The organism is Halomonas caseinilytica (assembly GCF_001662305.1).
In the GTDB taxonomy this organism is placed as follows: domain Bacteria; phylum Pseudomonadota; class Gammaproteobacteria; order Pseudomonadales; family Halomonadaceae; genus Halomonas; species Halomonas caseinilytica.
On sequence record NZ_BDEP01000015.1, the window covers coordinates 57,672 to 280,899 of the forward strand.

Here is a 223,228-nt window from a genome sequence, read left to right on the forward strand (position 1 = left end):
AGGCGCTCCGTGACGATGATGATATGAGCGACCCGTGAGGGATCGTAGTGCATCAGGGCCTGGGCGAAGGTCGGCGGGGCGATCTCCGTGGTGCCCAGCATGACGCTTGCCGCGAAGGCCGCCGCGACCAGCATCATGCCCACCAGCAGCCCTGCGATTCGTGACAAACGACAACTCAGCATGCGGCTGGCTCCTCGCCCCTGGGGGATGCCACGGCGGTATCGCCGGCGCATGCCGTGGCCGCGGCGTCTGAGGATGCCGCGCCGGCCGAGCTATCTGGCGAAGGGGCCGTGTGCCCGGGGTGGGGCGCCAGTCCGTAATGACGGTAGAGGTCGTCCAGCATGGCGTTGGCGGCCAGGATGCCGCCGCCCATGATCCAGTTCACGGCATCCACCTCGAAGACGCGCGCGTTTTGCACGGCATCCAGCCGCTGCCAGAGCGGGTGGGCGGTCCAGTGCCGATAGTTCTGGATGATGGCGGGGTCATCCGGTTCCAGCAGCACGAAGATCACGTCGGCATTGATGACCGGGATGTTCTCCTCGCTGGTCAGCTTCATGCCCCACCCTTGATCCTGGACGGATGCCGGCTGCTCGAAGCCCAGCTCATCGAGGATGGAGCCGGCGAAGCCTGTGGAATAGAGACGCGCATGGTCGCTCTTGAAGCGTACCACGGCGGCCTTCTGGGGCCAGTCGTCGCCCAGACGGTCGGCGATCTTGCGGCGAAAGTCCGCCACGCGCTCGTCCCAGTCCCGCAGTAAGGTGCGGGCGCGGGGCTCGCGTCCCGTGGCCTCGGCCATCAGCGACAGGGTGGCCTTGAAGTCGAAGACGGTGCTGGTGGCGACCGTCGGCGCGATCTTCTCCAGCAGCGGCTTGACCCGCTCATGGCGGAAGCGCGTGGCCACGATCAGGTCGGGATCCAGCCAGGCCACCTTCTCCAGGTTGGGTTGGGTCTCCAGGCCGACGTGCTCCACACCATCCAGCGCATCACGCAGGTAGCGATACATGGGCTGCTCCAGCCAGGAGTCGACAACGCCGACCGGCCTGATGCCGAGCGCCACCGCGCTGTCCGTCGCGCCCTGATAGAGGGTGACGACACGCTGCGGTTTGGCGGGGACGAGGGTGTCGCCGAAGGCATTGACGACGCTGTGCCCGTCACGGGCATCGGCGGCGGCCCCCAGCGGCACGAGGGATGCCAGCAGCGTTGCCCGCCATAGGCGCCGGATCCTGGCGCGAGTCTTCATTCCGGCCTCCTGGGGGATGCGGTCTTCAGGGAATGCCCGGGTGCGTGGACGGGCGCTGACGCCTCGCTGGGCGATGGTGGATCCCGTCGCGTCACGGCGCGACCGAGCCGCCAGGTCAATGGCAGGCAGAGCACGGCGATGGCCGCCAGGGCCAGGAAGGCGTGGTGGAGGGCGGCAGCGCTCGCCTCGGTGTAGGGGATGCCCTGCTGCAGCGCAGCCTGCACGGCCGTGTCGTAGTGAATGGACAGCGCGACGATACCGAGCGACGAGACCAGACGCCGGGACATGTTGTTCATGGCCGAGGCCTGGGCGACCTGTGACTCGGGCAGGTCACGCATGCCCACCGTGGTGGAGGGCAGGTAGGCGCAGCCGAGGCCGAGACCGCGCAGGCCCATCCAGGCACCGATCATCCACACCGGCGTGGCCTCCGTCAGGGTGGCGAGCCCGAGCAGGCTGGCCATGGTGATCAACAGTCCGGCGCCGATGCAGCATTGCGGCGGGTAGCGGTCGATCAGGCGCCCCGCGATGGGCGAGCAGGCGGAGGCGGCCAGCGCGGTGGCCAGGAACACCAGCCCCGTGGTCAGCGGGCCGAAGCCCAGCGCATTCTGCATCCACAGTGGCACCAGCAGGATGCAGCCGAACAGGATGATCGACTGCAGGCAGGCCAGGATGACGCTGAGGCGATACCCCGGGTGGGCAAACAGGGAGAGATCGAGCAGCGGCGTATCGGCGCCTCGCTCGACGCGCACGAACCACAACAGCGCCAGAAGCCCGGTGGTCAGCGGGAGCAGGGCTCGGAAGTCCAGCAGGTTCGCCAGGGTGTCCACCTGACCGAGCGAGAACAATACCGCACCCATGCCCAGGGAGATCAGCGTGAAGCCGGGCAGGTCGAAGCGGCGCCGCCGATTGGCAGCTTCCGCCGACAGGTACCGATAGCCACACAGCAGCCCCAGCAGTGCGAACGGCATGTTCATCAGGAACAGCGCCCGCCAGTGGCTGATCTCGAGCAACAGCCCGCCGACGCTCGGGCCGATGGCCGGGGCGATCATCACCGCAAAGCCCCATATCCCGCTGGCACGACCTCGCTGGTCGGCCGGATAGGCCGAGAAGATCAACGACAGCGACAGGGGAATCATCAGCCCCGCGGCCACGCCCTGCAGCCCGCGAGCGAGGATGATACCGGCCAGGCTCTGCGCCAGGGCGCCGAGCGTGGAACCGGCCAGAAAGCCCCACAGGCCGAGCAGATAGATGCGCTTGCGGCCGAAGCGGTCGGCCAGATAGCCGGTGAGCGGCATGGTCATGCCCATGGCGATCATGAACAGGGTCACCACCCAGCTGACATCCGTGGCACTGGCCTCGAAGGTCGTCATCAGTTCGGCCACGGCCAGATTCAGGGCGCTGTTGTTGAGGCTGACGGTAAAGGTCCCCAGCAGCACACTGATCAGCACCTTTCCGCCATGCCCGGGAGCATTCGGCATGGACTCTCACTCAGCGGGGGCAAAGAAGACGTTGGCCTAGCGGAACGCCACGGCGACGTGCGTCATGGGGGCAGGATGATGACATGGCACAACATCAAATGCAAAACGTTATCAATTGCGAGGAGGGACGACGCATGAGGTGGTATCCCTCGGTGGCATCCGTGGTGCCAGGGCCAAAAAAAGCGGCGCCCTGGGGCGCCGCTCTAAAAGCCAGCCTATCGGATGGAGTGTCTCAGAAGTCGAGCTGGTAGCTCAGAGTGAGGGTACGACCCCGACCCTTGAAGTACAGATCGTCTTCAAGCGTGGGCGACTGAGGGAACGACTGCGAGTAGTAGGTGAAGTAGTCCTCGTCGGTGAGGTTCTCGATACCCAGGCTGGCCCGGCCCACTGGCAGGCGATAGGCCAGGGAGGCATCGAGCAGGCCATAGCCGTCGAACTCGATCTCCGGGTCATCGAAGCTGCGGTCGAAGTAATGGCTGTACTGCAGGTGAGTGGACAGCTTGTCGTTCCAGGCCGCGCTCCAAGCCAGCTTGAGGGTGTCCGGTGCCAGGTCGCGACCCGTCAGCTTGGTATCGACGCTGCCATCGCCGTCGGTGTCGGATTCGCCCTCGGCGTGGGTATAGGTGAGCCGCAGCTTGTGGGCGTCATTCAGGCGCGCCTCGCCGGTGACCTCGACGCCCTGGATCTCGGTCTTTTCCCGCTGGACACGATAGTTGCCCTGGTCATCGGGCTGGATGCGCTGGCCGAGGTCGGAATTCGACTCGTAGTAGCTCAGCTCGAGCCCGTAGCGATCCCAGTCGAAGCGCGCGCCGATCTCGCGGTTGTCGGTGACGATGGGCGAGAGGTCGATCAGGTCGTCGACGTCCTGGCCTGGCGTGCTCACGCCACGTAGCACGCGGCCCACGTCGGGCATGCCGAAGCCTTCGGAGTAGTTGGCGTAGAGTTGGGCCCAGTCGGTGGCCTGATAGACGATGCCGGCGTTGAACAGCGTCTCGTCGAACTCGGGGGTACCGCCGTTGACCGAGACCAGGTCGTTCTCGACGCTCGTGCTGCGATCCACGGTCGAGTAGTCGTCGACGTTCAGTTCGGCATGCTCCTGGCGGACCCCGGCATGCAGGCTCAGCGACTTGGTCAGGTCGTAGTCGCCCTGCAGGAAGGCCGCCACGTTGCGAAACTGGCTTTCCGGGACATAGTTGCGGTCGGTGTTCACCAGCACCTGCTGGGTCTCGTCCTGCAGCAGGTCGAGGCCTGTGGTCAGGGTCAGGCGGTCGTTCAGCAGGCCGTCGCGGCTCAGGGTGAACTTGGCGCCCAGCTTGTCGGACTCGTTGCGCGTGTGGTCATACCGGGTATTGCCGGCGTCGTCCTGGTAGGGGAAGGAGCCAAGGCCGGTGGCGCCGAACTGAGCGCGGAATCGCTGGGTATAGAGCTGGGCATCGACGTTGTTGCCAAACCAGTCGGCATGGGAGTACGACAGCCGGGCCGTGGTGGCTTCGTTGTAGCCCGGGTCGTTGTCCGGGGTGCCCTTGCGGGCCGTGGTCGGCACGCCGGCGTCGCGGTCGCCGGATACCGGCACATAGTCGTCGTTGATATCGAGGTCGAAATGGTTGAGCGAGAACTCGAGGTTCTGGTTGTCGTCGATCCAGTACCCCAGCTTGGCCATCAGGTCATAGCTTTCGGAGTTCTGGATTTCGCCATGGTAGGCCATGCCGACGATCTCGTCGTTGCCGTCGTAGAAGACGCCACGCTCCTCGCGACTGGCGGCCAGCACGTAGTCCCAGTCGCCTTGCTGGCCGCTGAGGCGGTAGTCCAGCTTGTGGCCGAAGCCATCCGACTGGAAATCGTCGTCGCTGGTCAGGCTGATGCCGGCATGCTGTTGAACCCCGGCGCCGTCGGGTCGCTTGGTCACGTAGTTGATGATGCCGCCGGTGGCGCCCAGGCCGTGCTCGGCGCTGGCACCGTGGATGACCTCGATGCGCTCGACCATGGAGAGGTCGATAGCGTAGCTGTCGCGGCCACCGTCGCGCAGCGGGTTGGATTGAGGCACGCCATCGATCATGAACAGCACCGAACGGCCGCGGAAGGTCTCGCCGGTGTTATTGAGCTTCTGGCGGCTGGGCGAGTAGGAGGGAATCAGGTTGCTGAGCACCTGACTGGGGTCCTGGGTGATCGCCAGCTGCTGCTCGATCTGCTCACGCGTGATGATGGTGACTTTCTGCGGGGTCTTGCCTTCGCTGCTGCGGTTGCGGGTTGCGGTGATCACCAGCGGGTTCAGCTCGTTGCTGTCGGCGCTCTGCGTTTCCGCCGTGGTGGCGGACTGTGCCATGGCCGAGGCGGGCAGGGCGGAGCAAAGCACGAACGGCAGTAGACGCAGCCGGGCATAGCGCGGTTGTTGTGGCATGGACATGGTGAAGAAGATCCCTTGTCGATTCGGTGTAGTGGCGTTCTTGTTGTTACCCTGATGGGTACTGGAAAATCGCGAGACGAACGATAACGTTTTTCATTTGCGGCTGCAATGCGGCCAGGAGTGCCTCAAGGTGGTCCCCGTTCGGGGCTGGCGCATTGACGCGAGCGCCTCGGAGCGGACAATTCCTCCCGCCCTCTCGAACAAGGATTCACCGTGGAACTGTTACGCGTCGTCTTTCGCCATTACCGCTGGCCGTTCATCGCCGTCATGCTGCTCAGCCTGGCGAGTGCCGGCCTGGGTATCGGGGTCATCGCCTTCATCAACCGGCAGCTGATCGAGGCGCACGGCGAGCCGCTGGTCGTGTTGCCGCAGTTCATCGGCCTGATCGTGCTGCTGCTGGGCATTACCCTCGGGGCGCAACTGGCATTGACCACCCTGGGGCACCATTTCGTCTATCGACTGCGCGGGCGGTTGATCAAGCGAATCCTCGACACGGATATCGAGCGCGTCGAGCAACTGGGTGGTGCCAACCTCATGGCCAGCCTCTCCAGCGACGTACGCCAGATCACCATTGCCTTCGTGCGCTTGCCCGAACTGGTGCAGGGCGTGATCCTGACGGTAGGGTCGGCCTTGTACCTGGCCTGGTTGTCACCCGGCATGCTGGCGGTCACGGCCGCCTGGGTGGCGGTGACCGTGGTGGTCGGCTGGCTGCTGGTCTCGCGGGTCTATCGCCACCTCGGCCGAGTGCGCGAGACCGAGGATCGCCTCTACCAGGACTACGCCGCGGTGATCGAGGGTCGCAAGGAGCTCGCGCTCAATCGCGATCGTGCGCGGCGCTTGTTCGACGAGGTCTATACCCGCAATGCGCGTGAGTATCGCCACCACATCATCCGTTCCGACACCTTTCACCTGAGTGCGGTCAACTGGTCCAACATCATGATGCTGGGGGCCATCGGTCTGGCCTTCTTTCTGGCCAATGGGTTGGGCTGGGCCAATACCAATGTGGCGGCGACCTATTCGCTGACGTTGCTGTTCCTGCGTACGCCCCTGATCCAGGCGGTGGGCGCCTTGCCGACGCTGCTCGGTGCCCAGGTCGCCTTCGACAAGCTCGAGAGCCTGCAACTGGCCGATTACCGGGAAGCCTTCGCCAGCGGCGAGTCCATGACGGGGTGGCAGACCCTGGAGTTGCGCGGTGTCACCTTCCGCTATGCCGACGGCGAGCAGGGGAGGGGATTCGAGGTCGGCCCCATCGACCTGACGCTGAAACGTGGTGAACAGGTGTTCTTGATCGGTGGCAACGGCAGCGGCAAGTCGACGCTGGCCCGCTTGCTGACCGGTCTCTATCGGCCGCATGACGGGGAGATCCTGCTCGATGGGCAGCCGCTGGAACCGAAGCGGTGGGAGGCTTATCGGGGCGGTTTCTCGGCGGTCTTCACCGATTTTCATCTCTTCGACCGCGTGATGGGGCCGGAAGGCGCTTCACCCGACCCTGCCCTGGTCGACGACTGGCTTGATCGGCTGGGCATGGACGAGAAGCTGCATTTCGACGGTGATCGCGTCGCTAACCCGCAGCTTTCCCAGGGGCAACGCAAGCGCCTGGCACTGCTGCTGGCCGTCGCCGAGCAACGTGACTTCCTGCTGCTGGACGAATGGGCCGCCGACCAGGACCCGCAGTTCCGGCGGACCTTCTATCAGGCCTTGCTGCCCCGGCTGCGCGAACTGGGCAAGACGGTGCTGGCCGTCAGCCACGATGATGCCTATTTCGCCCATGCGGACCGCCTGCTCGAGATGCGCGATGGCCGGCTTCGCGAGCTGGCCGGCCAGCAGCGGGAGCGGGCCAGCCGGGATGCGGTGGGCAGTCTGGATGGCGTCTGAACGGACGAGCCTGCCTTCGTCAGGCCCGGCATCGTCCGAGATGGGGCCGGGCATCACGGCGACGCTTGCATGGACCGATATCGGGCGCGAGCGGCCACGATGGCGTGGTGATGCGTATCCGCCCAGTCCACGAGCTGCTGCATCGGCTCGAGAAAGGAATGCCCCAGCGGCGTCAGGGAGTATTCCACCCGCGGAGGAACCTCGGGATAGAGCGTGCGCGTGATGAAGCCATCCTGCTCCAGTTGCTTGAGCGTGCGGGAGAGCATTTGCTTCGAGATATCGCCGATCTCGCGCATCAGGGCGTTGAAGCGCAGCTTGCCCGGGGCAAGCGCTTCCAGAATCAGCAGACTCCACTGATTGCCGATGCGGTCGAGCACATCGCGAATCGGGCAGGGTTGTTCGAGGATCACCTCGTCGCTGTCGGGGGGTGTCGCCATGATCTCTCCATGCATGAGGGTTCAATGGTCACATTGCCGTGACCGAGTCAGGTGACGATGACGTCTTGTGCCGTCACGGGAACTCCCATAAGTTTATCTCACGGTCTGCTTTATAGACCACGTGCCGAGGATGAACTCAAGGAGGTGTCTCATGGCCAAGGTTGCACTTATCGGGGCGTCGGGTGATGCCGGTTCGCGCATTCTCGCCGAACTGTCCGATCGGGGACATCGGGTGACCGCCATTGCCCGCCATGTCGAGAGGATCGCCGTATTGTCCGGGGTGGCGCCGAAACAAGGCGATGCCAACGATCGCCAGGCATTGGGAGCATTGCTCGAGGGCCATGATGCGGTCATCAGTGCCGTGCCCTTTACGGCAAGCGATGTCAGGACGCTGGTGGGCGCCGTGCGTGACGCCGGCGTGGCACGCTACCTGGTGGTCGGCGGGGCTGGCAGCCTCGAGGTGGCGCCCGGCGAGAAGCTCATCGACCAGCCGGATTTCCCCGAGGCCTACAAGGCCGAAGCCCGTGCCGGTGGCGAGTTTCTGGACTTTCTGCGTGATGTCGATGATCTCGACTGGACGTTTCTATCGCCGTCGGCCGAGTTCGTGCCCGGCGAGCGTACCGGAAGGTTTCGTCTGGGGCAGGATACGCTGCTGACCTTTGACGAGGGCTCTCGCATTTCCTTTGAAGACTATGCCCTTGCGCTGGTGGATGAGCTTGAGCAGCCCAGGCACGTGCGCCAACGCTTCACCGTTGGCTATTGATTGCCCCTCTCGTGAACGGAGTTCTCACATGTCGATATTGAAATCCCTGGCACATTCCGGGTGTGCTGCCAGCAGGTGACGTGTCTTGGGGATGCCATCCTCTAAAGGCCCAGGGGGGAAGAAGGCTCGGGCGTGGCATCCGACTCCATGGCCGGGTTGTTCAGCAAGGGCAATACGGCCTGCTCCCCCGGTTCGACCATGAGCAGGCTGATGCCCAGTAGCAGGATGAGCAGGCCACCGCCCAGGGCGGTCCAGCCGAGGCCTCGCTTGAGGCGGCCAACGTGCGATTGACGAGCCAGGCGGCGCTCTGCCCAGCCCCGCGCCACGACACTGGCCAGGGCCAGGGTGGAGACCGTCAAGGCGGTACCTGCCGCCATGGCCAGGGTCGCCAGTACGCCGACCCAGAAGTGCCCCAGTAGTGATGCGGCCCCCACCAGCAGAACGGCGCCGCTGCAGGGACGAATGCCGATGGAGACCACCGTGAGCAGGGCCGTGCGCCAATCGCTGGCTTGCGCCGGAGTGACGTGGTGGGCGCAGTCGCAACTCGCAGGGTGAGCGTGGTGTGGGTGGGCGTGATCGTCGTGGGGATGAGAGGCGTGGGAATGGTGCGGATGAGCAGGGCGCAGTTGTCGGATGGCTCGCCAGCACAGCCAGGCGCCCAGCAGGGTGATCGTCAGGTAGCTGGCGCGCTCGACCCAGATCACCGAACCGATGGCCTGACGTGTCAGCCAACCGAGGCCGTGAACCAGCACCGTCACCAGGGTGATCGCGACCACGGCCTGCAGCAGGGCGGCGGCACAGGAAAGGGTGAGGGCGCGTCGCAGGTCGCCACCCTGGGTGAGCAGGTAGGTGCCGAGCACGGCCTTGCCGTGGCCGGGGCCGGCGGCATGGAACACGCCGTAACCGAAGCTGAGAGCGAGCAGGATGCTCCAGGTGTGTGCCGAGGGCGCGCCGGAAAGCTCGCTGATCGCCAGGGTCAAGGCGCGGTGCAGATCGCGCTGCCAGGTGATCAGTTGCAGGCCGATGGCCTGGCCATGTTCCTTCAGCGACCAGAGGAACAGCAGCACCGCCAGCAAGGCGGCGATGCCCAGCCATCGGGAGAGGCGTGGTGACCTATCGAGGGTGTTGGACATCGGGGCTTTTCCGGTTCGAGGCGGTACAGTAGGTGTCCTGGCAGGTTACCATCATGGAGTGCATCGAATTTCCCCCGTTTCGGCGAAGAACCGGCCCAGGCCCTCCGGCGCTTCGTCGGTGCGGTCCAGGCGAGCGGCCATGGCGACCTGCTCCGGGTCCGGGTCAGCGGCGATGATGCGGGTCGTGCAATCACCGCCGACGACGATCAAGGCATCGTCTCGTGGTGTCTGGTCGTCGTTGATCTCGTGCACCATCTCGATGTAGTAGCTCGGGTCATAGATCCGGTAGCGAAGTGCCGAATCGCCCAGGGGCAGGGGATGGGCCAGGGGCAGCTTGAACAGGAATTCCACTCGGTCATTACGGGCCATGGTGGTGTATTCCTCGACCTCATCGACGGCGACCGGTTCACCGTCGTGTCGTATCTCGGTGAAGTAGCCCTTGGGGGCCAGGTTGTTGCGGATCTCGGATCCCAACTGGTCGAGGCGGGCTTCCATGGGAGCATCCCCTTCGGCGCCTTTCAGTTCCTCTATCAGCATCAGGCTGTAGAAGGGATCGAGCCGCCAGCGCTGGCGGAGCGCCTCGACGCGTCCCTGGTCATCGAGAACTACCTTCACGCTGATGTCGGCCCACACATGCGGGTGCGCCATGCCCGTCAAGGGCAGCAGAAACAGGACCATCCCTAGTCCCAGGCGCCAGAGTCCGGCGCCTGGCATGGTGCATCGTGTCGACATGTGGCATCCCCGAAAAGGAAACTAGCGTAGCAAGGAATGAGGTCGCAGCTCCATGGACATCGCCGGATTGCGACGGGAACGGGTCGACACCGCCTTGTACGGCGTTGAAAGGGCGCTGAAGGCGGACTGGTCATAATTGTTAATCTAGGTGACAACAATTATCATCCACGTTTGTGTGCCGGCGTCGTCGTTTCCGGCACCGTGTCATTCGCTCTCATTCCCATCGCCGAGGCTTGCCGATGCCACATTCACACTTCCTCGCCCCGTCCCGTTCGCCGATGGCTCTGGCCGTTCGGCGCGCATTGGGCCTGTCGTTGTCCGGTGCGCTGCTGGGTGCGCCGCTGGTTGCCCTGGCCCAGGACGAGGTCGTCGAATCCGATACCGTCGTGGTGGTCGGTACCGCCCTCAAGGTGGCCGCGCCACTGGTCGAGACGCCGCGTCCGGTATCGACCGTCCAGCGTGAGGAACTCGAAGAGCGCAATGTCCAGAGCCTCGACGAGACCTTCCGCTATCGTGCCGGTGTGCTGGCGGGGCATTACGGTGCTGACAACGATACTGACTGGTTCAAGGTGCGGGGGTTCGATCAGTCGACCTATCAGGATGGCTTGCGCATCTATCGGACGGGCTACTATCAGTGGCTACCCGAGCCCTATGGCCTGGAAAGCGTCGATGTGTTCAAGGGGCCTTCGTCGATTCTCTATGGCGAGGCACCGGCTGGCGGCCTGATCAACGCCGTCAGCAAGCGCCCGACGAGCGAGCCGCGAGGCGAGGTCAACCTTCAGGTCGGCAATCGGCAGCATCGTCAGCTCGGTGTCGATACCTCGGGGCCCCTGACCGAGAGCGGTGACGTCCGCTACCGCATGGTTGGCATGGTCAAGGAGCGCGATGGCGATCTCGATCACACCGAGAACGAACGCTACTACTTTGCGCCCAGCCTCGAGGTGGATTTCAGCGAAGATACCAGCGTGACCTTCCTGGCGAGCATCCAGAAGGACGATGCGATACCGACCAACCCGTTCAAGCTGACCTACGGTACGGTCGAGGACACGCCCTTCGGCAAGGTCGATCCGCAGACCAGCTATGGCGAGCCGGATTACGATACCAATGAACGCACCCAGGCTTCCCTGGGCTACGAGCTTCGCCACCAGCTCAATGACACCTGGCGCTTCGAGCAGAACCTGCGCTACAGCCATCTGGACATGGATCTGCGAAGTACCTATATCTCTGCTCGTCAGCCCGGGTCCGATCGGTTGGCCACTCGTGGGCTGGTCTATCGGGATGGCGAGATCGATAGCTGGACGATGGACAACCGGTTGATCGGCAAGTGGTACACCGATCGCACCGAGAATACTCTGATGATCGGCCTCGGCTATCAGGATCTCGGCCTCGAGGGCAAGGAGGCTGATCTCTTTACCTTTGGCGACCCCATCGACATCTTCGATCCCCAGTACGGCAACTACACGCCGGTGACCGAGGATCAACTGATCGAGCGCGAGATCGACAAGCAGCAGACCGGCCTGTATCTGCAGGATCAACTGCGTATCGACGACCGTTGGGTGTTGCTCGGCAGCGTGCGTTATGACCAGGCGGAGACCGATAACGTCAACCGTACCACCGGCACCACGCAACGCGCCGACGACGATCAGGTGTCTTGGTCCGGCGGGGTCATGTACCTCGGTGACCATGGCATCAATCCCTACCTGAGCTACACCGAGTCCTTCGAGCCGCAGGCCAGCGTCGATGACGATGGACGCCTCTACGAGCCCCTCGAAGGCGAGCAGTGGGAAGCCGGCGTCAAGGTCGCGCCGCCGGGATGGGATGGCTATGTCACCGCGGCGGTCTTCGATCTCGAGCAGCGCAATAGCCTGGTCACGACCGGGGGCGGACGCCAGGAACAGGTGGGCAAGCAGACATCACAGGGCCTCGAGCTGGAAGGCGTCGGCTACCTGACGGACCAATTGCAGCTCACCGCCGCCTATACCTATACCGATGCCGAGCGAGAGGGTGGCGAGCGCAAGAGCCTGATTCCGCGTCATCAGGCCTCGACCTGGCTGGACTACGCCTTCCAGGAAGGCGCCCTGCAGGGGCTCAAGCTTGGCGGCGGCGTGCGTTATATCGGCGAGAGTACCTACAACGACATCACGGTGTCGGATGTCACCCTGGTCGATGCCATGGCCAGCTACGACTTCGCCGAGAACTGGCGGGCCCAGCTCAACGTCAACAACCTGACCGACAAGGAGTATGTGGCCAGCTGCGACTACTGGTGCTACTACGGAGAATCGCGCAGTGTTATCGGTAGCTTGAGCTACCAGTGGTAGGGGAAAAGACAAGGAAGAGCTAAGCAATAAGAGCGAAGAAAGAAGAGGGCCCGAGGCGCTGGAAGGCACCTCGGGCCATTTGATTTTTCCCGGCCTCTCTTGCCACGATGCTGCTCGTTGCTCGCTTTCCGCCGCTTCTTCCCTCTTCCTCCTTCCGACTTATAACTTTCTCAACCCCCACATGAAGTAGGCGCCGCCCAGCAGGGAGGCGACGATGCCGGCGGGAATTTCCTGCGGGAACAGCAGCTGACGGCCCACCCAGTCGGCCAGCACCATCAGCAGGGCGCCGACCAGGGCCGCGCCCAGCAGGTGCATGCTCGCCCGCGAGAAGCCCAGTAGGCGGGCCAGGTGGGGGGCGAGCAGGCCGACGAAGGAGAGCGGGCCGACTACCAGGGTGGCGGCGGCGGTGAGCAGGGCCACTAGCAGCAACAGCAGCAGGCGCGAACGTTTCAGGCCGATGCCGAGTGCCCGGGATGTGGAAGCCCCCAGCGGCAGGATATCCAGCCAGCGGGCGAGTGGGCCGGTCAGCAGGCCGAGCGCCAGGGCCAGCGCGACGACAATCAGGGCGCTGGTCAGGTCGACATAGTAGGTGGACCCCGAGAGCCAGGCGATGACCTGTTGGCCGCGCGGGTCGCCGCCGGCCAGCACGATGGCGCGCACGGCATCGAAGGCGGCGGTGATCGCCACCCCGGTCAACAGCAGGCGCTCGGGCAGCAGGCCGCTGCGGCCATTGAAGATGATCAGAATCGCCAGGCTGGCCATGGCCCCCAGGGTACCGACGCCGACCAGCGTCAGGTTGTTCGGCGAGGGCAGCAGGAAGATGGCCAGGATCAGGGCGATGGCGCTGCCACCGCTGATGCCCAGGACCTCGGGGCTGGCCATGGGATTGGCGGTGACGCGCTGAATCAGGGTGCCGGCAAGGGCCAGCATCACGCCGCAACCGGCCGAGGCGAGGACCCGCGGCAGCCGCCATTGCAGGACATCCCAGTTGCCGGGCGAGAGCCAGGACCAGCCGCCGGCGGTTTGCCCGGCGAGCAGTGCGGCCACGGTCACGATCGCCAGGGCCAGGACCAGGCCAGCTGCCAGGCGGCCGGGGGCAGGATGCCGGCCGGCCGGTGCGGTGGCCGAACCTGGTGGCTGATCGCCGCGTAGGCGCAGACGAGGAATCAGCCAGATCAGCAGTGGCGCACCCAGGGCGGCGGTGACGGCGCCGGTCGGAATCAGGCCTGATACCTGGCCGGTGAAACGTTGGAGCAGTTGATCGGTGGTGGCCAGCAGGAGGGCGCCGAGCAGCGTCGACCAGACCAGACGCTGACCGAGGCGGCGGGCGCCGGCCAGGCGCACGATGTTCGGCGCGGCCAGGCCGATGAAGCCAATGACGCCGACCACGCTGACCACGCAGCCGGTGAGAAAGACGGCCAGGCCCAGGCCGGCCAGCCGCAAGGCGCGCAGCGAGACACCGAGGCTCCGGGCGCTGGCGTCGTCGAGCTCGAGCACCGCCAAGGGGCGCAGCAGCAGCCAGGCCACCAGGGCACCGACGAGCAGGCGAGGGGCGAGAAAGGTCACGCCGCCCCAGTCGTTCTGGGCCAGCGAGCCGGCTCCCCAGATCAGCAGTCCCTTCAGTTCCTCCTGGTGGAAGAGCAACAGCACGATGCCCAGTGCCCCCAGGTAAAGATTGACCACCAGACCGCCGAGCACCACGATCACCGGCGCCAGGCCGCGTCGCCAGGCCAGCGAGAACACCAGCGCCATGGACAAGCCCCCGCCGAGCAGCGCGACCCATTCGCGTCCCCAGCCCAGCAGTCCGGGGGCCAACAGGGTGGCGACCATAAGGGCCAGGTTGGCACCGCTGGCCACCCCCAGGGTGGTGGGCGCCGCCAGGGGATTGCGCAGTACCTGCTGCATCAAGACGCCTGCCAGGGCCAGGCCGCCGCCGGCCAGCAGCGACATGACCAGCCGCGGCCACCAGCTGAAGTGCAGGACCAGAGCATCCATCGTGAGGTTGGCGTCGCCGAACAGGGCCTGAAGGCCGGTGGCGAGCCCCGTTTCGGCGTTCAGGCTCGTCGCGGCCAGTGCCACGAGTGCCAGGCAGAGCAAGACGCAGGCGAGGCCAGGGGTCAGGCGAAACGATGCCCTAGCGAGCATGGGGAGCCTCCAGCGCAGCGGTGAGTTGCTCAGCAAAGCGCTGTGCCGAGGGCAGGGCGCCGAAACTCCAGACCGGCGGCAGCACCAGGGGCTCGCCCCGGCTTTCCTGTATCAATCCTTGCCAGAGCCCGCTGCGGTCGAGCGTCTCACGGACGCCGGCGGGGTATGGCTCGACCACCACCAGGCGAGCATCCAGATTCGCCAGCGCCTCGATGCCGACCAACGAAAAGCCCCAGGCGTTGGTCTCGCCGGGCCAGGCATTGTCGAGGCCGAGGCGTTCCAGTACCGCCTGGTAAAGCCCATTGTCGCCGAAGACGCGGACGTGACGCGCATCCATGAACTGGATCACCAACAGGGGCGGGACCTGCTCGGGCAGCCGGTCACGCAGCTCGGCGATGCGAGTCTCGGTGGACGCGATCAACCGTTCGCCGGCCTGTGACCGATCGACCTGGTCGGCGACGCTGCGTGTCAGCTCGCGCATTTCCTGCCAGGTGTCGCGCCCGGGGGTATAGAGCGTGAAGTTCTTGACCGGGGCGATGCGTGACAGGCGTGGCCTCAGATTGGCGAACATCGGCGAGATCAGGATCTGGTCGGGATCGAGATCCGCGAGCAACTCGAGATTGGGCTGGGTGCGCAGACCGAGGTCGGCCACCGTGTCGGGCAAGTGCGGCTCGCCGACCCAGTCGTGGTAGGCATCGACCTGGGCGACTGCCGTGGGCGGCGTACCGAGTGCCTGTAAGGTCTCGGCGAGCGTCCAGTCGAGCGTCGCGATGCGGGGCGAGGCGGCGAGGGCAGTCGGCGCGACGATGAGACAGCCGAGAAGCAGCGAGACGGCCAGCCCACGCAGGGTGGCGCGACGGTACGCGGTGGAGCGGAGGACGGGACCGAAACTCAGGAGCATGACGTCATGGATTGGGGTCAATGAACGACGGCGATGGGATGTTCTCCACCGGGATGGGACATGACACGCATGGGAATGCCGTAGATGGCCTCGAGGGTAGCATCGTCCATCATCTCCCCGGGGCTGCCCTGGGCGAGGATTCGACCGCTGTGCAGGGCCACCAGGTGATCGCAGTAGCGCGCCGCCATGTTGACGTCATGCAGCACGATGATCACGCCCAGGCCGAGTTCACGACACAACTGGCGCACCAGTGCCAGAACCTCGACCTGGTGGGCGATGTCGAGGGCCGCCAGGGGCTCGTCGAGCAAGAGGAAGCGGCTGCCCTGGGCCAGTAGCATGGCCAGCCAGACGCGCTGGCGTTCGCCGCCGGAGAGGGTATCGACGAGCCGGTCGGCAAAGGGCTGGGTGTGGGTGAGCGCGATGGCCCGCTCGACCTGCTTCTGGTCCTCGCGGGTATGGCGCCCGAGCAGGCCGTGCCAGGGGTAGCGGCCGAAGCCGATCAGCTCGCGACCGGTCAGGTTCTCCGCGTTGGGCAGGTGCTGGGGCAGGTAGGCGACCTGGCGAGCGAACTCGCGGTGGCCCCAGCGGGCCAGGGGGCGATCGTCGAAGCGCACCTCGCCGTGACTGGCGGGTTGCTGTTGGGCCAGTAGCTTGAGCAGTGTCGATTTTCCGGAGCCGTTATGACCGATCAGGCCATAGACCCGTCCCTCGTCGAAGCTGAGGTCGGTGGGATGCAACAGTCGGCTGCCGTTGACCTCGAAGGTCGCGGCCTTGACTTCGAACATGATGGACTCCACATCTCTTGGGGAGCGTGAGAGCGTTATCGACGGCCTCGCGCCCGGCTAGACTAAAGCAGATAAGAATGGTTATCAATATTCGCCCAATAGGGGCGATGAAGAAAATCTATGGAAAATTGATAATCATTTTGCGTTAGTGTCTAGGGTCCTGATTTGCCATACTCTTGTATGCGACGAGTCGCGGTCCCGCGACCATTCATCAACGAGGAGGATGCTTCATCATGCCGCATTCACTGCCCGAGATTGCGTACCAGTACGATGCCCTGGAACCCCATATCGATGCTCAGACCATGGAGATCCACCACACGCGGCACCATCAGACTTATGTGAACAATCTGAATGCCGCGCTCGAGGGTACCGGACTCGAGGAAGTGCCGGTGGACGAGCTGGTCGCCAATCTCGATCGCGTGCCCGACGACAAGCGTCAGGCCGTGATCAACAACGGCGGCGGCCACTCCAACCACTCCATGTTCTGGCAGATGATGTCGCCGCAGGGCGGCGGTCAGCCGAAAGGCAAGGTAGCCGAGGCCATCGACAGCGAGCTGGGCGGCTTCGACGCCTTCAAGGATGCCTTCACCAAGGCGGCCCTGGGTCGCTTCGGCAGCGGCTGGGCCTGGCTCAGTGTCGACCCGCAAGGCAAGCTGGTGGTCGAGAACACCCTGAACCAGGATAGCCCGCTGATGCACGGCAACACCCCGGTGCTGGGCCTGGATGTGTGGGAGCACGCTTACTATCTGAAGTATCAGAACAAGCGTCCCGATTACATCGCGGCCTTCTTCAACGTGGTTGACTGGGACGAAGTCGAGCGTCGCTACCAGGCTGCCACTGCCTGAGGCATCGCCTGATCGCGCCCATATGCGGTGCTACCAGATTCGCCAGGGTCGGTTCTTCGCCGGCCCTGGCGTTTTTCGTTTGTCTGCGTGTCGAGGTGTCCCGTGCGCTCAAGGAGGACCATGCATGTCGAGTCGAAGTAGTTTCCAGGCCCTGGGCCGCCTGTTGCGTTATGCCCGAGGGCATCGACGACACATCATTGCCGCCACGGTCTGTTCGATCATCAACAAATTGTTCGATATCGCCCCGGAGATTCTCATCGGGGTGGCCATCGATGTGGTGGTCAACCAGGAGGACAGCTTCGTCGCTGGGCTAGGGTTCACCACGGCCCGCGAGCAGATCCTGGTGCTCGGCGTGCTGACCTTCCTGATCTGGGCCGGCGAGTCGCTGTTCGAGTACCTCTACCAGATCCTGTGGCGCAACCTGGCTCAGCGTTTGCAGGCCGAGCTGCGTCAGGATGCCTACGAACACGCGCAACGCCTCGACATGAGCTTCTTCGAGTCGCAGAGCTCGGGGCGCCTGGTGGCGATCATGAATGACGACGTCAACCAGCTCGAGCGCTTCCTCGACGGTGGCGCCAATTCCATGATCCAGGTCGGAGTCACCGTGGTGGCGGTGGGAGCGGTGTTCTTCGTGCTCTCGCCTCTGATCGCGCTGCTGGCCTTTACCCCCATTCCGCTGATCATCTGGGGGGCCTTCTTCTTCCAGCGCAAGGCCGGGCCGCTGTACGCGGAAGTCCGCGAGCGCGTCGGCGAACTGGCCAGCCGGCTGTCCAACAACCTGGCGGGCATCGCGACGATCAAGAGCTTCACCGCCGAGGCGCGCGAGGCCGAGCGCCTGCGTCAGACCAGCGAGGCCTATGTGGAAGCCAACCGCCGAGCGATCCGCATCAGCTCGGCGTTCATCCCGGTGATTCGCATGGCGATCCTCACCGGCTTTCTGGCGACCTTCACGGTGGGCGGCATGATGGCCCTGCGTGGTGACCTCAATGTCGGCGCCTATGGCGTGCTGGTGTTCCTGACCCAGCGATTGCTGTGGCCGCTGACCGGGCTGGCCCAGGTGATCGATCTGTTCGAACGGGCCATGGCCAGCACTCGGCGTATCCTCGATCTACTGGCCACGCCGATCCAGGTGCATGACGCCGGCGGTTCCGATCTGGCGCGTCCGGTGCATGGCGCGGTGCGCTTCGAAGGCGTGGGGTTTCGTTACGCCGAATCCGGCGCCGGGGTCGAGGATGTCGATCTCGAGGTGCCGTCCGGCCACACCCTGGCCCTGGTGGGTGCTACGGGGTCGGGCAAGTCGACACTGATCAAGCTGCTGCTGCGCTTCCAGGATCCGGCAGAGGGGCGGGTGCTGATCGACGACCAGCCGATCGAGACGCTCACCCTTTCTTCGTTGCGCGAGGCCATCGGCCTGGTCAGCCAGGATGTCTATCTCTTCGAGGGCACGGTGCGCGACAACATCGCCTACGGTCGCCCCGAGGCCGATGAGAATGAGGTGATCGAGGCGGCTCGCACTGCCGAGGCCTGGGGCTTCATCCAGACGCTGCCGCAAGGGCTCGACACGCCGGTCGGCGAGCGTGGCGTACGGCTTTCCGGCGGCCAGCGCCAGCGGCTGTCGCTGGCTCGGGCCTTGCTCAAGGATCCGCCGATCCTGGTGCTGGACGAGGCGACCAGCGCCGTGGACAACGAGACCGAGGCGGCCATCCAGCGCTCGCTGGCGCGGATCGGCCATGGCCGCACGGTGATCATGATCGCCCACCGGCTCTCGACCATCGTGCATGCCGACGAGATCGCGGTCGTCGAGGCCGGGCGCGTCGTCGAACGTGGGCGTCACGATGAGCTGCTGTCGCGACAAGGTCGATATGCGGCCCAATGGCGCGTGCAGACTGGCGAGATCGCCGCGGCAGACGCCACCTTTTAGTTGCCCTATGCGCCTACGAGGCCTTGGTGCAGCGCGGCCGAGCGGCAAAGTGCGATGAACCAAAAAAACCGGCGGCCCTCGGCCGCCGGTGTTCGTCTAGGAGATCGGTCTTGATCAGAAATCGTAGCTGACAGTGGCCTTTACGCTGCGCTCGGCACCGAAGTAGCAGTAGTTGAGGTCGTAGCAGGAGGCGACGTACTCCTTGTCGAGCAGGTTGCTGACGTTGAGCCGTGCCGAGACGCCTTCCAGGCCTACCCGGGAGAGGTCATAGCCGAGGGTGGCATCGACCAGGGTGTAGTCGGGGACCTTCTCGGTATTCTCCTCATCGGCATAGATGTCGGCGTGGTAGCGTACCCCCAGTCCGGCATCCAGGCCCGCCAGGGTGCCGCGGTCGAAGGCGTAGTTGGCCCAGACGTTGGCCTGGTGGCGCGGTACCTGGTTGGCGGTGTTGCCCTGGGTGTCGTCTTCGGTCTTCGCGTAGGTTACGTCGGTGTAGCTGTAGCCGGCCTGCAGACGCAGGTTGTCGGTCAACTGGGTGTGGGCCTCGAGCTCGACGCCCTGGGATTCGATCTCGCCCACTGCGCGATAAAAGCTTTCGTTGGGGTCCTTGGTCGCGACGTTCTCCTGGGAGATATGGAACAGCGCGATACTGTAGCGGTCCCGGGTGCCCTCCGGCTGGAATTTCAGGCCGGTTTCGACCTGTTCCCCCTCGGTGGGGGCCAGCAGGTCGCCATTCTCGTCGGTATAGGCATTGGGCGAGAAGGAAGTTGAGTAGCTGAGGTAGGGTGAGACGCCATTGTCGAACGCATAGAGCAGGCCGGCACGGCCGCTGAGCTGGGTGTCGTCCAGTTCGCTGGTGGTGCCGGTGCCTTCATTGGTGTTCTCGATGTCGACCCAGTCGTGACGCAGGCCCAGTGCCATGTGCCAGTTGCCGACGGCTATCTGATCCTGCAGGTAGACGCCGGTCTGGTTGAGATCTCGCTGCTGGTCGTCGGTCTGGTAGATGGAGACGTCACTGCCGTACTGCGGGTCGGTGACGTCGAGGGGATCGGTGGTGCCGTAGTCCCAGCGTACGTCATTCTCGCGCTGCTGATAGTCGGCACCGAACAGCAGAGTGTGTTCGACAGCGCCGGTCTGCAGGTTGGCCTGCAATTGGTTGTCGATGGTCCAGGCCTCGAGATCTTCCTGGCCACCGGAGTAGTAACGGATGAGGTCGGTGTCGTTGGCCCAGCCATAGGCGTAGACCTGGTCCATGGTGACGTCCGCGTTCAGGTAGCGGGCGTTCTGTCGGAAGGTCAGGGCGTCGCTGAAGCGGTGTTCCAGTGCATAACCGAACATCCGTTGTTCGCGTTCGAAGTTCTCGAAGTCTTCCTCGCCTTCGAAGAAGGTATTGGAGAGTCGACGCCCAGCGTGATCCTCAATGGTGCCCGCAAAGGGCAGGCCTGAGTGGTAGCCGCCTTCGGGGTCTTTCTGCAGATAGGCGTACAGCGTCAGGCTGGTGTCATCGGTGGCGTCCCAGGTGAGTGAGGGCGCCAGGGTGTAACGTTCTTCTTCTACCGGGCCGAACTGGGTATCGGCGCTGCGCGCCAGGCCGGTCAGGCGATAGGCCAGGCGGCGCTCGTCGTCCAGAGGACCGGTGAGATCGAAGGCGGCGTTCTTTTGTGCATTGTTGCCGGCGCCAAGACGGATCTGGCCTGATTGCTCGAACTCGGGACGCTTGCTGGTGAGCGCCACCAGGCCGCCAGGGGAGGCGCGGCCATAGAGCACCGAGGCAGGCCCCTTGACCACTTCGATGCTCTCGAGAAAGTAAGGATCGATAGCCATCGAGCTGAAGGAGCCTGCATCGCCCATCACCTTGAGGCCATCGAGAAAGGTGTTGTTGATGCTGCCATCCGAGAAGCCGCGCATCACGATATAGTCGTAGCGATTGGACGCGCCGATCTGGTTGGTGAAGACGCCGGGCGTATAGTTGGCGGCGCGCTGGACCGTCTCGGCGCCTCGCTCTTCCCACTCGTCGTTCTCGATGATGGAGATGGCCTGGGGCGTCTCGCTGAAGGGGGTTTCGGTCTTGGTCGCCGCCGTACCGGTGACGGTCACGGTGCCGAGCTGCTCGGTCTGCTGGGCCTGGACAGCCAGTGAGCTACCGGAGGCCGCCAGGGCGACGGCGAGCGCCAGGGGAGTGGGTCGGAACATGCAGGTATCCTGTCGGGTTGTGCTGTTATCGGGCCAAGAAGCTTTGGGAAGCACTGAATAAATGCCTGCGCATGCAAATCGCTGCGTTGCGCGTACTCGAAAGCTCGCCTAACGAGGTGTTATATCTCGCTTTCTGTGCTCCGTGTGCGCCTTGCGCTTCACTATGCTCGGTGATGTATTCAGCGCCTCTCTTGTGTAATGAGAATTATTGCTTTTAGTGGAGCGTCGTACGTATGGGGAGCGCTCACATGCCGATGCGCAACGCTCAAGAAGCGTCGGCGAGGGAACTCGGCGAGACGCCGTAATGGCGCCGAAAGGCGGTGGCAAAGTTGCTGGCGTGGCGATAGCCGCAGAAGTGGGCGGCCTGCTGCACGCTGAAGCCGCGCGCCAGGTAGTCCCTGGCCAGGGCAAGGCGGTATTCGCGTAGATCCTCGAAGACGCTTTTGCCGAAGGCGGCGCTGTACTTGCGCCTCAGGCTGGCCGGACTCATGGCGGCGAGCTCGGCCAGGGCATCGAGCCGATGCTCGCGGGCGGGGTCGGCTCGCAGGGCTTCGCGAACCCGTTCAAGACGTTGTTGTTCGCCCGGCGTGGGGAGGGTGACCGCTCCTCGGCGAGCCTCGGGCAGGCCATGGGCCAGCAATTGCAGGCTCAGCCCCTCGAACTGCAGGCGTCGGGCGGCGCCTTCCAGTGGTGTGGTGATGGCTTCCTCGAGGGCGCTGCGCAGCGTTCCCGGCAGTCGCCAGGCGCGCATGCGTGATGTCTGGCAGGGCATCGGCTCGCCGGCCATGGTGGTCAGCCGAGACTCATCGAGCCCCAGGGTCAGGGCGCGGATGTGTTGTCCGGCGGGTTGCACGGCGTTCAGGCCATGGCGGTCGTCGAGCTGAACGCTGAGTGCCATGCCGGAGCGCAACGTCAGATGGTCGCCTCCCAGGCTGACATCGGCCGCTCCTTCCAGCATGACGATGATCGATAAGGGGGCCGGCGCCCGGGAACGGGAGTCGTAGCGCTCCAGTACCTCGACGTCGGAGGCCACCAGTTGCATGCCCGGGCCGGGGGAGAGTTCCTGCACGCGTCCACGCACCACGGTACGTGGCCGAGCTCCAAGGTCTGGGAAGTGATAGTCGATGCCGTAGCGCTGTCCATAAGCTCTGAGGTCTCGCGAGGTATGGGCCTGGACACGCTGGCGATCAGAGGCGAGGCCTGTCATGTCGACTCCGTCTGATGACGACGGCGCTCCCGGCACTCCAGCGGGCAGTTCTCGCAATAGCCCAGTTCGTCGATCAGGTAGCGGATGCAGCACAAGCGACGCACTCGCTTGGGGGAGGCCTCGCTTGCTTCGACATAATGCACCGGCTGGTACAGCGGGTTGCGACGTCCGTCAGCCAGGGTGCGGGATGCCATCAGGTGATGGGCCGGTTCGGCCATGGCCGAGGAGGCCATGGGATGCATCGGCAGGACGCTGACGAAATACTCGAAGTAGTTGCCGACATTGCTCCAGAACACCTTGGGGGAGGCCCCGGCATAGGCTGCCAGGCCTTCGATCAAGGGTGTCAGGTGATCATCGATCAGGGTGGTGAAGCGAGCCGTGCCTTCCAGCTCGGCCAAGGGGCGACCTTCGTCCTTGAGGCACAATCCGGCGACATGGCCTTCCGGGGCCAGAACCAGGCGCAGATCGTCCAGTGCTAGGGGAAGGTCGCGCTCCAGGATCAGATTGGCGGCCAGGCTCGTGGCGGCCAGGCTGGCGAAGTGCCACTTGGTCCATATCGAGACCAGGGCGCGGCGATCACCCCCGGGGTAGTGAGCATTGAAATCGGCCATCAGCGCCTCGAGGCGCGCCGGGTCCAGCAACTCGCTGGCCGCGACGGTATCTGGCGCGGTGCGAGTCGAGACGCGCGGCGGCATCAACTGTGCCATGGGGCCGATATACAGCGATGACAGCGCGAAGGACATGGGCCACCGTCGAAGAGGAACGTGTCGGGATAGTAAAATAAATAGGAATCGTTATCAAAACTGCTGGTCAGATGGACGATCCAAATCACGAGGCCGCAGCGCCGTGAGATCCGGCGAGAACGGGGACGACACGCACGTCCCCGCCGCTCACCGCCCGGGCGCTCAGTAGCTCATTGACCAACCGAGCGTATAGGTCCGCCCGCGTCCCTGATAGTCGTAGAGGTACTCCGGGCCATAGTAGGGCGAGTAGAACATCGCCGCGCGCTGACCCCAGACGGTGGAGTACTGTTCGTCGAGCAGGTTGGAGACGCCGAGGCTGAGCTCGCCCACCGGCAGGCGCTGGCTCAAGGACAGATCCAGGGTAGTGTAGCCATCGATCTCGCGGTCGTCGGCATCTTCCAGGTCGAAGGCATGGCTGGCCTGCAGGCGTGCGGAACGCTCGCCATTCGGATCATGCCAGCCGACATAGGCCGTGGCAGAGGAGAGCGAGGCATAGCGGGCGTCGCGCTTTTCCCAGTCGCCAGCCTCGTTCTTCTGCTCGGAACGGACCGTGTGCAAGGTGCTGCCGACCTCGAAGCCGTTGTCGAAATAACGGGTCACCGAGCCCTCGAAGCCGTAGTCGCGCTTCTTCTGCTCGACCACGCTGACACTGAGGTCCTCGGCATTCTCCACGGCCTTGTCGGACCAGGCGTAGTAGAGCGCCGCCTGAGTCATCCAGTCGGCACCGCGATAACGCCAGCCGATCTCGACCTGATCGGTCTTGATGGCGGAGAGCGGGTTTTCGGCCACGCTCACCTCGGCGCTCTTGCCGTAGTACTTGGCCGGGTCGGGCAGCTCGAAGCCCTGGCTGAATTGCAGCCAGTTCTGGTGGCCGTTGCCGTAGTCGTAGAGCGCGCCGGCGTTGATCAGGGTGGCGTCATAATCGTTCTCACCACCGGGGACGCCCTGGAAGTCCTCGACCTCGACATCCATGTGCTGCTGGCGCACGCCGGCGGAAAGTTGCAGCCCCTCGGTGACCTGCCATTCGCTCTGGGCGAAGGCGGAGAGGCCATCGACCTGGTAACTCGGATAGCGCGGTGCGGTCCCGGCATCCTGCTGTACCAGACCGCCACTGGCATCGGAGGCCGACTTGTCGAATGACATCTGGTTGGCATCGAAGGACTCGCGGTCGAGGTCCAGCCCATAGGTTAGCGTCAGGCTGTCGGTCAGGTTGGCATCGAACAGTGCCTTGAGCCCGGAGAGATCGGTGTTCTGCTTGGAGGCCTTGAACTGGTAGCCGCCTTCAACCGGATAGGGGAAGGCCTGAAAGCTGGCTTCTTCCTCACGATGATAAGCCTGCAGGTAGAAGTCCTGGCCGAGGAGGTCGCCGTGATGATACTGCAGGTTGACCATCTTGCGGTCGGTGGCCGGGTCGCGGTCGGAGTTATAGCCGTCGCGGATCTCGGCATCGTCGAGGTTCGGCGTGGTGGCTCCCAAGTTGGGGAAGTAGACGCCACGATCCCCCTCGTAACCGGATTCGTAGATCTGGGCCGCAAGTTGCAGGGTCTGCTGTTCGGCAAGGCGGATGTCGAGATTGCCCATGACATCGATGCTGCGATTGTCCTGTAGATCGGTCTGGGCGATGTCGGGGAAGATTTCCTGACCATTGGCGTCGTAGTGGCGACCATTGTCCTCGTAGGCGGCGGCGATGCGACCCTTGACGTTCTCGGTGCCACCGCTGATCGACTGGGCAAGGCGATAGCTCAGGTCGTCAGCGTCGTTGAACCCGGAGGTCACGCTGGTCTCGGTGGCCAGGTGGAAGCCTTCGCGTTCCCCTTTCTTGGTGATGATGTTGATCAAGCCACCGGTTGCCCCGCCGCCGTACAGGCTGCTGGCGCCGGAAAGCACCTCGACGCGCTCGATATTGAAGGGATCGATGGAATCGAACTGTCGCGAGATGCCGCGTGAGCTGTTCAGCGAGACGCCGTCGATCAGCACCTGGGCGGTGCGGCCGCGCATGTTCTGGCCGTAGTTGGTGCGCCCCTGGGGCGCCAGGTCCAACCCGGGTACCAGCTTGCCGAGTGCGGTCTTGAGATCGGCGCCGGCGCGGATCTGGTCTTGCAGTTCCTGCTGGCCGATCACCCAGACCGCACCGGGTATCTGGCTGATTTCGGTAGGTGTGCGAGAACCGACCACGACCATGGTGTCTTGTTCGGTGGTGTCTTGGGCGAGTGCCAGGCTGGGCAGGGTACCGACCAGTGCCGTGAGCCCGGCTGTCAAGCGAATGGGTTGCATGTCGTGCCTTGTAAATTGTGTTGAGCAGAACGGAACGGAATGTTTCGGGACGGGCGGCATTATAGTGAACAAATATGACATTGATAAGCATTATCAACAGAGGCAGAGGAACTCGTCGCGCACTTGGTCTTCATCGGGGCCTGAGGGTCGGACTGAGCCCCAGCAGGCGATGAGACGGTGCATGCAAAGGGATTGGGGCAGGCGGGCCTCGGGGCGTGACCTTAATCGGCGTGTACGGAATTGCAGGGACATGAGCTGGATCATGTCGATTCGCCTGCCTGGGGTGGCATGAGGAATCGCCACTGGTCTCGGCCGGCGGCTTTCGATATCATACGCAGCCGCTGATACGGGCCTATAGCTCAGTTGGTTAGAGCAGGGGACTCATAATCCCTTGGTCGCTGGTTCGAGTCCAGCTGGGCCCACCATTTAGATCAACTACTTAAGAATTTTCTATGGTGAGTCCCATAGTCCAAGGGTACAGTTTCGGTACAGTGCCGATCCTTCAGCCCCCTGGAGACCTTCATGGCCACCATCGTCAAGACCCCTGCCGGCAGCTGGAAAGCCGTCATCCGCAAGACCGGCTGGCCGACCACCGCCAAGACCTTCCGCACCAAGCGTGACGCCCAGGACTGGGCACGCCGCACCGAAGACGAAATGGTGCGTGGCGTCTATATCCAACGCAGCGCCTCGGAGCGGATGACGCTGGAAGCGGCACTCAAGCGCTACCTCGCGGACGTTACCCCTACCAAGAAGCCCAGCACCCAAAAGAGCGAACGCCAAAAGGCCAACACGCTGATTGAGCACCTGGGCAAATACTCCCTGGCGGCCCTGACGCCGGAACTGATCGCCAACTACCGCGACACGCGGCTCAACAGCCTGGGGCGTCGGGGACAGCCCATTAGCCCCAACACCGTGCGCCTGGAACTCGCCCTGCTTGGCCATCTCTACACCGTGGCCATCCAGGAATGGGGCCTCGGCCTGACCTACAACCCCGTCCAGAACATCCGCAAACCCAGTCCTGGGGAAGGCCGCGACAGACGCCTGAGCCCCGACGAGGAGAAGCGTCTGTTCGCCGTGCTACGGCAGCACAGCAACCCCATGCTGGCCTGGATCGCCAGAATCGCCTTGGAGACGGGTATGCGCTCCTCGGAGATCCTGACCCTCACTCGCTCCCAGGTCGACGTGAAACGCCGCGTGGTGCGGCTCACGGACACCAAGAACAACGAAGCCCGCCTGGTGCCGCTGACCCAAGCTGCCACCGAAGTGTTTAAGGAGGCGCTGAGCAATCCTGTGCGGCCAATCGATTGCGACCTGGTGTTCTTTGGCGAGCCTGGAAAGGATGGCAAGCGCGCCCCCTACGCCTATACCAAACTCTGGAACCAGGCGAAAAAGAAAGCTAGGCTCAGTGATTTTCGCTTCCACGACTTAAGACATGAGGCAGTCAGCCGATTAGTAGAAGCAGGGCTGTCTGACCAAGAGGTAGCGGCAATCAGTGGTCACAAGTCCATGCAGATGCTGAGGCGATATACGCACCTGCGAGCTGAGGATTTGGTTTTGAAGCTGGATAGACTGAATAATATTTAAGATTTTATTTATTAATTATTGGATTCCCCTATGCATGAATTCTCTCTTGAGCGAAAGGCTGAACAGATCCACTATGGAAAAACGAAAGGGTACTTTGAAGAGGTCTTGTCGTCTTACAATAATGGTAACTATCGCTCTGCTGTTGTTATGCTTTGGTCAGTAGCAATATGTGATATTGTCTATAAACTGCAAAGCCTTGTGGATTTATACGATGATGCGGCTGCCAAAGAGATTCTGAATGAAGTTTCAGGTATACAGGAAAAGGACTATAAGACTTCATCGTGGGAGTTGAAGCTGCTGGATGAAGCTCACGAAAAAACGTATTTGCTTGATTCTTATGAATACGAAAATTTAAGATACCTCCAGAAGCAAAGGCACCTTTCGGCACACCCAGTTTTAAATTCCGAACGTGAGCTACACTCTCCCAACAAAGAGACTGCAAGGTCTTTGCTTAGAAATACTCTCGAAGGTCTGTTAGTCAAGCCCCCTTTCTATACTCAGCGAGTCATGACAGAGCTTCTGGAAGATCTTTCCGAAAATTCTGCGATTTTGAATTCTCAGGAAAAGGTTAAAAGATATATAGAGAGTAGATATTTGAGCCGGACGAAGCCGGCTGTTGAAGTTCGTATGTTTCGCACTTTATGGAAGCTTGTTTTTAAGCTGGAAGATGATAGTTGCGAGAAAAACAGGCGTGTTAACTTAAATGCGCTTAAGGTGTTGTCAAATAGAAACCCTGACTTTATTCTAAGAGAAGTTGATGGGGATAAAGATTATTATGGTAATGTAGCTTCATCTGGAAATCCATTGTCTTTTTTGGTTTATTATATTTCAGAAAATACAAGCGTATACTCACTTTTAAGTGAAGATGCTCGTATGAAAATTGATCATTGCATTAAGACGGATGATGTTGGAAAAACGATGGGGTGGTTTGTCAAGGAGAGTTTGTTGCAGCATGGTGAAGATGTGAAAGCCTGGGTTATAGGTGAGGATCACCCGGATTTTACTAATAGACAGTTTGATGCTCTGTTGAATTTATCCGACTCTGATGAATGGCAAGAACTTTTTTGCTCCATAGTAATAGGCTACTACACATCAAGCTTAAGCTACTCACAAGCAGACAAAAGGTTTCAGGTTGCAATTCCAAAGTATATTGCACTTTTTGGACGTAATGAGCTAATCAGTTTGGATGAAAATATTGAGAATAATAGCCAATGTTGGGCGCGTAATCGGGCTGAGGAGGATTATGAGGTAATCATGGGGCGAATTACTGAGGTGTTTGGTCAAGACTTTGATTTTGAAAATACTCCTAGGTTTAAAAAAAGAGTGGTCGGTAATAAATAAGTAGAAGGTTGGGTAGGTATGTCTATTCCAATGCCGTTTGGCTTAATAGCGAAGGCTCTTTCTTGGCTTTGGGGTTATACAACTAGGTTCCTTTTGCTCAAAACTTATCGTCGTTCCCATAAGCTTTGGGCTCGTCGTCACCATTTGGGGGCAAGATGGATACCTCTGGGGAGCTATCTGGAATACTCCTTACAGTTAGCAAAGCCTACTGATGCCGATGCGAAAGTATCGAAGGTGGCTTTTCGCTCAAAAAAACATAATATTTCAAATCTTGAAGTATTCTTTGAGGCTGCTGGAGGAGGAATTCGCTATCAAGAAAAGATCTGTTTGAGTGACATTGATGAGCGTCCCATCGTATGCAGCATGGTGAATGTGCCATGCTAGGAGTTGATTACGTTATCGGATAACAAAATGATGTTTTCTATCGAGTCTGTACAGTTCCGTAAGTGTCAAGTAGAGCTTGAAGGGGGGGAGGTGATCTCTCAATTCGATTCTCAAGTTTCCTATTTGACACATAGCTGGCTGATGCACGATGAGTGGAAGTTTCGATGGGGCGTTTGGTGGAACTGTAACTCTATAAAATGGGCGAAGCAAAGGCTGCAAGACTACTGGCGATGGGGGTTTGGGGCTCCTAAGTTGAGAGTTATTAGCCCCTCTACAAAATTTCCCCGTCGCGAACCATTGTGGGTTTCAGGGGTGAGAGGCATTGGATGGATCATGGGTAGGCCGTGGCTAGTGACAATGCAATTTTGGGTCGCTATTTGGTCAGGACTTTTTATTCTCAATGATGAAGATGAACTGCAGTGGCGATGGAAAAACTCTACCAATGACTCATTCGATGGCGAAATCTAGCGAGTATGTAGTGTGTAGTATGTTGTAGTATACTACTACAACATACTACACCGAGCCAACAAAGTAGAATCGTGCTTAAGGCTGTGCTGTAGAGATGCGGTTTTAGCGGCTAAATTTTTTCTCATATGGCGCGGCCTAACATGATCGCACCACCCATCTGTTTCCTGTCTAGTCTTTCCCCGTACACGGCGCATGTCTCTATGCTTCCAGAGGCCTGAGTAAAAACCGCCCCTCAAGTGTCAATGAAATGAAGTGCTCTGACCAAGCCCCGTGCGTAAGGCGATTTACTCAAGGTAATTATTGACACTTGAGGGGCGTGAATGCCTGGGCTGCTGCTTAAGTTTTTATATTCAAGTATGGTGGCTTTTTTAATTAATGCGAGTGCTTTTAGGAAAGTATAGGTGAACTTTTTTAAGGTAGGTATAGCTATACTTTTTCTTTTAAATCAATTGCTTGAAAATAACCGCAAGTTGGCGTAGATATTAAAAGCGTAATCTCGCTATGCGCTATCTTGAGGTGGTTATGACAACCGAAGAACAGTTGCTTGAACGTTATGGGCCATTGCTCTCCCTGACCGATTTGTCGGAATTATTGAAGCGTAGTCCCGATGGTCTCCGAATATCTTTGCAGAGCCAGTCAGAGTTTGCTGTGAAATGGAATGCCGCCAAGAGGAAGGTTGGAAGGCGTGTCTATTTCCGTGCAACTGACGTTGCAGGGCTGATTGATGAGGCCTGAATCGATTAGAGCGGCAAAGTGAGGCGGGCACGAAGGGGTGAGGCGTGAGCATTGTCGCCATGAACTGGGCATGGGATGTCCAACTGAGCTACCTGAGCGAGCGTGATAACAAGGCTGGGCGTCGCCTGCTGTTGGTCGCGTTGAGCGACAACGCCAACGAAGAAGGGGTGTGTTGGCCAGCCATCTCCACTCTGGCACGCCGCTGTGAGTCCAGTACCAAGAGCGTCCGCCGTTGGTTGCGTGAGTTCGAAGAGCATCAGTTACTCAGCATCCAGCCGCGTCGGAATGCGGCGGGGCAGACCAGTAACTTGTATCAACTGAGACTGGCAAATCGAGTCGCGGAGAGGACTTACACCCCCCTGGACACCGAGTCCACCCCCCAGGGACGTGGAGTCCGGGGCCCCCGGACACCTGGTGACCAGGGCCCCTGGACATCTGGTGTCCCCCTAACCACCAATGAACCATCAATGAACCTCTCTCACTCTCAGGCGGGAGAGTCGATGCTTGGTCGAGCGGATCAGAACAGTGACGCAGTTCCTCTTCAGGAATCTTCGTCAGCCATCCCAATACGTTCTGATCGCTTTCCCATGACCCTCGAATGGACGCCGGACCCTACTGAGCTGTCGATGGCCTGTTTACGAGCAGGTCTCTCAGCTGATCTGGCTCCCGAGCGATATCAGCTCGCCAAGTTCACGGCCCACCATGCCGATACTGGTCGCACGGCCAGTACGGCTGCCTGGCATACCAAGCTTGCCGACTGGCTGCGCAAAGATGTGCTCGCAGCTCAGCCCACTACCGGAGGACTCGCTAATGGACATCGACGCCAACGCACTCCATCTCGCCGTGTTACCGCCGCAGAAGCACGCGCACGCGCCAAAGCTCAACAGAGTGGGGGCATCATCGACGAAGACTGGCCCGCTGATCGGAGAAGCTGACGTGGATCAGTTGTTTGATGCCCTGGGTGTGTTGTTCGGCTGGAAGTTCACGAGCCAGTGGGGCGCCTTCGATGAATCAGGTGTCTGGATGGCTGAGCTGGCTTTTCTGACTCGCCGACACCTGGAGTTGGGGATCCAACGATGTCGTGAGGCGGTGCAGGAAGCAACGCGGATGGGTAACGAATCTTGGCCACCGCAGCCTGCTGCATTCGCGGTTCACTGTGAACCGCGCCCAGAGGACTTTGGAATGCCTAGTCTGGAGGTGGCGTGGCATGAGGTATGAGCCCATGCTCATGAACCTACCCAATGGCACTGGAGCCATGAGGCCGTGAGGATGGCGGGTAGCGCCGTTGGCTGGTGGGAGCTTACGCATAGCACGGCGTTGTCGGCTTGGTCACGTCTCGAACGTCACTTCACCCAGGAGTACGGAGCCTTGGTCAATCGGTTGATGAATGGCGAACAACTAGCGGCCTATGCGCTGCTGGAGAGTGACAGCAATCGTAGCCCCGCCGACCTTGCAGAGCGAGCTGGGCACGAGGTTGCGAACCGAGCGGTCAAGGCAGCGGGTCTTCCGCATCGAATGAGCTCCGCGCATGGGCTTACAGCACTACGCAACGCGGTCGGCAAGACTTGAGCGCTTTCATTGACACTTGAGGGGCAGCGCTTCTTATTCATTGACATTTGAGGGGCCGTGCGGAAACCGCGAGGAAAGCTGTGTATTTGAATGTGGAAAGCGCAAGGGAGCCGCTATGGGAAAATCGCTGTTAGATCGCTGCTTTACCGCTTCTGGAGCGCTGCATTATCGCCTTAAGTGTCGACTTCATCAGGGGTCGAGACTGTTTGTCACGGATGCACAGGAAAAAACAGACCCGTGCAACGTAATGCAGAGAAATAGCGATGCTTTGCACATGGCGTACCAACAAAAATCAACGCTGAAGTGCGGGCAGGATGTGTGAAGTAGTCCCACCTCGCAAGCGAGGTGTTCCTCTTCACTGGTCCTTATTCGCACCTGCGGTGCTCAACGGACATCCTGCTCTGCGAGGCATGGAATCTGAGATAGGAGCTGGCATGAGTGAGAAGCAAAGGGTGACACGGAAGAACAGCACTCCGCTCAAGGTGTACTGCCTTCCGGAAGAGAGAGAACTGATTGAATCCAACGCCAGGCAGGCAGGGCTAAGCGTTGCTTGTTATCTGCGGGAAGTGGGGCAGGGCTATCAGGTCAATGGCGTTATGGACTACGAGTATGTCCGCGAGCTGGTTCGTGTAAATGGTGACTTGGGGCGTTTAGGGGGCCTGCTCAAGCTCTGGCTGACAGATGACGTGAGAACGGCTCGCTTCGGGGCGGCTACCATCCTTAGCCTGCTCGGAAGGATCGAAGCCACTCAGGAGGAAATGAGTCAGGTATTGAAATCCGTGGTACAGCCAAGGGCCAGGTCGTGATTTTTTTAGCCGCTAAAATGTGGGGCTGGCACTCATGATCGCCAAACACGTCCCCATGCGCTCCCTGGGCAAGTCAGACTTTGCTGGTCTGGTGAACTACATCACCGACGAGCAAAGCAAGGAGCACCGTCTTGGCGCGGTACGTCTGACCAACTGCGAGGCGTATTCGGTCCAGGATGCCGTCAGCGAGGTACTAGCGACCCAGTTCGCCAATACCCGAGCGAAGAGCGACAAGACCTATCACTTGATTGTCAGCTTCCGGGCCGGGGAACAGGTTGAGGCTGATACCCTGGTGGCCATCGAGGACCGTATTTGCAAGGGGCTGGGCTTTGGAGAGCATCAGCGCATTAGTGCCGTTCACAACGATACCGACAACCTGCACATCCATATCGCCATCAACAAGATCCACCCGACGCGCAACATCATCCACGAACCATACTACCCACACCAGACGCTGGCCGAGCTGTGCGAGGTCATGGAACGGGATTACGGGTTGCAGCAGGACAACCACATGCCGCGCCGACACGGGGCCGAGTCGCGAGCCGCCGACATGGAGCGTCATGCCGGTATTGAAAGCCTGATCGGTTGGATCAAACGCGAGTGCCTGGACAACATCAAAACCGCGCAGTCCTGGGCTGAGCTACACCAGGTCATGCGTGACAATGGCCTGGAACTCCGGGCGCGGGGGAATGGGCTGGTTGTCGTGGCCGGTGATGACGCGGCGGTCAAGGCGAGCACCTTGGGGCGGGATTTCTCCAAGCCGAAGCTAGAGGCCCGTTTCGGCCCGTTCGAGCCTGACCAGGCGCAACAGGGCAAGCCCCACCGCCAGTACCGCAAAGACCCGGTACGGCTGCGCGTGAACACCACCGAGCTTTACGCCCGGTTCAAATCAGAACAGCAGAGCGCGGCAGCCAACAAGACGGCGGCCCTGGACAAAGCCCGGCGGCAGAAAGACCGCCGGATAGAGAACGCTAAGAAGAAGGGCAAGGCCCGGCGGGCGGCCATCAAGCTCACCAGCGGCAGGCTGACCAAGAAGGTGCTGTATGCGCAGGCCAGCAGCGCCCTGAAAGCCGACATTGACGCGACCCAGAAGCAGTACCGTGAGGAACGCCAGGCGATCCATGAAGCACACGGGCGCCGCACCTGGGCCGACTGGCTAAAACGGGAAGCCTTGCAGGGCGATATCGAGGCCCTGGCCGCGTTGCGAGCCAGAGAGGCCGCCCAGGGCCTCAAGGGCAACACCTTGAAGGGTGAGGGACAGGCGAAGCCCGGCCATGTGCCGGTGATCGACAACATCACCAAGAAAGGCACCATCATTTACCGGGCCGGAGCCAGCGCCGTGCGCGACGATGGCGACCGGCTCCAGGTGTCCAGGAAGTCCGACCAGGCAGGCATCCAAAACGCGCTAAGGATGGCCATGGAGCGCTACGGTGAGCGCATCACCGTGAACGGTTCGCCAGAGTTCAAAGCGCGGGTGATCAAGGCGGCAGCGGAGGGACAGTTGCCTATCCGGTTTGCGGACCCCGAGCTGGAACGTCGGCGCCAAGCCATGGCGAACGGCGAGAACATCGCCCCGGCCAAGACCCGAAGCAAACGGGCGGGAGTGCCGCCCATCGGTCAGCCGCCACCCCCGGTGCGCCGGAACCGGCTGCAATCGCTGTCCCGGGCCGATGTGCTTCACCTTGAGGGACAAACGGGCAAGACTCCGGCACCGCCCCTACAGGGGCCGAGCGAGCAAGAGCGTCGCAAAGCCAAGTTACGGGCAGAGATGGACGCCAAGAGGGCAAAAAGACAGCAAAAGGGACGTTCACTATAGTGCTTTCCCTTTGGAAGGCGGCAACAAACAGTAGATGCGATTAACCCTTGGGAAGCCTAACCGTTCCCCAGGACAATGACACCGATGTTCAACAACCATTGGCCGCGCGTTCTGACGGTGTCGCGCAGGTCGGACGCCGGGATAGTAAGTGACGAGCTATCCCTGTAGAGGTCCACACTTCACCGCTGGGTTCTCCGGCAGGGGTAGGGGCTCGCAATCTTCATGAGTGAGCCGCTACAGGTTGGTGAGTGCAACTTAGTCACGATGAAGCTAAGAGCACTCAATCATGAGAAGAGAACGAATTTTAGCGGCTAAAACGGCTGCCCTCATCATGTCCTTGGCGTTGACCACGTCCATGCCTGCCCAAGCGGGCATTCCTGTCGTCGACGGCACCAATCTTCAGCAAAACGTCATGACGGCGATGGAGTCCGTCTCACAGACCCTCAAGCAGATCGAGCAGTACCAGACGCAGTTGCAGCAGTATGAAAACCAGTTGCAAAACACCATGGCTCCTGCGGCCTATATCTGGGATAGGGCACAATCCACGATTAATGATCTGATCCAAGCCACCAATACGCTTCAGCATTATCAGAACCAGCTCGGCAGCCTCGATGCCTACCTAGGCAAGTTCCAAGACGTAGCGTATTACCGGAGTTCTCCCTGCTTCAATGGCGGCGGTTGCACGGATGCCGAACGTGCAGCGATGGATGAAAACCGCCGCCTGGCGTCTGAATCGCAAAAAGCGGCCAACGATGCGCTCTTCCGGGGGCTGGATCAGCAACAGGATAATCTGGCGTCTGATGCTCGACAGCTTGAACGTCTGCAATTTGCTGCTCAGGGCGCGGATGGCCAACTTGCCGCCATTGGTTACGCCAACCAACTAGCCAGTAACCAGGCCAACCAACTTCTGCAAATCCGCAGCTTGCTGATTGCTCAGCAGAACGCTGAAGCCGCCCGTCTTGCCGCCGAACTGGATGCAAACGCCAGAGGGGAAGCGCGGGAAAGGCAGATGCGTACCTGGAATTACCAACCTAGCGCAGCAGATCGCTATTAAGGAGGCTGCGATGAAGAAGATCATTCCACTTGTGGCAGCTATTGCCTTGGTAGGTTGTGAGCAGGAAACGGTACCAGAGGCGAGCGCGATCACGTGTGCGCCAGTTGCCTTTCAGCAGGCTATCCGCGAGCTGAGCCGAGAATCGAACCGAAAAGCCTTTACCGAAGCCTGCCGATCTTTCGAGAAGGCCCAACGCATGCGGGAATGGGAGTTTGAGCCCAGCTCCCCCGACAGATATTGAGGGAGGGCGTCGCATGAAACGATTCGTGTTTGGTGGTTTGGGCGTGATCGCCGTCGTCCTGCTGTCCGATACCGCAATGGCTCAGGAGCTATCCAGCAGCAACATCATGGATGATGTGTTGGATCGCTTTCATTCCGCGGCATCAACGTGGGGGCCTGTCATAGAAGCGGCCGCCAGTCGGTTGTTCTGGACCCTGGTCGTGATCTCGATGGTCTGGACGTTCGGCATGATGGCACTGCGTAAGGCCGACATTGGTGAGTTCTTTGCCGAGCTTGTTCGTTTCACCATCTTTACAGGCTTTTTCTGGTGGTTGCTGACGAACGCGACTCAGGGCATGAACATCGCGGGAACCATTGTACAGTCATTGCAAACCCTTGGGGCACAGGCCGGTGGCCTCTCTAACAGCAACTTGGGGCCGTCCAGTATCCTCGATATCGGTTTTGAACTGTACGACCAGACGGTGAAGGCTACGTCAGAGTTGAGCTGGAAACAGTTTGCCACTGCGTTGGTGATGGAAGGTATGGCCTTGGCCGTATTGCTGGTGTTGGCGATTATCTCCGTCAACCTGCTCCTGCTGCTAGCCGCCAGTTGGATACTGCTTTATGCGGGAGTGTTTTTCCTGGGGTTTGGCGGCTCCCGTTGGACATCAGACATGGCGATCAACTATTACAAGGCCATTCTCGGCATAGCGGCTCAGTTGATGGCAATGGTGCTCCTGGTCGCCATCGGTAGAGAGTTTATTACTCACTACTACTCGCAGTTGAGCGAGAACATGGCGTCCCAGGAGTTGGTCGTGATGCTGGTTGTTTCGGTGATCCTGCTGTTCCTGGTTAACAAGATTCCACCGATGATTTCCGGCCTGGTGTCGGGTGGCAGTGTGGGAGCAATGGGCATCGGGTCATTCGGTGCCGGTGCTGCGGTAGGAGCAGCCATGACAGCGGCAGGTATGGCCCTCACGGCGGGCAAGATGGCTGGGAGCGCAATGTTGGGCGGTGCGGCGAATGCAGTAGGTGGCGGGTCAGCCATCAAGGCTGCCTTCGAGAAGGCCCAGTCCAATATGTCTGGGTCTGGAGCCGACGTGCCGAGCTTTGGCACTGGAGGTGACAGCAAGGGTGGTGGGAGTGGCAGCAGCTCCACCGGAAATGAAGCGGGCACCGGTGACACCCCATTTGCGCAGGCGGCTGGTTTCGCTGGTCCTGGCTCCCGATCTGGTGGCGGTAGCGGATTCAGGCGAGCAGCATCCTTGGGAGCGGGAACGGCTGGCGAGCTAGCTAAAGGGGTTGGGTCGAAGATGGCTGGGAAGTTCCAGGGCAAGGTCGATCAAACCGCTGGTGGCCGCTTGGCGTCCTCCATCCGCGCGGGCATGGAGCCGGAAGGGGATAGTGATGTCGCAGAAGCGGACGACTCTGCTCCCTCATTCGATAGTAACAGCCTGGGCGGTAGTGAATACCAGCAGGACCGTAGCGACGAGATCGCTCGCTTTGTGAACCGTGGCCAACAGGACACCTAAGGAGATCTCACGATGAAACAACGCCATTTTATGGTAGCCCTGGATATGCTCGACGAAGAGCGGGAGGCCTACACAGAAGCCGCTTTCGTACCTGCTGTCGAGCTATCGGTCGAGGGAGAGAGGAACCTTGGGGCAGAGATTGCCGCTTTCGTGAACCGTCCGGCCCACTCGGGCCGCGAGGAGGCACCACGCAGCACGCACACTAGCAACGATGTAGGAGCTGGAACCGGAAGAACCCCGTTTTCAGAGGCGGCGGGATTTTCCGATACTGGCTTCTGACATTATGGGAGCCATTGACCAGCGATAGCTCAGGCGGCCAATGGCCGCCTTTCCGCCAGGAGGTAGACATGACCGGGAAGACACGCTGGCAACGGCGTAAAGAGCTGGAAGACAAAACCGTCGAGCAGGTCGGCGAGACGCACCCAGAAAGCGGGGAGCCGGCGGTTCGGTGGCTGACTTCCGAAGAGCTGGATGAACTGCGGCGAGATATGAAAGAAGCATCTGCCTGGGCGCGGGCTGAACTGAAACGGCGAAAAACAGATAGTTAGGCTGGGAACCGAAGCCCGTATGCACAGACCCCAGCCCTGTCAGCCTTTTAGTTCTGATCTGTGCTGTTGCAGCCGCTAGCGTGCATAATTGTCAAATGCATTCATGCGAACAACCTATAACTAACTGACCGAAAAGGGAACTTTTGAGGGTATGCTGGTCTACAACGCCACCAAGCAGCAGTTCATCGACGATGTACGAGCCAACGTCATCACCGACGCCATCGAGAACGAGGTGGCACGCAGACTGAACCGCAACTCGCCGCGCAGCGAGGTGGCGTCGTGGGAGAACTCCCTGCGCTTCATGATGAGCGTTCTGCTCGACGAGGGCATTCCCGCATCGGCGGGAGTGGCCATCGAGTACAACATTCCGCTGACCAATCGCCGTGTGGACTTCATCCTGACCGGCAAGAACCACCAGCGGGACGATGCAGCGGTCATCGTTGAGCTGAAACAGTGGCAGTCCGTCGAGGTGACGAAGAAGGATGCCATCGTGCGCACCCAGCTGGGCGGCGGCGTGCGCGAGACCAACCATCCGTCGTACCAGGCGTGGTCCTATGGCGCGCTGATCGAAGACTACAACGAGACGGTACGCTCCGAGTCGATCCGCCTGGTGCCCTGCGCCTACCTGCACAACATGAAGCAGGGGAACGCCATCAATGATCCCTTCTACGAGCATCACACGCGCCGTGCGCCGGTCTTCATTTCGCAGGATGCCTTGAAGCTTTCGAAGTTTCTGAGCCAGCACATCAAGTACGGTGACAGCAACAACATCATGTATCGCATCGAGCATGGTGTGATCAAGCCGAGCAAGAACCTGGCGGATGCCCTGGCATCAATGATGCAGGGCAACGCCGAGTTCCTGATGATCGACGACCAGAAGCTGGTCTATGAAACCGCCATCGATCTTGCGCATCGCGCAGGCAGCGGCAAAAAGCAGTGCCTGATCGTCAAGGGCGGACCGGGCACCGGCAAATCGGTGGTGGCCATCAACCTGCTGGTGGAGCTGACGAAGCGCGAGATGATGACTCAGTACGTCTCGCGCAACTCGGCCCCTCGTGAGGTCTTCAAGAAGAAGCTGACCGGCACGCGCAAGAAGACGCACATCGACAACCTGTTCAAGGGCTCGGGCAGCTACGTCAACGCCGAGCCGGATACCTTCCATGCGCTGATCGTTGACGAGGCGCACCGGCTGAACGAGAAGTCGGGCATGTATCAGAACCTGGGCGAGAGCCAGATTAAGGAGGTGATCGCCGCGTCACGCTTTTCGATCTTCTTTATCGATGAAGCGCAGCGCGTAACGCTGAAGGACGTGGGGACGGTCGAGGAGATCCGGCGGCGGGCGGCCGAGTGCGGCGCCGATGTCCACGAACTTGAGCTGGCGTCGCAGTTTCGCTGCAACGGCTCGGACGGTTACCTGGCATGGCTCGATCATGCCCTTCAGGTTCGTACCACGGCCAACACCGATCTGGAGGACATCGATTACGACTTCCAGGTATTCGACGACCCGAGTGCCATGCGCCGGGCGATTCTCGATAAGAACCGCAAGGCCAACAAGGCACGCATGGTGGCGGGCTACTGCTGGCCTTGGGCCAGCAAGAAGGACAAGCAGGCCATGGACATCGTGTTTCCCGAACATGACTTCGCGGCCCAGTGGAACCTCGATGACGACGGCATGCTTTGGGCGATCGCCGATGGATCAGCAGAGCAGATCGGCTGCATTCACACCTGCCAGGGGCTCGAGTTCGACTACGTCGGTGTCATCATCGGAGACGACTTCGTGATTCGTGACGGTCGCGTGGTGACAGACGCGGGCAAGCGGGCGGGGCAGGACCGCTCGGTTCATGGCTACAAGAAGATGCTCAAGGAGCAGCCTGAGCATGCCCGTGCCCTGGCGGACCAGATCATCAAGAACACCTATCGCACGCTGATGACACGGGGCCAGAAGGGCTGTTACGTCTATGCCACGGACCCCGAGACCCGCGAGTACTTCGCGGCCTATGCTCGCTCTCAAGCAGCGGCTGAGCGGCTGGACGCGCCCGAGAATGCCGAGACGCTGGATGGCTTGCATCTTCCCATCGTGACGCGTGATGAGGCGGTGCCGTTCGAGCGCCATGTACCCGTCTACGACCTGAGCATCGCCGCTGGTGAGTTCAGCGAGATGCAGATCGCCGAAGCCGAGCACTGGGTCGAGCTGCCGGACTTCATGCGGGCAAGCCCCGGTCTGTTCGTCAGCCGGGTGGTGGGGGAGTCGATGAACCGGCGCATTCCCAATGGCGCCTGGTGCCTGTTCCGTGCCAACCCAGGCGGCACACGGCAAGGAAAGGTCGTCGTGGTGCAGCATCGCGCCATCGAGGACCCGGATCATGGTGGCAGCTTCACGGTGAAGCAGTATCAGAGCGAGAAGGTCGAGGAGTACGGCGAGTTCGTGAACCAACGCATCGTGCTGAAGCCCCAGACCAACGCCTTCGGCTACAAGGACATCGTGCTCGAGGACGAGCTTGAGGACCTGAAGGTCATCGGCGAATTCCTCTCCGTGCTGTGAGCGAGTGGGCGGCCTGAGGGTCGCCTATGCCGATGCCGGCTGGATAGCGAGCGGCAGAGCAGGCATGCTCACCGCTATTCGATTTTGCAGAACCAGGTGAGTGACACATGTCAGACCCGTTCAAGCAGCTCCGCGACGCCATGGACCAGTTCGCCACCGAGCGCGACTGGGACCAGTTCCACTCGCCCAAGAACCTGGCCATGGCGCTGACGGTGGAGGCAGCTGAGCTGCAGGAGTGCTTTCAGTGGCTGACCGAGGCGCAGTCCACGGAGCTGGATGAGCAGCAACTGGCCGCCGTGCGCGACGAAATTGCCGATGTGCAGCTCTATCTGATCCGGCTGGCGGGCAAGCTGGACGTGGATATCGAAGCGGCATGCCGGGCGAAGATGGAGAAGAATGCGCAGAAATATCCCGCCGACCAAGTGAAGGGAAGTGCGAAAAAGTACACGCACTATCAGGATTAATCTGATGTGTGGCCGCTTTGTCCCCCTGCAGCAGCCTTCTCAGCCTGGCCTCGTCCCTCAAGCTTCCTCCGGCTAAATTTGGGCTCAAGCAGGGCCGGAGACTCAGCTTTCGGTTTAAATCCTGTGCTAAAAGCGGCCTTGAATGGCGATTTTGTGCTTGAAGATAAACCTGCGTGGTTTATTCTTCACTCTGAAGACGGAATTTAAGGCCGCTTTTTCACGTGAAAATAAACCAGTTGCTGCACAAGATACCATATGGCGCCGTCGTGACGACCGCCTGGCTAGCATCACACGGCGTCACCTCGGATCAGGCGCGAAAGCTGGCCGGCAGTGGCTGGCTGCAACGCGTGGGGCACGGCGCCTACTGCCAAGCGGGGGAGCCTCTTACCTGGGAGAGCGCTGTTTTCGCCCTGCAGACGAGCGACGACACGGGCTTACCACCGCTGTGGCCGGGTGGCCAGACAGCCCTGGCACTGCATGGCTTTGCCCACTATCTGCCCATGGGGGAGCGCACAACGCACCTGTATGGCAAGGAGGCCGCTCGGCTGCCCCGGTGGTTGAGTGATGCCGAGTGGGCAGGGCGGATGGTGCTCCACTCTGAAAAGGGCCTGCCGGTGCAGCTTCCCGGTAGCTTCACGGACTACGCACCGGATGGCAGGGCCTTCAGCTTGCAGGTATCGACTCCTGAGAGAGCGGTCCTGGAGTGGATCGCCGTGACGCCGAATGAGCTGCTATTCGGCAGCGAGCTGGTGGATACCTTCAGCGGGCTCAATACGCTTCGTCCGCGCCGGCTGCAGGCATTGCTGGAGGGATGCCGTTCGGTGAGAACCAAGAGGGCCTTCTTGGTGCTGGCTCGCCACGCCGGGCATGCCTGGTACGGTCGTCTGGAACCACGCCGACTGGACCTCGGCAAAGGCAAGCGGCAGCTCTGCCAGGGCGGCAAGCTGGACAGGGAATATCACGTGACGGTGCCGGAGGCGTTCCTGCATGCCGATTGAAGCTCGCTACCACGAACAGGTCAGGCTGCTGGTCTCGCTGCTGCCTTATCTCAATGATGAGCCGTGTTTCGCCCTCAAGGGGGGCACGGCCATCAATCTCTTCGTGCAGCCATTACCTCGCCTATCGGTCGATATCGACCTGGCCTACTTGCCGTTGGAGCCCCGTGACGAGGCCCTGCGACGCTGTCGCGAGGCGCTGCAGCGGCTGGCAGAGACTTTTAGTGCCAGACTGCCAGGCGTGCGCGCCGAGCTTCAGGATAATCGCCGAGACGAGCTGAGAATCCTAGTGCGTCGAGGTCGCAGCCAGGTGAAGGTGGAGGTATCGCCGGTACTGCGTGGCACTCTGCACCCGCCGCAGGAGCGCGATGTCGTGGAAGCAGTGGAAGACGATTACGGCTTCGCTGCGGTGCAGGTGGTGTCACTGCCTGACCTGTATGGCGGCAAGATCTGCGCCGCGCTGGATCGCCAGCACCCCCGGGACCTTTTCGATGTGAAGCTGCTGCTGAACCAGGGCGGCCTGAATCGAAGCGTATTCGAAGGCTTCCTGGTCTATCTGCTGGGGCATCCCAGGCCCTTGAACGAGGTGATCAACCCTCGGCTGAAACCGTTGGACGACGTCTACCGACAGGAGTTTGTCGGGATGGCCAGGGTTGATCTTCCTTTGCAGGAACTGGAGGACGTCCGGCACGAACTCCTGACGCGGTTGGGCCAACTGACCACCAATGAGGATATCCGCTTTCTTCTGTCCTTCAAGCAGGGGGCGCCTGACTGGGCGCTGCTTTCGCTGCAGGGCGTTGATCGGCTGCCTGCCGTGCGCTGGAAGCTAGCCAATATCCAGAGGATGACGCTTGACAAGCACCGTCAGTCACTAGAGCTATTGGAGCAGGCGCTGGGTAGCCTTCGGAGGTGACGTCTCACACCCCCAGCGATGTACCGGCCTAAGTAGACTTCTCCTTACATCCCTGAGGCGCTAGGCTGTTACGCATAATTACGCTAGGCGCAGGGGGTGACATGGCGAACAGTAGGGAAGCTCAGCTCCAGTGGGACATTTCCAAGGACATGACCGCCCGCGGCTGGAAGGCCGGTACGGCCGGTGGCTACGGCCTCACCTTGGTCAGCGAGGCGGACTCTGGCAAGCCCCACGATCCCGAGAAGCAGCGCCGTGCCGAGATCATCGACCGGCACAACGACCTCTACGGCGCAGAGGTCAGCGATGACGAAGCTGTATTTTTTCAACGGCATCGCAGACCGCATCGAATGCGACGAAGCGGTGTTGCCCAAGGGTCGGAACTACACACAGGCCCGGTGGTGCACGGCCTCTTCCCGAAGAAGGTCACCGACGCTGTGCTCGATGCCTTTAGCGATCACGAGAAGCTTTTAGGGTGAGGAAACAGGAAGGCAGTTCGCGCTGTTGATTCTCAAGCTGTTGGCAGGGAAAGGCGGACGAGATGTGAAGCCAAGGATGTGATTTTTCCATCTATGGGGTAATGAGGGACTGGCCTTGATTTTTCATCAGTTCATGCAGCGCTTTTAATTGCTATATTGAACATAAATCTTTCCCTATAAATTAATAAGAAGGTTAAGGTATGCAGGCAGTTCCTCGAGTTACGGTTGACAAGTTTTCACGCGCTTACGGCGGGCAGCGCGTAGGGTTTTCCGCAAAACAAATCACGGATTACTTCGCACGATTTTCGCCACTAGTGAAACCATATGATCATTATGCTATGAACCCGACGCGCTTACAGCTTTTCGTCGAGTCCGTATATGCGCTAACACCCGAACAACAGTACTACGCGCTTAACGACCTTACATTTTTCGAATACGAGTCCCGGTACGGGTACCCACCAGAGGACGAACGTGCCTCTTTGCGTGAAGAGTTACACTCGTACATATCCAAGACTCCGATCGGCTTAGCATTTTCAGAACTTAGAGAAACTGCTTTTCGCAAAGACTGGGTCACGGCACATGGGCGTTTACTTGCAAATCCTGCAGCAGCGGTAACAGCTGCTCGAACACTTTTGGAAACTTTTTTTAAGACAATTATTAGCGAGCGCGATAGTGAGCCAGATACCTCAGGAAGCCTAAGTCGCCTCCTCAAGCAGGCCCAGGATGCCGTTGGTTTTGTACGTGCAGAGAACCAGGCGGAGCACCAGCTTCTGCAGGGCCTCGTCAGCACGATTGAAGGCGTGGCAAGCATTAGCAACGCGGCCGGTGATCGGCACGGAACAATCGCCGGAGTGAGCCTGAACGACCCCCACCTTGCGTACCTCTGCGTGAACGCTTGTGGTACCGTGGGCTTGTGCTTTATTAAAAAGCATCTCTTTGAGCCGCTTCCTCAGAAAAAAGAAACTAATTAAAGGGCAATAAGATGATTGAGGGGTATGATAAGTTTTCTTTTGGGAAGAAGTTGAATGAGGTGGTTTCGCCTGCAAGGCCAGTAATATCAATTGAGAATCTTATTGGCAGGGAAGATGAGTTAGATAGGATAGAAAAAGCTCTTTTTTCGCCCGGGAGAAATGTTTTTATATATGGCGAAAGAGGTGTGGGGAAATCATCACTTGCAGCAACTGCTGCAAATCAATGGCAAAGCTCTGACGCCGAATATATTGATGTATCTTGCTCGCCTGATTCGACAGTTAAGTCTATTGTTGCAAGTGTTGCTTCTCAAGCTGTGAATGCCAGCTGGATATCAGATTCTAGACTTACTGAGCAGGCTACTATAGGGCTGCAATGGCTAAAGTACTCAATCAAAAGCGAAGTGTCTCCAACGGATTTTTCCGAAAAGATTCGTGGCATTAGTGACGCTGTTGAAGTGTTAAAAGAAGTGTCTTTGATACATTCAGAAGTACCAGTAGTGGTTGTGGATGAGGTGGATAGGATTGAGTGCGAGCGGGAAATTGATTTTTTGGCGGATCTTCTAAAACAAATTGGCGACAAGAGGGTTGAGATAAAATTTATTTTTACCGGTGTTGGTGAGACCCTGAATGAAATTCTTGGCGCACATCAATCAGCAATACGTCAACTGGAAACCATAGAACTGCCTAGATTAAGCTGGGATGCTCGTTGGGATATTGCAATTCACGCGCTAAAAGAATTTAACATAGAAATTTCAAGAGATATTTATATTCGCATAGCAGCAGTAAGTGATGGCTACCCTTATTATGTTCACCTGATAGTTGAAAAGTTGTTGTGGATACTTTTTGAGAAAGATGAAGTGGTTGCGGAAGTAACTTGGGATGATTACTACTCAGCTCTTTATAAAGCAATATTGGGGATAGCTGCGGAGCTAGCTAGACCATATGAACTAGCTGTTAATCAGCGCAGCCAAGACTATGAAGAGGTTCTTTGGTCAACTTCAGCTGATGAGTGGCAAGGTGCATATCTTTCGGACATGCATAAGCAGTATACAAATATTATGTCACAGGTTGATGATAAGCTTCCTCTTCCTTACGATAAGTACTCTTCAAGGGTTAGAAACCTCTTGAAGCCTGAATATGGTGAAATTTTAAAAAAGGGTAAAAAGCAAGGGTATTACCACTATCGCGAAAAAATGCTTCGTGGTTATATACGAATGCAAGCAGAAGCAAATAGAGTTGAAATCATTAGCAAAGAAGCCGAGGCAACTATAAAGAATTTCATACATGTTGCGGCAAAGAATGTTGGTTATCACAAATCAAAGCCGCCTAAAGGTTTGTAGTCGATGGTGTTTTTAATATCAAAATTCCCGTATGTCTACATGCTGTGTCAGTGCCCATTAAATGTCCGCTTCTGGTCGAGCGAGGAATTTTAGTCTATGTTGATAGATGGTTTGGGACCCACAGCGGGTCCTCATAGAAAGTGCTGTCGGTGTATTGGTTAAATGGGATGGTACTCTGTAGCATTGTCCCGAAAAAATATTATACAGATAATGCCTGTCAAAAATAGAATATCGGTGGCTCTATGGATTCAAAATCATTTGATGAAAACAGGAGGTCTGTGACCGAAGAGGCTAACGAATTGCCACCCATGAAAGGGAGGCTGGAAGGGCCATTTCGTGAGCACCGAAAAGATCATGTGGTCGATGTCGAAGTCATGGCGGATATCCATGATTCTTCACTCTTTTTTCAGAAACGGTTGGAAAGGATTTTTGCAGTCAGTCGCCGTTTCATGAGGGTCTCTTTTAAGCAGGTGGTAATCAGGGATTGCTATTTTCGAAACTGTGAATTTATCGATTGCGACTTTACAGGTGCGCATATATCTTCTTCTAACTTCCAAGGGGCTAAGTTTGAAGGTTGCAATTTTTCATATGCGACATTCGAAAAGACTGAGATAGAGTTAGATGTTATTACGCATAACCTTCCCCCTTACGAGAATCTGAAGCGTGACTTAGCTCGGTCTATTCGTACAAACTATGAAAGCATAGGTAATTACGATGGCGTCAACGCAGCTATTCTTGTGGAGCTCAGTGCAACCCTTGAGCATTACCGAAAAGCCGCTTTCTCTGCAGAAGCGCATTATCGTCGAAAGCATAAAGGGCTGAACCGGGCTAAATATGCGGGGAAGTATTTTGGATTTTGGATTCTAGATAAATTATGGGGAAATGGTGAGCGGCCTTGGAGGCTTGTATGGACTGCTCTTTGCGTATGGCTCCTTGGTACTATCTATGGCATATGGGGGGTGGGACTACCAATATCGGGTGCAATTGCTACATCTGCGTCTGAGTTTGTTCTCGGGAGTGGAAGCGAGCTTGGTAAAACTGTTGGGATAATTCTTGCTCTAACCCGTTATCTTGTTCTTGGTATGTTCTTGGCTTCACTCGTTAAGCGCTTGGCTAGGCGATAATATATGTGGTTATATATTTTTGGGTCAGTGGTGAGGGGAGAGTTAGATCGGCAGTCGGATGTAGATATGTTGGCTGTTCTGGAAGATAAAAGCGCGCAAGGCAGCCTCCCGAATACATTCCTTGTGTATAGCAAAATGGAGTTGACGGAGTGCTTTGAAAGAGGCGACCTGTTTTCTCATCATTTGGCAGCGGAAAGTCGGTTGGTTTATTCTTTCGATGGGTCAGATGTGATAAGAGAGCTCGGTATGCCGGCTCCTTATCAGACTAGCGCTGATGACTTTGAGTGTTTTTGCGATATCTTGGAAGAGGCTCTTCGACAGCTTCGGAGTGGAAGCAACTGCTCAGTATTTGAGCATGGTTTGCTTTACATGGCTTTGAGGGATGTCGCGATGATTCTTTCTTATCGTGAAAGAGAGAGACCTATCTTCTCGAAGTATGCTCCGTATCGTGTTGACCCGAAACTAAAGTTGGATCTTGCAAAGTACGAATCAATAAAAAGCTGTCGTGCAGCGTCTACACGCGGACCTGTTGCAGGGGAGCTTAAGGCTTTGTCGCGTGATGACCTTAATACCATTGATGACTGGGTGAGATCTTCTAGGAGGGTGTTTTGTGAGAGGCTTTAAACAGAAGATTGAGTGGCAGCGTAAAGTGCTTGAGTCTGTTAACTCCGGACTCCCCCTTGAGCGACAGCTTCCTGGGCTCACGAAACAGGTAGTACTTGCTTGGGAGTCAATGCATCCTGATCAAGTTAATGGGGAATTACGAGAGTTCATTTTGCGAGCGGCCGAGCTTACTGGCTCGATCAATGATTTCAGTGCGCCGATAACGATACCAATTGAGGATGCTCAGGAGGAGCTAGAACGGCTTTGCATTGTGATTGAAAGAGTAGTCAAATCTGACATGGTGACATAGTATTAAAGGTCAATGTGCCCGGTTTCGAATAACGACGGTTCTCCCTAGTTTAGTGGTATTTAAGCTTAAAAATTCAAAGCGTGGCTTGGTGCAAGATTTGACGTATCATTGTCGCTTTTGGCCGCAATCGGTCAGCATGCCTTTGAGTGGTGCAGTCTTACGCTCCCACTGAGGCATGCCATTCGAGATAGGGGAGGCCCAAAACGGTACACCACCGGTACACACACCAGCTTCGTGTGCTATCCTCAAATTTCGCTAAACTACTGATTCCAAAGAACTGTACCTTTCGCTCTATTACGGTCGCTTTCCCTTGGATATCAGTAGCTTATTGATTTATAAGCGAACTCATAATCCCTTGGTCGCTGGTTCGAGTCCAGCTGGGCCCATCAATGAGTGAAGCCTGAGAGGAAGGTGATTTTGGAAGGGGCAGGGCTATTCGATCGGCCGGTATTCTGTACCGACTCTTTCATCCGACCCTCCTCCCACTGCTCCAGGTAGCTGTGCAGATGACCAGACTTGCGACACTGAATTGTGCCGGCGGCGCGATCATCTTGTACTTGGCATGCATGTGCCAGAGGGGGAGGCGCGATACACACCTATGAATTCGGCAACTTCGCCGATGTTCAGTATCTCGTCTGTCATGTTGCCCCCAGAAACAAAAAAGCCCGCGCTGCAGCGGGCGGTGTCGTGGTCTGATTACTACATCGTGAACTGGACTGCGTTTGTCAGAATCTGATCTGGTCCCAGCTGATGTTTTTTTCCTTTCCAATATAGTCAAGGCTCTTCTCGCAGCCTTCGATGCTCTCACTAAGGAACTCGACGATGTATTCTCCGTTTGGGAGGCGTTCCTTGACTCGGCAGTTGATGTGTCGGCCCTGACGGTCAAGCACGAAAAACTGTTCTTCTCCCACTTGCAGATGCTTAGCCTTGTCCAACGGCTCATCCGCCATCATGATGTCTTTGTCTGCCATATTGCCGCTTCTCCGGCCTGTGCGTGATCTCGAAGCTCATTGTCCGCATGGGCCTCTTCCTTCGCTCGGGCAAGGCCTACCTGGCGTTATCGCCATAGCCGCCTGAATCGTGTCGCAAGGCGCGTGCGGGCCTATACACCTAGAGTAACACTAGGTGGCATCACCCGACATGGCTTTGCGATCCTCGCAGCGGCGGTGATCATCACATCTGCCCTATGAGCCTGCCCGATACGGGCCGAGCGATAGCACGACGCCGATGTCGATGAGCATGGTTCCTCCTCGGCTTGGCTTTTGCAATCGGCGCATTCACGGCCAAAGTCCACGCAGGTTGGGGGGCGGGTTCTTGGCCTGGCGGTGACATGTTCCAGAGACTCGTTTGCCGTGTCTTTTATGATCTTTGCGGCTTGTTCGTATTCGTTTTCGTGGGCGTTGTCTGTGTTGAGCAAGAATTGCGCTTGCAAACGTTTTGGCGGCATCGAATCGGATGGTTTTGGCCCGGCGCATGAGGGAGGAGGTGGGTAAGCCCGTTTGTACCTTTTACACTGCTTCTGCTGGTAGTGCCGTGGCTAATGTCGGGGATCGTGAATGGTATTGGCCATCGCCTGCGCAGAGTCTCGAGCTGATAGTGCTTATCGAGCCGGGTTCGTCAGACTGGTGGCTGGGTCTAGGCGAAACTCGGTTGGCAGGGTGTGCCCCTGAAACTACCTGTTTCGGAATGCATCTCTTTCGGTTGATCAATCTCCGCCAGCCGGGGCCGGCTCTGTTTCTGCGCTGGCGGCACGCCACCGGTGGGTGGTCAAAAGGTCTGAACGAGGCATGTGCTGCTGCTCGATAGATGTTTTGGTAATGATGTGCTTGTCTGCTGTATATGGCTGTTAATGAAGTAACTTCACTAGACCGGTCATTGAAGGTTACCTGACGTTTCCTGGGGTTACTAAACGACACTTCTTTTGGTTTGGTTTGAGTGGCAGGGGTTGGTATAGGTTGCCTGTCTTTTAAATAAAACGAAAAGGGGGTTGTCGTGAAGGTATCATCCTATATAGACGAAAGGAAGAGTAGGTTCGCCTCTCACTCCTTCTTTGGTTTTCTTTATGATTCTTCTGTATCGGTTGAAAGGCGGATTTCGTTTCTCCCGCGCCTTTCACACTTTGTGATGAGTTTTGCCGATATAAGCCAATATATATTGCCTTTTGAATCACCGGAAAACGACCTGGAGCGAGCTATAAATGTCCACTCAGAGGAGGATGCGAATCATTGGCAGTGGTTCATCAATGATCTGAAACGTATGGAGAAAAGCAGTGGAGGCTTGCTGACTGATCATATATTGTTTCTTTGGTCGGGTGAGAATAAAAATGGGAGGCTGCTAACGTACAAGTTGATAAGTCTCATAGCGGGCCAGCCGGCCAAGATGAGGCTGGTGGCTGTTGAGGTCATGGAGGCGGCCGGGAACGCATTTTTTGAAGCTCTCGCCGATGTCACCAAAGAGATAAGTCCCGCTCTGGAGTATTGTGGAGAGCTTCACCTCAGTCATGAAACTGGGCATACCATAGGTAGCGACGAGGAGCTGGTTGATGCAGTCGAGTATTCGCCAGAAGAGATGAAGCAAGTCCGGGCGATCATAGATGATGGGTTCTTGGCCTTCGAGAACTTCTTCACCGAGCTGGAAGAAAATACCAGGCCACGCTGAAATGGGCCGGCATTCCGAGCCTGATGACCGTTACCCTCGTCGAAGGGCAGCGGTCGAGCTCCCGCGCAGCGACAGGCGGTTGATGGTGCGGATCATACCCGGAGGGGCTTTCTGGCGGTGACGGTTGCGGCAAGCACAGGGTAGCCGCTCGATGCGTCGGCAGGGGCTTGGTCTTGGCCAGGAATTCCATGTCAATTTTCTGAACTTTCGGCAGTGCCAGGCGGTATTATAGGTTGTGTGACCTTTTGGATCTTTCCCTTTCCATCTCGCAGGCACTCAAATGATAAAAGGTTTCATTATCTGCTTTGCGTTTCTGGTGGTACAGCTGATGGTATTGAGTCACATCGACAATCGGCAAAATCAGGCGTCCCGGGATGTCCGGCCATCGTCCCCTGTGGTGTATAGCTCTCATCGTGAGGAGAAGGAAGAAGTGGACAAGAAAGATATGGCCTGAGCCTGAGTAGCCACGATGCTTGGTCCCTCTGGGCCTCATCGAGGGGTAAGGCCTGAAGCCTGAAGGTGCTGTTCGTTCACGTGACCATCTGGTAGCCACGCGTTTCTCGACGATTGGGGAAAATTGATATGTTTTTCACTCTATTATTGGCCACGTTGGGGATCGCCATCGTCGTTTCCATGGTGGTCGTGCTGTTATTCAACAAGCCGGTCGGCAAAATCCTCTCGCGGATCGTCAAGGACGAGATCAGCGGCGCTTGGCATCGGTACATTACCTTCGCCGGTTTCGTTGTCGGTGTATCAGGTGGCGTCAGAATCTATGACCTGGAGCGATACATCAATGCTCGCGACCAGAACGTTGACGCTTTGGCGTTGACCGCGGAGCGTTGGACGCTGGAAGTCTATCGAACCATCATCGAAACGCTGCAAAGCATTGCCTGGATGTATCTGCTCGTGTTCATCGTGGCCCTGATCGCCTACGTGATCGTTCGGGGATTGGAGTTACGGCCTGGACGGGATGATGCCTAGGCGTACTCGCAGCCTGCACGCGTCTTGCTGACGTCGAAACGCCCTCGATCAGCATGGTCGTGGCGCATGCCGGGTCTCGTGGGTCATTCGCCATCGAACGATGCCAGAAAGGCCTCCGCGTTCGTTTGGACGAAGACTTCGTGAGCCTTGATGTGAGTCTGGAAGTAGTCGTGCTGTCCATAGCATGGCCAATCACGGGGAGAAAGCCCGCTCAGTCGGCGCTTCGTGGCGCGTTTCAGGCGACGCTCCCACCCCGGTTTGTCCCTGAGGTCGTGCATGCTGTCCATGGCCACGGCCTTCTCGCGTTGGGTTTCCAGATCGAGTGGCTGACTGTAGAGCGACCAAGGGCCCAATCGAGACTGGGCATACTGTACCGGCCAGATGCCGGCGGCGGCATGGGCCGGCCCTCGCGGGAAGCCCCGCTGGCTCCTGAGGTGGTTGGCATACAACAGCACGCGTTGTGGCCGGTGCCCGGCGCCCCGCATGGCCAGCGCCAGGGCCTGGGAGGACGCTCGATGGTCGGGATGGGGGTCGAGCTCGGGGTGCGGTGTCACCACGGTGCTGGGGCGAATCTCATCGAGTAGACGTTCGAGGTCGGCCAGCAGGTCGCTGCCTCGATTCTCGGGGCCGTTCGCGCGCTCATCGGAGGCCAGTGGTCCCGGGTTCCACCCTCGAAAATCGGCAGGGCTGAGCGTTTCGTCGCCGAGCGATGGCTGGGGGATGGTCGGTGTCTCCAATAGCGCACCAAGGGTGTCATTGAAATAACCGAGCATGTACAGCCGTTCCGGGGAGAGACCGGCCAGCATGGGCGTGGTGGCACTGTTCCAGGCTCGGATCCAGCCTTTGCGACGGCTGGCGCTTTTCAGGTCTGGGTCGAGGAAGGGCAAGTATTGCCGATCGAGACGTTTTTGGTACTCGCCGGCGGTCAGGGTCAGGATCCAGGCGCGCTCGGCATGTTGGCGATAGAGACCATAGGCCGCGAGTTCGGCATCGTCCGGGTGAGGGGCAATGATCACCAGGGGGCCGTCATCCAGTGGTGGTCGGGGAAAACCGAGTAGTCGTGCCTGGGATGACAAGCGGCACCCTTGAGGGGACAGTGTGACGGCAGTCAGGTCGTCGATGCCGTTGAGGTTGAGCAGGCGTTTGCCGGACTGTCGCGTTTCCAGATACTGGGTGAACCGGGGCCGATCATGTTCTGCCACTGTAATGCCGGGCAGTCGCCAAAGACCAGGGGCCGTATACTGGATCTCCAGCATCCATGTCCACCCCAGCGTACCGAGTTCGGCAGACGCCGTGCGCAGGCGGCCTTGGTCGTCGATCCTGGCTTGCATGTCGTGCTCAGGGGCCAGCGGCAGGTAGTGGTCATGAACTCGGGACATCGGCTGACTCGCTGCGGTGTTCGATGAGGTCGAGAAATTCGCCAACGATCCTGGGCTCTGCGAACCGTTCCACCCACGCAGGCCGTATCGTGATGGGCGATGTTACCGCCTTGAGCATCCCCTCGGCCAATGCGGCGGCGGTGGGCTCGGTTACCAGGTCCCGTTGCTCGTCGATCAATACTTCTGCGATCCCTCCTGATGCTTGAGTGGCAACACAGGGCGTACCGAGTGCCAGGGCTTCGATCAGGACGATGCCCAGCCCCTCGAAGCGAGAGCTGAGCACGAGGGCGTCAGCACGTGCCACCCAGGGGTAGGGGTTGGCTTGTTGGCCGAGGAAATGGACGACCTCTTCGAGACCCAGTCGTTGGGTCAAGGCTTCCAGCTTGGGGCGCTGCGATCCATCGCCGATGATCACCAGCCGATGCGTCAATCCCTGGCGGCGAGCCAGGGCGAAGGCCTCGAGCAGGAGGGTTTGCTGCTTCACGGGTACCAGGCGTGCGACGTGTACCAGAAAAGGCCCCGGAATGACCGGAGAGGGAGCTTCCTGGGCCTTGTGGCGCAACTCGGCAATGGGCACGGCGTTGTAGATGACGCGGGTGGCGTCGAGCGTCACTCGCTGTTCGGTCAGGTAGGCATGAAGACTTGTCCTCACGCCTTCGGAAACGCAGACCACGCGCTTGCCCTGGAATAGCCGACGTGTCAGCCAGCGGCCCCAGGCATTCCGGGAGAAGCGTCCCGTCACCGCTTCCACGACTCGCCAGGCGCGAGGATCCTGAACCCGCCATAGCATCTCGAAGGCCCCTTGGCCGCGGAGCAGGATGAGATCCAGGGGACCATATCGGCGTTCCGTGTCAGCGACGAAGGCGTCGAAGGCTCGACTGCAGCGCCATCCCTGCCAGACGAATCTCGAGTGGGGCAGGAGAGGGGCGAGCACCAGGCGGCTCAGCAGATGCCAGCCCATTCCCGCCAAACCGCTCCGCTGCTCCCTGTCGAGGTCCCGGCAATGGACGATCACGTCAGGATGAGGGGTGTGGGTCGGTTGCCCTTTCAGAACCAGCAGGTGGACCTCGTGACCGGCCGCGGCCATGGCATTGGCCAAGGTCAGGCTGGCTTGTTCGATGCCGCCGGTACCAAGGCGGCGCAGGGTGATGAGGAGTCTCATAGAGGGGCTGGGGTGCAATGGCGAGTCGTTCGGAGAATTGAGGCGGCGAAAAGGGGTGGCTCACTCATGGATGGGTATCCGTATCCAAGGTCGGGAAACACTCGATTCACCATGCTACCCGTTTTGTGTCCTGGCCGGTATGCATCCTGTCGGAACCGTGTTGCATATGGCTCTGGGCGTTCACTGATACCGCCTTGGGCGGCGGGCTGCATGGTGTACTCGCCATGCTTGCTTCGGTATTGTACGTGCCTCCGAATATGCAAGGCGAGACATCGTGAAACCGCAACAGATCTGGGAGTCTCCCGTTGAATGGTCATGCTCTCGGGGTATCTGGGGGCTGGGGGTCATCACCCTGCTGATCTATACGGGCGGGCAAATACTATGGCCGGAGGTGGGATCGAACGCCGAAACGGTCATGGCGCTGCTTGGGTTGGTGATGGTGCTGGTCCAGGGGAAGGACATCCTCCGTAGTGCGGCGCTCTGGTTGCTGCTGGCGGTGGTCATGGTGCAAGTACTGGCCTGGGTGCTGGGCTACTTCCATCATCCCCAGTGGGTGGCCGACAATCCGCAGGTCGACCGGCTCGCCAAACTGTTTGTCTTCATCGCCGTGGCGTGGTGGCTGGGAGGAAGTACCCGTAACACCTTGCGGGCCTGGGGGCTGGCGGTTGCCGGTTTGATACTTGCCAGCGTCGTCCAGGGAGATGGGCTCCAGGAGTGGGTCCGCGGCCTCGAGGGCCACCGTGTAGGGTTCGGTGTCCGCAATTACCAGCACGGCGCCATGTTGTTCGGGGTGGCATTGCTGGGACTGACGGTATTCGCCTTCCGCATCATGGCGCCCGGACGCTGGCGAGCCGTTCGGGTCATTGGCTGGTGCCTGATATTCCTGTTGACCGTTATCGCCGTCATGATCGGGCAGACACGCGCCGTGCTGCTGGCGCTGGCGTTGTCATTACCGTTCGTGCTGTTGATCTGGCTACTGAGCATGCGCCTGCTTGGTGGTGGGCGTCTCAACCGCCGTCTTCTGGTCATGGGGAGTGGCATCGCGTTGCTCGTCCTCCTGGGAGCCGGCACCTTGCTCAAGGGACCGCTCATGGAACGGGTGAGCAAGGAGTCCCAGGTCATCGACATGCTGCTCGAGGGCCAGATCGACGATATTCCCTATACCAGCATCGGCATTCGCATCCATTCCTGGCAGGCCGCGTTCGAGTGGATTCAGGAACGCCCGATCGTTGGCTGGGGAGGCACAGGACGCCGTTTGGTCATTGACCATACGCCCTGGCTGCCGGCATCGGTCAAGCAAGATTTTGGTCACTTGCACAACTACTTCCTCGAGATATGGGTCGCCTATGGCCTGATTGGTGTGGGCGTGATCGGGGCATTGGCATCATGGGTTGGGCTCGCCACATGGCGGGCCTGGCGTGGTGGCGTCCTCCCGGGTGACATGGCGCTGTTCGGTGCCGGTTTTTTCCTTTACTGGTTGGTGGTCAATCAGTTCGAGTCATACAACTCCTTCTGGACGGGTGTCTACGTGCATAACCTGGTGGTGGGTGGGCTTGTCACCCATTACTGGCGTTGGCAGCAGGAGAGCAGGAAGACACCCCCTCCCGCCCAATGTTCTTCGGAGTGCCCGCAATGAAGCTTTCCCGAATCCTGCTGCTCAATGTCATTGGCATGTTGATCATCACCAGCTGGTGGCTTCCGTCGTTGTCGTTCTGGACAGTGCTTGATGATGCCGTGTTCTGGTGGTTCAACCAGACGATCGGCGACGACAATCTTCGTTGGACCGAGGTCCTGGCAGCGCTCAACAGCCGTCGCTATGACATTCTTATCATGCTTTGCATGCTCACGCTCATGGGCTGGGCTAGCTACCGCGATCGTCAGGGCGGGTGGCGGCGCTGGTTTGGGATTGGCGTCACCATGCTGATCACGGCGGGGCTGGTCAGTGAGCTGGTTCGCCATGTCATTACGTATGGCCACCCCAGCCCGACCCTGGCATTTGATGAGGTCAATCTGGTCTCTTCCTTCGTGGAATTTGCCACGAAGGATCAGGCGGGCAACAGTTTTCCGGGGGATCATGGCATCATGTCCATGATCTTTGCGGGCTTCATGTTGACCTTTGGGGATCGCGTGACGCGCCTGGCCAGCATTGCATTAGCCATTCTTGCCACGGCGCCACGCGTCATGGTGGGGGCACATTGGCTCAGTGACGTGCTCGTCGGATCATTGTCGATCTGCCTGCTTCTGCTGCCCTGGGTGCTATGCACGCCTCTTGCATCGCGCATGTCGGCATCCGTGATGGCGGGGCTCGAACGTCTGGAAAGCCTCTGGCCCCTGAAGAAAGACAACCGTCCATAGGAATTCCTTGATCCCTTGGCAATTGGCAGATGGACGGTCGCGATCGATTCGCACTACATCCCTACCAGCACGATAATGACGCCGTAGGCCGCCACGCCGGCGGCGACGGGCCAACCGAGAGAACGCTTCCGGTACCAGACGAGCAGCGTGATGGCGATGCCGATGGCCGTGGCCAGCCAGGTGGTGGCGCTGGGGTCGCGGGGTACCAGGGAGACGCCGAACAGGGCGGCGATCATCAACGGGCCCAGGATACCGAGCCATTGTGGCATGGCATCCACGTTGTCGTTACCGTCGAGGCGCCGCAGGCGACGTCGCATCCAGAGCAGAGGCAGTACGCGTATCAGGTAGGTGCCGAGGGCAGAGGCCAGCACGGCAAGCCAGAGGGCATTACTCATGGGAGCCTCCCGTTGGTCGCGTATCGAACTTCACCAGATAGAAGCAGAGGGCTCCGCACAGGGCGGACAAGGGAATGCCGAGGTTGGTCAAGCCGGCCAGGGTGCAGGCCATGGCCATGGCGATGGTGAGACTCAGGGCCAGCGTCCAGCGTCGTGACGTGAAGCGCGGTACGACCAGTACGAGGAACAAGGCCGGCAGCGCAAATGGCATGACCTCGCCGAGCAGTGGCCACTGCGTCATCAGCCAGTCACCGGCAACGGCGCCGAGTACCGTTCCGGCGATCCAGCTCGCCCAGGCCAGCAAGGCGGCACCGGTGTACCAGCCAAGACGCTGGTGTTCCGGCAGTTGTGGCAGTCGGCTGTGGGCGAGGGCGAAGATCTGGTCGGTCAGGCCATGCATCAGCCAGGGCCAGTGTCGGCTTGCGGTGAGCCAGGGGGCCAGATTCGGGGCATAGACCAGGTGGCGCACGTTGATCAACAGCGTCATGGCGACGACAAGCCATAATGGCGAGCCGGTGGCGACCATGCCGATGAACAGGAACTGGGAGGCGCCGGCATAGACTAGCACCGAGATGAGGGTGGCCTCCCAGGCAGTGAAACCTGCCTGAATGGCGATCAAGCCGAAGGAAATGGCAACCGGAATGTAACCGCCCAGCAGGGGAATCGCCTCGCGCATGCCGGCCAGCCAGGGGCTGGTGCTCAGGGCATGGGGTCGTGTCGTCATGGTACGGCCTCGGTGTCGGTGTACACGATGGTCATGAGCAAGGTCGCCCAGGTGTCATGCGTGCGGTATAGATGGGGCTGATCGGCGTCGAAGCTCAGGGTATCGCCCGCCGAGAGCGCTCGAGCCGCGGCTTCGGGGCCGGCCTCGAGCTGGCCGCTGACGACGGTGAGCGACTCCCGGGTGCCCGGTGAGTGCGCCTCGGCATGGCGTGTGATGTGCGGCGCACAGCGCATCCAATAGGCATCGACGCGGGGGGTGTCCTGGCCCTGGTCGAGCAGGCGCACTTCGACACCGTCCTCGCCTAATGGCACCTGGATCGGTGCTACCAGGGTGCCGAAGGGCACATTCAGCTGTACCGCCAGGCGCCAGATAGTATCTAACGTCGGGTTGCCGTCGCCCTGTTCGAGGCGCGAGAGGTTCGATTTGGCAATGCCGGCGGCGGTGGCCAGCTGTGACAACGACCAACCCCTGGCGCGCCGCAGCGTCTGCAGGTGCTGGCCCAGGGTGCCGAGCGAGAGCTTGTCCATGTCGCTCATGTACCTTTCCAGATTGTTCGTTATATAGAACGTTCTATATAACGAACAGCATCCTGTCAATGATACGACGTGTGGGCATCGCTTTCTTCTTGGCGGGGAGTTCGCATAATGGAGGGCGAGGGAATCGTCCTGATCGGGGGAAGTGCCGATGCCGCGTCGGACCAACCCCGGCTCTCAACATGATGGAGTCACCATGAGTTATATGCCTTCGGAGCATCGCTATGAGCGCATGTCCTATCATCGCTGCGGGCGCAGTGGCTTGAAGTTGCCGGCCATCTCGCTTGGCTTGTGGCAGAACTTCGGCGAGAACGCCAATCCCGACAATGCTCGGGCGATCTGCCGTACCGCCTTCGATCACGGCATCACCCATTTCGATCTGGCCAACAACTATGGGCCGCCGCCGGGCAGTGCCGAGGAGCTGTTCGGCCGCATTCTCAAGCGAGATTTCGCCGGTTATCGAGATGAACTGGTGATCTCGACCAAGGCGGGGTATCGGATGCACCCGGGGCCCTATGGCGAATGGGGGAGCCGCAAGTACTTGCTCTCCAGTCTCGATCGAAGTCTCGAGCGGCTGGGAGTCGACTATGTCGATATCTTCTATTCGCATCGCTTCGACCCGGAAACCCCGCTCGAAGAGACCATGATGGCCCTCGACCAGGCAGTGCGTCAGGGCAAGGCGCTGTATGCGGGCATCTCCTCCTATAATGCCCGGCGCACCCGCGAAGCCATCGAGATCCTGAACGCCTTGGGCACGCCTTGCCTGATTCACCAGCCCAGTTATTCGATGCTCAATCGCTGGATCGAGGATGATGGTCTGCTGGATACCCTCGATGAACTCGGTGCCGGGTCGATCGTCTTCTCCCCGCTGGCCCAGGGGCTGCTGACCGACAAGTACCTGACGGGAGTGCCCGACGACAGCCGGGCCTCGCGCAGTGCGACCCTCAAGGATGCGCACTTGTCCCCGGAAAACCTGGCGCATGTGCGGGCCCTCAACGAGATCGCCCGGCAGCGTGGTCAGAGCCTGGCGCAGATGGCCATTGCCTGGGTGCTGAGAGGCGGGCGGGTGACCTCGGCATTGATCGGCGCCAGCCGCCCGCAGCAGGTCATCGACTGCCTGGGGGCCCTGGAACGTCGGGAGTTCACCGAGGAAGAGCTGCGCGAGATCGATCGCCATGCGGTGGAAGGTGGCATCAACCTGTGGGCTGCCTCGGCCGAGCGCTGACACGACACAAGCGGCGGGAGTGATACCATGGCCCGGGCAACGTGAAGTGCCGGGCCATGGCGGACAGGCGTGTCTCAGTCGTCGCCGAGACCGGTGTTCTTGGCACGGCAGGCCGCGGCAGTGAACAGCACATCGGTGGAAGAGTTGAGCGCCGTCTCGGTGGAGTCCTGCACCACGCTGATCACGAAGCCGATCGCTACTACCTGCATGGCCACGTCGGTGGAAATGCCGAACAGGCTCGCGGCCATGGGAATCAGCAGCAGCGAGCCGCCCGCCACGCCGGAGACGCCACAGGCCGCCAGGGCGGAGACGATGCACAGCAGCAGCGCGGTCGGAAAGTCGACGCCGATGCCCAGGGTATGGGCGGCGGAGAGGGTAATCACCGTGATGGTGATGGCGGCCCCGCACATGTTGATGGTCGCACCCAGTGGGATCGAGATGGAGTAGGTGTCGGCGTGCAGCTTGAGGCGCCGGCACAGTTCCAGGTTGATCGGAATGTTGGCCGCCGAACTGCGCGTGAAGAAGGCGGTGATGGCACTGCCACGCAGGCAGGCGAAAACCAGCGGATAGGGGTTGCGTCCCGTCTTCCAGAACACGATCAGTGGGTTGGTGACCAGGGCCACGAACAGCATGCAGCCGATGATCACCATCAGCAGGTGAGCATAGTCGAGCAGAGCGCCCATGCCGGTCTCGGCCAGCGTGCCGGCGACCAGCCCGAAAATGCCCAGCGGAGCGAAGCGGATCACGATCTTGACGATGCCCGATACGGCGTCGGAGAGATCGCCCATCAGCGTCCGTGTCGTGTCACTGGCGTGGCGCAGCATGATGCCGAGACCGACCGCCCAGGCCAGGATGGCGATGAAGTTGGCTTCCATCAGGGCGTTGACGGGATTTTCGACCGCATTCATCAGCAAGTTCCGGAGAATCTCCACGATGCCTCCCGGCGGATTGCCGCTGACCTCGGGCGCATCCAGTGCCAGGGTGGTGGGGAAGACAAAGCTTGCCGCCACGGCGACCAGGGCGGCCACCAGCGTGCCGATCAGATAGAGCACCAGCACCGAGCGGATATGGGTGGGCTGGCCCTGCTGGTGGCCGGCGATGGCGGCCGCCACCAGGATGAATACCAGAACCGGCGCGACCGCTTTCAGTGCGGAGATGAACAACTGCCCAAGCAGCGAGACCGACTGGGCCATTTCCGGCGACAGGGAAGCGAGCAGGATGCCGCAGACGATGCCGATGGCGATCTGGGGGATCAGGCCCAGTCGCCAGATGGGACGGAACAGGGCGTTGACGGTAGCGAGCATGAAAGGTCTCTCGAAGGCTTCGGGCTGGGATGGATGAACAGGAAACACGACGGCGGATGTCCCCGGCTTGCCGATACGGGAGTGGCTTGGGAAGGGCTACCCCGTGATGCGTGCCGGGAGCGCTGAGCGGGCCTCTGCCGAGTGCGCGGGAGTCTAACATTGTATGCGCCAGCAGGCGGTGCGACTTTCGTTTGCTGCAGGGAAAGCAAAAATGGCTGCCTGGATGGCGTTACCCTGGTGATTCTGAAAGCGCCGGAACGGTTGATGCAAGCAATCGCCCAAGCTGCATTCATGAAACGCCTTCGGAGATGGCGCTGGGAACGGCGTGGGGCGTCAGCACTGCCCCGATTGGGGCGCCGGCCCAGGGTTGACAGGAGGATGGGGCGAGGGCGATGTGGAGGAACGAGGGATACGAAGTACAAGGAGACAACATGGAGGCAGGCCGCCTACCCGTCATTTCCATGCGAACCTGGTCGATCGCGGCCGTCACCGGCGCAGGCGCCTTCATGGCGATGCTCGATGCCACGGTGGCCAACCTGGCCATCGAGTCCATCCGGCGCGACTTAGATGTGCCCCTGGCCATGGTGCAATGGGTCGCGACCGGCTATCTGGTCGCGCTGGCCGTCTCGCTACCGGTGGCAGGCTGGCTCGGGAACCGCTATGGATACGGTCGCCTATGGGGATTCGCCATGGCCCTGTTCATTCTCAGTTCCGCGGGCTGTGCCCTGGCGCCGAATATCGGGAGCCTGATCGGGGCGCGACTGGTGCAGGGGCTGGCGGCTGGCGTGATGGTGCCCGCCGGACAAGCCGTGATCGGCTCGATTGTCAGTGCCCAGCAGCTTGGCCGGGTGATGGGCACTCTGGGCCTGGTCATCGCGTTGGGGCCTGCCATTGGCCCCGGTCTCGGCGGCATGATGCTGGAGGTGCTCTCATGGCGCTGGCTGTTCTGGATCAACGTGCCCGTGGGGCTCGTGGCCTTGCTGGCCGCGCGTCGTCTGGTACCTGGAGGCGACACGACACAAGCGCGTCCTCTGGATGGTCCCGGGCTGTTGCTGATCGGGGTTGGCCTGCCGATGATGCTGTATGGCGCAACGCGGCTGGGGGCTCAAGAAGCTGGGCTGACATCGCTTGGCACCGTGCTGCTGGGGGGCGTCATGGTAGCTAGCTTCGTGTGGCGTGCCGGCCATCAGCCGCATCCCCTGATCGATGTGCGATTGCTGCATGCCCGGCACTTTGCCGCCGCGACGCTGACTGCCGGCCTGGCTGGCGCCAACATGTATGGTGGCTTGTTGGTGCTGCCGTTATACCTGCAGACCACCGCCGAGCTGGGGGCGGCAAGTACGGGAGCGCAGTTGTTGGCAATGGGACTTGGCAGCGCCCTGATGCTGCCCTTGGCCGGCACGCTCACTGATCGTCTGGAGGCGTCTTGCGTAGCGATGGGAGGGGCGGCACTGATGGCGCTGGCAACCCTGCCGCTGGCGCTGGGGATAACGTTCGATGACGTTGGGTTGGCCCTGTTGCTGGCCGTGCGTGGCGCCGGACTGGCACTGACCCAGATGCCCGCCATGACGGCCGCCTACGCTTCGGCAACCAGGGCACAGATGGGGGATGCCACGACGATCGTCAATGTGGTCCAGCGCGCTGGAGGGGCACTGGGCGCCATCGTTGTCGTGATCATCCTGTCCCGGGTCGGCTCTCGGGCAGGCAGTGAGGGCCACGCTATGGCCTTCGTCATGCTGATGATGCTGGCGGTCGCCGCGATGGGGTCGGCGGTGGCGATGCGTTCCCGCAGGGCAGTTGCCTGAGTCACTACCCTTGGCTGGCGCGGGTGCGACAAGGCACCGCGTCAGTGACTGCCCCTGCACGTATGGGCTGCGCTATCATGGCGCGTTGCTCCATTCCGATTTCCGGCATATCGCCCATGTTGCACCGTTTCCAGCACCATCGTTCTCGCCTGGCAGTGCGCTTCGCGCTGCTGGCAATGCTGTTGTTGGCCATCGGCCCGATGATCGGGCAGGTGAGTGCGGCCGTTGGCAGCGGTCACGATCATGCCGGGCACAGCATGTCGGCATCGTCGCACATGGTGATGCAGGCATCGGGCGAGATCGAACACGGCACGCCGCATCATGCGGCGATGCACCACTGGCAGGTGCAATGCGGCTATTGCTCGCTCTTCCAGCAGATGCCCGTGCTCATGGCGATGTTGCCGCGTGTCGCGCCGGTTGCATCGCATGTCATCACGGCCCCGGTGGTGGCCACGCGAACCGCGCATGGCGGGCCGGCAGTCTTTCCCCAGGCATTGACTCGGGCTCCTCCCATTCCCTTCGGTTGATCCATCGAGAATATCCCGCACGCCTCGCCGCCGTCGCACCTTTCGACGGGGCGGGATGCGTGTCTCGCGCCTGTCGTTGGCACGTTTCGCACGATGCCTGGGCGGGCCAACAGGTGTTTCTCCTTCCAAGGGGCCCTCATGAGTAACAAGACTAACGATATTTATCGTGCGGTCTGGCGCTGGCATTTCTATGCCGGCTTGATCGTGATTCCGTTTTTGATCTCCCTGGCCGTGACGGGCGGCCTGTACCTGTTCAAGGATGAAATTGGCCAGTGGGTGAATGCCGATATCGTGCGTGTCGAGGCTCAGACCTCACCCACCGTATCGCCACAGCAACAGCTCTCTGCCGCACTGAGCGCGCACTCCGGCGAGGCGTTTCGTTACGTGCCCCCGGCTTCTCCGGTGCATGCGGCAGAGGTCGACATCACCACTGAGTCGGGCCGCCAGGCCGTGTTCGTTGACCCTTACAGCGGAGACGTCACCGGCACTTTGCCCTATCGGGGCAGCATCATGTGGGTCGTGCGTTACCTGCACAGCCTCAACTACTTTGGCGAGACGGCGAGCTTGATCATCGAGATCGTCGCAGGCTGGACGATCCTTCTGGTGTTGACCGGCCTCTACCTGTGGTGGCCGAGAGGGCGCCGCGGTGGCGTGATGTCGGTACGCGGCAAACCGGGCAAGCGCGTGTTCTGGCGCGACCTGCACGCCGTGACCGGTGTCTTCGTCGGTGGCTTCATCCTGTTTCTGGCCATCACCGGCATGCCCTGGTCGACGGTATGGGGTAGCAAGGTCAACGAACTGGCCAATGGACACAACTTCGGTTATCCCGACGGTGTGCGCGTCAACGTGCCGATGTCCGACGCACGCCTGGCCGAGAACGCCGAGACGGCCTGGTCGCTGGAGCAGGCGCAACTACCGACGTCGGCCGATTCCACATCCCCTTCCATCGGGCTCGACCGGGCTGTGGCCACCTTCGATTCGCTGGGGCTGGCGCCGGGTTATGCGGTCAGCCTGCCGAGCGGGCCGGATGGCGTCTATACCGGCTCCATCTATCCCGACGACCTGAGCCGCCAGCGCGTCGTGCATCTCGACCAATACAGCGGCGAGCCGCTGATCGACATGCGCTATGCCGACTATGGTCCGCTGGGGCGCGGCCTCGAATGGGGCATCAATGTGCACATGGGGCAGCAGTACGGGCTGGCCAACCAGCTCATCCTGGCTCTGGCCTGCGCCGGTATCGTCTTGCTGTGCGTATCCTCGGGCGTGATGTGGTGGAAGCGACGTCCCGCCGGTCGAATTGGCGTGCCCCCTGAACCCAGTGACCCGCGACGATTGAGAGGTGTGCTGGCCCTGCTCGCCATCGGCGGTGTGATCTTCCCGCTGGTTGGCGCCTCGATGATCGTCATGGCCGTGGTGGACGCCCTGGTCAGGAGGCGGGGGACGAAACAGGCTCTGGCTTGAGTCGATTGTGACTCAAAAGCCGCCGAGAGAGGACATCTCTCCCGGCGGCTTTTTTATAACATGATGATAAACATAAATTTCTTATTAATGGCATAAAATGTGCTCAATGATCTCCCGGCATACCTGCGGAGATCATGATGCAACCAACGACAACCGCATCGACGCGGATCAACATTGATGGCGAGCGGCTCTGGCGCTCGTTGATGGACATGGCGGCAATCGGCCCCTCACCGAATGGAGGGAGCCGTCGCCTTGCTCTTACCGAGGAAGACATCGCCGGTCGACTTCAGTTTCGGCAGTGGGTCGAGGCCCTGGGCTGTCGCTGTCGTCTCGATGAAGCGGGCAATCTGTTCGTGCGACGCGAGGGCCGTGACACGAGCCTGGCGCCCGTGGCTTTCGGCAGCCATCTGGACACCCAGCCTCTGGGCGGTCGGTTCGACGGCGTGTTGGGCGTCCTGGCCGGGCTGGAGATTCTGCGTAGTCTGCATGAGCGCGACGTTCGGACCAGGCGCCCTCTGGAACTGGTGGTCTGGACCAACGAAGAGGGTAGCCGCTTTGCACCGGCCATGGGGGGCAGCGGAGTCTATGCGGGGCGACTCGAGACGTCCGACTTCTTTCATGCGGAAGATGCCGATGGCATCCGTCTGGCGGATGCCCTGGAGGCGAGTGGCCAGCGCGGCGATCTGCCCCTCGGCACACCGGTGCTGGATGCCTATTTCGAACTGCATATCGAGCAGGGTCCCGTACTTGAACAGAGCGGTGATCCTCTCGGGGTGGTGACCGGCGTACAGGGCATTCGCTGGTTTGACGTGCGCATCTCGGGGCAGTCGGCGCATGCCGGCCCGACGCCGATGTCGCATCGACGCGACCCGTTGCTGGCTGCCGCCGATGGCCTCGTGGCGATACGCGATGACGTCGAGGCGGACCCGTCCGGGGACGCTCGACTGACGATCGGTGAGCTGAAGGTGACGGAACCTTCCCGCAACGTGATTCCCGCCGAGGTCAACCTGATGATCGACCTGCGTCATGTCGACGACACCCGACTCGATGAGCTGGAGGCCATGCTGTATCGGCGGCTCGATGCAGCGGCCTCGAAGGCCGGTGTATCGGTCGACATCGAGCGGCGTTGGCGGTCCCCGGTGACGCCTTTCGATCCCGACCTGATCGCCTCGCTGGATACTGCTGCCAGGGAGCGTGGCCTGTCGCTTCCTCACATGATGAGCGGTGCGGGGCACGATGCCGTGAACGTCTCCCATGTTGCCCCCACGGTCATGCTGTTCACCCCCTGCCGTGACGGCATCAGCCACAACGAGGCCGAATTCGCCGAACCCGAGCACTGTGCTCTGGGAGCCCAGGTACTGTGCGATGCGATCCTGGCCCGGGCGAACCGTGCTTGAACCGGAATAGACTCACAATGAATCGAAAACAACTCGAGAGGCGATGAACATGTCCTTGCCAGATGAGATCCGCACCTTCATTCGCGCGCATCGCGACGATTACACACGCCTGCTCCAGGACTGGGTGCGCGATGCCACGCTATCCGGCCAGGAAGCGGCACATCAGGCCAAGATACGCGACCTCTACCAGTCGCTGGGCCTCGATACGGACTACTGGGAAGTGGATATTGCCGCATTGCGCGACAACCCGCTGTTCAACAGCCATCGTCAAGACTTCACGGGCAGTCCCAATGTGGTGGGTACCTGGAAGGGCAGCGGGGGCGGTCGCTCGTTGATTCTCAATGGGCACGTGGATGTCGTGCCGGAGGGCGATCATGCCCAGTGGGAGCAGCCTCCCTATTCGGGCGAAATCCTCGACGGTTGCCTTTACGGGCGCGGCGTGACCGACATGAAGGGAGGCAATATGGCTTCCTTCATCGCCGTGTCCACGCTCAAGTCGTTGGGCGTGAAGCTCAAGGGTGACGTCATTCTGCAGAGCGTGATCGAAGAGGAAGCAGGGGGCGCCGGCACCCTGGCCGCGCTGGAGCGCGGTTATCGTGCCGATGCGGCACTGATCCCCGAGCCCAGCGAGCAGATGATCTTCCCCCGCCAGCAGGGCTCCCGCTGGTTTCGGCTCAGGGTCGTCGGCATCAAGGCGCATGGCGGGACACGCTATGAGGGGGTCAGCGCCCTGGAGAAGGCGATGTCGGTACTCGAGGCACTGCAGGAACTCGAGAAGCGGCGCAACGATGAGCTGGAGGATCCGCTCTACGATGGCGTGCCGATTCCGTTGCCGATCAACGTCGGGCGCATCGCAGGGGGGGACTGGCCTTCCAGCGTGCCCGACGAGATCACCCTGGAGGGGCGGGTCGGTGTCGGCCCCGGCGAGACCGTGGCCGACGCCCAGCGTGATGTCGAATCGGCCCTCGCCGCCCTGGCGGAGCGAGACTCCTGGTTTGGCGAGCATCCGGTGGACATCGAGTGGTTCGGCGCTTGCTGGCAGCCAGGAGGCATCGCGACGGACGATCCGTTGCTGGACATGCTGTCCACCGCCTATCGCGAGGTCCATGGCGAGTCACCACGCATTCAGGCGTCGCCCTGGGGCACCGACGGCGGGCTGATGACGCAGTACGGCATACCTGCCCTGGTGTTCGGCCCCGGCATCACCCGGCTGGCACATTTTCCCAATGAGCATATCCGGCTGGACGATGTCTTCGATGTCGCCGAGATCATTGCCCTGACCGTACTGCGCTGGTGCGGGCACGACGAATGACTCGAGGCATGCCCTGACAACAAGACACCCATGAAGACAAACGACAAAAAGGTGAAAGCGTGAATATCAATCCTCATCTGCTGCTGCTGTTCGGCAACGCCTTTCTGACCACCGTTCTGTCGGTCGCCATCGTGGCCTGGATCCTGGTCCGCGAATATCGGCCGACGATCAAGCGGTTGACCCGGGAAAACGAGGCATCACGGGAATCGGAGCAGCCCGCCCAGGGTGCCGACGCCTTGCCGCATCGCGAATGACCAATACTTCCAACAATCAGGATGCATCGCTATGACACTGTGGATCTTTGGCCTGGTGCTGACCGCTTACGTGGTAGTGGCGGCATCCCTGGCGCGTTTCATCAAGAACAAGGACGACTTCTACGTCATGGGCCAGCAAGGCTCGACCCTGTTGATCGTCGGCACTCTGGCTGCCACTTTCCTGAGTGCCGTGACACTGATGGGCATTGCCGGTATCTCCTACAGCGAAGGGCCACTGGTGATCGGAGCTCTGGGATCGTTCGGCGCCTGGGTGGGCACCTTGATCGCTGTGGTATTCATCGGCCGCAAGCTGAAGGCCATGGGTTGCCGCACGATGATGGATTTCTTCGACAATCGTTTCGACAGCAAGTGGGTCAGCGTGGTCGCCCTGATCCTGATGGTCATCGGCCTGCTCGGGTACGGCATCATCCAGCTGATCGGTGCCGGCCTGGTGCTGGCCGAGATCATCGATATTCCCTTTCCGGTGATCATCGTGGCCTTCACCCTAGCATTGCTGGTGTTCTGCAGCCTCTCGGGAATGTATGGCGTCGTCTACACCGACACCATGATGTTCTTCACCATGCTGGCGATCGCCTTTGTGATCGCTCCCATGCTGATCGACGATGCCGGTTTCGAGGCCATGCGCGGTCTGAGCGAGAAGCTGCCGGGTTTCTGGACGCTGGGCGGAGCAAATGACCGCCCGTTGGGATGGTCGATCTCCCAGTTCCTGGTGTGGATCCTGTTCTTCGCCTGTACGCCGGCGCTGGTGTCCCGCGTGTTTCCTGCCAAGAATGATTTCGTGATTCTCAAGGTCGCGGTCATCGGTGTCTTCTTCGCGCCGGCCATGCAGTTGCTGGTGTTCCTGGCGGCAGGGGCCATGCAGGTGCTGGAGCCCGGGATCGAGCCGGCCGATCGAGCGATGGTGGTCGGTTTCATGGAACATACCAACCCCGCTCTGGCAGGCGTCGGTCTGGCAGGGCTGATGGCTTCCATCATGTCGACGGCATCGACGCTGTTCGTGCTGACCGGCTTCGCCCTGGCTCGGGATCTGTACGAGAAGCTGTTCGATCGCCAGGTTAGCGAGCGTCGCGGCGTCATGCTGGGACGGATTTCCCAGGCACTGGTGGCGATCATCGTATGCGTGGTGGCCATCTCGCGTCCGGCGGGCATCTACTGGATCTCCATCTATGCCGGGGCGATCTTCGCCGTTGCCTGGCTGCCGACCATCGTGGCGGCCTTGCAATGGCGTCGCATGAGCGCTCGGGCGGCTCTGGCCTGCATGCTGGTCGGGTCGATCAGTTTCATTGTCATCGGTGAGCTTCAGCGCCATGACTGGCTCACCCTGCCTGCCCACATCGACAACCTGATGATCGCCATCGTGCTCGGGACTCTGGCTCTGATCGTCGTTGGCCTGACGTGCAGCCCTTCCGAACACGAAGTGGCCAGCTTCGAGGCGCTGCGGGCCCAGCGTCTTTCCGATTCCACCATGCGTGACTTCCTGGCCCGCGAAGGAGGCGCTCGTCAGCTGGTGCGCGAGTATCGGCGGGTATGGGGCATCATGCTGTTGTTCGTGCTGATTGCCCTGGCGTTGTGGGGGTATCTGTTCGTCAAGCTGGGCCTCTGAGGGTTCTGGACAGGGTGCGAGGGGCAACGGAAGATGGGCGCCATGCCCATCTTCCGACCCGGAATGCGCCGATGCCCGCCGAGCGATTTCCCATGCAGGACCAGTTACTGTCGATTCTCAATGCCCTGGAGGACGGGATCTTCATCACCGACCTCATGGGCCGACCGCTTTGGGTGAACCGGGCCAGCCTCGACCAGCTGGCTTGCAGCGAGACACACCTTTTTGCGAGCGATGTTTATCGCCTGGAAGAAGAGGGGATCTTCTCGCCTTCGGTCACCCGCTTCGTCATCGACGAGCGTCGCCCGGTGAGTGTCGTGCACCGATATCGGGGCAAGGATTATCTGGTCAATGGCCGGCTGTTCTCGCTCTATGGCGGGGAACCGGATGCCGTGCTCGTACAGACTCGCAACCTCGGTGAGGATGTGCTGGCCACGCGAGCGCCGAACGAAACTCAGGCGTTGCTGGATTATGCTCTGCGTCAACTCAGGAAGGTTCGTCAGGAGCAGGTGCGTCCCCTCGACAAGGATGCGCGTCTCAGCAGGAGCCCGGTTTATCGGCGCTGCCTCGATCTGATCGAGCGAGCCGCTGCTGCCGATACCACGGTATTGCTGACCGGCGAGACCGGGGTGGGCAAGAGCTGGCTGGTGAGTCGCCTGCATCAGCTGAGTGCTCGGCACGACAAGCCGTTGATCCATGTCAATTGCGCGGCCATTCCCGAGGCGTTGCTCGAGGCCGAGCTCTTCGGGCACGTCAAGGGAGCCTTTACCGGCGCGAGTCGCGAGGGACGGGAGGGCTATGTGGCGCTGGCCGAGGGTGGCACCCTGTTTCTCGATGAGATCGGTGATCTGCCTGCCACTCTGCAGCCCAAGCTGCTGCAGTTGCTGCAGGAACGTGTCTACCATCCCCTGGGCGGTAAACCGACCCATGCCGATGTGCGCATCGTGGCCGCTACCAATGCCGATCTGGCCGGGAAAGTCCGGGAGGGCAGCTTCCGCTCCGACCTCTACTATCGCCTCAACATCATCCCCGTCCGAGTGCCGCCCCTGCGCGAACGACGCGAGGATATCCTGGCGTTGGCGCGCTATCTCCTGATGCGTGTCGGGGAGCGTCTGCAGCGACCGATGCAACTGGATCGCAGTGCCCTGCGTGCCTTGCTGAAATATTCCTGGCCGGGCAACGTGCGTGAGTTGGAGAACCTGCTCGAGCGCATGACGGTGGTGTGCGATGCGACCACGATTACCGCCGACGACTTGGAGCTCGAGGTATCTCACGAGCAGGCTTCGCCATTCCCGGTAGAAGAGGGACTGCAAGATGGCGAGACCCTGCCCGAACGCATGACCGAGCTGGAGCGCCGACTCGTCATCGAAACGCTGGAGCGGGAGGGAAGCACGCGTCGCACCGCCCGAGCGCTGGGCGTTTCCCAGTCGTGGTTGATGCGGCGCATCAAGCGCTATGGGATAGCGCGTTAGTCGCCTGGCGAGAACGCCTCTGGCTGGCTTCCCGACGTGGCATCGGGTGAACAGTGGAGTGTTGATGGCGCCCTCACCGCTCATGGGGTGAAGGCGCCGTCGGGCGGGTCAGGGTTGGGGGCCGAGGGCTTCGGCCGGTGTGTGCTGTGTCACGGGGCTCACGGAGAGACTCACGCCCACGAACACCAGGGCATTGACCACCAGGCCGCAGAAGCCGGCATGCCAGTCGAATGGAGTGCTGCCGCTGAACTGGAAGTACAGGGTCAGAACGGCGCCGCTGGCCAGGCCGGCGAAGGCGCCGATGCGCGAAGCGCGCCGCCAGAACAGTGCGCCGAGCAGCATCGGCAAGAGTTGCACCACGATGCCATAGGCGCCGAGCAGCAGGGCGACCAGCGAGCCGGGATTGACCAGGGCCAACAGGTAGGCGGCAAGCGAGACTACCACCACGCCATAACGGGTCAGCCGGAGTGCCTTGCCATCGTCCATGCCGCGCAGCGATGGCAAGTGCTGGCCAACGTCGCGGATCAGGATTGTGGCCGAGGTGTGGGCCAGGTTGGCCGCCGTGGACATTGCTGCTGCCAGGGCACCGGACAAGGCCAGGCCGATCAGCCATGCTGGGAAGTCGGCCATTTCCACCACCAGTGTCAGCAGAACCTGGTCGGGTGAGTCGAGGGGGCGATCCTTGAGCAGCACGACGCCAGCGAAGCCGATGATCAACAGCGGGATCAGCAGGTAGCTGTAAAGCGGGTAAAGCACGAAGACCCGCTTGAGGGTCCGCTCGCTGCGGGCGCTGTAGAACTTCATGAAGATGTGCGGCCACATCACGCAGCCCAGGGCGCTGACCAGGATGGCCGTGGAGAAAGCGCCCCATCCCATGCCGCTGGCCCCCGGCATGGTCAGGTATTCCGGTGCCTCACGCTGGATCTCCCGGAACATTTCGCCAACCCCGCCGAAGAACTGGTCGGCGGTGGCGAGCCCGAGGAACCAGGCGACGATGACCATCATCACGCCCTGCAGCAGGTTGGTCCAGCCGATGCCCTGCAGGCCGCTGGCGTAGACGTAGGCCGCGACCACGCCGCAGGCCAGCAGGCTGCCGAGCCAGAAGGGAATGGTTCCCGAGGTGGCAGCCTCGAACAGCATGCCGGCGCCGGCGATCTGGATGGTCAGGTACGGGATCATCGCCAGAACGCTGACGATGCCGATGAACAGTCCCAGCAGGTTGCCGCGGGTCGGGTAGCAGGCCGTGAGAAATTCGGCCTGGGTGAGAAAACCGTGCCGACGTCCCAGTCGCGAGATGTAGGGGGCGATCAGCCACCAGACAATCACCGCCAGGGCCAGGTAGGCGATGATGTAGAGCGCCGGGGCTCCCTTGCTGTAGGCCCAGCCGGGCGCGCCGAGAAAGGCGAAGGCGGAGAAGATCTCGGCTCCTAGGATGAAGAACAGCACCAGCAGGCCCATGTGACGCCCCCCGGCGACATAGCCCTCCAGCGACGAGCCTTGGCCGCGTCGGGCGCGCAGGCCGACGGCCAGCACGACCAGCAGGTAACCGAGCGTGATGCCGGTGATCAGCAGCGAGTCAGTCATCATCGGCCTCCTCCATCGATTCGCGGCGATAGGCGATCACCAGGCCGACGAACAGGGCGAAGACCCAGGCGACATACCAGAAAATGAAGAAGGGCAGGCCCATCACCAGGGGTTCGATGCGATTGGCCAACAGGGCGCCAGGCCAGACCAGGGCCAGGGCGCAGATCGCGAAGTAGATGAGCATCCCGACGGAGGGAAGCTTGGGTGGGGCGTTCATGGCATACCTCTTTTGTTGTTAGGGATTGGGCGTTGCCGGCGGTCCGTCTCAGAAGGTCATGAAGCGGACGCCGGTGTGATTTCCAGTGCCCGGAGGCCGAGCGCCAGCAGGAGCCGACAGCCGGTGGGGATGACGGCGTCGTTGAAGTCGAAGCGAGCGTTGTGCAGCGGCGGGGTTCCCTCGCCCTCGGCAGTGCCGAGGAAGCAATAGGCTCCCGGGCATTGTTCGAGCATGAAGGAGAAATCCTCGCCACCGAGGCTCGGTGGTACGTTGCGCACCAGGGCCGCTTCGCCGAGCGTCTCGACGACCGTGGCCTCGACGTGGCGGGTCGGCGCTTCGGCATTGACCGTGGCCGGGAAGATGCGCTGGTAGGCCAGCTCGATCTCGCCGCCATGGGTCGTGGCAATGCCATCGCAGACGCGACGCACGGCCTGCTCCATGCGGTCTCGGCTTTCGGCGTCGAGGGTGCGTGCCGTGCCGCTGATCCGGACCTCGTCGGGAATGATCGCAAAGCCGTCGAGATCGCCGCCCTGCAAGCCGCACAGGCTCAGGGCCGCGGGGGAGAGCGGGTCGATGTCCCGCGAGACGATGCTATGCAGGGCCTGGATCAGGGCTCCGGCCATACGCACCGGATCCGTCGACAGATGCGGATTGACCCCGCCGTGGCCGCCCTTGCCGCGCACAGTGATGTCCAGCCGGTCGGTCGCCGCCATGATCGGGCCCGGGCGCACCGCGACCTGTCCGGCGGGCATTGCCGGCCAGTTGTGCAGAGCGTAGATCTCGTCCATGGGGAAGCGGGTGAAGAGCCCGTCCTCGACCATTGCGCGCCCGCCACCCAATCCTTCCTCGGCGGGCTGGAATACCAAGTAGAGAGTCCCGGCGAAGTCGCGGTGTGCGGCGAGATAGCGGGCCACGCCGAGCAGCATGGTGGTATGCCCGTCGTGGCCGCAGGCATGCATTCGGCCCGGTGCCTGAGAGGCATGATCGTGATCGCTCAACTCCTGGATCGGCAGAGCGTCCATGTCGGCGCGCAGGCCGATGCGGCGGCCGTTGTCAGCGTTCTGGCCGTGTACGGTGGCCACGATGCCGGTCTGGCCGATGCCCGTCTCGAAGGGCAGTTCCAGACGTTCGAGTTCAGCGGCGATGCGCCGGGCCGTGGCATGTTCCTGGAAGCCGAGTTCCGGATGGCGATGCAGGTCATGGCGCAGGCTCGTCAGCTCGGCATGGATCGTGTCGAAGAAGCGTGGGTCGATATGATGTGTCATGGCGGCCTGGATGGTTGTGAAGGACAGGTTTCATCTTGGTTCCGTGTTTCACATAGAGAAAATAGTATTTTTTTGCCCTTTCCATACTATTATTGGATGAAATGTCGGCGCTCCAGGGGATGTATGGATTTCAAGCAGTTGAAGTATTTCCTGACAGTGGTGGAAGAGGGAGCGATCTCGTCGGCGGCTCGTCGGATTCCCCTGGCCCAACCGGCCCTGAGCCGACAGTTGCAGCTGCTGGAGGAAGATGTGGGTGCGCCACTGCTGAGTCGCTCTCGGCACGGCGTCTGCCTGACCGCTGCCGGCGAGGCCTTCTCGCGGGATACCCGACGCCTGCTCGCCGACTTCGAGCAGGCCAAGCAGAATGCCCGCCGCATCGCCGACGGTCACCTGGGCCGGTTACGCTTGGGGGTGACGGTCATGCACCTCTGGGTCCCGCAGATCACGCGCCTGCTCAATCGGTTCCGTGAGCGCTATCCCGGCGTCACGTTGCAGGTGGTGTCACTGCTCTCCGGCCCCCAGGTCGAGGCTCTGCGTCAGGGGGAGCTTGATGCGGGAATGCTGTACTTCCCTCCCGAGGAGGACGACAGCCTCTGTCACCACTGCCTGTACGAAGATCACCTGGTGCTGGTCACCAGCGCCTCATCGTCCCTCGCCCGACATCCGCCGCGCCGGCTCGCCGAGCTGAACGGCGAGGACTTCATCTGGTTCGACCGCAGCGCCACGCCGACGTACCACGACAAGCTGATCCATGCGTTCCAGCGGGTCGGCTTCACGCCCAACGTGGTACAGGAGGGCGCCGATAATGCCACAATGCTGTGCCTGGTGGCTGCCGGCATGGGTTGCAGCATCCTGCCCGCCATGACCATGGCAGGATCTCCCGAAGGCGTCGTGAGTCATCGCATCGAGGATCTGGACATAGTGTTGCCGCTGATGCTGGTGTGGCGGCGCGACGCCGGGCTACCCGCGGTACGACGCCTGATCGAGATCGCCGAGTCCAATACCCTGGGGCCGGAGTGATCGGTGAGTGCGTGGAGGAAGGGAGAGAGGACGGGCGGGTATGGCATGCCCCTTTGGCAGGTAGCGGCCGTTTCGTCTCAGCCGCCCCGGGGGGCGAGCAGGATGATGCCGGCGCCGGCCAGGCAGATGGTGGCGCCGATCAGGTCCCAGCGGTCGGGGAGGCGTTGCTCGACGAGCCATAGCCAGCCCAGCGAGGCGACGATGTAGACGCCCCCGTAGGCGGCATAGGCGCGGCCGGCGTAATCGGCGTCGCTCAGGCTGAGCAGCCAGGCAAACAGTATCAGGCTGGCCACGCCGGGCAGCAGCCAGACGAGCGATTTGTCGAGCCGCCACCAGGCCCAGACGCTGAAGCAGCCGGCGATCTCGGCCAGGGCGGCGGCCACGTAGATGGCCAGGGTGGTCATGAAGGAGTGCTGCCTGTCGCCGTGCCCCGGCCACGAGCCGGGGGCGCATGCGCCGTGGCGTTCACGAGGCCAGGCGTGCCGCTACGGCGTCGAGGAAGCCCTGCATGTCGACTACGGTCTCCTTGTCCGGCTCGGTGGTCTTGCCCTTGAGATCGCCGGTGACGATGCCGTCGCCGATGGTATCGATCAGGGCCGACTTGAGGCGAATGGCGTAATCGCCGAGCTCGGCGTTGTTCTCGCGTTCCGCCAGGGTCTCCAGAGCGTTGCCCACGGCGTAGATCAGCGCGGAGGAGTTGAAGTGCGCTTCGCGGCCATCGCTCTCGAGGTACTTGAGATAGAGGTCGTGAGCGGTACCGTGGGGCGCTTCGAACAGCATGGTGCCGTTCTTGCTCTCGATGATCGAGCTGGCGGTGGCCAGGCTGCCACCGAGCGCGGCGGAGATGTCCGAGAAGATGTCACCGTCCAGGTTCTGCGCCGGGTAGAGGGCGTTTCTGGGTGGGTCGGTGATCATCTTGATCAGCTGGCTGGAGGGCCGCATGATCATGAACGACGGCGGGGGAGTGTCGGCCTTGGCGAGTTCGCGACGCGCCTCGGTGATGACGTCGCTGAACACCTCGTCGTAATCCATGTACTCGCGCTTGAGGCCGAAATAGACCTCCTTGTCCTTGCGCGAGGCGTCGCGGAACACCTGCAGTACCCAGTCCTTGATGGCCGCGCGGTCGTTGGACATCAGCAGAATGGGGTCGCCCTTCTTCACGCGGCGGGCATGCTTTTCTTCGCCGTCGACCACGACCTTGAGGATGCCGTCTTCCTCAGCCGGGGCGTTGTAGCTGCCATACTGGTCGCCACCACCGGCGCTCATCCGCGAGATCGATACCTGGGCCTTGCGGTCGGGGATGCCGTAGCGCTTGAGCTGCTCGACCAGCTTGTAGAGCTTGCGTCCGGTGTTGTTGTCCGGCACGCCCCAGAGTGCGCGCTCGGGAGGGTTGGCGACCAGCCGTGCGGCCTGGGCGTCGATCAGCTCGTAGTGATACTCGAGCCCCAGTGCCTCGGCCTTGGCCTGGTAATCGGCGCGGAAGATATCCTCGATGGCGGCGCGCATCACGCCGTCATAGCCGGCGATCACCGTGTCCTTCAGCCCCAGGTAGATATCGCGCTTCTCGTCGATGGCGCGCTGGAAGAAGCGATGCGCCCAGGCCTTGACGTCCTCCAGGTCGTTGGTGGCCAGCAGCCAGGGGTCGCCCTTGTTCACCTCGCGGCGGTGCAGCTCGATCGGGTCACCGCTCTGGCCCACGAACAGCAGCTTGACCACGCCGGTGGCGTCGGACAGGGCATTGTAGCTGTCCTTGGTGCCGCCGTGCTCCATGGTCTCGACCTCGATGTCGCGGCCGATCCACGCCGGGCGCTTGACCTGGAGGTTGCGGAACTCGATGTCCTCGCGGGTGATGTTGCCGCCGATGCCCTTGCGGATGGCGCCGTTGGGCGACTTGGTGGCCAGTGGCTTGAGGCTGGCGCGATCCAGTTCTGGATGCTTGGCCAGCAGCGCATCGAGCTGTTCGCGGTTGACTGTCATGCCAGCGTTCTTGATGCCCACGCCATGGCGATTGAGTGCCTCGATGGCATCGACCACCGCCTGCCCGTTGGTGGAAAGGCGGTTTTCCGCGGTCAGGTCGATCTCGACCAGCTCGATGTTCAGCGGTGCGGTCACGAAGGTCTCGAGGATGCGTTCGAAGGCCACCTGGGCCATCTCGTCGCCATGCAGGATGACAAGCGGGGAGGCCACGTTGATCTTTCTGCTCATTGCGCGTCTCGTTTTGCGATGGAGGATTGGCGTCTTGCGTCATCCGATCGTTGCTCGAGCCGGGAGTCGCTGTCGCCCCGGCCCGGGCGCTGCATGCGTCTGGTGTCACGCGTTCGGTGACGCACCATCGGTGACGGGGCCTGGCCTGGGCGGGTGACGCCAAGTGCGTTATAGGGTAGGGCGTCGATGGCCCGCGAGCAAAGCACGCGTCGCGTCATTCACGGCCATTATACTCGCCATGGCCCTCGGGGTCGTCGGCCCAGCGTTCATCGGGATGCACTTCGTTGGCCGGCAGCACGGGATCGTAGCCCTCGGCGCGTAATGCCTCGATGACATCCCGGGTATGTTCGCGGCCCAGGGTTTCCAGGGTGGCTTCGACCTCGGTGGCGCGCAGGGAAAGATCGGTGAAGGTGCGCTGGTGGGCGATGGTGATGACGTTGGCGCGTTGTTCGGCGAGCAGGTTGGTGAGCTCGGACAGTGCACCAGGCACATCGGAGATGCCGACGCGTACTCGCACGATGCGACCGGATCGCACCAGACCGCGCTGGATCACCGAGGAGAGGGCCAGCATGTCGATGTTGCCGCCGCACAGTATCAGCCCCACCTTGCGGCCACGGTAGCGCTCCGGATCGGTGAGCAAGGCGGCCAGGCCGGCGGCGCCGGCGCCTTCGGCGACGGTCTTCTCGATCTCCAGCAGCATCAGGATGGCGCGTTCGATCTCCGGCTCGTCCACCAGGGTGATGTCGCTGACCAGCTCGCGGACCAGTTCCCGGGTCAACTTGCCCGGCTGCTTGACGGCGATGCCCTCGGCCAGGGTGGCCAGCCCGCAATGAACCGGCTCGCCGGCCAGGGCTTGTTTCATGGCGGGAAAGCGTTGGGTCTGCACGCCCACCACCTCGATGTCGGGACGCAACGCCTTGGCGGCCACGGCATTGCCGCCGATCAGCCCGCCACCGCCAATGGGGATCACCAGGCTGTCCAGATCGGGGACCTCCTCAAGCATCTCCAGCGCGACGGTGCCCTGGCCGGCGATGATGTGCTCATCGTCGTAGGGGTGCACGAAGACCAGGTTGCGCTCTTCGGCCAGGCGCTGGGCATAGGCACCGGCCTCGTCGACGCCGTTGCCCTGCAGGTGCACCTCGGCACCGAAGTTGCGGGTATTGCGGACCTTGAGGTTGGGCGTGTGGCGCGGCATGACGATGGTGGCGTGGATACCCAGCCGGGCGGCGTGATAGGCCACCGCCTGGGCATGGTTACCCGCCGACATCGCAATGACGCCCCGGCGCCGCTCGTCCTCGGAGAGCAGCAGCAGGCGATTCAGGGCGCCGCGCTCCTTGAAGGCGGCGGTGAACTGGTGATTCTCGAACTTGATGTAGAGTTCGCAGCCGGTCAGTTTCGAGAGCGTGGCCGAATGCAGACAGGGCGTGCGTACCAGGTGGTCTCGGGTACGCTCGGCGGCGTGTTGGACGTCATCCAGATTGACGATCATGCGGGCAAGTCTCCAGAAAGTCGGTCATGGTGTCGGGGACAGCGGGCATCAGGCATCCGAGGTCTCGCTGTCGAGGTGGCGCACGTGGCGGGCCAGTTCGGCGACATGCGCGTCTTCCACGTCGAGCGCGCGCAGGGCCTGGTCTAGGTTCAACAGATAGTCGCGATTGGGCCCACTGGGGCCTCGCGCCTCGGCGATCTGCCGGGCGATCTCTGCCGTCGGCGCATCGCCGAGATAGGCGGCGTTGTCCTCGGTGGCGATGTAGACCAGTCCCTGCGCCGTGTCGCTGTCTGCGAAGTGCAGGGTGATGACCTCGCGCAGATAGCCGTTCTTCTCGCGCACGTCGAGCGGGCCGAGGGTTTCCGGCGTGATGCGGTAGGCCATGCCATGGCAGATGGCGCCGGGAGACGGGAGCAGGGTCGCGACCCGGCCCGGTGCCGCCGGGGTGCCGCGGTGATCGTGGGAGCCCTGCCAGAAGCGTCGTGTCCAGTCGCGAATATAGGCCGGGCGGCGTTCCAGGTAAGCGAAGCCGGCCTTCCAGATCAGCGAGCCGTAGCCGAACAGCCAGATGGCATCGTGGTCGCTGAAGTGGGTCATGCGTTGATTCTGCTGAGTGGTGTCGAGAACCATGTCGAGTGTCGCGTTGCTGCCGGGTGGCGTGCCCGGTCTGCCGGGCACGGTGAATTTCCATCATGCGATGTTCAAGGGCGCTTGTCGAAAAAGGAATGAAGCGTATTCAATGGATTGGCTTTGTTGTATACAAAATTGACAGGGTAGAATGACAACGTGTCGGCGCTGGGCCGACCCCGATACGACAACCATGATAACGAGGAGAAACGATGAGTTTTCAGGTTTACTTGTCCGGCGAGATCCACACCGACTGGCGCGACGAGATTCGTCGTGGCGTCGAGGCGGCCGGCCTGGATGTGGTGCTGACCTCGCCAGTGACCGATCATGATGCCAGCGATGCCGCCGGCGACCATCTCGGCGAGGAACGCGAGGGCTTCTGGCGCGATCATCGGTCCTCCAAGGTCAACGCCATTCGTACCCGCACCCTGATCGCCGCCAGCGACCTGGTGGTCGTGCGCTTCGGCGACAAGTACAAGCAGTGGAATGCCGCCTTCGATGCCGGCTACTGCGCGGCGCTGGGCAAGCCCTATGTGACGCTGCACAGCGAGGAGATCGTCCACCCGCTCAAGGAGGTCGACGCCGAGGCCATGGCCTGGGCTCGCACGACGGACCAGGTGGTGAAGATCCTCGAGCATGTGCTGCGTGCCTGACGCCTTGTTTCGTCAAGGAGACGGAAATGGAAATTGCCGCTGACGCGTGGCATGTCGGTGTGGTGAGGAGCCGCTGAGATGGAAGCGCTATGGATATGGCCCGCCACCGGATTTGGCCTTGGCTGGTTGCCCTGGGCATCGGGCACCATCGGCTCCCTGCTGGCGGTGCCCCTGGCCTGGTGGCTGCTGGGGCGCTCGCGCCCCGTGCAATTCGGTCTTGTAGCCGTATTGCTGGTGGCAGCAATGCCCCTTTGCCAACTGGCATCGGACAGCCTGGGAGGCAAGGATGATGGGCGTATCGTGCTCGACGAGATTGCCGCCTTCCCGGTGGTAGTGCTCGGTCAGGCAGCGGCGCGCCAGCCGTTGGCCATGGCCGGCGCTTTCGTTGCCTATCGGCTGTTCGATATCACCAAGCCGCCGCCAGCGGCCGAACTGGAGGGCATCCCCGGTGGGGTCGGCATCGTGCTCGATGACCTAGTGGCAGCGGGGTATGCCTGGCTGCTGGTGTTCGGTGGCTTGTCGCTGTGGCGACGACGGCGCTCACCGTGATACCGGGCAGATCCTTCAGTCACTTTCCTGACGAGGGGGCGGAAAAACGACATCGAAGCCCCGAGCATCGAGTTGGCGTATTTCCTCGGGGCGCCCCTGTTCGTCCAGCACGACCAGCCCGATGCCGGCGCCGTTCCACAGACGCTCGCCGGCTTCGGCGCGATCCGGGTCGCGCGGGCGGATGCGCATCGGCCGTCGCTTGGTGAACCAGTTGAGCGGCGAACGCGGTGCGTAGAGCCAGCGATTGGCCCGGTCGAAGGCATCCAGCAGGGTGTCGGGAAAGGCATTCTTCACGCCGCTGGACGTGATCTGCCAGATCTTCGAGCCATGCTGGCGATGGCGGAGCTCGATATCATAAGCAAAGGAATAGTGAACATCCCCTGAGAGGACCACGTAATGGCCCGGCGTCCGGGAGTGGCGGAAGATGTTGAGCATCACGCTGGCCGCGCCGCGATGGGCCATCCAGTTTTCGGCATCCACCAGTAGCGGTTTGCCGGCCAGGGTGAAGAGCTTTTGCACCACTTCGATGAGCTTGACGCCGAACATCGGTGTCGGTGAGACGATCACCACCGAGGGGGCATCGAGAATCTGCTGTTGCAGATCGGAGAGTGCCTCCCAGTCCATGAGCCCGGATGGGCGCCCCAGCTTGCGTTCGCTGCGCCAGCGGCGGGTCCGGGTATCCAGCACCACCAGCCGGGGAGTGCCGGGAATCTGATATTCCCAGCCCTGGAAGCGCTGCAAATGGCGCAGGAAGACATCGTGCGGCTCGGCAGGCAGCCAGCCGTCTTCGCGGGCGGCGGTGTCGAGTAGCGTCGCGACCTCTTCCATGGGGTCGGCCAGCCGGTCCGGATCATTGCCCCAGCCCTGGCAGAGCAGATACCCCATCAGAGCGTTGCCGATGATGCGTCGCGAGAAGGGGTGGCCGTAGGCGGTCTCTTCCCAGTCGGCGGTCAGGTTCCAGTCGTCGGTGACATCGTGGTCATCGAAGATCATCAGCGTTGGCAGGTGAGCCATCAGGCGTGCCACGGCGGGCAGGTCGTCGACGAAACGCTCGATGATGCCGCGCTCATTCGCGAAGATGTCGGCATGGGGTTCGTCGAGTGCCGGCTCAGCGATATCCACCAGGCGCCAGGGTGTCGGCGACCAGGCCAGCAGATACATGGCGATGATCTCGCCGAAGCTGATCAGGTGGTTGGACGCATTGGCCGAGGTGAAGATCGGCTTTCTGGCACCACCGAAGAAGCGCTTGCGCAGGTCATTGCTCTCGGTGACATCCGGCAGCAGGGAGTCACGGCGATAGTAGGCGGTATCGGTGGTGTAAAGGGCGCGGCTGTCGGCCACGGTGGCGCCTTCCAGGGGTTCGTCGAACAATCCCAGGCGCTGGATCAACTGGTGAATCGCCACCAGCATGGGGCCGGCCACGTCATCGGCATAGACCTGGTCGCCGGTCAGCAGCAGCCAGGCGGGCCATTGGCCAGTGTCGTCGCGTCGTTCGGCGAGCCAGGCATCGGCGCGCGCCAGGCCGTCTGGCCCGTCGTGGTGCGGACGCCGACAGGAGCCGTGAAGCAGCCGACGCTGGGTAGAGGCGAGCACGAAGCCTGGGCGTCGGCTGCCCTCGTGGAGCAGATGAGGGGCCCAGTCGGCGATGCCGCCCTCGTCGGCAAGGCGCAGGTCGTAGTCGATGCGCACATCCTGAGGCAGCGGAGTCTCGAGCGAGACATCGATCAGGTGCAGATAGGCGTGGCGGCCCAGCGGCAGGCAGCGCCGCCGCTTGTCGTTGATCGTCAGGCGGCGCGGGGGTTGGCCGTCGGGTTGCAGAACCAGTTGCATGTCGAGCGGTCGGCTGCCCACCAGCCAGAACAGCAGGCGCTCGCTCGACAGGCGCCTCAGCAGAGGACCTGCCAGTACGGAAGGTAGGGGCTGGGAGGCGTCTTCCGCTGTCGTCATGTCGTGAATTCCTTTTCGCCACGGTCATCGGGCGCCCTTGCCGGCCCCCGCGAGTACAAGGATATCACGATGGCGTGTCGTGAAATTCACGAACGTCGCCGCTACCAGTAATGAGGATAGCGCCGATGGCGAGCGAGGTTGTTGACCAGCATGGCGACAATGAGCATGACACTGCAGCCGAGCGCGATCGGCAGGATCGGGAACCACCAGCCCAAGGCATGAACGTCGTGGCCGCCGATGACCGCAATCAAGGCGGCTGCGGCACCGGGAGGATGCACGCTGTGCGTGAGTTGCATCACCAGGATCGATAGCGAGACGGCCAGTGCCACGGCCAGCGCCGTGGCGCCGAACCATTCGAAGCAGGCGACGCCGACCAGGGCCGAGAGAAGACTGCCGAGCAGCACGTTGCGGGGTTGCGCGAAGGGGCTTTCCGGCGCGGCATAGAGCAAAACAGAGGTCGCGCCGAACGAGCCGACGACGAGTAGCTGCTCGGTGAGCCAACGCTCTCCGAGCATGGTGACGGCACCCATGCCGATGAAGGCGCCAAGCCAGGACCAGGCGGCATCGTGCCAGTCGATGTCACGTCGGGACGCGCGGGCGCCGCGCATCTTGGCAAGATACGATTTCATTTTCAGAAATGATTTTCACGGTAAAGGGCGGCAGATTCTGCCAGGTGGCGATACCATCTGGCAAAGCATGATTCGTCATGTGCTTATGCCGGGGAACCCACCCCTCACCAGGGGTGATCGGGCAGCCAGACCCTGGCGGCCAGACCGCCCAGATCGGCGCGTTCGAGGGTCAGGGTGCCATCGTGCAGGGTGACCAGGTCATTGACGATGGCCAGTCCGAGCCCGCTACCCGAGCGCTGTTCATCGAGCTTGGCGCCTCGTGCCAGGGCGGCCTGGCAGTCGGCCTCGCTCATGCCGGGCCCATCGTCCTCGACGCGCAACCAGGTGCCCCGGTTATCGGTGCCGCCACTCAGGTGCACACGCTGCTCGGCCCAGCGCAAGGCGTTGTCCAGCAGGTTGCCGACCACTTCCTGCAGATCCTGCGGATCAAGGCGAACGGTCAGGGAGGTGGGAAGGTCGTGCGTCAGGGACAAGCCTCGACGCTCGGCCAGGCGTGTCAGGCCCTCCAGCACCGGTCGCAGGGTGTCGAGGCACTGGATCGGCCGGTTCAGGACACCGTCGCCGGCAGCCGAGGCGCGGGCGAGATGGTGGCGGGTGGCATCGTCGATGCGGGTCAGTTCAGCCTTGAAGCGGCGTTGCGAGTCTCCGGGTAATCCCTCGGCCAGGGTGGTCAGCACGCTGACGGGGGTCTTCAGCGCATGAGCCAGGTTGCCGGCTGCGTGGCGGGCACGTTCCAGCCGGCGGCGGTCGCGCTCGAGAACCGCGTTCATGGCGCCGGCCAGTTTCGCCAGTTCGGCAGGAAGCCGGGTGCCGAGCCGTTCGGCATCGCCGTTTTCCACGGCCTTGAGGTCGTCGCGCAAGCGCCGCAGGGGGGCCAGGCCCCAGCGAATCTGTACCGCCAGGCCGAGCAGTATCAACAGGCCAAGGGCCGCCAGTGAGAGGCTGAGCAGACGATTGAAGCGCGAGGCCTCGAGGTCGATGGTACTGCTGGGGGCCGCCACGCTGACCCGTAGCGGTGTGGCCAGTGGCGCGATCCGAATGTCGCGGGAGACGACGCGCAGCGGCGTGTCCCGGGGGCCGACGAGTTCGCGGGGCGAGGTGCTGTCCTCGAGCGCCAGGCGCTGGTCCCATAGCGAGCGCGAGGTCAGGATTCGTGAGTCGCCGTCGCTGACCTGCCAGTACCAGCCGGAGAATATCTGGCGGAAGCGAGGATCGCCCAGGGGGCGGTCGTGGATCAGTTGCTGCTCGACTTCATCGTAGTGGACGCCGGCAATCACCACGTTGAGCAGGGCCTGCAGGCGTTCGTCGAAGACGGTGGTGACCGAGTCGCGAAAGTGATGAGCCAGCCCCAGGCCGGCGAGCGGCAGCAGCAAGAGGACGAGCAGAAGCGCGGCCAGCAGCAGGCGCGTGGCAACCGAGGCGCGGACCAGGATGTCGCCTAGCCGCCGGCTCATGATGCCTCATCGAGGTCGACCAGCCGATAGCCCTGACCCCGCTGGGTCTGGATGCGCTGGCTGCCGAGCTTGCGACGCAGCCGGCTGATCTGCACGTCGATGACATTGGAGTCCGGCTCGTGGTCGCGGTCGTAGACATGCTCGGCAAGCTCGGCACGACTGACCACTCGGGGTGCGGCATGTACCAGATAGGCCAGCAGCCGGGATTCCTGAGCGGTCAGGCTGACCGGGCGGCCAGTCAGTGTCACGCTGCCGGTATGGGTGTCGAAGGCCAGGTCCCCGACGCGCAGCACGGGATGGGCATGGCCGTGGCTGCGACGCATCAGGGCACGCAGCCGAAAGAGCACCTCCGCAGTCTCGAAGGGCTTGGTGACATAGTCGTCGGCGCCGGCCGAGAAACCGGCAGCCTTGTCCGCCCAACGCTCCCGTGCCGTGAGCACCAGTACGGGCAGGTCGATGCCCGCTTCTCGCCACTGGGCCAGCCAGCGGGTGCCGTCGCCATCGGGTAGCCCCAGGTCGAGAATCACGGCGTCGTAGTGTTCGGTCTGGACGAGAAAGTCGGCCTCGGTGCCGCTGGCGGTCGACTCGATCAGCACGCCGGCATCCGCCAGGGCCGCACTCAGTGCTTCGGCGAGCGGGCCATCGTCCTCTACCAGCAAGACCTTCATGGTGCCTTCCTCATGGCATTGATGTTCACGCCTTCCATGCCGATCAGCTCTCCGTTGACGGCGTCGAACTCGAATTCTACCACTTGGCCCTGGGGGCCGAGCATCTCGATCTCGTAGATCAGCGGGCCGTCGTCACGCTCGAGTTCGACTTCCAGTATCTCGCCGGCGTAGTGCGCCTGCAGCCAGTCGAGGATGACCGGCAGCTCGACCACCTCGCCACGACGCACGTCGTCGTGGAGGCGTTGCCAGTGCTCGTCGCTCATGGCCGGTGCCGAGAGCGCGATGCACAGCAGCACGCCGCACGAGGCTCGGCCCAGGCGGCGAGGCAGCCGGCGTTGGTGGAGAGAGGGAAGCGCGCGCGTGATCATCATGGCCCAGAGGTTGCCAGTCATGACATGAATGCAGCATGAACGGCCTTGTCAGCTCTCGGCAAGGTAGGACTTGTTATAACATCCCTGCACTCACGATGAATGCACCAACACAGAGGACGTTGCCATGACATTCAAGACCCTGATGATCGCATCCGCCACCACCCTGGCCCTGGTGGCCGGCAGTGCTCAGGCTGACGGAAGCCTCGGCCTGGATCGCATCGACGCGGTGCTCGATCGCGCCCAGACCTTCGGCTTTACCCATATCGAGGAGATCGAGGCCAAGGGGCGTGATGCCGTCGAGATCGAGGGCTGGCTGGACGACGAGTGGTATGCCGATGTCCGGCTTTCCCTGAGCGGCGACGACGTCCTGCGCGAAGAGCGCAAGCGTCTGATCACCAGTGCCTGGGGCATGACCGCCGATGATGTGCGTCAGGCACTCTCCTCCGCTGGTGCCGAGGGCATGACGGAATTCGAGAGTCTGCAGATCGATGAGGCGGGGAATATCGAGATCGAAGGCCGCGGCCAGAACGGTCGCGAGCTCGAAGTCACCACCCGTCAGGGCCAGGACGGTGTGATCGGAGTGGAGCACGACTGAGGTTTCGCTTCGTCCCACGGGAACCCTCTCTCAACGGCAGGCGCCACGCCTGCCGTTTTTCGTGGGTGTGAGGAAACCTTGTGGGGTAATGAGACCTGTTGCCGACTATACCAGCTTACTCTGGCGCAACTGCCAGACGTTGAGCGGCGGGTCGAAGCTGTCGGGGTCGGCCTGCTCCCAGTAATCGCAAAAGACCGCATGGCGCGACGCGCCTCCCTCCAAGAGTTCGTTCGGTGCTACGAAATCGAACAGGGTGGAGAGACTGCGTACCTCGTGACGTGAAATACGACGAATCACGTGTTCAGGACCCAGTTCGCCGGGGTGGCTGAGGCCGGCGGCAGTCAGCATTTCGGCCAGTGCCTTCAGGGTGTTGGCATGGAAGCGTTGCACTCGCTCGGCCTTGAGGGGGACGTCCAGCCGGCGACCGCGTCGAGGGTCCTGGGTTGCCACGCCGCTCGGGCAGCGATCGGTGTGACAGCTCTGGGCCTGGATGCATCCCAGGGCGAACATGTAGCCTCGCGCGGCGTTGCACCAGTCGGCGCCGAGCGCCATGGTGCGGGCGATGTCGAAGGCGCTGATGACCTTGCCGGCGGCGCCCACGCGGATCTTGTCGCGCAGGCCGGCACCGACCAGAGTGTTGTGCACCAGCAGCAGAGCCTCGGTGAGTGGCATGCCGAGGCGGTTGACGAACTCCAGGGGCGCCGCGCCGGTACCGCCCTGACCGCCATCCACCACCACGAAATCCGGGTGGTCACCTTCCTCGCGCATGGCCTTGACCATGGCGAACCATTCCCAGGGATGGCCGATGGCCAGCTTGATGCCGACCGGCTTGCCGCCGGAAAGGTCGCGCAGTCGCTGGATGAAACCAATCATCTCGCGTGGCGTGGTGAAGGCGCTGTGGGCCGCCGGGGATATGACATCTTGACCTTCCGGCACGCCTCGGGTCGCGGCGATTTCGGCGGTCACCTTGGCACCGGGCAGTACGCCGCCATGGCCGGGCTTGGCACCCTGGGAGAGCTTGATCTCGATCATCTTCACCGCCTCGAGGCTGGCGGTTTCGGCGAATCGCTCGGGGTCGAAGCGGCCCTCGGCATCGCGACAGCCGAAATAGCCGGAGCCGAGCTCCCAGACCAGGTCGCCGCCATGGCGATGATAGGGAGACAGGCCGCCTTCGCCGGTGTCGTGATAGAAGTTGCCTTCCCGTGCGCCTTCGTTCAGGGCACGGATGGCGTTGGCCGAGAGGGCACCGAAGCTCATTGCCGAGATGTTGAAAACGCTGGCGCTGTAGGGGCGGGGGCGGTCGGCGCCGATGACGACCCGGAAGTCACGGTCCTCTATGTGCTTTGGCGCCAGGGAGTGGTTCATCCACTCGTAGCCGGGGGCCTGCATGTCGCGCTGGGAGCCGAACGGCTGCTTGTCGATGGTGTTCTTGGCACGGCGGTAGACCAGGCTGCGCTGTTCCCGGGAAAAAGGCCGCTCTTCGGTGTCCGACTGGATGAAGTACTGACGGATCTCGGGGCCGATGGACTCCAGCCAATAGCGCAGATGGGCCAGTATCGGATAGTTGCGGCTGACGGTGTGATGGTGCTGGAACACGTCATGGGTGCCCAGGGCGACCAGCAGGCCGAAGACCAGAACGCCCAGTCCCCAGGGCCAGGCCGGGGCCAAGACCAGGCCCAGCAGGCAGACGACGAGACCGGCGAGACTGATGGCATAGGCGCCGTAGCGACTCGGTAGGCGGTACATGTGGACACGCTCTCCTTGCGATGAGGGTCCGGCTATTGCATGTCGCGGAAGGTCGACTGTCAATTCGCGGCACCGAGCGCTAGCGTGTCAGGCATCGTCTTGTCGGATGCAGGAGGCAGACCATGACGCAGCGCCATCGTTTCGACACCATCATCGTCGGTGCCGGCACCGCCGGTTGCTTGCTCGCCAAGCGCCTGACCGAGGACGGCGAGCGGCGCGTGCTACTGATCGAGGCGGGAGGGCGTGACACCTATCCCTGGATTCACATTCCCGTCGGCTATCTCTACTGCATCGACAACCCGCGCACTGACTGGCGTTTTCGCACCGAACCATCACCGGGACTCAACGGGCGCCGGCTGGTCTATCCGCGAGGCAAGACGCTCGGAGGCTGTTCCAGCATCAACGGCATGATCTACATGCGAGGCCAGGCCAGGGATTACGACCACTGGGCGGAGGTGACCGGCGACGATGCCTGGCGCTGGGCGAACTGTCTGCCGGATTTCATGCATCACGAGGATTACCACCGTCTCGATGACAGGGCTGAGCCCGATGCCGCGCATCGCGACTTCCACGGCCATGGTGGCGAATGGCGTGTCGAGCGTCAGCGGCTTCGCTGGCAGGTACTCGACGATTTCGCCCAGGCCGCCGAGCAGGCCGGCATTCCTCGGGTCGATGACTTCAATCGTGGCGATAACGAAGGGGTGGATTACTTCGAGGTCAACCAGCGGAGCGGTTGGCGCTGGAACACTGCCAAGGCCTTCCTGCGAGGCATCGAGGGACGTGACAACTTCACCCTCTGGCATTCGAGCCAGGTGCAGTGCCTGGGCTTCGATGCGGAAGAGTCGAGCCGCCCCCGCTGCGCTGGCGTGCGGGTGATGCGGGATGGTGAGGTCGTCGAGGTGGAAGCGGCCCGCGAAGTGGTGTTGTGCGCTGGTGCCATCGGCTCGCCGCAACTGCTCCAGCTGTCCGGTATCGGGCCGGCCGAATTGCTTGCCAAGCACGACATTCCCTTGATCGTCGATTTGCCGGGTGTGGGCGAGAACTTGCAGGATCATCTGCAATTGCGCTCGGTATATCGTGTCAACGGCGCCGATACCCTGAATACCCGTGTCGGTTCATGGTTCGGCAAGACGCGCATCGGCCTGGAATACCTGCTGCGACGTTCAGGCCCCATGAGCATGGCGCCTTCCCAGCTCGGCGTCTTCACGCGCAGCGCACCGGACCAACCGCATGCCAATCTCGAATACCACGTGCAGCCGTTGAGCCTGGAGGCGTTCGGGCAGCCACTGCACGATTTTCCGGCGATCACCGCCAGTGTCTGCAACCTCAATCCGACCAGTCGGGGCTGGGTACGCATTGCCGGTCGCGATCCTTCCCTGGCACCGCTGATTTCGCCCAATTACCTGGCAACCGAGGAAGACCGCCGGGTCGCGGCGGACTCGCTGCGCATCACCCGTCGCATCATCGCTCAACAGGCCATGGCCCGCTATCGTCCCGAAGAGATCAAGCCGGGCGAGCGCTACCAGACCGACGAGGAGCTGGCGCGCCTGGCCGGCGACATCGGCACCACCATCTTCCATCCCGTGGGCACCGCGGCCATGGGGCGTGACGATGACCCCTCGGCGGTGGTCGATTCGCACCTCAGGGTGCGTGGCGTGACGGGGCTCCGGGTGGTGGACGCCAGCGTGATGCCGACCATCACCAGCGGCAACACCAACGCACCGACCCTGATGATCGCCGAGAAAGCGGCCGGTTGGATCCTGGCCGAAACGTCATGATCTCGTCATATCGAGCAAATAGTGTTTGACCTGCGCCTCGCTCAGGCGCATGCTAGTTCGCAGTAGGTTGGCAAGTCGAACATCGCAAGTGGTCATCGAAACGCTCAGTGCATCGATTTCCCGGTGAAACGTTTCTTGTTTTACCCACTGCAACTCGGGTATTTCCCGGCAAATCAATGCTATTTGAGGAATTCGAAAAATGGCTACCGGTACTGTCAAGTGGTTCAACGACACCAAAGGCTTCGGCTTCATCTCTCCGGACGACAACGGTGACGACCTGTTCGCTCACTTCTCCGAGATTCAGGCAGACGGCTTCAAGTCTCTGCAGGACGGCCAGAAGGTCTCCTTCGACGTCACTCAGGGCAAGAAAGGCCTGCAGGCGTCCAACATCAAGGTCGTCGACTGATCGTCGATTGTCCTGATGCAGGATAGTCACCATCCGCTTGGATGGTGGGATGGCGGGGCCCGCGAAAGCGGGCCCCGCTTGCGTTTGCACAACAACAAAATGCCGCCGGGGCCCCGGCCGTGATTTATTTGGCGCAGCCGTTACGCTAGGGTGTGGCTTTTGTCTGTGGAGATGATGTCGCCATGAGCGCACCCGACGAGTTGATCATCGAGCCGGCCAACGGCAAGGTCGCCGATGCCTGCGTATTCATCCTGCATGGTCTGGGCGCCGACGGGCATGACTTCGAGCCTCTGGTACCGGCTCTGGAACTGCCCGCCGATGCCGGCGTGCGTTTCATCCTGCCCCATGCGCCTCGTCTGCCGGTGACCGTCAATGGTGGCATGGTGATGCCTGCCTGGTATGACATCACCGAGATGAGTCTGGATCGCCAAGTCGACGAGGCTCAGTTGAAGGCCTCTGCCGAACGCCTCCAAGGCTTGATTCAGGAACAGATCGACCACGGTATCGCGCCGGGGCGTATCATCATCGCCGGCTTTTCCCAGGGGGGCGCCGTGGCTTACGACGCGGCCTTGAGCTTCCCTCAGCGCCTGGGCGGGTTGCTGGCCCTGTCGACCTATCTCGCCACGGCCGACAGCCTCGACTATGCCGATGCCAATCGCGACCTGCCCATCGAGGTGCACCACGGTAATCTCGACCCTGTGGTACCCGAGTCGCTGGGGCGTGCCGCGCATGAACGCCTGCAGGCCATGGGGTATCCGGTCGAATATCGGCAATATCCCATGGCCCATGCCGTCTGCCCCCAGCAGGTCGCCGATATCAGTCGCTGGCTGTGTGCTCGGCTCGGCGGTTGAGGCCACCCTGGTTGGCGTTCGCCCTCCGGCCCGTTATGGTCTAGAAGGGGGAGACGGACTGACGGCTCCCGGCAAGAGCCCTGTCGGCATTGGGCCAGCCGCATGGATAACCGGCATGAACTGGCAAAGAGGAGACGCTCATGGCCTTATCGGAAGATTTACGTTTGCCCGTGGCCTGCCCGAATTGCGGCAGCCACCTGATGCGGGTCCCCAGTATCAAGAATCCCGACGACAAGGTGCACTGTGCGTCATGCCAGCGTTTTGTCTGCCTCTATCACGAGGCCTGCAAGGTACTGAAGCAAGGGCCGGGCAGCGACAGTGAGGCACTGATCGAGAAGGCGGTGAATCGCGGCGCCTGAAGCGTGTCGGATCGGAGTTCACGCGTTTTTCTTGAGGCAATGACATGAAGGGCCGGCGTCTTGCGCCGGCCCCTTGCATTGCAGGATCGCGATCCTGGCGATGTTCAGAGGAGTTCCTCGCCGGCGAGTGCCAGGCGTGAGCGTTCCACACTCATCAGCGTGACGTGACCGGCGTGGGCCCAGTCGCGAAAATGCTGCACGACAGCGGCCATGCCGCAGGTGTTGGCGGTGAGATAAGGCGTGTCGATCTGCCCCACGTTGCCCAGGCAGACGATCTTGGTGTTGCGCCCGGCGCGGGTGATCAGCGACTTGAGTTGCTTGGGCGTGAAGTTCTGTGCCTCGTCGATGATCAGAAAGGTGTCGTTGAGGGTTCGGCCACGCATGAACCCCGGGGCGCGAATCTGCACCCGGGAGCCGAGCAACTGGCGGGTGGCCTCCTGGTTCCAGGTGGTGCTGCCGTCGTGTTCGTCGCGCAGCAGGTTGTCCATGTTGTCGTGAAAGGCACCCATCCAGGGCGACATCTTCTCTTCCTCGGTACCGGGCAGGTAGCCGATGTCCTCGCTCATCGAGATCGGCGCCCGAGTGAAGACCACTCGCTCGAAGCGTTTGGTGTCCAGCGTCTGCTGAAAGGCGGCGGCGAGCGTCATGAAGGTCTTGCCGGTACCGGCGCTGCCGGCAATGGTGACCAGGTCGATGTCGTCGTCCATCAGCAGGTTGAGCGTGAAATTCTGGCGGCTGTCGTGGGCGTGGACGCCCCATACGCTGGCGCCGTGGCGATAGTCGGTGAGCAACTCGAGCTGGGCGTGTCGGGGGCTGACTTCACGCACCACGGCCTCGAAGCTGGCACCGTTGTCGTTGTCCGACACCAGCATGCCGAGGTGCCAGTCTTCCGGGATCTCGCCGGCGAGGCGATAGACCACTCGGTCGTCCTCGCGACTCACCTGGACGTCCGCACGCAGGGTTCCCCACAGGCCACTGCCGTCGTGGCCGGCTTCGGGATAGATGCGGGCGCCGCTGATCATGGCGTCGCTGTCGTCGAAGGCCCGGTCGGTGAGGTAATCCTCCACGGGTACGCCTAGCGCTGCCGCCTTGACCCTCAGGTTGATGTCCTTGGTGACCAGCACGACCGAAGCATCGGGGCGCTCGTCGCGCAGCCGGCAGGTCTCGGTGAGCAGCCGGTTGTCCGGACTGTCCTCGAGTGGGTCGAGCGGCTTGAGGTCGTTGTAGCAGAGCAGGCGAAGTCGGCCTTCGGGGCCGGTGAGACGAGGAATGGGAATGCCGTCGCGAATCTGGCCGATATCGACGTTGGCGGTGAGGTCGGAAAGGGTTCGGCTGACTTGCCGGGCGGTGCGAGCGATCTCGCGGATGCCGTTCTTGTGCTTGTCGAGTTCCTCGAGCACGGTCATCGGGATCACCACTTCGTGCTCGTCGAACTGGTAGAGGGCGGCGGGGTCGTGAATCAGGACATTGGTGTCCAGCACGTAAAGCCGGGTGGCTTTCTTGTCGATGCGTACCATCGGCGCAGCTCTCCTGATTGTCACCGGATCGGCGTCACCAACATGACGCCTCGATGTCGACACTGTCAGCGCAAAATGTCAGGTCTGTGACAGGGCGTGACGTGTCTCCCTGATCGCTAGTGTTCCTCCTTGTCGGGTCTCTATCGGGTTGGACATTGGATGGCGTCGAGGGTGCAATGATCGGCATTGTCGTCAACGCTTCCTTAGCATGGACCATATCGTCAAGTCTGCAAGTAGACGAGCCTTACGGCTACGTCAACGAACCGGGCCCGCCGGGTGGCGGGGCCGCGGTGTCAGGCTTGCACGAGGACGTGTCCGTCGCGCAGGGCGACGCGCCAGGTGCGCAGTCTGACCTGCTCGTCTTCCACGCACTGCCCGTCGCGCAACCTGAAGTGCTGCTTGTAGAGCGGCGAGGCCACGGCCGGCTCGCCCGCGACGTCGCCGATGATGCCGCGAGCGATGACATTGGCGCCGGAGAAGGGGTCGTGGTGGTCGATGGCATAGAGTTCCGGGGCGTGGCCGGGTAGGTAGAAGATCGCGACCTGGGCGGGGCCGTCACGAGTCTCGATGCGGGCGGCGATGCCGGAGTGGGCGACCAGGTCCTCCCTGGTGCACAGGGACTGCCAGTCGTTGGAGGTGATCAGGTCTTCTGCGGTGGCGGTGGTCATGGGAGAGCTCCTTGGTTGTTCGGGAAATCCCGGTTGTTCAGGAGACAGGCCGGTGGCCAGGATTTGCGGGCCTGAGCGGCCGGCGTCGACTTGCTCTCTCGGGGCTGATCCGTCGACAGGTCTTCGAGGAGGCGCTGTGAACCCATCCCTGGGCGCTACCTACGCGATTCATGGCGTAGGACCTCCTCTTCGACCTGTCCCCGGCGCCCCTCGTTGGTACGGGAACCAACCATAGCGAAAGCGCTGTTCAGGCGGGTCTGAGCTGGCCACGCTCCTCGGTCACGATGATGTCCGGGTCCGGCCGTTCGTCGTTGACGAAGCTGCGGAAGCGCTTGAGTTTCTCGGGGTCGGAAAGCGCGCCGGCCCACTCGCACTCGTAGTTGTCGATCACCGTCTGCATCTGGCGCTCGAGTTCATCGCCGAGCCCCAGGCTGTCGTCGATCACGACTTCCTTGAGATAGTCGAGCCCGCCTTCGAGGTTTTCGCGCCATACCGACGTGCGCTGCAGCCGATCGGCGGTACGCACGTAGAACATCAGGAAACGGTCGATGTAACGGATCAGGGTGTCGTCGTCGAGGTCAGTGGCGAACAGCTCGGCATGGCGCGGACGCATGCCGCCGTTGCCGCAAACATAGAGGTTCCAGCCGTGCTCGGTGGCGATCACGCCGACGTCCTTGCTCTGCGCCTCGGCGCACTCCCGGGTGCAGCCGGAAACGGCGAACTTGAGCTTATGCGGCGAACGCAGCCCCTTGTAGCGATTCTCTAGGCGGATCGCCATGCCCACGCTGTCCTGCACGCCGTAGCGGCACCAGGTGCTGCCCACGCAGGATTTCACCGTGCGGGTGGCCTTGCCGTAGGCATGGCCGGTCTCGAAGCCGGCCTCGATCAATTCGGCCCAGATGTCGGGTAATTGCTCGAGTCGAGCGCCGAAGAGATCGACGCGCTGACCGCCGGTGATCTTGGTGTACAGGCCGTATTTCTCGCCGACCTCGCCCAGCACGCGCAGCTTGCTCGGCGTGATCTCGCCGCCGGGAATGCGCGGTACTACCGAATAGGTGCCGTTCTTCTGCATATTGGCCATGAAGGTGTCATTGGTGTCTTGCAGGGGCACGTGGGCGGCGTCGGTGATCGGCTCGTTGAAGCAGGAGGCCAGGATCGAGGCCACCGCCGGCTTGCAGATGTCGCAGCCCAGGCCATGGCCGTGCTTTTCGATCAGCTCGCCGAAGGTCTTGATGCCCTCGACGCGCACGATCGAATAGAGCGCCTGGCGGGTATGGGCGAAGTGCTCGCAGATCGACTGGTCGACCTCGACGCCGCGCGCCTCCAGCTCGCTGTCGACCACGCTCTTGAGCAGGGCGGCACAGCCACCGCAGCCGGTACTTGCCTTGGTGGCGGCCTTGACCGCACCGAGATCGTCGCAGCCGGCGTCGATGGCCTCGCAGATCGCGCCCTTGGTAACGTTATGGCAGGAGCAGATCGAGGCCGTGTCGGGCAGGGCGTCGGGCCCCAGGGCGGGGGCGCCTTCGACATTGGGCAGGATCAGCGAGGCGGGATCCGCCGGCAATTCAAGGCCATTGGCGTAGTACTGCATCAGGGTGTCGTAGGTGGCGTTATCGCCGACCAGCATGGCGCCGAGCAGCTTCTTGCCGTCGCTGGAGACGACCAGCTTGCGGTATACCTGCTTGAGCTGGTCGAAGTAGCGGAACTGGCGGGCACCCGGCGAGCGGTCGCCGTGGGCATCGCCGATGGCGCCGACGTCGACGCCGAGCAGTTTCAGCTTGGTGCTCATGTCGGCACCCTCGAAGGTTAGCTCGCCACCGCACAGGGTGTCGGCGGCGGCCTTGGCCATCTGGTAACCCGGCGCCACCAGGCCGAAGATGCTGCCTTGCCAGAGGGCAACCTCGCCGACGGCGAGAATCGACGGATCGCTGGTCTGGCAGCGGTCATCGATGACCACGCCGCCGCGCTCGCCCATCGCCAGGCCGGCATGGCGGGCCAGTTCGTCCCTCGGACGAATGCCCGCCGAGAAGACGATCAGGTCGGTCTCCAGCCGCTTGTCGTCCTGGAACACCATGCGGTGTCGGCTGGTGTCGCCATTCTCGATGTGCTGGGTCGCCCGGTCGGTCAGTACCTGCACGCCCAGCGCCTCGATCTTCTCGCGCAGCAGCTCGCCGCCTTCGTGATCGACCTGCATGGGCATCAGGCGCGGCGCGAATTCCACCACGGCGGTGTCCAGGTCGAGTCCGCGCAGGGCATTGGCGGCTTCCAGGCCCAGCAGGCCGCCGCCGACCACCACGCCGGTGGTGGCCGAGCGTGCCGCCTCGCGGATGGCGTCGAGGTCGTCCAGAGTCCGGTAGACCAGGCAACCGTCACGGTCACCGCCGGGAATCGGCGGCACGAAAGGGTAGGAGCCGGTGGCCAGCACCAGGCGATCGTACGCATAACGCCCCTGGGGCGTGACCAGCTCCCGGGTGTTCCGGTCGATGTCGGTGACCGCTTCGTGCAGGTGCAGTTCGATGCCGTGCTCGGCGTAGTAGTCAGCGGTCGAAAGCGCCAGATCGTCGGCATCACGACCATTGAAGTACTCGGAAAGATGCACCCGGTCATAGGCCAGGTGGCGCTCTTCGCCGAATACCCGAATTCGGTAGTGCCGATGGGCGCCGCGTTCGATGAGCTGTTCGACGAGATGATGGCCGACCATGCCGTTGCCGACGATGATCAGGTTCTGGGGAGTGGCGTTCGATGCCTTCATGCGGCCTCCTGGTCGAGGGTGTCGGTGACATGTGGGGCGCCTGCTTCGTCGTCGAGCAGGGCCTCGGTATCGGCCTGGCCGAGCAGCAGGGTGCGACGCGCGGTGCCGAAGCGCATGCCGTCCCGGGAGCGGTCGAACAGCCAGGGGCCCATGGCGGTATCGCCGTAGAGTACGGCGCCGTCGATGCGACCATCGCGCAGCAGCAGGCGGCGATATTCGCCCTGTTCGGGATCGTGGTAGGTGAGCACATCATGCTCTGGCGTGGCCTCGATGGGCCCGAAGGCGTACAGCGACACGCCGCTGATCTTGAGCTTGGTGGCGGTCGGGCGATCGCGATAGCCGGGGCCGGCCTCGCCGGCCAGGCGGGCGGCGAGCACCTCGACCTGCTGCCAGATCGGTTCCACCAGTCCGAAGGTGCTCGAGCCGAACTGACAGCATTCGCCCAGGGCATGAATGGCGGCGTCCGAAGTGGTCAGCCACTCATCGACGCGGATGGCACGGTCGCAGTCGAGCCCGGCGGCACGCCCCGGCTCGACGTTGGGGGTGATGCCGGTGGCGATCACCACATGATCGGCGGCCAGCCGGGTGCCATCGGCGAGAATCACGGTACGCACTCGGCCCTGGCCGTTGTCTTCCAGCGCGCTCAAGTGGCCGTCGGTGATCACTTCCAGGCCTCGCGCCTCGAGTTCAACGCGCAACAGCCCTGCGGCGGTGGCGTCGAGCTGGCGGTTCATCAGGCGCGCGCTGCGCTGGATCACCCGAACCCGCATGCCGCGCTTGCGCAGCCCCTCGGCAGCTTCCAGGCCGAGCAGGCCGCCGCCGATGACCACGGCGCGGCCGCCGTGTCGAGCGGCCTGGGCCAGGGCCTCGGCGTCGCCCAGGTCGCGGAACCCATGCACGCCATCAAGGGTCACGCCGGGCACCGGCGGCATGGCGGAACGCGAGCCGGTAGCCAGCACCAGTCGGTCGTAGTCGAGGCTCGCACCCCGGTCGGTGGTCACCCGGCGTGCTTCGCGGTCGATGGCGGTGACGCGCTCGCCGAGCCGGGTCTCGATGCGTGTGCCGGTCTGTGTGGTCGCGGCGTGCTCGGGCAGGCGCAGGGCATCGCGCTGCATTTCGCCGGCCAGCCAGGGCGACAGCAGGATACGGTTGTAGGCGTGGCTGGTTTCCTCGCCGATGACGGTGATCCGGCGGGGCGCCCGGGGCTTGTCGCAGAGTGTCGCGACCAGGCGGTGGGCGGCCATGCCGTTGCCGACGATCACCAGGTGATCGATGGGAGCTCGGTCGTCGGTGCTGATGGTGGCATTGGGTCGCATATCGCAACCTCCTGAAAACGCAAAAAGACGTCTCCGCGCTCCCCGGCATCGGGGGCGCTGAGACGTCTTTGTCCGAAAGCGTGGCGATCGCCGTTGATCGCCGGGGGCCGGTCCGTGGCAAAGGAGCTCGCGGATCGGCGTTGTTCGCTCAAGCGTCTTTCAAGTTCTACGCCATTTTCTTGATAGTGCTTTTATATCATTTGGTTAGGCCGCATCGAGGAGGCTGTTCAGCTGTTACCTGTCGTGTCCCGTGCACGTCATTGGTGCGTGGCGGCATCGAAATGCGCGGGGCTGTAGCAGGTCGAGAGGGTGCGCATGTCGAGCAGGCGACCGTGTTTTCGCATGTGCTGGTCGAGGTGCTCGGCCACATGGGACATGATCTCGGCGGTCGGGCGGGGGCCGCCGACGAGGCTCTGCCAGGCCGGCGGAGCATCGGGCGCCAGGCTCTCGAGATGCGCGACGCTGTGATCCAGGTAAGGCGGCAGCACCAGCCAGCTCTGGGCACGTCGGGCATGTTCCGGCGAGGCGCCGAGCCACTGGCTGGCCTTGTGCAGCGCACGGATCATTGCCGCCAGGGTAGTGGGATAGCGCAGCGCCCAGGAGGCGGTCACGCCCAGGACCTTCTCGGGGTGCGCCGGCCATAGCTGGGCGCCGCTGGCGACGATACGCCCGACGTCGCGATGCCGGGCCAGGCTGCCCCAGGGCTCGCCGACGCAGAACCCGTCGATCTCGCCGTTTTCCAGCGCCTCGACCATACGTGGCGGGGGCAGGGCTCCCAGCGTCACCTGTCGATCGATGTCGATATCGGCACCGGCCAGCCATTCGCGCAGTTGATAGTGCTGGCAGGAGTAGGGATAGACCATCGCCAGCCTGGGCGGCTCGCCGCGGTGGGTGTGCAGTCGGGCGGCGAAGCGGCGGGCATTGTCGCGCGGATCGTGCTCCTCGCCGATATCGTTCATGCCCTCGGACCAGTGCCGCGACAGCACGATGGTGTTGCCGCCACGACCGAGGATGAACGGCGCCAGGGTCTCGCAGGGAGCGCGCGACAGGCCGAGGCTCATGGCCAATGGCAGGGGCGAGAGCATGTGGGCACCGTCGAGCAGGCCGGAGGCGACCTTGTCGCGCAGTGTCGACCAGGCATTTTCGCGCGATAGGGCGACTTCGAGCCCTTCGTCGGCGAAGAAGCCGGCCTCGCGGGCGATGATCGGCAGGGCGGCGTCGAGCAGGGGGATGAATCCCAGCGTCAGTCGTTCGAGTTCGGGCGCGTTCATCGTCCCTTCTCCAGTTGTTCGAGGATGTCGATCACGTTGTTGGCCACGTCGCCGATACGCTGACCGCGGTCCATGGCCAGCTTGCGCAGCATGCGATAGGCCTGGGGTTCGTCACAGTCCTGATGCTTCATCAACAGGCCCTTGGCGCGTTCGATGCGTTTGCGTTCGGCCAGTTGGGTGCGGGCCTGGTCCAGTTCGCGGCGCATCGACTGGAAGGATTCGAAGCGGGCGATGGCGACTTCCATGACCGCCTTGACCCGGCCCGGTACCAGACCGTCCACCACATAGGCGCTGACGCCGGACTTGAGCGCGGCCTGCATGGTCTCGGGGTCATGCTGGTCGGCGAAGAACACCACCGGACGCGGGTTCTCGCGGTTGAGCAGCGACATGCTGTCGAGGGTGTCGCGGTCGGGGGATTCCATGTCGATGATCACTACATCGGGTTGATGGCGGGCGACCATCTCGTTGAGGCTCGTCGGGGCCTGCAGGCGACAGATGACCTCGTGGCCCTCGTTGGCGAGGGCTTCCTCGACCATGGCGGCCCGCACGATCTCGTCGTCGACCAGAAGGACTTTCAAGGGCTGAGGCATGGTGGCGTAGCTCGTTGCATAGGGGCGTTTCCCGATCGGTTGCAAGATGCGTTCCAGTTGCTGGAACTCCTGGTGAACGCCGGCAAAGTGTTGGCCCGATGGCATGGGCAGGAAGTGTGGCGGGCGGGTGTTGCACCGAGTCGGTGCGGGCGGGGTGGCGAGATGCGCCCGAGCTGTGCGGCGAGCTGCTGTCCGCCGGCGGCGAGATCGTCGCGGCACGCGGTATTCCGGGGGTTGGGCATTCCTGGCACGGGGCTTGCTAGATAACCGGTGACCAGGATGGATCAAGGGTGATCCGTTCATCGGCAAAGACGCCCACCGCTTCTCCGCAGCTTCGGTTGCCGTGAGGCGGTGGGCGTCGTCGTTTCGGCAGTCGTCCACGACGGGAGGATAGCGTCATGTCCAGGGCCTCAACGCAAGACGCACGCACCACATGCCCTTATTGCGGGGTCGGTTGTGGCGTGCGTGCCGAGATGCACGATGGGCGGATCATCGCCGTCGAGGGCGATGTCGAGCATCCGGCCAATCATGGCCGTTTGTGCGTCAAGGGCTCGGCACTGCACGAGACGCTCGGTGACCGGGGGCGACTCACGCGCCCGCGGCTGGATGGTGCCGAGGTCGACTGGGACACGGCCCTGGACGCCGTGGCCGAGCGCCTGGCCGAGACGCAGCGCGAGCACGGCCCAGAAGCCCTGGCCGGCTATCTCTCCGGGCAATTGCTCACCGAGGACTATTACGTCGCCAACAAGCTGTTCAAGGGTTTTCTCGGCACGCCGCATCTGGATACCAACTCGCGGCTTTGCATGGCCTCGGCGGTGGCCGCCTACAAGCGCTCGCTGGGGGCCGATGCCGTACCCTGCAACTACGAGGACCTGGAGGATGCCGAGCTGGTGGTGCTGGCGGGCTCGAACCTGGCCTGGAATCACCCGGTGTTGTTCCAGCGCCTGCGCGTCGCCAAGACGCGCAACCCCTTGCTGCGAGTGGTGGTGATCGATCCGCGCATCACCGACACCTGCGAGCTGGCCGATCTCTATCTGGGCGTGCGTCCCGGCAGCGATGCTCGCCTGTTCACCGGGCTGTTGGCCTGGATGGCCGAGCGGGGCAAGCTCGATCGCGTCTATCTGGAACGCCACACGCGCGGGGTGGAGGAAGCCCTGGCCGAGGCCCGTCAGGACGATGTCTCGGTCGAGGCCATCGCCGCCGACTGCGATGTCGACCCCGAGCGCCTGGAGACCTTCTTCTACTGGTTCGCCAGCCAGCTCCACGTGGTGACGCTGTATTCCCAGGGCATCAACCAGTCGAGCAGTGGTACCGACAAGTGCCAGGCGATTATCAATTGCCACCTGGCAGGCGGCAAGATCGGCCTGCCCGGCGCCGGTCCCTTCTCCATCACCGGCCAGCCCAATGCCATGGGAGGGCGCGAAGTGGGCGGCTTGGCCAACCAGCTAGCCGCCCATATGGATTACCATAGCCCCGGCGCCCTGGAGCGGGTGACGCGCTTCTGGAGCACCGACTCGCTCGTCCCGCATCTCCCGGAAGGGCCGGGGCACAAGGCGGTGGCGCTGTTCGAGGCCATCGAGCGCGGCGAGATCCGGGCGGTGTGGATCATGGCCACCAATCCCACGGTCAGCTTGCCCGACGCTCGTCGCGTACGCGCGGCGCTGGCCCACTGTCCGCTGGTGATCGTCTCGGAGTGCATGGCCGATACCGATCTGCTGGAGGTGGCCGACATCGTGCTGCCGGCCTCCGGCTGGTCGGAAAAGGACGGCACCGTGACCAACTCCGAGCGCCGCATCTCGCGCCAGCGCGGCCTGATGGCGCCACCGGGCGAGGCCCGTCATGACTGGTGGATCATCAGCGAAGTGGCGCGACGCCTGGGCTTCGGCGAGGCCTTCGACTATGCGCATCCGGCCGATATCTTCGTCGAACATGCGCGCCTGTCCGGCTTCGAGAACGAGGGCGACGGGCGGCGCTGCTTCGATATCTCGGCGCTGGCCGAGCTCGACCGCCAGGGCTATGACACCCTGGCACCGATCCAGTGGCCGGTAACGCGCCAGGCGCCGCGGGGAACACCACGCCTGTTCGAGGACGGTCATTTTGCCACGCCCGATGGCCGGGCTCGGCTGGTGCCAGTGTCACCACACGGCCCCGTCCAGGCCCTCGGCGAGCACCGCCGCTTTCGCCTCAACACTGGTCGGGTGCGCGACCAGTGGCACACCATGACGCGCACCGCTCGGGCGCCACGGCTGATGAACCACCGTAGCGAGCCCTTCATCGAGGTGCATCCCGAGGACGCCCGTGAGCTGGGCCTGACCGATCAGGGGCTGGCGCGACTCGAGGGCGAGGGTGGTGACTACCGGGGGCGGGTTCGCATCTCGCCGGCGCAGCGGCGCGGCGAACTGTTCGTACCCATCCACTGGAGCGATCGTTTCAGCGCCTCGGCGCTGGCCGGTGCACTGCTGGCGTCGCATGTCGATCCGCTGTCCGGTCAGCCCGAGTCGAAGCACGGCGCCGTGGCCCTGGCGGCATTACCCAGCGCCTGGGAGGCCACCCTGGTGGTCGCCGCCGATCTCGACGTGGGCGCGCGGGTGTACCGGGAGACCGGCTACTGGGCGCGGATTCCCATGGCCCATGCCGAACGCTGGCAACTGGCCGGCGCCCCTGCCGCCGCCGAGCGCGACTGGCTGGCCTGGCTGGCCGAGATCCTGCCGGTGGCGGCCTCGCTGTGGTGCGATGATCCGGCCGACGGTCGGCTGCGTGCCGCGGGCATCGAGGCGGGGTGCCTGCGCTGGTGGTTGATGGTCGGTCCGCCGGCCGAACTGCCGGGACTGGCCTGGCTCGATGAACGCTTCGCCGAAGCCGCCGAGGGCATCGCCCTGGAAGTGGGCCAGCGGCGCCGCATCCTGGCCGCCTGCGAGGACGGCGCCGCCGACGATGGCCCCCTGGTGTGCAGTTGTCATCAGGTCGGCCAGGGCGCCATCACCTCGGCGATCCGCGAGGGCGATACCAGCGTCGAGGCACTGGGCGCCCGACTGGCCTGTGGCACCCAGTGTGGTAGCTGCATTCCCGAACTGAAATCACTCATCGAAGAGGAGAGGGCCCATGCGTCTCATCCCGTCCCTGATGTCGAGCCGGCTTGAGGGCATCCTGCGCCCCGTGGATTCGCTGGCGCGTGTGGCCCTCTCATGGTGGGAGTCCTGGCGCCCGTGGCGCGATGCGTACAATGCTGCGGGGCGTCGTCATGGTTGCCGGACCGGCCGGGTGTTTCTGGTTGGTGCCGGCAGCGGCGATGTCGAACTTCTGACTCTCAAGGCCGCCCGCCTGCTGCGCGACGCCGATGCCGTGGTCTACGATCGCCTGGTGGGCGACGAGATTCTGTCTCTGATTCCCGCCGGACGCGAGCGCTACTACGTGGGCAAGGCGCGGGGGCAGCACAGTGTCGCCCAGGCCGAGATCGGTGCGCTGATGGTGCGCCTGGCCGGCGAGGGCAAGCGGGTCATCAGGCTGAAGGGTGGCGACCCCGGCATCTTCGGGCGCATGGGCGAGGAACTGGCCGCGCTGGATGCCGCGGGGGTCGACAGCGAGATCGTGCCTGGTATCACCGCTGCCTCGGCGGCCTGCGCGAGCATGGGCATTCCGCTCACCGATCGCGGCCATGCCCAGCAGCTTCGCCTGATCACCGCCCAGCAGTGTCGCGAAGGGGGCGAGCCGGACTGGTCCGCCCTGGCACGCCGCGACGAAACCCTGGTGTTCTACATGGGACTGTCCCGCGTCGAGGCCATCTGCAACGGCCTGCGCGGCGCCGGGCTGCCCGACGACTGGCCGATCATACTGGTTGCCAATGCCAGCCTGCCCGGGCAGGAGGCGCTCGTCGGCACCCTGGCCGACATGTCCGAACGGCTTGCCGCCCATCCGCTGCCGTCGCCCTGCCTGATCATCGTGGGTAGCGTGGTGCGCCTCGCCGAGGCGCGCCGGCTGGTCGACACGGCGATGATGCACCGCGAGGATGCCGCCTACCACTGACGCGATTGCTCGCCGGGCGTCACGCTCGGGTCGAGCAGTCGCCAGTAGGTGAGCAAGGGATGATCGGCCGGAAGCCGGGCGTTCAGTTCACCATGACCGCCAAGCAGCGAGTGAGTCGCACGCAGCCGCGCATCTTCTGGCTCGCCGAGCGTGAAGTGCCACGCATCCTGGCCCTGGGCGCAGGCGAGGCTCAAGGTCGCCCGTTCCAGGGGAACGATCTCGGGGGCCTTCAATTGCAGGGAGGGGCCGGTGAGCTGCCCTTCGGCTGCCAGGCAACCGCCCGGGCCCATCCGGCCCTCCAATTGTCCTTCCAGCCTGCCGTCGAGGCCGATGCCGGAGCCCACCGGCAGCGCTGAGGTATCGAGGGCCGCGAGATCCCCTCCCTCGAGCCGCCAGGCCACGCTCAGACCCTCCAGTCGCGCGTCGAGCGCCCAGCCGTCGCCGATGCCCAGGTGCAGTTCAGGGCGCCAGCCATCCAGTCCCAGGTGCCAGTTCAGCGGTTCGAATCTCAGGGGCCAGCCGGGGCGGGGCTCGACGATCAGCGCCGTGGCCCGGCCATCCAGCAGCCGACCGCGCGGCTCTTCCAGGTCGACTCCCTCGGGGAGGTTGGCCGCGATGAGGCCTGACAGGGCGCTGAGCGGCAGGGTGAGCAGTAGGGTCAGACAGAAAATGCCGATGATGAGGATGGCCTGGGCCGCCCGGCCGATGTAGCGCTTCATGGCGTGGCCTCATCCTGTTTGGCGATGGGCTGGCGCTCGAGCTCCGCCACCAGGGTCATCTCCAGCGCCAGGCCGCCGTCCGATTCCCGTGCCAGCGACCATTCGGTGGTCCACCAGCCATGCTGCGCCGCCCAGCGGGCGAAGGTCGTGATGGTCTGTGGCTGTGGCACTCGCCCCTGAAGGTGCAGGCCATGGGCTTGCGATTCCAAGCGCGGCGCGTCGATGCCGTGGCGTTCGGCGGCGGCCAGCCAGCGTTCCTGCGCCAGTGGCTGGATGGCCGGAAGACGGGAGGCGGCCGCCGGCGGTGGAGCAGCGTCGGTAATGTCGATAGCGCCCAGCCGCGAGATGGCCAGATAGCCGAGCAGCAGAACAATGATGCCGGCGCCGATGGCCAGGGTCCGGCGCTCCCTGGGTTCGCGAGACAGCCAGGCCTGTTGCAGTGGCGAGAGCAGGGATATCAACGCACTCATGGTGTTTGTCCCCCTTGTTCGGTAGCGGACAGGTCGAGTTCCAGGGTCAGTTGCGTCGGCGTATCGGTGAGTTGCCCCAAGCCGGCGAGCCGGGAGCGCAGGGCCTCCCGTTCGGTTGCGCTCAGCGCCTCCGAGGACCAGCTCAGGCGCATCCGTTGGCCCGAGACCTCAAGCTGTTGCAGCCAGGCTTGGTTGGGCAGGTCACTCAGGGCGGCCAGCCGTTGCTCGATGTGAGCGCGGCGTTGGGCCAGGTCGGCCAGGGCCGAGGTCCGTTCTGCCAGGCGCCGGCTGGCGTCGTCCGCACTGGCGGGCGTTGATATGAAGCGGGCAGACAATTGCCGCTCGGCCGCTTCACGGGTGGATTGCTGGCCTTGCCAGGCGACGAGCCGGCCATGCAGCAGGAGCAGTGCCACGATCAGTCCACAGCGGCGCAGCGGCAGCCAGGCCCTCGCGCCTGCGAGCGAGATCGGCAGACGACGGCTGGATCTGCCCCGGCCCGACTGCGGTGCGAGGCGTGGCAAGCGATGGGGCAGGTGACGACCGAGGAACGCCAGCCAGGCCAGGGTGTCTTCGTCGTCGAGGGGCTGGTACCACTCGCGTTTGGTCAGGGGCGGGGGCAAAGGCGCCTGGCGTGGCCAGGTCAGCCAATGGCAGCGTCCCGGCGTCTTGTCCTGTGCGGTGTCATGCCAGCGCAGCATCCAGTCGTCACCGGCCGGTAGCGCACAGATGGCATGCTCGGGGGGATCGGGCTGTCCCAGGAAGGCCGGCGCCCAGGCCATGGGGGCCAGTCCGGCTCGGGCCAGCGTGGTCTGCCAGCCGTGCAGTAGCGAGCGCGAGACGCCGACCAGTATCAGGCGACCCTGGCGATGGCCGAGTCGTTCCAGAACCAGAGGCTCGTCATTGCCCGGGTCGCAGCGGTGCCGGTCAACCAGCAATGGCCACTCGTCTCGCTTGATGCCTTTGGGCGCGGTGAGCTCGAATCGGGTGACCGAGGCCGGTGGCAGCACTAGAACCGGGTCGTGACCGGCCGATGTCATGGCATCACTCAAGGGCTCGCCCGGTGTCCAGTGGCCGCCTGTCGGTGGTGTCATCTCGTCGACCAGGGTCCAGTACCAGGGGCCCTCAGGATCCTGGGTCGCGCCGGGGGGCATCAGCAGCAACCGGGGCCGGGGCAACTGGCGGCCGCGTTGAATGCGAGGGAGTCGTCTCGGCATCGCTATCATGAAGACTCCTCGGGTGCAGGTGTCGGGAAAGGAGGAGGAAGAGCGTCACCGCGATGGCGCTGCAGGACCCGGACCCGGGCGGCGGGGGCCCGGGGTTGCCAGGGGCTCACCCCTTCGGCTTGGAGCAGTCGCACATAGCGGTACTGGCGGTCGCCTATCTCGACCCGGATATGCAGGCGCAGCAGGTCCGGCGTCAGGGTCAGGCGACGGGCGAGTTCGTCGAAGTCGTCGGGATTGCCCAGGGCGCGGCGCACGGCATCGATGCCCTGGTAGCCGGCCGCGGGGCGCGATCTCAGCAGGCGCTCGAGCCGGCCACGTGGAACTTGGCCCTCGAGCAAGGCATCGAGCAAGGCGATCCGTTCGGCGGACAGGCTGTTGAGATTGAGGGTTATGGGGCCGGTATCCGGGTAGGCACAGAGTCCTGCCGGCAGGTGCCGCGCGCGGCGGCTGTCGAGCGGTGCCAGCCAGTTGACCTCGCTGATGTCGGTGAGGGGGGCATTGGCGGCGGTGCGTGGCCCGAGGCCGGGACGGACGTCATCGGCGTAGTCGGGACCGTCGAGGCTGCCGGAGCGGGCCACGCCGTCGGGGTCTATCCAGTCAATCAATCGGGAAAGGAAGGCACGGGTCGAAAGCCCTGCCACGGAGCGTCCCTGTTGATCGAGGTAATAGGTCAACTGGCGTGCGGCCAGCGCCGTATCGCCGGCTAGCGCATTGAGATTGAGGCAGCCGCGCAGGTCCTCGACGTTGAGGTGAATCTGGCCATGATCGGTGGGGTAGGACAGCGAGCGCCCGCTCAGGCTTTGCCACCACAGGCCCGCCTGGCGTACGGCAGCGTCGGTCAAGGCTCGGCGGGCGATCACCTCGGCGCCTTGCGCATAGAAGTCGGCCTGGGTCTGCGCCTGCAGCTCGCTCAGGCGGGCCAGGTCTCGGGAGCCCTGTTCGCTCAGGCTCGTCAGGGTCAGGCTGATCAGTGCCAGGCACAGCAGCACCATCAGCAGGGCGGCGCCGTCCTGTCGTGTCGTGGCGGGGAACCGGCGCTTCATGGTTGAACCTCCGGCAGTCGCACGATGACGTCGTGTTCTCGGCCATGACGCTGCCAGCGCAAGCGCAGTCCACGTACCGTCCGAGCGTTGGCGGTGGTCGGCGTCTGACGCCACTGACCATGTTCATGAAAGGCGATCTCGACGGTCTCGATGCCGGTCAGCCGGGCCTCCCTCTGCCACTGCGGCGTGTTCAGGGCATCGAGCAGACCGGCGGAGGCCAGTTGCAGCTCGCCGCGCTCGAGATCCCAGCTCAGGCGCTGGCGGCGCAAGCGACTGACGCGGTCGCCCAGCGCGACGGGCTCGCCGACCAGCGCGACCCATTCCAGCACGCCCGGTTCGGGGCGGTAGTCGAGTCGATGGTTGAGCAGTGGTTGCCCGCCTTCATGCAGGGAGCGGCTCACCAGGGCCTGGAGGCGGTCTTCCAGACGGCGGGCGAAGCGCATGTCCTGGCGCTCGTCGGGCGGGGTGGCGAAGCGTTCCTCGGTGCTGACCAGGCCATTGACCAGCCCCGCCACGGCGACGCCGATCAGGGCCGTCAGGGCGATGGCGATGACCACCTCGAGCAGCGTGAAGCCGGCCTGGCGATGCTCGTTCATGGGCCGATTCACGCTCATGGCGCCAGGAACACCGTGAAGTCGAGGCTGTGCGGCGCCGGCAAGGGCTCGCTGGCCACGCTCAGAGTGCCGCGGCGCAACTGCTTGACCGGCGTGCTGACCACTTCCAGGCGCCAATGGCAGTCATTGCCGGTCAAGTGCCGCCGTCCTTCATGGGTGCCCACGCTCGGCCAGTAGCCGGCGAGACGGAACTCGTTGTTCAGGGCGCGGGCGCACATCACCAGCGGCAATCGCTCGCGTTCCAGCTGAGCCGTGCGGGTTCGCTGATGCACGGCCTGACTGACCATGGCGGCGATCAGCGCCAGGATGAACAGTGCCACCATGACCTCGAGCAGCGTGAAGCCGTCAGCGTTGCGGGACTCAGCCATTGTCGCGTTCCGTGGCGTGCGTCGTCTCTCCCGCCGTGGCGTCGCGTATCCCCAGCAGGTCGATGACCAGGTGGCGGTGTCGCTCGTCTGCGCTCAGCTCGAGGCGACCACCCAGTACCTCGCCATCCGGCCACCAGATGAGCCAGGGGGTCGCGGGAGAGATGGGAGAGACGGGATGACGCCGCAGGGCGATGTCGAGCTGCCAGCGTCTTGGCGGCAGTGACGGCGTCTCGAGACGCTGCCAGGTGGTGTCGCCCGGTTCGCGGGTCACGAACGCGTATCCCGTGTCGCTGGGCCGCAGGCCGATGGCTCGTTGCTGTTCCATGGCCTGGATGGCAGCCCGTTCGAGGTCGATGCGCAGCCGCTCCCGGGCGCTGTCGAGGCTCGGTTCGCTACCGCCTTCCAGCCAGGCCACGCTGAGCCCGGTCAGCGCGGCAATGATCGTCATCACGATCAACACTTCCAGCAGGCTGAAGCCCGACTGGTCGCCGGCCTGGCAATGCCGTGACGGGCGCTGGTGCATGGCAACCGGACTCAAGAGCGATGTCCTCCTCGGGCTTAGAGCATCCAGTTGCCGATATCGGCATCGTTGCCTTCGCCCCCGGGCTTTCGGTCGGCGCCCAGGCTGAAGACATCGAAGCGGCCGTGTTCGCCGGGGCTGCGGTAGTCGTAGGGATGGCCCCAGGGATCGTCCGGCAGTCGACGCACATAGCTTTCCTGTCGGTAGTTGGTCGGCAGCGGTTCCTGGCGAGGTGCCTCGACCAGCGCTTGGAGCCCCTGGTCGGTTGTGGGGTAGCGGTGGTTGTCGAGCCGGTACATGTCGAGGGCCTGTTCCAGGGTGGCGATATCGGCCTTGGCTTTCTGTTGCATGGCCTTGTCCTGGTTGCTGAGCACATTGGGCGCGACGATGGCGACCAGCAGACCGAGGATGAAGATCACGACCATGATCTCGAGCAGGGTGAAGCCGGCCTGGGCGTTGGGGGAATGGCGTGACGGTGTCATGGGATGCCTCCGGGTGGGTGGTGGAACGATGTCTGACTAGATCGCCATGGCGCTGTTGAGACTCATGATCGGCAGCAGGATGGCCAGGACGATGGTGAGAACGACGCCGCCCATGACCAGAATGATCAGGGGCTCGAAGAGCGCCAGCGCCATGTCGATGCGTCGCGAGAAGGTGCTTTCCTGGGTCGTGGCGATGCGCTCCAGCATCTCGCCGAGGCGGCCGCTGGATTCGCCGCTGGCGACCATGTGCAGTAGGGTCGGGGAGAAGCGTCCGGTGTCGGCCAGGGCGCGATGCAGGCTGATCCCGCTGGTGACGGCGTCCTCGACCTCGCCGAGATGCTGGCGCAGGCAGGCATTGGCCAGGGTGTCGCGGCTGACCCGCAAGGCATCGACCAGCGGGATGCCGCTCAGGGTGAGAATCGCCAGGGTGCGCGTCAGGCGGGCGCTGTCGAGCAGCAGCAGGAGCTCGCCCAGGCGCGGCAGCCTCAGCAGGCGGCGGTCGACGCTCAGGCGGATGGCGGGGCGGCGCAAGGCTCGGGCGACGATCGGGCCGACGATCAGCAGGACGACCAGCAGCCAGGGGCCGGCACGCTGCATGAGGTCGGCCAGGGCGATCAGGGTGCTGGTCAGCCACGGCAGGGTCATGTCGGAGCGCTCGAACTGGGCGGCGAGGCGCGGTACGACATAGGTCATCAGGCCGCTGACCACGCCGACCGAGACCAGTATCAGAACCAGCGGATAGATCAGCGCGCCCTTGGCCTTCTGGCGTTGCCGCTGACTGCGTTCGAGATGATCCGCCAGGCGCTCGAGCACCTGAGGCAACTGGCCGGCGCGCTCTCCCGCGGCGACCAGGGCCACGTAGAGCGGGTCGAAGCTGGCCGGGTGCGCCTTGAGGCTGTCGGCCAGGCTGTACCCCTCGCGAATCCGGTTGACCAGCGAGAGCAGCAACACGCGTGCCGTTTCGCGGTCGGCCTGAGTGGCGAGTGCCTCTAGGGCCTGGCCGACAGGAATGCCGGCATCGATCAGGGTGGCCAACTGACGCGTCAGCAGCGTCAGGCGTTCGGTATCGAGACGCTGGCCTCGCCGGCGTTGTCGAGCCCCCCGCACTTCTTGCAGGCGACGGGCAAACAGGCCCCTGTCGGAAAGCAGCTCGCGGGCATGGGGCTCGTTCTCGGCCTGGATGACGTCGCGCCGGCGGCGTCCCTCGGCATCCAGCGCCAGGTAGCGATAGGTCGGCATCAGCGGGCGCTCCTCCGATCGGCGGTGAAGGCTCCGGTGGTGAAGATGTCATTGGTGGATGGCACGCAGTACCTCCTCGAGGCTGGTGTCGCCATCGGTGAGGCGTTCCAGGGCCGCATCGGCCAGCGATCCGGCCTGCTGGAAGGCCTGGCGGGCCAGCTCGGCTTCGCTGGCGCCGTCGTGGATCATGGCGGCCAGGGTGTCGTCGATGGCGATGAACTCGTAGAGCCCCAGGCGTCCTCGGTAGCCGGTCTGGTCGCAGGCGTCGCAGCCGCCCGGTTCGGCAAGGCGGGCGAGGGTTTCGAGCCCCTGGAACTGTCGGCACTCGGCGTCAGTGGGGGAGCGCCAGCGGCGGCAGTCGGGGCACAGTCGACGGACCAGGCGTTGCGCCATGACGCCCTTGAGGCTGGTGGCCAGCAGGAAGGGCTCTATGCCCATGTCGCGCAGTCGGGCGATGGCGCCGAGGGCACTGTTGGTGTGCAGCGTCGAGAGCACGAGGTGGCCCGTCAGGCTCGATTGCACGGCGGTCGCGGCGGTTTCCAGGTCGCGGATCTCGCCGATCATGATGACATCGGGATCCTGGCGCAAAATGGCGCGCAGCCCGCGGGCGAAGGTGACGCCGGCATGCGGGTTGACCGGCGTCTGGCCAATGCCGGGCAGGGCGTACTCCACCGGATCCTCGACGGTGAGAATGTTGCGCCGGCGATCGTTGAGTGCGGTCAGGCTGGCGTAGAGGGTGGTGGTCTTGCCCGAGCCGGTGGGACCGGTGTTGAGCAGGATGCCATTGGGCCGCGCCAGGGCGCGGCGATAGGCGGCGAGGGTCGCGGGCGGCATGCCGATGCCATCGAGCGACAATTGGGCGGCCTGCTTGTCGAGCAGGCGCATCACGACTCGCTCGCCGTGAATGCCGGGCAGGGTCGAGACGCGAATGTCCACCGGGCGTCCGGCGGCACGCACGGTGATGCGGCCATCCTGGGGCTGGCGCTTTTCGGCGATGTCGAGCCCGGCCATGACCTTGATGCGCGAGATCAGCATCGGAGCCAGCACACGTGGTGGGGAGAGAATCTCGCGCATGGCGCCGTCGACCCTCAGGCGCACGATCAGCTCGCGCTCGAAGGGTTCGACGTGGATATCCGAGGCACTCAGGCGCAGCGCCTCGGAAAAGATGCCATTGATCAGCCGGATTACCGGGGCCTCGCTTTCGGCATCCATCAGGTCTTCGGTGTGCGGCAACTCCTGCATCAGGCCGTCGAGGTCGACGTGTTCGGCGAGCCCCTCGATCAGGCGGTTGTTGGTCTCGCGCTGGGCATCGTAGAGACGCCCCAGGCGGCCGGTGTAGGCCTCGCTGTCGAGCCATTCGATCGCTGCCGGAGGGCCGTGGCTGCGACGCAGCTCCTGGAGAATCAAGGGGTCGGCGTCGAGTCGGGCCAGCAGGTGGTACCCCTCGGCCTGCCAGTCGATGGCCACGCCGCTGCGCTGGGCCAGTCGATACGGCATGAGACGAGCGGTGGTCTCGGTCTGCGGAGCGTTCATTGCGCCAGGCTCCCCAGGCGGCTGCGCGCCGATGGATACAGCGCCTGCAGGCTGTTGCCGGACGTCGAGGACCCTGACACCGGCGTGGTGGAGGCCGGGGGCAGTTCCGGCAGGGCCTGATCGCTCGGCAGGTTCGCCCTGAGCATGTGTTGTCGCATTCTCGAGTACTGCTGGCGGGCCATCTGCTGGGTCTGCGGGGCATCACGCAGCACGCGGGCGCGGATAAAGACCATCAGGTTGCGCTTGTCCTGGGTATCGCGGTCGTAACGGAAGAGGCGGCCGACGCCGGGAATGTCGCCCAGCAGCGGCACTTTCTGTTCGGCATTGGCATTCTCGTCGCTGATCAAGCCACCCAGGACGATGATGCCGCCGTTCTGGGTCAGCACGGTGGTCTCGATCTCACGCTTGTTGGTGACCACGTCGCTGGCTTCGACCCCTTCGTCGATGGAGGAGACTTCCTGGACGATTGCCAGCCGAATGCTGCCGTCGGCACCGATGGTGGGGCGGATGTTCAGCTTGACGCCGACATCCTCGCGCTGAATGGTCTGGAAGGGATTGGTGTTATCGACGGTGGTGGAGCCGGTGACGAAGGGGACTTCCTGGCCGACCAGGATCGAGGCTTCCTCGTTGTCCAGGGTCGTCAGCGAAGGTGTCGACAACAGGTTTGTCTGGGTATCGCTGCGCAGGGCATTGAGCAGCATCGCAAAACTGATGCCGCCCGAGGAGAGTTGCCCCACGCCGGTGGTGATGCCGTTGAGGTTACCGAGCAGGGAACCCAGGGCTGAGGCGTCCTGGCTGGCCGCCGCGGCGGCGATCTGGTTGATGCCCGGGGACGAGGCGGACGCGAAGTTGACGCCACCTGCCGGGACAGTGCCTTCGCCGCTGATATCGCCGAACAGCCATTGCACGCCGAGCTCCTTGGCGCGGCTTTCGGTGATTTCGGCAATGATCGCTTCGACCGCTACCTGGGCGCGGCGCGTGTCGAGGCGCGAGACGAGTTCTCGATAGCCCTCGAGGGCGCTGGGCGGACCACTCAGGACCAGGGCGTTGCTGGAGGGGTGTACGGCGAAGGCAACGCCATCGAGTCCGCTGCCCGATGGCGTTGCCGGCAGTGACTGGCTCCCGGCCTGGCTTTCGGTAGCGTCGGCGGCTTCGCTCCCTGTGCTCCCATTTCGGGGCGGTATCGCCCGCGATCCGCTGGCGCTGCTGGCCAGATCGCCCAGGACATCGGCGACATCGGCGGCATCGGCATGGCTGAGGGGAATGACCGCCGTGGTGGTGTCGTGATCCTGGGGGTTATCCAGGCGTTCGATCAGCGTCGCGACCTGGCGGCGTTGGCGGCGAGTGCCGAAAGCCACCACGGCATTGGCGCGGGCATCGGCGACCACGGTGGCCGTGTTGCCGCTATCGTCCAGCACGTCATCGAGTGTCTGGACCAGGTGCTTGGCATTGGCATGGGCGATCGGGAAGACCTCGGTGTCGGCCTGGCGGTAACCGTCAAGGCGTTTGGTGAGCCGTTTCAGGCGACCGAGATTGGCCTTCCAGTCGGTCACGACGACGGAGCGACTGCCGGGGTTGGGCGTCAGGGTGCCGACGTTGGCATCGATGAGCGGCTCGAGGATGCCGGCCAGTTCCTCGGCCTCGAGGTTTTCGGTGTGCAGGACGTCGGTGGCGATCTCGTTGCCCTGGGCATCTTCCAGGCCGACCGGCAGGGGCTGGGTGCGTGCCACCTGCTCCGGCACGATGCGCACGCGGTTGTCGGGCAGCCGGACGGTGGCGTAGCCGTGGTTCTGCAGGGTGTCCTGGAAAAGTCCGTAGAGTTCCTCGGCGGTGACCGGCCTGGGGCTTTCCACCGAGAGGGTGCCGCGTACCCGGGGATCGATGACGAAATCGGTGCCCGTGATGTCGCCGACGCCGGCCGCAAACTCGGCGATGCTGACGTCCTTGAAGCTGACGCCATAGACCGGAGCCGGGTCAGTCTGGGCCTGCAGGGAGGCCGAGGGCAACGCCATGCACAGTAGCAGGGCCAGGCGTATGGCCGGGGCGGGCAACAGGCTGTGTCGAGTGGGCGTCGTGACGGTCATGAAAAGCTCCGGATGGGGCATCAAGGCGCGTTCAGCAGCCGAATGCCGGTGGTCTTGGCGTCGTTGTCGTCAGATGCGCGCAGGCGTTCGCGACGACCGTCGTTGTCGAGGATCAGTCCTTGTTCGTCGATGCCCGCCAGCCTCACCCCTTCCATGATGATGTCGCCTGGGCGGACGGCGACCTGGCCGCCTGGCGTGGCCACCACCACCAGGCTGTGGCCGAGCGGGGTGGTACGGAAACTGCCGACGAGGCTCAGGGGCAGTCGGGTATCGTCGAGTCCGCTGGCAGGGCGATGGTCCGCCTGCCAGAGTCGCGAGGCGACGATCGGCAGTGGCGCTGACGAGGACAGCGGCGTCTCGTTGTCCCGAGCGGCCGGCGCGGGCTGGCCCAGCGCGACCACGTCGGCGATGACCAGTGCGGTGAGCCAGGCCAGCAGCATGTTGCTCAGCAGGCCGAGCCAGCGCCGGGAACGCTCCTGTCGGCTGGCGTCGCTCATGAGGTCGGGCGTTGCTCGGGATGCCAGCCGGGATGGCCCTCGACAAAACTGAGTTCGGCGCCGGGCCGCGGTGGCAAGCTGGCAAGGCCGGTGCTCGACAAGTATTCCTCCAGTAATTGCCAGAGTGGCGGGCCAGCCTGGGACGAAGCCTCGGGTAGCCAGGTCACGACCGGGCCCTGGACGCGACCTTGCAGCTCGATGCGCTGTCCGGTCTCGCGGCTGTAACGACAGCGCCAGCCGATGCCGGCCAGGCGTGGCAGGTCCTGGCTGGTATCGAGCAGCATGGGGGTGCCGAAGCAGGCATCGGCCGCGCGTTCGAGCAGGCCGTGCAAGGCGGCGTTGTCGGCATCTCGGCGGGTGATGGCACCGGGGTGCCCGCCACTCAGGGTCAGCAGGTGATCTCGGGTGATGGCCTCGCCCGGTGCCACACGGCGGTCGTGGCGCAGGCCCGGCGCCAGAGCGATGGCTTGCTCGCCGGCGCTTTCGCGCAGTGCCGAGACGATCAGGGCATCCCAACTGCCGCCGGTGGTGTCGCGTCGCCATAACCAGTCGGGCGCGATGGTCAGGGGGCGGTCCAGCCAGTCGCTGTAAGGGGCACGCAGGGTGCGTAACTGGTGCTGCTGTTCGGCAAGTTGGGCGGCGACGTCGGCATCGCGTGGCGACGGGTCGGCGAGCACGAAGCGGGATTCGAAATGCCACCTGCCATGTCGGGCATGGCAGGCGATTTGGAAGACTCCCATTGCCCTGCTACCGGGAAAGCAGAGTGGCACGGTGTCGCCGCCGTGTCTTTCCACCTCGACCAGGGTCGGCCAGAAGTCCTGGCCGCGAGCGGCGACGATCAGGTCGGCGGCATCGAGCCGTTCGGCCAACCAACGGGCCGGGCCACTGCCGGTGTCGGCCAGGATGATCACCAGGTCGGCCTGTTCGCGTGCCGACTGGCTGGCGGTCCGGATGGCGTGGAACCAGTCATCCAGGTTGCGAGGCTCATCCGTGGCGTGGGGGTCGCTGGCGCCGACCACAGCCAAGCGTGCGCCACCGCGCTCGAACAGCGTGAAGTCGGTCACCAGGCCTTCGGGGTTGCGGTCGTCGTCCAGGCAGCCGACGACCGGTCGCGCAAAGCGGCGGTAGAGACCCGCGATGCGATCCGGCCAGAGGTGGCGCTCGTCGCTGCTGACTCGCACGTCGGCATCCAGCCATTGGCTGAGGATCACGCCCGAGTCGCCCTGGGTCAGGTAACCCAGGCCGCCGCCATTCCAGCATTGCCCGTTTTCCAGCGTCAGGAGGCTGTCTGCCGGCAGGCGGCGACGCAAGTCCCAGAGCGTGGCGGCCAGGGCGCTGCTGCCTCCGACTGGCCGTTGTGCGAGGGCAGGTCGGGTCAAGGCGCGCGTGGCATCGGTGGTGATACCCGACAAGCTCTCCAGACTCCGCCCCGTGGCCCATGGTGCCTTCCCCAGTGCCGCGGCGGGGCCCAGACGGGTCGCGGGCGTGGCCGGGTATTCCGGTTGATGGGCATCGAGCACATCGGCATAGAGCAACAGGGTAGGGCCACTCTGGTCCGGTAGGCCGTGGCGAGGAGCGCTGGCACCGGATCGGGAGATCCCCGTGGCACAGCCGCTCAATCCCGAGGCGGCCAGAGCGCCGCCGAGTCCCAGGAAGCGCCGTCGAAAATGACCATGGTCACTCAGTGTCGCAGGAGAGGCATCTTGAAGGGCCGATGGATGAGAAGGAGAGCGATGTTCCTGTGAAGAGTCGGTCATAATGTCGTTCAATCGGAGCCTTTTCCGCCACGGCGCTCGGGCGGGAATTTCCATTTCTTACTTTAATCCAGGCACTTTGCGGTTTTATTGTTACATTCGCATGAAATGTGATGGTCTGGAAAAGCTTTGATGGTTCTTCCATTTGTTCGTCATTTGTTTGTCACCTATAGCCATCAACCTTCCGTGGTCGTGTGAAATGTCCGTTGTCGAAAAGCAAGGCAATATGGCAAGCGGAATCATCAAAAAAATGACGTGGAGGAGACCTGGATGAGCAAGGAAATCGAAGACCATCGCCTGTTGAACCCGAGCAATAACGAGCCATTTTCTTCGGTACTCGAGAAGCACGTATCGCGTCGTCGTGTCATGCAGGGCGGACTCGGCATGGCGGCCATGACGGTACTGGGAGGATTCGGTCTGGCCGGCTGCGATTCCAGCGATGGCGACACCTCGACCCCTGGCTCCGGGAAAACACCGTTGTCGCTGGCCTTCGATGCCGTTCGCGGTTCCCTGACGGATGCCGTCGTTGTGCCGGCCGGTTACACCGCTCAGGTGCTGATTCCCTGGGGGACGCCGCTGAACAGCCAGGCTCCATCATGGCGCGAGGACCTGAGCTTCACTCCACAGATTCAGGCCAATAGCGTTGGCATGCACCACGATGGCATGCACAACTTCGCCCTCGATGAGAACAATGCTTCCAGTAACTTCCTGCTGGCGATGAACAATGAGTACATCGACCAGGGCGCGCTCTGGGCGCCGCAGGGAGGCCCCACCAATGCTGCGGAAGGGGCTCGCCCAGCCGATGAAGTGCGCACCGAGATCAATGCTCACGGTGTCACCGTGGTCGAGGTGAAGAAAGACGGTGAGGGGCGCTGGCATCACATCCCCAACTCTTCTTATAACCGTCGCTTCACCAGTGCCACCGAAATGGAACTGAGCGGTCCGGTGGCCGGCAGCGACTACGTCAAGACCAAGTATTCACCTGATGGCACCAGGACCCGAGGCACCAACAACAACTGTGCCAATGGTTATACGCCCTGGGGCACTTATCTGACCTGCGAGGAGAACTGGCCGGGTTACTTCATCAAGGATGCCGGTCGCGAAATGGATGACAATCGTATCGGAATTTCCGAGGGACGCGGCCGTTACGGCTGGGAAACCGCCGCCGGCGATGCGAGCGAAGTGGACGATGAGTTCGCCCGCTTCAATGCCACCCCGAGGGGAAATGCCGCCACCGACGACTATCGCAATGAGCCGCGCACCTTCGGCTACATCGTCGAGATCGATCCTTATACCGGGGCGCGTGCCGTCAAGCGCACCGCGCTGGGTCGTTTCCGCCACGAAGGCTGCTGGCCGGGCAAGCTGGTAGAAGGTGAACCGGTCGTCTTCTATTCCGGTCACGACTCGCGCAACGAGTACATCTACAAGTTCGTCTCGGATGCCGTCTGGGACCCGGCGGATGCCAACCGGCCCGGTGCCAACTATGATCGTCTGGCGCTCGGTGCCAAGTACATGGACAAGGGCACCCTCTACGTGGCCCGCTTCAATGCCGATGGTACCGGCGAGTGGTTGCCGTTGACCCCGGAGGCGAAGACGCAGGACGGTCGTACCCTGGCACAGGCCCTGGGGCTGGCAGCGGATGACCTGGCCGGTGTGATCATTCATACCTGCGATGCCGCCGACATGATGGGCGCCACGCCCATGGACCGACCGGAGTGGGGCGCCGTGGATCCGGCTTCCGGCGATGTCTACATGACGCTGACCAACAACTCCGATCGGACCGCCGAGGGCACGGCCGCGACCTATACCAATGGTGGAAGCGATATCGACGAGCTGGGCGTGGGCTATGGCACGGCGCCGACCAATGGTCCCAACCCGCGTGCCGACAACAGCGGCGGTCAGGTGATTCGCTGGCGTGAAGGCAGCGACGCGACCCGTTTCAACTGGGCCGTGTTCGTTTTCGGTGCTGCCGTCAACGATGCCGACAACTTCTCCGGCCTGACCGAGCTCAACCAGTTCGCCAGCCCCGATGGCTTGCACTACGATGATCGCGGCGATGGCCAGGGGATATTGTGGATCGAGACGGACAACGGCTACGACAATGTGGCGGATTACACCAACGACCAGGTTCTGGCGGTGGTACCGCAGAACGTCAACCAGGCCGAGGGTGATGCTGCCGTGATCGGTGGTGGCGACCAGGCGCAACTCAAGCGCTTTGCTGTGGGGCCCAACGGTTGCGAGGTGACGGGCATCTTCTTCACACCGGACAAGACGGCGATGTTCATCAACATTCAGCACCCCGGGAACTGGCCTTCCACGGAGGATGCCACCGTCGAGACGCAAGGCAGCGTACGTCCTCGCGCCTCCACGGTCGTCATTCAGCGGGAAGATGGTGGCGAGATCGGGGTGTAACGACCTGGCATGCGCTTGCGATGTACCGCACCCCCCGGCCGGAAAGGTCGGGGGGTTTTGTGTCAGGGGGTGAGGATCAGTCCCATGCTGATCCGGTCCTCGGTGTCGAAGCCAAGGCGGCGGTAGAAGTCCGCTACCTCCTCATTGCCACCTCGTATCTGCAGGTTGACCTTGACGCAGCCGAGTTCGCGCAATCGCTCGATGGCGAACTCGACCATGCGCCTGCCGAGGCCTTCTCCTTGTCGTGAATCTGCCACCGCGACGGAGTACAGCCAGCCACGATGGCCATCGTAGCCTGCCATGCAGGTCGCAATGATCTCGCCATCATCCTCGATGACATAGATGTGGTCATCCACCAGTCGTTTGGCGCGTAGCACGGCTTCGGGCGTATTGTAGCCGGTATAGTCGGGAAAGCTGGCCCGCCAGAGGGCTGCTACCCGAGGTTCATCGTCTTCGATGTATTTTCTCGGTGTCATGAGCGTGGGTCGCCGGGTATGTGATGCCTACAGTCTCGCATGCTCTGGCGTGCCGATCATGAGGTGGCGATGGGAAAAGTCTCAGATGTAGGCACCCTTGGTAAACTCGATCAGGCAGAAGCCATGTTCGAAAGGGTCGGAAAAGCTGATGCAGCGTGACCCGCGCCACTCGCGACATTCACTCTCCCGTCGGGCACCGGCGCGTTCCGCACGCCGTACCGCAGTCTCCAGATCTTCCACCACGCAGTCGAGGTGCACCGGTGTCTAGTGCCGCCTGTAGTGGCGGGGCATCGATCCTGGCGATGAGGAGGGAGTATCGGCTGCATTCTGCAGCAGATAGAGCCTCGATGAGGTCCCGGACAGTTCGGCGACATCGTCATCGAGGAAGCGGTCGAGCGTCAGGCCCAGGGCATCGTGATAGAAGTCGACGGCGGGACCCAGTTCCGGCACATCGATGTTGACCAGAAGGTGCATGGCGATCTCCTTTGGTTCAATGGAAGCGATGTGTTCCTGCGCGTCGCTCGGTCAGGGTAGAGGTTCCCGATAGCCGTGAATGCTCGATGGGATCGAGCGGGGAATTCCCCGCTCGAGAGGTGGCGAGCCCCTTACTCCTGGTCGGCCTGAAAGGCCTCGAAGACCTGCTGGCCGGTGAGATCCTGGGTGGCGTTGCCGAAGTGGTACCAACCAGGCTTCTCGTCGATGAAGATCTGCGAGTCGAAGGTCCAGGCCTCTCCGGTGTCGACCAGGCCTACCGGTACGGCATAGTGCTCGCCGGTCTTGAGCCGGTAGAACAGGTGAGTGCCGCAGTGTCGGCAGAAACCGCGTTCCGCCCAGTCCGAGGAGGCATAGATGTTGACGTGATCCTCGCCCTCGAGGGTCGCACGGCCGACCGATTCCATGGCAAGCAACGGGCCGCCGCCCCAGGTGCGGCACATCTGGCAATGGCAGGCGGCGACATTCTGGCGCTCGGCCTCGACGGAGAGCGTCACGGCGCCGCACAGACAACTGCCGCGCAGGGTCATGGCATCGTTCATGGTCATCTCCTTGGTGGCCGAGTGTCGGCCATCATGATGTTGCTACGTTCTCTCAGAGCTGTGCCAGGACCGTTTCGGCACTGCTCTGCTCCACGCCCTTGGCGTCGACGCCGAGGTATTCCACCACGCCGTCATTGGCGATCAGGGCAAAGCGCTTGCTGCGCGTGCCCATGCCGCCCGCGCTGGCATCCATCTCCAGGCCCAGGGCGCGGGCGAACTCGGCGTTGCCATCGGCCAGCATGGTGATGCGCTCGGCGTTCTGGTCCTTCTGCCAGGCATCCATCACGAAGGCGTCGTTGACGGCCATGCAGGCCACGACATCCACCTTGTCGAGCAGCTTGTCGGCGTTGACCACGAAACCCGGCATGTGCGTGTTGGAGCAGCCGGGGGTGAAGGCGCCCGGCACCGCGAACAGCACCACGCGCTTGCCGGCGAACAGCTCGCCGGTGGCGATGTCCTCCGGTCCTTGCTCGCCGTTGGTCTTGAGGGTGATGTCGGGAATGCGGTCACCGATGGCGATCGTCATTTCAGGCTCCTTTCACATTGGATGGAGACGGCGAGATGCCGTCGCACTGTGCAGGTTCCAGCATGGGCGTATATGAGTGGCTCTGCAACGTACGAGAGCGGGGATATTATCGTTGGGTTTGACGAGGGGCGCCGGGGACAAGCCGAAGAGGAGGTCCGACGCCAGGGAAGGCGTCGGTAGCGTACAGGGAGGTATTTACAGCGCCTCCTCGCAGGCTTGTCGACGGATCAGCCCCGAGCGATATGTTGCCTGGAAAGCATAAAACGCCCCCGGTGCGTTGCTGCAGCGAGGGCGTATCCGGAAAGGGCGCTATCAGCGCAGCGAGAGGGCGCCGGAGCCGTTGTTGTCGGCGGCGTCGCGATAGGCGGCGGTCTCTTCGGCCTCGACCTCGGGGGAGAAGCGCACCACCAGAGTACAGAGGGCGGCAATCACCACGGCGACGCCGAGATAGAAGAGCCCCTGCTGGTAGGAGAGCGATTCTGAACGAAACAGGAAGCCGGCCGCCACGGCCCCGGCGTTGCCACCCGCGCCGACGATACCGGCCACGGCGCCCAGCGCCTTCTTGTTGACGAAGGGCACGATGCCGAAGGTGGCGCCCTCGGCCATCTGTACGAAGAGGCTGAACACCAGCATGATGGCGATGGCCAGCGCCAGGACCTGCATCTGCGAGAAGAACATCAGGGCCACGCCTTCGCAGAGCATGGCGATGAACAGCCAGCGAACCCGCCCCTTCAGGCCACCGTTGCGGGCGAACAGGTCGGAGAAGACGCCGCCCAGGGTGCGGGCGAAGAGGTTCATCAGGCCGAACAGCCCGGCGATCAGGCCGGCAGTGGCCAGGGTCAGGTCGAAGTTGTCGAAGTAATAGATGGCGGCGATGTTGTGGATGGTCAGCTCGACCCCGAAGCAGGCGGCGTAGACCACGAACAATGCCCAGACGCGGATGTCCTTGGCAGCAGTGACGAAACTGCGGCCCATGCCATGATCCCCGCTGGCCGGCGGCAGTTCGCCACGTGCGCGAAGTTCGTCGAAATTGCCGTCGGGGGCATCCTGGGTAAAAACGTAATAGGCGATACCGCAGAGGAACAGCACCACGCCGGGCACCACCATGGCCAGACGCCAGCCCAGGGCCTCGTTGACGCCGAGCATCAGCAGGCCGGAGAAGATCAACGGCATCAGGATCTGGGTGGTACCGCCGCCCAGGTTGCCCCAGCCTGCCGAGGTGGCATTGGCGGTGCCGACCACATTGGGGGCGAACATGATCGATGTGTGGTACTGGGTGATCACGAAGGAGGCACCGATGGCGCCGATGGCCAGTCGGGCGAGGAAGAAGGCTTCGAAACTGTCGACCAGCGCGATGCTCATCACCGGCAGGGACCCCAGGCACAGCAGCCAGGTGTAGGCACGGCGCGGGCCGATGCGGTCGCAGAGCACTCCGATGGCCAGTCGCACGATCACGGTGATGGCTACCGAGGCGATGATGGTATTGCCTATCTGGGTCTTGGTCAGGCCGAGGTCATCGCGGACCACTGCCATCAGCGGGGCGATGCCGAACCAGCCGAAAAAACAGATGTGGAAGGCGAACCACGAGAAGTGGAAGGCGCGCATCTGCGGTGTCTTGAGGGTGAACAGGCGAATCCTGTTGGCCTTGTTGCGGATTTCCATGGAGAGCCTCGTCGAGTGATGGTCGAACAACACGAGCCGGGCCTTCATCATTGAAGGTCGGGTTCGACGCACTCGTACCGCGAGGGGCCTGGTCCACGTCCACCGCTGCTTGGAAGCTGGTCAAGCACATGGCCTGCCATGATTTTACATGGCGTTTATATTCAGTCACCTATAGCAAAAGATGGGCAGGAATAGGCCGCTGAAGAGAGACGTGGCGATACATGGCGGTGCGCGAAAGCGAGGCGGCGCCCCGCCGTGGTGCCGGAAGGCGGGGCTGTGGCATCACTGCAAGGCGAGGCGGGAGTCGCCGCCGGGGCAGCGCAGGTAGGTGGATTGGCTAAGCCACTCCCGATCAGGATAGTAGGTGAACAGATACTGATGATCCTTGAGGCTGTTGATCAGCGGTACGGCGACTTCTTCGCGTACCGCCGGGCAGCCGTGACTGCGGCCCAGTCGGCCGACCTTCTCGATGAACTCCTCGCTGACATAGTCGGCGCCGTGCATCACGATGGTGCGCTCGTAGGCCAGGTCGTTGACCCCCGGCTCGAGTCCCTTGAGGCGCAAGGAATAACCATTGCGGCCCTCATAGCTGTTGAGGGTACGAAACAGTCCTATGCTGGACTGGTGGCTCTCGGGAATATTGGAGAAGGCCGTGGCCATGTTGTCGCCGGAGCCTTGCCCGTGTGAGACCAGTTCGCGAAACATGAGCTGATCACGGCGCAGGTCGAAGACCCAGAGCCTGGGTTCGGTGGAGGGCAGCGAGAAATCGATCACCGCCAGGCGGTCGGCGCCGGGATCGGCGCAGTTCAGGGCCCGGGCCGCTAGATGGAGCACGCCGGGGTTGGCGTGAGGGGCCATGCGGGCAAGCTGTTGAGCCAGGGGAGGCTGGTCGAGTTGCTGGGGCGTGAAGGCCCGAACCATGAAATCCCCTGCCTGGAGCGGAGAGGCGAGCAACGTCAAGGCGCCGGTCAGGAATAAGCCGACCAAACGGCGGAGCTTGCAATGTAGCATCCTGCGAGTTCCCGTCGAATGATATTCAGGACCGGTATCGATCCATTGTGATCGTTCGGAGTCCAGTTCGTATTTCCCGTGGCGCTTTTCCATCGTGCGCCATCTGGCATTATTATGACGATACTGGCCTGGATGGCCAATTTTGTCGACGATTCGCAGGGAGGTCACGTCATGTTCGCTACCGAGATTCGGTATACACGCTGCCAGCGCACCGCTTGGTGTCTGGGGATCTGGCTGGCACTGGCGGGGCCTGTCATGGCCCAGTCGGATGCCCCGGGGGCACCGCAGGGCGACCAGGCGCTGGAGGAACAACTGGCCGAGGCCTCCTCTCGACTGCGCAATCTCTATGCGGTGCGTGGTGACCGTCCCATCTGGCGGGATGCCGAGATCGTGGACGCCCTGGTCGAGTCGCTGAAGACGCTGGATGCCGATGGCCTTTCGCCGAGTGACTATCGCCCTGACGAGCTGCGGGCGGCGTCCAGAGCGGCGCTCAGGGAAGGCGCCGACGACGATGTGCGAGCTCGCTTCGAGCTGCAGGCCAGCCGTACCCTGCTGGCCGCCCTGACGCACCTGCAGCGTGGCAAGGTCGACCCGCAGCGCATCAATGACGACTGGGACCTGACCATCGAGCCGCCTTCTCTCGATTTGGCTGCCATTTCGCGGGAGCTGGACGAAGGCGACGTGCCTGCGGCGATCGACCTGGCGCGCCCGCCCTATGAACCCTATGAGCAGTTGCGCGAGGGTCTGGCCCATTATCGGGAGATCGAGCGTCAGGGCGGCTGGCCAGCATTGATGAACGTCGAGGACCCGCTGCGCCCAGGTGACACGGGCACGGAGGTGGCTGCATTGCGCGAGCGTCTGGCGGCGATCGGCAATGATCAGCTGTGGGCCGCCGACGAAGGATATTATCCGGCCATCGAGTTGCAGGCTCCCGAACCGGAGGTCTATGACGAGGCTCTGGTCGAGGCCGTGCGACGCTTTCAACGTCACCACCTGCTGGCCGACGATGGCGTGGTGGGGCCGCGTACGCTCAAGGCCTTGAACATGAGCGTCGACCAACGCATCGATCAGATTCGCGCCAACATGGAGCGTGCCCGATGGTTGCTTCACGGGCTGCCGGAATCTTTCGTGCTGGTCGATATCGCCGGCTATGACCTGCGTTATTTTCGTCCCAACGGCGATACCTGGCGGGCCAGGATCGTGGTGGGGCAACCCTATCGGCGAACGCCGTCGTTGCGCTCCGAAATCACCCATCTGACCATCAATCCGACCTGGACGGTGCCACCGACCATCATGCGCGAGGATGTATTGCCCAAGGTACGTCGCGATCTCGGCTATCTGGCGACCAAGAACCTTTCGGTGCTGAGCCCTTCAGGGAAGGAACTGGATCCTGAGAGCATCGACTGGTCGAACCCCGGTGGAGTGATGCTGCGTCAGAAGGCCGGGCCGAGCAATCCCCTCGGGCAACTGGTGGTGCGTTTCCCCAACGACCACATGGTCTACCTGCACGATACGCCATCGCGTGGGCTCTTCAGTCGCTCACAGCGGGCACTCAGTTCCGGTTGCATTCGCGTGGAAGACGTACTCGAACTGGCGCAGTTGCTGTTCGACGATACCGGCACCTCGTTCGATGTCCGTCGCCTGATTGCCGACGGCAAGACACGCAACGTGCTGCTGGAACATCATGTGCCGGTGGTGCTGCACTACTGGACCGTGCAACCCGAGCCCGATGGCGAACTGTCCTTCCGGCCGGACATCTACGATCGTGACGATGCCTTGATCGAGGCGCTGGATCGACCGGTGACGTTGTGACGGATGCCGGTCAGCTCGCCGGTATGGTGCCGACGAACTGACCGGACATGTTCAGGTGCGGCTTGCCTCGGCCTTCGTGCTGGCGGCGTCCTTGTCCTTGAAGGCCAACAGGAAGAGCAGCAGGACGGCGAGGGCGAAGAGGGCGGGGAACAGCCAGATGCCCTGCCAGTCGTGACCACCGGCAGTGACGTAGTGGTCGGTGACCAGGCCGGCGACCCAGAAGCCGATCAGCATGCCGACCCCGTAGGTGGCCAGGGTGATCATGCCCTGGGCAGAGCTCTGGAAGCGCTCCCCGGCACGGGCATCGGTGTAGATCTGTCCCGAGACGAAGAAGAAATCGTAGCAGACGCCGTGCAAGGCAATGCCGATCAGCAACATGTAGACCCCTGCGCCGGCATCGCCGAAGGCGAAGAGGGCATACCGTACCGCCCAGGCCAGCATGCCGACGATCAGGGTGATCTTGATGCCGAAGCGATGGATGAATATCGGCAACAGCAGCATGAACAGCACTTCCGAGATCTGGCCCAGAGTCATCTTGCCGGTGGGATTGGCCACGCCGATTTCCGCCAGGAAGGGATTGGCGTTCTGATAGTAGAAGGCCAGCGGAATGCAGATCAGCACCGAGGCGACAAAGAAGATCGCGTAGTTGCGGTCCTTGAGCAGCTGTAGGGCATCGAGACCGAGCATTTCCTTCAGGCCGCCTTTGCGGGTCTCTGCCTTGGGGGGCGTGGCCGGCAGGGTAAAGCAGTAGATGCCCAGTACCAGCGAGGCGATGGCACACATCAGGAAGGTATTGCGCAGGGCGCCATCGGCGATGGCCTCGGCACCATCCCAGGAGAACAGGTAGCTGATCGCCAGACCGGCCAGAATCCAGCCGATGGTGCCCCAGACCCGGATCTTGGCGAATTCGCGCGACGGGTCGCGCATCTGACGGAAGGAGACCGAGTTCACCAGTGCCAGGGTCGGCATGTAGAGAATCATGTAGACCAGGACCAGCGGATAGAAGGACGCAAAGTCCTGGGAGCGATACAGGCTGAACATCAAGGCGGCCCCGGCCAGGTGCAGCAGGGCGAGGATGCGCTCGGCGTTGAAGTAGCGATCGGCGATCAGACCGATGATGAAGGGCGCGATGATGGCGCCCCATGACTGGGTCGAGAAGGCCATGCCGATCTGGCCTCCGGTCGCGTCCAGCGTCTGGGCGAGAAAGGTGCCCAGGGTGACGAACCAGCCGCCCCATATGAAGAACTGCAGAAACATCATGATGCTGAGCCGCGTGCTTAGCATGGTGAACCCCCGGTTGTTGTGTGGTGGTGGGTATCAGTTCGTGTCGCCGAGCCCCAGCAGACGCCGGTTGCGCTGAGGATCCGAACCGGTGCCGGCAAAGTCGTCGAAGGCCTTGTCGGTGCGCTGGATCAAGTGTCGGGCGATGAAGGGAGCACCCTCGGCGGCGCCCTGGGCGGCGTCCTTGAGGCAGCATTCCCACTCGAGTACCGCCCAGCCGTCGAAACCGTACTGAGTGAGCCGCGAGAAGATGCTCTTGAAGTCGACCTGGCCATCGCCCAGCGAGCGGAAGCGACCGGGGCGATCGACCCATCCTTGATATCCGCCATAGACCCCGCTGCGGGCATCAGGCGTGAACTCCGCGTCCTTGACGTGGAACATGCCGATACGCTCGTGGTAGCGGTCGATGAAGCCCAGGTAGTCGAGTTGCTGCAGTACCATGTGGCTGGGATCGAAGAGAATCTTTGCCCGGGGATGATGGTCCACGGCGTCCAGGAAGCGCTCGAAGGTGGCACCGTCGTGCAGATCCTCGCCAGGATGAATCTCGAAGCACAGATCGACGCCTTGCGCGTCGAAGGCATCGAGGATCGGTCGCCAGCGACGGGCCAGTTCGGCGAAGCCTTCCTCGACCAGCCCTGCCGGTCGTTGCGGCCAGGGATAGACGTAGGGCCATAGCAACGCGCCGGAGAAGGTGCCGTGCGCGTTCAGTCCCAGGCGGCGACTGGCACGAGCCGCAAGCTTGAGCTGTTCCTCTGCCCATTGGCGCCGTGCCTCGGGTCGGCCTTGCAGGTGAGCGGGGGCGAAGCCGTCGAAGAGCTCGTCGAAGGCAGGATGCACCGTCACCAGTTGCCCTTGCAGATGGGTGGAAAGCTCGCTGATTGCCACGCCGGCCTCGGCGCAGCGGCCGGTCAGTTCATCGCAGTAATCCTGGCTGTCGGCGGCGAGCTCGAGATCGATCAGGCGCGGGTCCACCGTCGGCATCTGTACGCCGCGATATCCCAGCGAGGCGGCCCAGCGCGTGATCGAGTCGAGATCGTCGAAAGGCGGCCGATCATCGAGAAACTGGGCGAGAAAGAGGGCCGGCCCCTTGATGCCATGGGCGAGCGTATTCGTCATGTCGCGGTCTCCGTGTCATCCCGGCGAGAGGCATTGTCGAGCGATGTCCACTTGGCGGTGCTGGCCTGGCTTCTCAGTAGGGCGTCGATGAAGGCCATGCCGCGCAGGCCCTCGGCCATGCCGGGCACGCCCTTGGCCGCTCCACGCTCGCCGCGCCGGATGGCGTCGGCGAAATCGCGATAGAGGTTGGCCAGGGCCTCCAGATAACCTTCCGGGTGCCCGCCGGGCAGGCGCAGACGCTCGAGGGCTTCCGGGGCCAGACCGGGCTGGTCGATGCCCGCGCGCAGCACGCGCATGGGTTCGTCAAGGCGCCGCTGCACCAGGGTGTTGGGGTCCATCTGCTGCCATTCCAGCGCACCGCGATCGCCATACAGGCGGATCTTCAGGGCATTCTCTTCGCCGGTGCAGACCTGGCTGGCCATCAGGGTGCCGCTGGCGCCCTCTGCGGTGCGGAACAGGGCGTCGCCGTCATCGTCCAGGCGTCGCTGCTCACCGTGGATGCCGAGGGAGGCGCAGAGTTCGCTGACTCGGTGTCCCGATATGAACTCGGCGAGACCGAAGGCATGAGTGCCGATGTCGGCCATGCAGCCGCTGGCGCCTGCGATGTCCGGGTCGGTACGCCACCCGGCCTGCTTGTTGCCGGTGCCTTCGAGGTTGGTGCCCAGCCAGCCCTGAGGATATTCGACGTGGATCTTGCGCAGGCCGCCAAGCTCGCCATCGCGCACCAGGCGGCGAGCCTGCCAGACCATGGGATAGCCGAGATAGGTATGGGCGAGGCCGTAGAGACGGTCGCCGGCATCGAGCGTGGCGGCGAGCTGGCGCGCTTCCGCCAGGGTGGTGGCGGCGGGCTTCTCGCAGAAGACATGGAACCCTGCCTCGAGCGCGGCCTGGCTGATGGGGACGTGCAGGTGATTGGGCGTGACCACGACCAACACGTCCATGCGTTCGTCTTCCGGGAGCTGCCGCTCGCCGTCGATCAGGGCCTGCCAGTCGGGATAGAGGCGTCGTGGCGCTAGTCCGCAGGCCTCACCGGTACGCGCGTTGTTGTCGGGGTCGCGACTGAAGCTCGCGCAGACCAGATCCAGCTCGCCGTCCAGGGCGGCGGCCAGGCGATGCACTCGGCCGATGAAGGCGCCTTCGCCACCACCGATCATGCCCATTCGCACGCGCCGTTTCGTTGTTGCCATTCGTCCTCCGCAGGATTGCTGCCTGAGATTGTGTGTCGACCCGGTTGATGCTTTGATGTAACCGGTTACATTTCGTTGAAAGCTAGTCGGCGAGCCGTGCGGAATCAATGAGACCTAGGTCGCAGGGAAGAGACTGGAGGCAACGATGAGCTCGTGGCGACGATGCAGTAGACTGGCCCGCATGGCGACACCGAGGAGTAAGACGTGATCGAGGAGGTTTCTAGCCAGGCATGACCAACATACGCAAGGTGGCCGAGCTGGCCGGTGTGTCGGTGGCAACGGTGTCGCGTACCTTGAAGACGCCCGACATCGTGTCGCCGGGAACGCGCGACAGGGTGCTGGCCGCCGTCGAGCAGGCCGGCTATCGACCGAACCTCATGGCAGTGCAGTTCCGGTCGCAGCGAACCCGCAATCTGGTGGTGCTGGTGCCGACCATTGCCAATACCTTCTTTGCCCGGGTGATCGGCGGTATCCAGGAAGCGGCACAGCGTCGCGGTTACGGTATTCTGCTGTGCAACACCCTCGGTGACGAGCGCGCCGAGCGGGCCTACGCGGGCATGGTGTCGACTCGCCAGGCCGATGGCCTCATCCAATTGCGGGCCTACGACCCCTTCGGTGCATCGAGCGCCGAGGCACGGCCCCCGATGGTGAATGCCTGCGAAGTGCTGGATGAGGCGCCGTGTCCTACCGTCAAGCTCGACAACCGAGCCGCCGCGCGAGCGGTGACCGAGCATCTGCTGAGTCTGGGGCATCGTCGCATCGGCATGATCAAGGGGCCGCGTAACAGCCCCTTGACCCGGGACCGTCTGCTGGGCTTTCAGGATGCCCTGGCGGCTGCCGGTCTGGCGCCGGACGAGAGCCTGTGGTGCCCGGGTGATTTCACGTTGCGTTCGGGGCATCGGGCGGCCGGTGATCTGTTGTCGCAATCCGAGCCGCCCACGGCGATCTTTTGCGAGAACGACGAAATGGCCATGGGCGCCTTGCGGCGCATCAGGGAGGCGGGACTGCGGGTGCCCGAGGACATCTCGGTGGCGGGGTTCGACGATATCGCCTTTGCATCCTTCTGCGATCCTTCCCTGACGACCATTGCCCAGCCGGCCGAGGATTTCGGCCGTGTGGCCGTCTCCTTGCTGCTCGATGTCATCGATGAGCGGGACGAGGCCGCAGACCAGCACTGCATCATGCCCTTCGAGCTGGTGGTGCGGGAGAGCACCGGGCCGAGTGCTTGACGCGGGGCATGTGATGACGCGGGATCGACGGAGGCGGCCGAACCCGCGCGCTCCTTTCTCTTCATGCCGAGTCGGTGGGGTGGCGTGCCCGGCGGCCGCTCAATGCCTGACGGACATCTTCATCGAGCGACTGGCGCGAGGCTCGCTCGATCTCGCCGCGGTCGAGGCCGAGATCGGCCAGTATCCGGTCGTCGTAGGCCAGTAAATTGACGGCCTGGCGTCGGAAATGCCGACGGCGCTGCCATTGACGCACTCGCGCGACGATCCAGCGCTCCAGGCTATCGATCAGCCCCAGCGGGGGCATGGCCGGCATGTACAACGCCGGGAACTGGTTGCGTGACCGGACGCCGCTCCTGACCTGTCTCGTGTCCGCGACGCCGGATTCATGACCTGTGCCACGGCATTGCGATGTGGGACGCGGTGTGTTGTAAGCGTTCATGACAGCATCTCTCGTTCGTGTGCCCCGCAGGGGCAGGGTCGATGGAAAGACTCCAGGGTCGCGACCTCGGTGCTCAGGATGGTGCGGAGTGTTTGTTCAATCCAGCGAAAAGGTCTACATTCACGATTCAGAAATTCTGAAAGGTGATATGCCATGGACACCGCTTCCGCTCCCTCGCATCCCACGGCCTTGCCACTGCTCGATACTGACGTGCTGCGTTCCTTCGTCGCCATCGCCGAGAGCGGCAGCTTCACGCGGGCGGCCAATCAGGTCTTCCGTACGCCATCCGCGCTCAGCATGCAGATCAAGCGTCTCGAGGAGACGCTGGGTCAGTCCTTGTTCGTACGCGAGGCGCGTCAGGTGCGGTTGACGCCCGAGGGGGAGATGCTGCTGGGATACAGCCGCCGCCTGCTGCGACTCAACGAGGAAGCGGTGACGCAGTTTCTGACGCCCTCCCTGGAAGGCACGGTGCGCTTCGGCACCCCCGATGATGTGGGGTCACGCATCCTTCCCCGGGTGCTGTCGCAGTTCGCGCGTTCGCATCCTGCCGTGCAGGTGGATGTCATGGTGGGCCGCAGCATCGATCTGCTGGAGCGCCTGGATAAGGGCGAGCTCGATCTGGTGCTGGCCACGGCGGGAAACGAGGGATTTCCCGCCGATCGCGGCGAGGTCGTGCATACCGAGCCTCTGGTCTGGGTGGGGCGAGAAGGCGGCGTGGCGCTGGAGCGCTCGCCGCTGCCGCTGGCGATGGCCAATCATGGCTGTGCCTGGCGACGTATGGCCTTGTCGGCGCTGGATGAAAGCGGCCTGGCGTATCGCATCGCCTATATCAGCGAGAACTGCGCAGGACAGGAGGCGGCACTGCTGGCGGATCTGGCCGTGGCCCCGCTGCCGCGCAGCCTGGTCCGGGCGCCCTTGAGCATTCTGGGAGACGAGTCGGGACTTCCGCCGCTGGGCGATTATCACGTGCTGTTGCTGCGTTCGGGCCTGTCGGGGGAAGCCACGGAGGTACTGGCCGGCCATGTGATCGAGACGTTCCGGGGCATGCGGTAGCGACGTAAGCCAGGGTGAGCAGGTTGCCTGCAGTGCGTGGTGCCATATGTCGATTCCTGGCCCCGCCAGACGACTCAAGGCTGGACGACCATCAAGAATGGAGAGAACAGCATGAAATATCTGTGTCTGGTCTACAGCGATGAGGAGCTCCTGCACAGCTTGCCGGAGAGTCCAAGGGACGAGGAATGCCTGGCCTATGCCGAGAGCGTTCAGGAAAGCGGGCGCCTGATTGCCGGCGAGGCGCTGGCTCCGGTACAGACCGCGACGACCGTGCGTGTGCGCACCGGCAAGACGACCGTGACCGATGGCCCCTTCGCTGAGACCAAGGAGCAACTGGCAGGCTTCTACATGGTGGAGGCTCGGGACCTGAACGAGGCGCTGACCATCGCGGCCGGGATTCCGGCGGCGCGGGTGGGCAGCATCGAGGTGCGGCCGGTACGCCAGCTGGATGTGCCGGCACGGCCCGTGGCAGCCGGCAAGCGTGGATGAGGAGGGCATGACATGCACATGAATCCCTATCTGATGTTCGATGGCGACTGTGAGGCCGCGTTCACCTTCTATGCCGAGTGCTTCGGCGGTCGCATCGAGGCGATGGAACGTTATGGCGATGGCCCGCAGTGCGATGGCGAGATCTCCTTTGCGCCCGACAAGATCATGCATGCCCGTCTGGTGGCGGATGACTGGATCCTGATGGGCTCGGACTGTCCGCCGAGTTACATGAAGACGCCGCAGGGATTTTCGGTTGCCGTGCACGTCGATGGCATTGAGAAGGCCGAGCGCCTGTTCGGCATCCTGTCGGCCGGAGGCGAGGTCGGCATGCCGCTGCAGCAGACCCATTGGGCCATACGTTTCGGCATGCTGGTCGACCGCTTCGGCACGCCCTGGATGATCAACTGCGAGACGGATTCCCGATAGCGGGCAGCCTGACAGAAAGTCTCCGAGGCTTTCGTCAGAGCGAGGTGCGGCGACCGACCCACGGCGAACTTTGCCGTAACGACGACGCTTTCCTACGCTGATCAAGCGGCGCCAACGCCGAGTGATGTCCCGTCGTGGGGCGTTGGCATGAATCGGTTCGATGATCCGGATGCCTGGCGATCGCCAAACCCCGCGACGCGAGGCAACACGAAAAGGCCGGAGGTGGACATGAGCGCCCAGGTGCATGCCCTGGTCGAGCGCACGTACCGGCACGAGTCTCGTCGTGTCTTGGCGACCCTGATCCGGTATCTGGGGGATTTCGATCTCGCCGAGGAAGCACTGCACGACGCTTTCATGGCCGCGGTGGATCAATGGCCGCGAGAAGGAATCCCCGACAACCCGCGTGCCTGGCTGGTGACGGCCGGGCGTTTCAAGGCCATCGACCGGCTGCGTCGACGGGCCCGCTTCGATGCGTCGCTGGATACACTGGCCGAGCGGCTCGATGAGGCGCCTCGAGGCATGGGAGATCCTGCCGACGTCGAGGCCGTGGAAGACGATCGGTTACGGCTGATCTTCACCTGTTGTCATCCCGCCTTGACGGCGTCTGCTCAGGTGGCGCTGACCCTTCGCGAAGTCTGTGGCCTGACCACCGAGCAGATCGCCCACGCCTTTCTGACCCGGCCGGCTACCGTGGCGCAGCGCATCGTGCGGGCCAAGGCCAAGATCCGGGACGCCGGCATTCCCTATCAAGTGCCCGAGGCCACCGAGCTGTCGGAGCGCCTGGAAAGTGTGTTGAGCGTGATCTACCTGGTGTTCAACGAAGGCTATGCCGCTTCAATGGGGGAGCGGGCAACTCGCGGCGAGCTGGCCGAGGAAGGTGTACGCCTGGGGCGGCTGCTGTTGGGCTTGTTGCCGGATCCCGAAGTCATGGGATTGCTGGCGCTGATGCTGTTGCATGAGGCGCGTCGCGGGTCGCGTACCAGCATGGCCGGCGAGCCGGTATTGCTCGCCGATCAGGATCGACGTCTCTGGGATCGGGACATGATTGCCGAAGGGCGGGCACTGATCGGGCGCGCTTTCGCCACCGGAGAAGTGGGGGGCTACACCCTGCAGGCCGCCATTGCGGCAGTGCATGCCGGCGCGGCCAGTGCCGAACAAACCGACTGGGCGCGCATCGTCGGGCTCTATGATGTGCTGGCTCAAGCCTCGCCATCGCCGATCGTTGAGCTCAATCGGGCCGTGGCCGTCGCCATGCGCGATGGGCCCGAAGCTGGCCTGTTCCTGGTCGATGCGTTACTGGCTCGAGGCGAGCTGGTCGATTATCGATTGGCCCATGCCGCACGGGCTGACCTGTGCCGCCGGCTCGGTGACGATGAGCGAGCCCGATGCGCTTATCAACGGGCGCTGGATCTCAGCGAGCAACAGCCTGAACGGGCGTTCCTGGAGCGGCGGCTGGCGGAGCTGGATGGTATCGGTGTCTCGGAAACGACGACGCCCCATCCCGAGGGTGGGGATGGGGCGTCGCGGCCCTAGGCGGGGCGCGTTCGTCAGCTTTCGTCGTCCTCGTCGCCATCCTCGCCGTCAGAGGGCTGTGTGCTGGCCACGACCGTACCGGTCTGACCGCTCTCCAGGGCGGCGAGCACCGGTTCCGTCTGATGCTTGAAGCTGGCCAGTGCCTCACCGCTCAGGCTACCGCCTTCGGGCAGCGCGACCTTCATGGCATTGACCTGGTTGTTGTTGACCAGGACTTCATAGTGCAGGTGTGGCCCCGTACTGCGTCCGGTATTGCCGGACAGGGCGATGCGTTCACCCATGGTGACGCGATCCCCGCGACTGACCAGCGGCTTCGAGAGATGCAGGTAGCGCGTCTTGTAGCCGTTGTCGTGGCGAATGACGATGTAACGGCCCGCGGCCGGATGGTTGCCGACCTTCTCGACGCGACCGTTGGCCGGCGCCTTCACCGCCGTACCGACGGGCATGGCGAAGTCGGTGCCCTTGTGGGGGCTGATGCGACCGGTCACGGGGTGATGGCGTTGGGGATTGAAGGGGGAGCTGATCCGATACTGACCGTCGAACGGGTAACGATTGAACGAAGGATCGAGGCTGACGCCATCCGGCGTGTAGAACTGGTTGTCCTGCGGGTTGCGGAGCAGTGTCAGGTCCATGCGCGAGCCATCGTACTTGACCGCCAGGATGCGCGGGTCAAGGCTCTGGCCGTCGATGATATCGGATTCCACCAGCACTTCGAAACGATCGCCGCGACGGGTGTCGCGGCGAAAGTCGAGTTTCTTTTCCAGCACCTGGGAGAGCTCGGCCACCTCGGCGCTGGTCAGGCCGGTAGCCTGTGCCGAGCGGGCGAAGCTGCCGCTGACGGTGCCGGCGAACATGCGCTGGGTCGCTTCTCCGGCACGTTCGATGGTCGATATCTCGGTGTCGTCGGCGTCGCGCTTGACCAGATAGCCGTCACGCGGGTTGCTCATGATACGCAATGCCGCGAGTTTTCCCTCGGCATCGAGCTGATATTCGAAGCGTTTGCCGACGTTCCATCGGGTCAGCAATTCGGGCTCGGGCATCTTGTCCAGCAGGGCCATGACCTCGCGATACCCCATCCCGAAACGATCCTGTGCCAGAGCCGTGAAAGTGTCGCCGGACCGGACGGTATAGGTGCGCCATTCGGGCACGAAGGGTTCGTTGGCGGCGATTTCTTCCTCGAGAATGATCGGGCCTTCATCGAACAGTTCGAGCTCGTCTTCGCTGATATCCTCGTAGGAGGTGGCATCGGCCATGAGGCGCTTGTCGGATGCCAGCATGCCGCTGGCCACGGTGCCGAGCACGACGGCGATGTGGCGGGCGCTGTCGTCGCTGGGGGACAACGGGCTGGTCGCTGGCGTATCGGTGGCCGAGACGACGGCATCGCGACCGGCCTGGGCGGCGTCGATGAAGTCGATGTCGACGACTTCACTGGCGGTCAACTGCGAGAGCGGAACGTGTTCGCGAGTGGCGTCCACGGCGCGCGAGGCGACGTCGATCGCTTCGGAGACAGGGTCGCGATCCAGGGCAAGAGAAGGAACGCCAGGACTGATGTTAGGTTCGAGAGGGACGAGCATTGTATCGGTCTGGGTCGTGTCATGCTCGTATCGGGAGTCTTCCAGGGTGGAGACGATCTTGTGAGCGCCCAGCACGGTGACCATGGTGGCAACGGGTAACAATAGTAACTTGTGCGTGCGGGGCAGCGAATGAAGGATTCGCATCATGAAATTGGGCCGTCGTGACTGAATGAATAAACGTAAATGACATATAAATAGGCATGAGAACCATACCCCATGAAACGGGGAGTGCCTAGTCTATACATTCATACAGTAGTCGGCCGTCCCGCCCCGTCACCAAGCGGGGCGAGCGATGCAAAGGGAAATCGAACGCTGTTTGCTAAAGGCGACAATGCCATGCCTTATTGGCCGTTGGCAAGCCCCTGTTCGTTTGGTGAATGCGTCAGGGTTCCATCACGATAGTCGCGCATGGCCTGCTCCAGCTCGTGTGTGTGATTCATCACGAAAGGGCCATGGTGAGCGATTGGCTCCTGATGGGGTTCGCCGGCGAGCAGCAGCACCTGGGCCTTGTCGATGCCGTGCAGCGTCAGGATGTCGCCCGGGCCGAAGCTGGCAAGTTCGCCGCGCGCGAGGGTGTCGCCATTGGCCGTCAGGCTGCCGTCGAAAACGAATGCCAGCAACCGTGTGGCATGGTTCTCGAGCGACAGGGAGGCCCCGGCGTCGAGGCGCAGGTGCGCCATGGCACCTTGGCCGGCCAGGGCGTCGAGAGGCCCTTCGAGCGTGTCGCCGCCCGAGGTTCTCCAAGTGCCGCCCAAGGCGATCAATTCCACGCCAGGTGCCCGGTGGCGAGGCATTTCGTCGGGACTCACGTCGCGATAGGTGGGCTCGCTCAGCTTGTCGTGGGCCGGCAGGTTGATCCATAGCTGGAACGCGTGGAGCCCTTCGGCATCGGTGAAAGGCGTTTCGCCATGGATAATGCCGTGGCCGGTATGCATCCACTGGGCACCGCCGGCACCGATGCTGCTGTGGTGGCCAAGATGGTCCTCATGGCGCAGGCCACCATGCACCACATAGGTGAGCGTCTGGATGCCGCGATGCGGGTGGGGCGGGAAGCCGCCGATGTCATCGTCTCCCGGGGAGGCGACGAGTTCGTCGAGCATCAGAAAGGGATCCAGGCCACCGCCGAAATCGTGCAGACGCAGGATATCGACGCCATCGCCGTCACGGCTGGCCTGGCCGCGCTGGCGGCGGGTCACTGGTCGCTGAATGGGCATGTTCATGAAGGAATCTCCTCGGTAGTGGAGGGTATGGGTGGCATTCTAGTCCGATATTTTCGAAAATTAAGCGCATATATTTGGGTTGTATGTTCGAGGGAATCGAAAATGTCGCGTGTCACGCTTGCGCAATGGCAGATGCTTGCTGCCGTGGTCGATCATGGGGGCTTCGCCCGTGCCGCCGAGGCGATCCACAAGAGTCCTTCCACGCTCAATCATGCGGTCCACAAGCTTGAGGAGCAGCTCGGCGTTGAAGTGTTGGAGCCGGTGGGGCGGCAGGTGCGCCTGACCGAGGCAGGCGAGCTGTTGCTGCGCCGTGCTCGTCAGCTCCTGGAGGGCGCCGAGGCCCTGGAAGATGTCGCCGAGCGGCTCGGCGAAGGGCTGGAGGCCGAGATCGTGCTCAGCGTCGATCAGATCTTTCCTCCCGATGTCCTGGCGCGCGCCATGGAGGCCTTCTCTCGTGACTATCCCCATGTGCGCGTGCAGCTTCACGAATCGGTGCTCAACGGTGGCGTCGAGATGCTGTATGACGGCTCGGCCGACCTGATCATTTCAGGACTTGCCGCCCAGGGCTTTCTGGGTGAGCCGCTGGTCTCGGTGCGTTTCGTCGCTGTGGCGCATCCCGAGCATCCCCTGCACAAGCTGGAGCGTGTGCTGGATCTGCGTGACCTGGAGCAGCATCGCCAACTGGTGGTGAGAGATTCCGCGCAGCGCCAGTCGCTGGATGCGGGGTGGCTGAAGGCCGAGCAGCGCTGGACGGTCAGTCATCTCAGTACCTCCATCGACATGCTCGAACGCAATCTGGGATTCGCCTGGGTACCGGAGACGTTGATCGAGGCGTCATTGGCAAGTGGTCGGCTCAAGCCACTGCCATTGTCGGCCGGTGGCACGCGTGAAGCGCCCATGCAGCTGATCCATCGCGATCGCGACCGTGCAGGCCCGGCAACGCATGCCATGGCGCAGCATTTGCGGGATGAAGTGGCGGTCTGCCCGGATGCGAGAAGGCAAGGCTGATTTTGGCTGCACTCGGCGCCCCGTCTCGTATGGCTCCCGACATGAAGCCGCACGCCCTTCAGGATCGATAAAATCGAATGAATGCCGCCAAAAACTGCGCTTGAGCGCCAAGTTTTTCGGCATAAGCTGGCAGCATAGCCTGACAGGAAAAGGAGCGGCGACATGGGCCTGCTGATCGAGGGGCGCTGGCATGACCAGTGGTACGACACCAAGCAGCATGGTGGGGAATTCGTGCGTGAATCCGCCAAGCTGCGCGACTGGGTGACCGCCGACGGCGGTCCCGGCCCGGATGGGCAGACCGGCTTGCCCGCCGAGGCGGGGCGTTATCACCTTTATGTGTCGCTGGCATGTCCCTGGGCGCATCGCACTCTGATCATGCGTCGTCTCAAGGGGTTGACGTCATCGATCGACGTGTCCGTGACCAGCCCGCTGATGCTGGATCAGGGCTGGAGCTATCATCGCGACGAGGGATCGAGTGGCGACTCGCTCAACGGTGTCGAATTCCATCATCAACTCTATACCCTGACCGATCCCCACTATACCGGCCGCGTGACCGTGCCGGTGCTGTGGGACAAGCATGAGAAACGCATCGTCAACAACGAGTCGGCGGAACTGGTGCGCATGTTCAACGGCGCCTTCGACGACCTGACCGGCAATCGCCTGGACCTGTATCCCGAGGACCTGCGCGGGACCATCGATGCCGTCAATGCCGATGTCTATGATCACGTCAACAATGGCGTCTACAAGGCGGGCTTCGCTACCGAGCAGTCGGTCTACGAGAAGCACGTGGATGCGCTGTTCCAGGCACTGGATCGTCTCGAGGCGCGTCTCGCCGAGCAACGTTATCTGGCCGGCGAGTGGCTGACCGAGGCGGACATTCGCTTGTTCACCACCCTGGTGCGCTTCGACGCGGTCTATCACGGGCACTTCAAGTGCAACCTGCGCCGTCTGGAGGACTACCCGAACCTGTCCCACTACCTGCGCGAGCTCTATCAGTGGCCGGGTATCGCCGAGACGGTGAACATCGACCACATCAAGCGTCATTACTATGTCAGCCACGGCAACATCAATCCGACGCGCATCGTTCCCGCCGGACCAGTGCTGGACCTGGAGCGGCCTCACGATCGTGAACGCTTGCCGGGGCAGGGGATACGCCAGCGCGGCTGACGCCGCGCTCTCAGCTTGTGTTACGTGCCAGCCAGCGGTCCAGGGCGTTGGCGAATTCCCGTCGGTCCACGTCCGAATAGCCCTTGGGGCCACCGGTGTGCTCACCGCTGGCCCTCAACGTCTCCATGAAATCCCGCATCTGGACCCGGGCGCGGATGTTGCTCTCGTTCAGGGCTTCCCCCCGGCTGGTCATGACGCTGGCGCCGCGTTCGATGGCCGCCATGGCCAGGGGCAGGTCGGAGGTGATGACCAGATCCTGCTCGGCGAGACGGTCGACGATTTCGTCATCGGCGGCATCGAAGCCATGACTCACCGTCAGCCCCTTGACCCACTTCGATGGCGGCAGGGGGATCTGATGGTTGGCCACGAAGGTGGTCGGCGTGGCGGTCCGCTCGGCGGCGCGCACGATGATCTCGCGGGCGATTCGGGGGCAAGCGTCGGCATCGACCCAAAGGTTGGGCATATCGGAGGACCTCGAGGAAAGGACTGGCCAGGGTGGTGCGACAATGGTAGCATGCGCGCTCCTCGCATGTGCTGACCCCACCATCATGACGACGCGACCCGTTCACCGACGTGAACGCGGTGGTCGACAACGCCGGGCCGAGGCCCAACGCGTTTGAACTGTGTAGATGGAGCGCCGACGAGAGTTCGCCACCAGGGCGAATTCGGCGCAGACGGTCGCCACGATGTGCTCGCCAAGCCGGCGGGCAAGCATCGGATGCTAGGTGCGACCGGCGTCCCCGACTCCGCTTGAGACTCCCGCAATGTTCGGGACCTTGACTGTACGCCAGGTGTACGGGACGCCATGACTGATGTTTCTTGCCGGTGATCCCGGCCTACCAAGGTGTGATTCATGACCTCGACTTCCGTCGCCTCGCCGAGTTTCGGCGATCTGGCCCTGCTGCCCGCCGTTCTCTCCGCCATTGAGACGCTCGGTTACGAAACGCCGTCACCGATCCAGGCACAGACCATTCCGGCTCTGCTGGAAGGCCGCGACATGCTGGGCCAGGCCCAGACCGGTACCGGCAAGACGGCTGCCTTTGCCTTGCCGATTCTCTCGCGCCTCGAACTCGAGCGACGCGAACCCCAGGTGCTGGTACTGGCGCCGACCCGCGAGCTGGCGCAGCAGGTTGCCGCGTCCTTCTCCAAGTACGGCCAGAATCTCAAGGGCCTGGAAGTGGCGACCCTGTGCGGTGGCATGGAATACCGCGACCAGCTTCAGGCATTGCGCCGAGGCGCTCAGGTCGTGGTCGGCACGCCCGGTCGGATCATCGATCACCTGGATCGCGGTAGCCTCAAGCTCGGCGGTCTCTCCGCCCTGGTGCTGGACGAGGCCGACGAGATGCTGCGCATGGGCTTCATCGACGACGTCAAGCGCGTGGTAGCCGATACCCCCGTGGACGCCCAGCGCGTGTTCTTCTCCGCGACGCTACCCACCGAGATCGAGCGCATCGTCAATCAGTACCTGGTGGAGCCGGTCAAGGTAACCATCGAATCGCGCGCCTCCAGCGGCGACAACATCGAACAGCGCCGGGTGCGCATCGATGGCGGCGCCAAGCTGGAAGCCCTGGCACGCATCCTCGAGGTCGAACCCGTCGACGCGGCGATCGTCTTCGTGCGGACGCGAGCGGCCTGCACCACCTTGATGGAGCAACTCTCGGCGCGTGGCCTGAATGTGGCGAGCCTGTCGGGCGACCTGGACCAGAGCCTGCGCGAGCGCACCATCACGCGTCTCAAGCGCGGCAAGATCGATGTGCTGATCGCCACCGACGTGGCGGCGCGAGGCCTGGACGTGCCGCGCATCACGCACGTCATCAACTATGACCTGCCGCAGGATGCCGAAGCCTATACCCACCGTATCGGCCGGACCGGTCGTGCCGGTCGCGATGGGATCGCCATCACCTTTGCCGGCAACCGTGAAGGCCGCAAGGTCGGCTGGCTCGAGCGTGCCACCGGCCGCAAGATGGAAGACATGGAACTGCCCGACGAGTCGGCCATCCGCGCACATCGCGATGCCGTCTTCCAGCAGCGCGTGGTCGGCTCGCTGACCAAGGATGCCGATACCCAGCGTGAGCTGGTCGAGCGTCTGATCGAGGAAGGCCATGATCCGGTCGAGCTGGCCTGCGCCTTCGCCGCCCTGGCGCGCGCCGATGAAGCGCCCATCGGTCGCCTGCAGGCACCGCGCAAGGAGCGTGCACCGCGCGAAGGACGCGAAGGGAAGGCGCCGCGTCGTGAGCGCGGTCCCACCGAAGGCATGACGCGCTATCGCGTCGCCGTGGGCCACAAGGATGGCATCAAGCCTGGCCAATTGGTCGGTGCCCTGGCCAATGAAGGGGGCATCGAGGGTAACCGGATTGGTCGGATCGACATCCGCAATGCATTTTCCGTCGTCGAGTTGCCGAGCGGCTTGCCTTCCAGCATTCTGGCCAAGATGGCACGGGCCCGGGTTGGCGGTCGTCCGCTGGAGATCAGCGAGGATCGCGCGCCGCGTCGCCAACGCGATGACGGGGCGGCTCGTCGCGAACGAGCCTGACCACCGTGCCGCTCAAGGGCGGCCGATGAGAAGCATCCAGGCAGGCCGGGGAATCTCCCCGGCCTGCCTGCTTTTAGGCCCCCTTGCAACGAAACGACGAACAACGCTGAGGAACCTGCCATGTGGAAGCGACTGCCATTCCGCTTGCGGGGGTATCTGATCACCATGACCGGTGTGTTGCTGCTGTCGCCGGACGCTCTGTTGATCAAGGATACCCAGGCCGAGGTGGCGACCTTCATGTTCTGGCGCGGCCTGTTGTTGGGGAGCGTGCTGCTGGTCATCGCCGCCCTGCGCTATCGTGCGCGTCTGCCGGATGCCATTCGTGCCTGTGGGGCTGCAGCCTGGTGGTGTCCGCTGGCGTTTGCCGGCAGCGCCTGGGCCTTCGTCTGCGCGGCGCGCCTGACCGCTGCCGGCAACGTGCTGGTGATGATGAACCTGGCACCGCTGGTGGCGGGGCTGATCGGCATGATCGTCTTCGGCCAGCGTCTGCGTCGCCAGACCTGGGTGGTGATCGCCGTGTGCGTGACCGGGGCCTGCCTGATGGCGGCAGGCGAGATTGGCCAAGGAAGCCCGCTGGGACTGGCGATAGCCTTGTTCGTGCCCATCTCCATTGCCGTGAATACCACGGTGGCAAGTGTTCAGCGCGGCGACCGCCAGCGCGGGGTGGACACCACCGTCGTGCTGCCGCTGGGATGCCTGGCGATGCTGGTGCCGGCGGTATTGCTGGGAGGCGCGCAACCACCGCCGCCCGAGGACGTGCAGCGCCTGGCACTGCTGGCGTTGTTCCTGCCGGCGGCCTACTTCCTGATCCAGACCGGGCCGCGCTATCTGCCCGGCGCCGAAGTCAGCCTCGTGATGCTGCTGGAGACACTGGTCGGAGCCCTGCTGGTCTGGTGGTGGCTGGGCGAGGTGCCGCCGCCACTGGCCTTCGTGGGCGGCGGCATGATCGTCGCTGCCATGCTGCTCAGTGGATTGCGCGATCTCCATCGCCAACGCCGCAAGGCCGCTGCCGGCGCCCCGGACGAACGTCTGTTGCAGGAGCAGGTCATGCGCGAGGAAGAGAACGCCGATTGATCGGCCGGCGCTATCCGCTCGGCAAGGGCATTGCCGGTATCTCTCGCCTTGAGGGGCAGGGCATTATGCTGTCGAACGGGTCGACAGGCGTTCGCCCAATGCCGTCATGAAGCGCTCGCCCGCTGCCAGTTGCTCGCACTCGATGTATTCGTCCGGTTGGTGGGCCTGGCTGATGCTGCCGGGACCGCAGATGAGGGTGGACAGCCCCTGGCGCTGGAACTGGCCGGCCTCGGTGGCATAGGCCACGGCCGACGCCTCGACCTCGCTGCCCAGCAAGGCACGGCAGAGTCCCAGCACCTCGTCGTTGTCGCGGTCGGCCAGGGCGGGCACGGTGACGTTCAGCGCCTCGGTCACGATGCCGGTCTCCGGCGCGGTCCGTTGCATTTCGGCCTCCAGCTCGGCGGCATAGGCATCAACGCGGCCGCGCAGCTCCTCGATCTCGTCGCTCGGCAGGTGACGAATCTCCCACTCGAAGGTGCATTGGCGGGCCATGATGTTGATCGCCGTGCCGCCTTCGATCCGCCCCACGTGCAGGCTGGAATGGACCACGTTGAAGGCTTCGTCGACGCGCCCCTCGGCCTTGAGTTCGCGCATGACGTCCTCGATCTTGGTCACCAGCCGGGCCGCCACGTGGATGGCCGAGACGCCTTGATAGACTTGGCTCGAGTGGGCCTCGCGGCCGGTGACCGTGGTGCGCAGGTTGGTCGCCCCCTTCTGAGCCACCACCGGCTGCATCAGTGTCGGCTCGCCGACGATCACCGTCGAGGGGCGAGGGTGATCGGCCATCAAACGCTCGATCATGCGTGGCGCGCCGACGCAGCCCACTTCCTCGTCGTAGGAGAAGGCCAGCCACAGCGGCCTTTCCAGTGTCATCGTCACCCAGCGGGGCACCTCCGCCAGGGCGCAGGCGATGAAGCCCTTCATGTCGCAGGTGCCACGCCCGTAGAGGCGGCCATCGTTGCCGTCGCGCAGAACGAAGGGATCGCTCGACCACGGCTGGCCATCCACCGGCACTACATCGGTGTGGCCGGAAAGCACCACGCCACCTTCCACCGCCGGCCCGATGCGGGCCAGCAGGTTGGCCTTGCGGCTATCGTCGCTTTCGATGCGCCAATGCTCGACGCCATGATCGTCGAGCCAGGCCTCGATCCACTCGATCAGGGCCAGGTTGGAATCTCGCGATACGGTAGCAAAGCCCACGAGGCGCTGAAGTATCTCGGTGGCGGTCATGGCGGCTCCTGGGTCAAGAATTCGAAGGGAGATTAGCACGCGGGTGAGCCTGGTCGCAGCCAGTGCGATGAAACAGGCTATAGGTCCTGCCTATCGGGACGATCATCTTGCTGGCTTGGCGAAAAATAATTAACACGCTTATTGTGTAGCTCACTTCATCATCGAGCCAACGAATCGAGCAAGCGATTCGTCGCGACAGGAGAGAGACCATGGCCGACACCACATTATTCACTCCGCTCCGGCTCGGCAGCCTGAGTCTGCCCAATCGCGTCATCATGGCGCCGCTGACGCGAGCCCGCACTCCCGACAGCGTGCCCGGAAAACTGCAACAGGCCTATTACGGTCAGCGTGCCGGCGCAGGTCTCATCATCAGCGAGGCGACCAATATTTCGCCGACGGCGCGTGGCTATGTCTATACCCCCGGCATCTGGACCGACGCCCAGGAAGCCGGCTGGCAGCAGGTCGTCGAGGCCGTGCATGCCAAGGGCGGGCGCATTGCCCTGCAACTCTGGCACGTTGGGCGCGTGTCCCATGAAATGGTCCAGCCCGACGGCCAGCCGCCCGTGGCGCCCAGCGCGTTGAAGGGCGAAGGTGCCGAGTGCTTCGTCGAGTTCGAGGATGGTTCCGCCGGACGGCACCCTACCAGCACGCCCCGGGCGCTGGAGACCGACGAGATCCCGGGTATCGTCGAGGACTATCGCCAGGCGGCCGTGCGCGCCAAGCGAGCCGGCTTCGACATGGTGGAGGTGCATGCCGCCAATGCGTACCTGCTCAACCAGTTTCTGGCCACCGGCACCAACCAGCGTACCGATCGCTACGGCGGTTCGGTCGAGAATCGCGCGCGCTTCCCGCTGGAAGTGGTCGATGCCGTGGCCGAGGTGTTCGGCCCGGATCGCGTGGGTATTCGCCTGACTCCCTTCATCGAGATCTTCGGCCTCAGCGACGACGAGCCCGAGGCGATGGCCTTCTACCTGGCCGAGCAGCTCGGTCGACGCGGCCTGGCCTATCTCCATTTCAACGAGCCCAACTGGGCCGGTGGCGATGTCACGTTCCCGGAAGGATTCCGTGAGCAGATGCGCGAGCGTTTCGGCGGCAGCCTGATTTACTGCGGTCATTACGATGCCGAGCGTGCCCAGCAGCGTCTGGAGGAAAACACCGCCGATGCCATCGCCTTCGGCCGGCCCTTCATCGCCAACCCGGATCTGCCGGAGCGCCTGCGTCTGGGCGCCTCGCTCAATGAGCCGGATCAGGGCACCTTCTACGGTGGAGGCGAGCAGGGCTACACCGACTATCCCTTCCTCGACAATGGGTACGATCACCGAGCCTGAGGGGCCACGCATCTTCATCAATGTTCATCAGCCCGGCCAGTGTGCCGGGCTTATTGCGTCGAGGTTATGGCATGATGACGGCACCCGGCCAGGGAGGCATTTCCGGGGGCGTCGTTTCATTGAGTGGCTTGAGGATGTGATATGTTCCATTACCAACCGCGTCAGTTGGCCGAGGTCGTATTGGCCATCATGGGGATCTGGCTCGTGGTTAGCCGCATGCCGGATTATGCGGCTTCTCTGTATGTGGCGTGGTCGAGTGCAGCGGTGTCGCAGCCATCGGATGGCCCGAACGTACTGCTCCTGCAAAGCGTGTATTTTCTGGTCAGTGGACTGCTGGGGCTGGCGCTGATCCTGGCGCGCAAGCCGCTCGCTGCCTGGATGTCGCCGGTTTCCACCGAGGCGCCTGCCGCCACCGAGTCGCTGGTGGCGGTGGGGGCGGCCGTTGTCGGCGTCTATTATCTCGCTGACGGGGCGGTCACGCTGAGCATGCAGATGGCCTCGGCCAGCCAGGCCTTCCTCTGGCAGGGCGGTGTGTCGATGGTCGTCGGTATTGTCCTGTTCGCGGTCTCCGTTGGCCTTGGCCGCTTGTGGGGGCTGCTGCGGGGGCGGCAAGAGCTCTGAGCACGTTCTGCACGCGTTGAGGTTCACTCCCGCTCGCTCTTCGTCGAGCGCAGTAACACTCGGTCCATGCCGCGCGTGCTGAGTACACGCTTGAGCGCGGCGAACAGATGGGTCGGTAGGGTGACCGCGTAGCGGGGCTTCGGTCGCCGGCTCTCTAGGGCATGGATGAGCTTGGCGACCACCGCATCGGCCTCCAGTGCGAAGGGCGTCTTGCCGTCGGGGTTGGCCAGTCGTGCTTCGACTTTCGCGTAGGTGCTGGCATGGGCGCTGTTGGCCGTGTCGATATTGGCCTTGAAGGCACGGTGGGCGTTTTCACGAAAGCGGCTGGCGATGGGGCCGGGCTGGATCAGGCTGACGTGAATGCCGCTGCCCGCGAGTTCCTGGCGCAGGGTGTCGGTCAAGCCCTCCAGGGCGAACTTGGAACAGACGTAGGCGCCGCGATAGGGCAGGGCAGCAAATCCCAGTACCGAACTGTTCTGCACGATACGCCCATGGCCCTGGCCACGCATCATCGGTAGCACACGGGTCGTCAGCTCGTGGGTGCCGAGCAGGTTGGTCTCCAACTGGTCCCGTAACACGTCCCGTCTGAGATCTTCGACGGCACCGGGCTGGCCGTAAGCGCCATTGTTGAAAAGGGCTGCCAGCGCGCCGCCGGTGCGCTGGCTTACTTCCGCCACCGCGGCCTCGATCGAGGCACTGTCGGCAAGGTCCAGCCGCAGGGCTTCGAGTCCTTCCTCCTGAAGCCGGATGACATCTGCCTCGGCCCTTGCGGTGGCAAAGACCCGCCAGTCGCGTGCCGCCATGGCATGGGCCGCGGCATGGCCGATGCCGCTCGAGCAGCCGGTGATCAGCAGGCTGCGTGTCGGTGTCGTCGAGGCGTCCACTGTGCGCGTCTCCTTGCATTCCGCAGGGCGAGAGGGGAGGTGTCACCTCTGTGCCCGATATGATTCGTCGAGTCCATGAAAGCAAGGTGCCGCGCCGTACTCAACGCTGGCAGTTGCCTTGACCATTCAGGGTCTGTGTCGCGTCGACAGTGGCGTCGATGGCCGCGGGATCGAGAATGAGGCCGATGTGGTCGATGCCGGGCAGGTGCTTGATCGGCACATGCCGGCCGGCGTGTTGAAACACGGGGTCGAACTGCTCGGCACGAAAGATCTGGTCGTCCTGGCCCACCAGCACCTGCATGGGGCAATCGAGCGCTTTCAGGGTGGCACGATAATCGGGCTTGGGTCGGTAATTCTGCGCGAGCGTGAACGAATAGGCCGTGGTGAGCGAGGGGGCGGCGTCATCATCGACGGCGTAGCGCATCACCGGCAGATGATGGAAGGCATTGATGCCGAGTCGGTCGAGCAGGATGAGCGCAATGTAACGGGGCAGGCCGACGCTCGTCCAGCCGCCGCTGTCGGGCCGATGGGTCGGTGCCTCCTGGCTGATGAAGGGCGCCAGCAGCAGGTAGTGGTCAAACAGCCGCTGGCGCTGACTGCCGGCGACGCGCAGCGCAAAGCCGCCGCCGGAGGAGAAGCCGACCAGAGTGCGCGGGCGGGCCGGAGCGATGGTCACCAGGAAGTCTTTTAGATCGTTTTCGAGTTGCCCGATGTAGGCAATGTCGCCTTTGGTGCCCGAGGCGCCGTGGCCGCGCACATCCAGCGAGTAGACCATGAAACCGGCCGCGGCATGGGCCTTGGCCAGCGGGTGCAGGCTGCGACTGTTACCAGCCGAACCGTGGAGCAGCACGACGCTTCCCTGGGCGGCGTCGGAGGCCGGTGGGTAATGGCGATAGGCGAGCTGGCTGCCATCGCGTGCCGGATAGTGACTGAGTTCCGGCAGGTCGCGATAGTCGACGGTGCTGAACGGGGCGTTGATGTCTTTCATGGCCGCCGGCCGGGACGGGCCGCCGAGGACGAGTGCCATGGCGACGATGCCCACCGAGGCGACGAGGATCAGCAGCACTAGGCCCGCAGCGATTTTCATGAGGCCTCGCTCAAGCATTGACCAGTGTGGCGCGACTGGTGCCGTTGCCGATGGGGGCAACGTGGATCTGCACCGGTATGCGTTCGTGCATTTCCTGGACGTGGGAGATCACGCCGACGCGGCGACCCAGGGCCTGGAGGCCGTCCAGCGCTTCCATGGCCAGGGCCAAGGAGTCTGGATCGAGGCTGCCGAAGCCCTCGTCGATGAACAGCGATTCGATGGTCAGCTCGCCGGAGGCCATCGAGGCCAGCCCCAGGGCGAGGGCCAGCGAGACCAGGAAGGTCTCGCCGCCGGAGAGCGAGTGCACCGAGCGGCGTTCGTCGCCCATGTCGCGGTCGACGACCAGCAGGCCGAGCTCGCTGCCGCCGCGCACCAGACGATAGCGTCGGCTGAGGCCTGTCAGGTGCGCATTGGCGTGCTCCAGCAACTGTTCGAGGTTGTAGGCCTGGGCGATGCGACGGAACGTCTTGCCGTCGGCGGAGCCGATCAGCTCGCTGATCCGGCCCCAGCGGCGATACTCGGTGCGGGCCGCTTCCAGCTCGGCCTGGCCTTGCTGCTGGCGCGCGCGCTTGCGGTCGTCGTCACGCAGGGCATGCTGGGCGTCGTCGCGCTGTCGTTGGGCATCCTCGAGCCGTGGCGCGAGCGCCTCGCGTTCGCTGGCCAGCGCCTCGCGACGCTCGCGGAGCCTGGCCTCGGTGCTTTCCCCCAGCAGAGCCGCGTCGTCTTCGTCGCTCTCGTCATCTTCGGTCAGCCCCTGATCGCGGCGGTGAGCGAGCAGTGCCTGGCGACGTTCGGCGAGGGTGGCATAGGCCTGCTGGCGGGCCCGCTCGGCGTCGTCGAGCTGCTGCTCCAGGCGTTGCGCCTCGTCGTCGGATTGGTCCAGCAGCCGGGTGAGCGTGGCGTCGTCCAGTTCGGGATGGGCTCGGCGCCATTCGGCCAGCTCGTGGTCCAGGGTATCGCGCTCCTGGTGGAAGGTCTCGAGGCGCTGGCGTTCATGGTCGCGCTGCTGGGCGAGACGTTGCGCTTCCTGCCTGGCCTCATGCAATCGGCTCAGTGCGCTATCCCGGGCTTGATGGGCCTGGGCCTGTCGGTCGTCGAGGGATTGTTGCCAGGCGTCCGGCGAGGCGTGTTCGCCGAGCTGGGCCTGTAGCTGGCGCGCGATGTCGTCACGTTGCGACCGCAAGGGCGGGAGGCGCTCGGCCAGCTCGGCCAGTTCCTTGTCGAGGGCCTCTCGCCGGGATTCGAACCTGGCCAGGACGAGTTCGTCCTGCTGCAGGGCACGCTCGAGCGGGGCCAGCTCGGCCTCGGCCTTGGCCAGATCGTTCAGTATTCGCTGGTGATGCGCTCGGGCAGCTTCGCTCGCGTCGCGTTGGGCGGCCAGCCAGGCATCGCGTTCGGCGTCTTCGATGGCGTCGAGTTCAGCGTGGAGAGGGTGATCGTTCAGGGCCTGGCGAGCCTCGTTGTGTTGCTGCTCGGCTGTTTGCGCATCCTGACGGCGCTGCTTGAGCGCGGCCTCGAGGGCGCGGTATTCGCCGACCAGGTTGTCACGCGCTTGCCGCGCCTGGTCGAGCGCTGCCTGTGCCTCGTTCAACTGGCGTTCTTCCTCTGCCTGCTGGGCGGCAAGCTGGGTGGCCTCCGGCGTCGGTGGTGGGTGATGGCGCCAGGGATGGTCGAGGCCACCGCAGACGGGGCAGGGCTCGTCCTCCTGCAAGCCTTCGCGCAGCCTCGCCACGCTCTCGCTGCGCACGGCGCGAGAGCGCTCGATGACGGCAGAGATGCTGGCGTAGTGGTTGTGCCTTTCATCGAGGCGGCGCCGAGCGTTCTGGCCCTGCTCCAGGAGCGTCGCCAGGCGACGTTCGTCGTCGCTGAGCTGGTCGGCCAGGCGTCGTTGGGTCTCGGTGGCGTGGCGGACCTGCCGCCAGCGGCTGGCCAGTTCTTCCAGGGCCAGGTGACGTCGGGCGGCCTGGTCGAGCTGACGCTGGGTCGCTTGGCGGGCGTCCTCGAGTCGTGGATGTTCACCCATCAGTTGCGTGAGCGTTGCCTGCCGGGCGTCGCGTTGCTGGCGGCGCTCGTGGTGTTCGGCCCTGGCTTGCCGATGCTGGGTGTCGAGCTCGACACGCTGGCGTTGACGCTCGGCCTGGGTGGCTTCCCGCTCGGCCAGTTGCTGCTGGATACCGGCGAGTTGCTGGGCCTGGTCGCGGGCTTCGCGCAGCCTCGGGTCGGCCCGACGTCGAGCTTCAGTGGCGTCATGCAGGGCATGCTCGGCTGCGGTATGGGCCTGGCTGGCCTGCTGGCAGGTCGTTTCACTGTTCCTGAGCGCTTCGAGCGTTGCGGCGTGAGTGGTTTCCAGGGTGGCGATGTCGCCGGGTAGCGCGGCCTGGCGCGCAAGGCGGTGGCGCTGGGGGAGAATCAGTCGTCGCCACTCGCGGTCGGCACGGGCAGCCGCCAGTTCCCGCCAGCCGGCATCGGCCTGTTGCTGCTGGTGCCGCCCCTCGGCGACGGCGAGGCTAAGGCGGTCGTCGGTGTCGTGCCAGCGCTGACGAGCGTCCAGCCGGTCTTGCCGTTGCTGTAGTTCGGCCAGGGCCTGATGGGCGGATGCCGCTTGCTGCTCGAGCTCGGCGCGGGCCTGTGGCTCGGCGGGCAGGTCGTCGGCGAGCTTGGCTTCGAGCGTCTCGACGCCTTTTCTGGCCTCGCTGGCCCGGCGGTAGGCGGCGCGTGAGATTGCCGAGTACTCGGCGGTGCCGGTCAGGCGCTCGAGCAGGTCGCTGCGTTCGTTGTCGTCGGCCTTGAGGAAGGCGGCGAACTCGCTTTGCGCGAGCAGCACGGCGCGGGTGAATTGTTCGAAGGTCAGCCCCAGTCGTTCGGGCAGCAGCTTGTCGAACTCTCGCTTCTGGTTGGTCAGCAGGCGGTCATCATCGAGGTCGCGCAGCGACTGATCGACACTCTGCAGTCGTCCGTCGGCCTTGTCGCGGGCACGACGCACCGCCCAGCGTGCACGGTAGCGATGGCCATCGCGGCCCAGGAAGTCGACCTCGGCGTGGCCGCTGGCGGTCCCTCGGCGCAGCAGGGTGCGGGGGTCGCTGGTGGTGAGCGATTGCCCGGCGGGGTCGTCGACCTGGCTGTCGCGGTTGGGCGCCTGGCGCAGGCGTGGCGTGTTGCCGTAGAGCGCCAGGCAGAGCGCGTCGAGCAGGGTGCTCTTGCCGGCGCCGGTGGGCCCGGTGATGGCGAACAGGCCGGCCGAGGCCAGCGGCTCGGCGGTGAAGTCGAGTGCCAGCGGGCCGGGCAGCGAGGCCAGGTTGGCCAGGCGCAGGGCGAGGATCTTCATGCGTCGGCCTCCGGGTCGTCGAGCACGTCCTGGTGCAGGCGGTCGAAATCGGCCAGGACGTCGTCGTCGGGCGGGGCGTCCCAGCGTTCGCGCCAGGTGCGTTCGAAGAGCTTGCGCGGGCCCAGTGTCTGCAGGTCGATACGTGCCGAGGTGGTATCGCCCTCACGCTGGGGCAGACGACGCGAAAGCCGCAGCAGGCGCAGGGCCTTGCCCTCCAGGGCGGCTTCCACTCGCGCGCGGAGGTCGGGCACCGGGGCGTCGAGCGCGACCGTGACTTCCAGCCATGGCCAGCGTTCGCGAGGCAGGGCCGGGTCATCGGTCAGCGCGTCCAGTTCGGAGAGGACCTCGTCCAGCGGTGCCGGGCCGAGGCGGTGCATGGCCACCGGGCGCGGTACGTGGAGTGCCTCGCTGCCGGTCAGTCGTTCACCGTCGAGGCTGACCTCCACCACCTGGTGGGGGTAGTCGACTTCACTGAAATCCAGCGGCAGGGGGCTGCCGCTGTAGCGGATGCGAGGCTCGCCGACCTGCTGGGCGCGGTGCAGGTGGCCAAGTGCCACATAGGCGATGTCGTCGGGGAAGAGGGCGGCGGAGATCGACTCCTCGCCGCCGATCACGATGGGCCGTTCGCTGGCCTCGGAGACGGTGGCGCCATGCAGATGGGCGTGGCTCATGGCCACCAGCGCCTGGCCGGATTCGCGCCGTTGCCGGGCGGCATCGATCAGTCGTTCATGGACGCTCGAGATGCCGCTGACATAGTCGTCGGCGTCGCCACCGGTGACCTCGGCAGGCCGCAGGAAGGGCAGCGCCAGGCACCAGGCTTGCGTCTCGCCGGCCGCATCGGTGAGCGGCACCAGCAGGTGGTCGGCATCGAGTTCGCCGTCTTCCTGCCAGACGACGCGCCCCAGGGCGTGGGTGCGAAGGCGGCGCATCAAAGGCGCGGGAAGCTCGATGCGGTTGCCGCTGTCGTGGTTGCCGGCGATCAGCACGATATCCAGGTGCGGCAAGCGCTCGTGGGCGCTGACGATGAAGTCGTACAAGAGTTCCTGGGCGCGCAGCGAAGGATTGACCACATCGAAGATATCCCCGGCGACCAGCAGGGCGTCGGCGTCGCGCGCGATGAGGGTCTCGAGCAGCCAGTCGAGGAAGGCGCGGTGCTCGGTGTGGCGCTCCTGGCCGTGGAAGCTCTGGCCCAGGTGCCAGTCGGCGGTGTGGATCAGTCTCAGCATTGGCTTCCCGGTGGCTGGTCAGGCGGCAAAACCGTAGTCTAACCCGAGAGATGCCCATGAATCAGGAAGCCCGAATGTCCAATCCTCCCTTGCATGACTGGAACCTCGCGCCGAAAGCGGCCATCGAGCTGCAGAAGCAACTGGCCGGCCGGGTCGAACTCGAAGATCGACTCGAAAGGATTCGCCATATCGCCGGTGTGGATATCGGCTTCGAGGAGAGCGGTGATATCACGCGTGCGGCGGTGGTCGTGCTGGCCTGGCCGCCAGCCGCCCCCGGCGAGTTCGAGGTAGTGGAGCAGGTCGTGCATCGCGAGCCGACGCGCATGCCTTATATTCCCGGCCTGTTGTCGTTTCGTGAGGTACCGGCGGCCCTGGCCGCCTTCGACAAGCTGACGACCAAGCCCGAACTGGTGATGGTGGACGGTCAGGGCATCGCGCATCCGCGCCGGCTGGGCGTGGCCAGCCACCTGGGGCTATGGCTCGACCTGCCGACCATCGGGGTTGCCAAGTCGCGGCTTTGCGGTCGCCACGCCACGCCGGGAGACGAGAGGGGCGACTGGATGCCCCTCATGGACGGCGAGGAGACCATCGGCGTGGTGCTGCGTTCCAGGACCGGCGTCAAGCCGGTGTTCGTGTCGCCCGGACACCGCCTTTCGCTGCCCACGGCGCTGGAATGGGCGACGGCTTGCCTGGGGCGCACCAAGCTGCCCGAGCCGACTCGCCTGGCGGATCGGCTAGCGTCGCGGCGAGGGTAGATGAGGTTGCTTTCGCCGGCGTGGTTCCGGTGCGGCATGGGACGCCAAGGGCACTGATGTTGATGCTATTTTCCCTTGTTCCTGTGAGGGCATCCCGGCCAACAGCAGGGGCGACGCTTTCCCGCCTTGAGATCGGCGCTCACTCGCGAGATGCGGCGGTGTCTCGTCTCGGGTTTCTTGGCGTCTTCTACCCAGCATATCCACTCATTGCGCGCGATGGGCGTAATGGCCTCCCAGAGCACTAGCACTGAGCTGTCGCCGGCGAGGACGTGTCGCAGGTCCTCGGGGACATCATGTACAACACCGGCGGAGATGGTTTTTCGGATCATGAGGGGGCATCGCATGAGTCATTGATGCTTGATGGTCTCGTCAGACTAGAACGACTGGCGGTGATTGGCCAGAAGCGAGCATTCCGCTTCAGATGAGGCGTGTTTTCCCGTCGCGTTCCGCGGGTTCAAACTGGGTATACTGCGCTTCCATTCTTCTCCATTCTCCCGACGAGCCCGCTCATGACCCACCATGCCGATCCGCTTTCCGCCACCCGAGCCTGGGTTGAATCCTTCGTGGTTGGCCGTGAGGTCTGTCCCTTTGCGGGACGCGAAATTGCCCGGGACAGCGTGCGCTATGTGACGGTGGAGGCCGCACGGCTGGAGGCTGCCCTGCTGCGATTGATGGAAGAGTGCTGGCATCTCGATACGCATCCCGAGACCGAAACGACCCTGCTGGTATTGAGCGACGGGCTGGCGGATTTCGACGACTATCTGGATGCGCTGGGGCTGGCCGAGTCGCTGCTGGTGGAGCAGGGCTATGAAGGGATCTATCAGTTGGCGAGCTTCCACCCGGACTATCAATTCGAAGGCGAGGCGGAGGATGCGCCGCGCAATTTCACCAATCGCTCGCCCTGGCCGATGTGGCATCTGATCCGCGAGGCCGGGCTCGAGCGGGCCTTGGCCCATTACCCCGATCCCGAGGGAATCCCCGTGCGTAACGAGGCCCGGATGCAGGCGTTGGGCACCGAACGGTTGGCCGCGTCACTGGCTGCGTTGCGGGGAGCGGCGCGGTAGCGTTCGGCCGCTGCCGAGAAGGGCCGATTGCATCGCTCAGGTCAGGGCCAGCCAGGCTTCGACGAGCCAGCGTCCGCAGCGCTCGATCTCGGCCTCCGTGGCACCGGCATAGCCAAGCACCAGCCCCGGCTGGCCGGGGGCGCGTAGGTAATAGCCGGAAAGCGGCGATAACCGCAGGCCGGCCTCCTTGCTTCGCCGGAGCAGCTCGCGTTCCAGATCATGGCTTGCCAGGTAGGCGACCAGGTGCATGCCCGCATGGCCGGACGAGAGTTCTAGCCCGTGTGCCACTGCCGGTGCCAGTACATGTCGCAGTGCGGCCTGTCGAGTCTGGTAGCACCGGCGCATGCGTGCCACGTGGCGCGCGAAATGGCCTTCGCTGATGAAGTCGGCAAGCGCTGCCTGGGTGATGTACTGTCCTTCCCGGTGCAGGCGGGCATTGACGCTCCGAAAGGTCGTCACCAGTGACGGCGGCAGTACCAGGTAGCCGAGCCGCAGCCCGGGATAGAGAACCTTGCTGAAGGTGCCGACATAGATCACCGGCGCGTTGTCCATCAGTCCCTGGAGCGAGGCGATCGGCGCGCTGGTGTAGCGAAATTCGCTGTCGTAGTCGTCCTCGATGATCCAGGCGCCATGCTGCTGGGCAAGTCCCAGCAGCGCCGTGCGTCGCGTCAGCGACAGGGTAGCGCCGCTGGGGTACTGGTGCGATGGTGTCACGTAGATCAGTTTGGGGGAGGGCACCTCGGGCGGCAGCGATGCGACGTTCAGGCCCTCGTCGTCGACCGGCACCGGCTGCAGTGTCAGGCCTGCCGCGGTGAAGCAGGCCTGCGCGCCGCCGTAGCCTGGCTCTTCCAGCCAGACGGCATCGCCGACATCGGCGAGCAGGCGCGCGATCAGCTCGAAGCCCTGCTGCGCGCCCTGGGTGATCAGGATCTGTTCCGGCTGGCAGCGTACCGAGCGCGATAACCGCAGGTAGTCGCACAGTGCCTCGCGCAGTGTCTCCACACCGCCTTCATTCCGGTAATCGAACCAGTCGATGGGGGCTCGCTGCTGGTGACGGCGCAGCAAGCGTTGCCAGCGCTCGCGAGGAAAACGATCCAGTGCCGGCACACCCGGAGCGAAGGCCGTATGCCGCGCGCTGGGAGGCGTCGCGAAGTCGAGGAGGCGTTCGCCGCGATGCGAGAGCGTCGCAGGTGGCGTCGGCGGGACATCGAGGGGCGTCTGCGGGTCCCACTGCCAGTCGGCCACGAAGACGCCGGCACCGGGACGCGACACCAGAAAGCCTTCGGCGGCGAGGCGGTCGACCGCGCTCAGCACCGTGTTGCGCCCAATGCCGAGCTCGGCCGCCAGTTGCCGGGACGAGGGCAGGGCACTCCCCGCAGGGAGCCGGCCCTGCTGGATGCCGCCGCGCAGGGCGTCGTAAAGGCGCTGGCCGAGCGTGCGGGCATCCGGCTCGGCCAGTTGAAGATTCAGTGCCTCCTGAATCCAGAGGCGGTGGGCATTCGGATCAGCCACTGGTTCCCCATGTATCGGCCAAACTGGTTCTTCTTGGGGAACCATTATGTCGTCAGACTGAGGCTTCGTCATGTCCGAACGCGAGCCTTGCCATGATCACGATTCGTGCTGCTACCCACGCCCACCTCGACGACCTGGTGCCCCTGGTCGACGGCTATCGACGGTTCTACCACCAACCCGGCGATGTCGACGGTGCTCGCCGTTTCATGAGCGAGCGTCTCGTAAAGGGCGATGCCCATGTGTTGCTGGCCCTCGATGACGACGATCATGCGATCGGCTTCGCGCAACTCTTTCCGGTCCCGTCCACGACGAGCCTGGCGTCACGCTGGATCCTCAACGATCTGTTCGTCATCCCCGAAGCTCGCCGCCAGGGCGCCGGGAGCGCCTTGCTGGAAGCGGCTCGCGAACGGGCTCATGCCCATGGTGTATCGCAGCTGATGCTGCGCACCCAGGTCGACAACGAGATGGCCAAGGCCCGCTACCATGCGCTTGGCTGGCAGCGCGACGCGGTCTTCGATACTTACCTGCTGACGATCTGAGAGCGTGATGCCATGACCCATGAAATCAATGACTATGGCCAGCCGGTCGGTTCCGGTCTCCCGCATTGGCAACCGCCGTCAGAACCTGGTGCCGAATGCCTGGCAGGGCGTTTCTGCCGACTGGAACCGCTGGACGCCGCCCGCCATGCCGAGGCTCTGTGGCAGGCGTGGCAGGTGCCGGCCCCGGAGATCGACAACGACACCGAGGCGTGCGCCCGCTGGACCTATCTGGGTGGCCGTCCCTTCGACGACGCGATCGGCTGTCGAGACTGGCTGGCCCGCATGAGTGCAGCCCCGGACATGCGGTGTTACGCCGTCGTCGATGCCACCGAGGGGCAGGCGGTGGGCATGGCCGCGTATCTCAATATCGTGCCGGGCGATGGTTGCATCGAGATCGGCCATCTGAGCTTCTCGCCCCGCATGGCACGGACTCCGATATCCAGTGAAGCGCTGATGCTGATGATGGCCAATGCCTTCGACAAGGGATATCGGCGTCTCGAATGGAAGTGCGATGCCCTGAATGCGCCATCGCGCCGCGCCGCCGAGCGGCTCGGTTTCCGCTTCGAGGGCATTTTTCGTCAGCACCGGGTCGTGGCCGGGCGAAACCGGGATACGGCCTGGTTCTCGCTTTTGGATGGTGAGTGGCCGGCGATTCGCGAGTGCCACCGCCGCTGGCTGGCCCCCGAGAACTTTGACGCCACGGGCCGCCAGCATCGTTCGCTCACGTCGATGACGGCCGCCCTGCGTCACGATCTTTCCCCAGCTTGAGAGGCGAACCATGTATCAGCCGCCCCAGTTTCGCATCGACAGTCGTGCCGAATGTCATCGGGCCATCGAGGAGGCGCCTTTCGCTACGCTGGTAACCCGTGATGCATCCGGCGAGCTGAGTGCCGATCACTTGCCATTGTTGCTGACACCGGCGGGAGACGAGTGGCCAGCGGATACCTTGTGTGGCCATATCGCGCGCGCCAATCCGCTTGTCAAAAGGCTTGCGAGCTTCCAGGAGGGCATCGAGGCCCTGGCGATCTTTCATGGGCCTCAGGTCTATATCACGCCGAGCTGGTATCCGGCCAAGCGTGAGCACGGCAAGGTGGTGCCGACCTGGAACTATCAGGTGGTGCACGCGCATGGCCGGCTGCGCCTGATCGACGATCCACATTGGCTGCGCGAGATGGTGACCGCGCTCACTGAACGCTTCGAAGGCGAGCGGCAGAGACCCTGGCGGATCGATGATGCCCCCGACGATTACATCGCGGCGATGTGCCGCGCCATCGTCGGGATCGAGATCTCCGTCGAGCGTCTGACGGGCAAGCGCAAGGCGAGCCAGCACAAGCCGCTCGAGGAACGTCGGGCGATCCAGCGAGGCCTGCGGGACGAGTATGGCGTCAACGAACGAGATGCCGCCAGCCTCGGCGGCATCTCGTCATCAAGCTTCGCAAGCGATTAGACGATATCCAGTGGCTCCTTGCGTTCCGGTGCCGGAAAGGCGGCATCGAGCCGGGCCAGGGCATCGTCGTCAAGAGCGACCTCGAGGACGGCGGCATTGTCGCGCACATGTTGCGGTTGTACCGCCTTGGGAATGGCGATGACATCGCGTTGGCCGTCTACCGGGCGAATGGCCCAGGCCAGCAGCAACTGGGCCGGAGTCAGGTCGCGCTCGGCGGCCAGTGCCGTGATGTCGGGATGATCGAGCAGCCGGCGGCGCAGGCGGCCGGCCTGGGCCAGCGGACAGTAGCCCATCAGTGGCATGCCATGCTCGCGTTGCCAGGGGCGCAGCGAGTGCTCGATACCCCGTGAGCCGAGGTGGTAGAGCACCTGGTTGACGGCGCAGTCGCCACCGCCCGGCGTTGCGCTCAGTGCCTGCATGTCGTCGATGTCGAAGTTGGATACGCCGAAACGGCGGATCTTGCCGGATTCGCGTAGCCGATCGAAGGCTTCCAGGGTCTCGTCCAGCGGAATGCCGCCGGGCCAGTGCAGCAGATAGAGATCCAGATAGTCGGTACCCAGGCGTTGCAGGCTGCGTTCGCAAGCGGCGATGGCGTGGTCGCGCCCGGCATTCCAAGGGTAGACCTTGGAGACCAGGAAAGCATCGTCACGGCGGCCGCGGAGCGCCTCGCCGACCACTTCCTCGGCGCCGCCGTCGCCGTACATCTCGGCGGTATCGATCAGCGTCTGGCCGAGGTCCAGCCCTTGCCGAAGGGCACGTACCTCGTCGGCGCGAGGCGCCAGGCCTTCTCCCATGAACCAGGTGCCCTGGCCGATGGCGGGAAGTTCGATGGCGGCTTCATGGGAGGTGGCAGCGAGGGTAACGCGGGAAGAAGTCGTCATGACGTATCCTCATTGGTGGATATTGGCGACCAGTGGTTTTGGAAGTATTTTCCATATATTCTGGTCGCAGGCCGTTCAGGATGCAATGCGCGTCCTTGTGTCCTGGAAGGGTCATCCCAATGATCTATGGTGTAGGAGCAACGCTGCGACCCACCCCAACATAGAGGAGTCGACATGAGCATCAAGAAGAATGGAAGCGCCGTCTGGCAGGGCGGCCTCAAGGATGGCAAGGGCACGGTATCCACCCAGAGTGGCGTGCTCGATGAGGTGTCCTACAGTTTCGCCAAGCGTTTCGAAGGCGAGGGTGGCTCCAATCCCGAGGAACTGATCGGGGCGGCCCATGCCAGTTGTTACTCGATGGCGTTGTCGATGATTCTCGGCGAGGCGGGCTATACGCCGGAACGCATCGCCACTCAGGCGACGGTTTCGCTGGAAGAGGATTCGGGCGGCTTCAGCATCACCGCGATTCATCTGGAGACCCGTGCCAGCGTTCCCGGTGCCGATGAGGCGGCCTTCGAGGACGCCGCCAACAAGGCCAAGGCTGGGTGCCCGGTGTCCAAGCTGTTCAATGCCGAGATCAGCCTGGACGCTAAGCTGGAATCGTAGTCGCCCTTGCTGACCTCTCAGGACAAAGGCCACCCTCGGGTGGCCTTTTCTTGTTTCGGGGAACCGGTTTCGGGCCGAGCGTTCATGACCGGCGGGCGGCGTCGACCAGGGCGCGGATCAGGCGTTGCTGGGGGCGGTTGAAGATCAGCCACTCAGGGTGCCATTGCACGCCGATCAGAAAATCGTGATGGCGGGATTCGATACCCTGGACCAGGCCGTCACGGTCACGGGCGACGATCTCGATGCCGTCGCCGGCGCGCTGCACCGCCTGGTGATGGAGGCTGTTGATGCGACACCAGGTGACCCTGAGAATCCGGTTGAGCTGGCTGTCGCCGACGATGTCCACGGTCTTGCGGGGTAGCACGGTGCGTCGGGGCTTCAGGCCCTCGTGGGTCGTGTAGATATCGGGGTCCAGGGTACCGCCCAGGTGCACGTTGATCAGCTGGGCGCCGCGGCAGATGCCGAGCACTGGGATGCCACCGGGAATGAAGCGTTCGAGCAGTTGCAGTTCGAGATCGTCGCGTTCGGGATCGACGCGTACATCGAGATGCATTTCGGCGCCGTAGAGATGCGCCTGGATATCATCGCCGCCGCCGATGATCAGCCCGTCGAGATGGCGGGGGACAGGGCGTGATGGCGAGAGTCGCAGTGGCCGTCCTCCGTGACGCCGGACGGCGAGCCAGTCGAACCACCAGGCAATGCGACTCTTGCGGTCGGAGGTGGTGATGCCGATCAATGGACGCCTGACCATCAGTATCCCAGCCTCCGGCGCAGGGCGAACCAGTAACGGCGCGGCCAGGCGGGACGATGGCGCGCGAGATACTGGGCACTGCGCTCGGCCAGGGTGTCCGGGGCGGCGGCCAGCTTCTCGACCTCCAGCCAGCGGTTCCACTCCAGGCTGGCGCCCCAGTCAGCCTCGGAGAGTTGGGCGTTGGGCAGACGATAGTGGTAGGTCGGGCGAGCCTGAACGAGATGGTCGCTCAAGAGTTCATGAGGATGCGTCGGGTCGAGATAGGCGAACAGCGGTAACAGGTCGAGTTCCCGGTTACGGGTCGGGTTGTGCTCCAGATAATCGTCGATCAGCGTCCGCAGGTCCGGCTGGTAGTCCGGGTCCAGCACCTTGAGTGCGTAGGTCCGCGAGAAGGGGTTGGCGTGTGGCAGGACCTCCCGGGTGATATCGACGTGAATCTGTTCGCGTAGCCAGCGTGCCGTGAGCAGATAGGCCCGCAGGCAAGCCAGGACGTCGTCGACTTCCAGGCTGGGAGCCTCGGGATTGAGATGCAGGCCGAAACCATAGAGCAGGCTGGCGTCGGTGCCCTTGGCGCCATGACGACGCAAGGCATCGAACAGGGTGTCGAGGTCGTCGAGCTCGTTCCAGGGCACCGGCGGGCAGACGATCTCGGTGGGAACCAGGCCGGTGACCACGTCACCGATCAGCTCGCGGGTGCGGGCATGAAAGTCCTGACGCATTCGCTCCCACTCGCTGTCACGATAGGCCTCGGTATCGAGCCGCTGGTGATCCGGATGAGCGTACTGGGTGTCCAGCTCGATGCCGAAGTCGCCCCAGCGGGTATTCCTGACCTTGAGCCGATGCGCGCTGATCGCTTCGAGATCACCGCCGAACAGGGTCTGGACTAGGTGAGCCGTTTCCTTCGGCGGCAGGCCGGCGAACTCGATCTCGACACCGACTCGGCGAGTCTGGCCGTCATCGTTATCGGGGATGGGTGGCGGTTGCGGCGTCATGACGGCATCCTGTTGTCAGATTTCGGCAGCCTAACATACGTCTGAACCTCTTTATGTCAGGATATGCCGTTATACCATGACTCTCTGGATGGAGACCGACGTTGCTCATCGTGCATCGCTTCTCGATGGTCCTGCGTGGCCTGTTGACGCTGCTTTTGTTGATGCTGCCGCTGTTCGTGGCGGCGCAGCCCTCGCCATTGTCGAGTCTGGCGAATGCCAAGCAGTCGGAGAATCATGATCCCCAGGCGTTCCAGGCCTCGCTGGACGAGGTCATTTCCACCCTGCAGGACGACACCAAGCGACAGGAACTGCTGGAGAGCCTGGAGGCGTTGCGCCAGGCCAATCAACCGGCGGCCGAGCAGAATGGCATCACCTCCCAGCAGGGCCTGCTGGGGGCGCTCGCCGACACCTTCAATGAGTTGGGAAAGCAGGCCGAGGCGGGCCGATCGCCTCTGGATGGCTGGCGACTCCAGTTGAGCGAAGGGTGGCGAGACCTTTCCGAGCTGGTGGTACAGACCGGCAATGCCGAGCTGGCGCGCTTCGTCATCGAACTGACCGTGCTGGTGGCGATCTGGGGCGGCCTGCTGGTGATCTTCATTGCCCTGGGGCGGATGCTGGCCGGGCGTCGTGGCTGGCCATTGGACCTGCCGCGCGAACCCAAGGCGCATCTGCTCGCGATCCATTTCCTGCGGCGCATGCTGCCCTGGGCCTTGGCCTTCGCGTTGACGATGGGCATCGCGCAACTGGTGCCGAGCAGTGCCGGGCGTACGGGCGCCCTGGTCATTGCTTATGTCGCGCTGTGTGGTCGGACCCTGGCGGTGGTGGTGGAGTCGGTCATCGCGGTGTTCACGCGCGGGCATCGTTTCGTCGCCGTGCGGATCCTGCAGCATCAGAGCCTGCGGCCGCTGTTCATGATCGGCGCCTTGATTGCCCTGGGCGATGCCCTCAATTCCTCGCGGCTCACCGAACTCATCGGCCTCGATCTGGCCAGCCTGTGCTCGGTGCTGGCCAATACCCTGGCGGCCGTGTTGAGTGGACGTTTCATCCTGCGGTTCAAGCGTCCCATCAAGCACCTGATACGCAATCGGCCCTACTCTCATCGGCGCGAGAAGGGTAGCTCTTCGGAGGTGATCCGGGTGGTGGGCGGCCTCTGGCATGTGCCGGCGCTGCTGCTGGTGGGTGGTTCGCTGCTGGCGATCTTCGTCACCGGTGGAGATGTCGGTACGGCGCTGGCGCGTTCGATCATTTCCGCCGCCCTGCTGGTGCTGACGCTGGTCGTGGCGGGGCTGTTGCGTCGGCATGCCGAGCGGCGCTCGAAGCGCCGGCGCCAGAGCGAGTATCGGCGTCGGCTCGAGCGCTTCGGCTATGCGCTGGGCCATGCCCTGGCCTGGTTTGCCTTCGCCGAGCTGTCGCTGCAGGTATGGGGCGCTTCCTTGATCGGCATTGGCACCCAAGGGGTGGCCAGCGTGCGCATCGGCCAGGCGCTGCTGGGTATCGGCTTCACCATTCTGCTGGCCTGGCTGGTGTGGATCTTCGCCGATACGGCGATCCAGCGCGCCTTGGTGTCGTCGGCCCGCTCCCGTGGGCGTCGGGTCAATCAGGCGCGCGCCCAGACCATCACGCCGATGATCCGCAACGTCATCTTCGCCACCATCGTGATCATTGCCGCGATCGTCGGGCTTGCCAATCTGGGCGTCAACGTCACGCCGCTGCTGGCGGGTGCCGGTGTGATCGGCCTGGCCATCGGCTTCGGTGCCCAGACCCTGGTGCAGGATTTGATCACCGGCATCTTCATCCTCATCGAGGACTCCCTGGCGGTGGACGACTTCGTGAAGATCAATGGCCACATGGGCACCGTCGAGGGGCTGACCCTGCGCACCGTGAGGCTGCGTGATCTGGATGGCATCGTGCACATCATCACCTTCAGCCGTATCGACTCGATCCATAACATGTCGCGCCAGTTCGGCATCGCCCTGATGAAGATCCGCATTCCCTACGACATGAAGATCGACGATGCCATCACGTTGATGCACGAAACCGCCCGGGCGTTGCGACAGGATCCGATGATGCGCCACCACATCTGGTCGCCGCTGGAGATGCAGGGCATCCATGCGTTCGAGGATGGTTGTCCGATCCTGCGCATGCGCTTTCGCACCGCGCCCGAGATGCAGTGGGATGTGGCTCGGGCCTTCAATCTGCTGCTCAAGCAGCGCATGGAAGAGCTGGAGATCGATCTTGGCGTGCCGCGCCTCAGCGTCAGCATGGAAGGGCGTGGCGGTGGCCGGCTCGACGGCAGCAGCGAGCGGGGCGACGAACGGGATGCATCAGGCCGCGATCCCGGTGAGGCGGGTATCGCCGATCCGACCGGCGCGACCAGTGCCCGTGGCGCCTCGCCGGATCCCGGCACCTGATAGCGGCCTCTCCTCGGGGCTTCTCGCCTGTGCATGATCGGGCCCGGCCAAGTGCCGGGCCCGGTCGCGCTTCGGTCATTTCTCGGTTGTGACATGCTGCGTCGGGCAATGTGAAGGCTTGGCGTCAGATGCGACCATGGTGGTAGTAGGTAAACGTTTACTCTAAGGGCGTAAGCGTTTACTTTTTAGATGTCACTGACATCGGCGGTATCGACATCATCCATCAGGCCATGCCAGGAGGAACCAAGCCATGACGATCAAGGTTACGGTCTGGGGCGAGAACGTCCACGAACAGACCAACGAGGTGGTAGCGCGCATCTATCCCGAGGGTATGCATGCCTGCATCGCCGCCGGGCTCAACGAGGACCCGCAGATCGAGGCCCGCGCCGTCACTCTGCAGGACCCCGAGCAGGGGCTGCCCGAAGCGCTGCTCGAGGATACCGACGTGTTGCTGTGGTGGGGGCATGCCGCCCATGGCGACGTTCGTGACGAGACCGTCGACCGGGTTCAGGCCCGGGTGCTGCAAGGCATGGGGCTGCTGGTGCTGCACTCTGCCCACTACTCCAGGATCTTCAAGCGCCTGATGGGTACCACCTGTTCGCTGAAGTGGCGCGAGGCCGGCGAGCGTGAGCGGCTGTGGGTCGTCAATCCCGGCCATCCGATCGTCCAGGGCCTGGGCAACTACCTCGAGCTGCCGCATAGCGAGATGTACGGCGAGCCCTTCGCGGTGCCCAACCCCGACGAGGTCGTGTTCATCAGCGCCTTCGAAGGCGGTGAGGTGTTCCGCTCCGGACTCACCTATAAGCGCGGCAACGGCAAGATCTTCTACTTCGGCCCCGGTCACGAGACCTATCCGATCTACTACGACGAGCAGGTGCGCCGGGTCCTCAAGAACGGCGTGAAGTGGGCGTGCCCGGAAGGCTCGCGTTGGATCGACAGCTGCCCCAACGTGCCGCCCGACCAGGCGCCGAACCCGGTGGAAGTGAAGGGCGAAGGTCTGCACAAACCGGGTGAGGAGGGCTTCAAGTGATGCGTCTGGCGATCATCGGCGCCGGCGGCATGGCCGGCCAGCACGCCCAGCGGTTCCAGGAGATCGCGGATGTCGAGGTCGTGGCGGTCTGCGACCTGGATGGCGACAAGGCACGTACCTTTGCCGCCGAGCACGGCATTTCCGCGGTCTACACCGATCTCGAGGCCATGCTGGCCCGCGACGACATCGATGCGGTGAGCAATGTCACCCCGGACGGGGTGCACAAGGCGACAACACTTGCCGCCATCGCCGCCGGCAAGCATGTCCTCTGCGAGAAGCCCCTGGCCACCAATGCCACCGATGCTGACGAGATGGCGGCGGCGGCCCGCGAAGCCGGCGTGATCAACATGGTCAACCTTAGCTATCGCGACGCCCCGGCGATCCAGCTCGCCCGCGAGCTGGTCGCCGAAGGCCGGCTGGGGCGGGTGATGCACGTTGATGCCAGCTATCGCCAGAGTTGGCTGGTGAGCGATGCCTGGGGGCGCTGGGATCAGGACAGCCAGTGGCTGTGGCGCCTCTCCGAAGCGCACGGCAGCAAGGGGGTACTGGGCGACGTGGGAGTGCACATCCTCGACTTCGCCAGCTTCCCGGTAGGCGACATCGCCGCGGTGACCTGCCGCCTAAAGTGCTTCGACAAGGCTCCGGACAATTGCATCGGCGAGTATTCCCTCGACGCCAACGACAGCGCTTTGATGCAGGTGGAATTCGCCGGTGGCGCGCTGGGCACCGTTCAGGCCACCCGTTGGGCCACCGGCCATCACAACTCGCTGACGCTCTCGGTCCATGGCGATCGCGGTGCGCTGCGCGTCGACCTCGATGCGGCGCGTGACCGGGTGCAGGTGTGCCTAGGCGAGGACGTCCATCCTGCGCGTTGGGTCGACATCACGGCGCCGCCTACGCCGAGCATCTATCAGCGTTTCGTCGATAGTATCGAAAGCGGCGTCAACGACCAGCCCGACTTCGCCCGCGGCGCGGTCTTGCAGCGTGTGCTGGATGCCTGTTTCGACTCCGACGCTCGAGGCGGCATCCTGCACCTGGAGGCGCAGGCCCTCCAGAGCCCGTCTGCCTGAGCCGTATCGGCCCGCTGATATTCATCATGGCCCGCCATGCCGGGGCGGTGAGTGAGGCGCTGTCGCAGCGATTCGTCCGATCGGGCACAATCGGTGGCCGCAGAGAATGGCGGTTGGCGCGAGGCCGGCCGCCCGGTGACGAGGCAGGCGATGAGCAGACAACCGTCGAAGACGGCCAACATTCGGGAAATCGCACGGCGGGCGGGCGTCTCCATCGCCTCGGTCAGCCGCGCGCTCAACGACAAGCCAGGCATCAGCGAGGCGTTGCGCGAGCGTATCCTCACCATCAGCCGCGACGTCGAGTACCGGCCCAGTGCCGCTGCCCGCCAGTTGATCAGCGGCAAGGCCGCGGTGGTGGGTATCTCGCTGGGGCGTCGCGACTTCGAGTTGCGGCCTTACTACATCCTGCTCTACCAGCACCTGACCGTGGCGCTGCACCGCCAGGGCATGGTACCGATCTTCTTCGCCCACGACCGCACGGCGACCCTGCCCGAACAGGCCGGCGCCGCCATCCTGCTCGGTGAGTTCGCCGACGACCCGCGTCCCGAACTGATGAGGTCTCACCGCGTGCCCTTCGTGCGCATCGGACTGGCCGGTGAGGGATTCTCGGTGGCGCCGGAGGATCGTCACGGCATCTACCTGGCCACCCGCCACCTGATCGAGAAAGGGCGTCGGCGCATCGCCTTCGTCGGCGACGAGCTGACGAGCCCTCACAGCCAGCACCGCCTGGACGGCTATCGCCAGGCGCTCGACGAGGCTGGCTTCGAGGCCGAACTGATCGACATCCCGCCCAACCTGGACCCGGCCCTGACCGGTTACCGCTGGCTGAGTCGGCGCCTCGATCGGGAGCCACGGGCCTATGACGGCCTGGTCTGCGAGACCGACGAGCTTGCCCGGGGCTGTCTGACGGCCCTGGAAGATCATGGCCTGAACGTACCCGGCGAGGTGGCGGTCACCGGCTTCGACGACCTGCCGACCCTGGCCGAAGGTCTGACCACGGTGCGCCAGGACATCGCCGGTATTGCCGCCATGAGCGTCGACCTGCTGGGAGAGGCCCAGGCAGGCAAGCCGCCGCGACATGTCTCGATGCCGGTGGAACTGGTGGTTCGCGAGACCGGTTGAACGGAGGTGCGGCTGGCAGTACTGGCGGCTCGCACCGTACCCTGAGAGCAGGAGGACACCATCATGCGATCGCTGATCCAGACATTGCTGGCGCCGGTGGTATGGGTGGCCGAGAAGCTCGGCACCCGCCGCGAAGTCGTGCGCGACGAATCCGAGCAGGCCCGGACTGACCAGGCCTGCGAGAGTCTGGCGCTCTACCAGTTCTGGAGTTGCCCCTACTGCGTGCGGGTGCGTCGCGAGCTTACTCGTCTCGCCCTGACGATCGAGATTCGCGACATCCGGCTCGACCCCGAACATCGTCGGGCATTGCTGGAAGGCGGCGGCAAGGCGCAGGTGCCCTGCCTGCGCATCGAAGAGGGCGGTGAGACACGCTGGCTGTACGAATCCAGCGACATCATCGACTACCTGCGTCGACGCTTCGGTGAATAGAGACGTTTGATTTCCAATGAAACTCTTGGTCGAGGCTCCGTTCTCGGCCGGCAGTAGACACTCGCTGGACGTCGCTATGACTGCCTTCATTCACTTCGCCTGAAGGCTGAACGTCGTTCCGCCAACGACCCATCATGGGCCGTTGGCGCAAAGCGGTGAATGTGAGTCCTTACAGCGTTTCTTCCAGGAGCGTGGCGAGTCGCTTGTGGTGCAGGGCGTCGTCGGCGGCGTCATAGGATGGGGCGTCCTTGGCAGTGAAGCCGTGGGCGGCGCCCTTGTAGAGCTCGGTGGTGAAGTGCACGCCGGCGGCAGCCAGGGCTTCGTCCATGCGGGCGATCTGCTCGGCGGGCAGCAGTTCGTCCTTGTCGGCGTGGCCGAAGTAGACGCGCGCTTCGATGGTATCGACCTTGCCCACAGGGCTCGAGGCGTCGTCGGCCTTCGCCAGGTTGGCCGAGTGGAAGCCGGCTGCGGCGGCCACGCGGTCGGGGTGCTCGGCCGCCATGCGCAGTGCGAAGGCGCCGGTCATGCAGTAGCCGACGACCCCCAGCTTGCCGCCTGCGAATTCGGCCTCGGCATCGAGGCATTCGAGCAGGGCGATGAAATCACGGGATTGCGTCTCGGGCGTGAGGTGGCCGGCATACTCGACCAGGGTTGGGCGCACGTCCGGGTCGCGGAAGGATTTGCCTTCCGGCACGATCTCGCCGGTCGCATCGCGGTAGTAGACGTTGGGCATCAGCACGGCGTAGCCGTTGTCCGCGATCCGCTGGGCCTTTTCATGATAGCAGGGGCGAAGGCCGCCGATGTCGGTGAACAGCACCACGGCCGGCAACGGGCCGTCAGCGTTGTCGGGCGTGAAGATGAGAGCGTCGATGGTGCCGTCAGCGGCGGGAATATCGATGGCGCGAGACATGAGAGGCTCCGGATGGTCGATGGCGGATGGATATCATCAGGGGCGAATGTCATGGCCCCGTTGGCGAGGCCGTCACGGCTCCGCACCGATGGTCAAGCGCAGCGCTTGCAGCCCACCGAGCTCGAGACGGGTTTCCTCCGAGAACAGCGGGTGGCCGTGGAGGCCCAGGTCGACGGTGGCGGAAGCGCCCTGGTAGCGTACCTCGGCGGTGATACGGGCCTCGGTGCCTAGAGGTGCCAGCGGCCCGTAGTCGATGCCGTCCACTTCCACGGTGCCAAGGCCAATGTCGGTGATGGCCTGGGCGACGTCATCCTTCAGCGCCATGCCGTAGGTGACATAGAGCCCGCCATAGGCCAGGGCGATGATCACGATCAGGGAGAGAAGACGGCCCATCGTGGGTTTCCTCGTCGAAAGCGTGGGTCAGGTAGCGGATGGTTGGAGGGGCGGCCAGCCGCCTTCGCGAATCGCCGGGCAACTGTCGACGTCGTGATTGTAGAGGTAGAGCCAGGCGGGTCCGAAGGACGTGGCGTGAATGGCGCGGTCGTACATGCCCGATGCCGGGGCGCGCACGCGATAGTCCTCCAGGCGGTCGAGACCGGCAAAGGTGCGCGCGTCGACGCGGTAGACCTCGACCTCCACGCCGCGGGAGGGTTCGGCCTTGGCGCCTGGGCAATGGCCGAGGTCATAGAGCGTCGCGCTGGTGAGTCGGTCGCGACCGACGAAGGTGGCGCCTTCCAGCCAGTGGTGGTTGCGCAGGCCGCGCTTGAGAGTGCCATAGACGGCCACCAGAGGCGTTCGGGTAATGGCAAGGGCGGGGCTGTGCATGGGCCTTCGCTCTTCGATGTTTCAGACAATGCCCAGATTATCGGGCCCGAAGGCGTCCGGCAGCAACTCGTCCATGGTGTAGCGGCGCAGCGGCGTGCCCTCGGCGTCGACCACGCGGATCCGCGTCTCGGCACTCGCGAACTCGCGGATGCGCTGGCGGCAGTCGCCGCAGGGCGTGCACAGGTGCTGGCCGGGCCCGATCACGTAGACCTCGTGCAGGTGCCGTTCGCCGGCGCTGGCCATGGCGGCGATGGCCGAGGCTTCGGCGCACAGCCCCTTGTAGTGGGCCACCTCGACGTTGGCGCCGGCATAGCGGGTGCCGCTTTCGCTGATGACCAGGGCGCCCACCGGATGGTTTGAGTAGGGGACATAGGCGCGGTCGCGCACTGCGATCAGTGTCTCGACGATGTCCTGGGGAATGACGTCGTGATCGATGGCGTCGCTCATGCGTTGGCCTCCCGGGTGGCATCGTCGCGCAGCACGCTGTCCAGGGCGATGCGCATCATGTCGTCGAAGGTGGTGGCGCGCTCGTCGCTGGACAGCGAGTCGCCCTTGACGATGTGGTCCGAGACCGTGCAGATGGTCGCGGCCCGGGCACCGTACTCGGCGGCCACGCCGTACAGGCCGGCGGCTTCCATCTCCACGCCGACGATGCCGTAGCGGCGCATCATCTCGACCATCTCGGGACGCGGGTCGTAGAAGAGATCGGCAGAGAAGATGTTGCCGACCTTGACCGGCACGCCGTGCTCACGGGCGGCATCCACGGCATGGCGGGTCAGCTCGAAGTCGGCGATGGCGCCCAGATCGTTGCCCAGGAAGCGAGTGCGATTGACGCCGGAATCGGTGCTCGCGCCCATGCCGATCACCACGTCGCGTACCGCCACGTCGTCGCGCACCGCACCGCAGGAGCCGACCCGGATCAGACGCTTGACGTCGAACTCGGTGATCAGTTCCTTGGCGTAGATCGAGATCGAGGGGATGCCCATGCCATGGCCCATTACCGAGATCTCGCGACCCCGGTAGGTGCCGGTATAGCCGTACATGTTGCGGACCTCGTTGACGAGCCGTGCATCGTCGAGGAAGGTCTCGGCGATGTAGCGGGCGCGCAGCGGGTCGCCGGGCATCAGTACGGTGTCGGCGAAATCGCCGCGCTCAGCCTTGATGTGGGGAGTCGCCATTATGTGTCTCCTGTTGGGGAACCGGCCGGGAGAAAGCTCTCGCCGTCGTCCATGGGCGGCAGGTCGAAATGACGGGCCAGGCTCTGGCCGATGTCGGCGAAGCTGCTGCGTGCGCCGAGCGAACCGGGAGCGAGTCCGGCACCCAGGGCGAGAATCGGGATATGCTCGCGGGTATGGTCGGTGCCATGCCAGGTGGGATCGCAGCCGTGATCGGCGGTGATGATCAGAAGGTCGTCGTCCTCGAGGCGTTCCAGCAGTTCGGGCAGGCGGGCGTCGAAGGCCTCGAGGGCGGTGGCGTAGCCGGCCACATCGCGCCGGTGACCGTAGACCATGTCGAAATCGACGAAGTTGGTCATGATCAGGGTGCGCTCGCCGTCGGATGCCATGGCATCCAGGGTGGCGTCGAACAGGGCCTCGTGGCCGCTGGCCTTGAGGCTGCGCGAGATGCCGCAGTGGGCGTAGATGTCGGCGATCTTGCCGATGGCTGTCACCTGGCCGCCGGCGTCGCAGAGGCGCTGCAGTACCGTGGGCGAGGGCGGCTCGACGCTGTAGTCGCGACGGTTGGCGGTGCGCTGGAAGCTCGCGGCATCATCGCCGTTGAAGGGGCGAGCGATGACCCGGCCGATGTTGTAGGGTTCGAGCAGCCGGCGGGCGGTCTCACAGAGTCGATAGAGCCGTTCGAGGCCGAAGGTGTCCTCATGGGCGGCGATCTGGAAGACGGAATCCGCCGAGGTATAGACGATGGGCTTGCCGCTGCGCACATGTTCTTCGCCCAGTCGGGCGATGATCTCGGTGCCGGAGGCGTGACAGTCGCCCAGCACGCCGGGCAGTTCGGCTTCGTGGATCAGAGCGTCCAGCAGCTCGGCAGGGAAACTGTTCTCCGGCTCGCTGAAATATCCCCAGTCGAAGCGTACTGGTACCCCGGCGATCTCCCAGTGGCCGGACGGGGTGTCCTTGCCGGAGGAGACTTCCCGGGCATGGGCGTAGGCGCCGCCGAGCGACTCGGGCGGGACGATGCCTGCGGCCCAGGCCCCGGTGCTCTCGTGGTGAGCATGGAAGAGACCGAGTCGGCCAAGGTTGGGGAGCTGCAAGGGGCCGCGCTCGGTGGAGGCCGCACAGGCCTCGGCGATATGGCCGAGGGTGTCGGCGCCGGCATCGCCGAAGCGTTCGGCGTCGGGGGCAGCACCGATGCCAAAGGAGTCGAGGACGAGCACGATGGCACGTGTCATGGAGCCTCCCGGCGAATGATGTCGCGAATCAGGGTGGGAGATGCGGTGGCCTCGCCGATCTCGATGGCCTCGAGCAGTTGACGTTCGGCCTGGTCGGCCGCGGCGTGGCTACGGGCATGCAGGGTGGCGAGCGGCTGGTCGGTGTCGAGCGCGGTGCCGAGTTCGGCGATATCGGCCAGACCCACTGCGGGGTCGATGGCCTCACCCGGCTGGCGACGCCCGCCGCCGAGCTCGACCACGGCCATACCCAACGCCCGGGTATCCAGGCTGCGCAGGTGGCCGGCGCACGGTGCGAGCACCGGGCGCACCACCGGGGCGGTGGGCAGGTGACGATCCGGGGCGTCGAGCAGATCGGCGGGACCGCCGAGACCGGCTACCATGCGTGCGAAGCGCTCGGCGGCCTCGCCCGAGGCGAGTCGTTCGTCGAGCCGCGTCAGGGCCGCTTCCCGATCGGGGGCCAGGCCGCCGGCCAGCAGCATTTCCACCGCCAGGCCGCGGGTTACCTCGAGCAGGCGTCCGTCACGGTGCTTGCCGGTGAGCACGGCCAATGCCTCGCGCACTTCCAGGGCATTGCCGGCGCAGGGCGCCAGGGGCTGGCTCATGTCGGTGAGCAGGGCCGTGGTCGGCGTACCGGCTCGGCTGGCGACCTCGGCGATGGTCTCTGCGAGTTCCCGCGAGGCCTCTGGCGTGGGCATGAAGGCACCACTGCCGACCTTGACGTCCATCACCAGGGCATCGAGACCGCAGGCGAGCTTCTTGCCGAGGATGGAGGAGACGATCAGCGGCAGCGACTCCACTGTGGCGGTGACGTCGCGTATTGCATAGAGGCGCTTGTCGGCGGGAGCGAGATCAGCTGTCTGACCGATGATGGCCACGCCGACTTCCTTGACCAGTTGCCGGAAAGTGGCGGTGTCGGGGTTGACGGAATAGCCGGGGATCGATTCGAGCTTGTCCAGGGTGCCGCCGGTATGGCCGAGCCCTCGGCCCGAGATCATCGGGACGTGGCCACCGCAGGCGGCGACCCAGGGGCCGAGGATCAGCGACACTACATCGCCCACGCCGCCGGTGGAGTGCTTGTCGATGACTGGACCGGGCAGGTCGAGCGCCGTCCAGTCGAGCACGTCACCGGAGTCGCGGACCGCCTCGGTCAACGCCACCGTTTCGGTGGCGTTCATGCCGTTGAGGTAGATGGCCATGGCCAGCGCCCCGATCTGGGCATCGCCGAGATCGTCACCGGCGATGCCGGCGACGAGTTCATGGAGGGTCGCGGCGTCCAGGGCCTGGCCATCGCGCTTGGCGCGTATGGCTTCCTGGGGCAGCATCAGTAGTCCTCCTCTATGTCGGTGCCTCCCGCCACACCGAGGGTCTCGAGGAGGTTGTCGAGCAGTCCGGAGGCGCCGAAGCGGAAGTGCTGCGGCGTGATCCAGTCGGCACCCATCAGGCGCTCGGCCAGCTCGAGATAGGCGCGCGCATCTTTGGCGGTGCGCACGCCGCCGGCGGCCTTGAAGCCGATCTCTCCGCCGTTGTCGCGAATCACCTCGAGCATGATCTCGGCGGCTTCCAGGGTGGCGTTGACGGCAACCTTGCCGGTGGAGGTCTTTAGGAAGTCGGCGCCGCCGTCGATGGCCAGTTCCGAGGCGCGACGGATCAAGGCCGGATCGCCGAGTTCGCCAGTCTCCAGAATCACCTTGAGCGTCTTGCCGCCGGCGGCGGCCTTGCACATTTCCACCAGTTCGCGGCCAGTGTCCTCGTCACCTTCCATCAGCGCACGGTAGGGGAAGACCACATCGACTTCATCGGCGCCGGAAGCAACGGCTTCGCGGGTCTCGCGAGCGGCACGCATGATGTCGGCGTCGCCGTGCGGGAAGTTGGTGACCGTGGCGATATGGATGGTGTCGTTCAGTCGGTGGGCGGTCAGGGCGCGCCGGGCCGGCACGATGAAGCGTGGGTAGATGCAAATTGCCGCCGGATGACCGGCCGGCGTCTTGGCACGCTGACAGAGGGCTTCGATGCGCTCGTCGGTGTCGTCGTCGTTCAGGCTGGTGAGGTCCATCAGGGCCAGCGCCTGACGGGCGGTCCGGGTGAGGTCGTTCATGGCGTGCTCTCTTCAAATGTATGACGGAGACACTGCAGAAACGCCGATGTCCATGACGCTCGGCGATCGACTCAGTGTGTCCCGAGGGGGCGCGGTGGCCCCCTGGAAATTATGGCTCAAGCGCCCAGGGCGATGAAAAAGCCGGCAAGTGTGGCAGACATCAGGTTGGAAAGGGTACCCGCCAGGACGGCCCGGATGCCGAAACGGGCGATATCGTGGCGTCGGCTGGGGGCGATGCTGCCCAGGCCACCGAGCAGGATGGCGATGGACGAAAGGTTGGCGAAGCCGCACAGGGCGAACGAGAGGACCGCCTTGGTATGGGTCGTCATGGCCTCGCCGGTGGCGGCGACGACTTCTTCCCCACTGATGTAGGGGGCGAGGTTGATGTAGGCCACGAACTCGTTGACCACCAGCTTCTGGCCGATGAAGGAGCCGGCCAGCGTGGCCTCGGACCAGGGAATGCCGAGCAGGAAGGCCAGGGGTGCGAACAGCCAGCCGAGGATCTGCTCCAGGCTGAGCGCTTCCATGCCGAACCAGCCGCCGACGCCGCCGAGGATGCCGTTGATCAGCGCGATCAGACCGATGAAGGCGAGCAGCATGGCGCCGACGTTGGCGGCCAGGCGCAGGCCGGAAGACGCACCGGCTGCTGCGGCGTCGAGCACATTGGTGGGGTGATCCTCTTCTTCCTCGAGGCGCTCTTCGGCTGCCGAGACGCTGTCATCGGGTGTCTCGGTCTCGGGCATGATCAGCTTGGCGAACAGCAGACCACCGGGGGCGGCCATGAAGGAGGCGGCGACCAGGTACTCCATGGGAATGCCCAGGGCGGCATAGCCGGCCAGGACCGAACCGGCAACCGAGGCCAGACCGCCGCACATCACCGCGAACAGTTGCGACTGCGTCATGCGGTTGATGAAGGGGCGGACCACCAGCGGGGCTTCCGTCTGGCCGACGAAGATATTGGCGGTGGCCGAGAGGGATTCGGTGCGCGAGGTACCCAGTGCCTTCTGCAGGGCGCCGCCGAGCAGGCGAATGATCCACTGCATGATGCCCAGGTAATAGAGCACGGCGGTCAGCGAGGAGAAGAAGATGATCACCGGCAGCACCTTGATGGCGAAGACGAAGCCGGTTTCCTCGACATTGGCCAGGCCGCCGAACAGGAAGTCGATGCCATCGTTGGCGTAGAGAACCACCTGGCTGACGGCATCGGAGACGGTGGCAAGGACAGCCTGACCGAAGGGGACATAGAGCACGAAGGCCCCCAGGCAGGCCTGAATGGCGAAGGCGCCGATCACGGTTCGCAGGCGGATCGCACGACGATTGGTGGAGAACAGCAGAGCGATGACGATCAGGGTCGCCATTCCGACGAGACTCATGATCAAGGTCATGGCAGTGTCCTTGTGGTCGATGGCATGGAGGCGTTCATGTCGGCCTGCCTTACAGGAAGTTGTACTTCAGGGTGTAGATCATCGCGTTCTGGTAATGATCGGCGGTGCCCAGCTTGTTGTTGGAGTAGCGATACTGAACGCCGGTGGTGATCTCGTCGATCGGATGCCACCACAAGGCCACGGCACCATTGGTGCCGGTGCTGCCGGCCGGACCGTTGACGTAATTCTGCTTCAGGTATTCGTCATCGCGATCAAAGGTCTGCTCGTGCCAGTTGCTCAGGCTGAAGTTCTCGCCGAAGGCCTGGAAATCGTAACCCAGCACCCAGCCGAGCATATAGCCGTTGTCGCCGCTGTAGGCATTGGCGTCGCTGTCGACCCAGGCCTTGCCGAGAAAGGGCTTGAACCACAGGCCGTTGTCGAAGGTATGGCGATATCCGACGCCCACGATGCGGTCCTGCTCCTCGCTGTCGAAGCCGTAGTCGCGAAAATCGTAGACGTGGAGGTAAAGCGAGAAGGGGGTGTCGCCGAGATAGATGTGCGAGGTGACCTTGGCGGCGCTGCGGCGGTTGTCGCGGGTATCGTCTTCGAGCGTGTCGTTCTGGGGATTCTCGAAATCGTAGAAGCCGTAGAATTCTCCCCAGTCGAAACCGACCCCACCTTCCAGTTCCAGGTAGAAGAAATCCCCTTTGGCGGCATTGCTCGCGGTGCGTTGTTCCGTGCCGTCGGACCAGTCCAGGTAGTTGACGGAGACGTTGGCGAACGACCACTGCGGCGAGAGGCCTGATGCGGCATCATCTCCGGTGGCGCTGGCCGGTAATGCGGTGGCGGTCAGCAACAGGCCGGAAAGGGCGGCGAAACGCTGGGATGAGGCGAAGGACGGCATAATGTCGGCTTCCTTTGGAGTTGTTGTCGTGTGATGCGTCGGACAAGCCAAGAAGGGCGGACCATCACGGACGTCAATGCATGGATCCGGCCAGGCCGGATGAATGGGGATCGTGGTCGTCGAGGCTGTTATTCGAGTAACATGCGAATGTTATTTTAATCACAACAAGGGTCGCAACCCTGGCGATCAACGACGCATACACGGTATGGCAACATGGTGCGGCAATGTTGAGGTCGGGGGCTTAAGCGAGATAGCAGAGGTGGACGAGTGAATGAGCGCAGCGCGGCACGATTGAGGCGGCTTCAGATATCGCTGGCAGAAGGGGGAAGCTTGCGTCTGGCCGAGGCGGCGACGCTTTGCGGTGTCTCGGAGATGACCATCCGGCGCGATCTGGCGGCGTCCGACGGCGCCCTGGTACTGGTCGGCGGGCTGCTGATGCGTGCCGACGATCCCCGCCATGCACCGGCCTATGATCTGGCGGCACAGCGTGACCGCCACGCCGAGGTCAAGCGCCGGCTCTGCGAAAGGGCCCTGGCGAGCCTGGAGGAAGGCGACACGCTGTTCATCGACTGTGGCACGACGCTGATGCCGCTGGCGGCCGGCCTGCCATCCGACCTGTCGCTGACGGTGGTGACCTATGCCCTGAATGTCGCCGATGCCGTGAGTGCCTGCCCTGGGGTGCGGTTGTGGCTGCTGGGTGGCCTCTATCAATCTTCCTCGCGTTCCTTCGATGGCGACGACATGGCCGCGACCATCGCTCGCCTGGGCATCAACAAGGCTTTCCTGTCGGCGGCGGGCGTCCATGCCGAGAAAGGACTGAGTTGCTTTCACTTCCATGAGGTGGCGCCCAAGCGGGCCGCCATCGACTCGGCGGAACGCCGGATACTGGTGGTCGATCCCAGCAAGCTTGGGCTGGTCAGGCCGGCCCGCTTTGCCGGGCTCGATGACATCGACGAGATCATCACCGAGGAGGAAAGCGCGGTGGTGTGACCGGGTGCGACAACCTGCGGCAAATCGCCCCTTCCCATTCTGTTCCTGGACCCTCAGAATACTGGCCTCACGGCCGGAGCCTCCCGCCCGGCGATGTCGCAGCGAGTCGTCGCCGCGGGCTGCGAGCCGTGAATGTGCCCGAAGTACTCTCCACGACGGTCGTGGGCCGCTCCCCGTCAGAGCTCCGCCAGCGACCCGCGCCGGAGAGCGCTTCGGCGCGTGCATCGCCCGTTGAACTCGAGCGGGAATGCGTTCGCCGCCAAGCCCTGACGAGGTTGAAACATGAGAAGAAACCCCACCCTGCGCATGCTCGGCGTCCTGCTGCTGCTATCGCTGCCACTGCTGTTGGCGGGCTGCAGTTCGGCGCTGCTGGATCCTAAGGGACAGATAGGGGAGGAGCAGCGCACCCTCATCCTGACTGCCTTTGGACTGATGCAGATCGTCGTTGTTCCGGTCATCGTGATGACGCTGTTGTTCGCCTGGCGTTATCGCCGGAGCAACCGGGATGCCACCTACGCGCCCGACTGGGCCCACTCCAACAAGATCGAGGCCGTGGTCTGGTTCATCCCCATGGTCATAATTGCCTTCCTGGCCGTTCTGACCTGGTATACCTCGCACAGCCTTGACCCGCACAAGTCCATCGTGCCCAACGAGGACCAGCAGGAGCCGATGGAAATCCAGGCGGTCTCGCTGGACTGGAAGTGGTTGTTCATTTATCCCGAGCAGGGCATTGCCACCGTCAACGAGGTCGCCTTCCCCGAGGATACGCCGGTACGTTTCCGGGTCTCGTCCGGTTCGGTGATGAATGCCTTCTTCATTCCGCGCCTGGGTAGCCAGATCTATGCCATGGCGGGGATGGACAACGATGTGCATCTGGTCGCCGACGAACCGGGCGTCTATGACGGCCGCTCCACCAACTACAGTGGTGCCGGTTTCTCGGAGATGACCTTCAAGGCCCATGTAGGTACCCAAGAGGACTTCGAGGCCTGGGTGGACAAGGTGCGTGAATCGTCCGATTCACTGAACTTCCCCGAGGAGTACTACGCTCTCGCCGCGCCCAGCCGGGACAACGAGATCCAGTACTTCTCCGAAGTTTCTCCCTCTCTCTACGAGAAGATCCTTCAGAGCTTCCATGCCGGCGGCAATCATGCCGAGCACATGGCAGCGGTCACCGGTGACGGCCATGGCGGTGGCCATGGCAGCGATTCCGAGTCTCACGGCGAGTCCATGAGCGCGGAGGCAGCGGAGTAAATTATGTTAGGAAAACTGAGCCTTGAGGCGATTCCTTACCACGAACCCATCATCATGGTGGTCGCGATCGCCATCGCCATTGGTGGTGCCTTCGTGGTAGGCGCACTGACCTATTTCAAGAAGTGGAAGTGGCTGTGGACGGAGTGGCTGACATCCGTCGATCACAAGAAACTCGGCATCATGTATTTCATCGTGGCACTGGTGATGCTGATCCGTGGTTTCGCCGATGCCATCATGATGCGGACCCAGCTGGCCATGGCCGCAGGGGGCGCCGAGGGGTATCTCCCGCCGCACCACTATGATCAGATCTTCACCGCCCACGGCGTGATCATGATCTTCTTCGTTGCCATGCCCATGGTCATCGGCTTGATGAACCTGGTCGTGCCGCTGCAGATCGGCGCGCGGGATGTGGCCTTCCCCTTCATGAACAACCTGAGCTTCTGGCTGTTCGCGGCCGGGGTGATCCTGGTCAACATCTCGCTGGTGGTCGGCGAGTTCGCCCAGACCGGCTGGCTGGCCTATGCGCCATTATCGGGGATAGATTACAGTCCCGGCGTCGGGGTGGATTACTGGATATGGGCGTTGCAGATATCGGGTATCGGCACGACGCTAACCGGTATCAACTTCTTCGTTACCATCCTGAAGATGCGGACCAAGGGCATGACGCTCTTCCGCATGCCGATCTTCACCTGGACGTCGCTGTGCGCGAACATCCTGATCATCGCTTCCTTCCCGATTCTGACCGCGACCATCGCGCTGCTGACACTCGATCGTTACCTGGGGATGCACTTCTTCACGAACGATTTCGGCGGCAACATGATGATGTATGTCAACCTCATCTGGGCCTGGGGCCATCCTGAGGTTTACATCCTCATCCTGCCGGCATTCGGTGTCTTCTCCGAGGTCATCGCGACCTTTGCGCGCAAGCGCCTGTTCGGTTACGGCACCATGGTCTGGGCAACGGTGGCGATCACCTTCCTGTCGTTCATCGTCTGGCTGCACCACTTCTTCACCATGGGGGCGGGTGCCAACGTCAATGCCTTCTTCGGCATCGCCACGATGATCATCGCCATCCCCACCGGGGTGAAGATATTCAACTGGCTGTTCACCATGTACCGCGGGCGTCTCGAGTTCACCTCGCCGGTGCTGTGGACCCTGGGCTTCATCATTACCTTCACCCTGGGTGGCATGACCGGCGTGATGCTGGCCTTGCCGGCGGCCAACTTCGTGCTGCACAACAGCCTGTTCGTCATCGCCCACTTCCACAACGTCATCATCGGCGGCGTGGTGTTCGGCATGCTGGCGGGGCTGACCTTCTGGTTCCCGAAGGCCTTCGGCTTCAAGCTCGACGAGAAGTGGGGCAAGCGTTCCTTCTGGTGCTGGATCATCGGTTTCTACGTGGCGTTCATGCCGCTGTACGTGCTGAGCTTCTTCGGCGCCGTGCGTCGCATGCAGTCCTATGAAAACGGCGACTGGCAGTCCTGGATGATCATCGCCTGGGTGGGTGCCGTGATCATTCTCTGCGGTATTGCCTGCACCGTGATCCAGTTCATCGTCAGCATCCGTGATCGCAAGAAGAATCAGGATGTCACTGGCGATCCCTGGGATGGTCGGACGCTGGAATGGTCCACCTCCTCGCCGGCGCCGTTCTACAATTTCGCGCATCTGCCCGAAGTGAACGACATTGACGACTTCTGGGACCAGAAGCAGCGCAATGGTGGCAAGGCGCCGCTCTCCAAGCCGCCGTATCAGGATATCCACATGCCCAAGGATACCTGGGAAGGTCCGCTCATCGGTCTGTTCGCGACGATCGCCGGTTTCGCCCTGGTGTGGCACATCTGGTGGCTGGCCATCGTCGGTGGCGTCGCGACGTTCGCGGTCTTCATGGCGCGTGTCTTCAGGGAGGACGTCGACTACTACGTTCCTGCCGCTGAAGTGGAGCGCATCGAGCGTGAGCACCAACAACGTGTGGAGATGCAGGCGTAATCATGGCAACCGACACCCTAAGCAACCACGAGGGTCATGCTCACGAGCATGACCACCACGATACCGCGGGCACCAAGGTCTTCGGTTTCTGGGTCTACCTGATGAGCGACCTGGTGATCTTCGGGTCACTGTTCGCCACCTACGCCGTGCTCCTCCGGGGCACGGCCGGGGGGCCCTCGGGGGCAGACATCTTCGATCTGCCGCTGATCCTCATCAACACCTTCCTGCTGCTGGTGAGTAGTTTCACCTACGGTATGGCGGTGCTGTCGATGAACGCCAACCGCGTCAACCAGGTCAAGGCCTGGCTGGCGGCGACCTTCCTGCTCGGGGCCGGCTTCATCGGTCTGGAACTCTACGAGTTCCATCACCTGATCCACCTTGGCTTCGGTCCGGATCGCAGTGCCTTCCTGTCGGCCTTCTTCACGCTGGTGGGGACCCACGGCCTGCACGTGACCTTCGGTCTGATCTGGATCCTGGTGATGCTGGTTCAACTGCAGACCAAGGGCCTGACCGACATGACGCGGCCGCGGATCATGTGCCTGAGCCTGTTCTGGCACTTCCTGGACATCGTCTGGATCTGCGTCTTCTCCTTCGTCTACCTGATGGGAGTCCTTTGATATGAGCGGACATGCCTCTCACGAAGAGCACAGCCACGGTAGCGTCAAGTCCTATGTCGTAGGGCTGATCCTGTCCATTGTGCTGACCATCATTCCCTTCGGGGTAGTGATGACCGGTTCCTTCGGTACGTCTGCCACGGTACTCATCATCGTGGCGACGGCCGTGGCACAGGTTCTTGTGCAGCTGATCCTGTTCATGCACATGAACACCAAGGCGGACGAGGGCTGGAACTTCATGTCGTTCGTCTTCACCGTGTCGATCCTGGTCCTGATCATCGGAGGTTCCGTATGGATCATGTACAACCTGCATCAGAACATGATGATCGGTTGACGCCGGCGGCCAGGATGCGCAAGGACTATCTCACCATCACCAAGCCGGGCATCATTGGCGGCAATGTGATCGCGGTTCTGGGCGGCTTCTTCCTGGCCGCCCGGGGCGATATCGATCCCTGGCTGCTGATCGCCACGGTGGCCGGTCTGGCGTTGGTGATCGCTTCCGGGTGTGCGTTCAACAACGTCATCGATCGCGATATCGATGCGATGATGGAACGTACGCGGACACGCCCCCTGGTACAGGGGCGTGTCACCCCTGCGGCGACCCTGCGTTTCGCAACGGTGCTGGGGATCGCTGGATTCGCGTTGCTGGCACTATTCACCAACTGGGTGACCGTAGGGCTTGCGGCATTCGGCTTCGCGATCTATGTAGGGGTTTACAGCCTCTACATGAAGCGTCAATCCGAGTACGGCACTCTGGTGGGCAGCCTGTCCGGGGCCATGCCGCCGGTGGTGGGCTACTGTGCCGTGACCGGCCAGTTCGACGGTGGTGCGCTGACGCTGTTGGTGATCTTCTGCCTGTGGCAGATGCCGCATTCCTATGCCATCGCCATTTTCCGACTGAAGGATTATCAGGCGGCCCGGATTCCGGTATTGCCGGTGGTCAGGGGCATCAAGACCGCCAAGCATTATATCCTCGGCTATATCCTGGCCTTCGTCTTCGCTTCGCTGGCGTTGAGCGTGGCCGGGTACGCCGGCCCGGGATATTTCGTCGTTGCCCTGGTGATGGGCATCTACTGGCTCTATCTCGCCATGCAGGGCTACCGCGTGAATGACGAGGAGCGCTGGGCGAAACGCGTCTTTGCCTTCTCGATCATCACCATCACGGCACTGAGCCTGATGATGTCGGTAGACGCCAGTCTGCCGCCCGCGACTCCCTTGTGGACTGCCCTTAACTGATCCTGCCTGTGTTATCCGGGGGGCAAATCCCCCGGATTCCTGCCTATACTGCAAATCGAGGGAACAATGCAGAGGACCGACGGACTCGTCCTGGTCCGTCTCCGGCAGGAGGTAGCGCTATGTTGACACATGTATGGGGCCTGATCGCTCACCCGAATCGTGAGTGGAAACAGATCAAGCAAGAGCGCGAGACGCTCACCCACCTCTACGAACACCATGTCCTGTTGCTGGCGGCCATACCGGTCGTCTGCTCCTATATCGGCACCACGCAGGTCGGTTGGAGTCTGGGAGGGGGCACCACCATACAGTTGAGTTACCTGGATGCCCTGGGAGCCGGGGTCGTCTTCTATCTGGTGATCCTGGCAGCGGTCTATGCCGTCGGCAAGATCATCCGCTACATGGCCAAGCGCTATACTCGTCCGCCCAGCCAGAGCCAGTGCATCGTCTTCGCCGGTTACGTGGCCACGCCGATGTTCCTGAGCGGCATCGTGGCGGTCTATCCTCTGATCTGGCTGTGCCTGCTGGCTGGTGTCATCGGGCTTTGCTACACCGCCTATCTGCTGTATATCGGCATTCCTGCCTTCCTTAACATCAGCAAGGAAGAAGGCTTCATCGTCTCCAGCACGACCCTGGCCTTCGGGGTGCTGATTCTCGAGGCCCTGCTCGGGATGACGGTGCTGCTGTGGGGGTATGGCGAGCGCATCATCCTGTCGATCATCGGGTAGTCCCGGTGCATAATCTCGGTCTTGAAACGCGAACGGGCGGCCATCGGCCGCCCGTTCCCGTTGACGCCATCACGCTGCCGGGGCGTCAGTCGCCCGATTGGCGTTCGACGTCAATCAGGGCTCGCTCCAGCGCCTCGACGCTGCGCTCGACATTGTGCAACTTGTCGAGCCCGAACAACCCGATGCGGAAGCTCTGGAAGGCTTCGCCTTCGTCGCACATCAAGGGGACGCCGGTGGCCACCTGGACACCGGCATCGGCAAACTTGGCGGCGATCTGCGGGTCGTCGGTATAGCTGACCACCACGCCGGGTGCCTCGTAGCCCGGTGCGGCGACGCTCTTGTAGCCGTGTGTGGCCAGCATCTCGCGAACCCGGCGGCCTAGCTCGAACTGCTCGTCGCGCACCTTGTCGAGGCCGTAGGCTTCGGTCTCGGCCATGACATCGCGAAGCTGGCGTAGCCCGTCGGTCGGCAGCGTGGCGTGGTAGGCGTGGCCGCCCGCCTCGTAGGTCTCCATGATCGACAGCCACTTGCGCAGGTCGCAGGCAAAGCTCGTGCTGGTCGTTTCGTCGATGATCTCCCGTGCCAGGCGGGAGAGCATGACCATGCCGCAGCAGGGTTCAGCACTCCAGCCCTTCTGTGGGGCGCTGATCAAGACATCGACGCCGATGTCCAGCATGTCGACCCAGGCAGTGCCGGAGGCGATGCAGTCGAGCACGAACAGGCCGTTTTCCTCGTGGATCGCCTCGGCGATGCGGCGCATGTACTCATCGGGCAGCATCATCCCCGAGGCGGTCTCGACGTGGGGCGCGAAGACCAGGTCGGGTTGCTGGTCACGGATCGCCTCGACCACGTCTTCGATATCGGGAGGGGCAAAGGGTGAGGTGGGGTCTTCTTCATCCACGCGCCGCGCCTTGCGCACGTTGAGTTCCGAGGGGATCCGGCCCATCTCCAGGATCTGGCTCCAGCGGTAGCTGAACCAGCCATTGCGGATCACCAGGCAGCGCCGGTCGGTGCCGAACTGACGGGCCACGGCCTCCATGCCGAAGGTACCACTGCCGGGGACGATGACCGTCGAGTGAGCACGGTAGACGCGTTTCAAGGTGGTGGAAACGTCGCGCATCACCTCCTGGAAATTCTGCGACATATGGTTGAGGGCGCGATCGGTGTAGACCACCGAGTATTCGAGCAGTCCGTCGGGGTCGACATCGGGTAGCAAGCCGGCCATTTCTCTCTCCATCGTGGGTGGCGCATCAAGCGTATTCCGAGGATATGCGCAATCCGTGCCGTAGACCAGCCTATCCTATGCCGATTCATAAGTAGGCCGCTAATGGAGTGGCCAGGGCGACAGCGGCGCAGGCCTGGGCAAAAGGAAAAACCGGACTCGGTAACCCAGAGAGGGCAACCAGGGAATGCCGACGATAGTGCGGGAATGTCAGTGGGGTAGCCGGGTCGTGGCAACGACCCGGCCCGGTGCCAGGATCAGACCTCCTTGTAGAGTTCGGCACCTTGTTCGCGGAATTTTGCGGCCTGCTCCTCCATGCCTTTCCTGACCGCTTCGCGGTCGCCATCGAGGCCCTTCTCCCTGGCGTAGTCGCGGACCTCCTGACTGATCTTCATCGAGCAGAACTTGGGCCCGCACATGGAACAGAAGTGGGCGACCTTGGCCGAGTCCTTGGGCAGGGTCTCGTCGTGATACTCCCGAGCGGTGTCCGGGTCCAGGCCGAGGTTGAACTGGTCCTCCCAGCGAAATTCGAAGCGTGCCTTCGACAGGGCATTGTCACGACGCTGGGCGGCCGGATGGCCCTTCGCGAGGTCGGCGGCGTGCGCGGCGATCTTGTAGGTGATGATGCCGGTCTTGACGTCGTCCTTGTTGGGCAGGCCCAGGTGTTCCTTGGGCGTCACATAGCAGAGCATAGCGCAGCCATACCAGCCGATCATGGCCGCACCGATTCCCGAGGTGATGTGGTCGTAACCGGGGGCGATGTCGGTGACCAGCGGCCCCAGGGTGTAGAAGGGAGCCTCGTCACACTCGCGGAGTTGCTTGTCCATGTTTTCCTTGATCAGGTGCATGGGCACATGGCCGGGACCTTCGATCATTACCTGGACATCGTGCTCCCAGGCGATCCGGGTCAGTTCGCCCAGCGTCTCGAGTTCGGCGAACTGGGCCTCGTCGTTGGCATCGGCCACTGAGCCGGGGCGCAGTCCATCGCCCAGCGAGAAGGCAACGTCATATTGCTTGCAGATCTCGCAGATTTCCTCGAAGTGGGTATAGAGAAAACTCTCCTGATGATGGTAGAGGCACCACTTGGCCATGATCGAGCCACCGCGCGAGACGATGCCGGTGGTGCGCTTGGCGGTCAGCGGTACGTAGCGCAGCAGCACGCCGGCATGAATGGTGAAGTAGTCCACGCCTTGTTCGGCCTGTTCGATCAGGGTGTCGCGGAACACCTCCCAGGTCAGGTCCTCGGCCACGCCCTTGACCTTCTCGAGCGCCTGGTAGATGGGCACGGTGCCGATCGGCACCGGGGCGTTGCGGATGATCCACTCGCGAGTCTCGTGGATGTTCTGGCCGGTAGAGAGATCCATGATGGTATCCGCGCCCCAGCGGATGCCCCAGGTCATCTTGTCGACCTCGTCCTCGATGGACGAGGTCACCGCCGAGTTGCCCAGGTTACCGTTGATCTTCACCAGGAAGTTGCGGCCGATGATCATCGGCTCGGATTCCGGGTGGTTGATGTTGTTGGGAATGATGGCGCGTCCGGCGGCCACTTCGGCACGCACGAATTCGGGGGTGATCTCCTCGGGCAGGCGGGCGCCGAAGCTTTTGCCAGCGTGCTGATGGCCGAGGATGCGCTCGACCTCTTCGGTACCCAGCGCTTGCCGGCGCTGGTTCTCGCGGATGGCGATGAACTCCATCTCGGGCGTGATGATGCCCTGGCGCGCATAGTGAAGCTGGGTGACGTTGCGACCGGGCTTGGCGCGGCGGGGTGTACGGGTCAGATCGAAGCGCAGCGGAGCGAGCATCGGGTCATTGGCGCGGCGCTGGCCGTACTCGGAGGTTGGGCCGTCGAGGCGTTCGGTGTCGCCGCGCTCCTCGATCCAGGCGCGGCGCAGTTCGGGCAGGCCACGACGCAGGTCGATGCTGGCCTCGGGGTCGGTATAGGGGCCAGAGGTGTCGTAGACCAGCAGTGGAGGATTGTCCTCGTCGGGACCGGAAGTCTGGGTCGGGGACAGGGAAATTTCACGGAAGGGCACTCGGATGTCCGGACGCGAGCCTTCCACGAAGATCTTGCGCGAGCCGGGCAGGGCCTGAATGGCGGCGTCGTCGACGCGCGCGCTTTCGGCGAGAAAATGGTCGGTCTTTGCCATCGGTCGGTCTCCCTTTGCTTGGATGATGTTGTTCAGGGAGGACAGCTGGGAAGGACATTGGCAGCCGGGCGGGAAGGCCCGACGGCGTGTCGCTTGATCCCTACGCTGGTCCTAGCCAGTTCAGGTTCAACGGGATCCATGCTGTCTCTGCATGATCTCAGCCGTCGTCAACGGCACCCCGTCAAGCGTGGTGTTGCCCGCCGTTGCTGGCGGACGGGTTCAGTGCCGGGAAGTCTCTGCCTGGAGCCCGGGGCTGATCCGGTGACAGGTCTACGAGGAGGCGCTATGAACCCATCCCTGGGCGCTACCTACGCCATTCATGGCGTAGGACCTCCTCTACGACCTGTCTCCGATGCCCCTTGCGTCCGCGCAGCCGGCAATGGATATCAAGGCAGTGGGCTAGTTTGCGCCATCCAGCCCCATCTGCCAGAAGTCGATCTCCAGTCGGGTGGCGTCGCGGAAGATGGTGGCCAGACGTGCGAAACGCTCGGGCGTGACCTCTGCCAGGCGGGCATCGAGCCAGGCGACTTCGTCGCGCATGGCGCCTTGGAAGTCGTCGCTTTCGTACATGGCAATCCAGGCCTCGAAGGGGTTGTCGCCGCCGCGTATGGTGTCCTGGCGTGCATTCAGCCAGTTGGCGATTTCGCCGTAACCCACCAGGCAGGGGGCGAGCGCCACGTGCAGGTCGAGCAGGTCGCCGCGATTGCCGGTGTCCAGTACGTAGCGGGTGTAGGCCAGGGTGGCGCGGGCTTCGGGTAGCCTGGCCAGGTCATCCTCGGAAATGCCCCATTCGCGACAGAATCCCACGTGCAGGTCGAGTTCCACGTCGAGGATGGTCTTGAGCCCCTCGAAGGCATGGCGCAGCTCGTTCAGGTCGTGGCTCTTGTAGGCGGCCAGGGCATAGGCCCGAGAGAAATGGATCAGGAACAGGTAATCCTGCTGCAGGTAGTGGCGAAAGGCTGCCGGCTCGAGGCTGCCGTTGCCGAGGGAACGGACGAAGTCGTGCTCGATATAGGCGCGCCAGTCCTGCTGGCAGGCGTCGGTCAGGTCGCTGAAACGATAACCCATCATGTCTCCGGTGTCGGGATCCGGAAGGTGGGCGAAGCGAAACAAGGAGGGAGGACTGACAAGCGGAGAGGTCGAGTCCACCGCCTGATTCCCTACGCCGGTTCACGTGCGCACGAGGTCGCACCTACCCGGATCAGGTTCCACGGGATCAACGCTGTGTTCGTCGCGAACGCGCGTCATCTCAGCCGGCCCAACCGGCACCCCGTCAAGCGAGTAGCCTCAGTCTAGCAGTTTGCTCGGCAATGAAAAGTCCTCGTCGTCACTTGCCGATGCCCTGTCCCTGAGCGGGCAGGCGGCGTGCCCAATCCCGCGAAAACGACTGGAGCGGCATGTCGCGGGGATGTTCCACCGGCGGGGGCGCCGGTTCGGCGTCGCCCTCGACGGGCGTCGGCAGCGTCAGTTCTTGAAGCACGGTGGGCGGTGTCGTCTCGCTGGGAACCAGTAACAGGCCGCGTTGCCGTAGACGCCGGCCGATGGTGAGACTGCTGCTCAGGCGAACCAGGGGGGCTGCCAGCATCAGACCCAGCCATACCGGTGTCAGCCACCAGAAGAAGGTCGGCGTGTACCACCAGGTGGCCCAGGCCCAGCAGACGCCGGCCAGGGTGCCAGGCCAGGTGTGGCGTAGCGCCTCGCGCCAGGGAAGAGCTCGCCCCTCGCGGGATTGGGGGTTCCAGGCGACGGTGCGCCCGATGAGTACTTCGATCACGAAGCGACTGTGGAAGACCATCATCAAGGGAGCGATCAGCATGGCGAACAGGGCTTCCAGCAGGGCGCTGTTCACCAGCCGGGTTCGGCCGCCGTAGTGGTCCGGGTGCTTGCGCAGGGCCAGGCAGACGCCCAGGACCTTGGGCATCAGCAGCATCGCCAGGGTGCCACCCAGCAATGGCATGATCAGGTTGGGTGGGGCGATCGGCCAGTCGGGAAAGAGCTGGGCATTGGACGTGAAGAAGTTGGGCTCGATCAGGGCGCGCATCAGGGCATCAATGGTGCTGACCACCAGGATTGCCAGCCAGATCAGCGATGACAGATAGGCCAGGGCACCGCACAGGAAGTGCACACGGCTGACCATGTGCAGGCCGCTGCCTCCCAGCAGTCGAAGGTGTTGCAGGTTGCCCTGGACCCAGCGGCGATCACGCTTGGCGTAATCGAGGATATGGCTCGGCATTTCCTCGAAGCTGCCGCCCAGGTCGGTGCGCATGCGCACTTCCCAGCCGGCACGCCGGAGCAAGGCGGCCTCGACGAAGTCGTGGCTCAGGATGTCGCCGCCGAGCGGCGGACGGCCGGGCAGTTCCGGGAGTCCGCAATGCCGGGTGAAGGCCTCGACGCGCATGATGGCATTGTGCCCGAAGTAGTTGGCGGAGTCGGACTGCCAGAAGCTCAACCCGGTGGCGAGCATGGGCGCATAGACCGCGGCGGCGAATTGGTTGGCGCGGCCGAACAGGCTGTCCTGGCGAACCGGGATCGGTACCGTCTGCAGCAGGCCAAGGCGTGGGTTGGCTTCCATCTCCGCGATCAGCTCGTGCACCGTGTCGCCGCTCATCACGCTGTCGGCGTCGAGCACCAGCATGAAATCGTAGTGTCTTCCCCAGCGCTGGCAGAAGTCACCGAGATTGCCGGCCTTGCGACCGGCATTGCTGTTGCGGTGGCGGTAGTGGAGCTGGCAATGGTCGGCGAGGCGATGCTGCAGTGCGGCCATGGTGGTGCGTTCTCGGGCGATCGTCTCGGCGTCGGTGCTGTCGCTGAGCACGAAGGCCTCGATGTGTCGTGCTTCGGTGACAGGGGGCAGGTCCCGGCAGGTGGCCTCGAGACCGGCGGCCACTCGCTCGACATCCTCGTTGTGGATCGGCATGACCAGTACGGTACGCGAATGCACATCCTTGGGCGGTTGGGGCGACGACGCCTTGGCCAGGCTGAGGGGGTCACGGCCGGTCAGCGTCAGCGCGAAGCCGATGATGCCGCTCCAGAAAGCGATGGCGATCCAGCCGAAGGTCACGGCGAACAGCCCCAGGATGACGAGTTCCAGGGGCGTCAAGCCGCCGACGTGGAGGATGCGGAACATGGTCCACAGCCCCAGGCTGGTCGTGGCGGCGACCAGCAGGGCAAAGACCAGGCGACGCGTGCGCCGTAAAGGAACGGGGGCCGCGATGGCTCGGGAGTCAACGTCGCTCATCGGGGTACCAGACATAGTTCCAGGTTTCGGTCAGGGGTTCACCGTGAAGTGTCAGGGCCAGGCGCATGTCGGCCGGCGTGCCGTCTTCCGGGGAGAGCCGGAAGTTGGCGCGCCAGGTGTTGTCGCCGGGCAGGCGCTGGACGCGCGGCTCGAGAATTTCGCCGTGGGAGGTCGTCAGCCGTGCCTCCACCGGTTGGTCGGCATCGAGATCCTCGAGAGAGGGGCCCTGGAAGTCGACGATGAAGTGGCGCTGGCTGGTTGGGGGCGGATCGTCCTGGCCCGGCATGGCGCCCCAGCCCTGGCGGCTGCGAATGACATGGGCGAGCCGCTGACCGGGGGGCGTGGCGCCGAAGGTGCGCAATCGATAGCGGAAGGTGCGTGATTGCCCGGCCTCGAGCGACTGTTCGGGGACCCAGTAAGCGGTGATGTTGTCGTTGGCCTCGCTGTCGGAGGGGATCTCGACCAGTTCGAGGTGACCCTTGCCCCAGTCGTCCAGAGGGGTGACCCATTCGCTGGGCCGAGTTTCGTAGTGGGCCTCGGCGTCGAGGTAGCCGTCGAAGTGCCGAGGCCGCTGGACCAGACCGAATCCCCGCGGGGCGGTATCCTGCAGGCTCGAGATATGCAGCTTGTCGGGGTTGCTCAGCGGTCGCCAGATACGTTCGCCGCTGCCGGTATGCAATGCCAGGCCGCTGGAATCATGGACCCGCAGGCGATAGTCGTCGGCCGGATAGTTGGCGATACCGCCGTGCATGAACATGCTGGTGAGCGGAGCGATGCCGAGCTTGCCGACGTCCTCGCGGGCAAAGAGGCGGGCTTCGGTATCGACGACGGTCTGGCTGCCGGGGTCGATGTCGAAGCGGTAGGCACCGGTCAGCGAGGGGCTGTTGAGCAACGCCAGCACGGTCATGCGGGTCGCGTCCGGTTCGGGCTCGACCAGCCAGAATTCGCGAAAGGCGGGGAATTCCTCACCGTGGGGTTCTGCAGTATCGATGGCCAGGCCTCGGGAAGAGAGGCCGTACCCCTGGCCTCGACCCACCATGCGGAAGTACGAGGCGCCGAGAAAGACCATGAACTCGTCGCGGTACTCGCCACTGTTCAAGGGATAGTGGAGGCGGAAGCCCGCATAGCCCAGGTCGTCGAGATCGAGCTTGGCGAGCTCGTCGGTCTCGCCGTCGTAACGGAAGTGCGATGTCTCGAAAGGCAGAGGCTGCACATCGCCGTCGGGGTCCACCAGATTGAGGGTGACCGGCCGGTCATAGAGAAATCCGGGATGAAACAGCTGGACCTCGAACAACCCTTGATCGTGCCAGATCGCATCCTCCGGGCGAAAACGTATCTGCCGATACTGGTCGTAATCCAGCTCGGCGAGCGCCGGGGGGATCGTCGGCGCCGCATCATTGTAAGGTTCATCGGCCAGGCGTTCGGCCCGGTCGGTGATGGTGTCGTATAGATCCTCGTTGGACGAGGATCCGGCGGCTTCCATGGCCACCAGGCTCCCCAGCGCAAAGGCCAGGAGTCGGGTCGGCAACATCATGTCGCGTGTCTCCATACGGTCCCGCCGGCACTTCCCCGCGCAAGCCGGGCCAGGAGGTTCAGGTCATCCCGAAGCTTCTTGTGATGTCATGGATGCCTTGGGTGAGGTGTCACTCGCGGCGCTTGCCTCGAGCCTGTTGCATTGTCCTACCTTTGTCGATGCGTCGCCAGGATGGTTCCTGATTTCCCTGGATCAGCGATAGAGGCGAAACCGTTTCCAGTCCGGGCGCTGTTCGGCCTCCTCGGGTGTCTTGCGATAGCGCTTGTATTCCCATTGATACTGGGCCGGGTCCAGGGCAATGGCCGCCTCGACGCTGGCATTGACGCCGGCGGCGGAGGTTGTCTCGTTGCTGTCGTAGACACGCTCGTCGGCGGCCAGGAAGTGGATGGCGAAACCGCGTCCGGGCAGGCGGCGTGCCACCCCGGTGACCACGCGAGCTTCGGTGCGGGCCACCAGTTTGGGCAGCAGTGTGGCGGTGTAGGCCTGGCGCCCGAAGAAGGGCGCGAAGACACCGCTGCCCCATCCCGGTTCCTGGTCCGGGAGGATGCCGACCGCCTCGGTGCGTTTCAGGGCCTTGAGCAGGGCGGCCACGCCGCGAGGGTTGGTGGGTACCAGGCGTGCCCCCTGACGCTCGCGCCCCCGGCGGATGATAGGGTCGAGAGCTGCCAGCTTGGGTGGCTCGTACATCGCCGTGAAGGGAAAGTGGCTCGACAGCCAGAAGTTGAGCACTTCCCAGTTGCCGAGGTGCGGCGCCAGGACGATGACGCCCTGTCCCCGGTCACGCGCGTCGTCGAGCAATTCCCGGCCGTGCACTTCCTGGATTGAGTCGGAAACGCGGCGGGCATCGCCCAGCCAGGCGAAGCCCAGTTCGAGCATGGTGGCGCTGGAATGCACCAGGCTGTCCCGGGAACGCTGCCGGCGTGCAGACTCGTCGAGTTCGGGATAGGCCTGGCCCAGGTTGATGCGCGTGACTCGCCGCTCGCGCCGGCTGATATGTTGTATCAGTGGTCCGACCAGACGGGCCAGCCGCCAGAGCGAAGCAGGTTGCCAGCCGGACAGGATACGCCATAGCGTGGCGACCGCCCGGCTCTTGAAGCGTTCGGAGAATGATGCGGATGCGGCCATGGGTCAGACCAGCCAGGTATCCACGTTTTCCGGCTTGCGGTGTTCCTGCAACCCCTTGAAGCCCTTGACGCAGCGGATGACCAGCCAGATCACCGCCAGCAGCCAGGTGAGGAAACCGATGAGGATGAAGGTCAGCAGGCCGGAGACGGCGAAGTAGAGCAGACCGATCCAGAAGGTGCGGATCTGGTAGCGGTAGTGCTCGTCGAGCCAGTCGGGCCCCTTGCCGCGATAGACGTAGGCGATCACCACGCCGACCAGGGAGGTCAGCCCGCCGGTGACGATACCCGCCAGATGCAGGGCATAGATGACCATGGGAATGGTCGTATCGGGGCTGTGATTGGATTCGACGACCACGGGATCGTGGGGCGCTTTCTCGTTCATCGGTCATCCTTGAAGGGTGGGTGAGAAGTGATGGTTGCCTGGTTCATGATACCTTGCACCGCGATCGATGCCACCGGGCGAGGGGCATGTCAGCGCAGCGGCCGGCTGATTTCCAGCAGGTTGCCGTCCGGGTCGCGCAGGTAGAGGGACTCGAGCTCGCCATTGGCACCCTGTCGCTTGACGGGGCCAAGCTCCACATCCACCGACAGGGCTTCCAGGTGGCGCTGAATCTCGTCCAGGGGCAACTGGCTGCGCAGGCAGAGGTCGAGGCTGCCCGGTGTCGGCGTGGCGGCGCGGGGTTCGATATCGGTGGCGGTCCAGTGCAGGCGCAGTGCCATGTCGCCGAGCATCAGGTCGACGCGTTCCCGGTCGCGATAGCGTACATCGAGCCCGAGAACCCGACTGTAGAAGTCCACGGCGCGGGAAATATCGGTCACGGTGATGACCAGATGGTCCAGACCTGACAGCATGCATGTCTCCTTGAACGGTGTCTCTGACAAAAGAATACGATGATGCAGACGTGTCCGCTATGCGCCTCGCCCGATACGGGCGTCTATCACCGCGAAAACGAACGTACCTACCTTCGATGTGGACATTGCACGCTCGTTTTCGTGCCCGCAGGGCAACATCTGTCCGCGGCCGAGGAGAAGGCCGTCTACGATTGCCACGAAAATCGCCCCGATGATCCTGGATACCGGCGTTTCCTGGGACGGCTCTTCACGCCTCTAGTCGCGCGCCTGCCGCCCGCGGCGCAAGGGCTGGACTTCGGATCGGGGCCCGGGCCGACCTTGTCGCTGATGTTCGAGGAGGCGGGACACCGGATGACGATCTTCGATCCCTTCTACGCGCCGGACGAGACGGTATGGCAAGGGCGCTACGATTTCATCACGGCCACCGAGGTCGTCGAGCACCTCGCCGCGCCGGGGAGGGAGTTCGAACGGCTGGTCGCGCATCTGAAACCCGGTGGCTGGCTGGGCCTGATGACCAAGCGCGTGCGCTCGCGAGAGGCGTTTGCCGGCTGGCATTATATCCGCGATCCCACCCATGTGGCCTTCTTTTCCGAGTCGACATTCCGGTGGTTGGGAAAACGCTTCGGCCTGCACCCATGTTTTCCTGCCGATGATGTTGTGCTGTTGCAGAAAGGGTAACCGGGCGCATTTGATAACCTGCCGTTATTGAAAGGGAAATTAACCACAGGGGCAGTGGAAACCGATTGGCCGGTCGAGGGGATGAGCGTATAGTCCGCGCGACGTCGCGATACGCTGCAGATCGTGGCGTCCCTTCCTTCCCTGCCACGAGAGTCCTTCATGTCACGGCATCTGTTGTTCATGGTCCTGGCACCGTTGCTGGGGCTGTTCATCCTTGCCATCGGCAACGGGTCGCTGGCCACCCTGACCACCTTGCGGCTGGATTCCGCCGGTTATTCGCCACAGGTCATCGGCTGGGTGTCCTCGGCCTATTTCATCGGCCTGGCGCTGGGTGCGCTGTTCAATGACCGACTGCTGTTGGCGATCGGCCACATCCGTGCCTATGGCAGCTTCGCTTCCCTGGTGGCGGTGACCGTTCTCCTGCAGGGGCTGTTTGTCGACCCCGTGGGCTGGTTCGTGTTTCGCCTGATCGGTGGCTGGGCCACGGTCGGCGTCTTCCTGGTCATCGAGAGTTGGTTGCTGGCTGCCGGCGAAGCGAAGTCCCGGGGCCGTTTGCTGGCGCTTTACATGATCGCCATGTATGGCGCGGGCGTGGTGGGACAGTTGATGCTCGGCGTGACCCAGTCGATGGGCAGCACGGCACCGTTCATGATCATCGGCATGCTGGCGGCGCTCTCGGTACTGCCGATGGCGATGATCCCTCGGGTGACGCCGTTGCTGGAGAAGGCGGAGCCGCTGTCTCCCTTGCGCCTTATCACCCTGACCCCCACCGGCGTGATGGGCAGTTTTGGCTCGGGATTGGCGGTGGCGGCGATCTACACCTTGTTGCCGCTCTATCTGCAGGGGATCGGCCATGGTGTCGACCGGGTCGGCCAACTGATGGCGGTGGTAGTGCTCGGGGCCATGCTGCTGCAGTATCCGGTAGGCCGTTGGTCGGATCGCCATGACCGGCAGATGGTATTGATCCTGATGGGAGCGGCCTGCGCCCTGATTTCTGCCGGCATCCTCTGGCTGCCGCTGGGCGGTTGGGGATTGGCGGCCCTGCTGTTCCTGCTTGGCGGCGGGGTGTTCTCGCTGTATCCAGTCGCGGTCGGCCATGCCGCCGACCGCGCCCCCGCCGGTGCCTTGGTGCGCATGAGCCAGGGCCTGCTGCTGATCAATGCGATCGGGTCGACCCTGAGTCCACCGGTGATTTCGCCGGTCATGTCGGTGTTGGGAGACGAAGGACTCTTCTGGTGTCTGGGAGTGTTGGGCGTCGGGCTGGTTGGCTTTTTCGGCTGGCGGCGCAGTGTGCGTCCGGCGCCGGTGCCGGTGGCTCCCTTTTCGCCCACCACGCCGCTCAGTGCCGTGGGCGCCGAACTGGCGGTGACCGACGAGTGGGTACAGGGTGCCCTCGAGCACGAACATGTGGAAGATCTTTCCCATGCTGTGCCTGACGTGGCGGTGGCCGAGCCCTTGGTGGGGCCGCCACCACCCGACGAGGCCCATATTGCCTACTACGAGGACGAGCCGGCGGCCGGCATGGAGCGGAACGGCTCGAAGGTTGCGACCTAGGCATAATGGTTCATGAGGCGATGTGAAAATAAGCTCGTGCCTCAGTCCTTTCTGTCGAGGAGTCGTCATGACCCCCTATATCGCCCCCGTTCGTGAGCATCGTTTCGTACTCGAGGAACTACTGGAACACGAGGCTTTGTCGCTACCCGGTTTCGAGGAGGTGGGGGCCGACCTGGTCGAAGCGGTACTCGAGGAGGCTGCGCGTCTCGCCGGGGAAGTGTGGGCACCGCTGAATGCCAGCGGCGACCGCCAGGGCTGCGTACGCCGTGATGACGGTGGCGTGAGCGTGCCGGAGGGGTTTGCCGACGCCTACCGAGCCTACGCCGAGGGAGGCTGGAACGGTATCGGTGTCGATCAGGCGCATGGCGGGCAGGGGTTGCCCGAGGTAGTGGCCAGTGCCGTGCAGGAAATGCTGCATGGGGCCAACATGGCCCTTGGGCTGTGCCCGATGCTGACCGCCGGTGCCATCGAGGCCTTGATACAGCATGGCGACGAGGCGCAATGCGCGCGTTATCTGGCGCCGCTGGTGGAGGGGCGCTGGACAGGCACGATGAATCTCACCGAGCCCCAGGCTGGCTCCGACCTTTCCCGGGTGCGCACCCGGGCCGAGCCGACTGACGAAGCCGGCACGTACCGCCTGACCGGCCAGAAGATCTTCATCACCTGGGGCGAGCATGATTGCGCCGAGAATATCCTGCATCTGGTGCTGGCGCGCCTGCCCGACGCACCCGAAGGCAACAAGGGCATTTCGCTGTTTCTGGTGCCCAAGTTCCTTGTCGATGACGACGGTGAACCAGGTCAACGCAATGATGTTGTCTGCGCTTCCCTGGAACACAAGATGGGCATTCACGCGTCACCGACCTGCGTGCTGAGCTTCGGTGAGCGGGAAGGTGCCATCGGGTATCTGGTCGGCGAGCCGGGGCGCGGGTTGAACCACATGTTCACCATGATGAATGCCGCGCGCCACAAGGTCGGCATCCAGGGCATCGGGGTGGCCGAGCGAGCCTGTCAGCAGGCGTTGGCCTACGCCCGGGAGCGTCGCCAGGGGCGCCGTAGCGGCGAGGAGTGCGCGATCGCCGAGCACCTCGATGTAAAGCGCATGTTGCTGTCGATGCGCGCGCGAACCGATGCCCTGCGCGCCCTGGCGCTGACATGCGCGTCGGAGATGGACAAGGCGCGTCATGCCGAGGAAGACGATGCCCGGCGACGAGCCCAGGCTCGGGTCGATGTGCTGATCCCGGTGGTCAAGGCCTTTTCTACCGATCAGGCCGTGGAGATCGCCTCTTTGGGGATACAGGTTCACGGTGGCATGGGGTACATCGAGGAGACTGGCGCCGCTCAGTTGCTGCGCGACGCACGCATCGCGCCCATCTACGAGGGGACCAATGGTATCCAGGCCCTGGACCTGGCCGGTCGCAAGCTGGGTCGTGATGGCGGTGCTGCCTTGGCCGCCCTGATCGATGATGTTGAAGCCACGGCGTCGGCACTGGCCGCGCGCGAGGAACTGGTGGCGCTTGGCGAGAGCCTGGCCGGTGGGGCAGCCGACCTGCGCGTTGCCATGGCTGCCGTGCTGGAGAGCAGTCGTGATACCCAGCATGGCGAAGACGCCATTCAGGCCTTCGCCACGCCCTTTCTTTCGCTGGTCGGCCATGTCCTGTGTGCCTGGCAGATGGGACGTGCCGCCCTGGTGGCCGAGGCGGCACTGCTTGACGGCAGTACGGATCCCTTCTATCGCGCCAAGTTGGCTGCCGCCGACTACGCCCTGCGTCATTGGTTGCCGGTCGGTCGTGCCCAACGTGCCGTGATCGAGGCCGGCGTGGATGGCCTGACGCACTACGTCCCGGATATCGATTGACTCCCTTTGTTGCTCTGTGTGGTAGCTCCGGTGGCCCACCCAAAGGAATGATTGCCGCCCAACCTAGCGTTCGCTAGGGTTGGGGCGAAGCATCGTCGTTTCACAACATGAGGAGCTACCATGAGCGAATCCTTGATCGAGGTGCGGGACAATGCCGGCATCGTGCGCCTGACCATCAACCGCCCCAAGGCGCTCAATGCCTTGAACAGCGAGGTGATCGCCGAGCTCGAACGTCTTCTGGTCGATCTCGAGGGGCGCGATGACCTGCGTGCCGTCCTGATCACCGGGGCTGGTGAAAAGGCCTTCGTGGCTGGTGCCGACATCACGGAGATGCGCGGCAAGTCACCCCAGCAGGCTCGCGATTTCGCCGGCCAGGCACTGCGGACCATCAAGCGTCTGGAGACGTTGCCGGTGCCGGTGGTGGCTCTGGTCAACGGCTTCTGCCTGGGCGGCGGTTGCGAGCTGGCACTGGCCTGTGACTGGGCGGTAGCCAGCGACAATGCCATCTTCGGCCAGCCCGAAGTGCAGCTCGGCGTGATTCCCGGGTTCGGCGGGACGCAGCGCTTGCCGAGGCGCGTCGGGCCGGCAATGGCGCTGGACCTGGTGACGACCGGCCGCAAGATCGATGCGGCCGAGGCGTTGCGCATCGGGCTGGTCAATCGTGTCATGACCCAGGATGAGCTGGAGGCTTACGCGGACGAGCTGGCCGGGCAGCTCGGCGGCAACGGACCGCAAGCGGTACGCAGCGCCAAGCAGGCCGTGCATGATGGTCTGGATCAGGATCTGGACAGTGCCCTGGCACTGGAAAACAGCCTGTTCGCGCTGTGCTTTGCCAGCGAAGAACAGACCGAGGGCATGGGCGCCTTCGTCGAGAAGCGCAAGCCGAACTTCCGCTAGCCATTGCCGGCAAGTTGTCCCGGACGGCCACAGCGAGATGTCGTGGCCGTTTGGTTGATGTTGTCATGGCCTGGCGTGTCCTCGAAGGCGCGTGACGGAAGAGAAAAGCAGTCAGCGGGACAAGTACCGTCAAGGTGATGACGGGAGGGGCTATAGTGGTGAAGCTTGAACGTGCCGAACCTCATCATCTGGATGCCGTCCTTGAGTTGGTACGTGCCTTTCATGCTGAAGAAGGTGTGACGCTCGAAGAAGAAAGGCGCTCTGAGGCGGTCAATACGCTGCTGAACGCCCGTCACTACGGGTATATTTTTCTGATATATGCAGAGGAAGGTCTGATCGGTTACCTCGTGGTCTGTTTCGGCTATTCGATCGAGTTTGCCGGTCGCGATGCCTTCATCGATGAATTGTATGTCATCCCTGAAGCACGTGGTCGGGGGGCGGGCAGGGCTGCTCTTACGGAGCTTTCGCAGACGATGCAGGAAAACGGGGTTGTCGCTCTGCATCTTGAAGTGGACAGATCGAATGACCGTGCACGATGCCTTTATCGAGAGATTGGATTCACGCCTCGCGACAACTATGGGCTGATGTCGCTATCGTTGGTGTGATTCCGTCATCAGTGCGACTTCTGATGACTCGGTCAGAAAATCGGGGAGTGCGAGATGAAAACCATCGGCCTGTTGGGTGGCATGAGCTGGGAGTCCACGGAGAGCTATTATCGGGCGCTCAATACCGGCATCAAAGCGTCGCTGGGAGGCCTGCATTCAGCGAGGGTGGTGATGGTCAGCGTCGATTTCGCCGATATCGAGGCGCTGCAGCGCCAAGGGGACTGGGAGGCCATGGCGAACATCCTGGCTCGGGAGGCGCGCCATATCCAGATGGCGGGAGCGGACATGTTGCTGATCGCCACCAATACCATGCACAAGGTGGCACCCGAGGTGGCCGAGGCCATCGACATTCCCCTGCTGCATATCGCCGATGCCACCGGGGAACGGCTGGTGGCCGACGGCATGCAGCGTGTCGGCCTGCTGGGCACCCGCTTCACCATGGAACAGGACTTCTACAAGGCCCGCTTGACCGAGCGCTTCGGCATCGAGGTACTGGTGCCCGAGGAGGAGCAGAGGGAGCAGATCCACCGGGTCATCTATGAGGAACTGTGTCAGGGGCGGATCGAGCCGTCGTCCAAGGTCGGGTATCTCGACATCATCGAGACGTTGCACCAACGAGGCGCCGAGGCGGTGATCCTCGGCTGTACCGAAATTGCCCTGCTGGTCAATCAGACGGATACGGACTTGCCGCTCTACGATACCACGGCGATCCATGCGGCCAGTGCCGTTGCCCGGGCGCTCGAGGCTTGATGGGCTTCCGGCGGTGAGCAGCCGGGCTGGCGCTGGTAGAGTAAGGGATCACGAATTCGCCAAGGGAGAGGCAAGGTGCGCATTACTCAGCTCAACATCTATCCGGTCAAGTCATTGCGAGGCATCGGCCTGGAGGCGGCGTCGATCACTGCCCGCGGGTTCGCCTTCGATCGGCACTGGATGGTCGTCGATGATGACAACCGTTTCGTGACCCAGCGGGAACTGCCGGCCATGGCCCAAGTGGCGGTAAGGCTCGAATCGCACGCCTTGATTCTCGAGCATGCCGACGCCGCCGAGCCCCTGGTCATCGAGCTTGAGCGCAATGAGGTGGCACCGCGCCTCGAGGTGCGCATCTGGAAGGAGGTCTGCGAGGCGCTGGACGAGGGAAGCAGGGCCTCCGACTGGTTGACCGAGGTACTCGGCCGCCCTGGCGGCAGTCGCCTGAGGCTGGTGCGCTTTCCCGATGACCAGCGTCGCGACATCGAGTCCGATTATCTGCGTGGTGAGAGTGCCCAGACCGGCTTCGCCGACGGCTACTCCTTTCTGGTGACGTCCGAGGCGTCACTCGCGGCGCTGAATGCGCGACTCCTCGACAAGGGGCTCGATGAAGTGCCGATGAGCCGGTTTCGTCCCAATATCGTGGTGCAAGGTGAAGCGGCCTTTGACGAACGGGAGTGGGATGAGCTCGGTAATGAGGAGGTGCGCCTGGGGCTGCGCAAGCCCTGCAAGCGTTGCAAGATCATCACCCAGGATCAGCGGACCGGTGACGCCCCCACACCCAAGGAACCGCTCAAGACGTTGGTCGAGATGGCAACCCAGCCGGGCTGGAAAGGCACCTTCTTCGGGCAGAACGCCATTCTGCTGGCCGGCGAGGGACGAGAGTTGCGCGTGGGCGATCGGGTGAATGTCTCGAGGCGGCGTGCGGATAGCTGAGCATGGCAAGATGGTTCGGCAGCACGGGTTCGAGACCCTCGTGCGCGAGCCGCCCCTCATCGGCATGGCGCTGCCCGTGGGCCGCCATGCCGATAGCTCCTGAGGCAGTCAGCGAGCGGGGTCGATCATGCCCCCAAGCGAGGCATTGCGGCGGAACCAGCCGGCGATACTGGCCCGGGGCCAGCGGGTTGGCAGCACCTCATGGGGAATGGTCTCGGCGAGAAAACACACGAAGGTGCCGGCCTCGGGCCGGACCCGAGCCACCTCGCGCTCGTCGTCCGGTGAGTAGATGACCATTTCGCCCCCACCATCCGACGGCCAGTCGGGCGTCAGATAACCGACCGTGGACACGACGCGATTGGCGCGCCCCCGGAAGCTGTCCAGATGGCGCCGATAGAAGGCGCCGGGCGGGTAGTGGGCAAAGTGAGCCTCGTACTCGAACAGGCCTAGAAACAGCGCCTGGTTCAGGGCCTGCTGGAGTTCTCCCATGGCATCGAGATAACGCCGCTGGGCCTGGCTCTCGCGATCCAGCCAGCGAATGGCGTCACCGCGCACATCGCGGCGCAGATGATGGTTGTCGCCACGGCCGATGCCGGCGGCCACCAGGGCGTCGCGTGCCGTCATGTCGTCGAGTTCGGCATGCAAGGCCTCGCACAGGGCGTCGGGGAGAAAGGCGGTGCCGACATACCACCCCTGGGTGACCAGGCCATCGATCAGTTCGCCAAGGCGGGCTTCGGGAAGTCGTGGCGTGTCGTTCATGGTGCGGACATCCGGCGTGCAGGATGGTGTCGCAATTCGCCGCCGGGGCGATGAAAGAGGCTGATCGGCATATCGAAGCCCTCGGCCAGCAGTTCCACCAGCATCATCGACGATAACCCCCAGATGACATGCTCGTCCTGGCGGTAGCTGGGCACGTAATAGTCGCGCTCATCGACACGGATCACGTCGGTATGGGTGCGTTGGTCCTCGAGGAAGTGGCGCACGGGGACCTCGAAGATGGTATCCAACTCGCGTGGATCGGGTGTCAGCGGCAGGTCCGGGGGGATCACGCCGACGAAGGGCGTCACCAGGATGCCGTGCAACGAGACGACGTCCGAGAGCCTTCCGAGGATTTCCACGCGTTCGGTGGGAAGACGGATCTCTTCCCGTGATTCGCGCAGGGCGGTGGACAACAGGTCGGGATCTTCAGGCTCGCGCTTGCCGCCGGGGAAGGCGACCTGGCCACTGTGGGTGGCAAGGTGCGCGGCGCGGCGGGTGAACAGCAGCGTCGGTTCCGGGCGAGCCACCACGGGAATTAGTACGGCGGCCCGGGGCAGGTCGAGCTGCAGGCGACGAGGGGCATGCGCTTGCAGGCGCTCACGGAGTTTCTCTAACATGGTCTTTCCGTCGGGTTTCACCCCTTGTACCCAGTCGCCGAGCGCGGCGTCAAGTCCGGGCCGGGAGCATGTCGCCGGCTCGTCAGGGAGGACCATGAATTTTTGCAGCCATTGTGGCCAGCCGGTCCGCTTCGCCATTCCCGAAGGGGACGACAGGCCGCGCTATATGTGCGACGCCTGCGGGACCATTCATTATCAGAACCCGCGTATCATCGCCGGGACGCTGCCGGTCAGCGGTTCACGGATCCTGCTGTGCCGTCGTGCCATCGCGCCGCGCAAGGGTTACTGGACATTGCCGGCCGGCTTCATGGAGAACGCCGAGACCACCCTGGAGGCCGCGGCGCGCGAGACGCGGGAAGAAGCCTGTGCCGAGGTGGCGTTGCATGGCCTCTATACGCTGATCAACCTGCCGCATATCGATCAGGTCTACATGATCTTTCTGGCCGACCTCGAAGGCAGCTTCGATGCCGGCCCGGAGAGTCTCGAAGTGGCACTGTTCGAGGAGTGGGAGATTCCCTGGGACGAGCTGGCCTTTCCCACTATCGAACGGACGCTGCGCCACTTTTGCGATGATCGTCGCGAGGGAAACTACCCATTGCATGTCAGCGATATCACGCCGGAGGATCGCGAACGCTATTTCGGCTCGGCCTGACGGCTTTCGACAGGTCGGAACGCGACAGGCTCGGATGGCTTCACCCAGGACGGCGCGGACGAGGTGCTCGCGTGGGCCATGCAACGCCTGTTGTCCCAAAGCCTGTTGCCTTAAATGTCTTCCAGGCGCCATGCGTCGAACGCTGGTTCCTCATAGGGATGGGCTTGCCGCAGTGCCGCTACGGCATCGTGGATGAGCGCGTCGTCGCAGACGAGCTCGACCTTGAGTTCGGCGACCCTTTCCAGATCGCCGACCTGGCCGATATGCGGATCGGCGCCGTCCAGCGGGCGGAATTGTCCGGTGCCCCGGGTCTGGAAACAGCATGCCTCGTAGTCGCCGATGCGCCCTGCGCCGGTGGCAAAGATGGCTTCCTTGACGGCTTCAGCATCTTCCTCGGGAACGAAGAAAGCGAGTTTATACATGGCATGTCCTTCTCGGGTGGTTCGGGTCCATCCTCGTGGCTGAAACAGCGTCTGGCAAGGCATCGGCCCAAGCCAGCCGCTGGCTGATGTTGGACAAGTGCTCGACGAGACGAAGGGAGCGGGATCATGGATACCGAATGGCGTGATTTTCTGATGTCTCTCGATCTATCGCCCCGCGGCGAGCCTCGCCCGCTGGGCGGTGGCGATATCGCGGCGGTGTCGTGGCTGGAAACCGATCAGGGGCCGGTGGTGATCAAGCGTGACGACCCCGAGCGACTTTCCGGCGAGGCGGAGGGCTTGCGCGTCCTGCGTCAGGCATCAACGCGGCTGGTGGTGCCCGAGGTACTGGGGGAAGGCGAGGGTTGGCTGGTCATGGAGGCGCTGGAGAGCGCCGGACGCGCCGGAAGAGACGAAACGGTCCTGGGTGAGGGGCTGCGCGAACTGCACGGCGTGACGCGAACGGCGCATGGCTGGCATCGCGACAATGCCTGTGGCGCCACCCCCCAGCCCAATGCGCCCCTCGAGGATGGGCGGGCTTTCCAGCGTGAGCGACGTTTGCTGCCGCTGGCTCGTGCCTGCCATGACAAGGGGCTGCTCGATGGCCGCTTGTGCACCAGGCTGGAGCGTGTCGCCGATGGCCTGGAGAGCTGGCTGCCTTCGCAGCCCGCCAGTCTGGTGCATGGCGATCTATGGTCGGGCAATGTGATGTTCACGCGTCGCGGGCCGGCCATCATCGATCCGGCGATCCATCGGCACTATCCCGAGGTCGACCTGGCCATGCTGACGCTGTTCGGCGCGCCGGGAGAGGCCTTCTTCACAGCCTACTGGGATGGTGCCATGCCCGATGACTGGCCGCGTCGCGAGGCGCTGTTTCAACTGTATCCACTGCTCAATCACCTGTTGCTGTTCGGTGGCGCCTATCGTGGCGGCGTCGAGCGTGCGGTTGGTCGGGTAGAGAACGGCTGAACGTCACTCTGCCGCCGATGCCCGTCGTTGCCCGAACAGCCGGCGCCACCAGGGTGCCCGGGAGGCGTCGTTCGGGGATGAGGTCTCCATGGGTCGAGTCAGGAAGTCGAGGATCGGTTCTACCTGGCTGGGGCGATCGAGCATGGGGGCGTGGCCGCATTCGGGCACTTCCAGGCTGACCAGGTCGGGGCGTGATTCGCGCATCTTGTCTATACTCTCGGCGCTCAGTAGCGTGGAAGCGCCACCGCGTACCACCATGACAGGGCACTGAATGGCACGCCAATCGTTCCAGAGATCGCGCGGCGTGTCATGGATGAATTGCTCACCGATGCGGGGATCGAAGTGGTGAGTCCAGCTGCCATCGGGGAGTCGGCGGGCACTGTTCAGCGCCAGTCGCCGCCAGGCATCGTCGTCCTCGATGCCGAAGTCGGCGTAATGGCGGCGCAGTTCGGCCTCCAGCTCACTGAACCGGGTGAAGCGATGAGGAACGGCGAAATAGGAGGCCAGCGAGGTCATGCCATCGGCTTCGAGTTCGGGGCCGACGTCATTGAGCACCAATCTATCGATGCGCGAAGCGGTGTCCTTGTTGGCGGCCAGCAGCAAACCCAGCAGGCCGCCCATGGAGGTGCCGACCCAGGCCACCCGTTTGAGCTGGAAATGATCCAGCACCGCCTCGGCGATTGTCATGTAATGCGAGTAGAGATAGTCGTGGGCAGGATAGAGCGACCAGCTGGAAAGCCCTCGCCCGGGAGTGTCCGGTGCCAGCACGCGCCACTCGGGACCCAACTGGCGTGCGAAGTCGTCAAAGTCGCCCCCATGCCGCGCCAGGCCATGCCAGGCGATGATGGTACGAGGAGCGTCCGGATTCCATACCCGCACGGCGATTTCCAGTTCCCGGACCTTGAGCAGGGTCAATGCATCCATGGTGTGGCGTCCTTGTTGGTCTGCGCTACGCTGTCTTGCAGCTTAGTCGGTACGATGAGGCGTGCTGGCGAAACGGAAAATTTTCACGCAACTTGCATGAACAGCGATGGATTCATGCTGGAAACATGCGACAATGTATGTAAATCAAGTCCACGAATCGACAAAGGATCTTGCCGATGATGCCTTCTCGTCCCGTGAAGCCGGCGAGCTGTGCCGCCCGTCCGGCCCGTAGGGCTCTTTTGCCAATGCTAGTCGCCTCCTTGATGGCCGGCCAGGTACAGGCCGCCGATTTGCTGACCATCACGCGGGATGCCCTGGAAAACAACGCCGAACTGGCGGCCGCTCGGTCCGAGACCAACAGCGTGGAAGCCGGGCGTGATGTCGAGCGTGGCGATCTGTTGCCCCAGGTGAACGCTTCCGGGCAGGTCGCTCACAACGAGCAGTTCGAGAGTCAGTCCAGCAAGTTCAGCGTGGGAAGCACACCTTCCGATGATAGCTACAACAGTGCCAGCCTGACGCTGGAGGCGTCCCAGGCGTTGTACGACGCGGTCAACAGCGCCGAGCTCGAGCAGGCCGAGCGGCAGATCGATCAGCAGACCTATCAGCTCGCGGCAACCGAGCAGCAGGTGCTGATCGATGTGGCCTCGGCTTACTTCGATATCCTGCGTGCCCATGAGATCCTCGAGGCTCGCCGTGCTCAGGAGCGTGCCATCGGGCGTCAGTTGGAGCAGGCGCAAGAGCAGTTCGACGTGGGCCTGATCGCTGTCACCGAGGTGGAAGAAGCACAGGCAAGCTATGATCAGTCGCGTGCCGATCGCATCTCGGCCGAAAGCGATTTGCAGGTGGCCTTCGAGGCGCTCGAACGCTTGACCGGCAAGCGTTATGACAGCATCGAGTCATTGGAGGAGGCCATGCCGGTCACGCCTCCCGAACCCGCCAAGCGTGGTGCCTGGGTCGACCTGGCCATGGAAAACAGCCCTCTGGTGCTGGCCCAGCAGGCTGGTGTCGAGGTGTCGCGTAGTGCGGTCGATGTTTCCAAGGCGCAACGCCTGCCGGTGGTCGAGGCCTTCGCCAACTACCAATATGCCGATAGCGATAACGATACCCTGAAAGGCGAGGATTCCTCCGCTCAGGTCGGTGTCGGGGTGAGCGTGCCGCTGTACACCGGCGGAAGGACCAGTGCGGGGATTCGCCAGAGTACCTATGCCCTGGAGTCCAGCCAGTACAACTTCGAGGCTCAACGTCGCGATACTGTCCAGCAGGTACGTTCGCTGTTCACCCAGGTGAGCAATGACGTGTCCACGGTGGAGGCGCGGGCCCAGGCGATCGTCTCCAACCGGAGCGCCCTGGAGGCGACTCGCGCCGGTTACGAAGTGGGTACGCGCAACATCGTCGATGTGCTGAATGCCGAGCAGAGCCTCTACGATGCCATCGCCAACCACGCCGACGCGCGTTATGACTACGTCATCAACCTGCTCACCTTGCGGCAGCAGTCGGGGACCCTGGATGTCGATGCCATCGAGGAAGTCAACGGCTGGTTGACTGAGAGCGAGAGCGTTACCTTCACGCTGCCGGAAGAAGGGCGTTATGACCAGGTGCTTGATATCGGCGCACCACCCCAGCCCGACGCATGATGCCGTCGGCATCCAAAAGACATACAGGTGTGGATGTATATTTTACATGCACGCCTGTATGCGTATAGTCTCTGTCGACTTTCGAAGTGCTCAATGGGATAGCTAGGCATGAAAACGATGATCCACAGGAGTCGGGGCGGTTGGCTGGCGCTGGCCTCGAGCCTGTTGCTGGTGGCCTGCGGCCAGGACGATGGCGGCCAGCAGCAACAGGCAGCGGGAAGCGACGCGCCACCTCGGCCGATGCAGGTGATGGAGGTGACGCGCCAGGATCTTCCCCTGGAGAAGTCCTATCCTTCCAAGCTGCGCAGCGATGAAGAAGTCACGTTGGTCGCCCGAGTGACCGGTACTCTCGAGGAGCGCAAGTTCGAGCCCGGTGACATGGTCGAGAAGGGCGATAGCCTGTATTCCATCGAGCCGGACCTCTACGAAGCCACGGTCGCACAGCGTCAGGCCGACCTGGAGAGTGCCAAGGCTGAATTGGCCAGGGCACAGAGCGATGCTCGGCGCTACGAGCAGCTGCTGAACCAGAACTCGGTGAGCCGTCAGCAATATGACCAGGCGCTGGCCGATCGCAACGTTGCGCGTGCCAGCGTGGCCCAGGCCGAAGCTGCCCTGACCAGCGCGCAGATCGATCTGGGATATGCCAATGTCACCGCGCCGGTGAGTGGCCAGATCAGCCTCAGTCAGGTGAACGTGGGCAATCTGGTGAATTCCGGTACCGAGCTTGCCACGATCACGCCTCTGGACCCCCTTGAGGTGCGCTTCCAGCTGCCGCAGGCCGACGCCTTCGCCTTGCGCCGACAACTGGTTGATCAGCCGGCGAGCGAGATCGGTGCGAAACTCGAGCTGTCGGCGGGCAACGAGTCTCTCGAGGGGCATCTGGATTTTCTCGGTGCCCGGCTTGACGAGGGCACCAGCACCGTTCAGGCCCAGGCCACCTTTGCCAACCCCGATGGCACGGCATTGCCGGGCCAGTTTGCGCGGGTGCACCTGCAGGGCCTGAAGCGTTTCGATGTGCTGGCGGTTCCCGAACTGGCCGTCACCCAGGGGATGATGGGGCCGCAGGTCTTCGTGCTTGACGAGGACAATGTGGCTCGGGCACGCACGGTACAGCTTGGCGAGCTGGCAGGCCCCTGGCAGATCCTGGTGGATGGCCTGGAAAGCGGTGAGCGAGTCGTGGTGAGCGACCCGGGCGGTCTGGAGCCGGGTACGCCGATCGATCCCCAGCCCTTCGACGGCGATGCCGAGTCGCTGATGGACGAACAGCGCCAGTCTCAGCAACAAGGCCAAGGGCAGGGACAAGCGCAAGGACAAGGCGGAGCGTCGGCCGAGGGCGGCCAGGAACAGGTCCCCGATGAGCCGTCCGCGCCGGCCGAAGAGGACGCGGCGGAATGAACTTCTCCAACTTCTTCATCAAGCGGCCGATCTTCGCATCGGTGCTTGCCATCATCCTGACGCTGATCGGGCTGATGAGCATGCGGGTACTGCCGATCGAGCAGTACCCCAGCGTCGTGCCGCCTACGGTCTCGGTCTCCGCCACCTTCCCGGGGGCGGATGCCGAGACCGTGGCGCAGACGGTGGCGGCGCCGCTGGCGGAGGCCATCAACGGTGTCGAGGACATGCTCTACATGACCTCGACCAGTGCCGACAATGGCTCGATGAGCCTCAGCGTGGCCTTCAACATCGGCAGCGATGGCGATATCAACACCATCAATGTCAATAACCGGGTCCAGGGGGCGCTGTCCCAGCTGCCAGAGGCGGTGCAGGATCAGGGCGTGACGGTGGAGCTGCGCTCCAGTTCGATTCTGATGCTGGTGTCGTTGATCTCGCCGGATGGCGATTACGGCTCCGTGTTCATGCAGAACTATGCCACCCTCAATATCCTGGATGAGTTGCGCCAGGTGCCAGGGGTCGGTGACGCTGAAGTGCTGGGTGGCGGTGAATTTGCCATGCGTGTCTGGATGGACCCGGACAAGCTGGCGCAATACGACCTGACGCCAGCCGAAGTGGCCAGCGCGATCCGAGCTCAGAACACCGAGGTGCCGGCGGGCAGCCTGGCGGCCACGCCACAGGCCGACCCACGCGCCTTCACCTATACCATTACCGCCGGAGGCCGGCTGTCGGATCCCGACGACTTCCGCGAGATCTTCCTGCGTACCAACCCCGATGGGTCGGCATTGCGGTTGGGTGATGTGGCGCGCATCGAGCTGGGGGCTTCCTTCTATGGTATCGATGCGAAGCTGAACGGCGGCACCATGACGCCGATCATGATCAATCAACAGCCTGGTGCCAATGCGCTGGAAACGGCCCGGGGTGTGGAAGAGGTCATGGATGAGCTGTCCGGTCGCTTCCCGCCGGGGCTCGAATATGTGACGCCCTACGACACGACCCAGTTCATCGACGCCTCTGTGGAAACGGTATTTCATACCTTCATCGAGGCATTCCTGATCGTTGGCGTCATCCTGTTCATCTTCCTGCAGAACTGGCGCTTCACGGTGATCGCCATGTCGGTGGTGCCGGTCTCGGTACTGGCGACCTTCGCAGGCTTCTATGCCTTTGGCTTTTCCATCAACTTGCTGACTCTGTTCGCCTTGGTGCTGTCGATAGGTATCGTGGTCGACGACGCGATCCTGGTGGTGGAAAACGTCGAACGGGTGCTCAGCGAGGAAGAAGATATCACCGTCATGCAGGCGACGATCCGGGCCATGAAGGAGGTTGGGGGCCCTGTGATCGCGACCTCGTTGATCATGGCGGCGGTGTTCGTGCCGGTGGCTTTCCTCGGTGGCTTCAGCGGGCAGATCTATCAGCAGTTTGCCTTGACCATCGCCGTGTCGGTGGCCTTCTCGGCCTTGATGGCATTGACCTTCACCCCGGCGCTCTCGGCGATCTTCATCAAGCATGATCTGCACCGCAAGGAATCGGCCTTCATGCGCGCGGTTCGCACGCCGCTGCGCCTGTTCGACCGCTTCTTCGCCGGTGTCACCGCCATCTATATGTGGACCGTCAAGGTGCTGGTTCGCTTCTGGGGATTGGCCCTGCTGCTGACCGCCCTGGTTGGTGCGGGTTCCTGGTGGCTTTATCAGAGTACACCTTCGACACTGGTGCCCGAGACTGACCAGGGGATCGTGCTGGCCTCGGTGCAGCTGCCGGACTCGGCGTCGCTGGCGCGAACCGAGGAGTACATGAACAAGCTGAGCTCTGCCATCGAAGACGTGGAAGGGGTGAAGTTCTCCACGGCGGTGGCGGGCTATGACATGTTGACGAGCTCGGTGAATACCGCACGCGGCATCATCTTCGTCAACATGGAGCCCTGGGGCGAGCGTGACCTGACGGCATCCGAACTGATCAACAAGATCATGCAGTTCGGTGCTCAGATTCCGGGGGGCTCGGCCATGGCCTTCAACATGCCACCGATCGTCGGTCTTTCGACCACGGGCGGTTTCACCGGATATCTGCAGTCCTATGAGGGGGCGTCTCCCGAAGAGCTCTATCAGGCTTCTCTGAAGGTCATGCAGGCGGCCAGCGAGCATCCGGCACTGAGTCAGGTCTTCACTACCTTCAATGTCAATGTGCCGTCCTACGAGGCCAAGATCGACCGCCAGAAGGCGATGAGCTACGGCGTGCCGATGGAGTCGCTGAACTCGACGCTGGGAAATACCTTCGGCAACGGGTTCGTCAACTACTTCAGCTACCAGGGGCGCAATTTCCAGGTCTACCTGCAGAACGAAGACGAGTTCCGCAAGACGCCGGATGATATCTCCAACGTCTATGTTCGGGGTGGCGATGGTGAGCGGATCCCGCTTTCCGAATTCGTGACCATGGAACGCAAGACGGCTCCGGCGGTAGTGACACGCTTCGGTGTCTATTCCGGCGCGCAATTCCAGGGGGGTGCGGCCCCTGGCTACAGTTCGGGCCAGGCAATCGAGGCCATGGAGCAGGTCGTCCAGGAGGAGCTTGGTGACGGCTGGGGCATGGGCTGGACCGGTACCGCTTATCAGGAGAGTCAGGCCGGTAGTGCCGCAACCTTGGCCATCATCTTCGGCATACTGATGGTGTTCCTGATCCTGGCGGCGCAGTACGAGAGCTGGTCGCTGCCGCTGGCGGTGTTGACAGCCACGCCGTTCGCCTTCCTCGGTGGCATTGGTGGCATCGCGCTGCGCGGGCTCGATACCAGTGTCTACGTGCAGATCGGGATGCTGGTGGTGGTCGGCCTGGCGGCGAAGAACGCCATCCTGATCGTCGAGTTCGCCGAGCTGCAGCGCCGCGAGCAAGGCAAGACGATCCGCGAGGCGGCCATCACGGCGGCACATCTGCGTTTCCGTCCGATCGTCATGACCTCGCTGGCGTTCATCTTCGGTACCTTGCCACTCGCGTTGGCAACCGGTGCCAGTGACACCAGCAGTCACCATATCGGCACCACGGTGGCGATGGGTATGGCCTCGGTGGCTGTTCTTGGCAGCGTGTTCGTGCCGACCTTCTACGCCATGATCGCGGGTGTCTCTGACTGGCTGAGGCGCAAGACGCAAGGCCAGCGTGATGACCATGGTGGCGACGAGCCGGCGCTGGAGCACGATACGCACTGAGCACCTGGCGTGCTCGAGTGCAGGCGGGCATCGTTCCTTCGGGAACGATGCCCGTTTTTTTGTGCGGGAAGTGACAACGCGATGTTCGAGACAAAAAGGGAGGCGTCGCTCGGGATTATTCGACTATGCTGATGGATAGAAGAGCACTTTGCCGGCTAACGGGACCGGCGGGAGGAGGATGCCATGAACGCCATCACCGATCTTGCCCTGCGCTTTCCGCTGATCGTTTTCACCGTGCTGTTGGCACTTCTGGGCGTGTACTGGCTGCTGGTGCTGCTGCGCTTGGTGCCTACTGAGCTGTTCGAGCGGGACAGCCTCAAGGAGGACCATCTGGCCAGTACCATGGTGTCGCTCGGATTCGCCGGCGTGCCTGTCTCGGTAGCCTTGACCATACTGACGCTACTGGCCGGCGCCGTGACGCTGGTCGTCGAGTTGCTGGTGCTCAGTTGGGTACCGCTGGGCTTTTTCCGGGTGCCGGTAGGCGTCGTGGTGCTGTGGTTGTCGTTCGCGCTGGCGTCACCCGTGACGGCGGGGGTGTGCCGGCGGTTGCATTGCCGGCTGCATCGCCACCCCGGCCTGTCTCGGCGTTGCTTGCTCGGCGAGCGGGTCCAGGTCACCAGTGTCGCTGAGAATGGGCGTGCCAGCGCCGTGATGGATGATGATGAGGCTCGCGAGGTTCAATTGCTGGGCAAGACGGACAACCAGCCCAGGACGGGCGAAACCCGGATCCTGGTCAAGTATCTACCGGATATCGATGCTTACCGTTCGGTGCTCGAAGAGGACTATCTGGATGCCCGCACTCGGCTGGTGCGGTTGCACCTGGTCGGTCATCACGAGACGTCCGAAGGGCAACGACATGGCCACAATGGCTCGACGCCGTCAGCCTGAATGATTGTCCCGCTCGAACAGACGAAGTTGGGTATCGACCAGTTGGGTCCCGCGTTCGTAGAGGGAGAAGGCCTCGGTATCGCGCAGCCAGTCATGGAAGAGGCCACTGAGGGTCGACTGAAGAAGCTTGGTGGCCACTTCCGGGTCGAGGTCCTGGCGTAGCAGCCCCTGGTCCCGGGCCTGGGTGAGATAGATCAGCAAAGCGTCCAGGCATTCGCTGGCCATCTCGCTTTCCATGGCGCGGGGATCGATATCGCTGAAGAACTCGCAGCGGTGAACCAGAGTGACATGCACGCGCCGATGACGGGGCTGCTCCAGGCGACGGAACCCGAGCTGACAGCCCAGACGAATCGCCTCCAGAGGTGAAGCGTCGCTGGGGGCAGTTTCCGCTACGAGTTCCTCGAATGGCATCCGGACCCTGTCGAGCATGGCGCGGAACAGATCGGCCTTGTTGCGGAAATGCCAGTAGACGGCCCCGCGGGTCATGCCGGCATGCCGGGCGATCTGCTCCAGCGAGGTGCAGGCGACTCCTTTCTCGAAGAAGACATCTTCGGCGGCGTCCAGCAGCGCCTCGCGCGTGGCCTCGGCTTCGGCCTTGGTACGTCTGGCCATGGGGGATTTCGACTCCGGATGATGCGTGCTGTCTATTCTACCCGAGGGTGACAGCTTTTACATTCGTTGTTGTATGGTGACAGCTACGACTCGCCCTTGATGCGCGTTGCGTGTATAAGGCGAAGCAGAACCTTCTTCCATCAGACAAGGACCGACGATGGCGCGCGCTCCCTTCGAAATGGCCGATATGCGTGTAGCCCCCGGGACCCGGCAGCAAATCGATGTGCCCGTGGCCAGGCTTTACACCCATGCTCCCTTGTACATTCCCGTCGAGATCGTGCATGGCCGGCAAGCAGGGCCGGTGCTGCTGGTGTGTGGCGGTATTCATGGCGACGAGATCAATGGGGTGGAGATCGTGCGACGCCTGTTGCGCTCGCGGCAACTGGCACGGTTGCGGGGCACTCTGATCGCCGTTCCCATCGTCAATGTGTTCGGATTCGTGCAACACAGCCGATACCTGCCGGACCGGCGCGATCTGAACCGATGCTTTCCGGGGAGCGAATCGGGCTCGCTGGGTGGTCGGGTGGCGGCACTGTTCCGCGAGCAGATCGTCGATCAGGCAACCCATATCATCGATTTGCACACCGGTGCCATCCATCGCACCAATTTGCCGCAGATCCGGGCTCAGTTGGGGTCGAATGACGAGACAGAGCGCATGGCCAGCGCCTTCGGCGCGCCGATCATCCTCAATGCGGAATTGCGGGAAGGCAGCCTGCGACATTATGCGCAGAATCGTGGCACGCCGGTATTGACCTACGAAGCTGGCGAGGCGCTGCGTTTCGACGAATGGGCGATCACGCCAGGCGTGCGTGGCGTGCTGAGAGTGATGCGCCGCCTCGGCATGCTCAGTGGCGAGCATCGGCGTCGTACCCCTCCGGTGGCGGAGCTGGCAACCGGCTCGAGTTGGGCGAGAGCCCCGATCGACGGCATCCTGCGCCCCCAGGTGCGCCTAGGTGCGAGGGTGGCCAAGGGTGAGCGGCTGGGGCGCGTCGCCGATCCTTTCGGCAATGCCGAGGGCGAGGTGCTGTCGATGGCTGATGGCATCGTCATCGGGATGGGGCGTCTGCCGCTGGTCAATGAGGGCGAGGCGTTGTTCCATATCGCACGCTTCGATGTCATAGAGGAGGCCGAGAACGCCGTGGAAACCTTCCAGTCGAGCCTGGAGCCGCCACCGGACTCGCTCTACTGAGCAAGGACGCGATCAGCTTGCCAGGGCAGGCTGGTCCTCGGCCACCAGGCCCAGGGCATCGTCGAACACCGCCAGGCCGGCGCCGTCACGGTGAGCGTTTTCGGACAGATGACGCCGGAAACGTCGACCTCCCGGGCAGCCCTGGAACAGCCCCAGGAGATGGCGGGTGAGGTGATTGAGTCGGGCGCCTTCCTCGAGCCGGCGGGCGATGTAGGGGCGCAGCGCACGCGCCGCCGCGTGCCGGCTCTCCGCCGGATCCGGCTGGTCGTACAGGCGGGAATCCACCGACGCCAGTAGCCAAGGGTTCTGATAGGCTTCGCGACCGACCATCACGCTGTCGACGTGATCAAGCTGCCCGAGGCAATCGTCCAGGGTCTTGAGGCCGCCGTTCAACCCGATGTGCAGCTCGGGGTGCTGAGCCTTCAGGCGGTGAATGCGCGGATAGTTGAGAGGTGGCACGTCACGGTTCTGCTTGGGGGAGAGCCCTTCCAGCCAGGCCTTGCGTGCGTGCACGATGAAGGTGTTGCAGCCGGCATCGGCGACGTGCTGGATGAAGTGTGCGAGGTCGGCGTCTTCATCCTGATCGTCGATGCCGATGCGGCATTTTACGGTCACTGGAATAGAGACGGCTGCTTGCATCGCCTTGACCGCCGCGGCGACCTTGTCGGGGTAGGCCATCAGGCAGGCGCCGATCAGGTTGTTCTGTACGCGGTCGCTGGGACAGCCCACGTTGAGGTTGACCTCGTCATAGCCCCATGCCTCGGCAATGGCGGCGCACTCGGCGAGCTCGCCGGCATCGCTGCCGCCCAGTTGCAGGGCCAATGGATGCTCGACGGCATCAAACCCCAGAAAGCGCACCCGCGGTGAACCATGCAGGATAGCCCCGGTCGTGACCATCTCGGTATAGAGCAGGGCACGACGTGTCAGGGTGCGAGCGAAGGCGCGGTAATCGCGGGTGGTCCAATCCATCATAGGCGCGACGGAGAAAGTCCTATCTAGCTCCGGGCGCGCGGTGTCAGTATTCATACCGGTTGTGGCGGTTGCCATATCATTCATGACTGTTCATATTTACAGTGGTTTTGCCCTGTTTTTCGCCATGTGTTGGTACAGATTTGGCACACGGGGCCTTGGCAATTTGGTACATCAGGAGGGCCCGCGTGGCGACGATCAGGAAGCGTCGGCGAAAGGACGGCAGTTTCTCATACCTAGCACAGATCCGCATTTCTCGACGTGGACAACCAGACTTTTCCGAGTCGAGAACGTTCCCTAGGAAGGCGATGGCAGAGGAGTGGGCCAAACGTCGTGAACTCGAACTGAACAGCCCTGGTGGGGTCCTTTCGGCGAAATGGCGGGGTGTGACCTTGGGCGATGCTATCGAACGCTACATCCATGAGTTTGCCCAGGACGCTGGCCGTTCCAAACGGGCTACCATCCAGCAACTACTGCGCTTCCCGATCGCTAGGGTGCAGGTCACCGACCTGACAAGCGAGCAGATCATCGAGCACGCCGTGATACGTCGGAACAGCGGCATCAAGCCTTCGACGATCAACCAAGACATCACCTGGCTGGGCATCATCCTCAAGACGGCTGCGGCGGCTTGGAAGATGCCAGTGGAGCTCAACGAGTTCGAGTCGGCCAAGCTGTTGATGCGCAGCAAAGGATTGGTTTCCCGGCCGGGTTCCCGGGATCGACGGCCAACGGGTGAGGAGATCGAACAAATCCGAGCCTACTTCCGCCGCTCGCAGCGGATTCGGCCCAGCGCAATCATTCCCATGGAAGACATCATGGACTTCGCTATTGCCTCCTCGAGGCGCCAGGAGGAGATCACCCGCCTCACTTGGGAGGATCTCGACGAGAAGGCCATGACGTGTTGGGTACGTGATGCCAAGCACCCACGACAGAAGTGGGGCAACCACAAGCGCTTCAAGCTGAGCTACGAGGCCATGGCCATCATCCAAAGACAGCCGCGGACACAGGGTGAGGAGAGGATCTTTCCCTACAACGGAAAGTCGATCGGAACCCGCTGGCGGGCGGCGTGCGCCGCCTGCGGAATAGAAGATCTACGCTTTCATGACCTGCGACATGAGGCGACATCTCGGCTCTTTGAAGCGGGTTACGAGATAGTCGAAGTGCAACAGTTCACACTGCATGAGAGCTGGGATGTGCTGAAAAGGTACACGCATCTGCGCCCGGAAAACTTGGCGTTGCGTCAGTCCCCGGGCGCCTGATCAATCACGTATTAACGCGCTGCCACATCTTGTGCGCCTCGGCCCGCTTCTCGTCAAGGTACTCAGCGAGATCCACCGCGCTGACCAGCCAGGGGGATTTCTGGGAGTCACCGGCACGGTAGGTGGGCACCGGTAGGGCTTGGGCGCCGGCTCGGGTGCTGGCGGTTCGGGCGCTGATGCCGAAGTAGCGGGGGGCAACCTCGTCGAGAGGAAGCTCGCTGCGACCGTCGAACTCCGCCAGTAGTCCGAAGTAGGTGTTCATCGTTGGGGCCTCCTTTGGCAATGTTGGAAGCATTGCGTGATTTTTTTGAATACGGCGCCGGTAGTAACGCCGCGGGGCAAGCGTTTATCGGACATGACGGCGTTTCCGTTCGTTGATCTCCTGACACTCGATGCAAGTGTTGGCCCAGGGCGCGGCCTCGCGTCGGGCCGCAGGGATCTCGTCGCCGCACTCTTCGCACTCGTCGTTGGCGGCCGGGGCAGGTGGCAGTCGGCGGTGGGCGAGGGCGCTTTCCATGCGTCGTTCCAGCAGGTCGGTGGCGAAGTCGGCGTTATCAGCCATTGGCCTTGATCTCCTGTACCCGTTGGCCATCGCGGTACGCACATCGGTGATCGATGATGGCCTTTCGCAACTCGTCCTCGCTGTCGAAGGCGATGACGATGGCATGCCGGTGGTGTACCTGGCCGCTATTCTCTGTGAGCACGGCGAGCTCGCCGGCGTCCTGCAGGGTGCCGCGTGGGGCGCCTTGATCGATGCGTTTCCTGCGCATGTCGTCCTCCGTTTTTATCAGCACAACTCCGGCGGGAAGCATTCTTCCTGCGCGGGTGGCGGTGGTGGTTGGAATAGCCGCCGGGCGGCGGCGCGAACTTCTCGGGCCTCGAAGGCCGCGTCTTCCTCGATGGCGCGAACCTCCTCGCTCTGGCGCCATGCTTCGAATCGCTGGACCTGTTCAGCGAGCACCTCCGGTGAGGGCTGGCGGGGCGTGATATCCACCCCCGTACAGTTATTGACACAAGTCCAAGGGGCGCCGGCTCCCTGACCCTCCGCCCGCTGGTGGCGGGGGCGAATCTCCCAGCGAAACAGCCGGGTGAGGTATTCGGCCTGGCGGCCGCGTCCGTCGTTGACGACGAGGCCCCAGGTGGTCTGGACGGTTTCGCCGTAACGCCCGCGCGCCTCGAGGCCCTGATCGACCTCACCTGTGGCATGGCTGAACTCGTCGCGCTGGGTATCCATGCGCGTGACGCGCCAGGGTTTGATAGGCTGGTCACGGCGCGGTGTGTTGGGACCGCCCATGAGGCGCAAGAATTGATCCCACTGGCCGGCGTTGGCGGCCTGGCGAATTTCTGTGAACTGAGCAGCAGCCTGGGGCGTGGGCCGGGTGGCCTCCTCCCACTGGCGTAATTGCTCTTCCTGCTGCTCGGTGAGGCGACGAACCTCCCGCCAGACAGTGACGCTGGGCAGGCCCTGGAACTGGAACTGGCGGATGCCCCAGGTGGTCGCCCAGGCCTCGATGCGCGGGGCACTCTCGCTGAGGTCGTGGCCGTAGCGGTCCTGGTGGTCGCCCTCGACGCCATCGCGGGCGAACTGCTCGCCGTTGATGTTCTTCGAGATGTACTTGGCGACGTAGCCAGCCGCCGTCCCTTTCGTGTAGTCGATCTTTTCGACATCAAAGCGGGCGGTGGTCTTGTGGCCCCAGCGGTCGAGCAGTTCTTCCGGGGACTCGGCCTCGGCGTATTCGCGCAGGATCTCTGTCACGCGAGCCTCGGCACCTGGCTGCATCCAGAGCAGCAGGTGCCAGTGCGGGGTGCCGTCGTGATGGGGCTCGACTACGCGAATGCCGTAGACTCTGAGCCCCTCGCGAGCCAGCTTGGCGCGAGCTTTGGCCCACAGCGCTTGCAGGTACTGTTGAGCCTCGCGCGGGGTGGAACCGTCATACTTGCGGTTGCGCCGTGTGTTGCGCGACAGCACCGGGTGGAAGCGGCTCGGTGTGGTGATGGTGTAGAACATGCCGATGTGCCCGAGGCGTCGGGACTCGGCCTCGGTGTCGTTGATGCGCAGCATCAGTTCGGCACGGCGGTGATCGGGATTGGCTAGGCCCAGTTCGGCCAGCTCGGCGAGGGTATAGACCTGGCCGTCCTGGTTGATGGCCTCGAGAGTTTCCAACAGAGCGCGGTTGCGGACTTTCTGGGAGCGGCGGCGCTCGACCGTCATGTCGCTGCAGTAGATGCCGGCGCGCTTGTGAACGCGATGGGCTTCGCGCTGCACCTGCTCGAGGCGGCGACCGGCGGTGCGTCGCAGCTTGCGGCGCCACCACTGCGAGCAGGTAAGCTTGGCCAGTTGGACCGACTCGTCCAGACGCCGGGGCGGTGCCTCGATGCCGTGGGCGGCGGCGCGCCGACGGGCTGCCTTGAGGGCCATGTGATTGGCCACGCTGAGGCTCATCGGCGGGCGATAGTGCCAGCGGAAAACGGCCAGCAGCGGCACGCAGGGCATCATTGGCGACAGCGCGTTACGCGAGCGGGCGAGGTGTTCCTGGTAGTCGCGAACCTGCTGCGAGAGCGTCTCGCCCAGGGGCGTGACCTCGGGCAGCGCCGGCGGCAACAGGCCAAAGCGACGGCGACGGTTGTAGTCGCTGATGCTCCCAATGAGCTTCTGGCGTTCGTCCTCGGCGGCGCGGGCCTGGGCTTCGGCGTAGCTGACCAGAGCGTCATCATCGTGACTGGCGTTGAGGCCACCGACGGTGAGGCGCTGCTCGATACTGGCCAGCCAGCGACAGGCCGACTGGATGCCCTGGATAGTGGTCGGCTCGAGGCGCTGCAGGGAGGTGGCCCCGCGCTCGAGGTCGCTGGCGATCGGCGCGAAGCGGCGGTAAATGTGGCCAGGATCGACGAGATCCTGCGTGTTGCGGCGCAGCCAAGTATTGCCGGCGGCATTGCCGTGGCGCTTGGCAATGTAGACGAAACCGTTGGCCAGATCCTCGGCCAAGGTCGGCAGGGCCTCGAAGATACGCCCGCGCCACGTCACACATTCGGCGGTACCGAACTGCCTGGATTGCTCGAGCGCAGTCATGCTGACTCCTGGAGGTGCTTGCCGATGATGGATTCGACGCTGATCAACTGCTTTGCGAGCTTTTCGGCAGCACTCTCGAAGTCATTGGCGGCCGCGTATTGGCCAGCCCGACGCAACTGATCGGCGATACGCCGCATATCCCGGTGGCCATTCCAGAGGCTCAGCATGGTCTGGTTGATCATCACGCCACCCCGCGTTCGATGATGGCCAGCCAGTGCAGGGCCGCTTCGGTGTTGCCTTCGGCCAACGCCTGTCGGGCGTGGCCGGCAAGTTCGCGGCTTGGGTGTGGACGGTTGCCGGCGAGGTGTCCACGCAGCCGGCCGGCGTACTGGCTCATACGCTCGATGGCGGCACGTAGAGCATCGCGGGCTGACTTGGGCAGATCATGGATGGCCACGCGGGGGTCAGCCGACATGCGGGCACTGGCTAGCAGCGTGCGGCGCTCGCCGATAGCGAGATCGGCCCAGAGCGCGGCGAGGTCCTCGTCGGCGCAGCGGCTATGCAGTTCGGCGCGCAAGGCACCCCATTCGCCACGGTCCTGCTGGACGGGTTCAGCACTTGACCGGGCCGGTGCGGGAAACGGTCGAATATCGGCAGACATGCGGTTACCTCCCCGGAACGTCTTGAGTTCAGTGTTCAGCGCGGTCGAGGACCAGCAGGCGGCGGCCAACGGGCTGAAATGTGAGGCCCTTCTCGGCCAGGGACGTTGGCGCAACCAGGGCCAGCAGATCGGTAATGGTGAGCGCGACGCGCTCGCCGGCAGGCGTTCGGATGATCAGCAGGCGCGATGTACTGGCATCGACGTCGATGCGGTGATGTTTGTTGATCCCTTCGAGCTCGGCGAAGGCCTGCAGGGTGGCGTCCTCGGCGATGCTTTCGGTCAAGCCACTCTCGGTAACCAGGTGCTCGATGCTGTCCTGGATGGCATCGCAGCGACGCATGGTCTGGTGTTGCCAGAGCCTGGCGGTGGCCAGATTGGCGGGCTCGAGGTGCGGGGCCTGGCCGTTACCGCCTAGGGCGGCACCGTGATGGATGTTGAGCGTCATGGGGTACCTCAGCTTTGCGTAGGTGTGAGTTGCTCGATCAGAGCTCGTCGTGACGCCGGCTCGACCGGGATATTGATGTCGTCCCGAGGTGTCCGGCTGGGGTTGGTTGTAGTGACGAACTCCACCTGCAATTTGCCGCTCCAACTGCAGTGCGGATTGGTGCACTGGGCAAAGACCTCGTAGAAGACCGGGAGCGGCCGCCGGCTGGTGCGTGTGATGGCACGTTCATCGCAGTGCGGGCAGGTGATCCTCACCGATGACCTCCTGGTTGATGGACGGGGTAGATGGCACGGCGGCGTCCGGTGAGGCCGGTGGTGCCCTTGCGCAGGCGTCGACGCAGTAGCCACTCCGCAGCCTGGTCGAGCGATTCGAGCCCTTCGCTGTCACACACGGCCTCGAGGTATTGCTCGAGCTCGGCGTCCAGCGGCAGGCGCATTTCGTCGGGCGTTCGCGGCATGCGGTGCTCCTTGGGGACCTTTTTTGGGCCTGCCCTCATTGGGCGCGCTGAGCGAGAGTGGAGGCATACAGGTCGCCGGCGCCCAGCGTTTCGAGCGCTTCCTTGAGCACCAACTGGCGCAGCAGGGTGGCTTTCGATTCGCCGGTGTACTCCACCAGGGCATCGATCAGCTTGCGTTCCTGTTCATCGAGGTTGATGGCGGCATAGCGGGTGCGAATGCGCTTGACGTCCTGATACATGGCGGCAGTTCCTTGTTCGGCTCAGCGATCGGACTTAGGGGGAAATCCTCGACACCATCGATGACGCCATCCTTGATGCCGAGTAGCACAGCAGCACGGTGGGCCTCGCCCCGCAGTCCCTTCTTGCGGCCGGCCAGCAGGTCGTAGACCAGGTTCTGGTTGAGGTCGTGAGCGCGGCAGAAGCCGGCGACTGTCATACCGCGCCGGTTCAGCTCCGCCCTCGCTTGCTCGCGAGTCATGGGCCGGGGCATAGTGTGGTCCTGTGTGTGTGCGTGTGATTTCAATAGTGGAATCATATGATTCCATTGTCAACGGGAAAGTGAAATCTAATGGATTCTATTGGGATGCGTTTGCGTGAAGAGCGAGCCCGATTAAAGCTCTCCCAGACCGAGCTTGGTGACATCGCTGGCATCACGAAGAACACCCAGATGCTCTATGAAAGCGATAAGCGCAGCCCGAAGGCGGACTACCTCTCAGCAGTAGCGTCTGCGGGTGTCGATATAAGGTATGTAATTGAAGGCATTCGTTTGGATTCAATGCTGGATCAGGCAGGTGCCGCCTATCGCGTTACGGACGGCACACCGATTCCTGCCACCAACACCCCTGGTCCTGGGTTTGCTGAGGTAAATCTTTATGACGTGGAGGGTGCAGCCGGTGCCGGCCGCTCGTTGGAGCAGGAGCGCGTGGAAGGTCAGATTTACTTCCCGGAGGCACAGCTCACGTCGATGGGGATCAGCCCCGAGCAGGTCGCCGGCATTAAGGTGCGCGGTGATTCCATGGAAACCACCCTGGCCGACGGCGACTGGGTACTGGTCAACCTGGGCGATACCGACTTTCGTCAGGAAGGGGTATTCCTGCTGATGATCAGCGGCGAACGCCGTATCAAGCGGGTGCAGCGCCTGGCCGGTGGCGCGCTGTACCTGATCAGCGATAACGAGCACTACCAGCCCGAGATGATCCGCCCCGAGCAGATGCGCGAGGTGCAGATCTTGGGCCGGTGTGAAGTCCGAATCGGCAAGATTTTTTAGCCGTGAGGCGCGTTATTGCAATATTGCAATAACGCGCCTGACATGACCCAAAAGCCCCATCAGAGGGCTGTTTTTTTACGTAAGGGAACAGAGATGAAAAAGACCCTCCTGCTGGCCGCACTTCTATTGGTGGCCACCCCACAAGCCTTCGCCGCCGAGTGGTATGAAAATGGAACTCTACACAACGAGTCTGCCTTGGAGTGGCAAGACGCCAGCCACGCCAACAAGCTAGCTACGGCCGGGGACCTGCTAGCCGCCGCCTATCAGCAGGGGAGCTTGAAGCCCGAAATTGCGAACAAAATCAACGGCGTTGCCGATATTCGCCCGCTTGCTGAAACACTCGTTTCTCAGCTTGATGACATGTTCAAGCCTGAAGCCGACGAGGCCGCTAACCGCAAGATGTTTGCGAATCAAAAGGTCAATGAATCTGCCGCTATGCTGCTCATCATGATGGGCTGGGCTGATATGAGCTGAATTCGGTTGTTGAAAACTACTAGCCCTGGATGATTTGCCCCGACAAAATGCGCGAAGTAGAGGTTTTGGGGGGATGTGTGAAGATTGGGTGGGTTTTTTTAACAAATAGCTTAGATGGATACAGGGAGGGGGTATGCCAGAACTAACAGTGGCAGAGTTTTCTTACCTGGCAGTTATTGATCCAAGAAGAAAGAAGGGAAAAGAGAAAAAATATAAGAACAAAGGCGAGTACAGGCCGTACAAGGATTACTATCGACCTCTTAGAGAAAAAATCAAGGGGCTTTTTAAGCATAATCGAACGTTCAAGGATCTTCGGAATTATGCTGAAGGTGTCGATGAGAAAAAGAGGTCTAATTATAAAGCGATAGCGCTCAGCTTCATCAGATGGGCTGAAGGTAAAAATATCTATCATTATGACCCTAAGGTGGGGGTCTATACTGTCAGCTCAACGAGAGTAAGATGTAATCCGGAGCTGTTTTATAGGGTGAATGGTGAAGATCGGCTAATAAAGCTCCACTTTAGTGGAGCGGAAAGAATGTCTCAGCGTAGAGCGAATTATATTTGTTTTTTGGTTAGTGAATCATGCGAAGTCCCGGTCGAGAGTTGCAGGGTCTTAGATTTAAAAGAGAGAAAAGAATATAGGTTTAATGGGTTTGGTGAAGATTATGCTGACCTAGTCTTGGCAGAAGCGCTTCGTATAGAAGCAGACTGGGAAGAAATTTAAGAAAGTCTATTGCTGGTCATTGGTGGGGAAGGTGTTTTATGCGCAGGAAAGTTGTAAATATGGAAGTGACAGCTACGGCATATAGAATAAATAGTTGTCATTATAAAAATGGTAGGGTGCCTGCGACGGGTTTCCCCTCCCCAAAAGAGGTTGTGGAAGAGCTTATCCGGTGGGGAAAGGGGACTTCCGCTATAGAAAATACATTCACATATGCTACTGGGTTGAGAACTACTCCTAAACAAACCTATTTTGTTGATGGATATTACGATGCAGCCTCTAATGAGGCGGTCGTAGTGCTATGGAAGGAAGTGAACTCTAATAAAGGTGATATCTATGGGCTTCCTCGGTCTGACCAGCCTGGAGCAGCAGGTGAGGTTCAGAAGAATACTTTTGATATAAAAAAATATATCCCGGGTTTTCCAATTTATTTCTGGTTTCGGTTTCATGATAATTCATTGATAGCTTTGCTTTTTGATCATTCTGAAAGAGGGAAGTCGAATCTGGAAAACTATGTTGATGGCTTTATGCGCCATCGGGCTGGGAAGTGGGTTGCTGTTACAAAAGACTAAGTTGGTGAGAAAGATCTTGTGAATTCAGTTCATGGGTATGCGCCTGATGGGGATGTAAAAAATGTTGTGCCAAATGTGCAGCCGAGAGTAAGTTTTTCTATACTTAAAAGTGGCAACACACTTCCTCTTCTAATTGAGAATCTTGATAAGATAACTAGGTTGAGAAGGACTGAAAAATTCCTGATGGCATCAGATGCTGGCGAGGAAAAGACTTCAGCTGAGAGATTTAAGGAAGCGAAGGTTTTTAAGTATGGGATTTTTCAGGGGCTAGGATCAAAAACAAGAAGCTATACTAGTGTGCGGTATAAAAGCGAAATCTCTTGGAGGCCGACTAAAGAAGAGGTTGTTGATCTTCATGAAAAAGCTTTGGAGGCATTTGAGAATGGCGATCTCATAGGGCTTTCTGCTGTAACTAACGAGTCTCAGTCCATCTCGTTTCTTGGGAATGCTGTTAGGGAAGAAGTAGACTTGGAGTTCTCCAAAAGCTATACTGGTTTTATTGATGCTGAAGATCTATATCAGGCAGTGAATAAGAAAAGGAAGTCTTTGCCATAGGGGGGCTCGTCATGTTTCTTCGATTGCTAATCGGGTTTGCTGTGGCAGCGCTGCTGGGTTGGGCAACACATGGACGGCTGGAAGAATTTTCTAGAGAAGACTTTTCAGAAATTCTGTCAGTACTGCTTAATGTTTCCTCCATAATTTTTGCAATTATAGGGGCTTGGATTGCCATAATTTACCCTAATGCGATAAAAGACGTTGGCCATCATGATAGGGAAGATGTAACGCAGACTCTTAATGAGTCTGTTAAAGATGCCAATTATCTCTCTGAACTTTTTCAGATAGTTTTGCTATCCTCGGTTGTTATCGTTAGTGTGATTGTCATTAAGGTGGCGCTCCCGATTTTAAAAGCTTATACCTATTTTGGGATTGAAGTGAGTGTATTAAAGTCCTTGTCAGTCGCTGCTGCTCTTTTTCTAACATTTGCACAAATAAACTCTATCTCTGTGGTTGTTGAGAAGAATTTTCATCTTTTGCAAAGAATTCGTGATAAAGTGAGAAAGGAACGTGTCAAGAATGACTCTTGAATCATGAAATGTGTGGTTGCTTCGCTCTTTATAGCTCCTCTCCGGAGCTCTCAACGAGTGGCGGAGCTCGGTAGAGGGCGAAACTGAAGGGTGAATGAACTGGCAGGGAAAAGATGCGAGTGAACTACTTGGGCCCGGCGTGTCTGGGTATCGATCATCCTGCGCTGGAAGGTTATGATCTGACACGTTTCACGCCAACCTGCTACTTGGTAGAGGTAAGCGAAGACGCCGGCGGGGGTGGCCCGCTAATGGAAGGTGATCTATTGGTGGTCGACGAGCAGAAGCCTGCTCAACACGATGACCTGGTGGTGATGGAACTGGATGGCGAGCAGCGGCTGTTCAAGAGCCACCGGATCGGCGGGCGGATGAGGCTGATTCCCACCGCCGGGCCGCGGGAGTCGCTCTGGGCCCGGCAGTCGGACCTGAGGGGCGTAGTGGTGAGTCAGGCTAGGCAATATGGTCTGTAAAGGATTGCAGTAGATACCCGAGATTGATTAAATGCCCATGTGATTGCCTGTCCCGGAGCCCTATGAGAGTCCCTTGGGGTGGCGACAAGGGCTCTAGTAGCCTGAAAACGCTTAGTCTCTCAGGGCTAGCACTCCTTCGGTGTCCAGGGAGACCTGGCGGTGTACAGGCGTCACACGCCCAGAGAGGCCTTCCTTCCCCTACGCAATTCGTGCACTGAATAAAACCGGCTCTTCATCTATTTCAGTGGGTTAGGTGTCATTTCCAGCCCGCCGAAATGAAACAGGATCGCCGTCTTGAAACGTGCTTTGCTGCGGTATCCCTTGGCCCTGACTCTCAGTCCCCGAATCTTGCCGTTTAATGCCTCGGCCAGCCCGTTGGAAACTCTCAGCCGCATGGCGTTGAGAATGCCCCAGAGCTTCTCTTCCACTAGCCATGCTCAAGTCACAACCGACCAAAGAACTAAAACCTTAGATAAAC

215 protein-coding genes, 1 tRNA gene, 1 pseudogene and 2 riboswitches (1 of these 219 running past the window's edge) are annotated in these 223,228 nt (G+C 63.0%); of the genes and pseudogenes, 104 read left to right on the forward strand and 113 right to left on the reverse strand.

The features are described from left to right. The 4 genes from A9O65_RS09040 to A9O65_RS09055 all read right to left on the reverse strand — a co-directional run. Window positions 1–182, reverse strand: the beginning of a protein-coding gene (locus A9O65_RS09040; protein ID WP_064697924.1) for a FecCD family ABC transporter permease. It extends 817 nt beyond the left edge of the window; 182 of the gene's 999 nt are visible here — the first part of the coding sequence; the start codon lies at window positions 180–182; its stop codon lies off the left edge, out of view. After that, window positions 176–1,240 carry an ABC transporter substrate-binding protein gene (locus A9O65_RS09045; RefSeq protein WP_064701929.1) on the reverse strand — a complete coding sequence of 355 codons (1,065 nt, stop codon included), beginning with the start codon at window positions 1,238–1,240 and terminating at the stop codon, window positions 176–178. Before A9O65_RS09045 ends, A9O65_RS09040 begins: the two co-directional genes overlap by 7 nt. After that, complete coding sequence (locus A9O65_RS09050) at window positions 1,237–2,718, reverse strand: DHA2 family efflux MFS transporter permease subunit (RefSeq protein ID WP_064701930.1); 1,482 nt, start codon at window positions 2,716–2,718, stop codon at window positions 1,237–1,239. Before A9O65_RS09050 ends, A9O65_RS09045 begins: the two co-directional genes overlap by 4 nt. A gap of 232 nt (window positions 2,719–2,950) precedes the next feature. After that, window positions 2,951–5,122, reverse strand: coding sequence for a TonB-dependent receptor (locus A9O65_RS09055; RefSeq protein WP_064701931.1), 2,172 nt, complete (start codon window positions 5,120–5,122; stop codon window positions 2,951–2,953). A 213-nt stretch (window positions 5,123–5,335) separates the two neighbouring features. Between A9O65_RS09055 and A9O65_RS09060 the strand changes: the two genes are divergently transcribed. Continuing rightward, entirely contained in the window at window positions 5,336–6,997 is a 1,662-nt protein-coding gene (locus A9O65_RS09060; RefSeq protein WP_064701932.1) for a multidrug ABC transporter permease/ATP-binding protein, read from the forward strand. A gap of 53 nt (window positions 6,998–7,050) precedes the next feature. Here A9O65_RS09060 and A9O65_RS09065 read toward each other — a convergent pair whose 3' ends face one another. Further along, complete coding sequence (locus tag A9O65_RS09065) at window positions 7,051–7,434, reverse strand: winged helix-turn-helix transcriptional regulator (RefSeq protein ID WP_064698599.1); 384 nt, start codon at window positions 7,432–7,434, stop codon at window positions 7,051–7,053. A gap of 151 nt (window positions 7,435–7,585) precedes the next feature. Between A9O65_RS09065 and A9O65_RS09070 the strand changes: the two genes are divergently transcribed. Further along, window positions 7,586–8,197, forward strand: a complete 612-nt coding sequence (locus A9O65_RS09070; protein WP_064697929.1) for an NAD(P)-dependent oxidoreductase — start codon at window positions 7,586–7,588, stop codon at window positions 8,195–8,197. 101 nt (window positions 8,198–8,298) lie between these two features. On the opposite strand, the gene A9O65_RS09075 is transcribed toward A9O65_RS09070, so the two are convergent. Continuing rightward, entirely contained in the window at window positions 8,299–9,330 is a 1,032-nt protein-coding gene (locus tag A9O65_RS09075) for a nickel/cobalt transporter (RefSeq protein ID WP_064697930.1), read from the reverse strand. A 51-nt stretch (window positions 9,331–9,381) separates the two neighbouring features. Next, window positions 9,382–10,062, reverse strand: coding sequence for a DUF1007 family protein (locus tag A9O65_RS09080; RefSeq protein ID WP_244534389.1), 681 nt, complete (start codon window positions 10,060–10,062; stop codon window positions 9,382–9,384). 239 nt (window positions 10,063–10,301) lie between these two features. Between A9O65_RS09080 and A9O65_RS09085 the strand changes: the two genes are divergently transcribed. Further along, the gene (locus A9O65_RS09085; protein ID WP_064701933.1) at window positions 10,302–12,380 is read left to right on the forward strand and encodes a TonB-dependent siderophore receptor; all 2,079 of its coding nucleotides are present in this window, start codon (window positions 10,302–10,304) and stop codon (window positions 12,378–12,380) included. A 159-nt stretch (window positions 12,381–12,539) separates the two neighbouring features. Here A9O65_RS09085 and fhuB read toward each other — a convergent pair whose 3' ends face one another. The 3 genes from fhuB to A9O65_RS09100 are packed head-to-tail and all read right to left on the reverse strand — an operon-like array spanning window position 12,540 to window position 16,211. After that, window positions 12,540–14,525 (reverse strand): Fe(3+)-hydroxamate ABC transporter permease FhuB, encoded by a 1,986-nt coding sequence (gene fhuB, locus A9O65_RS09090; RefSeq protein ID WP_064701934.1) that lies wholly within the window; start codon window positions 14,523–14,525, stop codon window positions 12,540–12,542. Beyond that, window positions 14,515–15,426 (reverse strand): ABC transporter substrate-binding protein, encoded by a 912-nt coding sequence (locus tag A9O65_RS09095; protein ID WP_082920148.1) that lies wholly within the window; start codon window positions 15,424–15,426, stop codon window positions 14,515–14,517. Before A9O65_RS09095 ends, fhuB begins: the two co-directional genes overlap by 11 nt. 17 nt (window positions 15,427–15,443) lie before the next feature. After that, entirely contained in the window at window positions 15,444–16,211 is a 768-nt protein-coding gene (locus A9O65_RS09100) for an ATP-binding cassette domain-containing protein (RefSeq protein ID WP_064701935.1), read from the reverse strand. A 233-nt stretch (window positions 16,212–16,444) separates the two neighbouring features. Between A9O65_RS09100 and A9O65_RS09105 the strand changes: the two genes are divergently transcribed. Together A9O65_RS09105 and A9O65_RS09110 are read left to right on the forward strand one after the other, a co-directional pair. Continuing rightward, window positions 16,445–17,056 (forward strand): superoxide dismutase, encoded by a 612-nt coding sequence (locus tag A9O65_RS09105; RefSeq protein WP_064697936.1) that lies wholly within the window; start codon window positions 16,445–16,447, stop codon window positions 17,054–17,056. A 124-nt stretch (window positions 17,057–17,180) separates the two neighbouring features. Beyond that, the gene (locus A9O65_RS09110; RefSeq protein ID WP_064701936.1) at window positions 17,181–18,977 is read left to right on the forward strand and encodes an ABC transporter ATP-binding protein; all 1,797 of its coding nucleotides are present in this window, start codon (window positions 17,181–17,183) and stop codon (window positions 18,975–18,977) included. A gap of 114 nt (window positions 18,978–19,091) precedes the next feature. On the opposite strand, the gene A9O65_RS09115 is transcribed toward A9O65_RS09110, so the two are convergent. The 4 genes from A9O65_RS09115 to A9O65_RS09130 all read right to left on the reverse strand — a co-directional run bounded on the left by A9O65_RS09115 (window position 19,092) and on the right by A9O65_RS09130 (window position 25,394). Then, window positions 19,092–21,170, reverse strand: a complete 2,079-nt coding sequence (locus A9O65_RS09115; RefSeq protein WP_064697938.1) for a TonB-dependent siderophore receptor — start codon at window positions 21,168–21,170, stop codon at window positions 19,092–19,094. 265 nt (window positions 21,171–21,435) lie between these two features. Beyond that, complete coding sequence (locus A9O65_RS09120) at window positions 21,436–22,377, reverse strand: AraC family transcriptional regulator (RefSeq protein ID WP_082919892.1); 942 nt, start codon at window positions 22,375–22,377, stop codon at window positions 21,436–21,438. Beyond that, entirely contained in the window at window positions 22,374–23,120 is a 747-nt protein-coding gene (fhuF, locus tag A9O65_RS09125; RefSeq protein ID WP_064701937.1) for a siderophore-iron reductase FhuF, read from the reverse strand. Before fhuF ends, A9O65_RS09120 begins: the two co-directional genes overlap by 4 nt. Before the next feature lie 162 nt (window positions 23,121–23,282). After that, the gene (locus A9O65_RS09130; protein ID WP_064701938.1) at window positions 23,283–25,394 is read right to left on the reverse strand and encodes a TonB-dependent receptor; all 2,112 of its coding nucleotides are present in this window, start codon (window positions 25,392–25,394) and stop codon (window positions 23,283–23,285) included. Window positions 25,395–25,742: 348 nt separating this feature from the next. Between A9O65_RS09130 and A9O65_RS09135 the strand changes: the two genes are divergently transcribed. From A9O65_RS09135 to A9O65_RS17570, 23 genes are all read left to right on the forward strand, one after another. Continuing rightward, window positions 25,743–25,819, forward strand: a tRNA-Ile gene (locus A9O65_RS09135). Between the two features lie 97 nt (window positions 25,820–25,916). Then, the gene (locus tag A9O65_RS09140) at window positions 25,917–26,978 is read left to right on the forward strand and encodes a site-specific integrase (protein WP_064701939.1); all 1,062 of its coding nucleotides are present in this window, start codon (window positions 25,917–25,919) and stop codon (window positions 26,976–26,978) included. A 30-nt stretch (window positions 26,979–27,008) separates the two neighbouring features. Then, the gene (locus tag A9O65_RS16935; RefSeq protein ID WP_074749297.1) at window positions 27,009–28,319 is read left to right on the forward strand and encodes a hypothetical protein; all 1,311 of its coding nucleotides are present in this window, start codon (window positions 27,009–27,011) and stop codon (window positions 28,317–28,319) included. Window positions 28,320–28,337: 18 nt separating this feature from the next. Next, window positions 28,338–28,703 (forward strand): hypothetical protein, encoded by a 366-nt coding sequence (locus A9O65_RS17200; RefSeq protein ID WP_139180650.1) that lies wholly within the window; start codon window positions 28,338–28,340, stop codon window positions 28,701–28,703. Window positions 28,704–29,693: 990 nt separating this feature from the next. Next, window positions 29,694–29,906: a hypothetical protein gene (locus A9O65_RS16945; protein WP_016416860.1), complete on the forward strand. Its 213-nt coding sequence runs from the start codon at window positions 29,694–29,696 to the stop codon at window positions 29,904–29,906. Between the two features lie 59 nt (window positions 29,907–29,965). Continuing rightward, complete coding sequence (locus A9O65_RS17565; RefSeq protein WP_367888819.1) at window positions 29,966–30,841, forward strand: DnaT-like ssDNA-binding domain-containing protein; 876 nt, start codon at window positions 29,966–29,968, stop codon at window positions 30,839–30,841. A 1-nt stretch (window position 30,842) separates the two neighbouring features. Continuing rightward, the gene (locus tag A9O65_RS09145; RefSeq protein WP_074749294.1) at window positions 30,843–31,124 is read left to right on the forward strand and encodes a hypothetical protein; all 282 of its coding nucleotides are present in this window, start codon (window positions 30,843–30,845) and stop codon (window positions 31,122–31,124) included. A gap of 785 nt (window positions 31,125–31,909) precedes the next feature. Continuing rightward, window positions 31,910–32,281, forward strand: coding sequence for a conjugal transfer transcriptional regulator TraJ (traJ, locus tag A9O65_RS09155; protein WP_064701942.1), 372 nt, complete (start codon window positions 31,910–31,912; stop codon window positions 32,279–32,281). Window positions 32,282–32,315: 34 nt separating this feature from the next. Then, window positions 32,316–34,097 (forward strand): TraI/MobA(P) family conjugative relaxase, encoded by a 1,782-nt coding sequence (gene traI / locus A9O65_RS09160; RefSeq protein ID WP_064701943.1) that lies wholly within the window; start codon window positions 32,316–32,318, stop codon window positions 34,095–34,097. Between the two features lie 286 nt (window positions 34,098–34,383). Continuing rightward, window positions 34,384–35,151, forward strand: coding sequence for a P-type conjugative transfer protein TrbJ (gene trbJ / locus A9O65_RS09165; RefSeq protein WP_064701944.1), 768 nt, complete (start codon window positions 34,384–34,386; stop codon window positions 35,149–35,151). A 10-nt stretch (window positions 35,152–35,161) separates the two neighbouring features. Beyond that, window positions 35,162–35,392 carry an entry exclusion lipoprotein TrbK gene (trbK, locus tag A9O65_RS09170; RefSeq protein WP_064701945.1) on the forward strand — a complete coding sequence of 77 codons (231 nt, stop codon included), beginning with the start codon at window positions 35,162–35,164 and terminating at the stop codon, window positions 35,390–35,392. A 13-nt stretch (window positions 35,393–35,405) separates the two neighbouring features. Further along, window positions 35,406–36,902: a P-type conjugative transfer protein TrbL gene (gene trbL / locus A9O65_RS09175; protein WP_064701946.1), complete on the forward strand. Its 1,497-nt coding sequence runs from the start codon at window positions 35,406–35,408 to the stop codon at window positions 36,900–36,902. A gap of 12 nt (window positions 36,903–36,914) precedes the next feature. After that, window positions 36,915–37,181: a hypothetical protein gene (locus A9O65_RS09180; protein WP_064701947.1), complete on the forward strand. Its 267-nt coding sequence runs from the start codon at window positions 36,915–36,917 to the stop codon at window positions 37,179–37,181. A gap of 68 nt (window positions 37,182–37,249) precedes the next feature. Then, a complete protein-coding gene (locus A9O65_RS09185; RefSeq protein WP_064701948.1) occupies window positions 37,250–37,450 on the forward strand; it encodes a hypothetical protein in 201 nt (66 codons plus the stop codon). A 151-nt stretch (window positions 37,451–37,601) separates the two neighbouring features. Beyond that, on the forward strand, window positions 37,602–39,992 hold the full coding sequence (locus A9O65_RS09190; RefSeq protein ID WP_064701949.1) for a DNA/RNA helicase domain-containing protein: 2,391 nt from the start codon (window positions 37,602–37,604) through the stop codon (window positions 39,990–39,992). Between the two features lie 107 nt (window positions 39,993–40,099). After that, entirely contained in the window at window positions 40,100–40,456 is a 357-nt protein-coding gene (locus A9O65_RS09195) for a nucleotide pyrophosphohydrolase (RefSeq protein ID WP_064701950.1), read from the forward strand. Between the two features lie 221 nt (window positions 40,457–40,677). Continuing rightward, window positions 40,678–41,454 carry a type IV toxin-antitoxin system AbiEi family antitoxin domain-containing protein gene (locus tag A9O65_RS09200; protein WP_064701951.1) on the forward strand — a complete coding sequence of 259 codons (777 nt, stop codon included), beginning with the start codon at window positions 40,678–40,680 and terminating at the stop codon, window positions 41,452–41,454. Then, entirely contained in the window at window positions 41,444–42,364 is a 921-nt protein-coding gene (locus A9O65_RS09205; RefSeq protein WP_064701952.1) for a nucleotidyl transferase AbiEii/AbiGii toxin family protein, read from the forward strand. Before A9O65_RS09200 ends, A9O65_RS09205 begins: the two co-directional genes overlap by 11 nt. A gap of 101 nt (window positions 42,365–42,465) precedes the next feature. Further along, complete coding sequence (locus tag A9O65_RS09210; RefSeq protein WP_064701953.1) at window positions 42,466–42,840, forward strand: hypothetical protein; 375 nt, start codon at window positions 42,466–42,468, stop codon at window positions 42,838–42,840. Window positions 42,841–43,040: 200 nt separating this feature from the next. Continuing rightward, window positions 43,041–43,811, forward strand: a complete 771-nt coding sequence (locus A9O65_RS16955; protein WP_082920149.1) for an abortive infection family protein — start codon at window positions 43,041–43,043, stop codon at window positions 43,809–43,811. Between the two features lie 11 nt (window positions 43,812–43,822). Further along, window positions 43,823–45,151, forward strand: a complete 1,329-nt coding sequence (locus tag A9O65_RS16960; RefSeq protein WP_074749292.1) for an ATP-binding protein — start codon at window positions 43,823–43,825, stop codon at window positions 45,149–45,151. A gap of 242 nt (window positions 45,152–45,393) precedes the next feature. After that, complete coding sequence (locus tag A9O65_RS16965) at window positions 45,394–46,275, forward strand: pentapeptide repeat-containing protein (protein WP_082920150.1); 882 nt, start codon at window positions 45,394–45,396, stop codon at window positions 46,273–46,275. A gap of 3 nt (window positions 46,276–46,278) precedes the next feature. Further along, entirely contained in the window at window positions 46,279–46,899 is a 621-nt protein-coding gene (locus A9O65_RS17570; protein ID WP_074749290.1) for a nucleotidyltransferase domain-containing protein, read from the forward strand. A gap of 1,014 nt (window positions 46,900–47,913) precedes the next feature. Here the strand turns inward: A9O65_RS17570 and A9O65_RS09225 are convergent. Beyond that, window positions 47,914–48,159 carry a hypothetical protein gene (locus A9O65_RS09225; RefSeq protein ID WP_064697956.1) on the reverse strand — a complete coding sequence of 82 codons (246 nt, stop codon included), beginning with the start codon at window positions 48,157–48,159 and terminating at the stop codon, window positions 47,914–47,916. A 1,021-nt stretch (window positions 48,160–49,180) separates the two neighbouring features. Here A9O65_RS09225 and A9O65_RS17205 point away from each other — a divergent pair. Then, entirely contained in the window at window positions 49,181–49,846 is a 666-nt protein-coding gene (locus A9O65_RS17205; protein WP_139180649.1) for a hypothetical protein, read from the forward strand. A gap of 582 nt (window positions 49,847–50,428) precedes the next feature. After that, complete coding sequence (locus tag A9O65_RS09235; RefSeq protein ID WP_064701957.1) at window positions 50,429–50,827, forward strand: hypothetical protein; 399 nt, start codon at window positions 50,429–50,431, stop codon at window positions 50,825–50,827. Window positions 50,828–50,910: 83 nt separating this feature from the next. Here the strand turns inward: A9O65_RS09235 and A9O65_RS09240 are convergent, their stop codons facing one another. Further along, a complete protein-coding gene (locus A9O65_RS09240) occupies window positions 50,911–52,206 on the reverse strand; it encodes a PIG-L deacetylase family protein (RefSeq protein ID WP_064701958.1) in 1,296 nt (431 codons plus the stop codon). After that, on the reverse strand, window positions 52,190–53,368 hold the full coding sequence (locus A9O65_RS09245) for a glycosyltransferase (RefSeq protein WP_064701959.1): 1,179 nt from the start codon (window positions 53,366–53,368) through the stop codon (window positions 52,190–52,192). The genes A9O65_RS09240 and A9O65_RS09245 overlap by 17 nt, the downstream gene beginning before the upstream one ends. A gap of 274 nt (window positions 53,369–53,642) precedes the next feature. Between A9O65_RS09245 and A9O65_RS09250 the strand changes: the two genes are divergently transcribed. Both A9O65_RS09250 and A9O65_RS09255 read left to right on the forward strand, forming a co-directional pair. Then, on the forward strand, window positions 53,643–55,004 hold the full coding sequence (locus tag A9O65_RS09250; protein ID WP_254783094.1) for an O-antigen ligase family protein: 1,362 nt from the start codon (window positions 53,643–53,645) through the stop codon (window positions 55,002–55,004). Beyond that, window positions 55,001–55,723, forward strand: coding sequence for a phosphatase PAP2 family protein (locus A9O65_RS09255; RefSeq protein ID WP_064701960.1), 723 nt, complete (start codon window positions 55,001–55,003; stop codon window positions 55,721–55,723). Before A9O65_RS09250 ends, A9O65_RS09255 begins: the two co-directional genes overlap by 4 nt. Before the next feature lie 53 nt (window positions 55,724–55,776). Here A9O65_RS09255 and A9O65_RS09260 read toward each other — a convergent pair whose 3' ends face one another. Genes A9O65_RS09260 through A9O65_RS09270 form a run of 3 tightly spaced genes read right to left on the reverse strand, consistent with a single transcriptional unit; the run spans window position 55,777 to window position 57,369 of the window. Then, complete coding sequence (locus A9O65_RS09260) at window positions 55,777–56,118, reverse strand: AzlD domain-containing protein (RefSeq protein ID WP_064701961.1); 342 nt, start codon at window positions 56,116–56,118, stop codon at window positions 55,777–55,779. After that, window positions 56,111–56,842 carry an AzlC family ABC transporter permease gene (locus A9O65_RS09265; protein WP_064701962.1) on the reverse strand — a complete coding sequence of 244 codons (732 nt, stop codon included), beginning with the start codon at window positions 56,840–56,842 and terminating at the stop codon, window positions 56,111–56,113. Before A9O65_RS09265 ends, A9O65_RS09260 begins: the two co-directional genes overlap by 8 nt. Beyond that, window positions 56,839–57,369: a helix-turn-helix domain-containing protein gene (locus A9O65_RS09270; protein WP_064698603.1), complete on the reverse strand. Its 531-nt coding sequence runs from the start codon at window positions 57,367–57,369 to the stop codon at window positions 56,839–56,841. The genes A9O65_RS09265 and A9O65_RS09270 overlap by 4 nt, the downstream gene beginning before the upstream one ends. A gap of 202 nt (window positions 57,370–57,571) precedes the next feature. On the opposite strand from A9O65_RS09270, the gene mgrA reads away from it, so the two are divergent. After that, window positions 57,572–58,600: an L-glyceraldehyde 3-phosphate reductase gene (mgrA, locus tag A9O65_RS09275; protein WP_064697964.1), complete on the forward strand. Its 1,029-nt coding sequence runs from the start codon at window positions 57,572–57,574 to the stop codon at window positions 58,598–58,600. Window positions 58,601–58,674: 74 nt separating this feature from the next. On the opposite strand, the gene sstT is transcribed toward mgrA, so the two are convergent. Then, window positions 58,675–59,904, reverse strand: a complete 1,230-nt coding sequence (sstT, locus tag A9O65_RS09280) for a serine/threonine transporter SstT (RefSeq protein ID WP_064701963.1) — start codon at window positions 59,902–59,904, stop codon at window positions 58,675–58,677. A gap of 431 nt (window positions 59,905–60,335) precedes the next feature. Here sstT and A9O65_RS09285 point away from each other — a divergent pair, with 431 nt between their 5' ends. The 8 genes from A9O65_RS09285 to A9O65_RS09320 all read left to right on the forward strand — a co-directional run bounded on the left by A9O65_RS09285 (window position 60,336) and on the right by A9O65_RS09320 (window position 69,753). Continuing rightward, window positions 60,336–61,709 carry a DHA2 family efflux MFS transporter permease subunit gene (locus A9O65_RS09285; RefSeq protein WP_064701964.1) on the forward strand — a complete coding sequence of 458 codons (1,374 nt, stop codon included), beginning with the start codon at window positions 60,336–60,338 and terminating at the stop codon, window positions 61,707–61,709. A gap of 116 nt (window positions 61,710–61,825) precedes the next feature. After that, on the forward strand, window positions 61,826–62,236 hold the full coding sequence (locus A9O65_RS09290; protein ID WP_064701965.1) for a DUF2946 domain-containing protein: 411 nt from the start codon (window positions 61,826–61,828) through the stop codon (window positions 62,234–62,236). A 138-nt stretch (window positions 62,237–62,374) separates the two neighbouring features. Next, window positions 62,375–63,697, forward strand: a complete 1,323-nt coding sequence (locus A9O65_RS09295) for a PepSY-associated TM helix domain-containing protein (RefSeq protein ID WP_082920154.1) — start codon at window positions 62,375–62,377, stop codon at window positions 63,695–63,697. 137 nt (window positions 63,698–63,834) lie between these two features. Beyond that, on the forward strand, window positions 63,835–65,094 hold the full coding sequence (locus tag A9O65_RS09300; protein WP_064701967.1) for a M20 family metallo-hydrolase: 1,260 nt from the start codon (window positions 63,835–63,837) through the stop codon (window positions 65,092–65,094). A gap of 49 nt (window positions 65,095–65,143) precedes the next feature. Next, window positions 65,144–66,406 (forward strand): peptidase, encoded by a 1,263-nt coding sequence (locus tag A9O65_RS09305; protein WP_064702055.1) that lies wholly within the window; start codon window positions 65,144–65,146, stop codon window positions 66,404–66,406. A gap of 59 nt (window positions 66,407–66,465) precedes the next feature. Further along, window positions 66,466–66,660 (forward strand): hypothetical protein, encoded by a 195-nt coding sequence (locus tag A9O65_RS09310; protein ID WP_064701968.1) that lies wholly within the window; start codon window positions 66,466–66,468, stop codon window positions 66,658–66,660. A 31-nt stretch (window positions 66,661–66,691) separates the two neighbouring features. Beyond that, entirely contained in the window at window positions 66,692–68,284 is a 1,593-nt protein-coding gene (locus A9O65_RS09315; protein WP_064701969.1) for a sodium:solute symporter family protein, read from the forward strand. A gap of 71 nt (window positions 68,285–68,355) precedes the next feature. Beyond that, window positions 68,356–69,753 (forward strand): sigma-54 interaction domain-containing protein, encoded by a 1,398-nt coding sequence (locus A9O65_RS09320; protein WP_041602119.1) that lies wholly within the window; start codon window positions 68,356–68,358, stop codon window positions 69,751–69,753. A 108-nt stretch (window positions 69,754–69,861) separates the two neighbouring features. Here the strand turns inward: A9O65_RS09320 and A9O65_RS09325 are convergent, their stop codons facing one another. From A9O65_RS09325 to A9O65_RS09335, 3 genes are read right to left on the reverse strand one after another with little or no spacing between them, the layout of a single operon-like run. Beyond that, entirely contained in the window at window positions 69,862–71,340 is a 1,479-nt protein-coding gene (locus tag A9O65_RS09325) for a sodium:solute symporter family protein (protein WP_082920155.1), read from the reverse strand. Beyond that, on the reverse strand, window positions 71,330–71,554 hold the full coding sequence (locus tag A9O65_RS09330; RefSeq protein ID WP_013333014.1) for a DUF3311 domain-containing protein: 225 nt from the start codon (window positions 71,552–71,554) through the stop codon (window positions 71,330–71,332). The genes A9O65_RS09325 and A9O65_RS09330 overlap by 11 nt, the downstream gene beginning before the upstream one ends. 56 nt (window positions 71,555–71,610) lie before the next feature. Further along, window positions 71,611–72,819: a M20 aminoacylase family protein gene (locus A9O65_RS09335; RefSeq protein ID WP_064701971.1), complete on the reverse strand. Its 1,209-nt coding sequence runs from the start codon at window positions 72,817–72,819 to the stop codon at window positions 71,611–71,613. A 123-nt stretch (window positions 72,820–72,942) separates the two neighbouring features. Between A9O65_RS09335 and A9O65_RS17210 the strand changes: the two genes are divergently transcribed. Then, window positions 72,943–73,839, forward strand: a complete 897-nt coding sequence (locus A9O65_RS17210; RefSeq protein WP_064701972.1) for a LysR family transcriptional regulator — start codon at window positions 72,943–72,945, stop codon at window positions 73,837–73,839. Window positions 73,840–73,916: 77 nt separating this feature from the next. Here the strand turns inward: A9O65_RS17210 and A9O65_RS09345 are convergent, their stop codons facing one another. The 4 genes from A9O65_RS09345 to A9O65_RS09360 form a co-directional block, all read right to left on the reverse strand. Continuing rightward, on the reverse strand, window positions 73,917–74,243 hold the full coding sequence (locus tag A9O65_RS09345; RefSeq protein ID WP_064701973.1) for a YnfA family protein: 327 nt from the start codon (window positions 74,241–74,243) through the stop codon (window positions 73,917–73,919). A gap of 61 nt (window positions 74,244–74,304) precedes the next feature. Then, on the reverse strand, window positions 74,305–76,044 hold the full coding sequence (locus A9O65_RS09350) for an isocitrate/isopropylmalate family dehydrogenase (RefSeq protein WP_064701974.1): 1,740 nt from the start codon (window positions 76,042–76,044) through the stop codon (window positions 74,305–74,307). 214 nt (window positions 76,045–76,258) lie between these two features. Beyond that, window positions 76,259–77,533, reverse strand: coding sequence for a threonine ammonia-lyase (locus A9O65_RS09355; protein WP_137055151.1), 1,275 nt, complete (start codon window positions 77,531–77,533; stop codon window positions 76,259–76,261). 48 nt (window positions 77,534–77,581) lie between these two features. Beyond that, window positions 77,582–78,163, reverse strand: a complete 582-nt coding sequence (locus A9O65_RS09360) for a gamma-glutamylcyclotransferase (protein ID WP_064702056.1) — start codon at window positions 78,161–78,163, stop codon at window positions 77,582–77,584. Between the two features lie 209 nt (window positions 78,164–78,372). On the opposite strand from A9O65_RS09360, the gene A9O65_RS09365 reads away from it, so the two are divergent. Beyond that, the gene (locus A9O65_RS09365) at window positions 78,373–78,813 is read left to right on the forward strand and encodes a YtoQ family protein (protein WP_064697971.1); all 441 of its coding nucleotides are present in this window, start codon (window positions 78,373–78,375) and stop codon (window positions 78,811–78,813) included. Between the two features lie 78 nt (window positions 78,814–78,891). Then, window positions 78,892–79,362 carry a phosphatidylglycerophosphatase A family protein gene (locus A9O65_RS09370; RefSeq protein ID WP_064701975.1) on the forward strand — a complete coding sequence of 157 codons (471 nt, stop codon included), beginning with the start codon at window positions 78,892–78,894 and terminating at the stop codon, window positions 79,360–79,362. 15 nt (window positions 79,363–79,377) lie between these two features. Here the strand turns inward: A9O65_RS09370 and A9O65_RS09375 are convergent, their stop codons facing one another. The 5 genes from A9O65_RS09375 to A9O65_RS09395 form a co-directional block, all read right to left on the reverse strand. Beyond that, window positions 79,378–81,309 carry a metallophosphoesterase family protein gene (locus A9O65_RS09375; RefSeq protein WP_064697973.1) on the reverse strand — a complete coding sequence of 644 codons (1,932 nt, stop codon included), beginning with the start codon at window positions 81,307–81,309 and terminating at the stop codon, window positions 79,378–79,380. Between the two features lie 101 nt (window positions 81,310–81,410). Beyond that, window positions 81,411–81,938, reverse strand: a complete 528-nt coding sequence (locus A9O65_RS09380) for an HPP family protein (RefSeq protein ID WP_064697974.1) — start codon at window positions 81,936–81,938, stop codon at window positions 81,411–81,413. A 104-nt stretch (window positions 81,939–82,042) separates the two neighbouring features. Then, window positions 82,043–83,392, reverse strand: coding sequence for a sensor histidine kinase (locus A9O65_RS09385; protein ID WP_064697975.1), 1,350 nt, complete (start codon window positions 83,390–83,392; stop codon window positions 82,043–82,045). Then, window positions 83,389–84,060, reverse strand: a complete 672-nt coding sequence (locus A9O65_RS09390) for a winged helix-turn-helix domain-containing protein (RefSeq protein ID WP_064697976.1) — start codon at window positions 84,058–84,060, stop codon at window positions 83,389–83,391. The genes A9O65_RS09385 and A9O65_RS09390 overlap by 4 nt, the downstream gene beginning before the upstream one ends. After that, on the reverse strand, window positions 84,057–84,431 hold the full coding sequence (locus tag A9O65_RS09395) for a PepSY domain-containing protein (RefSeq protein ID WP_244534392.1): 375 nt from the start codon (window positions 84,429–84,431) through the stop codon (window positions 84,057–84,059). The genes A9O65_RS09390 and A9O65_RS09395 overlap by 4 nt, the downstream gene beginning before the upstream one ends. 124 nt (window positions 84,432–84,555) lie before the next feature. Here A9O65_RS09395 and A9O65_RS09400 point away from each other — a divergent pair, with 124 nt between their 5' ends. Then, window positions 84,556–85,026: a hypothetical protein gene (locus A9O65_RS09400; protein ID WP_064697977.1), complete on the forward strand. Its 471-nt coding sequence runs from the start codon at window positions 84,556–84,558 to the stop codon at window positions 85,024–85,026. A gap of 105 nt (window positions 85,027–85,131) precedes the next feature. On the opposite strand, the gene A9O65_RS09405 is transcribed toward A9O65_RS09400, so the two are convergent. Beyond that, entirely contained in the window at window positions 85,132–86,772 is a 1,641-nt protein-coding gene (locus tag A9O65_RS09405; protein WP_064701976.1) for an FMN-binding glutamate synthase family protein, read from the reverse strand. A gap of 122 nt (window positions 86,773–86,894) precedes the next feature. Here A9O65_RS09405 and A9O65_RS09410 point away from each other — a divergent pair, with 122 nt between their 5' ends. The 4 genes from A9O65_RS09410 (at window position 86,895) to A9O65_RS09425 (ending at window position 90,166) form a co-directional block, all read left to right on the forward strand. Beyond that, the gene (locus A9O65_RS09410; RefSeq protein ID WP_064701977.1) at window positions 86,895–88,550 is read left to right on the forward strand and encodes a GMC family oxidoreductase; all 1,656 of its coding nucleotides are present in this window, start codon (window positions 86,895–86,897) and stop codon (window positions 88,548–88,550) included. Between the two features lie 199 nt (window positions 88,551–88,749). Next, window positions 88,750–88,956, forward strand: coding sequence for a cold-shock protein (locus tag A9O65_RS09415; RefSeq protein WP_064697980.1), 207 nt, complete (start codon window positions 88,750–88,752; stop codon window positions 88,954–88,956). Between the two features lie 182 nt (window positions 88,957–89,138). Beyond that, window positions 89,139–89,807: an alpha/beta hydrolase gene (locus A9O65_RS09420; protein ID WP_064697981.1), complete on the forward strand. Its 669-nt coding sequence runs from the start codon at window positions 89,139–89,141 to the stop codon at window positions 89,805–89,807. Between the two features lie 140 nt (window positions 89,808–89,947). Then, window positions 89,948–90,166, forward strand: a complete 219-nt coding sequence (locus A9O65_RS09425) for a hypothetical protein (protein WP_064697982.1) — start codon at window positions 89,948–89,950, stop codon at window positions 90,164–90,166. Window positions 90,167–90,270: 104 nt separating this feature from the next. Here A9O65_RS09425 and A9O65_RS09430 read toward each other — a convergent pair whose 3' ends face one another. From A9O65_RS09430 to A9O65_RS09455, 6 genes are all read right to left on the reverse strand, one after another. Continuing rightward, the gene (locus tag A9O65_RS09430; RefSeq protein ID WP_064697983.1) at window positions 90,271–91,683 is read right to left on the reverse strand and encodes a PhoH family protein; all 1,413 of its coding nucleotides are present in this window, start codon (window positions 91,681–91,683) and stop codon (window positions 90,271–90,273) included. A gap of 293 nt (window positions 91,684–91,976) precedes the next feature. Beyond that, window positions 91,977–92,351, reverse strand: a complete 375-nt coding sequence (gene nirD, locus A9O65_RS09435; RefSeq protein ID WP_064701978.1) for a nitrite reductase small subunit NirD — start codon at window positions 92,349–92,351, stop codon at window positions 91,977–91,979. Window positions 92,352–92,598: 247 nt separating this feature from the next. After that, window positions 92,599–95,103 (reverse strand): nitrite reductase large subunit NirB, encoded by a 2,505-nt coding sequence (nirB, locus tag A9O65_RS09440; RefSeq protein WP_064697985.1) that lies wholly within the window; start codon window positions 95,101–95,103, stop codon window positions 92,599–92,601. Continuing rightward, the gene (locus tag A9O65_RS09445; protein ID WP_064701979.1) at window positions 95,100–96,419 is read right to left on the reverse strand and encodes an NAD(P)/FAD-dependent oxidoreductase; all 1,320 of its coding nucleotides are present in this window, start codon (window positions 96,417–96,419) and stop codon (window positions 95,100–95,102) included. The genes nirB and A9O65_RS09445 overlap by 4 nt, the downstream gene beginning before the upstream one ends. Before the next feature lie 257 nt (window positions 96,420–96,676). Next, on the reverse strand, window positions 96,677–97,690 hold the full coding sequence (locus tag A9O65_RS09450; RefSeq protein WP_064701980.1) for a CmpA/NrtA family ABC transporter substrate-binding protein: 1,014 nt from the start codon (window positions 97,688–97,690) through the stop codon (window positions 96,677–96,679). After that, window positions 97,687–98,280, reverse strand: a complete 594-nt coding sequence (locus A9O65_RS09455; protein WP_064697988.1) for an ANTAR domain-containing response regulator — start codon at window positions 98,278–98,280, stop codon at window positions 97,687–97,689. The genes A9O65_RS09450 and A9O65_RS09455 overlap by 4 nt, the downstream gene beginning before the upstream one ends. Before the next feature lie 398 nt (window positions 98,281–98,678). Between A9O65_RS09455 and A9O65_RS09460 the strand changes: the two genes are divergently transcribed. Together A9O65_RS09460 and cobA are read left to right on the forward strand one after the other, a co-directional pair. Then, window positions 98,679–101,420, forward strand: coding sequence for a nitrate reductase (locus A9O65_RS09460; RefSeq protein ID WP_064701981.1), 2,742 nt, complete (start codon window positions 98,679–98,681; stop codon window positions 101,418–101,420). Beyond that, on the forward strand, window positions 101,383–102,303 hold the full coding sequence (gene cobA, locus A9O65_RS09465; RefSeq protein WP_064701982.1) for a uroporphyrinogen-III C-methyltransferase: 921 nt from the start codon (window positions 101,383–101,385) through the stop codon (window positions 102,301–102,303). The genes A9O65_RS09460 and cobA overlap by 38 nt, the downstream gene beginning before the upstream one ends. On the opposite strand, the gene A9O65_RS09470 is transcribed toward cobA, so the two are convergent. The 13 genes from A9O65_RS09470 to A9O65_RS17360 are packed head-to-tail and all read right to left on the reverse strand — an operon-like array spanning window position 102,294 to window position 114,852. Then, window positions 102,294–103,022 (reverse strand): hypothetical protein, encoded by a 729-nt coding sequence (locus tag A9O65_RS09470; RefSeq protein WP_064701983.1) that lies wholly within the window; start codon window positions 103,020–103,022, stop codon window positions 102,294–102,296. The genes cobA and A9O65_RS09470 overlap by 10 nt on opposite strands. After that, complete coding sequence (locus A9O65_RS09475) at window positions 103,019–103,492, reverse strand: type II secretion system protein M (RefSeq protein ID WP_064701984.1); 474 nt, start codon at window positions 103,490–103,492, stop codon at window positions 103,019–103,021. The genes A9O65_RS09470 and A9O65_RS09475 overlap by 4 nt, the downstream gene beginning before the upstream one ends. Then, window positions 103,489–104,715, reverse strand: coding sequence for a hypothetical protein (locus A9O65_RS09480; protein ID WP_064701985.1), 1,227 nt, complete (start codon window positions 104,713–104,715; stop codon window positions 103,489–103,491). Before A9O65_RS09480 ends, A9O65_RS09475 begins: the two co-directional genes overlap by 4 nt. After that, window positions 104,712–105,758 (reverse strand): type II secretion system minor pseudopilin GspK, encoded by a 1,047-nt coding sequence (gene gspK, locus A9O65_RS09485; RefSeq protein WP_064701986.1) that lies wholly within the window; start codon window positions 105,756–105,758, stop codon window positions 104,712–104,714. The genes A9O65_RS09480 and gspK overlap by 4 nt, the downstream gene beginning before the upstream one ends. After that, complete coding sequence (locus A9O65_RS09490) at window positions 105,755–106,354, reverse strand: PulJ/GspJ family protein (protein ID WP_064697995.1); 600 nt, start codon at window positions 106,352–106,354, stop codon at window positions 105,755–105,757. The genes gspK and A9O65_RS09490 overlap by 4 nt, the downstream gene beginning before the upstream one ends. A gap of 14 nt (window positions 106,355–106,368) precedes the next feature. Continuing rightward, window positions 106,369–106,740, reverse strand: coding sequence for a type II secretion system minor pseudopilin GspI (gene gspI / locus A9O65_RS09495; RefSeq protein ID WP_064701987.1), 372 nt, complete (start codon window positions 106,738–106,740; stop codon window positions 106,369–106,371). Then, window positions 106,733–107,278 carry a prepilin-type N-terminal cleavage/methylation domain-containing protein gene (locus tag A9O65_RS09500; protein WP_139180646.1) on the reverse strand — a complete coding sequence of 182 codons (546 nt, stop codon included), beginning with the start codon at window positions 107,276–107,278 and terminating at the stop codon, window positions 106,733–106,735. Before A9O65_RS09500 ends, gspI begins: the two co-directional genes overlap by 8 nt. 20 nt (window positions 107,279–107,298) lie before the next feature. Next, window positions 107,299–107,742, reverse strand: a complete 444-nt coding sequence (gspG, locus tag A9O65_RS09505) for a type II secretion system major pseudopilin GspG (protein ID WP_064701989.1) — start codon at window positions 107,740–107,742, stop codon at window positions 107,299–107,301. Window positions 107,743–107,778: 36 nt separating this feature from the next. After that, window positions 107,779–108,981, reverse strand: coding sequence for a type II secretion system inner membrane protein GspF (gene gspF, locus A9O65_RS09510; protein WP_064697999.1), 1,203 nt, complete (start codon window positions 108,979–108,981; stop codon window positions 107,779–107,781). 48 nt (window positions 108,982–109,029) lie between these two features. Next, window positions 109,030–110,514 (reverse strand): GspE/PulE family protein, encoded by a 1,485-nt coding sequence (locus tag A9O65_RS09515; protein ID WP_064698000.1) that lies wholly within the window; start codon window positions 110,512–110,514, stop codon window positions 109,030–109,032. Beyond that, on the reverse strand, window positions 110,511–112,598 hold the full coding sequence (gene gspD / locus A9O65_RS09520) for a type II secretion system secretin GspD (protein WP_064701990.1): 2,088 nt from the start codon (window positions 112,596–112,598) through the stop codon (window positions 110,511–110,513). Before gspD ends, A9O65_RS09515 begins: the two co-directional genes overlap by 4 nt. A 20-nt stretch (window positions 112,599–112,618) precedes the next feature. Beyond that, complete coding sequence (locus A9O65_RS17355) at window positions 112,619–113,095, reverse strand: type II secretion system protein N (protein ID WP_064698002.1); 477 nt, start codon at window positions 113,093–113,095, stop codon at window positions 112,619–112,621. Further along, window positions 113,092–114,852 carry a bifunctional UDP-sugar hydrolase/5'-nucleotidase gene (locus tag A9O65_RS17360; protein WP_175473450.1) on the reverse strand — a complete coding sequence of 587 codons (1,761 nt, stop codon included), beginning with the start codon at window positions 114,850–114,852 and terminating at the stop codon, window positions 113,092–113,094. The genes A9O65_RS17355 and A9O65_RS17360 overlap by 4 nt, the downstream gene beginning before the upstream one ends. 267 nt (window positions 114,853–115,119) lie before the next feature. Between A9O65_RS17360 and A9O65_RS09535 the strand changes: the two genes are divergently transcribed. Next, window positions 115,120–117,261 (forward strand): PhoX family protein, encoded by a 2,142-nt coding sequence (locus A9O65_RS09535; protein ID WP_064701991.1) that lies wholly within the window; start codon window positions 115,120–115,122, stop codon window positions 117,259–117,261. A 62-nt stretch (window positions 117,262–117,323) separates the two neighbouring features. Here A9O65_RS09535 and A9O65_RS09540 read toward each other — a convergent pair whose 3' ends face one another. The 7 genes from A9O65_RS09540 to A9O65_RS09565 all read right to left on the reverse strand — a co-directional run bounded on the left by A9O65_RS09540 (window position 117,324) and on the right by A9O65_RS09565 (window position 121,970). After that, window positions 117,324–117,737 carry a GNAT family N-acetyltransferase gene (locus tag A9O65_RS09540; RefSeq protein WP_064698004.1) on the reverse strand — a complete coding sequence of 138 codons (414 nt, stop codon included), beginning with the start codon at window positions 117,735–117,737 and terminating at the stop codon, window positions 117,324–117,326. Between the two features lie 81 nt (window positions 117,738–117,818). Beyond that, window positions 117,819–117,995 carry a VOC family protein gene (locus tag A9O65_RS17575; RefSeq protein WP_175473449.1) on the reverse strand — a complete coding sequence of 59 codons (177 nt, stop codon included), beginning with the start codon at window positions 117,993–117,995 and terminating at the stop codon, window positions 117,819–117,821. Window positions 117,996–118,001: 6 nt separating this feature from the next. Then, window positions 118,002–118,211, reverse strand: coding sequence for a VOC family protein (locus A9O65_RS16980; protein ID WP_082919901.1), 210 nt, complete (start codon window positions 118,209–118,211; stop codon window positions 118,002–118,004). 131 nt (window positions 118,212–118,342) lie between these two features. Beyond that, window positions 118,343–118,771, reverse strand: a complete 429-nt coding sequence (locus A9O65_RS09550; protein WP_064701992.1) for a GFA family protein — start codon at window positions 118,769–118,771, stop codon at window positions 118,343–118,345. Between the two features lie 52 nt (window positions 118,772–118,823). After that, window positions 118,824–119,297, reverse strand: coding sequence for a peroxiredoxin (locus tag A9O65_RS09555; protein ID WP_064698006.1), 474 nt, complete (start codon window positions 119,295–119,297; stop codon window positions 118,824–118,826). 312 nt (window positions 119,298–119,609) lie between these two features. Next, window positions 119,610–120,959 carry an MFS transporter gene (locus A9O65_RS09560; protein ID WP_064701993.1) on the reverse strand — a complete coding sequence of 450 codons (1,350 nt, stop codon included), beginning with the start codon at window positions 120,957–120,959 and terminating at the stop codon, window positions 119,610–119,612. A gap of 282 nt (window positions 120,960–121,241) precedes the next feature. Next, complete coding sequence (locus tag A9O65_RS09565; protein WP_064701994.1) at window positions 121,242–121,970, reverse strand: murein L,D-transpeptidase catalytic domain family protein; 729 nt, start codon at window positions 121,968–121,970, stop codon at window positions 121,242–121,244. 171 nt (window positions 121,971–122,141) lie between these two features. Between A9O65_RS09565 and A9O65_RS09570 the strand changes: the two genes are divergently transcribed. Further along, entirely contained in the window at window positions 122,142–123,782 is a 1,641-nt protein-coding gene (locus A9O65_RS09570) for a L,D-transpeptidase family protein (protein WP_064702058.1), read from the forward strand. Between the two features lie 51 nt (window positions 123,783–123,833). Here the strand turns inward: A9O65_RS09570 and A9O65_RS09575 are convergent, their stop codons facing one another. Genes A9O65_RS09575 through A9O65_RS09585 form a run of 3 tightly spaced genes read right to left on the reverse strand, consistent with a single transcriptional unit; the run spans window position 123,834 to window position 127,366 of the window. Beyond that, on the reverse strand, window positions 123,834–125,066 hold the full coding sequence (locus A9O65_RS09575; protein ID WP_064701995.1) for a nucleoside permease: 1,233 nt from the start codon (window positions 125,064–125,066) through the stop codon (window positions 123,834–123,836). A 33-nt stretch (window positions 125,067–125,099) separates the two neighbouring features. Further along, complete coding sequence (locus A9O65_RS09580; RefSeq protein ID WP_064701996.1) at window positions 125,100–126,179, reverse strand: sugar phosphate isomerase/epimerase family protein; 1,080 nt, start codon at window positions 126,177–126,179, stop codon at window positions 125,100–125,102. Then, window positions 126,176–127,366 carry a Gfo/Idh/MocA family protein gene (locus A9O65_RS09585; RefSeq protein WP_064698011.1) on the reverse strand — a complete coding sequence of 397 codons (1,191 nt, stop codon included), beginning with the start codon at window positions 127,364–127,366 and terminating at the stop codon, window positions 126,176–126,178. Before A9O65_RS09585 ends, A9O65_RS09580 begins: the two co-directional genes overlap by 4 nt. Window positions 127,367–127,596: 230 nt before the next feature. On the opposite strand from A9O65_RS09585, the gene A9O65_RS09590 reads away from it, so the two are divergent. Further along, window positions 127,597–128,595, forward strand: coding sequence for a LacI family DNA-binding transcriptional regulator (locus A9O65_RS09590; RefSeq protein WP_064698012.1), 999 nt, complete (start codon window positions 127,597–127,599; stop codon window positions 128,593–128,595). 61 nt (window positions 128,596–128,656) lie between these two features. Here A9O65_RS09590 and A9O65_RS09595 read toward each other — a convergent pair whose 3' ends face one another. Continuing rightward, the gene (locus A9O65_RS09595; protein WP_170862749.1) at window positions 128,657–128,908 is read right to left on the reverse strand and encodes a YjiS-like domain-containing protein; all 252 of its coding nucleotides are present in this window, start codon (window positions 128,906–128,908) and stop codon (window positions 128,657–128,659) included. Window positions 128,909–129,187: 279 nt separating this feature from the next. On the opposite strand from A9O65_RS09595, the gene A9O65_RS09600 reads away from it, so the two are divergent. The 4 genes from A9O65_RS09600 to A9O65_RS09615 all read left to right on the forward strand — a co-directional run bounded on the left by A9O65_RS09600 (window position 129,188) and on the right by A9O65_RS09615 (window position 132,535). Further along, a complete protein-coding gene (locus tag A9O65_RS09600) occupies window positions 129,188–130,087 on the forward strand; it encodes a LysR substrate-binding domain-containing protein (RefSeq protein ID WP_064701997.1) in 900 nt (299 codons plus the stop codon). Between the two features lie 111 nt (window positions 130,088–130,198). Then, window positions 130,199–130,576 (forward strand): YciI family protein, encoded by a 378-nt coding sequence (locus tag A9O65_RS09605; protein ID WP_064698015.1) that lies wholly within the window; start codon window positions 130,199–130,201, stop codon window positions 130,574–130,576. A gap of 12 nt (window positions 130,577–130,588) precedes the next feature. Beyond that, the gene (locus tag A9O65_RS09610) at window positions 130,589–131,002 is read left to right on the forward strand and encodes a VOC family protein (protein WP_064698016.1); all 414 of its coding nucleotides are present in this window, start codon (window positions 130,589–130,591) and stop codon (window positions 131,000–131,002) included. Window positions 131,003–131,230: 228 nt separating this feature from the next. Beyond that, a complete protein-coding gene (locus tag A9O65_RS09615; protein ID WP_082919903.1) occupies window positions 131,231–132,535 on the forward strand; it encodes an RNA polymerase sigma factor in 1,305 nt (434 codons plus the stop codon). Between the two features lie 14 nt (window positions 132,536–132,549). On the opposite strand, the gene A9O65_RS09620 is transcribed toward A9O65_RS09615, so the two are convergent. Beyond that, a complete protein-coding gene (locus tag A9O65_RS09620) occupies window positions 132,550–134,256 on the reverse strand; it encodes a peptidoglycan DD-metalloendopeptidase family protein (protein WP_064701998.1) in 1,707 nt (568 codons plus the stop codon). 194 nt (window positions 134,257–134,450) lie between these two features. Continuing rightward, window positions 134,451–135,329, reverse strand: coding sequence for a pirin family protein (locus tag A9O65_RS09625; RefSeq protein ID WP_064698019.1), 879 nt, complete (start codon window positions 135,327–135,329; stop codon window positions 134,451–134,453). 102 nt (window positions 135,330–135,431) lie between these two features. Here A9O65_RS09625 and A9O65_RS09630 point away from each other — a divergent pair, with 102 nt between their 5' ends. Both A9O65_RS09630 and A9O65_RS09635 read left to right on the forward strand, forming a co-directional pair. Next, window positions 135,432–136,337: a LysR family transcriptional regulator gene (locus A9O65_RS09630; RefSeq protein WP_064698020.1), complete on the forward strand. Its 906-nt coding sequence runs from the start codon at window positions 135,432–135,434 to the stop codon at window positions 136,335–136,337. 162 nt (window positions 136,338–136,499) lie between these two features. After that, window positions 136,500–137,504 (forward strand): glutathione S-transferase family protein, encoded by a 1,005-nt coding sequence (locus A9O65_RS09635; protein WP_064698021.1) that lies wholly within the window; start codon window positions 136,500–136,502, stop codon window positions 137,502–137,504. A gap of 10 nt (window positions 137,505–137,514) precedes the next feature. On the opposite strand, the gene A9O65_RS09640 is transcribed toward A9O65_RS09635, so the two are convergent. Beyond that, entirely contained in the window at window positions 137,515–137,967 is a 453-nt protein-coding gene (locus A9O65_RS09640; RefSeq protein WP_064698022.1) for a YaiI/YqxD family protein, read from the reverse strand. A gap of 390 nt (window positions 137,968–138,357) precedes the next feature. On the opposite strand from A9O65_RS09640, the gene A9O65_RS09645 reads away from it, so the two are divergent. Continuing rightward, entirely contained in the window at window positions 138,358–140,037 is a 1,680-nt protein-coding gene (locus tag A9O65_RS09645; protein ID WP_064701999.1) for a DEAD/DEAH box helicase, read from the forward strand. Window positions 140,038–140,157: 120 nt separating this feature from the next. Then, on the forward strand, window positions 140,158–141,111 hold the full coding sequence (locus A9O65_RS09650; RefSeq protein WP_064702000.1) for a DMT family transporter: 954 nt from the start codon (window positions 140,158–140,160) through the stop codon (window positions 141,109–141,111). Window positions 141,112–141,174: 63 nt separating this feature from the next. On the opposite strand, the gene argE is transcribed toward A9O65_RS09650, so the two are convergent. Next, window positions 141,175–142,341 (reverse strand): acetylornithine deacetylase, encoded by a 1,167-nt coding sequence (gene argE / locus A9O65_RS09655; RefSeq protein ID WP_064698025.1) that lies wholly within the window; start codon window positions 142,339–142,341, stop codon window positions 141,175–141,177. Window positions 142,342–142,550: 209 nt separating this feature from the next. Here argE and A9O65_RS09660 point away from each other — a divergent pair, with 209 nt between their 5' ends. Next, on the forward strand, window positions 142,551–143,669 hold the full coding sequence (locus tag A9O65_RS09660) for an alkene reductase (RefSeq protein WP_064698026.1): 1,119 nt from the start codon (window positions 142,551–142,553) through the stop codon (window positions 143,667–143,669). A gap of 141 nt (window positions 143,670–143,810) precedes the next feature. Next, window positions 143,811–144,290, forward strand: coding sequence for a hypothetical protein (locus tag A9O65_RS09665; RefSeq protein ID WP_064698027.1), 480 nt, complete (start codon window positions 143,811–143,813; stop codon window positions 144,288–144,290). A 23-nt stretch (window positions 144,291–144,313) separates the two neighbouring features. Here A9O65_RS09665 and A9O65_RS09670 read toward each other — a convergent pair whose 3' ends face one another. From A9O65_RS09670 to A9O65_RS09685, 4 genes are all read right to left on the reverse strand, one after another. Continuing rightward, window positions 144,314–145,174 (reverse strand): SDR family NAD(P)-dependent oxidoreductase, encoded by an 861-nt coding sequence (locus A9O65_RS09670; RefSeq protein WP_074749289.1) that lies wholly within the window; start codon window positions 145,172–145,174, stop codon window positions 144,314–144,316. Between the two features lie 100 nt (window positions 145,175–145,274). Continuing rightward, complete coding sequence (locus tag A9O65_RS09675; RefSeq protein ID WP_074749288.1) at window positions 145,275–146,261, reverse strand: alpha/beta hydrolase; 987 nt, start codon at window positions 146,259–146,261, stop codon at window positions 145,275–145,277. 10 nt (window positions 146,262–146,271) lie between these two features. Then, on the reverse strand, window positions 146,272–149,586 hold the full coding sequence (locus A9O65_RS09680) for an AAA family ATPase (protein WP_064702002.1): 3,315 nt from the start codon (window positions 149,584–149,586) through the stop codon (window positions 146,272–146,274). Next, a complete protein-coding gene (locus A9O65_RS09685) occupies window positions 149,583–150,812 on the reverse strand; it encodes an exonuclease SbcCD subunit D (RefSeq protein ID WP_082920156.1) in 1,230 nt (409 codons plus the stop codon). The genes A9O65_RS09680 and A9O65_RS09685 overlap by 4 nt, the downstream gene beginning before the upstream one ends. Window positions 150,813–150,886: 74 nt before the next feature. Between A9O65_RS09685 and nfi the strand changes: the two genes are divergently transcribed. Further along, on the forward strand, window positions 150,887–151,567 hold the full coding sequence (nfi, locus tag A9O65_RS09690) for a deoxyribonuclease V (RefSeq protein ID WP_139180645.1): 681 nt from the start codon (window positions 150,887–150,889) through the stop codon (window positions 151,565–151,567). A gap of 65 nt (window positions 151,568–151,632) precedes the next feature. Here the strand turns inward: nfi and A9O65_RS16985 are convergent, their stop codons facing one another. Next, window positions 151,633–151,911 (reverse strand): YdeI/OmpD-associated family protein, encoded by a 279-nt coding sequence (locus tag A9O65_RS16985; protein ID WP_369691737.1) that lies wholly within the window; start codon window positions 151,909–151,911, stop codon window positions 151,633–151,635. A gap of 165 nt (window positions 151,912–152,076) precedes the next feature. Between A9O65_RS16985 and A9O65_RS09695 the strand changes: the two genes are divergently transcribed. Continuing rightward, complete coding sequence (locus A9O65_RS09695; protein ID WP_064698032.1) at window positions 152,077–152,631, forward strand: DUF1415 domain-containing protein; 555 nt, start codon at window positions 152,077–152,079, stop codon at window positions 152,629–152,631. A 36-nt stretch (window positions 152,632–152,667) separates the two neighbouring features. Here the strand turns inward: A9O65_RS09695 and pdxR are convergent, their stop codons facing one another. Then, window positions 152,668–154,188, reverse strand: coding sequence for a MocR-like pyridoxine biosynthesis transcription factor PdxR (gene pdxR / locus A9O65_RS09700; protein WP_437438254.1), 1,521 nt, complete (start codon window positions 154,186–154,188; stop codon window positions 152,668–152,670). A gap of 47 nt (window positions 154,189–154,235) precedes the next feature. On the opposite strand from pdxR, the gene A9O65_RS09705 reads away from it, so the two are divergent. From A9O65_RS09705 to A9O65_RS09715, 3 genes are read left to right on the forward strand one after another with little or no spacing between them, the layout of a single operon-like run. Continuing rightward, on the forward strand, window positions 154,236–154,682 hold the full coding sequence (locus tag A9O65_RS09705; RefSeq protein WP_064702005.1) for a GNAT family N-acetyltransferase: 447 nt from the start codon (window positions 154,236–154,238) through the stop codon (window positions 154,680–154,682). Between the two features lie 12 nt (window positions 154,683–154,694). Next, the gene (locus A9O65_RS09710; protein ID WP_064698035.1) at window positions 154,695–155,450 is read left to right on the forward strand and encodes a GNAT family N-acetyltransferase; all 756 of its coding nucleotides are present in this window, start codon (window positions 154,695–154,697) and stop codon (window positions 155,448–155,450) included. 10 nt (window positions 155,451–155,460) lie between these two features. Continuing rightward, window positions 155,461–156,129 carry an FMN-binding negative transcriptional regulator gene (locus tag A9O65_RS09715; protein WP_064702006.1) on the forward strand — a complete coding sequence of 223 codons (669 nt, stop codon included), beginning with the start codon at window positions 155,461–155,463 and terminating at the stop codon, window positions 156,127–156,129. Here the strand turns inward: A9O65_RS09715 and A9O65_RS09720 are convergent. Continuing rightward, entirely contained in the window at window positions 156,126–157,010 is an 885-nt protein-coding gene (locus A9O65_RS09720; RefSeq protein WP_064702007.1) for an aldo/keto reductase, read from the reverse strand. The genes A9O65_RS09715 and A9O65_RS09720 overlap by 4 nt on opposite strands. A gap of 174 nt (window positions 157,011–157,184) precedes the next feature. Between A9O65_RS09720 and A9O65_RS09725 the strand changes: the two genes are divergently transcribed. Next, window positions 157,185–157,616: an OsmC family protein gene (locus tag A9O65_RS09725; RefSeq protein ID WP_064698038.1), complete on the forward strand. Its 432-nt coding sequence runs from the start codon at window positions 157,185–157,187 to the stop codon at window positions 157,614–157,616. Between the two features lie 82 nt (window positions 157,617–157,698). On the opposite strand, the gene A9O65_RS09730 is transcribed toward A9O65_RS09725, so the two are convergent. Next, window positions 157,699–158,367 (reverse strand): gamma-glutamyl-gamma-aminobutyrate hydrolase family protein, encoded by a 669-nt coding sequence (locus A9O65_RS09730; RefSeq protein WP_064698039.1) that lies wholly within the window; start codon window positions 158,365–158,367, stop codon window positions 157,699–157,701. Continuing rightward, window positions 158,367–159,359 carry an amidoligase family protein gene (locus A9O65_RS09735; RefSeq protein WP_064698040.1) on the reverse strand — a complete coding sequence of 331 codons (993 nt, stop codon included), beginning with the start codon at window positions 159,357–159,359 and terminating at the stop codon, window positions 158,367–158,369. The genes A9O65_RS09730 and A9O65_RS09735 overlap by 1 nt, the downstream gene beginning before the upstream one ends. Before the next feature lie 125 nt (window positions 159,360–159,484). Here A9O65_RS09735 and A9O65_RS09740 point away from each other — a divergent pair, with 125 nt between their 5' ends. The 5 genes from A9O65_RS09740 to A9O65_RS09760 all read left to right on the forward strand — a co-directional run bounded on the left by A9O65_RS09740 (window position 159,485) and on the right by A9O65_RS09760 (window position 165,421). Continuing rightward, window positions 159,485–161,770, forward strand: a complete 2,286-nt coding sequence (locus tag A9O65_RS09740; RefSeq protein WP_064698610.1) for a mechanosensitive ion channel family protein — start codon at window positions 159,485–159,487, stop codon at window positions 161,768–161,770. 250 nt (window positions 161,771–162,020) lie between these two features. Further along, window positions 162,021–162,800: a ThuA domain-containing protein gene (locus tag A9O65_RS09745; RefSeq protein ID WP_064702008.1), complete on the forward strand. Its 780-nt coding sequence runs from the start codon at window positions 162,021–162,023 to the stop codon at window positions 162,798–162,800. Further along, a complete protein-coding gene (locus tag A9O65_RS09750) occupies window positions 162,800–163,870 on the forward strand; it encodes a Gfo/Idh/MocA family protein (protein WP_254783097.1) in 1,071 nt (356 codons plus the stop codon). The genes A9O65_RS09745 and A9O65_RS09750 overlap by 1 nt, the downstream gene beginning before the upstream one ends. Window positions 163,871–164,020: 150 nt before the next feature. Next, window positions 164,021–164,992, forward strand: coding sequence for a LacI family DNA-binding transcriptional regulator (locus A9O65_RS09755; RefSeq protein ID WP_064702010.1), 972 nt, complete (start codon window positions 164,021–164,023; stop codon window positions 164,990–164,992). A gap of 63 nt (window positions 164,993–165,055) precedes the next feature. After that, entirely contained in the window at window positions 165,056–165,421 is a 366-nt protein-coding gene (locus A9O65_RS09760; RefSeq protein WP_064702011.1) for a glutaredoxin family protein, read from the forward strand. A gap of 169 nt (window positions 165,422–165,590) precedes the next feature. Here A9O65_RS09760 and A9O65_RS09765 read toward each other — a convergent pair whose 3' ends face one another. From A9O65_RS09765 to A9O65_RS09810, 10 genes are all read right to left on the reverse strand, one after another. Beyond that, window positions 165,591–166,331 (reverse strand): dienelactone hydrolase family protein, encoded by a 741-nt coding sequence (locus tag A9O65_RS09765; protein WP_064702012.1) that lies wholly within the window; start codon window positions 166,329–166,331, stop codon window positions 165,591–165,593. Window positions 166,332–166,403: 72 nt separating this feature from the next. Continuing rightward, entirely contained in the window at window positions 166,404–166,724 is a 321-nt protein-coding gene (locus A9O65_RS09770) for a hypothetical protein (RefSeq protein WP_064698048.1), read from the reverse strand. Window positions 166,725–166,751: 27 nt separating this feature from the next. Then, window positions 166,752–167,156: a gamma-glutamylcyclotransferase family protein gene (locus A9O65_RS09775; protein WP_064698049.1), complete on the reverse strand. Its 405-nt coding sequence runs from the start codon at window positions 167,154–167,156 to the stop codon at window positions 166,752–166,754. Between the two features lie 21 nt (window positions 167,157–167,177). Continuing rightward, on the reverse strand, window positions 167,178–167,603 hold the full coding sequence (gene cdd / locus A9O65_RS09780; RefSeq protein WP_064698050.1) for a cytidine deaminase: 426 nt from the start codon (window positions 167,601–167,603) through the stop codon (window positions 167,178–167,180). Then, on the reverse strand, window positions 167,600–168,334 hold the full coding sequence (gene deoD, locus A9O65_RS09785) for a purine-nucleoside phosphorylase (protein WP_064702013.1): 735 nt from the start codon (window positions 168,332–168,334) through the stop codon (window positions 167,600–167,602). Before deoD ends, cdd begins: the two co-directional genes overlap by 4 nt. Beyond that, window positions 168,334–169,563: a phosphopentomutase gene (locus tag A9O65_RS09790; RefSeq protein WP_064702014.1), complete on the reverse strand. Its 1,230-nt coding sequence runs from the start codon at window positions 169,561–169,563 to the stop codon at window positions 168,334–168,336. The genes deoD and A9O65_RS09790 overlap by 1 nt, the downstream gene beginning before the upstream one ends. Further along, on the reverse strand, window positions 169,560–170,885 hold the full coding sequence (deoA, locus tag A9O65_RS09795; RefSeq protein WP_064702015.1) for a thymidine phosphorylase: 1,326 nt from the start codon (window positions 170,883–170,885) through the stop codon (window positions 169,560–169,562). The genes A9O65_RS09790 and deoA overlap by 4 nt, the downstream gene beginning before the upstream one ends. Beyond that, window positions 170,885–171,658 carry a deoxyribose-phosphate aldolase gene (gene deoC / locus A9O65_RS09800; RefSeq protein WP_064702016.1) on the reverse strand — a complete coding sequence of 258 codons (774 nt, stop codon included), beginning with the start codon at window positions 171,656–171,658 and terminating at the stop codon, window positions 170,885–170,887. Before deoC ends, deoA begins: the two co-directional genes overlap by 1 nt. Window positions 171,659–171,774: 116 nt before the next feature. Further along, on the reverse strand, window positions 171,775–173,043 hold the full coding sequence (locus tag A9O65_RS09805) for a NupC/NupG family nucleoside CNT transporter (protein ID WP_064698055.1): 1,269 nt from the start codon (window positions 173,041–173,043) through the stop codon (window positions 171,775–171,777). Window positions 173,044–173,092: 49 nt separating this feature from the next. Further along, entirely contained in the window at window positions 173,093–173,926 is an 834-nt protein-coding gene (locus A9O65_RS09810; RefSeq protein ID WP_064698056.1) for an outer membrane protein OmpK, read from the reverse strand. A 267-nt stretch (window positions 173,927–174,193) separates the two neighbouring features. Here A9O65_RS09810 and A9O65_RS09815 point away from each other — a divergent pair, with 267 nt between their 5' ends. The 7 genes from A9O65_RS09815 (at window position 174,194) to A9O65_RS09845 (ending at window position 180,728) form a co-directional block, all read left to right on the forward strand. Continuing rightward, window positions 174,194–174,916, forward strand: coding sequence for a DeoR/GlpR family DNA-binding transcription regulator (locus A9O65_RS09815; protein ID WP_064698057.1), 723 nt, complete (start codon window positions 174,194–174,196; stop codon window positions 174,914–174,916). A 282-nt stretch (window positions 174,917–175,198) separates the two neighbouring features. Continuing rightward, window positions 175,199–176,167, forward strand: coding sequence for a ubiquinol oxidase subunit II (gene cyoA, locus A9O65_RS09820; RefSeq protein WP_064698058.1), 969 nt, complete (start codon window positions 175,199–175,201; stop codon window positions 176,165–176,167). A 3-nt stretch (window positions 176,168–176,170) separates the two neighbouring features. After that, the gene (gene cyoB, locus A9O65_RS09825) at window positions 176,171–178,153 is read left to right on the forward strand and encodes a cytochrome o ubiquinol oxidase subunit I (protein WP_064698059.1); all 1,983 of its coding nucleotides are present in this window, start codon (window positions 176,171–176,173) and stop codon (window positions 178,151–178,153) included. Between the two features lie 2 nt (window positions 178,154–178,155). Continuing rightward, window positions 178,156–178,770, forward strand: coding sequence for a cytochrome o ubiquinol oxidase subunit III (locus A9O65_RS09830; RefSeq protein ID WP_064698060.1), 615 nt, complete (start codon window positions 178,156–178,158; stop codon window positions 178,768–178,770). Between the two features lies 1 nt (window position 178,771). After that, a complete protein-coding gene (gene cyoD / locus A9O65_RS09835) occupies window positions 178,772–179,101 on the forward strand; it encodes a cytochrome o ubiquinol oxidase subunit IV (RefSeq protein WP_064698061.1) in 330 nt (109 codons plus the stop codon). Further along, a complete protein-coding gene (gene cyoE, locus A9O65_RS09840) occupies window positions 179,059–180,003 on the forward strand; it encodes a heme o synthase (protein WP_064702017.1) in 945 nt (314 codons plus the stop codon). The genes cyoD and cyoE overlap by 43 nt, the downstream gene beginning before the upstream one ends. Before the next feature lie 119 nt (window positions 180,004–180,122). Then, complete coding sequence (locus A9O65_RS09845) at window positions 180,123–180,728, forward strand: Yip1 family protein (protein ID WP_074749286.1); 606 nt, start codon at window positions 180,123–180,125, stop codon at window positions 180,726–180,728. A gap of 85 nt (window positions 180,729–180,813) precedes the next feature. Here the strand turns inward: A9O65_RS09845 and A9O65_RS09850 are convergent, their stop codons facing one another. The 8 genes from A9O65_RS09850 to A9O65_RS09885 all read right to left on the reverse strand — a co-directional run bounded on the left by A9O65_RS09850 (window position 180,814) and on the right by A9O65_RS09885 (window position 190,845). Further along, the gene (locus A9O65_RS09850; protein ID WP_064702018.1) at window positions 180,814–181,953 is read right to left on the reverse strand and encodes an aminotransferase class V-fold PLP-dependent enzyme; all 1,140 of its coding nucleotides are present in this window, start codon (window positions 181,951–181,953) and stop codon (window positions 180,814–180,816) included. 254 nt (window positions 181,954–182,207) lie between these two features. Further along, entirely contained in the window at window positions 182,208–184,097 is a 1,890-nt protein-coding gene (gene thiC, locus A9O65_RS09855; protein ID WP_064702019.1) for a phosphomethylpyrimidine synthase ThiC, read from the reverse strand. An 80-nt stretch (window positions 184,098–184,177) separates the two neighbouring features. Next, a riboswitch (TPP riboswitch) is annotated at window positions 184,178–184,288 on the reverse strand. A gap of 208 nt (window positions 184,289–184,496) precedes the next feature. Beyond that, window positions 184,497–185,165 (reverse strand): thiaminase II, encoded by a 669-nt coding sequence (gene tenA, locus A9O65_RS09860; protein WP_064702020.1) that lies wholly within the window; start codon window positions 185,163–185,165, stop codon window positions 184,497–184,499. Between the two features lie 71 nt (window positions 185,166–185,236). Next, window positions 185,237–185,380, reverse strand: a riboswitch (TPP riboswitch). 44 nt (window positions 185,381–185,424) lie between these two features. Beyond that, on the reverse strand, window positions 185,425–187,335 hold the full coding sequence (gene mdoH, locus A9O65_RS09865) for a glucans biosynthesis glucosyltransferase MdoH (RefSeq protein ID WP_254783093.1): 1,911 nt from the start codon (window positions 187,333–187,335) through the stop codon (window positions 185,425–185,427). Further along, window positions 187,322–188,869: an OpgD/OpgG family glucan biosynthesis protein gene (locus A9O65_RS09870; RefSeq protein WP_254783092.1), complete on the reverse strand. Its 1,548-nt coding sequence runs from the start codon at window positions 188,867–188,869 to the stop codon at window positions 187,322–187,324. The genes mdoH and A9O65_RS09870 overlap by 14 nt, the downstream gene beginning before the upstream one ends. Before the next feature lie 192 nt (window positions 188,870–189,061). Further along, a complete protein-coding gene (locus A9O65_RS09875) occupies window positions 189,062–189,994 on the reverse strand; it encodes a lysophospholipid acyltransferase family protein (protein ID WP_064702023.1) in 933 nt (310 codons plus the stop codon). Window positions 189,995–189,997: 3 nt separating this feature from the next. Next, window positions 189,998–190,375, reverse strand: a complete 378-nt coding sequence (locus A9O65_RS09880) for a DUF4870 family protein (RefSeq protein ID WP_064702024.1) — start codon at window positions 190,373–190,375, stop codon at window positions 189,998–190,000. 89 nt (window positions 190,376–190,464) lie between these two features. Beyond that, a complete protein-coding gene (locus A9O65_RS09885; RefSeq protein WP_064698070.1) occupies window positions 190,465–190,845 on the reverse strand; it encodes a glyoxalase/bleomycin resistance/extradiol dioxygenase family protein in 381 nt (126 codons plus the stop codon). A 39-nt stretch (window positions 190,846–190,884) separates the two neighbouring features. On the opposite strand from A9O65_RS09885, the gene A9O65_RS09890 reads away from it, so the two are divergent. From A9O65_RS09890 to A9O65_RS09920, 7 genes are all read left to right on the forward strand, one after another. Further along, complete coding sequence (locus A9O65_RS09890; RefSeq protein WP_064698071.1) at window positions 190,885–191,523, forward strand: class I SAM-dependent methyltransferase; 639 nt, start codon at window positions 190,885–190,887, stop codon at window positions 191,521–191,523. Between the two features lie 159 nt (window positions 191,524–191,682). Further along, a complete protein-coding gene (locus tag A9O65_RS09895; protein ID WP_064702025.1) occupies window positions 191,683–193,077 on the forward strand; it encodes an MFS transporter in 1,395 nt (464 codons plus the stop codon). 67 nt (window positions 193,078–193,144) lie between these two features. After that, window positions 193,145–194,932 carry an acyl-CoA dehydrogenase family protein gene (locus tag A9O65_RS09900; RefSeq protein ID WP_064702026.1) on the forward strand — a complete coding sequence of 596 codons (1,788 nt, stop codon included), beginning with the start codon at window positions 193,145–193,147 and terminating at the stop codon, window positions 194,930–194,932. A 120-nt stretch (window positions 194,933–195,052) separates the two neighbouring features. Further along, a complete protein-coding gene (locus A9O65_RS09905; protein WP_064702027.1) occupies window positions 195,053–195,829 on the forward strand; it encodes an enoyl-CoA hydratase-related protein in 777 nt (258 codons plus the stop codon). A 158-nt stretch (window positions 195,830–195,987) separates the two neighbouring features. After that, a complete protein-coding gene (locus A9O65_RS09910) occupies window positions 195,988–196,434 on the forward strand; it encodes a GNAT family N-acetyltransferase (protein ID WP_217641190.1) in 447 nt (148 codons plus the stop codon). Between the two features lie 54 nt (window positions 196,435–196,488). Next, window positions 196,489–197,184, forward strand: a complete 696-nt coding sequence (locus A9O65_RS09915; protein WP_064702029.1) for an aspartate/glutamate racemase family protein — start codon at window positions 196,489–196,491, stop codon at window positions 197,182–197,184. A 75-nt stretch (window positions 197,185–197,259) separates the two neighbouring features. Continuing rightward, window positions 197,260–198,117: an MOSC domain-containing protein gene (locus A9O65_RS09920; RefSeq protein ID WP_064702030.1), complete on the forward strand. Its 858-nt coding sequence runs from the start codon at window positions 197,260–197,262 to the stop codon at window positions 198,115–198,117. A 108-nt stretch (window positions 198,118–198,225) separates the two neighbouring features. On the opposite strand, the gene A9O65_RS09925 is transcribed toward A9O65_RS09920, so the two are convergent. Together A9O65_RS09925 and A9O65_RS09930 are read right to left on the reverse strand one after the other, a co-directional pair. Further along, window positions 198,226–198,876 carry a 2OG-Fe(II) oxygenase gene (locus A9O65_RS09925; RefSeq protein ID WP_064698079.1) on the reverse strand — a complete coding sequence of 217 codons (651 nt, stop codon included), beginning with the start codon at window positions 198,874–198,876 and terminating at the stop codon, window positions 198,226–198,228. Then, entirely contained in the window at window positions 198,873–199,493 is a 621-nt protein-coding gene (locus tag A9O65_RS09930; RefSeq protein ID WP_137055160.1) for a CoA pyrophosphatase, read from the reverse strand. The genes A9O65_RS09925 and A9O65_RS09930 overlap by 4 nt, the downstream gene beginning before the upstream one ends. 94 nt (window positions 199,494–199,587) lie before the next feature. On the opposite strand from A9O65_RS09930, the gene A9O65_RS09935 reads away from it, so the two are divergent. Continuing rightward, complete coding sequence (locus A9O65_RS09935; RefSeq protein WP_064698081.1) at window positions 199,588–200,145, forward strand: NUDIX hydrolase; 558 nt, start codon at window positions 199,588–199,590, stop codon at window positions 200,143–200,145. Window positions 200,146–200,255: 110 nt separating this feature from the next. On the opposite strand, the gene A9O65_RS09940 is transcribed toward A9O65_RS09935, so the two are convergent. Beyond that, window positions 200,256–200,567: a YqfO family protein gene (locus A9O65_RS09940; RefSeq protein WP_064698082.1), complete on the reverse strand. Its 312-nt coding sequence runs from the start codon at window positions 200,565–200,567 to the stop codon at window positions 200,256–200,258. Window positions 200,568–200,693: 126 nt separating this feature from the next. Between A9O65_RS09940 and A9O65_RS09945 the strand changes: the two genes are divergently transcribed. Beyond that, window positions 200,694–201,533 (forward strand): fructosamine kinase family protein, encoded by an 840-nt coding sequence (locus A9O65_RS09945; protein ID WP_064698083.1) that lies wholly within the window; start codon window positions 200,694–200,696, stop codon window positions 201,531–201,533. Window positions 201,534–201,536: 3 nt separating this feature from the next. Here the strand turns inward: A9O65_RS09945 and A9O65_RS09950 are convergent, their stop codons facing one another. Beyond that, window positions 201,537–202,457, reverse strand: coding sequence for an alpha/beta fold hydrolase (locus A9O65_RS09950; RefSeq protein ID WP_064702031.1), 921 nt, complete (start codon window positions 202,455–202,457; stop codon window positions 201,537–201,539). Window positions 202,458–202,633: 176 nt separating this feature from the next. Here A9O65_RS09950 and A9O65_RS09955 point away from each other — a divergent pair, with 176 nt between their 5' ends. The 4 genes from A9O65_RS09955 (at window position 202,634) to A9O65_RS09970 (ending at window position 209,562) form a co-directional block, all read left to right on the forward strand. Continuing rightward, window positions 202,634–204,091, forward strand: coding sequence for a TolC family outer membrane protein (locus A9O65_RS09955; protein ID WP_064702032.1), 1,458 nt, complete (start codon window positions 202,634–202,636; stop codon window positions 204,089–204,091). 108 nt (window positions 204,092–204,199) lie between these two features. Then, window positions 204,200–205,486 carry an efflux RND transporter periplasmic adaptor subunit gene (locus tag A9O65_RS09960; protein WP_064702033.1) on the forward strand — a complete coding sequence of 429 codons (1,287 nt, stop codon included), beginning with the start codon at window positions 204,200–204,202 and terminating at the stop codon, window positions 205,484–205,486. Continuing rightward, a complete protein-coding gene (locus A9O65_RS09965) occupies window positions 205,483–208,674 on the forward strand; it encodes an efflux RND transporter permease subunit (RefSeq protein ID WP_064698087.1) in 3,192 nt (1,063 codons plus the stop codon). The genes A9O65_RS09960 and A9O65_RS09965 overlap by 4 nt, the downstream gene beginning before the upstream one ends. A 183-nt stretch (window positions 208,675–208,857) precedes the next feature. Beyond that, window positions 208,858–209,562 (forward strand): hypothetical protein, encoded by a 705-nt coding sequence (locus A9O65_RS09970; RefSeq protein ID WP_064702034.1) that lies wholly within the window; start codon window positions 208,858–208,860, stop codon window positions 209,560–209,562. Here A9O65_RS09970 and A9O65_RS09975 read toward each other — a convergent pair. Next, window positions 209,554–210,174: a TetR family transcriptional regulator gene (locus A9O65_RS09975; RefSeq protein ID WP_064698089.1), complete on the reverse strand. Its 621-nt coding sequence runs from the start codon at window positions 210,172–210,174 to the stop codon at window positions 209,554–209,556. The genes A9O65_RS09970 and A9O65_RS09975 overlap by 9 nt on opposite strands. Window positions 210,175–210,331: 157 nt before the next feature. Between A9O65_RS09975 and A9O65_RS09980 the strand changes: the two genes are divergently transcribed. Next, the gene (locus A9O65_RS09980; protein WP_064702035.1) at window positions 210,332–211,363 is read left to right on the forward strand and encodes a succinylglutamate desuccinylase/aspartoacylase family protein; all 1,032 of its coding nucleotides are present in this window, start codon (window positions 210,332–210,334) and stop codon (window positions 211,361–211,363) included. A 12-nt stretch (window positions 211,364–211,375) separates the two neighbouring features. On the opposite strand, the gene dusA is transcribed toward A9O65_RS09980, so the two are convergent. Next, the gene (gene dusA / locus A9O65_RS09985; RefSeq protein WP_074749285.1) at window positions 211,376–212,419 is read right to left on the reverse strand and encodes a tRNA dihydrouridine(20/20a) synthase DusA; all 1,044 of its coding nucleotides are present in this window, start codon (window positions 212,417–212,419) and stop codon (window positions 211,376–211,378) included. A 221-nt stretch (window positions 212,420–212,640) separates the two neighbouring features. Between dusA and A9O65_RS09990 the strand changes: the two genes are divergently transcribed. Beyond that, entirely contained in the window at window positions 212,641–213,591 is a 951-nt protein-coding gene (locus A9O65_RS09990) for a tyrosine-type recombinase/integrase (protein WP_082920157.1), read from the forward strand. Window positions 213,592–213,595: 4 nt separating this feature from the next. Here A9O65_RS09990 and A9O65_RS09995 read toward each other — a convergent pair whose 3' ends face one another. From A9O65_RS09995 to A9O65_RS17585, 11 genes are all read right to left on the reverse strand, one after another. After that, window positions 213,596–213,853, reverse strand: a complete 258-nt coding sequence (locus A9O65_RS09995; protein ID WP_064702038.1) for a pyocin activator PrtN family protein — start codon at window positions 213,851–213,853, stop codon at window positions 213,596–213,598. 84 nt (window positions 213,854–213,937) lie between these two features. Then, window positions 213,938–214,153, reverse strand: a complete 216-nt coding sequence (locus A9O65_RS10000; protein ID WP_064702039.1) for a TraR/DksA C4-type zinc finger protein — start codon at window positions 214,151–214,153, stop codon at window positions 213,938–213,940. Beyond that, window positions 214,146–214,361: a hypothetical protein gene (locus tag A9O65_RS10005; protein WP_064702040.1), complete on the reverse strand. Its 216-nt coding sequence runs from the start codon at window positions 214,359–214,361 to the stop codon at window positions 214,146–214,148. The genes A9O65_RS10000 and A9O65_RS10005 overlap by 8 nt, the downstream gene beginning before the upstream one ends. 17 nt (window positions 214,362–214,378) lie before the next feature. Beyond that, window positions 214,379–216,661: a replication endonuclease gene (locus A9O65_RS10010; RefSeq protein WP_064702041.1), complete on the reverse strand. Its 2,283-nt coding sequence runs from the start codon at window positions 216,659–216,661 to the stop codon at window positions 214,379–214,381. Continuing rightward, window positions 216,658–216,843 carry a hypothetical protein gene (locus A9O65_RS10015; protein ID WP_064702042.1) on the reverse strand — a complete coding sequence of 62 codons (186 nt, stop codon included), beginning with the start codon at window positions 216,841–216,843 and terminating at the stop codon, window positions 216,658–216,660. Before A9O65_RS10015 ends, A9O65_RS10010 begins: the two co-directional genes overlap by 4 nt. Beyond that, entirely contained in the window at window positions 216,843–217,262 is a 420-nt protein-coding gene (locus A9O65_RS10020) for a P-loop NTPase family protein (protein ID WP_064702043.1), read from the reverse strand. Before A9O65_RS10020 ends, A9O65_RS10015 begins: the two co-directional genes overlap by 1 nt. Before the next feature lie 28 nt (window positions 217,263–217,290). Then, the gene (locus tag A9O65_RS10025; RefSeq protein ID WP_064702044.1) at window positions 217,291–217,707 is read right to left on the reverse strand and encodes a hypothetical protein; all 417 of its coding nucleotides are present in this window, start codon (window positions 217,705–217,707) and stop codon (window positions 217,291–217,293) included. A gap of 8 nt (window positions 217,708–217,715) precedes the next feature. After that, complete coding sequence (locus A9O65_RS17580) at window positions 217,716–218,054, reverse strand: ogr/Delta-like zinc finger family protein (protein WP_369691739.1); 339 nt, start codon at window positions 218,052–218,054, stop codon at window positions 217,716–217,718. Then, entirely contained in the window at window positions 217,958–218,164 is a 207-nt protein-coding gene (locus A9O65_RS10030) for a hypothetical protein (protein ID WP_064702045.1), read from the reverse strand. The genes A9O65_RS17580 and A9O65_RS10030 overlap by 97 nt, the downstream gene beginning before the upstream one ends. A 35-nt stretch (window positions 218,165–218,199) precedes the next feature. Beyond that, complete coding sequence (locus tag A9O65_RS10035; RefSeq protein ID WP_064702046.1) at window positions 218,200–218,403, reverse strand: hypothetical protein; 204 nt, start codon at window positions 218,401–218,403, stop codon at window positions 218,200–218,202. Further along, complete coding sequence (locus A9O65_RS17585) at window positions 218,331–218,699, reverse strand: DNA-binding protein (RefSeq protein WP_369691740.1); 369 nt, start codon at window positions 218,697–218,699, stop codon at window positions 218,331–218,333. The genes A9O65_RS10035 and A9O65_RS17585 overlap by 73 nt, the downstream gene beginning before the upstream one ends. Window positions 218,700–218,747: 48 nt before the next feature. Between A9O65_RS17585 and A9O65_RS10040 the strand changes: the two genes are divergently transcribed. From A9O65_RS10040 to A9O65_RS10050, 7 genes are all read left to right on the forward strand, one after another. Then, window positions 218,748–219,431: an XRE family transcriptional regulator gene (locus A9O65_RS10040; RefSeq protein WP_064702047.1), complete on the forward strand. Its 684-nt coding sequence runs from the start codon at window positions 218,748–218,750 to the stop codon at window positions 219,429–219,431. A gap of 93 nt (window positions 219,432–219,524) precedes the next feature. After that, window positions 219,525–219,905 carry a hypothetical protein gene (locus tag A9O65_RS10045; protein ID WP_064702048.1) on the forward strand — a complete coding sequence of 127 codons (381 nt, stop codon included), beginning with the start codon at window positions 219,525–219,527 and terminating at the stop codon, window positions 219,903–219,905. Window positions 219,906–220,038: 133 nt separating this feature from the next. Continuing rightward, on the forward strand, window positions 220,039–220,629 hold the full coding sequence (locus A9O65_RS17220; RefSeq protein ID WP_139180644.1) for a hypothetical protein: 591 nt from the start codon (window positions 220,039–220,041) through the stop codon (window positions 220,627–220,629). 59 nt (window positions 220,630–220,688) lie between these two features. Beyond that, on the forward strand, window positions 220,689–221,198 hold the full coding sequence (locus A9O65_RS17225) for a hypothetical protein (protein ID WP_139180643.1): 510 nt from the start codon (window positions 220,689–220,691) through the stop codon (window positions 221,196–221,198). Window positions 221,199–221,216: 18 nt separating this feature from the next. Further along, on the forward strand, window positions 221,217–221,753 hold the full coding sequence (locus A9O65_RS17230; RefSeq protein ID WP_139180642.1) for a hypothetical protein: 537 nt from the start codon (window positions 221,217–221,219) through the stop codon (window positions 221,751–221,753). Between the two features lie 11 nt (window positions 221,754–221,764). Then, window positions 221,765–222,283, forward strand: a complete 519-nt coding sequence (locus tag A9O65_RS17235; RefSeq protein WP_139180641.1) for a hypothetical protein — start codon at window positions 221,765–221,767, stop codon at window positions 222,281–222,283. 119 nt (window positions 222,284–222,402) lie between these two features. Then, complete coding sequence (locus tag A9O65_RS10050; RefSeq protein ID WP_139180640.1) at window positions 222,403–222,750, forward strand: LexA family protein; 348 nt, start codon at window positions 222,403–222,405, stop codon at window positions 222,748–222,750. A gap of 236 nt (window positions 222,751–222,986) precedes the next feature. Here A9O65_RS10050 and A9O65_RS10055 read toward each other — a convergent pair. Then, window positions 222,987–223,166: pseudogene (locus A9O65_RS10055) on the reverse strand (transposase); the annotation flags it as partial. Between the last annotated feature and the right edge of the window lie 62 nt (window positions 223,167–223,228).

Excerpts from the sequence above, each read along its gene's own strand:
- A9O65_RS09045 (WP_064701929.1), bottom strand. The coding sequence starts at position 1,240 with ATGAAGACTCGCGCCAGGATCCGGCGCCTATGGCGGGCAACGCTGCTG.
- A9O65_RS09050 (WP_064701930.1), bottom strand. The coding sequence starts at position 2,718 with ATGCCGAATGCTCCCGGGCATGGCGGAAAGGTGCTGATCAGTGTGCTG.
- A9O65_RS09055 (WP_064701931.1), bottom strand. The coding sequence starts at position 5,122 with ATGTCCATGCCACAACAACCGCGCTATGCCCGGCTGCGTCTACTGCCG.
- A9O65_RS09065 (WP_064698599.1), bottom strand. The coding sequence starts at position 7,434 with ATGGCGACACCCCCCGACAGCGACGAGGTGATCCTCGAACAACCCTGC.
- A9O65_RS09070 (WP_064697929.1), top strand. The coding sequence starts at position 7,586 with ATGGCCAAGGTTGCACTTATCGGGGCGTCGGGTGATGCCGGTTCGCGC.
- A9O65_RS09075 (WP_064697930.1), bottom strand. The coding sequence starts at position 9,330 with ATGTCCAACACCCTCGATAGGTCACCACGCCTCTCCCGATGGCTGGGC.
- A9O65_RS09080 (WP_244534389.1), bottom strand. The coding sequence starts at position 10,062 with ATGTCGACACGATGCACCATGCCAGGCGCCGGACTCTGGCGCCTGGGA.
- A9O65_RS09085 (WP_064701933.1), top strand. The coding sequence starts at position 10,302 with ATGCCACATTCACACTTCCTCGCCCCGTCCCGTTCGCCGATGGCTCTG.
- fhuB (WP_064701934.1), bottom strand. The coding sequence starts at position 14,525 with ATGCTCGCTAGGGCATCGTTTCGCCTGACCCCTGGCCTCGCCTGCGTC.
- A9O65_RS09095 (WP_082920148.1), bottom strand. The coding sequence starts at position 15,426 with ATGCTCCTGAGTTTCGGTCCCGTCCTCCGCTCCACCGCGTACCGTCGC.
- A9O65_RS09100 (WP_064701935.1), bottom strand. The coding sequence starts at position 16,211 with ATGTTCGAAGTCAAGGCCGCGACCTTCGAGGTCAACGGCAGCCGACTG.
- A9O65_RS09105 (WP_064697936.1), top strand. The coding sequence starts at position 16,445 with ATGCCGCATTCACTGCCCGAGATTGCGTACCAGTACGATGCCCTGGAA.
- A9O65_RS09110 (WP_064701936.1), top strand. The coding sequence starts at position 17,181 with ATGTCGAGTCGAAGTAGTTTCCAGGCCCTGGGCCGCCTGTTGCGTTAT.
- A9O65_RS09115 (WP_064697938.1), bottom strand. The coding sequence starts at position 21,170 with ATGTTCCGACCCACTCCCCTGGCGCTCGCCGTCGCCCTGGCGGCCTCC.
- A9O65_RS09120 (WP_082919892.1), bottom strand. The coding sequence starts at position 22,377 with ATGACAGGCCTCGCCTCTGATCGCCAGCGTGTCCAGGCCCATACCTCG.
- fhuF (WP_064701937.1), bottom strand. The coding sequence starts at position 23,120 with ATGTCCTTCGCGCTGTCATCGCTGTATATCGGCCCCATGGCACAGTTG.
- A9O65_RS09130 (WP_064701938.1), bottom strand. The coding sequence starts at position 25,394 with ATGCAACCCATTCGCTTGACAGCCGGGCTCACGGCACTGGTCGGTACC.
- A9O65_RS09140 (WP_064701939.1), top strand. The coding sequence starts at position 25,917 with ATGGCCACCATCGTCAAGACCCCTGCCGGCAGCTGGAAAGCCGTCATC.
- A9O65_RS16935 (WP_074749297.1), top strand. The coding sequence starts at position 27,009 with ATGCATGAATTCTCTCTTGAGCGAAAGGCTGAACAGATCCACTATGGA.
- A9O65_RS17200 (WP_139180650.1), top strand. The coding sequence starts at position 28,338 with ATGTCTATTCCAATGCCGTTTGGCTTAATAGCGAAGGCTCTTTCTTGG.
- A9O65_RS16945 (WP_016416860.1), top strand. The coding sequence starts at position 29,694 with ATGACAACCGAAGAACAGTTGCTTGAACGTTATGGGCCATTGCTCTCC.
- A9O65_RS17565 (WP_367888819.1), top strand. The coding sequence starts at position 29,966 with ATGAACTGGGCATGGGATGTCCAACTGAGCTACCTGAGCGAGCGTGAT.
- traJ (WP_064701942.1), top strand. The coding sequence starts at position 31,910 with ATGAGTGAGAAGCAAAGGGTGACACGGAAGAACAGCACTCCGCTCAAG.
- traI (WP_064701943.1), top strand. The coding sequence starts at position 32,316 with ATGATCGCCAAACACGTCCCCATGCGCTCCCTGGGCAAGTCAGACTTT.
- trbJ (WP_064701944.1), top strand. The coding sequence starts at position 34,384 with ATGAGAAGAGAACGAATTTTAGCGGCTAAAACGGCTGCCCTCATCATG.
- trbK (WP_064701945.1), top strand. The coding sequence starts at position 35,162 with ATGAAGAAGATCATTCCACTTGTGGCAGCTATTGCCTTGGTAGGTTGT.
- trbL (WP_064701946.1), top strand. The coding sequence starts at position 35,406 with ATGAAACGATTCGTGTTTGGTGGTTTGGGCGTGATCGCCGTCGTCCTG.
- A9O65_RS09180 (WP_064701947.1), top strand. The coding sequence starts at position 36,915 with ATGAAACAACGCCATTTTATGGTAGCCCTGGATATGCTCGACGAAGAG.
- A9O65_RS09185 (WP_064701948.1), top strand. The coding sequence starts at position 37,250 with ATGACCGGGAAGACACGCTGGCAACGGCGTAAAGAGCTGGAAGACAAA.
- A9O65_RS09190 (WP_064701949.1), top strand. The coding sequence starts at position 37,602 with ATGCTGGTCTACAACGCCACCAAGCAGCAGTTCATCGACGATGTACGA.
- A9O65_RS09195 (WP_064701950.1), top strand. The coding sequence starts at position 40,100 with ATGTCAGACCCGTTCAAGCAGCTCCGCGACGCCATGGACCAGTTCGCC.
- A9O65_RS09205 (WP_064701952.1), top strand. The coding sequence starts at position 41,444 with ATGCCGATTGAAGCTCGCTACCACGAACAGGTCAGGCTGCTGGTCTCG.
- A9O65_RS09210 (WP_064701953.1), top strand. The coding sequence starts at position 42,466 with ATGGCGAACAGTAGGGAAGCTCAGCTCCAGTGGGACATTTCCAAGGAC.
- A9O65_RS16955 (WP_082920149.1), top strand. The coding sequence starts at position 43,041 with ATGCAGGCAGTTCCTCGAGTTACGGTTGACAAGTTTTCACGCGCTTAC.
- A9O65_RS16960 (WP_074749292.1), top strand. The coding sequence starts at position 43,823 with ATGATTGAGGGGTATGATAAGTTTTCTTTTGGGAAGAAGTTGAATGAG.
- A9O65_RS16965 (WP_082920150.1), top strand. The coding sequence starts at position 45,394 with ATGGATTCAAAATCATTTGATGAAAACAGGAGGTCTGTGACCGAAGAG.
- A9O65_RS17570 (WP_074749290.1), top strand. The coding sequence starts at position 46,279 with ATGTGGTTATATATTTTTGGGTCAGTGGTGAGGGGAGAGTTAGATCGG.
- A9O65_RS09225 (WP_064697956.1), bottom strand. The coding sequence starts at position 48,159 with ATGGCAGACAAAGACATCATGATGGCGGATGAGCCGTTGGACAAGGCT.
- A9O65_RS09235 (WP_064701957.1), top strand. The coding sequence starts at position 50,429 with ATGTTTTTCACTCTATTATTGGCCACGTTGGGGATCGCCATCGTCGTT.
- A9O65_RS09240 (WP_064701958.1), bottom strand. The coding sequence starts at position 52,206 with ATGTCCCGAGTTCATGACCACTACCTGCCGCTGGCCCCTGAGCACGAC.
- A9O65_RS09245 (WP_064701959.1), bottom strand. The coding sequence starts at position 53,368 with ATGAGACTCCTCATCACCCTGCGCCGCCTTGGTACCGGCGGCATCGAA.
- A9O65_RS09255 (WP_064701960.1), top strand. The coding sequence starts at position 55,001 with ATGAAGCTTTCCCGAATCCTGCTGCTCAATGTCATTGGCATGTTGATC.
- A9O65_RS09260 (WP_064701961.1), bottom strand. The coding sequence starts at position 56,118 with ATGAGTAATGCCCTCTGGCTTGCCGTGCTGGCCTCTGCCCTCGGCACC.
- A9O65_RS09265 (WP_064701962.1), bottom strand. The coding sequence starts at position 56,842 with ATGACGACACGACCCCATGCCCTGAGCACCAGCCCCTGGCTGGCCGGC.
- A9O65_RS09270 (WP_064698603.1), bottom strand. The coding sequence starts at position 57,369 with ATGGACAAGCTCTCGCTCGGCACCCTGGGCCAGCACCTGCAGACGCTG.
- mgrA (WP_064697964.1), top strand. The coding sequence starts at position 57,572 with ATGAGTTATATGCCTTCGGAGCATCGCTATGAGCGCATGTCCTATCAT.
- sstT (WP_064701963.1), bottom strand. The coding sequence starts at position 59,904 with ATGCTCGCTACCGTCAACGCCCTGTTCCGTCCCATCTGGCGACTGGGC.
- A9O65_RS09285 (WP_064701964.1), top strand. The coding sequence starts at position 60,336 with ATGGAGGCAGGCCGCCTACCCGTCATTTCCATGCGAACCTGGTCGATC.
- A9O65_RS09290 (WP_064701965.1), top strand. The coding sequence starts at position 61,826 with ATGTTGCACCGTTTCCAGCACCATCGTTCTCGCCTGGCAGTGCGCTTC.
- A9O65_RS09295 (WP_082920154.1), top strand. The coding sequence starts at position 62,375 with ATGAGTAACAAGACTAACGATATTTATCGTGCGGTCTGGCGCTGGCAT.
- A9O65_RS09300 (WP_064701967.1), top strand. The coding sequence starts at position 63,835 with ATGCAACCAACGACAACCGCATCGACGCGGATCAACATTGATGGCGAG.
- A9O65_RS09305 (WP_064702055.1), top strand. The coding sequence starts at position 65,144 with ATGTCCTTGCCAGATGAGATCCGCACCTTCATTCGCGCGCATCGCGAC.
- A9O65_RS09315 (WP_064701969.1), top strand. The coding sequence starts at position 66,692 with ATGACACTGTGGATCTTTGGCCTGGTGCTGACCGCTTACGTGGTAGTG.
- A9O65_RS09320 (WP_041602119.1), top strand. The coding sequence starts at position 68,356 with ATGCCCGCCGAGCGATTTCCCATGCAGGACCAGTTACTGTCGATTCTC.
- A9O65_RS09325 (WP_082920155.1), bottom strand. The coding sequence starts at position 71,340 with ATGATGACTGACTCGCTGCTGATCACCGGCATCACGCTCGGTTACCTG.
- A9O65_RS09330 (WP_013333014.1), bottom strand. The coding sequence starts at position 71,554 with ATGAACGCCCCACCCAAGCTTCCCTCCGTCGGGATGCTCATCTACTTC.
- A9O65_RS09335 (WP_064701971.1), bottom strand. The coding sequence starts at position 72,819 with ATGACACATCATATCGACCCACGCTTCTTCGACACGATCCATGCCGAG.
- A9O65_RS17210 (WP_064701972.1), top strand. The coding sequence starts at position 72,943 with ATGGATTTCAAGCAGTTGAAGTATTTCCTGACAGTGGTGGAAGAGGGA.
- A9O65_RS09345 (WP_064701973.1), bottom strand. The coding sequence starts at position 74,243 with ATGACCACCCTGGCCATCTACGTGGCCGCCGCCCTGGCCGAGATCGCC.
- A9O65_RS09350 (WP_064701974.1), bottom strand. The coding sequence starts at position 76,044 with ATGAGCAGAAAGATCAACGTGGCCTCCCCGCTTGTCATCCTGCATGGC.
- A9O65_RS09355 (WP_137055151.1), bottom strand. The coding sequence starts at position 77,533 with ATGATCGTCAATCTGGATGACGTCCAACACGCCGCCGAGCGTACCCGA.
- A9O65_RS09360 (WP_064702056.1), bottom strand. The coding sequence starts at position 78,163 with ATGGTTCTCGACACCACTCAGCAGAATCAACGCATGACCCACTTCAGC.
- A9O65_RS09365 (WP_064697971.1), top strand. The coding sequence starts at position 78,373 with ATGAGTTTTCAGGTTTACTTGTCCGGCGAGATCCACACCGACTGGCGC.
- A9O65_RS09370 (WP_064701975.1), top strand. The coding sequence starts at position 78,892 with ATGGAAGCGCTATGGATATGGCCCGCCACCGGATTTGGCCTTGGCTGG.
- A9O65_RS09375 (WP_064697973.1), bottom strand. The coding sequence starts at position 81,309 with ATGACGACAGCGGAAGACGCCTCCCAGCCCCTACCTTCCGTACTGGCA.
- A9O65_RS09380 (WP_064697974.1), bottom strand. The coding sequence starts at position 81,938 with ATGAAATCGTATCTTGCCAAGATGCGCGGCGCCCGCGCGTCCCGACGT.
- A9O65_RS09385 (WP_064697975.1), bottom strand. The coding sequence starts at position 83,392 with ATGAGCCGGCGGCTAGGCGACATCCTGGTCCGCGCCTCGGTTGCCACG.
- A9O65_RS09390 (WP_064697976.1), bottom strand. The coding sequence starts at position 84,060 with ATGAAGGTCTTGCTGGTAGAGGACGATGGCCCGCTCGCCGAAGCACTG.
- A9O65_RS09395 (WP_244534392.1), bottom strand. The coding sequence starts at position 84,431 with ATGATGATCACGCGCGCGCTTCCCTCTCTCCACCAACGCCGGCTGCCT.
- A9O65_RS09400 (WP_064697977.1), top strand. The coding sequence starts at position 84,556 with ATGACATTCAAGACCCTGATGATCGCATCCGCCACCACCCTGGCCCTG.
- A9O65_RS09405 (WP_064701976.1), bottom strand. The coding sequence starts at position 86,772 with ATGTACCGCCTACCGAGTCGCTACGGCGCCTATGCCATCAGTCTCGCC.
- A9O65_RS09410 (WP_064701977.1), top strand. The coding sequence starts at position 86,895 with ATGACGCAGCGCCATCGTTTCGACACCATCATCGTCGGTGCCGGCACC.
- A9O65_RS09415 (WP_064697980.1), top strand. The coding sequence starts at position 88,750 with ATGGCTACCGGTACTGTCAAGTGGTTCAACGACACCAAAGGCTTCGGC.
- A9O65_RS09420 (WP_064697981.1), top strand. The coding sequence starts at position 89,139 with ATGAGCGCACCCGACGAGTTGATCATCGAGCCGGCCAACGGCAAGGTC.
- A9O65_RS09425 (WP_064697982.1), top strand. The coding sequence starts at position 89,948 with ATGGCCTTATCGGAAGATTTACGTTTGCCCGTGGCCTGCCCGAATTGC.
- A9O65_RS09430 (WP_064697983.1), bottom strand. The coding sequence starts at position 91,683 with ATGGTACGCATCGACAAGAAAGCCACCCGGCTTTACGTGCTGGACACC.
- nirD (WP_064701978.1), bottom strand. The coding sequence starts at position 92,351 with ATGACCACCGCCACCGCAGAAGACCTGATCACCTCCAACGACTGGCAG.
- nirB (WP_064697985.1), bottom strand. The coding sequence starts at position 95,103 with ATGAAGGCATCGAACGCCACTCCCCAGAACCTGATCATCGTCGGCAAC.
- A9O65_RS09445 (WP_064701979.1), bottom strand. The coding sequence starts at position 96,419 with ATGCGACCCAATGCCACCATCAGCACCGACGACCGAGCTCCCATCGAT.
- A9O65_RS09450 (WP_064701980.1), bottom strand. The coding sequence starts at position 97,690 with ATGAACGCGCCCGAACTCGAACGACTGACGCTGGGATTCATCCCCCTG.
- A9O65_RS09455 (WP_064697988.1), bottom strand. The coding sequence starts at position 98,280 with ATGCCTCAGCCCTTGAAAGTCCTTCTGGTCGACGACGAGATCGTGCGG.
- A9O65_RS09460 (WP_064701981.1), top strand. The coding sequence starts at position 98,679 with ATGTCCAGGGCCTCAACGCAAGACGCACGCACCACATGCCCTTATTGC.
- cobA (WP_064701982.1), top strand. The coding sequence starts at position 101,383 with ATGCGTCTCATCCCGTCCCTGATGTCGAGCCGGCTTGAGGGCATCCTG.
- A9O65_RS09470 (WP_064701983.1), bottom strand. The coding sequence starts at position 103,022 with ATGAAGCGCTACATCGGCCGGGCGGCCCAGGCCATCCTCATCATCGGC.
- A9O65_RS09475 (WP_064701984.1), bottom strand. The coding sequence starts at position 103,492 with ATGAGTGCGTTGATATCCCTGCTCTCGCCACTGCAACAGGCCTGGCTG.
- A9O65_RS09480 (WP_064701985.1), bottom strand. The coding sequence starts at position 104,715 with ATGATAGCGATGCCGAGACGACTCCCTCGCATTCAACGCGGCCGCCAG.
- gspK (WP_064701986.1), bottom strand. The coding sequence starts at position 105,758 with ATGAAGCGCCGGTTCCCCGCCACGACACGACAGGACGGCGCCGCCCTG.
- A9O65_RS09490 (WP_064697995.1), bottom strand. The coding sequence starts at position 106,354 with ATGAACGAGCATCGCCAGGCCGGCTTCACGCTGCTCGAGGTGGTCATC.
- gspI (WP_064701987.1), bottom strand. The coding sequence starts at position 106,740 with ATGGCTGAGTCCCGCAACGCTGACGGCTTCACGCTGCTCGAGGTCATG.
- gspG (WP_064701989.1), bottom strand. The coding sequence starts at position 107,742 with ATGACACCGTCACGCCATTCCCCCAACGCCCAGGCCGGCTTCACCCTG.
- gspF (WP_064697999.1), bottom strand. The coding sequence starts at position 108,981 with ATGCCGACCTATCGCTACCTGGCGCTGGATGCCGAGGGACGCCGCCGG.
- A9O65_RS09515 (WP_064698000.1), bottom strand. The coding sequence starts at position 110,514 with ATGAACGCTCCGCAGACCGAGACCACCGCTCGTCTCATGCCGTATCGA.
- gspD (WP_064701990.1), bottom strand. The coding sequence starts at position 112,598 with ATGACCGTCACGACGCCCACTCGACACAGCCTGTTGCCCGCCCCGGCC.
- A9O65_RS17355 (WP_064698002.1), bottom strand. The coding sequence starts at position 113,095 with ATGAGCGACGCCAGCCGACAGGAGCGTTCCCGGCGCTGGCTCGGCCTG.
- A9O65_RS17360 (WP_175473450.1), bottom strand. The coding sequence starts at position 114,852 with ATGACCGACTCTTCACAGGAACATCGCTCTCCTTCTCATCCATCGGCC.
- A9O65_RS09535 (WP_064701991.1), top strand. The coding sequence starts at position 115,120 with ATGAGCAAGGAAATCGAAGACCATCGCCTGTTGAACCCGAGCAATAAC.
- A9O65_RS09540 (WP_064698004.1), bottom strand. The coding sequence starts at position 117,737 with ATGACACCGAGAAAATACATCGAAGACGATGAACCTCGGGTAGCAGCC.
- A9O65_RS16980 (WP_082919901.1), bottom strand. The coding sequence starts at position 118,211 with ATGCACCTTCTGGTCAACATCGATGTGCCGGAACTGGGTCCCGCCGTC.
- A9O65_RS09550 (WP_064701992.1), bottom strand. The coding sequence starts at position 118,771 with ATGAACGATGCCATGACCCTGCGCGGCAGTTGTCTGTGCGGCGCCGTG.
- A9O65_RS09555 (WP_064698006.1), bottom strand. The coding sequence starts at position 119,297 with ATGACGATCGCCATCGGTGACCGCATTCCCGACATCACCCTCAAGACC.
- A9O65_RS09560 (WP_064701993.1), bottom strand. The coding sequence starts at position 120,959 with ATGGAAATCCGCAACAAGGCCAACAGGATTCGCCTGTTCACCCTCAAG.
- A9O65_RS09565 (WP_064701994.1), bottom strand. The coding sequence starts at position 121,970 with ATGCTACATTGCAAGCTCCGCCGTTTGGTCGGCTTATTCCTGACCGGC.
- A9O65_RS09570 (WP_064702058.1), top strand. The coding sequence starts at position 122,142 with ATGTTCGCTACCGAGATTCGGTATACACGCTGCCAGCGCACCGCTTGG.
- A9O65_RS09575 (WP_064701995.1), bottom strand. The coding sequence starts at position 125,066 with ATGCTAAGCACGCGGCTCAGCATCATGATGTTTCTGCAGTTCTTCATA.
- A9O65_RS09580 (WP_064701996.1), bottom strand. The coding sequence starts at position 126,179 with ATGACGAATACGCTCGCCCATGGCATCAAGGGGCCGGCCCTCTTTCTC.
- A9O65_RS09585 (WP_064698011.1), bottom strand. The coding sequence starts at position 127,366 with ATGGCAACAACGAAACGGCGCGTGCGAATGGGCATGATCGGTGGTGGC.
- A9O65_RS09590 (WP_064698012.1), top strand. The coding sequence starts at position 127,597 with ATGACCAACATACGCAAGGTGGCCGAGCTGGCCGGTGTGTCGGTGGCA.
- A9O65_RS09595 (WP_170862749.1), bottom strand. The coding sequence starts at position 128,908 with ATGCCGGCCATGCCCCCGCTGGGGCTGATCGATAGCCTGGAGCGCTGG.
- A9O65_RS09600 (WP_064701997.1), top strand. The coding sequence starts at position 129,188 with ATGGACACCGCTTCCGCTCCCTCGCATCCCACGGCCTTGCCACTGCTC.
- A9O65_RS09605 (WP_064698015.1), top strand. The coding sequence starts at position 130,199 with ATGAAATATCTGTGTCTGGTCTACAGCGATGAGGAGCTCCTGCACAGC.
- A9O65_RS09610 (WP_064698016.1), top strand. The coding sequence starts at position 130,589 with ATGCACATGAATCCCTATCTGATGTTCGATGGCGACTGTGAGGCCGCG.
- A9O65_RS09615 (WP_082919903.1), top strand. The coding sequence starts at position 131,231 with ATGAGCGCCCAGGTGCATGCCCTGGTCGAGCGCACGTACCGGCACGAG.
- A9O65_RS09620 (WP_064701998.1), bottom strand. The coding sequence starts at position 134,256 with ATGATGCGAATCCTTCATTCGCTGCCCCGCACGCACAAGTTACTATTG.
- A9O65_RS09625 (WP_064698019.1), bottom strand. The coding sequence starts at position 135,329 with ATGAACATGCCCATTCAGCGACCAGTGACCCGCCGCCAGCGCGGCCAG.
- A9O65_RS09630 (WP_064698020.1), top strand. The coding sequence starts at position 135,432 with ATGTCGCGTGTCACGCTTGCGCAATGGCAGATGCTTGCTGCCGTGGTC.
- A9O65_RS09635 (WP_064698021.1), top strand. The coding sequence starts at position 136,500 with ATGGGCCTGCTGATCGAGGGGCGCTGGCATGACCAGTGGTACGACACC.
- A9O65_RS09640 (WP_064698022.1), bottom strand. The coding sequence starts at position 137,967 with ATGCCCAACCTTTGGGTCGATGCCGACGCTTGCCCCCGAATCGCCCGC.
- A9O65_RS09645 (WP_064701999.1), top strand. The coding sequence starts at position 138,358 with ATGACCTCGACTTCCGTCGCCTCGCCGAGTTTCGGCGATCTGGCCCTG.
- A9O65_RS09650 (WP_064702000.1), top strand. The coding sequence starts at position 140,158 with ATGTGGAAGCGACTGCCATTCCGCTTGCGGGGGTATCTGATCACCATG.
- argE (WP_064698025.1), bottom strand. The coding sequence starts at position 142,341 with ATGACCGCCACCGAGATACTTCAGCGCCTCGTGGGCTTTGCTACCGTA.
- A9O65_RS09660 (WP_064698026.1), top strand. The coding sequence starts at position 142,551 with ATGGCCGACACCACATTATTCACTCCGCTCCGGCTCGGCAGCCTGAGT.
- A9O65_RS09665 (WP_064698027.1), top strand. The coding sequence starts at position 143,811 with ATGTTCCATTACCAACCGCGTCAGTTGGCCGAGGTCGTATTGGCCATC.
- A9O65_RS09675 (WP_074749288.1), bottom strand. The coding sequence starts at position 146,261 with ATGAAAATCGCTGCGGGCCTAGTGCTGCTGATCCTCGTCGCCTCGGTG.
- A9O65_RS09680 (WP_064702002.1), bottom strand. The coding sequence starts at position 149,586 with ATGAAGATCCTCGCCCTGCGCCTGGCCAACCTGGCCTCGCTGCCCGGC.
- A9O65_RS09685 (WP_082920156.1), bottom strand. The coding sequence starts at position 150,812 with ATGCTGAGACTGATCCACACCGCCGACTGGCACCTGGGCCAGAGCTTC.
- nfi (WP_139180645.1), top strand. The coding sequence starts at position 150,887 with ATGTCCAATCCTCCCTTGCATGACTGGAACCTCGCGCCGAAAGCGGCC.
- A9O65_RS16985 (WP_369691737.1), bottom strand. The coding sequence starts at position 151,911 with ATGCGATGCCCCCTCATGATCCGAAAAACCATCTCCGCCGGTGTTGTA.
- A9O65_RS09695 (WP_064698032.1), top strand. The coding sequence starts at position 152,077 with ATGACCCACCATGCCGATCCGCTTTCCGCCACCCGAGCCTGGGTTGAA.
- pdxR (WP_437438254.1), bottom strand. The coding sequence starts at position 154,188 with ATGGTTCCCCAAGAAGAACCAGTTTGGCCGATACATGGGGAACCAGTG.
- A9O65_RS09705 (WP_064702005.1), top strand. The coding sequence starts at position 154,236 with ATGATCACGATTCGTGCTGCTACCCACGCCCACCTCGACGACCTGGTG.
- A9O65_RS09710 (WP_064698035.1), top strand. The coding sequence starts at position 154,695 with ATGACCCATGAAATCAATGACTATGGCCAGCCGGTCGGTTCCGGTCTC.
- A9O65_RS09715 (WP_064702006.1), top strand. The coding sequence starts at position 155,461 with ATGTATCAGCCGCCCCAGTTTCGCATCGACAGTCGTGCCGAATGTCAT.
- A9O65_RS09720 (WP_064702007.1), bottom strand. The coding sequence starts at position 157,010 with ATGACGACTTCTTCCCGCGTTACCCTCGCTGCCACCTCCCATGAAGCC.
- A9O65_RS09725 (WP_064698038.1), top strand. The coding sequence starts at position 157,185 with ATGAGCATCAAGAAGAATGGAAGCGCCGTCTGGCAGGGCGGCCTCAAG.
- A9O65_RS09730 (WP_064698039.1), bottom strand. The coding sequence starts at position 158,367 with ATGGTCAGGCGTCCATTGATCGGCATCACCACCTCCGACCGCAAGAGT.
- A9O65_RS09735 (WP_064698040.1), bottom strand. The coding sequence starts at position 159,359 with ATGACGCCGCAACCGCCACCCATCCCCGATAACGATGACGGCCAGACT.
- A9O65_RS09740 (WP_064698610.1), top strand. The coding sequence starts at position 159,485 with ATGGTCCTGCGTGGCCTGTTGACGCTGCTTTTGTTGATGCTGCCGCTG.
- A9O65_RS09745 (WP_064702008.1), top strand. The coding sequence starts at position 162,021 with ATGACGATCAAGGTTACGGTCTGGGGCGAGAACGTCCACGAACAGACC.
- A9O65_RS09750 (WP_254783097.1), top strand. The coding sequence starts at position 162,800 with ATGCGTCTGGCGATCATCGGCGCCGGCGGCATGGCCGGCCAGCACGCC.
- A9O65_RS09755 (WP_064702010.1), top strand. The coding sequence starts at position 164,021 with ATGAGCAGACAACCGTCGAAGACGGCCAACATTCGGGAAATCGCACGG.
- A9O65_RS09760 (WP_064702011.1), top strand. The coding sequence starts at position 165,056 with ATGCGATCGCTGATCCAGACATTGCTGGCGCCGGTGGTATGGGTGGCC.
- A9O65_RS09765 (WP_064702012.1), bottom strand. The coding sequence starts at position 166,331 with ATGTCTCGCGCCATCGATATTCCCGCCGCTGACGGCACCATCGACGCT.
- A9O65_RS09770 (WP_064698048.1), bottom strand. The coding sequence starts at position 166,724 with ATGGGCCGTCTTCTCTCCCTGATCGTGATCATCGCCCTGGCCTATGGC.
- A9O65_RS09775 (WP_064698049.1), bottom strand. The coding sequence starts at position 167,156 with ATGCACAGCCCCGCCCTTGCCATTACCCGAACGCCTCTGGTGGCCGTC.
- cdd (WP_064698050.1), bottom strand. The coding sequence starts at position 167,603 with ATGAGCGACGCCATCGATCACGACGTCATTCCCCAGGACATCGTCGAG.
- deoD (WP_064702013.1), bottom strand. The coding sequence starts at position 168,334 with ATGGCGACTCCCCACATCAAGGCTGAGCGCGGCGATTTCGCCGACACC.
- A9O65_RS09790 (WP_064702014.1), bottom strand. The coding sequence starts at position 169,563 with ATGACACGTGCCATCGTGCTCGTCCTCGACTCCTTTGGCATCGGTGCT.
- deoA (WP_064702015.1), bottom strand. The coding sequence starts at position 170,885 with ATGCTGCCCCAGGAAGCCATACGCGCCAAGCGCGATGGCCAGGCCCTG.
- deoC (WP_064702016.1), bottom strand. The coding sequence starts at position 171,658 with ATGAACGACCTCACCCGGACCGCCCGTCAGGCGCTGGCCCTGATGGAC.
- A9O65_RS09805 (WP_064698055.1), bottom strand. The coding sequence starts at position 173,043 with ATGACCTTGATCATGAGTCTCGTCGGAATGGCGACCCTGATCGTCATC.
- A9O65_RS09810 (WP_064698056.1), bottom strand. The coding sequence starts at position 173,926 with ATGCCGTCCTTCGCCTCATCCCAGCGTTTCGCCGCCCTTTCCGGCCTG.
- cyoA (WP_064698058.1), top strand. The coding sequence starts at position 175,199 with ATGAGAAGAAACCCCACCCTGCGCATGCTCGGCGTCCTGCTGCTGCTA.
- cyoB (WP_064698059.1), top strand. The coding sequence starts at position 176,171 with ATGTTAGGAAAACTGAGCCTTGAGGCGATTCCTTACCACGAACCCATC.
- A9O65_RS09830 (WP_064698060.1), top strand. The coding sequence starts at position 178,156 with ATGGCAACCGACACCCTAAGCAACCACGAGGGTCATGCTCACGAGCAT.
- cyoD (WP_064698061.1), top strand. The coding sequence starts at position 178,772 with ATGAGCGGACATGCCTCTCACGAAGAGCACAGCCACGGTAGCGTCAAG.
- cyoE (WP_064702017.1), top strand. The coding sequence starts at position 179,059 with ATGGATCATGTACAACCTGCATCAGAACATGATGATCGGTTGACGCCG.
- A9O65_RS09845 (WP_074749286.1), top strand. The coding sequence starts at position 180,123 with ATGTTGACACATGTATGGGGCCTGATCGCTCACCCGAATCGTGAGTGG.
- A9O65_RS09850 (WP_064702018.1), bottom strand. The coding sequence starts at position 181,953 with ATGGCCGGCTTGCTACCCGATGTCGACCCCGACGGACTGCTCGAATAC.
- thiC (WP_064702019.1), bottom strand. The coding sequence starts at position 184,097 with ATGGCAAAGACCGACCATTTTCTCGCCGAAAGCGCGCGCGTCGACGAC.
- tenA (WP_064702020.1), bottom strand. The coding sequence starts at position 185,165 with ATGGGTTATCGTTTCAGCGACCTGACCGACGCCTGCCAGCAGGACTGG.
- mdoH (WP_254783093.1), bottom strand. The coding sequence starts at position 187,335 with ATGAGCGACGTTGACTCCCGAGCCATCGCGGCCCCCGTTCCTTTACGG.
- A9O65_RS09870 (WP_254783092.1), bottom strand. The coding sequence starts at position 188,869 with ATGATGTTGCCGACCCGACTCCTGGCCTTTGCGCTGGGGAGCCTGGTG.
- A9O65_RS09875 (WP_064702023.1), bottom strand. The coding sequence starts at position 189,994 with ATGGCCGCATCCGCATCATTCTCCGAACGCTTCAAGAGCCGGGCGGTC.
- A9O65_RS09880 (WP_064702024.1), bottom strand. The coding sequence starts at position 190,375 with ATGAACGAGAAAGCGCCCCACGATCCCGTGGTCGTCGAATCCAATCAC.
- A9O65_RS09885 (WP_064698070.1), bottom strand. The coding sequence starts at position 190,845 with ATGCTGTCAGGTCTGGACCATCTGGTCATCACCGTGACCGATATTTCC.
- A9O65_RS09890 (WP_064698071.1), top strand. The coding sequence starts at position 190,885 with ATGATGCAGACGTGTCCGCTATGCGCCTCGCCCGATACGGGCGTCTAT.
- A9O65_RS09895 (WP_064702025.1), top strand. The coding sequence starts at position 191,683 with ATGTCACGGCATCTGTTGTTCATGGTCCTGGCACCGTTGCTGGGGCTG.
- A9O65_RS09900 (WP_064702026.1), top strand. The coding sequence starts at position 193,145 with ATGACCCCCTATATCGCCCCCGTTCGTGAGCATCGTTTCGTACTCGAG.
- A9O65_RS09905 (WP_064702027.1), top strand. The coding sequence starts at position 195,053 with ATGAGCGAATCCTTGATCGAGGTGCGGGACAATGCCGGCATCGTGCGC.
- A9O65_RS09915 (WP_064702029.1), top strand. The coding sequence starts at position 196,489 with ATGAAAACCATCGGCCTGTTGGGTGGCATGAGCTGGGAGTCCACGGAG.
- A9O65_RS09925 (WP_064698079.1), bottom strand. The coding sequence starts at position 198,876 with ATGAACGACACGCCACGACTTCCCGAAGCCCGCCTTGGCGAACTGATC.
- A9O65_RS09930 (WP_137055160.1), bottom strand. The coding sequence starts at position 199,493 with ATGTTAGAGAAACTCCGTGAGCGCCTGCAAGCGCATGCCCCTCGTCGC.
- A9O65_RS09935 (WP_064698081.1), top strand. The coding sequence starts at position 199,588 with ATGAATTTTTGCAGCCATTGTGGCCAGCCGGTCCGCTTCGCCATTCCC.
- A9O65_RS09940 (WP_064698082.1), bottom strand. The coding sequence starts at position 200,567 with ATGTATAAACTCGCTTTCTTCGTTCCCGAGGAAGATGCTGAAGCCGTC.
- A9O65_RS09945 (WP_064698083.1), top strand. The coding sequence starts at position 200,694 with ATGGATACCGAATGGCGTGATTTTCTGATGTCTCTCGATCTATCGCCC.
- A9O65_RS09950 (WP_064702031.1), bottom strand. The coding sequence starts at position 202,457 with ATGGATGCATTGACCCTGCTCAAGGTCCGGGAACTGGAAATCGCCGTG.
- A9O65_RS09955 (WP_064702032.1), top strand. The coding sequence starts at position 202,634 with ATGATGCCTTCTCGTCCCGTGAAGCCGGCGAGCTGTGCCGCCCGTCCG.
- A9O65_RS09960 (WP_064702033.1), top strand. The coding sequence starts at position 204,200 with ATGAAAACGATGATCCACAGGAGTCGGGGCGGTTGGCTGGCGCTGGCC.
- A9O65_RS09965 (WP_064698087.1), top strand. The coding sequence starts at position 205,483 with ATGAACTTCTCCAACTTCTTCATCAAGCGGCCGATCTTCGCATCGGTG.
- A9O65_RS09970 (WP_064702034.1), top strand. The coding sequence starts at position 208,858 with ATGAACGCCATCACCGATCTTGCCCTGCGCTTTCCGCTGATCGTTTTC.
- A9O65_RS09975 (WP_064698089.1), bottom strand. The coding sequence starts at position 210,174 with ATGGCCAGACGTACCAAGGCCGAAGCCGAGGCCACGCGCGAGGCGCTG.
- A9O65_RS09980 (WP_064702035.1), top strand. The coding sequence starts at position 210,332 with ATGGCGCGCGCTCCCTTCGAAATGGCCGATATGCGTGTAGCCCCCGGG.
- dusA (WP_074749285.1), bottom strand. The coding sequence starts at position 212,419 with ATGAATGATATGGCAACCGCCACAACCGGTATGAATACTGACACCGCG.
- A9O65_RS09990 (WP_082920157.1), top strand. The coding sequence starts at position 212,641 with ATGGCAGAGGAGTGGGCCAAACGTCGTGAACTCGAACTGAACAGCCCT.
- A9O65_RS09995 (WP_064702038.1), bottom strand. The coding sequence starts at position 213,853 with ATGAACACCTACTTCGGACTACTGGCGGAGTTCGACGGTCGCAGCGAG.
- A9O65_RS10000 (WP_064702039.1), bottom strand. The coding sequence starts at position 214,153 with ATGGCTGATAACGCCGACTTCGCCACCGACCTGCTGGAACGACGCATG.
- A9O65_RS10005 (WP_064702040.1), bottom strand. The coding sequence starts at position 214,361 with ATGCGCAGGAAACGCATCGATCAAGGCGCCCCACGCGGCACCCTGCAG.
- A9O65_RS10010 (WP_064702041.1), bottom strand. The coding sequence starts at position 216,661 with ATGACTGCGCTCGAGCAATCCAGGCAGTTCGGTACCGCCGAATGTGTG.
- A9O65_RS10015 (WP_064702042.1), bottom strand. The coding sequence starts at position 216,843 with ATGATCAACCAGACCATGCTGAGCCTCTGGAATGGCCACCGGGATATG.
- A9O65_RS10020 (WP_064702043.1), bottom strand. The coding sequence starts at position 217,262 with ATGTCTGCCGATATTCGACCGTTTCCCGCACCGGCCCGGTCAAGTGCT.
- A9O65_RS10025 (WP_064702044.1), bottom strand. The coding sequence starts at position 217,707 with ATGACGCTCAACATCCATCACGGTGCCGCCCTAGGCGGTAACGGCCAG.
- A9O65_RS10030 (WP_064702045.1), bottom strand. The coding sequence starts at position 218,164 with ATGCCGCGAACGCCCGACGAAATGCGCCTGCCGCTGGACGCCGAGCTC.
- A9O65_RS10035 (WP_064702046.1), bottom strand. The coding sequence starts at position 218,403 with ATGTATCAGGACGTCAAGCGCATTCGCACCCGCTATGCCGCCATCAAC.
- A9O65_RS17585 (WP_369691740.1), bottom strand. The coding sequence starts at position 218,699 with ATGATTCCACTATTGAAATCACACGCACACACACAGGACCACACTATG.
- A9O65_RS10040 (WP_064702047.1), top strand. The coding sequence starts at position 218,748 with ATGCGTTTGCGTGAAGAGCGAGCCCGATTAAAGCTCTCCCAGACCGAG.
- A9O65_RS10045 (WP_064702048.1), top strand. The coding sequence starts at position 219,525 with ATGAAAAAGACCCTCCTGCTGGCCGCACTTCTATTGGTGGCCACCCCA.
- A9O65_RS17220 (WP_139180644.1), top strand. The coding sequence starts at position 220,039 with ATGCCAGAACTAACAGTGGCAGAGTTTTCTTACCTGGCAGTTATTGAT.
- A9O65_RS17225 (WP_139180643.1), top strand. The coding sequence starts at position 220,689 with ATGGAAGTGACAGCTACGGCATATAGAATAAATAGTTGTCATTATAAA.
- A9O65_RS17235 (WP_139180641.1), top strand. The coding sequence starts at position 221,765 with ATGTTTCTTCGATTGCTAATCGGGTTTGCTGTGGCAGCGCTGCTGGGT.